Source organism: Actinomycetospora aurantiaca (assembly GCF_037401875.1).
In the GTDB taxonomy this organism is placed as follows: domain Bacteria; phylum Actinomycetota; class Actinomycetes; order Mycobacteriales; family Pseudonocardiaceae; genus Actinomycetospora; species Actinomycetospora aurantiaca.
This window is the reverse complement of record NZ_JBBEGN010000001.1, coordinates 112,279-342,244: the sequence shown is the minus strand read 5'-3', so window position 1 is coordinate 342,244 and position 229,966 is coordinate 112,279. Positions and strand designations below refer to the sequence as shown.

Annotated in this window: 208 protein-coding genes and 2 pseudogenes (2 of these 210 running past the window's edge); 117 read left to right on the top strand and 93 right to left on the bottom strand. The window is 72.6% G+C overall.

Going from position 1 to position 229,966, the window contains the following annotated elements:
* From WCD74_RS01575 to WCD74_RS01560, 4 genes are all read right to left on the bottom strand, one after another.
* Positions 1-137, bottom strand: the start of a protein-coding gene (locus WCD74_RS01575; RefSeq protein ID WP_337693058.1) for a WXG100 family type VII secretion target. Its footprint begins 160 nt before the window's first position; 137 of the gene's 297 nt are visible here — the first part of the coding sequence; the start codon lies at positions 135-137; its stop codon lies beyond the left edge, outside the window.
* A gap of 68 nt (positions 138-205) precedes the next feature.
* On the bottom strand, positions 206-784 hold the full coding sequence (locus WCD74_RS01570; RefSeq protein ID WP_337693057.1) for a hypothetical protein: 579 nt from the start codon (positions 782-784) through the stop codon (positions 206-208).
* 26 nt (positions 785-810) lie between these two features.
* Entirely contained in the window at positions 811-1,971 is a 1,161-nt protein-coding gene (locus tag WCD74_RS01565; protein ID WP_337693056.1) for a WXG100 family type VII secretion target, read from the bottom strand.
* Complete coding sequence (locus tag WCD74_RS01560) at positions 1,968-2,252, bottom strand: hypothetical protein (RefSeq protein WP_337693055.1); 285 nt, start codon at positions 2,250-2,252, stop codon at positions 1,968-1,970. The genes WCD74_RS01565 and WCD74_RS01560 overlap by 4 nt, the downstream gene beginning before the upstream one ends.
* A gap of 241 nt (positions 2,253-2,493) precedes the next feature.
* Between WCD74_RS01560 and WCD74_RS01555 the strand changes: the two genes are divergently transcribed.
* Together WCD74_RS01555 and WCD74_RS01550 are read left to right on the top strand one after the other, a co-directional pair.
* On the top strand, positions 2,494-3,282 hold the full coding sequence (locus WCD74_RS01555; protein WP_337693054.1) for a hypothetical protein: 789 nt from the start codon (positions 2,494-2,496) through the stop codon (positions 3,280-3,282).
* Positions 3,279-5,045 carry a serine/threonine-protein kinase gene (locus WCD74_RS01550; RefSeq protein WP_337693053.1) on the top strand — a complete coding sequence of 589 codons (1,767 nt, stop codon included), beginning with the start codon at positions 3,279-3,281 and terminating at the stop codon, positions 5,043-5,045. The genes WCD74_RS01555 and WCD74_RS01550 overlap by 4 nt, the downstream gene beginning before the upstream one ends.
* A 13-nt stretch (positions 5,046-5,058) precedes the next feature.
* On the opposite strand, the gene WCD74_RS01545 is transcribed toward WCD74_RS01550, so the two are convergent.
* The 3 genes from WCD74_RS01545 to WCD74_RS01535 all read right to left on the bottom strand — a co-directional run bounded on the left by WCD74_RS01545 (position 5,059) and on the right by WCD74_RS01535 (position 7,888).
* Positions 5,059-5,934 carry a hypothetical protein gene (locus WCD74_RS01545; RefSeq protein WP_337693052.1) on the bottom strand — a complete coding sequence of 292 codons (876 nt, stop codon included), beginning with the start codon at positions 5,932-5,934 and terminating at the stop codon, positions 5,059-5,061.
* A 78-nt stretch (positions 5,935-6,012) separates the two neighbouring features.
* Entirely contained in the window at positions 6,013-6,735 is a 723-nt protein-coding gene (locus tag WCD74_RS01540; protein ID WP_337693051.1) for a hypothetical protein, read from the bottom strand.
* Between the two features lie 694 nt (positions 6,736-7,429).
* A complete protein-coding gene (locus WCD74_RS01535) occupies positions 7,430-7,888 on the bottom strand; it encodes a hypothetical protein (protein WP_337693050.1) in 459 nt (152 codons plus the stop codon).
* A 271-nt stretch (positions 7,889-8,159) separates the two neighbouring features.
* On the opposite strand from WCD74_RS01535, the gene WCD74_RS01530 reads away from it, so the two are divergent.
* From WCD74_RS01530 to WCD74_RS01515, 4 genes are read left to right on the top strand one after another with little or no spacing between them, the layout of a single operon-like run.
* Positions 8,160-8,366: a hypothetical protein gene (locus tag WCD74_RS01530; protein WP_337693049.1), complete on the top strand. Its 207-nt coding sequence runs from the start codon at positions 8,160-8,162 to the stop codon at positions 8,364-8,366.
* Positions 8,363-9,532: a glycosyltransferase family 4 protein gene (locus WCD74_RS01525; RefSeq protein WP_337693048.1), complete on the top strand. Its 1,170-nt coding sequence runs from the start codon at positions 8,363-8,365 to the stop codon at positions 9,530-9,532. The genes WCD74_RS01530 and WCD74_RS01525 overlap by 4 nt, the downstream gene beginning before the upstream one ends.
* Positions 9,502-10,938: an O-antigen ligase family protein gene (locus WCD74_RS01520; RefSeq protein ID WP_337693047.1), complete on the top strand. Its 1,437-nt coding sequence runs from the start codon at positions 9,502-9,504 to the stop codon at positions 10,936-10,938. The genes WCD74_RS01525 and WCD74_RS01520 overlap by 31 nt, the downstream gene beginning before the upstream one ends.
* Positions 10,847-11,677, top strand: a complete 831-nt coding sequence (locus tag WCD74_RS01515) for a glycosyltransferase (RefSeq protein WP_337693627.1) — start codon at positions 10,847-10,849, stop codon at positions 11,675-11,677. The genes WCD74_RS01520 and WCD74_RS01515 overlap by 92 nt, the downstream gene beginning before the upstream one ends.
* Here the strand turns inward: WCD74_RS01515 and WCD74_RS01510 are convergent.
* Genes WCD74_RS01510 through WCD74_RS01470 form a run of 9 tightly spaced genes read right to left on the bottom strand, consistent with a single transcriptional unit; the run spans position 11,674 to position 21,428 of the window.
* Positions 11,674-13,065, bottom strand: coding sequence for a right-handed parallel beta-helix repeat-containing protein (locus WCD74_RS01510; RefSeq protein WP_337693046.1), 1,392 nt, complete (start codon positions 13,063-13,065; stop codon positions 11,674-11,676). The two genes, WCD74_RS01515 and WCD74_RS01510, sit on opposite strands and share 4 nt — an antisense overlap.
* 11 nt (positions 13,066-13,076) lie before the next feature.
* On the bottom strand, positions 13,077-14,294 hold the full coding sequence (locus WCD74_RS01505) for a glycosyltransferase (protein ID WP_337693045.1): 1,218 nt from the start codon (positions 14,292-14,294) through the stop codon (positions 13,077-13,079).
* On the bottom strand, positions 14,291-14,962 hold the full coding sequence (locus WCD74_RS01500) for a phosphatase PAP2 family protein (protein ID WP_337693044.1): 672 nt from the start codon (positions 14,960-14,962) through the stop codon (positions 14,291-14,293). Before WCD74_RS01500 ends, WCD74_RS01505 begins: the two co-directional genes overlap by 4 nt.
* Positions 14,963-14,986: 24 nt before the next feature.
* Positions 14,987-15,562, bottom strand: coding sequence for a DegT/DnrJ/EryC1/StrS family aminotransferase (locus WCD74_RS01495; RefSeq protein WP_337693043.1), 576 nt, complete (start codon positions 15,560-15,562; stop codon positions 14,987-14,989).
* Positions 15,556-16,653, bottom strand: coding sequence for a DegT/DnrJ/EryC1/StrS family aminotransferase (locus WCD74_RS01490; RefSeq protein WP_337693042.1), 1,098 nt, complete (start codon positions 16,651-16,653; stop codon positions 15,556-15,558). Before WCD74_RS01490 ends, WCD74_RS01495 begins: the two co-directional genes overlap by 7 nt.
* Positions 16,650-17,642 carry an NAD-dependent epimerase/dehydratase family protein gene (locus WCD74_RS01485; protein ID WP_337693041.1) on the bottom strand — a complete coding sequence of 331 codons (993 nt, stop codon included), beginning with the start codon at positions 17,640-17,642 and terminating at the stop codon, positions 16,650-16,652. The genes WCD74_RS01490 and WCD74_RS01485 overlap by 4 nt, the downstream gene beginning before the upstream one ends.
* Positions 17,639-18,400 carry a sugar phosphate nucleotidyltransferase gene (locus tag WCD74_RS01480; protein ID WP_337693040.1) on the bottom strand — a complete coding sequence of 254 codons (762 nt, stop codon included), beginning with the start codon at positions 18,398-18,400 and terminating at the stop codon, positions 17,639-17,641. Before WCD74_RS01480 ends, WCD74_RS01485 begins: the two co-directional genes overlap by 4 nt.
* Positions 18,400-19,680: a lipopolysaccharide biosynthesis protein gene (locus tag WCD74_RS01475; RefSeq protein WP_337693039.1), complete on the bottom strand. Its 1,281-nt coding sequence runs from the start codon at positions 19,678-19,680 to the stop codon at positions 18,400-18,402. Before WCD74_RS01475 ends, WCD74_RS01480 begins: the two co-directional genes overlap by 1 nt.
* Positions 19,677-21,428: a tyrosine-protein kinase domain-containing protein gene (locus WCD74_RS01470; protein WP_337693038.1), complete on the bottom strand. Its 1,752-nt coding sequence runs from the start codon at positions 21,426-21,428 to the stop codon at positions 19,677-19,679. The genes WCD74_RS01475 and WCD74_RS01470 overlap by 4 nt, the downstream gene beginning before the upstream one ends.
* Positions 21,429-21,947: 519 nt before the next feature.
* Between WCD74_RS01470 and WCD74_RS01465 the strand changes: the two genes are divergently transcribed.
* Genes WCD74_RS01465 through WCD74_RS01450 form a run of 4 tightly spaced genes read left to right on the top strand, consistent with a single transcriptional unit; the run spans position 21,948 to position 26,557 of the window.
* A complete protein-coding gene (locus WCD74_RS01465) occupies positions 21,948-23,729 on the top strand; it encodes a polysaccharide biosynthesis protein (RefSeq protein WP_337693037.1) in 1,782 nt (593 codons plus the stop codon).
* Complete coding sequence (locus WCD74_RS01460; RefSeq protein WP_337693036.1) at positions 23,726-24,949, top strand: DegT/DnrJ/EryC1/StrS family aminotransferase; 1,224 nt, start codon at positions 23,726-23,728, stop codon at positions 24,947-24,949. Before WCD74_RS01465 ends, WCD74_RS01460 begins: the two co-directional genes overlap by 4 nt.
* Positions 24,946-25,623: a sugar transferase gene (locus WCD74_RS01455; protein WP_337693035.1), complete on the top strand. Its 678-nt coding sequence runs from the start codon at positions 24,946-24,948 to the stop codon at positions 25,621-25,623. Before WCD74_RS01460 ends, WCD74_RS01455 begins: the two co-directional genes overlap by 4 nt.
* Complete coding sequence (locus WCD74_RS01450) at positions 25,592-26,557, top strand: GNAT family N-acetyltransferase (RefSeq protein WP_337693034.1); 966 nt, start codon at positions 25,592-25,594, stop codon at positions 26,555-26,557. Before WCD74_RS01455 ends, WCD74_RS01450 begins: the two co-directional genes overlap by 32 nt.
* Here the strand turns inward: WCD74_RS01450 and WCD74_RS01445 are convergent.
* Positions 26,524-26,835 carry an acyl carrier protein gene (locus WCD74_RS01445; protein ID WP_337693033.1) on the bottom strand — a complete coding sequence of 104 codons (312 nt, stop codon included), beginning with the start codon at positions 26,833-26,835 and terminating at the stop codon, positions 26,524-26,526. The genes WCD74_RS01450 and WCD74_RS01445 overlap by 34 nt on opposite strands.
* An 821-nt stretch (positions 26,836-27,656) precedes the next feature.
* Here WCD74_RS01445 and WCD74_RS01440 point away from each other — a divergent pair.
* The 8 genes from WCD74_RS01440 to WCD74_RS01410 all read left to right on the top strand — a co-directional run bounded on the left by WCD74_RS01440 (position 27,657) and on the right by WCD74_RS01410 (position 39,275).
* Complete coding sequence (locus WCD74_RS01440) at positions 27,657-29,153, top strand: sugar transferase (protein WP_337693032.1); 1,497 nt, start codon at positions 27,657-27,659, stop codon at positions 29,151-29,153.
* A gap of 50 nt (positions 29,154-29,203) precedes the next feature.
* Entirely contained in the window at positions 29,204-30,175 is a 972-nt protein-coding gene (locus tag WCD74_RS01435; protein ID WP_337693031.1) for a WecB/TagA/CpsF family glycosyltransferase, read from the top strand.
* A 122-nt stretch (positions 30,176-30,297) separates the two neighbouring features.
* A complete protein-coding gene (locus tag WCD74_RS01430; RefSeq protein WP_337693030.1) occupies positions 30,298-31,677 on the top strand; it encodes a UDP-glucose dehydrogenase family protein in 1,380 nt (459 codons plus the stop codon).
* A gap of 108 nt (positions 31,678-31,785) precedes the next feature.
* Positions 31,786-33,144: an oligosaccharide flippase family protein gene (locus WCD74_RS01425; RefSeq protein WP_337693029.1), complete on the top strand. Its 1,359-nt coding sequence runs from the start codon at positions 31,786-31,788 to the stop codon at positions 33,142-33,144.
* A gap of 3 nt (positions 33,145-33,147) precedes the next feature.
* Positions 33,148-35,196: a glycosyltransferase gene (locus WCD74_RS01420; RefSeq protein WP_337693028.1), complete on the top strand. Its 2,049-nt coding sequence runs from the start codon at positions 33,148-33,150 to the stop codon at positions 35,194-35,196.
* Positions 35,193-36,683, top strand: a complete 1,491-nt coding sequence (locus WCD74_RS29900) for a tyrosine-protein kinase domain-containing protein (RefSeq protein WP_373696018.1) — start codon at positions 35,193-35,195, stop codon at positions 36,681-36,683. The genes WCD74_RS01420 and WCD74_RS29900 overlap by 4 nt, the downstream gene beginning before the upstream one ends.
* Positions 36,589-37,872, top strand: coding sequence for a glycosyltransferase family 4 protein (locus WCD74_RS01415; protein WP_337693027.1), 1,284 nt, complete (start codon positions 36,589-36,591; stop codon positions 37,870-37,872). Before WCD74_RS29900 ends, WCD74_RS01415 begins: the two co-directional genes overlap by 95 nt.
* Positions 37,873-37,892: 20 nt before the next feature.
* Entirely contained in the window at positions 37,893-39,275 is a 1,383-nt protein-coding gene (locus WCD74_RS01410; protein WP_337693026.1) for an O-antigen ligase family protein, read from the top strand.
* A 604-nt stretch (positions 39,276-39,879) separates the two neighbouring features.
* Here the strand turns inward: WCD74_RS01410 and WCD74_RS01405 are convergent.
* From WCD74_RS01405 to WCD74_RS01395, 3 genes are all read right to left on the bottom strand, one after another.
* Positions 39,880-41,124: a hypothetical protein gene (locus tag WCD74_RS01405; RefSeq protein WP_337693025.1), complete on the bottom strand. Its 1,245-nt coding sequence runs from the start codon at positions 41,122-41,124 to the stop codon at positions 39,880-39,882.
* Between the two features lie 771 nt (positions 41,125-41,895).
* Positions 41,896-42,573: an acyltransferase gene (locus tag WCD74_RS01400; RefSeq protein ID WP_337693024.1), complete on the bottom strand. Its 678-nt coding sequence runs from the start codon at positions 42,571-42,573 to the stop codon at positions 41,896-41,898.
* The gene (locus WCD74_RS01395; RefSeq protein ID WP_337693023.1) at positions 42,570-43,253 is read right to left on the bottom strand and encodes a class I SAM-dependent methyltransferase; all 684 of its coding nucleotides are present in this window, start codon (positions 43,251-43,253) and stop codon (positions 42,570-42,572) included. The genes WCD74_RS01400 and WCD74_RS01395 overlap by 4 nt, the downstream gene beginning before the upstream one ends.
* A gap of 291 nt (positions 43,254-43,544) precedes the next feature.
* Between WCD74_RS01395 and WCD74_RS01390 the strand changes: the two genes are divergently transcribed.
* The 7 genes from WCD74_RS01390 (at position 43,545) to WCD74_RS01360 (ending at position 51,822) form a co-directional block, all read left to right on the top strand.
* Positions 43,545-44,900 (top strand): glycosyltransferase family 4 protein, encoded by a 1,356-nt coding sequence (locus WCD74_RS01390; RefSeq protein ID WP_337693022.1) that lies wholly within the window; start codon positions 43,545-43,547, stop codon positions 44,898-44,900.
* Positions 44,897-46,117, top strand: coding sequence for an MATE family efflux transporter (locus WCD74_RS01385; protein ID WP_337693021.1), 1,221 nt, complete (start codon positions 44,897-44,899; stop codon positions 46,115-46,117). The genes WCD74_RS01390 and WCD74_RS01385 overlap by 4 nt, the downstream gene beginning before the upstream one ends.
* Positions 46,114-47,283 (top strand): glycosyltransferase family 4 protein, encoded by a 1,170-nt coding sequence (locus WCD74_RS01380; protein WP_337693020.1) that lies wholly within the window; start codon positions 46,114-46,116, stop codon positions 47,281-47,283. Before WCD74_RS01385 ends, WCD74_RS01380 begins: the two co-directional genes overlap by 4 nt.
* Positions 47,280-48,701, top strand: coding sequence for an O-antigen ligase family protein (locus WCD74_RS01375; RefSeq protein ID WP_337693019.1), 1,422 nt, complete (start codon positions 47,280-47,282; stop codon positions 48,699-48,701). The genes WCD74_RS01380 and WCD74_RS01375 overlap by 4 nt, the downstream gene beginning before the upstream one ends.
* Entirely contained in the window at positions 48,698-50,200 is a 1,503-nt protein-coding gene (locus WCD74_RS01370; RefSeq protein WP_337693018.1) for a tyrosine-protein kinase domain-containing protein, read from the top strand. The genes WCD74_RS01375 and WCD74_RS01370 overlap by 4 nt, the downstream gene beginning before the upstream one ends.
* On the top strand, positions 50,197-50,880 hold the full coding sequence (locus WCD74_RS01365; RefSeq protein ID WP_337693017.1) for a hypothetical protein: 684 nt from the start codon (positions 50,197-50,199) through the stop codon (positions 50,878-50,880). Before WCD74_RS01370 ends, WCD74_RS01365 begins: the two co-directional genes overlap by 4 nt.
* Before the next feature lie 228 nt (positions 50,881-51,108).
* Positions 51,109-51,822, top strand: coding sequence for a hypothetical protein (locus WCD74_RS01360; RefSeq protein WP_337693016.1), 714 nt, complete (start codon positions 51,109-51,111; stop codon positions 51,820-51,822).
* Positions 51,823-51,906: 84 nt separating this feature from the next.
* Here WCD74_RS01360 and WCD74_RS01355 read toward each other — a convergent pair whose 3' ends face one another.
* Positions 51,907-52,125: a type II toxin-antitoxin system HicB family antitoxin gene (locus WCD74_RS01355; RefSeq protein ID WP_337693015.1), complete on the bottom strand. Its 219-nt coding sequence runs from the start codon at positions 52,123-52,125 to the stop codon at positions 51,907-51,909.
* Between the two features lie 543 nt (positions 52,126-52,668).
* Between WCD74_RS01355 and WCD74_RS01350 the strand changes: the two genes are divergently transcribed.
* The 3 genes from WCD74_RS01350 to WCD74_RS01340 all read left to right on the top strand — a co-directional run bounded on the left by WCD74_RS01350 (position 52,669) and on the right by WCD74_RS01340 (position 55,961).
* Positions 52,669-52,989, top strand: a complete 321-nt coding sequence (locus WCD74_RS01350) for a hypothetical protein (RefSeq protein ID WP_337693014.1) — start codon at positions 52,669-52,671, stop codon at positions 52,987-52,989.
* Positions 52,971-54,431, top strand: a complete 1,461-nt coding sequence (locus WCD74_RS01345) for a hypothetical protein (RefSeq protein WP_337693013.1) — start codon at positions 52,971-52,973, stop codon at positions 54,429-54,431. Before WCD74_RS01350 ends, WCD74_RS01345 begins: the two co-directional genes overlap by 19 nt.
* A 576-nt stretch (positions 54,432-55,007) precedes the next feature.
* Positions 55,008-55,961, top strand: a complete 954-nt coding sequence (locus WCD74_RS01340) for an aKG-HExxH-type peptide beta-hydroxylase (protein WP_337693012.1) — start codon at positions 55,008-55,010, stop codon at positions 55,959-55,961.
* A 148-nt stretch (positions 55,962-56,109) separates the two neighbouring features.
* Here WCD74_RS01340 and WCD74_RS01335 read toward each other — a convergent pair whose 3' ends face one another.
* Both WCD74_RS01335 and WCD74_RS01330 read right to left on the bottom strand, forming a co-directional pair.
* Positions 56,110-57,861, bottom strand: coding sequence for a tetratricopeptide repeat protein (locus WCD74_RS01335; protein ID WP_337693011.1), 1,752 nt, complete (start codon positions 57,859-57,861; stop codon positions 56,110-56,112).
* Positions 57,858-58,217, bottom strand: a complete 360-nt coding sequence (locus WCD74_RS01330; RefSeq protein ID WP_337693010.1) for a hypothetical protein — start codon at positions 58,215-58,217, stop codon at positions 57,858-57,860. Before WCD74_RS01330 ends, WCD74_RS01335 begins: the two co-directional genes overlap by 4 nt.
* 248 nt (positions 58,218-58,465) lie before the next feature.
* On the opposite strand from WCD74_RS01330, the gene WCD74_RS01325 reads away from it, so the two are divergent.
* The 3 genes from WCD74_RS01325 to WCD74_RS01315 all read left to right on the top strand — a co-directional run bounded on the left by WCD74_RS01325 (position 58,466) and on the right by WCD74_RS01315 (position 62,684).
* Positions 58,466-58,975 (top strand): hypothetical protein, encoded by a 510-nt coding sequence (locus tag WCD74_RS01325; RefSeq protein ID WP_337693009.1) that lies wholly within the window; start codon positions 58,466-58,468, stop codon positions 58,973-58,975.
* Between the two features lie 248 nt (positions 58,976-59,223).
* Complete coding sequence (locus WCD74_RS01320) at positions 59,224-61,578, top strand: cadherin-like domain-containing protein (RefSeq protein ID WP_337693008.1); 2,355 nt, start codon at positions 59,224-59,226, stop codon at positions 61,576-61,578.
* 2 nt (positions 61,579-61,580) lie between these two features.
* Complete coding sequence (locus WCD74_RS01315) at positions 61,581-62,684, top strand: WD40 repeat domain-containing protein (RefSeq protein ID WP_337693007.1); 1,104 nt, start codon at positions 61,581-61,583, stop codon at positions 62,682-62,684.
* 35 nt (positions 62,685-62,719) lie between these two features.
* On the opposite strand, the gene WCD74_RS01310 is transcribed toward WCD74_RS01315, so the two are convergent.
* Both WCD74_RS01310 and WCD74_RS01305 read right to left on the bottom strand, forming a co-directional pair.
* Positions 62,720-63,406, bottom strand: a complete 687-nt coding sequence (locus WCD74_RS01310) for a DUF6308 family protein (RefSeq protein ID WP_337693006.1) — start codon at positions 63,404-63,406, stop codon at positions 62,720-62,722.
* A 1,116-nt stretch (positions 63,407-64,522) separates the two neighbouring features.
* Positions 64,523-64,939 carry a hypothetical protein gene (locus WCD74_RS01305; protein ID WP_337693005.1) on the bottom strand — a complete coding sequence of 139 codons (417 nt, stop codon included), beginning with the start codon at positions 64,937-64,939 and terminating at the stop codon, positions 64,523-64,525.
* Between the two features lie 386 nt (positions 64,940-65,325).
* On the opposite strand from WCD74_RS01305, the gene WCD74_RS01300 reads away from it, so the two are divergent.
* Positions 65,326-65,472, top strand: a complete 147-nt coding sequence (locus WCD74_RS01300) for a hypothetical protein (protein WP_337693004.1) — start codon at positions 65,326-65,328, stop codon at positions 65,470-65,472.
* A gap of 24 nt (positions 65,473-65,496) precedes the next feature.
* Here WCD74_RS01300 and WCD74_RS01295 read toward each other — a convergent pair whose 3' ends face one another.
* The 6 genes from WCD74_RS01295 to WCD74_RS01270 all read right to left on the bottom strand — a co-directional run bounded on the left by WCD74_RS01295 (position 65,497) and on the right by WCD74_RS01270 (position 74,514).
* A complete protein-coding gene (locus WCD74_RS01295) occupies positions 65,497-67,368 on the bottom strand; it encodes a serine/threonine-protein kinase (protein WP_337693003.1) in 1,872 nt (623 codons plus the stop codon).
* On the bottom strand, positions 67,365-68,201 hold the full coding sequence (locus tag WCD74_RS01290) for an FHA domain-containing protein (protein WP_337693002.1): 837 nt from the start codon (positions 68,199-68,201) through the stop codon (positions 67,365-67,367). The genes WCD74_RS01295 and WCD74_RS01290 overlap by 4 nt, the downstream gene beginning before the upstream one ends.
* Positions 68,202-68,245: 44 nt before the next feature.
* Positions 68,246-70,339 (bottom strand): hypothetical protein, encoded by a 2,094-nt coding sequence (locus tag WCD74_RS01285; protein WP_337693001.1) that lies wholly within the window; start codon positions 70,337-70,339, stop codon positions 68,246-68,248.
* Between the two features lie 151 nt (positions 70,340-70,490).
* Positions 70,491-71,078 (bottom strand): hypothetical protein, encoded by a 588-nt coding sequence (locus WCD74_RS01280; protein WP_337693000.1) that lies wholly within the window; start codon positions 71,076-71,078, stop codon positions 70,491-70,493.
* Positions 71,079-71,191: 113 nt separating this feature from the next.
* Positions 71,192-71,626 carry a hypothetical protein gene (locus WCD74_RS01275; protein WP_337692999.1) on the bottom strand — a complete coding sequence of 145 codons (435 nt, stop codon included), beginning with the start codon at positions 71,624-71,626 and terminating at the stop codon, positions 71,192-71,194.
* The gene (locus WCD74_RS01270) at positions 71,626-74,514 is read right to left on the bottom strand and encodes an ATP-binding protein (protein ID WP_337692998.1); all 2,889 of its coding nucleotides are present in this window, start codon (positions 74,512-74,514) and stop codon (positions 71,626-71,628) included. Before WCD74_RS01270 ends, WCD74_RS01275 begins: the two co-directional genes overlap by 1 nt.
* A 231-nt stretch (positions 74,515-74,745) precedes the next feature.
* On the opposite strand from WCD74_RS01270, the gene WCD74_RS01265 reads away from it, so the two are divergent.
* The 3 genes from WCD74_RS01265 to WCD74_RS01255 all read left to right on the top strand — a co-directional run bounded on the left by WCD74_RS01265 (position 74,746) and on the right by WCD74_RS01255 (position 78,270).
* Positions 74,746-76,623, top strand: a complete 1,878-nt coding sequence (locus tag WCD74_RS01265) for a type IV secretory system conjugative DNA transfer family protein (protein WP_337692997.1) — start codon at positions 74,746-74,748, stop codon at positions 76,621-76,623.
* Positions 76,624-76,961: 338 nt separating this feature from the next.
* Positions 76,962-77,603: a hypothetical protein gene (locus WCD74_RS01260; RefSeq protein ID WP_337692996.1), complete on the top strand. Its 642-nt coding sequence runs from the start codon at positions 76,962-76,964 to the stop codon at positions 77,601-77,603.
* 1 nt (position 77,604) lies between these two features.
* Complete coding sequence (locus WCD74_RS01255) at positions 77,605-78,270, top strand: hypothetical protein (RefSeq protein WP_337692995.1); 666 nt, start codon at positions 77,605-77,607, stop codon at positions 78,268-78,270.
* A gap of 105 nt (positions 78,271-78,375) precedes the next feature.
* Here the strand turns inward: WCD74_RS01255 and WCD74_RS01250 are convergent, their stop codons facing one another.
* Positions 78,376-79,002, bottom strand: coding sequence for a uracil-DNA glycosylase family protein (locus tag WCD74_RS01250; RefSeq protein WP_337692994.1), 627 nt, complete (start codon positions 79,000-79,002; stop codon positions 78,376-78,378).
* Entirely contained in the window at positions 78,987-80,792 is a 1,806-nt protein-coding gene (locus WCD74_RS01245) for a DUF262 domain-containing protein (protein WP_337692993.1), read from the bottom strand. Before WCD74_RS01245 ends, WCD74_RS01250 begins: the two co-directional genes overlap by 16 nt.
* A gap of 100 nt (positions 80,793-80,892) precedes the next feature.
* On the opposite strand from WCD74_RS01245, the gene WCD74_RS01240 reads away from it, so the two are divergent.
* The 3 genes from WCD74_RS01240 to WCD74_RS01230 all read left to right on the top strand — a co-directional run bounded on the left by WCD74_RS01240 (position 80,893) and on the right by WCD74_RS01230 (position 81,885).
* Positions 80,893-81,144, top strand: a complete 252-nt coding sequence (locus WCD74_RS01240) for a hypothetical protein (RefSeq protein ID WP_337692992.1) — start codon at positions 80,893-80,895, stop codon at positions 81,142-81,144.
* Positions 81,145-81,146: 2 nt separating this feature from the next.
* Complete coding sequence (locus WCD74_RS01235; RefSeq protein ID WP_337692991.1) at positions 81,147-81,464, top strand: hypothetical protein; 318 nt, start codon at positions 81,147-81,149, stop codon at positions 81,462-81,464.
* A 259-nt stretch (positions 81,465-81,723) separates the two neighbouring features.
* Positions 81,724-81,885: a hypothetical protein gene (locus tag WCD74_RS01230; RefSeq protein WP_337692990.1), complete on the top strand. Its 162-nt coding sequence runs from the start codon at positions 81,724-81,726 to the stop codon at positions 81,883-81,885.
* A gap of 83 nt (positions 81,886-81,968) precedes the next feature.
* Here WCD74_RS01230 and WCD74_RS01225 read toward each other — a convergent pair whose 3' ends face one another.
* Positions 81,969-82,244, bottom strand: a complete 276-nt coding sequence (locus WCD74_RS01225) for a type II toxin-antitoxin system Phd/YefM family antitoxin (protein ID WP_337692989.1) — start codon at positions 82,242-82,244, stop codon at positions 81,969-81,971.
* A 106-nt stretch (positions 82,245-82,350) separates the two neighbouring features.
* Between WCD74_RS01225 and WCD74_RS01220 the strand changes: the two genes are divergently transcribed.
* Together WCD74_RS01220 and WCD74_RS01215 are read left to right on the top strand one after the other, a co-directional pair.
* A complete protein-coding gene (locus tag WCD74_RS01220) occupies positions 82,351-82,590 on the top strand; it encodes an AbrB/MazE/SpoVT family DNA-binding domain-containing protein (protein WP_337692988.1) in 240 nt (79 codons plus the stop codon).
* A gap of 60 nt (positions 82,591-82,650) precedes the next feature.
* Positions 82,651-83,772, top strand: a complete 1,122-nt coding sequence (locus WCD74_RS01215; RefSeq protein WP_337692987.1) for a plasmid pRiA4b ORF-3 family protein — start codon at positions 82,651-82,653, stop codon at positions 83,770-83,772.
* Here the strand turns inward: WCD74_RS01215 and WCD74_RS01210 are convergent.
* Positions 83,763-84,683 (bottom strand): SGNH/GDSL hydrolase family protein, encoded by a 921-nt coding sequence (locus WCD74_RS01210; protein ID WP_337692986.1) that lies wholly within the window; start codon positions 84,681-84,683, stop codon positions 83,763-83,765. The genes WCD74_RS01215 and WCD74_RS01210 overlap by 10 nt on opposite strands.
* Before the next feature lie 87 nt (positions 84,684-84,770).
* Between WCD74_RS01210 and WCD74_RS01205 the strand changes: the two genes are divergently transcribed.
* Positions 84,771-85,157 (top strand): hypothetical protein, encoded by a 387-nt coding sequence (locus tag WCD74_RS01205; protein WP_337692985.1) that lies wholly within the window; start codon positions 84,771-84,773, stop codon positions 85,155-85,157.
* 4 nt (positions 85,158-85,161) lie between these two features.
* On the opposite strand, the gene WCD74_RS01200 is transcribed toward WCD74_RS01205, so the two are convergent.
* Genes WCD74_RS01200 through WCD74_RS01190 form a run of 3 tightly spaced genes read right to left on the bottom strand, consistent with a single transcriptional unit; the run spans position 85,162 to position 86,804 of the window.
* A complete protein-coding gene (locus tag WCD74_RS01200) occupies positions 85,162-85,980 on the bottom strand; it encodes an alpha/beta hydrolase (protein ID WP_337692984.1) in 819 nt (272 codons plus the stop codon).
* Positions 85,981-86,011: 31 nt separating this feature from the next.
* Positions 86,012-86,398, bottom strand: coding sequence for a type VII toxin-antitoxin system HepT family RNase toxin (gene hepT / locus WCD74_RS01195; protein WP_337692983.1), 387 nt, complete (start codon positions 86,396-86,398; stop codon positions 86,012-86,014).
* A gap of 19 nt (positions 86,399-86,417) precedes the next feature.
* On the bottom strand, positions 86,418-86,804 hold the full coding sequence (locus tag WCD74_RS01190) for a nucleotidyltransferase domain-containing protein (RefSeq protein WP_337692982.1): 387 nt from the start codon (positions 86,802-86,804) through the stop codon (positions 86,418-86,420).
* Between the two features lie 219 nt (positions 86,805-87,023).
* Between WCD74_RS01190 and WCD74_RS01185 the strand changes: the two genes are divergently transcribed.
* Positions 87,024-87,347: a hypothetical protein gene (locus WCD74_RS01185; protein WP_337692981.1), complete on the top strand. Its 324-nt coding sequence runs from the start codon at positions 87,024-87,026 to the stop codon at positions 87,345-87,347.
* Between the two features lie 11 nt (positions 87,348-87,358).
* Here WCD74_RS01185 and WCD74_RS01180 read toward each other — a convergent pair whose 3' ends face one another.
* Positions 87,359-89,446, bottom strand: coding sequence for a fatty acid desaturase (locus WCD74_RS01180; RefSeq protein ID WP_337692980.1), 2,088 nt, complete (start codon positions 89,444-89,446; stop codon positions 87,359-87,361).
* A 262-nt stretch (positions 89,447-89,708) separates the two neighbouring features.
* On the opposite strand from WCD74_RS01180, the gene WCD74_RS01175 reads away from it, so the two are divergent.
* The 8 genes from WCD74_RS01175 (at position 89,709) to hchA (ending at position 98,889) form a co-directional block, all read left to right on the top strand.
* The gene (locus tag WCD74_RS01175; protein ID WP_337692979.1) at positions 89,709-90,020 is read left to right on the top strand and encodes an SAV_915 family protein; all 312 of its coding nucleotides are present in this window, start codon (positions 89,709-89,711) and stop codon (positions 90,018-90,020) included.
* Positions 90,017-90,304 (top strand): hypothetical protein, encoded by a 288-nt coding sequence (locus WCD74_RS01170; RefSeq protein ID WP_337692978.1) that lies wholly within the window; start codon positions 90,017-90,019, stop codon positions 90,302-90,304. Before WCD74_RS01175 ends, WCD74_RS01170 begins: the two co-directional genes overlap by 4 nt.
* Positions 90,305-90,311: 7 nt before the next feature.
* Positions 90,312-91,475: a WXG100 family type VII secretion target gene (locus tag WCD74_RS01165; protein WP_337692977.1), complete on the top strand. Its 1,164-nt coding sequence runs from the start codon at positions 90,312-90,314 to the stop codon at positions 91,473-91,475.
* A 92-nt stretch (positions 91,476-91,567) separates the two neighbouring features.
* Complete coding sequence (locus WCD74_RS01160; RefSeq protein WP_337692976.1) at positions 91,568-92,674, top strand: hypothetical protein; 1,107 nt, start codon at positions 91,568-91,570, stop codon at positions 92,672-92,674.
* 103 nt (positions 92,675-92,777) lie between these two features.
* The gene (locus WCD74_RS01155; RefSeq protein WP_337692975.1) at positions 92,778-95,018 is read left to right on the top strand and encodes a hypothetical protein; all 2,241 of its coding nucleotides are present in this window, start codon (positions 92,778-92,780) and stop codon (positions 95,016-95,018) included.
* Between the two features lie 146 nt (positions 95,019-95,164).
* Positions 95,165-97,009: a hypothetical protein gene (locus tag WCD74_RS01150; RefSeq protein ID WP_337692974.1), complete on the top strand. Its 1,845-nt coding sequence runs from the start codon at positions 95,165-95,167 to the stop codon at positions 97,007-97,009.
* Positions 97,006-97,842, top strand: a complete 837-nt coding sequence (locus tag WCD74_RS01145) for a YiiX/YebB-like N1pC/P60 family cysteine hydrolase (RefSeq protein WP_337692973.1) — start codon at positions 97,006-97,008, stop codon at positions 97,840-97,842. The genes WCD74_RS01150 and WCD74_RS01145 overlap by 4 nt, the downstream gene beginning before the upstream one ends.
* Before the next feature lie 168 nt (positions 97,843-98,010).
* Positions 98,011-98,889 (top strand): glyoxalase III HchA, encoded by an 879-nt coding sequence (gene hchA, locus WCD74_RS01140; protein WP_337692972.1) that lies wholly within the window; start codon positions 98,011-98,013, stop codon positions 98,887-98,889.
* A gap of 31 nt (positions 98,890-98,920) precedes the next feature.
* Here hchA and WCD74_RS01135 read toward each other — a convergent pair whose 3' ends face one another.
* Entirely contained in the window at positions 98,921-99,700 is a 780-nt protein-coding gene (locus WCD74_RS01135; protein ID WP_337692971.1) for an IclR family transcriptional regulator, read from the bottom strand.
* A 2-nt stretch (positions 99,701-99,702) separates the two neighbouring features.
* Complete coding sequence (locus tag WCD74_RS01130; RefSeq protein WP_337692970.1) at positions 99,703-100,455, bottom strand: IclR family transcriptional regulator; 753 nt, start codon at positions 100,453-100,455, stop codon at positions 99,703-99,705.
* Positions 100,456-100,533: 78 nt separating this feature from the next.
* Here WCD74_RS01130 and WCD74_RS01125 point away from each other — a divergent pair, with 78 nt between their 5' ends.
* Both WCD74_RS01125 and WCD74_RS01120 read left to right on the top strand, forming a co-directional pair.
* Positions 100,534-101,841, top strand: a complete 1,308-nt coding sequence (locus tag WCD74_RS01125) for an MFS transporter (RefSeq protein ID WP_337692969.1) — start codon at positions 100,534-100,536, stop codon at positions 101,839-101,841.
* A complete protein-coding gene (locus tag WCD74_RS01120; RefSeq protein ID WP_337692968.1) occupies positions 101,838-102,542 on the top strand; it encodes an SDR family NAD(P)-dependent oxidoreductase in 705 nt (234 codons plus the stop codon). The genes WCD74_RS01125 and WCD74_RS01120 overlap by 4 nt, the downstream gene beginning before the upstream one ends.
* A 60-nt stretch (positions 102,543-102,602) precedes the next feature.
* On the opposite strand, the gene WCD74_RS01115 is transcribed toward WCD74_RS01120, so the two are convergent.
* Genes WCD74_RS01115 through WCD74_RS01090 form a run of 6 tightly spaced genes read right to left on the bottom strand, consistent with a single transcriptional unit; the run spans position 102,603 to position 110,440 of the window.
* Positions 102,603-103,739: an LLM class flavin-dependent oxidoreductase gene (locus WCD74_RS01115; protein WP_337692967.1), complete on the bottom strand. Its 1,137-nt coding sequence runs from the start codon at positions 103,737-103,739 to the stop codon at positions 102,603-102,605.
* A 30-nt stretch (positions 103,740-103,769) separates the two neighbouring features.
* Entirely contained in the window at positions 103,770-105,473 is a 1,704-nt protein-coding gene (locus WCD74_RS01110) for a thiamine pyrophosphate-binding protein (RefSeq protein WP_337692966.1), read from the bottom strand.
* A gap of 17 nt (positions 105,474-105,490) precedes the next feature.
* On the bottom strand, positions 105,491-107,077 hold the full coding sequence (locus WCD74_RS01105) for a carboxylesterase/lipase family protein (RefSeq protein WP_337692965.1): 1,587 nt from the start codon (positions 107,075-107,077) through the stop codon (positions 105,491-105,493).
* Complete coding sequence (locus WCD74_RS01100; RefSeq protein ID WP_337692964.1) at positions 107,074-108,231, bottom strand: LLM class flavin-dependent oxidoreductase; 1,158 nt, start codon at positions 108,229-108,231, stop codon at positions 107,074-107,076. The genes WCD74_RS01105 and WCD74_RS01100 overlap by 4 nt, the downstream gene beginning before the upstream one ends.
* A gap of 23 nt (positions 108,232-108,254) precedes the next feature.
* Complete coding sequence (locus WCD74_RS01095; protein ID WP_337692963.1) at positions 108,255-108,944, bottom strand: class II aldolase/adducin family protein; 690 nt, start codon at positions 108,942-108,944, stop codon at positions 108,255-108,257.
* Entirely contained in the window at positions 108,941-110,440 is a 1,500-nt protein-coding gene (locus tag WCD74_RS01090) for an aldehyde dehydrogenase family protein (protein WP_337692962.1), read from the bottom strand. Before WCD74_RS01090 ends, WCD74_RS01095 begins: the two co-directional genes overlap by 4 nt.
* A gap of 185 nt (positions 110,441-110,625) precedes the next feature.
* On the opposite strand from WCD74_RS01090, the gene WCD74_RS01085 reads away from it, so the two are divergent.
* From WCD74_RS01085 to WCD74_RS01075, 3 genes are all read left to right on the top strand, one after another.
* Complete coding sequence (locus tag WCD74_RS01085) at positions 110,626-112,494, top strand: FAD-dependent monooxygenase (RefSeq protein ID WP_337692961.1); 1,869 nt, start codon at positions 110,626-110,628, stop codon at positions 112,492-112,494.
* Entirely contained in the window at positions 112,491-113,468 is a 978-nt protein-coding gene (locus WCD74_RS01080; protein WP_337692960.1) for an amidohydrolase family protein, read from the top strand. Before WCD74_RS01085 ends, WCD74_RS01080 begins: the two co-directional genes overlap by 4 nt.
* Positions 113,469-113,661: 193 nt before the next feature.
* Positions 113,662-115,029 (top strand): carotenoid oxygenase family protein, encoded by a 1,368-nt coding sequence (locus WCD74_RS01075; RefSeq protein WP_337692959.1) that lies wholly within the window; start codon positions 113,662-113,664, stop codon positions 115,027-115,029.
* A gap of 165 nt (positions 115,030-115,194) precedes the next feature.
* Here the strand turns inward: WCD74_RS01075 and WCD74_RS01070 are convergent, their stop codons facing one another.
* The 3 genes from WCD74_RS01070 to WCD74_RS01060 form a co-directional block, all read right to left on the bottom strand.
* A complete protein-coding gene (locus WCD74_RS01070; RefSeq protein WP_337692958.1) occupies positions 115,195-116,958 on the bottom strand; it encodes a hypothetical protein in 1,764 nt (587 codons plus the stop codon).
* A 115-nt stretch (positions 116,959-117,073) separates the two neighbouring features.
* Positions 117,074-118,696: a RyR domain-containing protein gene (locus WCD74_RS01065; protein ID WP_337692957.1), complete on the bottom strand. Its 1,623-nt coding sequence runs from the start codon at positions 118,694-118,696 to the stop codon at positions 117,074-117,076.
* Positions 118,693-121,428 carry a toll/interleukin-1 receptor domain-containing protein gene (locus WCD74_RS01060; protein WP_337692956.1) on the bottom strand — a complete coding sequence of 912 codons (2,736 nt, stop codon included), beginning with the start codon at positions 121,426-121,428 and terminating at the stop codon, positions 118,693-118,695. The genes WCD74_RS01065 and WCD74_RS01060 overlap by 4 nt, the downstream gene beginning before the upstream one ends.
* A 196-nt stretch (positions 121,429-121,624) precedes the next feature.
* On the opposite strand from WCD74_RS01060, the gene WCD74_RS01055 reads away from it, so the two are divergent.
* The 4 genes and pseudogenes from WCD74_RS01055 (at position 121,625) to WCD74_RS01045 (ending at position 124,053) form a co-directional block, all read left to right on the top strand.
* The gene (locus WCD74_RS01055; RefSeq protein ID WP_337692955.1) at positions 121,625-122,065 is read left to right on the top strand and encodes an SRPBCC family protein; all 441 of its coding nucleotides are present in this window, start codon (positions 121,625-121,627) and stop codon (positions 122,063-122,065) included.
* 72 nt (positions 122,066-122,137) lie between these two features.
* Positions 122,138-123,676 (top strand): hypothetical protein, encoded by a 1,539-nt coding sequence (locus WCD74_RS01050; protein WP_337692954.1) that lies wholly within the window; start codon positions 122,138-122,140, stop codon positions 123,674-123,676.
* Positions 123,677-123,733: 57 nt separating this feature from the next.
* Positions 123,734-123,880, top strand: a pseudogene (locus tag WCD74_RS29895) (hypothetical protein); the annotation flags it as partial.
* A 32-nt stretch (positions 123,881-123,912) separates the two neighbouring features.
* Entirely contained in the window at positions 123,913-124,053 is a 141-nt protein-coding gene (locus WCD74_RS01045; RefSeq protein WP_337692953.1) for a hypothetical protein, read from the top strand.
* 344 nt (positions 124,054-124,397) lie between these two features.
* Here the strand turns inward: WCD74_RS01045 and WCD74_RS01040 are convergent, their stop codons facing one another.
* From WCD74_RS01040 to WCD74_RS01030, 3 genes are read right to left on the bottom strand one after another with little or no spacing between them, the layout of a single operon-like run.
* A complete protein-coding gene (locus WCD74_RS01040) occupies positions 124,398-125,441 on the bottom strand; it encodes an acyl-CoA dehydrogenase family protein (RefSeq protein WP_337692952.1) in 1,044 nt (347 codons plus the stop codon).
* Complete coding sequence (locus WCD74_RS01035; protein WP_337692951.1) at positions 125,438-126,574, bottom strand: acyl-CoA dehydrogenase family protein; 1,137 nt, start codon at positions 126,572-126,574, stop codon at positions 125,438-125,440. The genes WCD74_RS01040 and WCD74_RS01035 overlap by 4 nt, the downstream gene beginning before the upstream one ends.
* Positions 126,571-128,661, bottom strand: coding sequence for an acetate--CoA ligase family protein (locus WCD74_RS01030; RefSeq protein WP_337692950.1), 2,091 nt, complete (start codon positions 128,659-128,661; stop codon positions 126,571-126,573). The genes WCD74_RS01035 and WCD74_RS01030 overlap by 4 nt, the downstream gene beginning before the upstream one ends.
* Positions 128,662-128,733: 72 nt before the next feature.
* Between WCD74_RS01030 and WCD74_RS01025 the strand changes: the two genes are divergently transcribed.
* From WCD74_RS01025 to WCD74_RS00980, 8 genes are all read left to right on the top strand, one after another.
* Entirely contained in the window at positions 128,734-129,414 is a 681-nt protein-coding gene (locus WCD74_RS01025; RefSeq protein WP_337692949.1) for a GntR family transcriptional regulator, read from the top strand.
* Positions 129,415-129,513: 99 nt separating this feature from the next.
* Positions 129,514-130,800, top strand: a complete 1,287-nt coding sequence (locus WCD74_RS01020; RefSeq protein WP_337692948.1) for an MFS transporter — start codon at positions 129,514-129,516, stop codon at positions 130,798-130,800.
* Between the two features lie 23 nt (positions 130,801-130,823).
* On the top strand, positions 130,824-132,515 hold the full coding sequence (locus WCD74_RS01010) for a UGSC family (seleno)protein (RefSeq protein ID WP_444876338.1): 1,692 nt from the start codon (positions 130,824-130,826) through the stop codon (positions 132,513-132,515).
* A complete protein-coding gene (locus WCD74_RS01005; protein WP_337692945.1) occupies positions 132,512-133,360 on the top strand; it encodes an NAD(P)/FAD-dependent oxidoreductase in 849 nt (282 codons plus the stop codon). Before WCD74_RS01010 ends, WCD74_RS01005 begins: the two co-directional genes overlap by 4 nt.
* A 3-nt stretch (positions 133,361-133,363) precedes the next feature.
* A complete protein-coding gene (locus WCD74_RS30025) occupies positions 133,364-133,891 on the top strand; it encodes a UGSC family (seleno)protein (protein WP_444876335.1) in 528 nt (175 codons plus the stop codon).
* Complete coding sequence (locus WCD74_RS00990; protein ID WP_337692942.1) at positions 133,888-134,898, top strand: hypothetical protein; 1,011 nt, start codon at positions 133,888-133,890, stop codon at positions 134,896-134,898. The genes WCD74_RS30025 and WCD74_RS00990 overlap by 4 nt, the downstream gene beginning before the upstream one ends.
* Positions 134,895-135,713 (top strand): hypothetical protein, encoded by an 819-nt coding sequence (locus tag WCD74_RS00985; protein ID WP_337692941.1) that lies wholly within the window; start codon positions 134,895-134,897, stop codon positions 135,711-135,713. The genes WCD74_RS00990 and WCD74_RS00985 overlap by 4 nt, the downstream gene beginning before the upstream one ends.
* Positions 135,714-135,738: 25 nt before the next feature.
* A complete protein-coding gene (locus WCD74_RS00980) occupies positions 135,739-136,494 on the top strand; it encodes a hypothetical protein (protein ID WP_337692940.1) in 756 nt (251 codons plus the stop codon).
* 262 nt (positions 136,495-136,756) lie between these two features.
* Here the strand turns inward: WCD74_RS00980 and WCD74_RS00975 are convergent, their stop codons facing one another.
* Positions 136,757-137,305 carry a putative immunity protein gene (locus WCD74_RS00975; protein ID WP_373696017.1) on the bottom strand — a complete coding sequence of 183 codons (549 nt, stop codon included), beginning with the start codon at positions 137,303-137,305 and terminating at the stop codon, positions 136,757-136,759.
* 107 nt (positions 137,306-137,412) lie between these two features.
* On the opposite strand from WCD74_RS00975, the gene WCD74_RS00970 reads away from it, so the two are divergent.
* The 3 genes from WCD74_RS00970 (at position 137,413) to WCD74_RS00960 (ending at position 139,075) form a co-directional block, all read left to right on the top strand.
* Positions 137,413-137,937: an NADPH-dependent FMN reductase gene (locus WCD74_RS00970; RefSeq protein ID WP_373696016.1), complete on the top strand. Its 525-nt coding sequence runs from the start codon at positions 137,413-137,415 to the stop codon at positions 137,935-137,937.
* A gap of 33 nt (positions 137,938-137,970) precedes the next feature.
* Positions 137,971-138,159, top strand: a complete 189-nt coding sequence (locus WCD74_RS00965; protein WP_337692938.1) for a DUF4177 domain-containing protein — start codon at positions 137,971-137,973, stop codon at positions 138,157-138,159.
* Positions 138,160-138,220: 61 nt separating this feature from the next.
* A complete protein-coding gene (locus tag WCD74_RS00960; RefSeq protein ID WP_337692937.1) occupies positions 138,221-139,075 on the top strand; it encodes an SMP-30/gluconolactonase/LRE family protein in 855 nt (284 codons plus the stop codon).
* Positions 139,076-139,078: 3 nt separating this feature from the next.
* Here the strand turns inward: WCD74_RS00960 and WCD74_RS00955 are convergent, their stop codons facing one another.
* The 4 genes from WCD74_RS00955 to WCD74_RS00940 are packed head-to-tail and all read right to left on the bottom strand — an operon-like array spanning position 139,079 to position 143,473.
* On the bottom strand, positions 139,079-139,873 hold the full coding sequence (locus WCD74_RS00955; protein ID WP_337692936.1) for an IclR family transcriptional regulator: 795 nt from the start codon (positions 139,871-139,873) through the stop codon (positions 139,079-139,081).
* A 10-nt stretch (positions 139,874-139,883) separates the two neighbouring features.
* Positions 139,884-141,236 (bottom strand): allantoinase AllB, encoded by a 1,353-nt coding sequence (allB, locus tag WCD74_RS00950; protein WP_337692935.1) that lies wholly within the window; start codon positions 141,234-141,236, stop codon positions 139,884-139,886.
* Positions 141,233-141,964: an aspartate/glutamate racemase family protein gene (locus WCD74_RS00945; RefSeq protein ID WP_337692934.1), complete on the bottom strand. Its 732-nt coding sequence runs from the start codon at positions 141,962-141,964 to the stop codon at positions 141,233-141,235. The genes allB and WCD74_RS00945 overlap by 4 nt, the downstream gene beginning before the upstream one ends.
* A 3-nt stretch (positions 141,965-141,967) precedes the next feature.
* The gene (locus WCD74_RS00940; protein WP_337692933.1) at positions 141,968-143,473 is read right to left on the bottom strand and encodes an NCS1 family nucleobase:cation symporter-1; all 1,506 of its coding nucleotides are present in this window, start codon (positions 143,471-143,473) and stop codon (positions 141,968-141,970) included.
* Between the two features lie 384 nt (positions 143,474-143,857).
* Here WCD74_RS00940 and WCD74_RS00935 point away from each other — a divergent pair, with 384 nt between their 5' ends.
* The 10 genes from WCD74_RS00935 to WCD74_RS00890 are packed head-to-tail and all read left to right on the top strand — an operon-like array spanning position 143,858 to position 153,454.
* Positions 143,858-144,262 (top strand): allophanate hydrolase-related protein, encoded by a 405-nt coding sequence (locus tag WCD74_RS00935; protein WP_337692932.1) that lies wholly within the window; start codon positions 143,858-143,860, stop codon positions 144,260-144,262.
* 9 nt (positions 144,263-144,271) lie between these two features.
* Positions 144,272-145,093, top strand: a complete 822-nt coding sequence (locus tag WCD74_RS00930; RefSeq protein WP_337692931.1) for a hydroxypyruvate isomerase family protein — start codon at positions 144,272-144,274, stop codon at positions 145,091-145,093.
* A complete protein-coding gene (locus WCD74_RS00925; protein WP_337692930.1) occupies positions 145,090-145,971 on the top strand; it encodes a 2-hydroxy-3-oxopropionate reductase in 882 nt (293 codons plus the stop codon). The genes WCD74_RS00930 and WCD74_RS00925 overlap by 4 nt, the downstream gene beginning before the upstream one ends.
* An 8-nt stretch (positions 145,972-145,979) precedes the next feature.
* Positions 145,980-147,776: a glyoxylate carboligase gene (gene gcl, locus WCD74_RS00920; protein WP_337692929.1), complete on the top strand. Its 1,797-nt coding sequence runs from the start codon at positions 145,980-145,982 to the stop codon at positions 147,774-147,776.
* Positions 147,773-149,938, top strand: a complete 2,166-nt coding sequence (gene alc, locus WCD74_RS00915; RefSeq protein ID WP_337692928.1) for an allantoicase — start codon at positions 147,773-147,775, stop codon at positions 149,936-149,938. Before gcl ends, alc begins: the two co-directional genes overlap by 4 nt.
* On the top strand, positions 149,935-150,387 hold the full coding sequence (uraD, locus tag WCD74_RS00910; protein WP_337692927.1) for a 2-oxo-4-hydroxy-4-carboxy-5-ureidoimidazoline decarboxylase: 453 nt from the start codon (positions 149,935-149,937) through the stop codon (positions 150,385-150,387). The genes alc and uraD overlap by 4 nt, the downstream gene beginning before the upstream one ends.
* Complete coding sequence (gene uraH / locus WCD74_RS00905) at positions 150,384-150,719, top strand: hydroxyisourate hydrolase (RefSeq protein ID WP_337692926.1); 336 nt, start codon at positions 150,384-150,386, stop codon at positions 150,717-150,719. The genes uraD and uraH overlap by 4 nt, the downstream gene beginning before the upstream one ends.
* Positions 150,720-150,721: 2 nt before the next feature.
* Complete coding sequence (gene pucL / locus WCD74_RS00900) at positions 150,722-151,621, top strand: factor-independent urate hydroxylase (protein WP_337692925.1); 900 nt, start codon at positions 150,722-150,724, stop codon at positions 151,619-151,621.
* A 3-nt stretch (positions 151,622-151,624) separates the two neighbouring features.
* Positions 151,625-153,064, top strand: a complete 1,440-nt coding sequence (locus WCD74_RS00895) for a nucleobase:cation symporter-2 family protein (RefSeq protein WP_337692924.1) — start codon at positions 151,625-151,627, stop codon at positions 153,062-153,064.
* Positions 153,065-153,076: 12 nt separating this feature from the next.
* A complete protein-coding gene (locus WCD74_RS00890) occupies positions 153,077-153,454 on the top strand; it encodes a VOC family protein (protein WP_337692923.1) in 378 nt (125 codons plus the stop codon).
* Here the strand turns inward: WCD74_RS00890 and WCD74_RS00885 are convergent.
* From WCD74_RS00885 to WCD74_RS00875, 3 genes are all read right to left on the bottom strand, one after another.
* Positions 153,432-153,974, bottom strand: coding sequence for a DinB family protein (locus WCD74_RS00885; protein WP_337692922.1), 543 nt, complete (start codon positions 153,972-153,974; stop codon positions 153,432-153,434). The genes WCD74_RS00890 and WCD74_RS00885 overlap by 23 nt on opposite strands.
* 11 nt (positions 153,975-153,985) lie before the next feature.
* Positions 153,986-154,354: a VOC family protein gene (locus WCD74_RS00880; RefSeq protein WP_337692921.1), complete on the bottom strand. Its 369-nt coding sequence runs from the start codon at positions 154,352-154,354 to the stop codon at positions 153,986-153,988.
* A 576-nt stretch (positions 154,355-154,930) separates the two neighbouring features.
* Positions 154,931-155,485, bottom strand: a complete 555-nt coding sequence (locus tag WCD74_RS00875; protein ID WP_337692920.1) for a DUF4190 domain-containing protein — start codon at positions 155,483-155,485, stop codon at positions 154,931-154,933.
* A 129-nt stretch (positions 155,486-155,614) separates the two neighbouring features.
* Between WCD74_RS00875 and WCD74_RS00870 the strand changes: the two genes are divergently transcribed.
* Entirely contained in the window at positions 155,615-156,871 is a 1,257-nt protein-coding gene (locus WCD74_RS00870; protein ID WP_337692919.1) for a hypothetical protein, read from the top strand.
* 92 nt (positions 156,872-156,963) lie between these two features.
* On the top strand, positions 156,964-157,695 hold the full coding sequence (locus tag WCD74_RS00865; protein WP_337692918.1) for a Type 1 glutamine amidotransferase-like domain-containing protein: 732 nt from the start codon (positions 156,964-156,966) through the stop codon (positions 157,693-157,695).
* Positions 157,696-157,774: 79 nt separating this feature from the next.
* Here the strand turns inward: WCD74_RS00865 and WCD74_RS00860 are convergent, their stop codons facing one another.
* Entirely contained in the window at positions 157,775-158,578 is an 804-nt protein-coding gene (locus tag WCD74_RS00860; RefSeq protein ID WP_337692917.1) for a FadR/GntR family transcriptional regulator, read from the bottom strand.
* Positions 158,579-158,691: 113 nt separating this feature from the next.
* Between WCD74_RS00860 and WCD74_RS00855 the strand changes: the two genes are divergently transcribed.
* The 11 genes from WCD74_RS00855 (at position 158,692) to WCD74_RS00805 (ending at position 169,694) form a co-directional block, all read left to right on the top strand.
* The gene (locus WCD74_RS00855) at positions 158,692-159,489 is read left to right on the top strand and encodes an HpcH/HpaI aldolase/citrate lyase family protein (protein ID WP_337692916.1); all 798 of its coding nucleotides are present in this window, start codon (positions 158,692-158,694) and stop codon (positions 159,487-159,489) included.
* A gap of 92 nt (positions 159,490-159,581) precedes the next feature.
* The gene (locus WCD74_RS00850; RefSeq protein WP_337692915.1) at positions 159,582-160,994 is read left to right on the top strand and encodes an MFS transporter; all 1,413 of its coding nucleotides are present in this window, start codon (positions 159,582-159,584) and stop codon (positions 160,992-160,994) included.
* Between the two features lie 27 nt (positions 160,995-161,021).
* The gene (locus WCD74_RS00845; RefSeq protein WP_337692914.1) at positions 161,022-161,549 is read left to right on the top strand and encodes a MaoC family dehydratase; all 528 of its coding nucleotides are present in this window, start codon (positions 161,022-161,024) and stop codon (positions 161,547-161,549) included.
* Entirely contained in the window at positions 161,546-162,796 is a 1,251-nt protein-coding gene (locus tag WCD74_RS00840) for a CaiB/BaiF CoA transferase family protein (RefSeq protein ID WP_337692913.1), read from the top strand. Before WCD74_RS00845 ends, WCD74_RS00840 begins: the two co-directional genes overlap by 4 nt.
* 13 nt (positions 162,797-162,809) lie before the next feature.
* Entirely contained in the window at positions 162,810-163,973 is a 1,164-nt protein-coding gene (locus tag WCD74_RS00835; protein WP_337692912.1) for an acyl-CoA dehydrogenase family protein, read from the top strand.
* Entirely contained in the window at positions 163,970-165,595 is a 1,626-nt protein-coding gene (locus WCD74_RS00830; protein ID WP_337692911.1) for an amidase, read from the top strand. Before WCD74_RS00835 ends, WCD74_RS00830 begins: the two co-directional genes overlap by 4 nt.
* Before the next feature lie 60 nt (positions 165,596-165,655).
* A complete protein-coding gene (rutA, locus tag WCD74_RS00825; RefSeq protein WP_337692910.1) occupies positions 165,656-166,708 on the top strand; it encodes a pyrimidine utilization protein A in 1,053 nt (350 codons plus the stop codon).
* A gap of 32 nt (positions 166,709-166,740) precedes the next feature.
* Complete coding sequence (locus WCD74_RS00820; RefSeq protein WP_337692909.1) at positions 166,741-168,132, top strand: MmgE/PrpD family protein; 1,392 nt, start codon at positions 166,741-166,743, stop codon at positions 168,130-168,132.
* Positions 168,125-169,153, top strand: a complete 1,029-nt coding sequence (locus WCD74_RS00815) for an LLM class flavin-dependent oxidoreductase (RefSeq protein WP_337692908.1) — start codon at positions 168,125-168,127, stop codon at positions 169,151-169,153. The genes WCD74_RS00820 and WCD74_RS00815 overlap by 8 nt, the downstream gene beginning before the upstream one ends.
* A gap of 166 nt (positions 169,154-169,319) precedes the next feature.
* Positions 169,320-169,490, top strand: coding sequence for a hypothetical protein (locus WCD74_RS00810; protein WP_337692907.1), 171 nt, complete (start codon positions 169,320-169,322; stop codon positions 169,488-169,490).
* A 9-nt stretch (positions 169,491-169,499) separates the two neighbouring features.
* Positions 169,500-169,694, top strand: coding sequence for a hypothetical protein (locus WCD74_RS00805; RefSeq protein WP_337692906.1), 195 nt, complete (start codon positions 169,500-169,502; stop codon positions 169,692-169,694).
* A gap of 375 nt (positions 169,695-170,069) precedes the next feature.
* On the opposite strand, the pseudogene mscL reads toward WCD74_RS00805, so the two are convergent.
* The 3 genes and pseudogenes from mscL to WCD74_RS00790 form a co-directional block, all read right to left on the bottom strand.
* Positions 170,070-170,456 (bottom strand): annotated as a pseudogene (gene mscL / locus WCD74_RS00800) (large conductance mechanosensitive channel protein MscL); the annotation flags it as partial.
* 174 nt (positions 170,457-170,630) lie between these two features.
* On the bottom strand, positions 170,631-171,044 hold the full coding sequence (locus WCD74_RS00795; RefSeq protein WP_337692905.1) for a hypothetical protein: 414 nt from the start codon (positions 171,042-171,044) through the stop codon (positions 170,631-170,633).
* Positions 171,045-171,107: 63 nt separating this feature from the next.
* Positions 171,108-171,893: an SAM-dependent methyltransferase gene (locus WCD74_RS00790; RefSeq protein WP_337692904.1), complete on the bottom strand. Its 786-nt coding sequence runs from the start codon at positions 171,891-171,893 to the stop codon at positions 171,108-171,110.
* A 183-nt stretch (positions 171,894-172,076) separates the two neighbouring features.
* On the opposite strand from WCD74_RS00790, the gene WCD74_RS00785 reads away from it, so the two are divergent.
* Positions 172,077-172,937 carry a type IV toxin-antitoxin system AbiEi family antitoxin gene (locus WCD74_RS00785; protein ID WP_337692903.1) on the top strand — a complete coding sequence of 287 codons (861 nt, stop codon included), beginning with the start codon at positions 172,077-172,079 and terminating at the stop codon, positions 172,935-172,937.
* Positions 172,938-173,006: 69 nt separating this feature from the next.
* On the opposite strand, the gene WCD74_RS00780 is transcribed toward WCD74_RS00785, so the two are convergent.
* The gene (locus WCD74_RS00780) at positions 173,007-174,350 is read right to left on the bottom strand and encodes a dipeptidase (RefSeq protein WP_337692902.1); all 1,344 of its coding nucleotides are present in this window, start codon (positions 174,348-174,350) and stop codon (positions 173,007-173,009) included.
* A 230-nt stretch (positions 174,351-174,580) separates the two neighbouring features.
* Here WCD74_RS00780 and WCD74_RS00775 point away from each other — a divergent pair, with 230 nt between their 5' ends.
* Positions 174,581-175,459, top strand: a complete 879-nt coding sequence (locus tag WCD74_RS00775; protein WP_337692901.1) for an MOSC domain-containing protein — start codon at positions 174,581-174,583, stop codon at positions 175,457-175,459.
* A gap of 9 nt (positions 175,460-175,468) precedes the next feature.
* Here the strand turns inward: WCD74_RS00775 and WCD74_RS00770 are convergent, their stop codons facing one another.
* From WCD74_RS00770 to WCD74_RS00760, 3 genes are all read right to left on the bottom strand, one after another.
* Entirely contained in the window at positions 175,469-176,188 is a 720-nt protein-coding gene (locus WCD74_RS00770; RefSeq protein ID WP_337692900.1) for a Clp protease N-terminal domain-containing protein, read from the bottom strand.
* Positions 176,189-176,220: 32 nt separating this feature from the next.
* A complete protein-coding gene (locus WCD74_RS00765; RefSeq protein ID WP_337692899.1) occupies positions 176,221-176,928 on the bottom strand; it encodes an acyltransferase in 708 nt (235 codons plus the stop codon).
* 71 nt (positions 176,929-176,999) lie between these two features.
* Positions 177,000-177,728 carry an LbetaH domain-containing protein gene (locus tag WCD74_RS00760; RefSeq protein ID WP_337692898.1) on the bottom strand — a complete coding sequence of 243 codons (729 nt, stop codon included), beginning with the start codon at positions 177,726-177,728 and terminating at the stop codon, positions 177,000-177,002.
* A 32-nt stretch (positions 177,729-177,760) separates the two neighbouring features.
* Between WCD74_RS00760 and WCD74_RS00755 the strand changes: the two genes are divergently transcribed.
* Entirely contained in the window at positions 177,761-178,504 is a 744-nt protein-coding gene (locus WCD74_RS00755) for an SGNH/GDSL hydrolase family protein (protein WP_337692897.1), read from the top strand.
* Between the two features lie 6 nt (positions 178,505-178,510).
* Here WCD74_RS00755 and WCD74_RS00750 read toward each other — a convergent pair whose 3' ends face one another.
* The 6 genes from WCD74_RS00750 to WCD74_RS00725 form a co-directional block, all read right to left on the bottom strand.
* A complete protein-coding gene (locus WCD74_RS00750; protein WP_337692896.1) occupies positions 178,511-179,278 on the bottom strand; it encodes a methyltransferase domain-containing protein in 768 nt (255 codons plus the stop codon).
* Positions 179,275-180,762, bottom strand: a complete 1,488-nt coding sequence (locus WCD74_RS00745; protein WP_337692895.1) for a hypothetical protein — start codon at positions 180,760-180,762, stop codon at positions 179,275-179,277. Before WCD74_RS00745 ends, WCD74_RS00750 begins: the two co-directional genes overlap by 4 nt.
* Positions 180,759-181,457 carry a twin-arginine translocation signal domain-containing protein gene (locus WCD74_RS00740; protein ID WP_337692894.1) on the bottom strand — a complete coding sequence of 233 codons (699 nt, stop codon included), beginning with the start codon at positions 181,455-181,457 and terminating at the stop codon, positions 180,759-180,761. The genes WCD74_RS00745 and WCD74_RS00740 overlap by 4 nt, the downstream gene beginning before the upstream one ends.
* Complete coding sequence (locus WCD74_RS00735; protein ID WP_337692893.1) at positions 181,454-182,155, bottom strand: MATE family efflux transporter; 702 nt, start codon at positions 182,153-182,155, stop codon at positions 181,454-181,456. Before WCD74_RS00735 ends, WCD74_RS00740 begins: the two co-directional genes overlap by 4 nt.
* A gap of 802 nt (positions 182,156-182,957) precedes the next feature.
* The gene (locus WCD74_RS00730; RefSeq protein WP_337692892.1) at positions 182,958-183,410 is read right to left on the bottom strand and encodes a nuclear transport factor 2 family protein; all 453 of its coding nucleotides are present in this window, start codon (positions 183,408-183,410) and stop codon (positions 182,958-182,960) included.
* A 99-nt stretch (positions 183,411-183,509) separates the two neighbouring features.
* Positions 183,510-183,710 carry a hypothetical protein gene (locus WCD74_RS00725; RefSeq protein ID WP_337692891.1) on the bottom strand — a complete coding sequence of 67 codons (201 nt, stop codon included), beginning with the start codon at positions 183,708-183,710 and terminating at the stop codon, positions 183,510-183,512.
* A 175-nt stretch (positions 183,711-183,885) separates the two neighbouring features.
* On the opposite strand from WCD74_RS00725, the gene WCD74_RS00720 reads away from it, so the two are divergent.
* The gene (locus WCD74_RS00720; protein ID WP_337692890.1) at positions 183,886-184,713 is read left to right on the top strand and encodes a FadR/GntR family transcriptional regulator; all 828 of its coding nucleotides are present in this window, start codon (positions 183,886-183,888) and stop codon (positions 184,711-184,713) included.
* 129 nt (positions 184,714-184,842) lie between these two features.
* Positions 184,843-185,991, top strand: a complete 1,149-nt coding sequence (locus tag WCD74_RS00715) for a hypothetical protein (protein ID WP_337692889.1) — start codon at positions 184,843-184,845, stop codon at positions 185,989-185,991.
* A 909-nt stretch (positions 185,992-186,900) separates the two neighbouring features.
* On the opposite strand, the gene WCD74_RS00710 is transcribed toward WCD74_RS00715, so the two are convergent.
* Complete coding sequence (locus tag WCD74_RS00710) at positions 186,901-187,407, bottom strand: TetR/AcrR family transcriptional regulator (protein WP_337692888.1); 507 nt, start codon at positions 187,405-187,407, stop codon at positions 186,901-186,903.
* Positions 187,408-187,489: 82 nt separating this feature from the next.
* Between WCD74_RS00710 and WCD74_RS00705 the strand changes: the two genes are divergently transcribed.
* Positions 187,490-188,158, top strand: a complete 669-nt coding sequence (locus WCD74_RS00705) for an HAD-IA family hydrolase (RefSeq protein WP_337692887.1) — start codon at positions 187,490-187,492, stop codon at positions 188,156-188,158.
* Here WCD74_RS00705 and WCD74_RS00700 read toward each other — a convergent pair.
* Positions 188,120-188,380 (bottom strand): hypothetical protein, encoded by a 261-nt coding sequence (locus tag WCD74_RS00700; protein WP_337692886.1) that lies wholly within the window; start codon positions 188,378-188,380, stop codon positions 188,120-188,122. The two genes, WCD74_RS00705 and WCD74_RS00700, sit on opposite strands and share 39 nt — an antisense overlap.
* 293 nt (positions 188,381-188,673) lie before the next feature.
* Here WCD74_RS00700 and WCD74_RS00695 point away from each other — a divergent pair, with 293 nt between their 5' ends.
* The 8 genes from WCD74_RS00695 to WCD74_RS00660 are packed head-to-tail and all read left to right on the top strand — an operon-like array spanning position 188,674 to position 197,545.
* Positions 188,674-190,020, top strand: a complete 1,347-nt coding sequence (locus tag WCD74_RS00695; RefSeq protein ID WP_337692885.1) for a WcaI family glycosyltransferase — start codon at positions 188,674-188,676, stop codon at positions 190,018-190,020.
* A complete protein-coding gene (locus WCD74_RS00690; RefSeq protein WP_337692884.1) occupies positions 190,017-191,207 on the top strand; it encodes a glycosyltransferase family 4 protein in 1,191 nt (396 codons plus the stop codon). Before WCD74_RS00695 ends, WCD74_RS00690 begins: the two co-directional genes overlap by 4 nt.
* Positions 191,200-191,943, top strand: coding sequence for a class I SAM-dependent methyltransferase (locus tag WCD74_RS00685; protein ID WP_337692883.1), 744 nt, complete (start codon positions 191,200-191,202; stop codon positions 191,941-191,943). Before WCD74_RS00690 ends, WCD74_RS00685 begins: the two co-directional genes overlap by 8 nt.
* On the top strand, positions 191,940-192,629 hold the full coding sequence (locus WCD74_RS00680) for an acyltransferase (protein WP_337692882.1): 690 nt from the start codon (positions 191,940-191,942) through the stop codon (positions 192,627-192,629). Before WCD74_RS00685 ends, WCD74_RS00680 begins: the two co-directional genes overlap by 4 nt.
* Entirely contained in the window at positions 192,629-193,894 is a 1,266-nt protein-coding gene (locus WCD74_RS00675; protein WP_337692881.1) for an MATE family efflux transporter, read from the top strand. Before WCD74_RS00680 ends, WCD74_RS00675 begins: the two co-directional genes overlap by 1 nt.
* Positions 193,891-195,327 carry an O-antigen ligase family protein gene (locus WCD74_RS00670; protein WP_337692880.1) on the top strand — a complete coding sequence of 479 codons (1,437 nt, stop codon included), beginning with the start codon at positions 193,891-193,893 and terminating at the stop codon, positions 195,325-195,327. Before WCD74_RS00675 ends, WCD74_RS00670 begins: the two co-directional genes overlap by 4 nt.
* Positions 195,324-196,838, top strand: a complete 1,515-nt coding sequence (locus WCD74_RS00665; RefSeq protein WP_337692879.1) for a tyrosine-protein kinase domain-containing protein — start codon at positions 195,324-195,326, stop codon at positions 196,836-196,838. The genes WCD74_RS00670 and WCD74_RS00665 overlap by 4 nt, the downstream gene beginning before the upstream one ends.
* The gene (locus WCD74_RS00660) at positions 196,835-197,545 is read left to right on the top strand and encodes a hypothetical protein (protein ID WP_337692878.1); all 711 of its coding nucleotides are present in this window, start codon (positions 196,835-196,837) and stop codon (positions 197,543-197,545) included. The genes WCD74_RS00665 and WCD74_RS00660 overlap by 4 nt, the downstream gene beginning before the upstream one ends.
* A gap of 274 nt (positions 197,546-197,819) precedes the next feature.
* Here the strand turns inward: WCD74_RS00660 and WCD74_RS00655 are convergent, their stop codons facing one another.
* From WCD74_RS00655 to glyA, 6 genes are read right to left on the bottom strand one after another with little or no spacing between them, the layout of a single operon-like run.
* A complete protein-coding gene (locus WCD74_RS00655; RefSeq protein WP_337693625.1) occupies positions 197,820-198,488 on the bottom strand; it encodes a GntR family transcriptional regulator in 669 nt (222 codons plus the stop codon).
* Positions 198,488-199,096: a sarcosine oxidase subunit gamma gene (locus tag WCD74_RS00650; RefSeq protein ID WP_337692877.1), complete on the bottom strand. Its 609-nt coding sequence runs from the start codon at positions 199,094-199,096 to the stop codon at positions 198,488-198,490. Before WCD74_RS00650 ends, WCD74_RS00655 begins: the two co-directional genes overlap by 1 nt.
* A complete protein-coding gene (locus WCD74_RS00645; RefSeq protein WP_337692876.1) occupies positions 199,089-201,761 on the bottom strand; it encodes an FAD-dependent oxidoreductase in 2,673 nt (890 codons plus the stop codon). Before WCD74_RS00645 ends, WCD74_RS00650 begins: the two co-directional genes overlap by 8 nt.
* Positions 201,758-202,012, bottom strand: coding sequence for a sarcosine oxidase subunit delta (locus WCD74_RS00640; protein WP_337692875.1), 255 nt, complete (start codon positions 202,010-202,012; stop codon positions 201,758-201,760). The genes WCD74_RS00645 and WCD74_RS00640 overlap by 4 nt, the downstream gene beginning before the upstream one ends.
* Positions 202,013-202,021: 9 nt before the next feature.
* Entirely contained in the window at positions 202,022-203,230 is a 1,209-nt protein-coding gene (locus WCD74_RS00635; RefSeq protein ID WP_337692874.1) for a sarcosine oxidase subunit beta family protein, read from the bottom strand.
* Complete coding sequence (gene glyA / locus WCD74_RS00630; protein ID WP_373696029.1) at positions 203,227-204,519, bottom strand: serine hydroxymethyltransferase; 1,293 nt, start codon at positions 204,517-204,519, stop codon at positions 203,227-203,229. The genes WCD74_RS00635 and glyA overlap by 4 nt, the downstream gene beginning before the upstream one ends.
* A gap of 108 nt (positions 204,520-204,627) precedes the next feature.
* Between glyA and WCD74_RS00625 the strand changes: the two genes are divergently transcribed.
* A complete protein-coding gene (locus WCD74_RS00625; protein ID WP_337692872.1) occupies positions 204,628-205,974 on the top strand; it encodes an L-serine ammonia-lyase in 1,347 nt (448 codons plus the stop codon).
* Here WCD74_RS00625 and WCD74_RS00620 read toward each other — a convergent pair whose 3' ends face one another.
* The 10 genes from WCD74_RS00620 to WCD74_RS00575 all read right to left on the bottom strand — a co-directional run bounded on the left by WCD74_RS00620 (position 205,975) and on the right by WCD74_RS00575 (position 217,370).
* Positions 205,975-206,919 (bottom strand): P-loop NTPase family protein, encoded by a 945-nt coding sequence (locus WCD74_RS00620; RefSeq protein ID WP_337692871.1) that lies wholly within the window; start codon positions 206,917-206,919, stop codon positions 205,975-205,977.
* 37 nt (positions 206,920-206,956) lie between these two features.
* Positions 206,957-207,832 carry a hypothetical protein gene (locus tag WCD74_RS00615; protein ID WP_337692870.1) on the bottom strand — a complete coding sequence of 292 codons (876 nt, stop codon included), beginning with the start codon at positions 207,830-207,832 and terminating at the stop codon, positions 206,957-206,959.
* A complete protein-coding gene (locus WCD74_RS00610) occupies positions 207,829-208,695 on the bottom strand; it encodes an STAS domain-containing protein (RefSeq protein ID WP_337692869.1) in 867 nt (288 codons plus the stop codon). Before WCD74_RS00610 ends, WCD74_RS00615 begins: the two co-directional genes overlap by 4 nt.
* A 199-nt stretch (positions 208,696-208,894) precedes the next feature.
* Complete coding sequence (locus tag WCD74_RS00605; protein WP_337692868.1) at positions 208,895-209,908, bottom strand: patatin-like phospholipase family protein; 1,014 nt, start codon at positions 209,906-209,908, stop codon at positions 208,895-208,897.
* Positions 209,909-209,941: 33 nt separating this feature from the next.
* Complete coding sequence (locus tag WCD74_RS00600; RefSeq protein WP_337692867.1) at positions 209,942-211,048, bottom strand: zinc ribbon domain-containing protein; 1,107 nt, start codon at positions 211,046-211,048, stop codon at positions 209,942-209,944.
* A gap of 194 nt (positions 211,049-211,242) precedes the next feature.
* A complete protein-coding gene (locus tag WCD74_RS00595) occupies positions 211,243-212,841 on the bottom strand; it encodes a pectate lyase family protein (RefSeq protein ID WP_337692866.1) in 1,599 nt (532 codons plus the stop codon).
* Positions 212,842-213,112: 271 nt separating this feature from the next.
* A complete protein-coding gene (locus WCD74_RS00590; RefSeq protein ID WP_337692865.1) occupies positions 213,113-213,373 on the bottom strand; it encodes a hypothetical protein in 261 nt (86 codons plus the stop codon).
* Positions 213,374-213,466: 93 nt separating this feature from the next.
* The gene (locus WCD74_RS00585; protein WP_337692864.1) at positions 213,467-215,056 is read right to left on the bottom strand and encodes a hypothetical protein; all 1,590 of its coding nucleotides are present in this window, start codon (positions 215,054-215,056) and stop codon (positions 213,467-213,469) included.
* A 336-nt stretch (positions 215,057-215,392) separates the two neighbouring features.
* On the bottom strand, positions 215,393-216,763 hold the full coding sequence (locus WCD74_RS00580; RefSeq protein WP_337692863.1) for a carboxypeptidase-like regulatory domain-containing protein: 1,371 nt from the start codon (positions 216,761-216,763) through the stop codon (positions 215,393-215,395).
* Positions 216,764-216,770: 7 nt separating this feature from the next.
* Positions 216,771-217,370 carry a TetR/AcrR family transcriptional regulator gene (locus tag WCD74_RS00575; RefSeq protein WP_337692862.1) on the bottom strand — a complete coding sequence of 200 codons (600 nt, stop codon included), beginning with the start codon at positions 217,368-217,370 and terminating at the stop codon, positions 216,771-216,773.
* 108 nt (positions 217,371-217,478) lie between these two features.
* Here WCD74_RS00575 and WCD74_RS00570 point away from each other — a divergent pair, with 108 nt between their 5' ends.
* The 9 genes from WCD74_RS00570 to WCD74_RS00530 all read left to right on the top strand — a co-directional run.
* Positions 217,479-218,696, top strand: coding sequence for a cytochrome P450 (locus tag WCD74_RS00570; RefSeq protein ID WP_337692861.1), 1,218 nt, complete (start codon positions 217,479-217,481; stop codon positions 218,694-218,696).
* A 131-nt stretch (positions 218,697-218,827) separates the two neighbouring features.
* On the top strand, positions 218,828-221,089 hold the full coding sequence (locus WCD74_RS00565) for a transglycosylase domain-containing protein (protein ID WP_337692860.1): 2,262 nt from the start codon (positions 218,828-218,830) through the stop codon (positions 221,087-221,089).
* Positions 221,090-221,524: 435 nt separating this feature from the next.
* Positions 221,525-223,117, top strand: a complete 1,593-nt coding sequence (locus WCD74_RS00560; protein WP_337693624.1) for a sugar transferase — start codon at positions 221,525-221,527, stop codon at positions 223,115-223,117.
* A 14-nt stretch (positions 223,118-223,131) separates the two neighbouring features.
* Positions 223,132-224,448, top strand: a complete 1,317-nt coding sequence (locus WCD74_RS00555; protein ID WP_337692859.1) for a glycosyltransferase — start codon at positions 223,132-223,134, stop codon at positions 224,446-224,448.
* Positions 224,445-225,011, top strand: a complete 567-nt coding sequence (locus WCD74_RS00550) for an LbetaH domain-containing protein (protein WP_337692858.1) — start codon at positions 224,445-224,447, stop codon at positions 225,009-225,011. Before WCD74_RS00555 ends, WCD74_RS00550 begins: the two co-directional genes overlap by 4 nt.
* Before the next feature lie 77 nt (positions 225,012-225,088).
* A complete protein-coding gene (gene gmd, locus WCD74_RS00545; RefSeq protein ID WP_337692857.1) occupies positions 225,089-226,069 on the top strand; it encodes a GDP-mannose 4,6-dehydratase in 981 nt (326 codons plus the stop codon).
* Positions 226,066-227,979 (top strand): glycosyltransferase, encoded by a 1,914-nt coding sequence (locus WCD74_RS00540; protein WP_337692856.1) that lies wholly within the window; start codon positions 226,066-226,068, stop codon positions 227,977-227,979. The genes gmd and WCD74_RS00540 overlap by 4 nt, the downstream gene beginning before the upstream one ends.
* A gap of 34 nt (positions 227,980-228,013) precedes the next feature.
* Positions 228,014-229,477, top strand: a complete 1,464-nt coding sequence (locus WCD74_RS00535; RefSeq protein WP_337692855.1) for an O-antigen ligase family protein — start codon at positions 228,014-228,016, stop codon at positions 229,475-229,477.
* On the top strand, positions 229,474-229,966 hold the 5' portion of the coding sequence (locus WCD74_RS00530) for a tyrosine-protein kinase domain-containing protein (RefSeq protein ID WP_337692854.1). The gene runs 986 nt beyond the window's last position; 493 of the gene's 1,479 nt are visible here — the first part of the coding sequence; the start codon lies at positions 229,474-229,476; its stop codon lies off the right edge, out of view. The genes WCD74_RS00535 and WCD74_RS00530 overlap by 4 nt, the downstream gene beginning before the upstream one ends.

Below are 229,966 nucleotides of genomic sequence, written 5' to 3'. Positions count from 1 at the left end.
CCCTCCCACTCGCCGCCCACGAGCGGCGCGACCCGCGCCCGCATCGTCGCGAGCTGCTCCTCGACCTGCGCCGAGCCCTGCTGCAGCTGCGCGCCGAGGTCGGCGAGCTGCTCGGACGTGACCTTGACCATCGACATGGTCGTTCCCCCTCGTGAGTCGGGTGGATCGGGCCACGGACCCCGGCCCTCGGGAGTGGTGGGTGCGCTCAGAGGCGCAGGAGGTGCTCGCCTTCCCGGGCGGTCTCGCCGTCGTCGAGGAACCGCAGGCTCCGGGCGATCCGGACCGCCTCCTGCGAGGCCTCGGGCCATGCGGCTTCATCGGTCGTCTGGACGTCGACCACGACGACTCCGTCCCACTCCGGCGTCGGGACGAGGAACTCGGCGCGGAACGACGGGACGGTCCCGGGCAGGAGCTCGAACTCCCCGAACACCAGCGATGCGACCGCGGGACCACACGGCAGGTCGATGGCGCGCGTGTCCGCGAGAGGCCGGCGGACCGCGGTGTCGTCGCGCAGTGCAGCAATGGCGCGTTCGGAGAAGGACCCACTCCGGTCGTCCGTCGGGGCGAGCGCCCGTACTGCCACCGTGACCGTCGCCGAGGCCCCGGGGTCCTCCACCGGGAGGCGGCCGCACAACCGGACCCCCTCGTTCCGCAGCAGATCGAACGATGCGCTGATCTCCGCGGCCAGCGCGTCGACGTCGACATCCGGGACGTCGACCGCGATCGCGTGCGCCGCCGCGAGGCGTCGCTCCGGGTCCGCGTGCAGCGGAGCGACGTCGGTCACCGGCGGGAGCGTCAGCGTCGCCGCCCTCATCGGCAGGCCTCGACGACCGGAAGGGCGCGGTGCTCCTGACGGCGCTTCATGTCGGCTGCGTGCGCGTCCTGGATGTCCTGCCAGAACTGCGGCGCCTGGCCCTGGCGCGGTATCCACCTCGGTGCCGCGTCGACGAGGTGCATCCCGTCCTCCACGGCCGTGTGGACCTTGTCGGCCTGCTTGAACGCGAGGGCCTGGTTCACCACCTGGTGCGCCCGCATCAGGCTCGGAACGTCCCCGGCCACTGCCGCCGATCTCGCGGCCCCGACAGCACGACGATCGAGCAGTGGGCCCGCGTGCCGGAGGAGCGACCCCGTCGCCACGTCGAGGACGCCCATCTGGACGTCCCGGCGCGACACCTTGGACGAGCCGCCGGAGTACGCCATGCCCTTGCCGACGGCGACGGCGACGGTCAACCCGAAGGCGACCGCGCCGAGCGGCGGATAGAAGAGCGAGGCGATGCTGACGGCGGCATTGACGTCTTCGAGAACGGACGTGATGGCGGCGATCGTGTCGGCGTTCTCGGACAACCATCGGTCCACCTCGAAGGAGAGGTCCCCGAGCTTCTGCTGGCCGGCCGCGAGTACCCCGCGGGCGTCGCGGAACAGATCGCCCAGGGCGGTCCCGTCGGAGTCCTGCAGCTGCTGGGCGCACCACGCGGCGCTGCCCATGTGCCGCGTGCGGATCGCGCCCCACTCCACGCCGAGCTTCTCGAGCTCGGCGATCAGGAACGGCTGGGCCGTCAGTCCGCGGCTCAGGGCCTCCACCGACGGCGGGTGGAGGATGTCGTGCTGGGCGGTCGCGAGGCGTCGCTTCGCGTCGAGGACCCGGGGGAGCAGCGCATTCGACTCCGCGCGGCGCTGGTCCATCGCGTGCGCGTAGGAGTCGAGGGCGGCCCGGCAGCGCTCGAAGCGGACGACGAACTCGTCGAGACCCAGGCGTAGCCGTTGCTGGTTCTCGCGGAACCGGTCGGCAGCCTGGCCGTGCCAGCCGCCGAGTCCGGCGAGGCCCTGGGTGAGCTCGACGTTCAGGGCGCGCAGGTCGTCGGCGCGGTGCTGGAAGCGGGCGGCGAGGTCGCGGACGCTGCCGACGTCGCCCATGGCGGGGTCGTCCCAGCCGGTCGCGGCCCAGCTGCCGCGCGCCGTCACGGCGGTCACCGGTCGCCGCCGGTGTAGCAGGCGAGTGCGGAGTCGTCGGAGCCGCGATAGGTCGTGCCGGCCGAGCGCAGGAACGTCGTCAGGCCCCCGAGCACGTCGGAGACGCGCTGGAGGTCGTGGGCCGCGGGGTCCTCGGTGGCGTGCACGACGCCCACGAGGTGGGCACTGCCCAGGTCGCCGACGGCCGACCGGGAGCCGATGTCGGAGAGCCGGTGCCGGTAGGCCTCCAGCCGGCTCGCCGCGACGCCGAGCATCTCCGGGTCCACCTCGAACCTCGACAATGCAGCACCCCCCGTGCTCACTCGTTGACCCGTCCTCGTCCGGCGTGACCGAACCGTTCCTCGTTCGAGACCTGATCACCCGGATGGAGCAACAGAACGGCCGCGGCGCGGTAACCATCACGTCACGCCGACCGATCACCGGGGGACGGCGCGCGATCGCGTCGAGGGGGGCGGGGAGATGCACGGCTTCGAGCAGGGTGTGCCGCAGACGGTTACGGTGCCGGCCCGGCGGGGAGGCGCGATGCCACCGGAGCCGACGACGGTGGGGGCCGGGCACGTGCTCGGTCCGCCCTCACTGCGGCTCCCGATGCCCGGGGTGACCGGGACGGGCGTCCCGCTGCACCTCGACACCCGTGCACGCCCGGCCGCCGCGCCCCTGCCCCTGTCCACGCCTCCGCCCGCCCCGGTGTCGGCCCTGCCCGGCCGGACCGCGCGGCCCCGGGAGCTGGTGGTGCTGAGCGGCGTCGCGGGGCCGGCGCTCCTGGCGGCGACGCTCGCGGTCCTGCTGCCCTGGCGGTCCGACGTCGCGGCGAACGCGGCGCCCGGCATCGTCGGGTCCGCCTTCGGGATCGGGGCGCTCGTCGTCAGCGCCGGACTCCTCGCGGCCGTGGCGGCCGACCTGCTCGAGGGTCGCGTGCGGTGGCTCGGTCTCGTGGCGGCACCGCCGCTCGCGCTCCTCACCCTCGGGTCGGTGGGGTGGATCGCCTCGCTGGTCTCGCCCCTCTCGGCGTCGAGCCACCTCGCGCTGGCCGGCGTGCCGTGGCCGGGCCCGATCGTGTCCGGGGTCGGGGTCTGGCTCTTCCTCGCCGCGCAGGCGCTGTGTCTCGCCGTCGGGCTCGTCGCGACGCGCCGATGGCTCCGGGCCGGGGACGACGGACCACCGGAGCGACACCCTCGCCGGACCCCGGTCCTGGCCGTCTGCGCGTCGCTGGCCGTGCTCGCGCTCGTGCTCTCGGGGGTCGTGCTCGCGCGCACCGCCCCGCCGGTCCCGGCAGCACCTCCCGTGTCGGCCGTGGGCGGGACGCAGTGATCGACCAGCTCGGGCCCCTGACCGCCCCTCCGGGCTTCACCGCGCTACGCACCCTCGGCCGGGGCGGTTCCGGCACGGTCGTCGAGGCGCACCACGCCTCCACCGGCCGCACGGTCGCCCTGAAGACCCTCGACGTCGTCCCGGCCGACGCCGAGGCGCTCCGCCGCTTCGACCGCGAACGCGGCGTCATGGCCGACCTCGCCACGCACCCCGGCATCGTGTCGATCATCGACGCGGGCGTGCACCTGGGTCGGCCGTGGATCGCGATGGACCTGTGCCGGCGCGGCTCGATGGCGGGCGTCGGTCGCCTCCCGGCCGACGCGGTCCTGACGACGCTGCACGCGGTCGCCGACGCCCTGTCGGTCGCCCACGCACGCGGCGTGACGCACTGCGACGTCAAGCCCGCGAACATCCTCGTCACCGACTACGGGCAGGCGGCCCTCGGCGACTTCGGCGTCGCGCGCCTCGCGCTCGGCGAGGGCAGTGGCTCGACCGTGGGTGGCTACACCCTCGACCACGTCGCGCCGGAGGTCATCGAGGGCCGGCACCCGACCGACCGCTCCGACGTCTTCTCCCTCGGCACCACGGCCTGGCAGCTCCTGGCCGGTCGGCCACCGTTCCGGCACCCCGGGGATGCGCCGGCGGCGGTCCTCACCCGCTTGCGGACCGAGCCGTTGCCGCCCCTGCCGGCCGACGTCCCGCAGGCTCTGGTCGACCTCCTGCACCGGATGACCCGGAAGCGTCCCGAGACCCGTCCCAGCGCCGGGACCGTCGCCGACGAGGTGTCGCGCCTGGCGCAGCAGCACGGCGTCGACCTCCACCGGCCGCTCGACGAGGTCGTCCCGACGACGACGCAGGTGCGCCTGGCCCAGCCGCACCCCTCCCTCCCCGGCACTCCCAGGGCAGGGCTGCCGGTGGGACCCGCCGGTCTCACCGGCACGGACCACCGTCCCGACCTGGCCCGGCTCACCCACGCGGGAGCACCAGTCGCGGTGGCCGCCGCGGCGCCCGCGCTGCCGGCCGCCGCAGAGGCGTCACGGCGGCGGGACCCGGTGGTGATCGTCGCCGTGGTGGCCGCGATCGTGGTCGTGCTGACCGGCGTCGGCGTGACCACGTCGGCGCTCCTGCCCTCGTCGAGCCCTGCGCAGGTGGTGACGAGCGCGTCGGGGGAGATGCAGGTGGTCCCCGACCTCGGCATCCCCGGCGCACCGGGCGTGCCCGCCGAGCCGACCCTGATTGCAGCGGCATCCGCGCCCGCGGCAGCGGCTGCGGCGGGCGGCGCGCGGCCGGCTGCTCGGCCCGGGGGCGCCGCTCCGCCGGTCGTCCCGGCCGCACCGGTGGCTCCCGCAGGAACCACCGGCGGAGCCACGGGACAGACCGGCGGGACGCCGATCGGCCCGACGAAGGCGAAGACCTTCGTGACGCCGGAGATGACCCCGACGCTGGACTGCACGTCGCCGAACAAGGCCCAGTGCGTCGTCGGCCCCGGCGGGAGCGGGGTCAGCGTGAGCACCTTCGTCAGCATCGAGGAGCCCGCCGGCGAGCCGTACCCGGTGTGCAACGAGACGGTCACGATCACTGCGGTCGAGACCGGCGCCGTCGTGCTGCAGGGCAGCAACGGTTGCAACTACCGCAGCCCGACCTACATCCCCGACGAGGGCCGTCTCGCCGTGGGCTCGAGCTACAAGGTGACCGCGACGGCCCGCATCACGGACGGCGGTTCCGACACGGCGACCGTCTACTTCGAGGCTGTTGCCGGGTAGCGCGCCGCCGGTCTCATCCGGCGACGAGGTCCTCGACGCCGCGGTCCTGCGGAGGCGTGGGGCGGCGGCGCTCGAGGTCGACGGTCTGGACCACCCAGTACACGGCGAAGAGCGCGATGAGGAGCGACTCCGTCCAGAAGACGTGGGTGCGGAAGTCGACGAAGAGGAGGCTCGCGGCCGCCGCCATGCCGACCGCGAGCAGCGCGTAGACGCGCTTGGCGCGCGCGGAGGTCGCGTCGTCGAAGCAGTTGAGAAGCACGACGGCGACGACCCCGACGAAGAGCAGGACGGCTGCCCCGAGGTGGGCCCACACGGTGAAGAACTCGAAGTCGGCAAAGAAGAACACCGCGACCAGGACGATCGGAATCGCCACCCCGAGCGCGCCGATCACCGAGGCACTCGAATCGTCGGGCGAGGTCGGCGGAGGGGAACCGGACGGACGGACCATCCGCACACCCGTCCACACCGCGAGACCGGCGGCCACCAGCACCGCCACGAGCCCGACCACGATCAGGGCGAGGACGTTGGTGTACGTCGCCTCGAGGATCTCGTCCTGCTCGGGAGCCGTCGCGAACTCGCACGGCCCCGGCCCGATCTCCGTCGGTTCGAAGGCGACCACGAAGGCCATGACCCCGGAGAGGTTGAGGAGGGCGTTCTCCCGGTCGCTGCGCCCGCGGTAGATGATCAGGCACGTGCCGATGGCGCAGAGCGCCGCCACGAACAGCGACCGCAGCGGCGAGTAGAAGTAGGCGCTGATCGACGGCTGCAGGCAGCCGGTGGCGGCGAACCGGGCGCCGATCCCGACCGCGAGGAGCAGCACGAGGACGGGCATGGCGAGTCGCAGTCCGAGGTAGGTCGCTCTCGGGTCGTCCTGGGTCGGTGACGTCATCACCTTCTCCTCGGCTGCGAGTCGGGTGTCGGGATCGCAGCACCGGTCGATTCCACACCGCTTTCCGCAGCGTCGTGGTCACCAGCTGCCGTAGGCAGCGGGGTCTCGGAGCACCCGCTGGGCCAGGTCGCTCGCTACTTCTACGGCGTCCACGGTCGAGGGGCACGGAGTGGGAGAGGCAGAAAGCCGTTCCAACCTGCTGATGCTCTCGTCCAACTGCTCGTGCGTCGCGCACCAGCCGCTGGGTCGGTCGTCCAGCACGAGGAGCCGGTCGTAGTGGCGTCGAGCGTCGGCGATGTGCCGGCTCAGCTCGGCTCCAGGGCCGTGCACGGCGTGACGGGCGAGATCGAGGGCGTACGCCAGCGCGCGGGCGTGCTCGTCAGCAGGAGCCACGTCGGGAAGCTCGATCGTGGAGAGGTGCTGTCGCGAGCGAGGCTCCTCGTCGTACGCGGGCACGTCGAGCGCACCGCCGAGGACGTGCGACGTCGCGAGCTCCACCCACTTCTCTCCGACCTTCATCGCCCATGCCGCTCCCGGCCCGGCGAGGCTGCTACCCCCGGGAAAGAGGCTCTCGGCCCCCACCGAGACCGTGGCGGCCGCCGCGACGGGGATGAGCTGGCGGCTGATGCTCGCGCTGGTCCGTGCCGCGCGCCGGAGCAGACTCGGACGGGCCGGCTCCGGAGCCAGATCGAGGTCGCGCCGGATGCGGAGTCGCATGGCGAGCAGCCGTCGGCGGGCTTCGGCGATCCGTGTCGGCGCGTCGTACTCGTCGGCCTCCGCGGCATCGGCGAGCGCGGCCACCGTGTCCTGCACGAGCTCCGACGCGGAGGGTCTCGGAGGGCTGCGATAGCCGACTGCTTCCAGGAGAGGCGGGAGCCCGGACCACGCGATCTCGGCGAGCTCCTCGACGGCGCCTCGTGCCCGCGGCAGCGTGGCGCCCTCCTCGAGCCGGAACCAGAGGTCGTCGTCGAGGGCAATGCCCCGGATCGACTCCAGGGCATCCTCGAGACGGTGCTGCAACTCCGCGTTCGACGCGGGGTCGTGGACCCGGTCGCCCTCGGTCTCGATCGCGGCTCGAAGGCGCGCCTCGTCGCGGACCAGAGCTCTTGCAGCGCCGACACGGTCCGATGTCGGTCGCCGCGGCTCCCTCGGTGGCTCCGGCTCGGGGAATCGGCCGGTCACGGGTCGACCTTCTGGAACCGCGCCGTCATCGGATGGGAACTGCGCATGCCCAGGTCTTCCCTCGTGTCGCTCGCACCAAGTTCCTCAGCGTCACGGTGGGGGTGGGGCGTGGACGACGTCCGATCAGGCGGCCGTGCACGGCATTCGGGTTCTCCCGCCGGCGGGAGAGTTTGCGGCGCGAGTCGACTGCGGGCCGGCTCTCAGCCCGCCGCACACGGTTCGAGGAGTCCCTGGGCGCGATCCCGGTGTCCGCGTCGCCGTGACTCGGATCCGACGTACCTGTGGTCCCACACGACGCGCTGCCGGCCCACGGTCAAGCAAGTTGGAACGGGCCGTACACCGGCGAGGTCGGCAGATGGTTCTGAGTGTCCGTCGAGCTCACACGGACGAAGGCCGCCGGAGTGGTGCCGTTGAAGAACATGACCGCGGAACCCACGCGATAGGTGTAGTACGCCTGGGCGTAGTACGAGGTGTTCCCCTGCACGTCGGCCCACGTCCCGCACCCGGTGCCGTTCGTGCGGCCGCTCCGGTAGTAGACCCACTGGTTCCCCTTGGCCTGGTACAGGTGGATCGGGAGATTCGCGTAGGCGCCGCCGTTGTAGGTGAAGCACGCCCGGACGTCGGGCGCGGCGCTCCCGGCGGCGTAGGCGGGAGAGGCGGCGGCGACGAGGCTCGTCGTGGCCGTCAGAGCACCGAGGACGACGGCGAGTAGGCGCCGGCGCGTCCGGCTCCGCACGCCGTTCACGCTGACCGCGGAATGTTCGCCCATCATGATCGTCTCCCTCGCCGAACACCTGTGTGTGGTCGGGAAAGGCGACCACTCGCTCCTTTCAGTCGGGTTGCGGCCCGCGCCGTCCGCTGCGATGCGCACGACATCCGTGAAAGGGTCCGGCCATCTCCCGCGAAGGTGACCGGCACTCCTCGTAATCGGCGCGTCGCCGTCCGCGAAGCGTCCTCCTGCACCCTGGCGCTTCACCCGGATGAGGGGTTCAATCCCCCCGAGTGGCAGGTCAGCGGCGTCCTGTCACTCGGTGGGGGACGGCATGACGGCGATCGGGGTGGTGCTGTTGTTGGCAGCTGCTGCCATTCCGGCCCTGGTTCGCGCTTCCCGAATCCTGGAACTGATCCGCAGGTCCGTCCGCGAGGACCAAATCGATCCGTCTCCGGTCGATGTCACCATTCCCGTGCAACGGCGGGTGACGCGTGAGTCCCCCCGGGCGCCGATCGGCAAGAACGGGCTCGAGCCGTGACCGGACTCGTCGGCGCCCGCCGGGTCACGGTGTTCTCGGAGGCCCGGTTCGGTCGGGGACCCGACGGCCGGTGGCGTGCCCTGCACCGCGCCGAGGCGGCGGGTCTCGACCGGTTCCGCCGTGCCGGCTTCGAGGTCGACGTCGTCGCACGGGGGGACCTCGGGCCCTGTGAGGTCGGCGTCGGTACGCCGACCGCGGTCCGGCCGCTCCCGAACTACGTCGGAGAGCGCGGCCTCGTGCGGGCACTCCCGCGTCTCCTCCCGGCGCTCGTGCGGTCGGTGCTGGGCGCGGAGCGGGTCGTCGTGCACCTCCCGGGCCCGATCGGCGGCCTCGCGGCCACGATCTGCCGGGTGACGCGGCGTCGGTATGCCGCCGAGGTCGTGGGGGAGCCCGTCGCCGTCCTGCAGACGCTCCTGGCCGGACGCCGAGGACGCGTGCTCGCGCGGCTCGTGGGCGCGCACACCCGGTGGACGGTCCGCGGCGCCGCCGCCACCGCCTACGTCACCCGTGAGGCTCTGCAGCGGCTCTACCCACCGGCGGCAGGGACGCCGTCGGTCGGGGTCTCCGACATCCGGCTGGCGCCCGAGGAGTTCGCTGACGCCCCGAGGACGGCCTCGACGACGAGCAGGCTCGTCACGGTCGGGCACCAGGACCAGCCGCACAAGGGCCACGACGTCCTCCTGCGCGCGATCGCCCGCCTGCGCGCGTCCGGGCTCGACGTCGCGGCGACCATCGTCGGCGGCGGCCGCCTGCACGACGACCTCCGGGCGCTGCGGGACGAGCTCGGGCTGAGGGACGTAGTCCGGATGGCGGGCGTCGTCAACGACTCGTCGAGCCTCCGGGCGGTGCTCGACGAGGCCGACGTCTTCGTCCTCCCGTCGCGTGCGGGGGAGGGGCTGCCGCGCGCGCTCGTCGAGGCGATGGCGCGGGGACTGCCCGCCGTGGCCACCGACCTGGGCGGGGTGTCCGAACTGCTGGACCCGTCGTGCGTGGTCTTGCCACGCGACGAGGACGCACTCGTCCGCGGGCTCCGGACCCTGCTCTACGATCCCGAGCACCGCGACGCCATGGCCCGCCGGAACCTCCTGACGGCCGACCGGTTCCGCGCCGACGAGCTGGAGCGGAGGTGGTCCCGGTGGGCCGTGCAGATGCCGGACGCGCGCTGACGCCGACGGTCGTCCTGGCCGGCGGGACGTCGGCGGCGCTCGCCGTCGGGGCGATCTCCCCGGTCGCGCCCTGGCTCGCCGCGATCCCGCCGCTGCTCGTGCTCTGGGGAGAGGCCCGCGGCGACCGCGTCTGGTCGCTGGTCGGGCTGGTGGCGGCGTCGCTCTACGTCGGCCAGGACCTCTGGGACGTGCCGATGGCGCTCTACGTCGGGGCTGCGGCGGGCGTCGGCGTGGTCGCGCGGGTCGCCGGTAGCGGACTGTCCGCCTGGGTGCACCGCGCGATCCCGCCGCTGTTCCTGCTCGGCATGGTGCTGTTCGACCAGCTCGTGTACCCGACCCAGAGCAGGCCGGGGCAGTACGCCGTGTTCGAGCAGGTCGTCCTGCTGACGTGCCTGGTCGCCGTGCTCGTCGGCGGCCGGCGTGCCGACCGCGACGACCCCGCGGCCGCTGCGACCGTCCTGCACGTCGCGCTCGTGTCGACCGCGCTCGTGGCGGGCGTGGACGGCCTCCGGGCGCTCTCGGAGGCCGACGCCGAGACCCTCGCCGCCCGGCAGGCGGCCGGGGTGTTCGGCGCCAGCAACTACATCGCCGCGCTGCTCGCGGTGGCCGCGGTCGCGTGCGTGCACCGGGCCAGCTCCGGCACCGGCCGGCCGATCCCGAACGTCGTCGGCGCCCTCGTCTTCGTCGGTCTCGCCGCTCCGCAGGAGTCGCGGACCAGCACCGTCGTCCTCGGCCTCGTGGTCCTCGGCGTGCTCGTCGTGCACCGCCGCCACCTCTGGTTCCTCGCGGCGCTCGCGGGCCTCGCCGTGGTCCTCGCGGCCGCGCCCGCCGTCGGGGTGTTCGCCCGGTTCCGGGCCGGCAACGCCACGACGGAGCTGAACGGCCGCACCGACCTCTGGGCCATCGCCCTCGACGCGATCCGCGAGCACCCGGTCCTCGGCAGCGGCGCCGGCCACATCAGCGACCAGCTCGTGGCCGCCGGGTTCACCGACGCCACCTACGTGCACGACATCTGGCTGAGCCTCGTCGTGCAGTTCGGGCTCGCCGGGCTCGTGTTCCTCGTGATCGGGGTCCGCTGGATCCTGCTCGGGCCGCTCGGCTCCGCCGCCCGCACCCTGGCGGTCACGTGCCTGCTGCTCTCCACCACGGAGCCCGTCGTCGAGACGATGAAGATGGGCCTGATCTTTGTGGCGGTCCTCGCCGTCGGGGCGGCGCACGTCCACCAGCACGACCGGCTCCACCCGGAAGGCGGGTTCCTCCATGCTCTCGGCGGTCGTCGTCTTCCATTCCGACGTCCCACGGCTCCGGACGACGCTGGGCTCCCTGCGCGACCAGGTGGACCAGCTGACGGTCGTCGACGTGAGCCCGCGGAGCGAGGTCCGGAACGCACCCCCGCCCGGGCTTGACCACGTCATCGACGGGTCCGCCAACCACGGCTACGGCTGGGCCTGCAACCTGGGCATCGCGGCCGCCGACGGCGACCTGGTGCTGATCTCCAACCCCGACGTGGTCTACGAGCCGGGCTCGGTGGCCGCCGTCGCCCGGGCCGCGGCCGACGGCGCGCTCGTCACGCCGGTGCAGACCGACCGCCGCGGCTCGCGCGATCCCGCCGACACCTACGACAGCCTGCAGATGGGCATCTCCGTGGCCGCCTCGGCCAACCGCTGGACCGGCCTCGGGCGACGGCGGTTCGACGCCGACCGGGCCGCCGCGCTCACCCGGGACACCGAGGTGCTCGAGGTGCCGGGCGGCATGACCCTCGGCGGCGCCTCGATGATGACGACCCGCGCGACCTGGGACCGGCTCGGCGGCTTCGACGAGCGGTACTTCCTCTATCAGGACGACGCCGACCTGAGCCTGCGCGCCCGCGCCGCCGGCATCCCGCTGCGCATCGCGCTGCGGGCCCTGGTCTTCCACGAGAGCGGCAGCGCCCGGGCGGGCCTCGACACGGACATCATGCGGTGGGCGGTCACCAGCGAACGCATCGCCTGGCGGGCCTACGGCCTCCCGGTCGGAGTCCTCGTCGTCCTGCAGCGCGCCGGGATGCTCGGGCGCGCGCTGCGCGATCTCCGCGCCGGCCGCCGTACGGAGGCGCACCAGTGGTGGCACTTCGCCCGCCGACCGCTGACCGGCTGGGCCGGCTAGACCCCGGCGAACACCGCCCGGTCCACCGCGGCGGCACCGTTCCCGCGGGCGACGTTCGAGGACGGCGTCGTCTCGTGCCCGGTCTCGAGGTCGGCCACGGCCATCCCGTCGGGGAGCCGGTTGTCGGTCACGGTGAGGGCCGAGGTGGAGCCGCCGGTGCTCAGCGACACCAGGACCGACGGGTGCGGGCCCTCCACCTGGTTGCCGTCCACGACGAGCCGGTCGCACTCGGCGGCCGCGACGGTCGCCCCGGAGCGGGCGGCCACGTTCGTCCACACGTTGTCGCTGATCGTGACATCGACGCAGCGCCGGTCGCGCAGCCCGATCTGCGCGCCGGTGTTGGTGGCCCGCGTGACCCGGTTGCGCCGCACCGTGATGTCGCGCAGCCCGTAGAGCTCGCAGAAGTACAGTCCGCCGGCCGTCACCGTGTTGTCCTCCACGACCGCCCGGCTCGGCCGGTCCGACCCGGAGGCGTTGCGCTTCTCCCACGCCAGGCGCACGGCGGAGCGCGGGTAGCCGCTGAAGGTGTTCCCGCGGACGACGAGACCGGACAACGGGCGGTCCAGCACCGGCGGGGTGATCGCCAGGCTGACGGCGGCGACGTTGCCCCCGACGTCGGAGAACACGTTGTCGGTGATCGCGATGTCGGCGAGCACCGCGGTCCGGTCCTGCGGGTTCGGCTCGATGTCGATCGGGCCGGGCATGTCGGGGCGCGAGCACCGGGTGAACCCGCACCGCCGGATCTCGACCCGGGCGGCGTCGATGATGCTGACGGCGTTCCGGTTCTGCTTGTTCACGCCGTCGAAGCGGCAGTCGAGGATCCGGAGGCGCTGGTTGTGCCGTTCGACCCCGGCCTGCTCACCCGAGCCGATCATGATCGCGTCGCCCTGGAACGCCGTGAACCGGCACGCCCGGATCGTCACGTCGGACACCGCCGACAGCCAGATCTGGTACTCGTACTCCGCGAAGCCCTCGCGCGAGCGTCCCTCGAAGTCGACGCCGTCGATCGTAATGTCCCGGACGTTGCGCGCCGGGTCGGACGTGCCCCCGGTGCCCGGATTGACGGTCAGCGCGTGCCGCGCACCCGGCCGGAAGACGAGCGTCCCCGGCCCGACAATGCGGGTGCCCGAGCGCAGCCGGACGTTTCCCACGAGATAGCGGCGGTCGCCGAGCCCGACGGCGCCCCCTCCGGCGGCCGCCTCGATCGCCTCCTGCAGCGCGGCCGAGTCGTCGGTCTCCCCGTCGCCGGCAGCGCCGAAGTCCACAGGGTCGAGCGCATCGGGCACCGCGGTCGGCTCCGGCGGCTCGGGCAGACGCACCGCGGCGGGCGGCAGACCGGCCGAGCAGGCGGCGAGCGAGGCGCCGGCCAGCGCGCCGGCCAGGAACACGCGACGGCGCATCATGCCGTGGCCGCCCGACGGGGCATCCCGGCGAGCTCGCGGCCGTAGAACTCCGCGATCGCGGCCCATACCGCGGTCTCGTCGAACCGCTGCTCCACCAGCGAACGCCCGGCGGCCCCCAGGGCGCCGCGTAGGTCCGCGTCGTCCGCGAGCCGGTCCATCGCGCGGGCCAGCGCCGCGGCGTCGTCGACGGGCACGACGAGGGCCGTGGTGCCCTCGTCGACCGCGTCGCGACACCCGGTCGCGGTCGTCGTGATCGCGGGCAGGCCCGCGGCCCCGGCCTCGAGCAGGACGTTGGGCAGACCCTCGCGGCGGGTCGGGAGGACGAGGACGTCGAAGGCGTGCAGCCAGGTCCGCAGGTCCGGGACGAAGCCGACGTGCCGGATGCGTGGATCGTCCTCGATCGCCCGCACCGTCGCCGGCGCCAGCGGGTCCGTCGCGTCCGCGGGGCCGATCAGCGCCAGGAGCCGGGGGCGACCGGTCGTCATCCGGCCGAACGCCTCGACGAGGGCCTCCACCCCCTTGTCCGCGGTGGAGCGGCCGATGAACCCGAACACGACCGTCTCCGGGTCGAGGTCCTGGTTCCGACGCAGCTCGGCCCGGCGCACCGGCGGCGGCGCCGCGAAGTAGCGCAGGTCGACACCGTTCGTGGAGCCGTCGCCGAGCACCACGCACCGCCGGCCGGCGTCGATCCCGAGGGCGACGGCCTCGTCGCGCAGCTCGGGCCCGGCGCACAGCACCACCGTCGCCGCCCGGCTCGTCACCCACTCCGCGGCCCACAGCAGGCGGTACCGCCAGCTGCCCCGACGTTCCCCCTCGAGCCGCAGGCCCCACAGCGAGTAGACCCGGACCGGGACCCGGGCGAGCGCCGCGGCGAGCCCGATCACGAACGCGGCCTTCGGCGTCGCGGCGTTCACGACGGCGGGTCGCAGGCGCCGGAGCAGCCGCACGGCGCGCACGAAGGAGACGACGTCACCCGGCCCGAGCAACCCCCGCGTCATCGGCAGCGGGTGGTACTTCACGCCCTCGTCCCGCGCGAACTCCGCCATGCCGGGGCCGGGGGAGCAGACCACGGCCACGCGGAGGCCGTGCGCGACCATCGCGCCCACCTGACCGCGCAGCAGGCTCGTCGCCGTCGCCGCCACCGAGACCGCGTACACGACGAGCGCGCCGTCGGCCCGGTCGGCCCGATCAGCAGCGTCCTGGTCCGTCGTCATGCCCGATCCCCCTCAGCCCGCATCGAGACCCGCGCGACGCCCGTCGACACGGCGTCGCTGACGAAGGCGCAGGCCAGCACGACGGCGACGGCGAGGCAGATCCCGCCGATCGTGTCCGTCGGGTAGTGGAAGGCCAGGGCCGACAACGTCCCCGCGTACGTCGCCGCGATCAGGAGCAGGACCGGCAGCACCGCCAGGCGCACGCCGCGGGGCCAGCTGCGTTGTGCCGCGATCAGGACCATGATCACCGTGAGGACCGCCCCGACCCCCGTCATGTGGGTGCTCGGATAGGCCAGTCCCTCGCCGATGGTGCGCCCGACGAGCGGCTTGGCGATGCTGTGGCTGATCAGGACCGCGAGCACCGGGGCGACCAGGGCGAGCACCACCCCACGCCGGGCGATCACAGCCCCCAGCGCCACGACCAGGATCAGACCGACCAGCGGCCCCGGGTCGCCCAGGTCGACCACCACCCGCAACCACGCCGGCCACCCGCTCAGCGCCGAGGCGATCTCCACGTCGAGCCGGCCGGGGTTCGACGTGCCCTCGTAGCGCAGTGCCAGCGCACCGCCGAGGACCACGGCCACCACCAGGACGACCGCGGCCACCACGCGACCGCGCCTCGACAGCAGGCGGCGCGGTGCCGGGCCGGTGGTGACGTCGCCTCGCACACTCCCGATCGTGGCCCCTGCCTCTCATCGTGTCTCCACACGTGCGCCGAGTGCGGCCAACCGGGCCAGCGCGAGCACCGCCCGGGGCTCGTCGAAGCGGTAGTTGTAGCCGAGGTCGACGACGTCGTAGGTCTCCTCGCGCCCGTGGTGGCGCTCCCAGGTCCCGGACGTCATCGCGTGCGAGCGCAGTGAGGCGACGAGGTCGGCCTGCTCGGCGGAGGCCGTGAGCACCGCGCCGCCCGAGCCGAGCCCGAGCGGGCCCGCGAACGACAGGTACGCGAGGTCCCCGGCGAGGGCCGCGGGGCGCCCGTCGAGCAGCCCGGTCACCTCCTCCACGACGGGGCGGTGGCGCTCCCGGCGCGAGGGCAGGTCCTCCCCGCGACGACGCTCCACCACCGTCACCTCGTCCGCGGACCCGACGCCGAGCACGCGGAGGATCAGGTGCAGGGCGGCGGTCGGCGTGGCGACGACCCGGGCATGGCAGGAGAACAGGCCGCCGAGGGCGCTCTCGAGGTCCCGGACGCCCGGCCCCTGCGTCAGCCAGCCGCGGCGGTAGCAGTCCACCACCGCCGCGATCTCGTCCTCGGTCGGCGTCAGCACGCGAGCTCCTGCGCCACGGCCTCGATCACCCGGTCCTGCTCGGCGGCGCCGAGGTGCGGGTACAGCGGGACGGTCACCTCGCGGTCGGACCACGCCTGCGACCGCGGCAGGTGCTGCTCGCCGTACCGCTCCCGGAAGGCGGTGAACTCGTGGATCGACGGGTAGAGCAGGGAGGTCTGCACCCCGTGCCGCTCCCGCAGGGCGCGTCGCAGCGGTCCCCGCCGCGACGGGTCGTCGACGACCACGGGCATGACGTAGCAGCTGCTGTGCTCCACGTCGGAGTCGCGGAACGGCACGCCCAGCCCGTCGATCCCGGCGAACGCCCGCCGGTACCGGTGGACCAGGGCCCGCCGCGCGGCCACGTCCGCCGCGAGGCCCGCGAGGCGGGACGTGAGGAGCGCGGCACGAGGACCGTCGAACCGGTAGTCGAAGGTGCCGCCGTCCATGGGCGCCGCCCGGAGCGCCCGGGCCCGCCGCGCGATCTCGTCGTCGTCGGTGCACAGCAGGCCGCCCTCGCCGCAGGAGAGGACCTTGTTGGAGAAGAACGAGAACGCCCCCGCCGACCCGAACGTCCCGAGGGGGCGGCCGCTCAGGTCGGCGAGGGGAGCATGGGCGGTGTCCTCGACCAGCGCGATGCCGTGCTGGTCGCACAGCACGCGCAGCCGGTCGACCGCCGCCGGGTAGCCCGCGAAGTGCACGGCACAGACGGCCCGGGTCCGCGGTCCGATCAGCGTCTCGACGTGCTCGGGGTCGATCTGCGGGACGTGCAGTCCGACGATGTCGGCGAACACCGGGGTCGCGCCGCAGTACAGCGCGGCGTTCGCGGTCGCGGCGAACGTGATCGACGGGACGATCACCTCGTCGCCCGGGCCGACGCCGGCGGCGAGGTAGGCGAGGTGCAGGGCCGCGGTGCACGACGACACGGCGACGGCGTGCCGCGCCCCGAGGTGGGCGGCGAACCGCTCCTCGAAGGCCCCGACCCGCGGGCCCGCCCCGAGCTCGCCGTCCCGCAGCGCTCCCGCGACCGCGGCCAGGTCGGCATCGGTCAGCCGCAGGTCGAACAGCGGGACGGCGAGCTCGGTGGTGGTCATCGGTCGGTGTTGCGGTGGCGGCGTGCGTACGGGTCGGCGAACCGGCCCTCGTCGAGCGCGGCCACCACCTCGGTGACGCCGTCCGGCACCGTCATCGTCGTGACGTACCCGAGCTCACGGTGGATGCGTTCGAACGACACCTTGTAGTCCCGGGGGTCCTCGGTCCGCGAGACGTACTCGACCTCGCCGCCCGTCACGGTCTTGCGGATCGCCTCGACGATGTCGAGCTTGCGGTAGTTCTCGTCGGAGTGGCCGACGTTGAACACCCGCCCGCCGACCGTCTCCACCGGCTGGTCCAGGACGAGGCGCACCCCGCGCGCGGCGTCGCGGACGTGCACGTAGGGCCGCCAGAACTGTTCGCCGAACACGTCGAGCCGACGCCCGCTCCACAGGTCGCGGGTGAACTCGTTGACGGTCAGGTCGAAGCGCATCCGGGGCGCCACGCCGTACACCGTCGCGAAGCGGACGCACGTCGGGGCGAGTGAGCCGAGGTCGGCGTGCAGCAGGTGCTCCTCCACGGCCACCTTCTGCTCCGCGTAGCGCGAGACCGGGGCGAGCTCGCCGTCCTCGGTGATCGGAACGCTCGGGTCGGCCATGCGCCCGTAGTTCGAGCACGTCGAGGCGAAGACGAACCGGCGCACCCCGGCGGCCTCCGCCTCGCGGACGAGGGCGAGCGAGCCCTCGACGTTGACCTCCCGCGACCCCTCGGGGTCCACGGCGCAGGCGGGGTCGCCGACGATGGCCGCCAGGTGGACGACCTCGTCGACCCCGGCCAGCGCCGTCGCGCGTGCCTCCGGGTCGCGGACGTCCCCGACCAGCACGTCCACGCCGCGCTCCCGCAGCGCCGCCGCCAGGTCGTCCTGGCCGTGCAGCAGGGCGTCGAGGACCCGCACCCTCCGGCCGGACTCCTGCAGTTCCTCGCAGAGCGGGATGCCGATGTAGCCGGCCCCGCCGGTCACGAGCGTCGTCACGCCGTCCCCCTCGCTCATGAGACGACCAGGTCGTCCGGGAGCAGCCGGTGGCGCATCTGCTCGAACTCGGCGTGCGCCTGCTCGTAGTCGTCGTGGCGGCCGATGTCGAGCCAGTAGGCGCCCGGGCGCCAGGCCCGGACGGTCTCCCCGCTCTTGATCAGACGCAGGACCAGGTCCGGGAAGTCGAGGTAGGCGCCGGGGGAGAGGTGGGAGAGGACCTGCGGGGAGAAGCAGTAGACGCCCATCGAGGCCTCGTACTCGAGCGTGGGCTTCTCCACGTAGTCGGTCACGCGCGAGTCGTCGGCGTGGTCGTCGAAATGCATGACACCCAGCGAGATCTGCACCGTGCGGCGCGCGACCGCGATCGTCGCGGCGGCGCCGGAGCGGACGTGCTCGGTGAGCAGCTCGGCGTAGTCCAGGTCGGTGAGGACGTCGCCGTTCATGACGAGGAACGGGCCGTCCCCGAGGCCGGGGACGGTCGCCAGGGCTCCGACGGTGCCGAGGGGTTCGGTCTCGCGGTGGTAGCCCAGCCGCAGCCCGACCTCGGAGCCGTCGCCGAAGAACGTCTCGACCAGCTGGGCCAGGTGCCCGGTCGCGATGGTCACGTCGCGGAACCCGTGGCGGTGGAGCTGGCGCAGGATGATGTCGAGGATCGGGCGGTCGCCCACCGGCATCAGGGGCTTCGGGAGGACCGCGGTGTAGGGCCGCAGGCGGGTACCGCGACCACCGGCGAGGACGACGACACGCGCCGGGCAGGGCAGTGGGGGAGGCGGCATCACGCGATCTCCTCGGTCGGACGGGCACGGAGCAGGAGGAGCCGGAGGACGAGCGCCATCACGGCGAAGCCGACGCTCGCCGCGGCCGCGGCGCCGAGGAGGCCGAAGGGCGCGACGAGGACCGCGAGTCCGCCGGCGACCACGATCGCGCCGACCGCGGCGGAGACCGTCCGGGCGCCGGGCCGGCCACGGGCCGCCAGGTCGTTGGTCGCGAGCCGCCACGCACCGAGCGCCACCATCCCGGGCAGCAGGACGACGGTCGGCCAGAACACCCCGGAGAACTCGGGGCCGAGGAACACCGGCGCGAGACGGGCGACGACGGCGAGCCCACATCCCAGGAGCGCGCAGAGCACGGCGCCCAGCAAGAGCTCGCGACGCAGGACCGTGAAGTCCGACGGTGCCGCCGTCGCGGCGGCGAGCACCCGTCCCAACTGGCTCTGGCTCACGATCAGCGAGATCTCCGCCAGCGACGTGGCGATGGAGAACTGCCCGGCCGCACTCGCCCCGACGACCGCCGACAGCACGATCAGCGGCGCTCGCAGGGCGAACAGGTGCAGGACGACCCCGCCGTGGCCGGCCACCGAGTACGAGATCAGCTCCCGGTCGCCGGGCAGCGTCGCGCTGTCGCCTCCGGCCGCGAGCGTGGTGCCGCGCCGGTGCAGGAACAGCGTCAGGGCGGTCGCGCCGAGGCCGGCGAGGCCGCCCCCGAGCAGGAACCCGGTGACGTCCGCCGCGACGAGCAGGCCCGCACCACCGCCCAGCTGCTGGGCGACCAGCACCCACACCGGACGCCAGGTCGCGGCGTGGTGGCGGCCGTCGAGACGGTCGAAGGCGGTGGCCGGGACCACGACGATCGGCGCCGCGTACCCGATCGCGAACACGGCGATCACCGCGACCGGCAGGGACGGTCGAACGGCGAGGACCGCGGCCACGGCGAGCACGGCCACGGCCGCCGCGAAGGTCGCGAGGACCAGCAGCGCGACCCGCCGACGGAACCGGCGGCTCGACCCGACGTCGGGGGAGCGACCGAAGTGCAGGATCCCGGACTCCAGGCTGAGCCCGACCGCGACCACCGTGTACGAGGCGATGACGGTCGCCACCGCGATCTGACCGCGACCCTCCGCCCCGAGGACCAGGGCGGTGAGCGCGACGACGAGGGCTGAGAGACCCAGTGCGGTGCCGTTCGCCGCCAACCCGGACGTCAGGAGCGCGCGGCTGCTCGGGGTCGGCCCCCGGTCCGGCGGCGTCTCCTCGGCGGCCACGGGCGACCGCGACGTCACGGCCACGAGGACGCCCGCGCCGTGACGGGCGGGCGCGACTCGGCGTCCGATGCCGACCCGGCTTCGTCGATGGATCCGTCCGCCTCCTCGGACCGCTCCTCCGACGTCGCCTCCTCGACCTGCGGCTCGCTCGTCGCCTCCGCCTCGTCCGTCGACCCGGTCGGCTCCACCTCGGCAGCCGACTCCACCTCGGCCACCGACTCCGAGGCCGACTCCGATTCCGATTCCGATGGCGACTCGGTCTCGGCGTCCGGCGCGGGCCGGGGACTCGGCATCGGCCGCGGGCGCGGGCGGTAGCGCTCGACGAACAACTCCGACGTCGTCGTGGCGAGCTCGGGCACCTCACGCGGCAGCGGCCGATCAGCCTGGACCGTCGGCGGGTCGTCGACCACCTCCGACGTCGGAGCGGCCGCCGCCTTCTCGGTGGACGGCTTGTAGTACCGGTACTTCTCGACGTCGGCCCGGACCATCGTCAGCACGCTGCCCACGCACGTGGCGGACGCGTCCCGCAGCCGCTGGACGGCCTCCGTCACGAGCCGGCCCGACGTCTTCTGCGAGCGCACCACGAGCACCACGCCGTCGCAGCGCTGCGCCATGATCGCCGCGTCGGCGACCGGGAGCAGCGGGGGCGTGTCGAGCACGACGACGTCGTACTGCGTCGCGAGCCGCTCGAGGAACGTGCCGAAGGCGGGCGAGGTGAGCAGGTCGGCCGGGTTGGGCGGCTCCGGGCCCCGGCCCAGCACGGACACCTGGCCGTCCGCCCCCGGCTGCACGGCGTGCTCGAGGGAGAGCTGGCCGAGGAGCACGTTCGTCAGCCCGACCTCGCCGGGCAGCCCGAACAGCTCGGTGAGGTGCGGGCGGCGCAGGTCGGCGTCGACGACGAGCACCCGGCGCCCCTGCTGGGCGAGGACCAGCGCCAGCCCGGCCGCCGTGGTCGACTTCCCCTCGCCCTCCACCGCGCTGGTCACCATCACGGTGTGGAGCTTCCGGGTGAGCGCCACGAAGCCCAGGCTCGTCCGGATCTGCCGGAACGCCTCGGCCACCACGGACAGGCGATCGGGGTTCCCGACGAGGTTCCCACCGCCGGGATCGCGCGGGACGACCCCCAGCACGGGCCCGTCGGTCAGCCCGGCGAGCGCCGACGAGTCGCGCACGGTGGTGTCGAGCGCGGACCAGAGGACGGCCACGCCGAGGCCCGCGACGAGGCCGAGGACGAGGCCGAGGAGGACGTAGGTCTCCGGGTCCGTACTGGACGGCCCCTGCGGGACGATCGCCGGTTCGACGAGCGTCGCCGTGACGGTGCCCGGCCGGTCGGGCGTCGGGCGTTCCAGGGCGCCGACCAGGTCCACGACGGCGGCCCCGCTCGCGTCGGCCAGGGCGGCCGCCCGCTCCGGGGACGGGTCGGTGGCGACGACCTCGATCAGCGAGGAGTCCGACTGCGTCGACACGGACACCTGGCCGGCGATCTGGTTCGGGTCACCGCCCGCCGCGGCGGCGACCCGCGACGGGAACGACCCCGAGGAGACGATCTCGGAGTACGCCCGGGCCTTCTGCTCGGCGAGCAGGGAGCCCTCGTAGGCCGAGCCGTCGTCGGTGGGCTGCCCGGAGACGTAGACGAACGTGCGCGCCGAGTACTGGGGCGGGGAGGACATCCCGGCGGCGAGGCCCAGGACCGTGCCGATCAGGGCCAGGGCGAGCACTGCGACCCACCGGCGGCGCGCGGCGAGTGCAATGTCCTTCAATGACACGGTCCCCCCTCGGTGATCACCCGTCGCCATTCGTCCGGAGACCGACGGAAAGAATCGTCGGCGGCCATTCGATCTTGTTCTCCCCGCGGCGCGAAGATCGATTCCGAGGTGTCGGCGTTGACCCGGACCATGGAAGTCGACCATGACGCTCCGTGTCAATGGTTCGGCCACGTCCGAGATCTCGTGGAACTGTCCAGACCATGATTTTCTGCCGTTCGGCCCCACGCTGCAGTCGATCGGTCACGAATCGGAGTCGTAGACCCGAAAGGTGGACGACACGATCGAGTGAGAGTAGAACTTCGATCGCGCCGTCGGGGGACGCATGGGAGCCGGGGGATCGCGCCGAGGATTCCCGGCGCGGCAGGTTGATCGAATGTCCATGGTCCGGGGGTCAAGATGGCGGTTCTCGGTCGACATCGTGGTCGACTCGTGTGGCCGAGCGCGGACCTGCTCGCGTGGGTCGTCGGGATGCAATTGTCAGTGGCTGCCAGATATGACTGGCGCCCCGCGATCGGCTCCGTGATCGGGGCATTCGTCATGGCGTTGCTCGCCGGCGCCGTGCAGTACCTCATCGGCTCGGCCTCGCACCTCTACCTCCGCCGTCACCCGCAGGGCTCGGCCCAGGAGGCCGTGCAGCTCGGCGCCGTCGTCCTCTCGACGGGCACTCTCGTCAGCGTCGTCGGCCTCCTGCCCGACATCCCCGTGGTGCCGCGCTCCGTGCCGGCGATGGCCGCGGTGGTCACGCTCGTCGTCGCAGGTGGGTTGCGTCTCGCGGTCCGGGCGCGCCGGGATGCGATCTCCCGCCCCGACCCCGACTCGGCCCTGCGCGTCCTCGTCTACGGGGCCGGGCGCACGGGGGCGCAGCTCGTCCGCTCGATGATGGGCGACACCGAGGGCGGCCTGCGGGCCATCGCCCTGCTCGACGACGACCCCGGCCTGCGGCGCCAGCGGATCTGCGGCGTGCCCGTCCTCGGATCGGGCGCGGACCTCGCTCCCGTGGCCCGCTGCACGGGTGCGGAACTGCTCGTCATCGCCATCAGGAATCCTGAGCGAGAATTGGTGCGACGCACGCGTGCGGCCGCCGCGGAGATCGGGATCCAGGTGAAGATCCTGTCTCCGCTCGGGGAGCGGCTCACGCCGAGTGTCGGCGTCGCCGACCTGCGGGAGATCGACATCAACGAACTGTTGGGGCGGCATCCCGTCGAGACCGACGTCTCCGTCGTCTCGCCCTGCATCACCGGCCGCCGCGTTCTGGTGACTGGCGCCGGCGGGTCCATCGGGTCCGAGCTGTGCCGGCAGATCGCGCGATTCGATCCGGCCGAGCTCCTCATGCTCGACCGCGACGAATCGGCCCTGCACGCCCTGCAGCTCTCGATCTACGGGCGCGCGTTGCTCGATTCCCCGGACGTCATCCTGGCCGACATCCGCGACGCCGAGGCCCTGGACGACATCTTCGCGCAACGACGCCCGGAGATCGTCTTCCACGCCGCCGCGCTCAAACACCTGCCGATGCTCGAGCAGTACCCCGACGAGGCGTGGAAGAGCAACGTTCTCGGGACCGTCAACGTGCTGCGGACGTCGGTCGGCTGCGGCGTGCACCGGTTCGTCAACATCTCCACCGACAAGGCCGCCGACCCGACGAGCGTCCTCGGGAAGTCGAAGCGCATCGGGGAGCGCCTGGTCGCGGCGACCGCGCGCGAGTGCGGTCTGCCGTACCTGTCGGTGCGCTTCGGCAACGTCCTGGGCAGCCGGGGGTCGGTGGTCACGACCTTCGTGGAACAGCTCGCGGCCGGCGCCCCGGTCACGATCACGCACCCGGAGGTCCGGCGGTACTTCATGACCGTCCAGGAGGCCGTGCAGCTCGTGCTCCAGGCCGGGGCGCTCGGCCGGCCCGGGCAGGTGCACGTCCTGGACATGGGCCGGCAGGTGCGGATCGTGGAGCTCGCGCGGCAGTTGATGCAGACGCTCGGGACGGACGTCCCGGTCGTCTACACCGGCCTGCGCAAGGGCGAGAAGCTCCGGGAGGACCTCTTCGGTGAGGCGGAGGGGGAGGACCGTCGCGAACGGTGCCACCCCGCGATCACCGCGGTCCCGGTCCCCGAGCTGGCCGCCGAGGTGGCGGAGGTCGCGGCCGTGGGCGCCGGACCCGCCGCGGCGCTGGCCGCGCTCGGCGGCGGCCGGGAGGACCGGGCAGATCGGGCGGACACGGCCGATCCGACCGCTCCGAGCCCGCGCGTGGGCGCGGCCGCCCTCTTCGCACCGATCCGGCCCGTCCCCCGGACGATCATGGCGAAGCCGTGAGCGGCCCGACACTGCACCGGCAGCTCGCCGCGGCCGGCGGCACGCCGATCCGTCGCACCCCGGTGCCGGCCTGGCCCGTGTTCGGCCCGGACGAGATCGCCGCGACGACCGAGGTCCTCGCCTCCGGGCGGGCGAACTACTGGACCGGCGATCAGGGCCGGCGCTTCGAGGCCGAGTTCGCCCGGTGGGTCGAGGTCGAGCACGCGGTCGCCGTGAGCAACGGGACGGTGGCCCTCGAGCTCGCGCTGCGCGCGCTCGGGGTGCAGCCCGGTGACGAGGTGATCGTCCCGACGGCCACGTTCATCGCCACCGCGAGCGCCGTCGTCGCCGTCGGGGCGGTGCCGGTGGTGGTCGACGTCGAGCCGGTGTCCCAGTGCCTCACGGCCGAACTCGTGAGCCGGGCCGTCACGAGCCGGACGAGCGCCGTCGTCGTCGTGCACATGGCCGGCTGGCCGGTCGACGTGGCCGCCATCCGCGCCGTGGCGGACCGACACGGCGTGCGCGTCCTCGAGGACTGCGCCCAGGCCCACGGCGCCCGGATCGACGGGCGGCCGGTCGGGAGCCTCGGCCACGCCGCGGCGTGGTCGTTCTGCCAGGACAAGATCCTGACGACGGCGGGGGAGGGCGGGGCGGTCACCACGAACGCCCCCGATGTCTGGCGGGCATGCTGGGAACGCAAGGACCACGGTAAGAGCTGGGTGTCGGTCACCGAGCCGGACCCGCGACCGGGCTTCCGCTGGCTGCACGACAGCTTCGGGACGAACGCGCGCCTGACCGAGGTCCAGGCCGCCGTCGGCCGTCGTCAACTCACGAAGGTCGACGACTGGGTGGCCCGCCGTCGCCGGCACGCCACGGCGCTGATCGCGGGGCTGGGCGACATCCCGGCCCTGCGTCTGCCCGCCCCGCCGCTGCACGTCGAGCACGCCTGGTACCGCTTCTGGGTCCACGTGCGCCCGGAGCTCCTGCGGCCGGGATGGGACCGCGACCGCATCGTCGCCTCCGTGCTCGCCGAGGGGCTGCCGTGCGCCCACGGCGGCTGCACCGAGATCCACCGCGAGCGGGCCTTCCCCGCCGCGTGGCAGCCGCGGAGCCCGACCCCGGTCGGCGCCGAGCTCGGCCGGACCTCCTTCGTCCTGCCCGTCCACCCGACCCTGGCCGACGACGACGTCGAGGACCTCGTCGAGGCCGTCCGGAAGATCCTGGAGGTGGCCGGCACATGACGACCGCCCCGAGCCGGACGTCCCGGATCCGACGCACCGTCGACGTCGTCGTCGTCCTCGTCCTGGCGCTCGTGGCCGCGCCGATCGGCCTCGTCGTCGCGGGCCTCGTCCTCCTGGACTCCGGCCGCCCCGTGCTGTTCCGGCAGCGGCGCTCCGGCCTCGCCGGGCGGGAGTTCGACATCGTGAAGTTCCGGACGATGCGGCCACCTCGCCTCCCTGACGAGCCGGACGCCGAGCGCCAGTCGCGCCTGGGCCGCTTCCTGCGCTGGTCGAGCCTCGACGAAATCCCGCAGCTCTGGAACATCCTCGTGGGGGAGATGACCTTCATCGGCCCGCGGCCGACGCTGCCCGAGCAGGTCGCCCGGTACTCGGCGCACGAGCGCGGCCGGCTCGCGGTGCTCCCCGGCATCACCGGCTGGGCCCAGGTGAACGGGCGGAACTCGCTGAGCTGGCCGGAGCGCATCGAGCTGGACCTCTGGTACATCGAGCACCGGTCGGTGGCGCTCGACCTGCGCATCCTCGTGCGCACGGCGGGGCGGGTCGTCCGCCCGAGCGGAGTGGTCGGTGCCGGTGGGGTGAACCCGGGCTTCCCCGGGCCGAGGCAGCCCCTGGACGACGCGATCCAGCGAGAGGACGGCCGCGATGGGCGGGATCCGACCCTACGAGCCGGGTGACGCCGCGCAGGTCGTCGCCCTGCACGAGCGCAGCATGCTGCACGGGGCCGCGCCGTCCCCGGAGTTCTCGGCCTACCTCGAGGCGTTCTACGGCAAGACCCTCTTCACGCACCCCTGGGTCGACGACGAGCTGCCGTCGCTGGTCTACGAGGCCGACGGCGACGTGCTCGGCTTCGTCGCCGTGGTGCCCCGGCCGGCGGTGTTCGAGGGCCGGCCGGTCCGCGTCGCGACCTCGGTGCGGTTCATGGTCGACCACGCCGACTCCCGCGCCGGGATGGCCGCGGCGGCCCTGCACATGCGGTTCGTGCGGGGACCCCAGGACGTGTCCGTGGTGGAGAACTCGAACGCGCTGTCGCGGCGGGTCTGGGAGGGGACGCCCGGCACGGTCGTCCTGCCCACGACGAGCGTCTCGTGGACCCTCGACGCGCCCACCGTCTCCACGACCGACGGGTGGGGGACCCGCCCCGCCGACGACGAGGAGATGCTCGCGCGGGTCGAGGAGTCCGCGCGCCCCTACGACTGGCAGCCGCGGTACGACGCCGGGTCGATGTCCTGGCTGATGGGCTTCCTGGAGTCGGCGCACTACCGGGGGGAGCTGCTCCGGAGGGTCGTGGTCGACCCCCGCGGGCGGGTTCGCGGCTGGTACGCGGTCTACGCCAACCCGGCCGGGTACAACGGCGTGCTCGCGCTGCGCGCGGCGGCAGGGGCGGCCGGCCCGGTGCTGGCGCACCTCGTCACCGACCTCCGGGAGGCGGGCGGCAGCCCGAGGACCGTGGGCCGGCTGCAGCCGGAGCTCATGAGCGCGCTCGAGGCCCTCGGCGCCACGGTGTCGCTCGGGCCGTGGGCCCTCGCGCACAGCCGTGACCCGCGCCTGACGACAGCGCTGACCGGCAACGGTGCCTATGTCACGAGGCTCGAGGGCGAGTTCTGCTGACGGGCGTAGGAGGCCATCGCCGCTATCGTCCGGAAATCCTCCGGATCGAACTCGTCGAGATCCAGGACGACGCCGAACTCGGCTTCCAGGGCGACCATCAGCGTCACCAGTGCCAGAGAATCGACGAGGCCGTTCTCGACGAGGTCGGTGTCCGGGCTCTCGACGTCGATGCCGAGTTCCCGCTCGACCATCTCCCGGACGCGCGCGACGAGCCCGTCGGCCTCAGATGTGCTCATGACTGGCCCTCCGTACGTCGTCCGACCTGGGGATTCGGTCATCCGGAGCCCGCCGTGGCCGGGGGATCACCGGAGCGCGGACCGCTTCGAGCGCCTGCTGGTCGCACGTCCCGCGGCACGCCATCGCGACCCACGGCGCCGCCACCCAGGCGAGCCCGACCAGCACGGTCGCTCCCACGACGAATTTCACCCACGCCCCCGGCCGACTCGTTCTGGACAGGATAGGAGAAATTGCCGCCCGTCGGCTCACGATTCCGTGACGATCGGCTCCTGTCCGAATGCCGAGAAACGCTCCGGACGCGTCGGGTCGCGGAGCGTGAGTCCTCGTCGGAGTTCGTGACTCCGGGTCGTAGGAGGAAATCTGCATCACCTTGTCGACGAAGGGGTGCGGCGCCGCGCGGCGGGCCAGGTCAGCGGAGGGCTCGCGCGAACCGAGGTGGCGCGCAAGACGGAACGAGCTGTCGGTGTCGACGGCGTGTCGGCTTGACGATGCGTAGCCGGATCGACTCCACGATCGGGCGACGACGTCATGAGCTCGTCACGTGGCTGAAAGCGGCTCGAAAGACCTCCCGGTCATGGTTCGCGTTCGTCGGGGGACGCAACGCTGTGTGCCGTCCGTTCGAGTTGTGACTCACTCGAATGGCTGTGTGAGCACCGTCTCACGTCATAGCGCATCGGCGTGTTGGTCCGACACGCCGTACGCAATGTCGAGCGCGAGTAACGGCCCCACCGGTACGTGGCGATAGCGGGATCAAGCGCACATCAACCGCGTCGGCGGGTCCGAGGTGCGGCCGGGGGTACGGGGAAGTGCCCTCACCGCGCACCGGGGAACCACCGTCCGTGACTATGGGGGGTCACTCGAAGTGAGCACGGACATCGGGACCGCAGGGAACCGCCAGCAGGCGGTCATCCCGGCGCTACGGTCGGCGCAGGGCGCTCCGGTTGGGGGACCGGCGCCCACCCACACCTGGCGTGCAGTTCTGCTGCGCGCGGTCGTCGCCTCCGACCTGGGCCTCGTCCTCGGGGTCGCCGCTCTCGCGACCGCCCTCGGCGTCGCCACCCGCTCCTGGGACCTCCAGGCCGCCGCGGTGTCCAGCTGCATCGGTGCAGGCGTCGTGCTGACACTCATGGCCGCCATGCGCTGCTGGGACTCGCAGGTGATCGGCCAGGGCGCCGAGGAGTTCAACCGCATCGTCCGCGCCTTCGTCGGCGCCTCCCTGGTCCTGGCCTTCATCGGCTACATGGCCAAGGCGAACGACCTGCGCCCCTGGGTGATCGGCGTCCTGCCGGCCACCGGGCTCGCGCTTCTCGGTGGCCGTTACCTCATCCGCCGCGTGCTGCACACCGCGCGCCGCGAGGACCTCTGCATGTCCTCCGTCCTCGTGATCGGCACCGAGCAGGGCATCACCGACCTCGTCGCCCGGACCCTGCGGGTCCCGCACCACGGCTGGACGGTCGTCGCCGCCTGCACCTCGACCGGTGAGGCCCCCGACGGTGCCGCCACCGTGGCCGGGGTCCCCGTGGTCGGGGACCTCGACGGCGTCGCCCGCCAGGTCGCCGAGCTCGGCATCGACGTGGTCGCCGTGGCCCCGACGCCCGGCTGGACCCCGAAGCGGCTCCAGGCTCTGGCCTGGGAGCTCGAGGGCACCGGCGTCGACCTGGTGGTCGACCCGGGCCTCATGGAGATCGGCGGCCCGCGGCTGCACGTCGCCCCGGTCGACGGACTCCCGATGCTGCGCCTCACCGAGCCCCGCTTCGACGGCGTGACCCGCGCGGTCAAGGCGGGCATCGACCGCCTCGGCGCTGCGGCCCTCCTCCTCGTCCTCGCTCCGGTCTTCCTGACGATCGCGGTGCTCATCAAGCGTGACGGTGGCCCGGTCTTCTACCGCCAGGAGCGCGTCGGCCTCAACGGCCGGCACTTCCGGATGGTCAAGTTCCGCTCGATGGTCGTGGACGCCGACCGGATGGTGGCGCAGCTCGCGGCCGACAACGAGGCCGCCGGCCCGCTGTTCAAGATGAAGCGCGACCCGCGCATCACCGCGGTCGGCTCGACGCTGCGCCGGCTCTCGCTCGACGAGCTCCCGCAGCTGTTCAACGTGCTCGGCGGCTCGATGTCCCTGGTCGGGCCCCGCCCGCCGCTCGCCCGCGAGGTGGCGCACTACGAGACCGACGCTCGCCGCAAGCTCCTGGTCCGCCCGGGGATGACCGGCCTCTGGCAGGTCAGCGGCCGCTCGGACCTCACCTGGGACGAGTCGGTCCGGCTCGACCTGCGCTACGTCGAGAACTGGTCGCCGGCCCTCGACATGAACATTCTCTGGAAGACCGTCGGCGCCGTGACGCGCGGTCGCGGCGCGTACTAAGCCGCACTTCCATATTCGTGCACAGATTCTTGCTGGGGGAGAAGACTGACATGACGAAGACCCTGCACGACGACCTTCCGCAGACTGTCATCCCGGAGCAGCGCAAGGCGCGTCGACCGGAGATCGATCTCCAGGCTCGCATTGAAGGGGAAGCCCGCGCGTACCACCATCTGATGGATATCAATCTGCAGGTGTTCGACTCCGTTACTGATGCCGCCATTCGGATTCTCCGCCGTGCGCGCGGGCGGGCGGTAGGGACGAGCGTCTTCACCTGCAATGTCGATCACCTCATGCTCATGAACAAGGAGCAGCGTTTCCGCGACGCTTACGAGCGTGCGGATGTAGTGACGATCGACGGAGCCCCGTTGGCCCTGCTGACCAAGCTGACCGGCACCGCGGAGGCACGACGCGTCACGGGCGTGGCGCTGACCGGCGCGCTTGTTGAGCAAGCGGAGAGGGACGGACTGCGGATCGCACTCGTCGGCGGCGCGCCTGGACGCGGCGTCATGGCGGCTGCGAACCTCCGCCGAGAGCACTCCGAACTAGGGGAAGTCTTCGTCGACAGCCCTAGAATGGGTTTCGAGATAGGCGACGAGGAGGATCAGCGCCTGGTAAGTGGATTGGTCGCCTTCCAGCCGGATGTTGTGATCGTCTGCCTTGGCGCTCCCAAGCAAGAGCTGTGGATTGACCAGCACCGGAATGAGCTGCCGGGCGCGGTTCTTGTTGGCGCTGGCGCCACCATCGACTTCCTGTCAGGCTATCAGACGCGGGCGCCGCGCTTCTTTCAGGCAACAGGCACAGAGGCTGCTTACCGCCTCGCGACCGACTTTCGCCGGCTGTGGCGTCGTTACCTACTTCGCGATTCGAAGTTCTTCGTGCTCTTTGCTGGCCTGACGCTGGGGTACGCCGCAGGACGCGCGCGAGTCGGAAGCTCGGCGCGTTCGCACGGCGCGACGCGACGCAGGACATCCGCCGCTCGTCCCTCTCCGTGTCGTGCATGCGGGTACAGCCCCGCTGCGTGAGCCGGACACTCAATTGAGGGACGCGGCGACCTTGAGCGTGACACTATCGTGACCCGGCTGCGGTGCCACGACGTCGATGTGTGACGCTTCCACTAGGCAGGTCACCAGCGGGGGGTCGGGTGATGTTCGCACGGCGGGTCATGGTGGTGGGGACGGGCTACGTCGGGTTGACGACGGGGGCGTGTCTGGCGTCGTTGGGTCACGAGGTGGTGTGTGCCGACATCGACGAGGCGAAGGTGGAGCGCCTGCGTCGGGGTGTGGTGGACATCGTGGAGCCGGGGCTGGCGGAGCTGGTCTCGGAGCAGACGTCGGCGGGGCGGTTGTCGTTCGTGGTCGGCGCGGGGGTGGCGCTGGGCTCGTTCGAGGACGGTCGGGCGGCGGAGGTGCTGTTCCTGTGCGTGCCGACGCCGATGGGTGCCGGTGGGGTGGCCGACCTGCGCGCGGTGGAGTCGGTGATCGAGGAGGTCGGCGCGGAGCTGGCGCCGGGCACGGTGGTGGTGAACAAGTCGACGGTGCCGGTGGGGACGGCGGCGCGGACCGCGGAGCTGCTGGACTGGACGCGCAGCGCGGCGGAGCCGGACCGGGTGTCGCGCTCGGACGTGGCGGTGGTGTCGAACCCGGAGTTCCTGCGGGAGGGGTCGGCGGTCAAGGACTTCCTGGGGCCGGACCGGATCGTGGTGGGGTCGGACAACCAGGACGCGGCGGAGCGGGTGGCGGCGCTGTACGCGCGTCTGGGGGCGCCGACGGTGCTGACCGATGCGGCGTCGGCGGAGCTGATGAAGTACGCGGCGAACTGTTTCCTGGCGATGAAGCTGTCGTACGTGAACGCGATGGCCGAGCTGTGCGAGCGGGTCGGGGCGGACATCGGGGACGTGACCGAGGGAATCGGTTACGACCGGCGGATCGGGCAGGCGTTCCTGTCGCCGGGTCCGGGGTGGGGCGGGTCGTGTCTGCCGAAGGACACGCACGCGTTGCTGCAGGTGGCGGATTCGGCGGACTTCGAGTTCCGGTTGTTGCGCGCGACGATCGACACGAACACCCGGCAGCGGCAGCGGATCGTGGACAAGGTGCGCCTGGCGGTGACCGGGAAGCGGACCGGGTCGTTGTCGCGGGTGCGGCTGGCGTTGCTGGGGTTGACGTTCAAGGCCGGGACCGACGACCTGCGGGACTCGCCGGCGTTGGCGATCGCGGCGTTGCTGCGGCAGGCGGGGGCGGAGCTGGTGGGGTTCGACCCGGCGTTCGTGGACGGCAAGGACGGTGCGGCGCCGCCGACCGAGATCGAGGGGGTGGCGCTGGCGGCGGACGCGGTGTCGGCGGCGCAGGGCGCGGAGGCGGTGCTGGTGCTGACCGAGTGGCCGATGTTCCGCACCCTGGACTGGTCGGTGATCGCGTCGGCGATGAAGCGCCCGATCGTGGTGGACACCCGCAACGTCGTCGACCCGGCCACCCTGCGCCGCGCCGGACTCACAGCGGTCGGCCTCGGCCGCCGCGGCGAGGGCTGATTGATGGTGGCGGGCAGCAGTAACGCTTCCTCGGAAGATCATAACGATAGTACGCCTGGGTCGACAGAGCCGAATCTACGGGACCGCGCCTTCGCAGGCTCGCGATGGTTGGCAACAAGACTGGTCTTTGGCATCGTAATTAGCGGGCTGGGCTTGCTGGTCGTTGCTCGACTCATCGGCCCCGAGGCTTACGGCACGTACGGCACAGCCTTCGCAATCTGGTTCACATTACAGAATCTGACTGAACTGAACCTTGACGTTTGGTTAGTGCGACGCGGCACTTCAGATGATGATATGGGAGCCGCACGCGTTGCACTCACGGCCATCCTCGGCCTCTCGTCTCTGGGCGCCCTTGCTCTTTACCTCGCGGCTCCGGCAATCGCCGACTTGGCCAACATTCCTGACCTTGAGGGCACCCTCAGGTACTTAGCGCCCCTCTTGCTGATCACCGGGATAGGTCAACCTGCCCTATCGCTACTAGAGCGCCGCCTTGACTTCAAGAGTGTCGGACTTATTGAGATGCTGTGCCAAGGCCTATTTTACGTAGTCGCAGTAATCTTGGCTACGATGAGCTTTGGACTAACGTCCTTGATTGTCGCGCTAGCAGTGCAACAGAGCGCATTGACTCTGATCTTCGTTCTCAAAGTGCCGAACGCGGCTATGCCCTTGTGGGACAAGAAAATCGCCAAAGAAGCTTTCCGCTTTGGTTTCGCAGCCACACTCAGTTCTGTGGTGGAGAACGGGCGCAGTCTTGTACTCCAGGTGCTCGTGGCACGTTACGGAGGTGCGTCGGCCGCTGGCTATTACTCGTTATGCATTCGTCTGCTTGAACAGGCGTCATTTGCTAAGCAAGTGCTTTACCGCCTGTCAACCGCCGTCTTCGGGAGATTGCGAGACGATACTGGCCGCTTGGCGAGGAGCCTAGACAAGGCAGTTGTAGCTCAACTCCTAGCGCTAGCACCTCCTCTTCTCCTCTTAGCATGGGTCGGGCCTCACCTCTTGCCTCTACTGTTCGGCGCGGAGTGGACCCCGGTCGCCGAGCTGCTTCCCGTACTGATACCCACCTATCTCGTACTCTCATTGAGCAGACTGCACCAAAGCGCGCTTCTCGCTCTGGACAAGACTCTTCCAGTCTTTTGGATGACTCTTGGATACCTTGTGGTTCTCGCGATCGGAGCTGCTCCTTCTATCGTCTCCTTTGGAACGTACGGTGTCGCAGTAGCTGAGGGATTTGCCTCGATAGCGTTGGCAGCGGGCGTGGTTCTCTTCTGGAGGATCCTGCCCCTCCCTTCCCTTCTGATTACTACATTACTGCTCGCCGCAATCTCCCTCGCCGCCCAGGCCAGTATCTTTGGGCCGTTGATAAGTCTAGTGGTGGCCCTTCCTTTCATATCACGTCGCCTTCGTCAGGTTACAGGGGAACTAGTCAGCGGGCTTCGCACGGGCACGAAAAGGCTTGAGGGGTAACGTATGACTGTCGATCCACTACCGTCGGTGTCCGTAGCTATCACAAACTATAACTACGGACCCTTCCTAGGAGAATGCCTAGACTCTGTGCTTGATCAGACGATCACAGCAGAGCAGGTTGTAGTCGTGGATGACGGATCAACTGACACGAGCCGCAACGTCCTTCAAGCCTACGAGAAATCAATCACCGTCATCTACACCGAGAATCGTGGCGTAGGCGCTGCGACAGCGCGAGTTATTGACGAGTGTATATCCGACATCATCCTGCTACTTGACTCCGACGATCTTATGCACCATCTCCGTATCGAAGAAGTCGCCCGAATCTACGCCACGCATCGAGATGTGCAATGGGTATACCATGATGTGGAATATGTTGACCAAGACTCGCAACTCGTCCCGCCACCCAACGACACCCGAGTTTCTTTAGTATCTGGCCCACAGGACCACAGAGCGGCTGCGCGAAGGGGAAAACTCCCCACCAAATTCCCGCCGACTGCTGGGTTGTCGTGGCGGCGAGACTTTCTGCAGGCGCGCCTGCCGCTGCCGCTGCCTCTCAGTTCTCAGGACAATTACCTGAAGTTCGTCTCCGCCGGTTTGGGTCGAGGCTACTATTTAGAAACGAAGCTGGCATATCAACGAATTCACGCCAAGAACGCATACACCGGCGTCAAGGATGGAGCTAGAGAGACCTTCTTAACTAGAGCGCTCGGCGAGATGACTGATGGCCTCGATCGAGAGGGACTCCACCGACTTTCGGCACGATTTCGGGCGCGCGTGTTACTTCGAGGCGGACGCGAGGGTCGGCGAGTTGTCAAGCAAGAGCTCCTGAGGTTAGGTGCGACGGCAAGGGTCCTTCGACTGCTGACATGCCTCCCTCGAGAGGCTGCTTCGATGGTAAGAGAAAGCTGCTTGCGGAAGCGTCGGGCGAGGCGGTCTGAGCGTGAAGGGCCTGCTCGTTTGATGGTAGTTTGTAACGATCTGCATCCCTACGGAGCTCAGCGGGTCTCGACTGTCATCGCTGCCGGATTGACTCGATATGCTGATGTTTCGCTTACAACACTTGAGCGTCGGTCGCAGACCGAGTTGACCATTCCTCCCAAGATAGAAAACAGCCGTTCCCTAGATCGAACTTTCAAGGGATCGATCGGCTACTTTGAGTTAATCTTGAAGATGGGTCTAACTCTGGTGAAAAACCGGCCAGATGTGCTGCTGTCGAATATGCTCTTTAGCAATTTGGTCTGTATCCCGATCGCAAAGGCGCTGCGGATCCCGGTCTGCGTCGTTGAGCATAACGTTCCAGAGAACCTATCGATCGAGCGAAGTGAGCGAGTACTTCTCCGTCTAGCGAAGACGCTCTACCATCACGCCGATGCATTCGTTGGAGTGAGTAAGGAAGTAACGAGCAGGAGCGAAAAGGCTTTCGCGCTGGACCTTACACGATGTTTCACGATCTATAATGCGCTGCCGATTTCAGAGATCAAGCTGCGATCGGAGAAGGTGATCGAACATCCGTGGTTCTCGGGCGTCGATTCGCAGCATGTCGTCACGGCCGTATGCGTGGGCGCTTTCAGGCACGCGAAAGGCCAGGATCTGCTTCTCCATGCGATGTCGGCGCTGCCCGAGCTGCGTGTTGCCTTCCTAGGTACAGGGCCACTACTTGACAATGCAATACTTCTCGCAAGACAGTTGGGGGTGCAAGACAGATGTGTTTTCCTAGGACACATCGAAAATCCGTACCCCTACATGAGCAAGAGTAGGCTTGTCATAGTTCCGTCACGTTGGGAAGGCTTCGGCCTCGTGGCTGCGGAAGCAGGACTTCTAGGTACCCCAGTTGTGGCAACTGATGTTCCCGGACTACGAGAACTGGTGCCACGTTATGTCGGCGGGGTGCTTGCGCAACGAGCTGCAGCGGAACCCCTACGCGAAGCAATCAGCATTGCGCTGCAATCGCAAAGGCTTGAGTCCGACCTCTCAGAGTTCTCGCCTGAGAGCAGCGCAGCTAGATACTGGGAAGTGTTGTCGGCTCGCATGACGAAAGTGGGACCGAGATGAACCCTCGGGAAGCAGTAGTATCTATCCTTCGCCGTTGGCCTTATGTTGTAGCAGGAGTACTAGTCGGCGCGCTAGCTGGCTACCTCGCCAGCCTGCTTACTCCTCCGACTTATAGAGCAAGCATCTCCATGTATATCTCGGCGCAATATCCAGGGGACAATGCGAGCGCCGCCTACCAAGGCAGCCTCCTAACGGCGCAGCGGATTGCCTCGTATACTCAGCTCGTTGAAAGTACTCGTGTTGGCGGCCAAGTTGCTCGGAATCTTGGGTTACCCGATTCGCCATCACAGGTTGCAGAGTATATCTCTGCTTCGGCGGTCCCTGACTCGGTCCTGTTAAACATCGACGTGCGCACTAACGATCCGCAGAAATCCGTGTCGATCGCTAATGCTGCTGCTGACGAGTTCAGTCGGTTGGTGGCCGAACTCGAACGTCCCTTGGACTCCAATAGACCTCCGATTGTCGTTGCAAGAACTGTGGAAGCTGCGGTCCCTCCAGCTCCACAGGTGTCGCCGAACACATTCCTAAATCTGGTTGTAGGCGCTTTTGTTGGGATTCTGATTGGAATGGCGGTCGCATGGTGGCGCGCTTCGCTTGATACCACTTTGAGGTCGTCTGCCACCTTAGCTGAAGTAAGTGGAGCGCCCGTACTAGGAACAATCCCACAAGACACGCAAGTTCGTGAGGATTCGAGTATGGTTCTGAGAGAGGGGAGCAGCATAACCGGGGAGTCTCTACGGGAGCTTCGCACCAACCTCCAGTTTGTAAATATTGAATCAGACAGCAAAGTCATAGCGATTACAAGCTGTGCACCTGGGGATGGTAAGACATTCACATCCATTAACCTCGCCCATGCGCTAGCCATTGCAGGTTTTCGAACCTTGCTGATCGAAGCAGACCTTCGCCGGCCACGGATTTCTTCACGGCTGGGACTTGAATCTAACGTGGGTCTAACAACTGTCTTAACCAGGCGTGCCCAGCTCTCCGACTGCCTGCAACTCGTCGCGGGCGCTTTGAATGTCCTAACGAGCGGGGAACTACCGCCCAACCCAAGTGAGTTGCTGGGTTCGAACAGTATGTTCAGCCTAGTTGAGGAAGCCAAAGGGCGATTCGACTATGTAATGATTGATACGCCTCCTGTGCTTGCGGTGACGGATGCCGCTCAACTTTCTCCGAGTGTTGACGCCGCTCTACTGGTATGCCGATGGGGTGAGACGACACGAAACATGCTTGGAGATTCTGTAGCTGCGCTTCGAAAAGTTGACCTACAGCTCGCGGGTTGTGTGTTCAACGGTGCTCCACTACAAAGGAGGAGCTATCAATATGGAAGCTACTACTCGGATGCAATGACTCCCAGCCCCGACGGCGCTTCCGCAGCACGTACCACAGCGAATGAAAGCCAAGCTGCTACAACCGAGCTCCGAGGGAGCCCTCCAGCGTCGGCGGCTTATCCGTCTCGTCCGACTCCCGGACCTCGAAGGAGCTAAGAGGATGGCCGAGATTGCGTACTTGTGTGGTGCACTCAGCGTCTCGCGGGACCCATCGTCCCAATCAATTGGACCACGAGCCCATATCTCGGGCTTCTTAGAAGGACTGCGGCGCAATGGATATGAAGCAAATGTCTACCTCGCAGGTGAAGATAACACCATCCCGAAGGCTCTACGAGCGGGCAGTGCCGGCAGCCATGGATCGCCAGGGCACAGACAGGCTACAGCGCGTGATCTCGCTCGCCTGAGTGTGGCCCAATACGCTGGGTGGCGCGCTCGACGCCATATTCGTCCTTCAGCCGCCTTAGTGTATGAACGTCATGCGACTTTCCAACAGATCGGTCTAAGGCGGACCGATCACTCTGTGCCTTGGGTGGTGGAGAGCAACGGCCCCTTCTGGTACGAGGCCAGCCGAGAGAGAAGTAATCTCAGACTGATCCGGACGGCGAAGAAGATGGAGCTCGAGTGCTATCGGCAGGCAGATCTCGTGGTAGCAGTTAGCGATTCGCTCCGAGACCTCATTGCCGCCGAAGCGAGGCTGCCCCCGGACAAGATCGTGGTCCTCCCTAACGCGACCGACCCTGAGCGTTTTCGGCCGCAGCACGCCATAAAGGACCGGAGCCGTAGACACCTGGTTGTTGGATTCGTAGGGTACGTCGCGGAATGGGCAGGGCTAGACGTTCTCTTCCGGGCGGTCCGAGAACTTGATCCAACGGGTGAGACGCTCCGGATAGTTGTGGTTGGACATGGCCCAGCACGGCCTGGACTGGAGCAGCTGAGCTCGTCGCTTGGTATTGAGGCGGCTGTAGAGTGGACCGGTAGTGTCCCTTGGCATGAGGTCCCACAGCAGATGGCGAGGTTCGACCTAGCCTATAGCGGACAAGTCGAGATGGAAGTGGGGTCGATGTACCATTCACCCCAGAAATTGTACGAGTACCAATCTATGGGTCTGCCTATTCTCGCGTCTGACTTCGCAGACGCGCGAACGTTGATAAGCTCCGGAGGCTGGGGCTGGCTTTTTCGCCCGGGAGATGTTACAGAGCTGGCTAACCGCCTTTCTCAAGCCGGCGGGGAGCTCCCCAACCCAGACCTCAGTGCGAGCTGTCGCGCATCGATTGTGAAGAATCACTCCTGGGAGAGCAGAGTCGCAGACCTGTTGAAGGTGCTTCGGAGCACGAGCTTGCTATGAGGAGCCTCAGTAATCACCGGATGGTCCTGGAGCTGGTGCTAATTGTTGCCGTCTTCGTCGCTTTGACCGGTGCCATTGCGTCAGTTGGCGCTGTATTGACTCTAGTCACTATTCTCGCGCTCGCCGTCATTACGTTCCTCTTCGTTGCGCCCTTCGACTGGCTTCCCGGAATAACCTTTGGCTCCTTCGTCCTGGTGCCCACTCTCAATCTTCCAGTCGAGACAAGAACAGCGGGTTATAGTCCAGCCCTTGTAGTTGGCCTTGTACTCACACTCAGATGGCTACTAAATAAGCAGACGCGCCTCCGACCCAACCTTCTAGGAGTGACCTGCGCAATCTTCTTGGTCTGGATCTTGATCCGGACCGTTGGTTCGACGAACCCCACAAGCAGCGCTCTGTGGACTCTGAATTTCATCGTCCTTGCTGCTACTTTTGTTGCGGCCGCAACGTCATCTGTGCGTGCCGTTGAGATACTTAGAAAGTGTTGGCTGGCGTTAGCTTTCGCGCTCGCAATCTATGGCTGTGTGGAGCGTGCACTGTCGTATAACTTGCTTTTCCAACCACTATACGATCTGGCTCAGAACCCAGTGTCACAGGGGTGGGAGGTATATCGGATAACGACGTCCTTGGGGCATCCACTCCTGAATGGAACTTTCTTTGCAATGAGCTGCCTGCTCTTCCTTTCGCAGCTCTTCGAGAAGGCCCATCTCTATTCTCTTGCGGGTGCCCTGCTCTGCTCGGCCGCCGTCTATTTCACGGGGTCGCGCGGCTCCCTCATCTCGCTTCTTGTCGGTGTCGCCTGTCTTGTACTGTTAATTTCTATCAGGCGTCGAGGTGCAGGATCCGCTTACCGTACACTTGTCGCAGTCGTTGTTTTATTGGGTGCGCTGACACTGGCGTCTTTCTTCGTCGGTTCTGGTCGGGTGGGTAGTGCGGAGGCAGATTCGTCCGATGCATCTCGGTTGGATTCCTACGAGGTCGGTGTCTTGCTCGCGCAGGAGAATATGCTGGTTGGGGTAGGGCCAGGCGAGGCCGATCAGGCAAAGAGGAAGCAGGTACTCGGCGATTCGCGGCGTGGTGTCGAGAGCTCGTGGCTGCAGCTGACTATATCTACCGGTCTGCCGGGGCTAGCGCTTTTCTCCGCGACGATCGTAGTGGCTTTACTAATCGCGATCAGGAGGCGTAACGATTTCGGTCTTGCCGTACTCCTGGTCTACCTAGTTTCTGCAGCATTTTACAATCTGCTGGAGACCAACCGTCCCGCGCTGGTCCTGCTGGGAGTCGCCCTCATTTTCTGCTTGCGAAGCTCTACGTCGAATCTGGGGGTAGTTGAGTCGGTCCGGCAAATTCCGGCCCGACAAGTAGCTGTCGACTTCGAGCTTCGTGCGGTAAGACAGGAGTGACCTAACTCTTGCTCGCGTCAACGGCACGCTAGGTTGCCTGTCAACGGCGTTCTCCGTCTTTCGCCGGCGGGTAGAGGCCGGATCGGTTCATATCCGAACTATGCCTGGCTGGGGCCGTCCTTCATTGCGGCCGCCATACACGTCGATGACCTGCCCTTTACGACAACGAGATGGGCTTTGGTGCCGAAGACGGTGGCTGCGAAGGAGCTCTTCGAGAAGAAGGAGTGCGAGTAGTCTGCAGCGCAACAGTGCTTGGGCGCGGTGATTTATCGTCGTCGCTCATCCTGGGGCGTTGTGGCGTAGCGCCTTCAGGTGACTGTTGGCCGCTTCGACTAGGGCCGTTGAGATGCGCTGGTCGGAGCGGCAGATCGTGTCAGCCACGGGCTTGTAGGCAAGGTCGTACGCTGTGACGGCGTTCCCGAGCCATTGGAAGCTGGCTGGCGCAGGGTTAGCGATCCTCCGCTTCTCGGGACCCGGCTTTCCCTAGCGACGCGACACCACACCACGCCACACCACCTCCCTGATCGGTGGTGCATTAAGCTGGCTCCGACTCAGCGGCAGATGGCACTCGCCTCAATCGGACCGCAAGGGCAGCGCTAGGTAGTTAAATTTGTCGACGACCTGGAGTGCGATCGTTTTGCTCGGACTTCGGGTTGATTCCTGGCGGAGCAGTAGGCTGGTCGAGCAAGCGCTGATCGTCCCGCAGGTCCTTGCTAGGCGGAGACTTCCATGCAATCGCGGCAGCCGCGAACACCACTGCTGGTGAGGCCAGACCTAGTTGCCACAGGTCCGGTCCGGTGACGCGTAGAGTCTGAATGAAAGCGAGTGCGCCAGGCACTGCAGCGATTCCTGCGAGGAGCCACATAGTTGCGGTTACACCTGGCCGAAACCACCACAGTAGACCGATAGTCGTAACAAGGGCTATTAGTGCGAGGAACACCAAGGCCGGGCTAATCCTTGTGCTGCTCGTGACCTTCGATGCGACGTGAAGAGGTGAGAACCCGGCCCAGTCGACTATAGCGAAGGGTGCAGCAAGGACGAAGATCGTCGCCGTAGAACCGACTGCGACAGTGGACGTCATCCTGAAGCTGTAGGTTTGCTTCCACAAGAGAGCGCATATCGGAAGGAGCATCAGTATGAAGTGAGGACGGCTGCACAACGTCACACCGAGCGCGATGGACGCGGCGACTAGCGGGAGCCAGTACGTTGTTCTCGCGCTCACTCTGAGAACGAGCAATATGGCGGCGAGGACGTAGACCCCTTTCACGAAGAGGTCGTCGCCTACAAGGTGTTCCCGTACGGTCGCGGCGCAACCAAGGACCGCGGTAATCCAAACGACAGTCGGGGCCGCTCGCAGTCGCCCTCCGGCATTCAAAGCCACGAGAAATGCTGGTATCCAGACCACATTTTGGAAGGCTGCGTCTCCGAGGATGAAGAAAGGTGTGGCTAGGAGTAACGACCCGGGAAGTGGGGTTATCTCATTACCCATGTAGGTACGTCCGTAGTAGGGATACTGCCCTTGAAGCAAGCGGTCCAAAGCGACATTTAACGCGTCGGATCGGTCCGCGCCCGCTCCCAGGGAAGACGAGTGCGTAGGGTCAAACGCTGTGAAGAAGGCTATAACTAGAATGACAATGGCGAGGAACGCGATGATATCGATAGATTTCGGGTGTTTCTCGACCCAAGCTACGATATGAAAATATAGAACAACGGCGAGCACGAGAAGTGTCAGAGCGTAACCTGTAGCAATCAGGGGCGATGCATTCTTCGCGATTGTACCAATCGACACTGCGATAATTATTGACGCGAAAGCGAGAAGTCCCGCTCGCTGCTCAACCTGAGCATTCATGTAACCACCCCTACGGTATCGTATCGGAGAGCGATGTAGCGGTCTCAAGAAGGTTCGTCGTGGCGAGCCCCGCGAGGACGACTTCAGAACCTCTCGTCGGCCGCCGGGCGCGAGATGAGCACGAGACGGTCGGCGCCCGCGATCAGCGGGTGCCGCGCGGGGCCTATACCCCCGCGGCGACGAGGGCACCGTCGTGAGCCGGGAGCCCTTCAAGTAGGCGTTACGGACGGCCCTCACAGGCGACTTTCCACGCACCTGGTGCAGAGCCGCCTACGAGTCTGGGTCGGCTGACGGAAGCCGTGTACTGGCCGCAGCCGTGGCCCGAAGAGCGCAGTCCCGGGCCGGACTGGCCGCGCCGGGAGCAGGGGCCGCGCGGCCGGGTAGCGCGCATCGAGGATCGAGAGCTCTCTGAGGCCGACGACCGGGTGGCAGGCCAACAGCTGCGGCGGAGCTGTTCCGGTCTTGCGGGTCGGAATCGACAGCCCGCCGCCGCGACGCGGACCTCGTCGGGGGGCGTCCCCGCCACCAGCATTACGGCTGCTGCAGCGCCGACCCCGCAACCGATCCGTCGGGCCCGTCCACGTCGACGAGCCCGCGCGCGAGGGATGATGGTTCGGCCTTTCTTGCGCTTGGTGGATGCTGACAGGGAGCGCTTCGAGTGCTTGTCTCTCCATCGCCGAGGGAGACGCCGCCAGGAAGAACACTCCGTGCTCGAAGCGCTGGCCTTCGGGTGAAGCAGCTCGCGCCGAGATCGGGAGCGACTCGCACGCCTCAGCGGATCGTGAGCTCGTCGGTGAGGAACAGCTGGCTGAAGTCGAGCTCGCGAACTGGCTTGGCGGGCACCCCAGCGTAGAGGAAGCCCGGCTTGCGGCACTGGCCGTGCACCACCGAGCCGGCGGCCACGATGCTGCGTTCGGCGATCTTGACCCCGGGCAGGAGCGTGCAGCGGGTGGTGATGATGGAGCGCTCGCCGATCGTGATCGGACGCGCGTCCTGCCTTGCCGTGCGGTAGTCGAAGGTGTGGGTCATGACCTGCGTCCAATAGCCGGCGAGCACGCTGCGGCTGACCAGCTCGACCTTCGCGCAGCAGTCGATGAAGTGCATGATCGTGATCGACGTGTTGTAGCCCATGATGAGGGCCAGGTGCCGGTCGACGTCCTCGAAGAAGCCCTTGTCGCGGCGGACCGAGTTGATCCAGTTCAGGTGTGCGATCCGGGAGGCCTCGGCCATCCACAGGTCCTCGAGGCCGCGGATGACGTTGAGGTGCCCGATGGCTGCGCCGGGGCCCATCTCGAAGCGGTCGACGTCGATAAAGGAGCGGCCGATCACGGCGGTCGGGTCGATCCGGTAGCCGAGAAGGCGGGTATGCACGAAGCGGCGCAGGAATCCGGGCGCCACCATGGCGAACAGCGCGAGAGCGGAGCGGAAGCGTCGCGAACGGATGATCATGAGGCGATCCAGGGCTGGTTCCGGGCGAGATCCTTGCGCACGACGAAGCCGAAGATGTTGCCCTGGCGTCTTGCCACGCTGTTGAGACCCCGATTGATGGCGTTGCCGGCCAGAATGCGCGGAGCGGACTGCCGTGAGTCCTTCTCGCCGAGCAGAGCGCGCATCCCGGACGTCAGTGCCCGGTCGGTCCCGATCAGCCAGTGGGCATGGAACTCGATCGGGACGGATCGGCCGGGATCGAAGGTCCGGATCGTCTTGCGCACCTCGTGTCGGGTCCAGCGGTACACGTGATTGGGCACACCGGTGCCGTCCACGCCGCCGGTCGAGCCGCCGCCGTCGGCCACCGCCTCGTGCTCGTAGACCCCGGCCAGGCCGACCGAACAGGCGAGACGCATGAGCGGGGAGTCCTGGTTCTCCACGGACACGACCGTGCGCCGCGCGATGCGGTACATCTCGTAGAGCGCCTGGTGCGGTCGGCTGCAGTGGTGCAGGCCCGCATGCCCGATGACGTGGTCGAACGCGCCGTCGGCGACGTCCATCGTGTGCGCGTCGCCCCGGAGCGCGTCGGCGTCGAGCCGGCTCGAGGGGGAGTCGGGGGCCAGGTTGACGAAGGTCGCGCGGCGCAACCCCAGCCGCTCGGTGACCTGCCGGTCGAACTCGCCCGCGAACTGCACCAGCACGGTGTGGTCGGGAGCGACGACTCTCGCGACCATCAGTTCTCGGAGGATCTTCTCGTACATCCCGGCACCCGCCTCGGGGGTGCCCGACTTCGTCATCGTCTCGCTCACGATGCTCCTCGTGGAAGTGCGGCGACGGTGATTGCCCGTCGAAGCCGCATCGCGGCAGTACTCGAATGTGTTACGCCCGGTACACCCTACCGGTGGATGAGAATGATCTGAGTGGACCTGTAACGCGACGGAAAGCTACGGCGATCTGGCCCGCGTCACGATGTTCACCCCACCGGGTGAAACGTGCCCGGACGGATCTCAGGAAAGAGATCCGTTCGACGGAAGCCGACCGGGGTGGGGATCGTGCGACGACTGGACATTCTTCTCCTGGGGTTGAACTACGCCCCGGAGAGAACCGGAATCGCTCCGTACACGACCGGGATGGCCCGCGCGTGGGCGGACGCGGGTCACCGCGTGCACGTGGTGACGGGGTACCCGCACTACCCGCAGTGGCGGGTCCAGCCGGGTTTCCGAGGCGCGCGGCTCGAGGAGCGCGACGGCGACATCCGCATCACCCGCGTGCGTCACCCGGTGCCCAACCGGCCGACGGGCTGGGGCCGTATCGGCATGGAGGCGGCCTTCGCCGCCGCGTCGCTCGCCGTCCGTACCCGCCGTCCGGACGTGGTGGTCGCCGTCAGCCCGGCCCTGCTCACCGTGGCCGCCGCCCTCTGGCGCCGGCGGTGGGGGAGCGTTCCGCTCGGCGTCGTCGTGCAGGACCTCTACGGAGACGTCGTCGCCGAGACCGGCGTGCTCGGTGGTCGGGGCGGCCGGTCCGTCGCGCGGGTGGAGCGCAGCCTGCTCTCCCGCGCGGACGGGATCGTCGCCGTCCACGACATGTTCCGCGGTGGGCTGGCTCGGGCGGGCGTCCCCGACGGGGCGGTCACCGTCATCGGGAACTGGACCCACACCACGAGCGCCACCGGCGATCCCGCGGCGTTGCGCCACCGGCTCGGCTGGCCGGTCGACCGCACGATCGCCCTGCACGCCGGCAACATGGGGGCGAAGCAGGGCCTCGAGAACGTCGTGGCCGCCGCCCGTCTCGCCGAGCAGCGTGAGCTGCCGGTCCGCTTCGTCCTGCTGGGCGACGGCAACCAGCGCCCGCGCCTGGCCGAGCTCGGAGCCGACTGCACCAGCCTGGAGTTCCTCGACCCGCTTCCCGACGGCGAGTTCGAGACCGCGCTCGCCGCCGCGGACGTCCTCGTGCTCAACGAGCGCGAGACCGTCACGCAGATGTGCGTGCCCAGCAAGCTGACCTCCTACTTCGCGGCCGGGCGCCCGGTCGTCGCCGCGACGTCGGCGACGAGCCCGGCCGGTCGGGAGATGGGCGCGGCGGCGGCGGGCATCGTCGTCGAGCCGGGCCGCCCGGAGCTCCTGCTCGAGGCGGCCGTCGCGCTCGGGATGGGCGACGGCGCCCACCTCGGGCAGCGCGGCCGCGAGTACGCCGCCGCGCACTACTCGGCGGAGGCGTCGCGGGCGGCCTACCTGGCCTGGGTCACGGCACTCGCCGAGGGCCGCCGGAGCAGCGGGGGTGCCGAGGCACTCGAGGTGCCGCGTCAGCGGCGCCGCTTCCTCGCCCGACGCCGGCGGACCGTCGCATGACCAGCCTGCGGAGCTCCGCGGCGGGGATGGCCTCGCAGCTGCTCAACGCGGGCACCAACGTCGTCACGGCGTTCGCGGCCTCCGTCGTCCTGGCGCCCGAGTCCTTCGGCCTGTTCGTGCTCGGCTTCGCGGTGGTGACGATCGCGCTCGCCACCGGCCGCGGCCTCATCGGCCAGACCATGCTCACCCAGCTCCCGGCCACCCCGGAGGGCGACCGCCCGGCTCTCGTGCGGTCCGCCGTGGGATTCGCGGTCCTGGTCGGCGGGCTCGGGACGGTCGCGCTCCTCGTCGTCTCCCAGTGGATCGGGTCCGTCGTCTGGTTCGTGCCCTGGCTCGTCCTGGCGCTCGTGCAGGACGTCGGGCGATACGCCTTCCTGGCTCTCGGGCGGGCGGTCGCCGCGCTCGTGCTCGACGTCGTGTGGGCCGCCGCGCAGGCCGTGCTCGTCGTCGGGTGGTGGCTGATCGGCGGCGCGCTCGGCATCGGCGTGTTCGCCACGGCCTGGGGCGTCGGGGCACTCGCCGGGGCCGTCGCCTTCGCCGCCCTGGCCCGACACTCCGCGGTGCCGGCCGGCCCGGGGCCCTGGTTGCGCTCCACGCGGGACGTCGCCGGGTGGTTCACCGCCATGTCGGTGCTCGGCCAGCTCGAGGTGTACCTCGTCATCCTGCTCGCCGGAGCACTCGCCGGCGCCCGGGACGCGGGCGGTCTGCGAGCGGTGCAGCTGCTGGTCTTCCAACCCCCGATGGTCCTGCTCGGGGCCGTTCTCGCCCTGGCGACGCCGCCGGTCGCGCGGCTCGGCGCCGGCTCGAGCGGGCTGCCGTCGGTGTGGCGGCTCACGGCACTCGCGGTCACGCCGGTCGCCGCGGTCGTCCTCGTGGTCGCGACGCTGGCGGGCCCGGTCATGGGTTTCCTCTTCCCCCAGTACACCGACTACTCCGACCTGGTCCTCCCGGTCGCGCTGCAGTCGGCGCTCGCCGCGTTCGCGGTGCCGACGCTCGCCCTGCTCGCCGGCACCCGCCGCGCGGGGCTCGCCTTCGGGCTGCAGACGGGTCGGTCGATCCTGCTGCTGGTCGGCGTCGTCGTCGGCGCGATCGTGGCCGGGACCCACGGGCTCGCGTGGTCGCTCGCGATCAGCGGCGCCGTCACCCTCGCCGTGGGGACCTACATCGCCTGGTCGGTGCTCACCACCGTGCCCGCGCGCGAGGCGGTGCCGGCATGAGGGTCGCCGTCGTCCACGGCTTCTACCGCTCCGACGTCCCGAGCGGGGAGAACCTCGCGGTGACCGCGCAGGTCGACGCCCTGCGCGATGCCGGCCACGAGGTCGAGCTCGTCGCCCAGCGCTCCGACGAGCGCATGCGCCGCCGCACCTGGCCGATCGAGGGCGCCCTGACCACGGTCACCGGCCTCGGTCCGGACCCGACCCGCGAGCTCCAGGCGTTCGGACCCGACGTCGTCCACGTCCACAACCTCTTCCCGCACTTCTCGACGAGGTGGCTGGCCGCCTGGCGCGGACCCGTCGTCGCGACCCTGCACAACTTCCGACCCCTGTGCGCGGTCGGGACCATGGTGCGCGACGGCCGGCGCTGCACCCGGTGCGTGGACGAGTCGCCGGCCGAGGCCGTCCGCCACGCCTGCTTCAAGGGCTCCCGGCTCGCGACGGCGCCACTGGCCATCGCGCAGGTCGGGGGGCCGGCGCGGCACCCGGTCATCGCGCGGGCCGACCGACTCGTGGTGATCTCGCAGCGGGCGGCCGACGAGTACGAGCGGGCCGGGATCCCCGGTCGGCGCTTCGACGTGGTGCCGAACTTCGTCCCGCCCGCGCCGCCGACGATCCCGTCGCCGCGGGCCGGGGCGGGGGAGCGGTGGCTCTACGCCGGTCGGCTCTCGCGCGAGAAGGGGCTCCCCGAGCTCCTCGACGCGTGGCCGGGCGACCGTGCACTCGACGTGATCGGCGACGGCGAGGACGCGGCCGTCCTGCGCGGCTTCGAGCGGCCGGCCGTGCACTTCCTCGGACGCCGCGACAACGCCGAGATCCGCGCGGCGCTGCCGTCGTACACCGGTCTCGTGGTGCCGAGCCAGTGGCCCGAGGCCGGTCCACCGCTGACCTACCTCGAGGCTCTCGCTGCCGGGACTCCTGTCGTCGCCTTCGCGGGCAACGGCGCCGCTGATGACGTCGCCCGCCGCGGGACCGGCGTCGTGGTCCCGACGAGGCCGGGGACCGAGGACCTGACCGCGGCTCTCGACCGGGTCGTGCGGGAGCGGGCGTCCCTGGCCGCCACCTGCCGGACGGTCGCCGACGAGGTGTTCGCGCCGTCGTCCTGGACGGTTGCGATCACGCGGGTCTACCGCGCCGCCGTGTCCCAGCCGGCCGGGGTGGCGTCGTGAACCGCGTGGCCGCCGTCGTCCTCGGCGCGATCGGCGTGCTCGCGGCCGGCGCGGTGCTCGTGGCGACGCTGACGAGCGTGCCGCCGTGGGCCGTCGTCGCGGCGGTGGGGGGCCTGACGGCGGTCGGGGTGCTCTGGTGGCTGCGGGGACCGGACGACGTCGGGATCGCCCTGCTCGTGCTGGCGGTGTTCAGCTCGCCGTGGAACGCCGTCGGGGTGGGGTCGCTCAAGCCGGGGCCGGTGCTGCTGGCCGCGTCCCTGCTCGTGCTCGGCGTGCAGGCGGTGCGGCTCCGGCGCCCGATCTCGATCTCGGCCTGGTTGTGGCCGCTCGCCGTCGCCGTGCTCGTCGTCGCGGTGATCACCATGTTCGTGCCCCCGAGCCCGTCGTACATGGCCGGCCGCTTCTACGCCGACGAGACGTTCTTCGACCTCTGGGAGCTGCAGCACGTCGCCTGGGGCAGTGCGCTCGACGCGGCCCAGTGGCTCGTGGCGATCCTCGGCCTGGTGTTCGCCGCGACCCTGGCGGTACGGCTCCGCCCCGCCCTGCCCCCGGTCCTCGCGGATGCGTGGGTCGCGGGCGCGGGCGTCAGCGCTCTGGTCGCGCTGACCGACCAGTTCGAGTTCACCGCGGTGAGCGCGAAGCTGCTGCCGTTCGTCGACGTGGGCGGTCGGCAGGCCGGGCTCACCGTCCAGCCCAACCACCTCGCCATGGGTGCGCTGCTCGTCCTGCCCCTCGCGGTGTGGCGGGCGGTCTCCGCCCGCGGGCGCGCCTCGCGCCTGGTGGCGACGGCGGTTGTGCTCCTGCTGCTCGGCGGGATCGTCGTCGCCCAGTCCCGCGGTGCGCTGGCGGTCTCCCTGCTCGTGCTGGTCGTCGCGCTGGTGCTCCACCGGCGCGGTCGGCTCGCGCTCGCCCCGCTGGCGGTGCTCGTCGTCGTCGCCATCTCGACGGTCCTCCTCGCCGTGCCCGGCGCCGCTCGCAAGGTCGGCGAGGCCCTGCGCCTGACCGGGCAGGACAGCGCGGTCGCCAGCAACCTGCTCCGGGACATGCTGACCGAGCAGACCCTGCGGGACATCGGCTCGTCGCCGTGGCACGGCATCGGATTCCAGGTGGCCGTCGCCGGCCACAACATCTGGTTGCAGCTGCTCGCCTGCGGCGGCGTGATCGTCTTCCTGGGCTTCCTCGTGACCCTCGTGGGCTTCGTCGCCGAGGCGTGGGGGATCCGCGACCGCTACGACGGGCTGCCCCTGCTGCTCATGATCTCCGTCGGCGCCTGGCTCGTCGCCGGGATAGTCGAGAACAACCTCACCGACCTCTTCCTCTACGTCCCGTTCGCCATCGTCGCCGCGGTCAAGGCCGCCGACATGCACCGGACGGCGGTGGGAGCCGCCGTCCTCGTCCCCGGGGGAGCCCGATCATGACCTTCCCGTCCCTCCTGCGTGCCCTGCGGGACCGATGGCTCCTCCTCGTCGCGGGAGTGCTCGTCGGACTCCTCGCGGCCACCGTCACCACCCTGTTCATCCCGCGCTCGTACGCCTCGACGACGAGCCTCTACGTGTTCGCGAGCGACGTCTCGCGCAACTCCCAGGACGCCTACCAGGGCAGCCTGCTGTCTCAGCAACGCGTGAAGTCCTACGCGGAGCTGATCGTCTCGGCGCGGGTCCTCCAGCCCGCGATCGACCGGGCCGGGTTGCGGATGTCCGTCGACGACCTCGCGGACGAGGTCACCGTGACCTCCGGGCTGGACTCGACGATCCTCGGAGTCACCGTCGCCGACGCCGACCCGCAGCGGGCCGCGGCGGTGTCGAACGCGATCGCGGGTCGCTTCATCGAGGTCGTGGGGGAGCTCGAGCGACCGCGTGAGGCCGGCGCGGCCCCGTCGGTGGACGTCAACGTCATCGATCCCGCCGTGGCCGACCCCAGCCCGGTCAGCCCGCTGTGGTGGGTCAACCTCCTGGTCGGCGGTGGCTCGGGGCTGCTGCTCGCCGCGGGGGCCGTCCTGGTGTGGGGGTCACTCGACACGCGCCTGCGGACCGCGGCCGAGCTCGCCCAGCGGGCCGGCGCCATGTCGCTCGGCGCCGTGCCGGTGAGCCCGGCCCTGAGCGAGGGTTCCGCTCCGGACGCGGTGGACGACCCCGCCTACGCGGAGGCCATCCGGCGCGTGCGCACGAACCTGTTGTTCGCCTCGGTGGACGAGCCGCCGCGCTCGCTCCTGGTGACCAGTTCGGTGGCGGCCGAGGGCAAGACGACGGTCGTCTCCACCCTCGCAGCCGCCTACGCGCAGACCGGTCGCGTGATCGTCGTCGAGGGCGACCTCCGTCGTCCCGCGCTCGCCGGTCGGCTCGGCCTCGTCGACGCCGTGGGGCTCACCGACGTGCTGACCCGGCGGGTGTCGCTGTCCATGGCCGTCCAGCCCTGGGGTAACACGGGCGTCGACGTGCTGGTCTGCGGCACGGTGCCGCCCAACCCCAGCGAGCTGCTGTCGAGTCGCTCCATGCGGGAGCTGGTCGACGAGCTGGCGGGAACGTACGACCTGGTGATCATCGACGGGCCGCCGCTCCTGCCGGTGACAGACGCCTCGGTCCTCTCCGTGCACGTCGACGGGGTGCTGCTGCTGGCCCGGGCGGGCTCGACGACGGCCGGGCAGGTCGACCAGGCGGTCGAGAGCCTGACCGCGGTCGGTGCCAAGGTCGTCGGTTCGGTGCTGACGTTGAGCGAGCCGGTGGCGGGCGGGACGTACTACGCCGCCGTGCCGTCGTCGTCCTTCTACCCGGCTCCGGTGTCTCCAGCGGTCGGCTTCCCGCAGGCCGAGCATAGTGGCCCGCCCACCGTGCAGTTGTCCCCGCAGCCCGGCCGGGCGCCCGCCCACGCCGCCGCGTCCACGAACGGGCGGAAGCCCGACTCGGACGGACCGGCGTGATCTCCCGCCGGGTGCTGCTCGCGTCGGCGGGAGCCCTCGCTCTCGGCGCGTGCAGTGCCCGCGCGGAGCCCGCGGTCGCCCCGGCTCCGCCGGTCCCGCTGCGGCTCTCCACGCGGTGGAGCGCCCGGCCCGACGGGCCGCTGCCGGCCACGGGCGACGAGGGCGCCCCGCTGCAGTGCGTGCTGTCCGGGAGCACCGAGCGCCCGGCGATCCGCGGGGGTGCGCTCGTCAGCAACCTGCCCGACGCCCACAGCGCGGCGTACCTGAGCCAGCCGCTGGGTCAGCGGCTCCGCCGGATCGGGGCGACGTTCGGCTTCCGGCCTGGCGACGTCGCGGGCTCGGTGGCCCTGCTGGCCTGGACCGGCTCGATGCCCCTGTCCGGACACTGCCACATGGTGTTCACCTCCGACCGCTGGATCGCCGGGGTACTCGTCGACGGCGCTGTGCAGGAGGTCGACACGGCGTACTACGCACGCCCGCTCGTGCAGGACGTGCGTCCGTACCGCGTGGACCTGACGTTCGACGGGGCGACGGTGATCGCGGACCTGCCCGACGGGACGCGGCGCACGATGACCGACCCCCGCTTCGACCGCGGGGACGGCGTGGCGGCGTGCTGGGAGTTCTACAAGAACGACGCCGGCTCGGCCGACTCGATGCTTTACGAGACCTGGGCGGGCTGAGCGCTCACCGGCGGGCGGTCGCGACGTGACGCGGGGGTTTCGTCACGCCAACGGGCCTTCGTGAACGACCGGCCAGCCGACCGTCGGAAGGTGATGGCGTCGCGCCGGTGAAGGTGGCGTACGACAAACGAGCGATCGAGCTTCGATTCATCTTGTCGATACTCGTTCGTCGGCGCATTGTTCTCGTGGGTTCGGGGAAGAGATGCAAGCTCGAATGTGGGGGAAGTTGTGACGGACGTCCGGATACCAGGATCGGCCCACGACGCCAAGGGCTCCGATCTCGCAGAGCCCGCGGCCGCGCTCGCCATACGGTTGCGTCTCCTCGGCGACGAACCACCGCCCGGCGACAAGGAATCGACACCCGACTCGGTGCAAGTGATCCAGGCCGGGGCGCTGTTCTTCTCGAAGTCGTGGGCCAACTGGGTCGCGGGCGGGACGACCCTGACCGCGCTGGTCACGGCAGCGGGGGGCGCCTTCGTCAGCGCTACCACCGATCTCTCGGCAGCAGGTCAGGCAGCGTTCATTGCCGGCGCGCTCTTCGTCCTCTCGGCCGGAGCGGTGGCCGTGGCAATGATCGTCGCTTCGGACGTCCGGAGCCGCGCGGCTGCGACGGTAGCCCAGTACAACGCGCGCGCCGAGATCGCGAGGGCTTTCGTGGCGGCGGTCGTTCCCAGTACGACACGCGGGTCCGCTGCAGACGATCGTGTGTCGGCCACGGTCGACCTGGCGAAGTCACGGAGCCTCTCGCTCGCACTCGCAGTTGCGGCCTTTGGCGAACGAGTCGTGGTGACGCCGGAAACGGGCCCTGCCGCCGGTCCTGTCACAGGAATGCGCAACGACCGGAAGCAAGGTCTCGAAGTGGAGTTGGAAGGCCGCGATTGGGTCGCAGTCGATGATCTCAAGAGTTTCCACACGTCGGACCCGAAGATCGACGCAGATTGAACATGGCACGCCGCGGTCGAGGTTCCAGGGCGACGTCGTTCCGACCCGTGTCGTTGCCCTGGCAGAACCTGAGGGAGCGTGGGCTCACGCCGGGATACGGATCTCGATGGGGGTAACCAGCGGGTGCTCGTAGGAGACCGGAGCGGCGTCGTCCTCGAAGTACAGTTCCAGGGCTTCCCGGAGGTTCGCCAGGGCCTCGTCGACGGATGTTCCCTGGCTCGCGACCTCGACCTCCAGGCGGCGCGCGACGTACCAGTGCCCATCCCGGGTGACGGCCGCAGTCATCGTTCGCGCGGTTTCCATGACCCGAGTCTGACGGGTCCGGTCGTGTCGGACCCGGTCCTCGTCGACGACGAGGCCGTGACCCGGCGGAACCTGTCGAGCGCCTCGTCGTCCTCGCTCCGCGGCGTCGCCGTTGTCCGACGGTGGCCACCCACACGACCCGCGCCGGTGGGTCGTCGTCGAAGAGCAGCAGACCCCGGTGCGCGACGCGCCCGCGAAGTTCGAGGGGTGCCGTGTCGTGCACCAGGAGGTCCGCCGATGGCGGGACGGCGACCTAGAACGACGCGGGCGCCGACTCGCCCCACCTGGTGGAGGCCCGGTAACGATTCGGACACCGGGGACGATCTCTGCACATCCGAGGGGGGCACCTTGCGAAACCGGAATCACGTCGAGCCGGCCGAGTTCGGTCACGTCGTGCGCTTGGCCAGGAGTTGCTCGTGTGCGCTCATCGCGCTGGTATGCGCGGTACTCGTAGCTGCCTGCCAGCCCGGTGGCTCCGCGGGCGGCCCGCCGAAGCCAAGCACGTCGAGCCCCGCTCCCACGACGCCCGCCGTCGGCCCTCCGGTGTCGGCACTTCGTCCGGGCGCCGGAGCGCCCCCGTTCTGCTTCCGACTGGCCGGCGACCCTGCCATCGGGAGCCTGTCGTCGGCGATCCTCGCGACCATCGACCGCCAGGACGCGTCCGCGCCGCAGCGGGTGCGAGGGGCGGCCGCCTCGCTGCGGCAGTACGCGGCCGCCGGCCTGGGCCGCCCGGCGAGCGACATGGCGCAGGCGCTCGATCAGATCAGTGTCGACCCGGGCAACGACCGCGCGTTCGACCAGCTCGAGACGCTGGGCGTGGGACTCGACAGCCGAATGAGGAGCGTATGCCGCACCGCGTCCTGATCCGTACCGCGATCGCGCTCCTGGCCATCGTGATCACCTTCGGCGGGTCGTTCATCGCACTCGGCGACTCGGCCGACGCAGCGCAGGACGACACGCTGTGCGTGCCGGAGCCCGGCCGCGTGACCGTCCCGTCCGACTTCGTGCTAAACGCCTGCTTCGACGGCACCCACCTCGTTCTGCAGAATCGCAAGGAGATCGTCCTGCGGGTCAACCGGACCGGCTCGGCGGGGCAGGGCGAGCTGACCCCGGTCGGAGGTGCCCCGACGGAAGCAGCTGGGCTCATGGAGCTCCTCCACTCGGAGGAGAACCCGGACCTGCTGCCACCGTCGTACCAGCTGAGGATTCCGGTCCTGTCGGGCGAGATCGGGTCCGTGGAGGTCGTCGGCGTTCGGGACTATCAGACCGAGTACGTCCTGGTGAAGGGCATGGTCACGGCGTTCGGGATGCCAGGGCGTCTGGCCGGGATCGCCACGGAGCTCGCCGCACTCAACCAGGACCTCCGATACGTATGGGCTGACTTCCAGGCGTGTGCTTCGGCTCGGGCCGGGTACTGGAGCCGACTCGCGTGCGACGCCAACTACTCCCGCGACGTGGCCGTCGCCCTGACGACGTTCACGCTGGCGTCGGTGGAGAAGGTGGGTGGCATCAGCGTGTCCGGGATCCGCGGGATCATCGAGACCGCGGAGTGGAGCAACGCCGCCGTCGAGGACTTCTCGGCGTTCCTCCGCGGAAGTCGCCGGATGCACGTCCTGGCCGACCCGGACGGCGGAGGCGGGGCGGTCGAGCAGGGCCGGGCGCCCCAGCTGTCGGCGAGCAGCGGTCCCGCGGGATCAGGTCTAGGCGTGGCGTTCGCCGACAGGTGCCCGTCCCCAGCCGGCGACTTCAGCGGCATCGTCGAGGGCGAGGTCATCGGTCCGGACGGTCAGAACTACGGCCTGCTCCAGGGTGCCGTCGAACTAGACGGAACGATCTACAGCGGTTTCCTGGACGTGCAGTCCGAGGTGCCGTCCCGCGGGGAGGTGGATGCTCCACCTGGCCGCTACCGGGTCACGAGCCGCTGCCTGCGCGACGGAGAGGAGTCGCGAAACGTCGTGAAGACCTTCGAGGAGGCGGAGTTCCGGGTGACGGGACCCTCACCGCGTGTGCGTTTCGCTAGCGCGCGGGTCAACACCGGAGAGCGTGTGACCTTCACTCCCAGCGTGCCGTGCTCTGCGGATGGAGCCGAGGCCCTCGTGCAGCTGAACATGCCGACCCAGGGGTACAGCCATTTGGACCCCGGCGTCATCCCGCCCGACGGTCGATGGGTCGTCTCGAGCACGACCCTCGGTCCCGGGACCTACGAGGTCGGCGGATCGTGCACCTGGCCGGACGAGAAGGGCTACGCCGGCCGCCACGTCCAGCGCTACGGCTACTCCCCGCTCGAGGTGGTGCAGCCCGAGTAGTACTCGAACGGGAAGTCCCGACGGCTCCGGGCGTCCACCGTCCCCCGGGCGGCGACGGTGGACGCGGAGGGCTGCCGCCGTCGGGGACCGCGCACGTCGATCGCTCCACCTGGGTGTGGCGGCCACCCGCGGGGACCTGATCCGGCCACCACGGGGGACTTCCCATGATCCCGGACATTCGTCGTACTTGTTCACAGAAGTGAACTTCGCTCTGTTGTATCCGTCAGAGTGGCGTGCAATGTCGATCAGGCTCCTTGTCGAGTCGAGATCCTCTGTTCTCGGACAATTCGTTCTCGGTGACGATTCGTGCGCGATCAGTGACCGGTGTTCGTTTCTTCGGGAGCGTGCTGTTCGTGTCGACTGCCCGTGTGGGCAGGGCCATGTGGAAGTACATGTTTCCGCGTGCTTTTCGGTACATGTTCATCGACGTCGGATTCGAGCACTCGCGAGTACGCTCGTCTGGTCGACGACGTACGGAAGAATCGCTTCTCGACGTTCGTCTCGCTCGCGATCCACCTTCGTACTGAGTATCCACGAGCCTGGTAGGAGTCGGGACTCCCGGAACACTTCGACGGCGTGATCGCCTCCGAGACCGAACGACGACGGCTCATGCGTGATCCCGCTTTCCACGCATGGCTCGGTCTCGTCCTAGACGAGTTGGCTCGTCAGCACAACGGGGCGACGTCGGACGGACTGGGCGCCGATGACACCGAGCTCGAGGACCTTCTCCGCGATTTCGCCTTTATGCGCACGAGAATCGGCGAACGGGAGGCACAGGCCTCTCGCCTTGAGAGCTCGACGGTCGTGGTCCAGGGCGAGGACCTGGACCGCCTCATCCAGGCCGTCACGCCACCGAGCTACACTTTCCGATCGGGCAGCAGGGCGGCTACAAGCCACCCGATCGGCTTCCTCGCCGATGTCGCGAGTGTCGCCCTGCATCGGATCGGCCAGGCCTGGCCCGAGTGTCGCTCGATGGTCGAGGAACTGGTGTCGATCATCGGCTACTTGCCGGACGCGGGTTTCCGGAGCTGCTCAGTCCTCAGGTATTCCGGAGTCATCTACATCGGGGCGGGGGACAACTCCATCCTCGACCTCGAGGAGTCCATCGTCCACGAGGCCGGCCATCAGCTCCTCTACATGATCTCGGAGAGGGATCAACTCGTGGAGCCGGGTCCAGATGCCGAACGCCAGTACTCGCTCCCGTGGTCCGGCCAGCTCAGGAACGTCTACGGCTATCTCCACGCCTTCTACATCTACGTGCTGCTCGCGAAGTACTTCGCGCGGGTGGTGCACGCGACGTCGAGCACGCACCTTTCCCGCGATCACATTCGAGCGGAACGACGTCTCGAGACGATCCTCATCGGGTTGGCTGCAGCGTCGACGACCTCCTCCTGGTACGACAAAGGCCGGGGCGAGCGCCAGGAGGACTCCAAGAGTGGATTCGACAGCGGCAAGAAACACGCGCCCTCGGCGTGCGGTCTGGCGCCGTGCAGTGTCGGCGCCCTGCGTGACGAGATCGTCGAGGAGTAGCTCGGGCTCGATTTTCATTCGGAGCCGATCTTGTTCGCCAACGGGGTCGGTCGACCGATGATTCTGTCCTGACTCCGTCCCCTGCAGCGGGGCGTGCCGACAACCTCTGATCCGCCGAGCTCGGCGGATCCGGGTCCCCGTGACGCGGTCAGCTCAGGTTGCGCACCTGACGAGCGAGCACCTCGAGGTTGCCTACGGCCCGGTGGTCGCCGAGGGCGGCCGAGAGCTCCCATGCCGCTTTGGCCTCAGCGAAGCGTCCAGCGTGATAGTGAACGAGTCCGAGGTCGTGTGCTGACCCGGCATGCCCGGCCGCCGCTCCTCGTTCCCAGGCCTCGGCGGCGCCGGCGAGGTCGCCTTGCTCACGGAGGAGGATGCCGAGATGGAACGACGCCCCGGCATCGCCGAGGCTTTCCGCCCGGAGGAGGACGTTCCGGGCCTGACCGGCATCGCCTTGTTCGAGGAGAGCCCCGGCGAGGACGAGGAGTGCGCTCGTCGCCCCCTTGTCCGCGGCCTGGCTGAGCAGTTGGACAGCACGTTCTGACGTCGGATCGACGGTGAGCAGCATCCGCCCCAGGTTGGTATGACCCTCGACCACGCCCAGATCGATGCTGCGTTGATAGGCGGCTCGGGCGCCCTCGTGGTCGCCGCGTCCTTCGAGGAGGGCCCCGAGGTTGTTTGCCGCTCGACCATCGCCGGCGGCAGCAGCGCGAGCGTGCACCTTCTCGGCCTCGACGGTCTGCCCCGTGGCCGCGAGCAGGCAACCCAGATTGTAGGTGCCCTCGGGCTCCCCGTACTCGTCCGCCAGTTCGAAGGCTCGTAGCGCCTCGCCCGTGCGGCCGCGATCGCGGAGGGCGACGCCGAGATTGTTCTGGGCGACCGCGAGGCCCGCGGCCGGAACGAGATCGTAGAGCGCTCTTTCCGCATCGTCGTTACCCCGCGCCCGTTCGAGCCGCCCAGCGGCGACCGCGGCACGGGGATGTCCGCACCGTGCCCCTCGGACGTAGTCGGCCAGGGCGGCGTCGGTCTCCCCGAGCCGCTCATGGAGCACACCGGCGAGGTGGGCCAGGTCACCGTCATCGGCAGGGGCGGCGCGGAGGCCGTCCAAAGCGGATCGGCACCACGCTACATCGTCCGGGTCCATCGCTCTCTCGTCGCCGACGTCACCGGCGGACTCCGGCGCCACCAGCCAGGGGTGCGCGTCGAGGCGCCCAGGAGAACCGAAGTCGCCGACGCCCGCGAACGGGAGGTCGGGGGCGGTCACGGCGAAGATGCCGACGTCCTTCTTGTCGAGTCCGGCGACTGCGGGACACGTCGTCCGGCCTGCCGCATTGCCCGCCGCGGCGACGATCAGGACTCCGGCATCTGCCACCCGCAGCGCGGTACGGCAGACGCGGCACCGACCGCGACACGGCTGACCGAGGAAGGTCGTGCCGTACACGCCGGCGCTGATGTTCGCCACGATCCGTCGCTCGGGGTACTTCTCCTGCAGACGTTCGAGGTGCTCCAGTCCCGCGATCATCGAGGCCTTGCTGCCTCGACCGTCGGACCCGGCGATCTTGATGTTCACGACGTTGCCCTCGTACCGGACCCGCTCTGCAGCGGAGAATGCACTGAGGAAGATGAGCGCGACGACGGTGCCGTGTCCGGCGAGGTCCTCCAACGTGCCCTCATCGGTGAGGTCGACGCTGTCTTCGTGGTTGAGATAGGGCTTGATCGACGGGTGTCGGGACATGAGGCCCGAGTCGAGGAAGGCAGCGAGGGGTGGAGGCGCCTCGCCGACCGGGAGTTCGGGCGCGTCGTCGGGCTCCGGCAGCACAGCCCGAATCGCGAGACCGAGCCAGGCTCCCTTGGCCGGCTCCGTGTTGTCGCCGAGCACACGGACCGACCGGTCCTGCGTCATGCCCCACCGCTCAGAGCGAGCTGCACGACCAACCCGATGACACCGAGCACGAGGAGCAGCAGCGCCGCGATGCGTGCCGCCGGCCCGCTTGCCCGGTCGGTAGCGGACTTGTGTTCACCACCCAGCACGCGAACATCGGAGGGCTTGTTCACAGCGGCGATCAGGGCGAGGGCACCGCCACCGGCCATGACTGCCAGGCCGATGCTCGACGTGGTGATCTTGATCTTGTCCCATTCGACGACTGTCTCGCTGACGGGTCCGAGGCCGAGGAGCGCGGTGACGGCTCCGGCCACAGCGAGCAGGAAGCCCCCCAGGATGAGGATCGTGTACGTGTAGGACACCTCGGTCTTCGTCATGCAGGACTCCTGATGCAGATCCGGCGGGGCGCGCTTCTTCAGCGGAACGTAATGGGCAGCTTCAGAGCGCTCGCCTGTGCTCACTCCGACGGACTAGCGCAGGTACCTGTTTGCTCGCTCCAAGTGCTCGAAGTTGCGCTCAAACGCAAGATCGTCGTTGCCCAGGGGCGGCTGGCAGGGTCGCCGCTGAAAGGCGGACGAAAGGGACATTCGCTGTCGTGTGCCCAATGGGGGTCCGGGAGCGCGCGGTGGTAAGCCTGACGGCGGGGTTGGCGATCGTCACCTCGGTGGCGTGCGGCGCAGCGAGGCCGGCTGCCGTGCAGGTCGCGCCCGACATCGCGTCGTCGGTTGGGGCGGCGGGTCGTTCCGTCGCGATTCCCGGAAGTTCCGTCGAGGACCTGGCCCGTTCGTCCGGCACCTCGCCGAGGGTCATCGAGGACGTCGCCCGGGGCGGTTCGAACCAGGACGTCCAGGGCTGGCTGTCCGCGCTACGTGATGCGAGCGTGCAGACGCAGGAGCAGTTGCGGGACAGCGTCGTCGACGCGGCGTGCAAGTCGTTGACCGAGGGCTCGGTGCGAGAGACGCTGGCCGACCAGCTCGCTGAGAATCGCTTGACTCTGACGGGGCAACAGCAGCGCGCTCTCCTCCTCGACGCGGGTGCCCTCGCCGAGGAGCTGCGGCGGGCGGCGCGCAGCTCGGACCCCGAGACCCGGGGGCAGGTCGCGGTGTTCTGCTGGTCAGCATTGACGACCGGCTGACCGACAGCCCGAGCTTCGCCGCGCTCGCCCATCTGCCGCCGACGACCCCGGATCGGGCTGCATGCAGGTCGTATCGGGTCACCCGCCCTCGCTCGCTACGGACGTCCCGAACCCGACCAGTGACTCTTAGTGCTACCGATGTGGGTGCAAGGCCGGTGAAAGCCTCGAATGGCTGTATGTCGTGGCACATCACGACGACGTGGAGTGGTGGCGGGGGTCGAGCTCGCCGCTCCGCCAGGGGGAGACCGGTGAAGAAGCTCGTCAAGACCAGGAGCCGAGTCCGAGCTGACGAGGCCGCGCGAGCGCGCAAGATGGCCCGGATCGCCAAGCGCGAGCGGTCGCACCGAAGCGCGGTCGCGACGTACGCCGCCCGGACCACGCTCTTCGCGGCCGTCGGGGCCGGGGTCCTCCTCCATGGTGGGGTGCAGGAGGCGAGCGCGGCTCCGGTGTCGGTGGTGCTGCTGTCGGCGGGGGAGGGGGAGGAGTCGGGGGGCTCCTCTGCCGTCGACAACGAGGATGACGGCGGCGAGGAGAGCCGCGAGCCCGACGACGCCTCCGAGGCGGAGCCGGCGGAGAGCGAGCCTGCGACGGGCGCGGTGGAGTCGACGCCCAGCTCGACCCCGCAGCCGACCGGGACGGCACCGACGACCTCGACGCCGAAGGCGACGACGACGTCGGCCCCCGAGCCCACGACGAAGAAGTCGACTTCCAAGGCAACTCCCGAGCCGACGGTCGCAAAGCCCACTACGACGCCGACGCAGGCGCCGACAACCGCCGCCGCCGACCCGGCACCGGCGGCCGCGACGGCGGCCCCGGCCCTGCGACGGGCGCCGGCCGCGCGACCCGCCGTCGGGAAGAAGCAGGAAGCCGACCGCCGCGTGCTCGCGCCGGCGGGCACCACCCGGGAGCACCGCGCGATCACCGCGGACCGAGTGACCCGTGCCGTGGCGCAGAACGTGCTGACGCGGATCGCGCTCGGGCTGGCCGGCGTCGTCCCGCCGTCGAACCCCACCACCCCGACGAGCCCCGCCGCCCCGGCCGCGCCCGCCAGCGCCCTGCTGCTCGCGCAGTGGGCCCTCTTCCGGCGCGGCGGCACCGTGTTCAACCAGAGCCCGGCGGCGAGCCCGACCCAGGCGCCGAGCACCACCGGCCTGGTCACCGGCAACCTCAACGCGACCGACCCGGACGGCGACCGGCTCACCTACTCGGTGATCGGGCAGCCCGCGCGCGGCACCGTCGTCGTGCAGCCCGACGGCACCTTCGTCTACACCCCGGACGCGGCGCTCGCCCGCACCGGAGGCACAGACACCTTCACCGTGCTCGTCCGCGACAACTCGCCGGGGCAGGGCCGGGCGACCGACGTGCTGCGCGCCCTGCTGGGGCGGCACCACACCGCGCTGGCGAACCGGCTCTTCGGGCCGCACGCGGTCGCCGTGACCGTGCCGGTGGTAGTCGCGGCACCCGCCACCAACACCCCGCCCGTCGTGCCCACCACGCCCCCGGCGCCGACGACGGATCGCGGCACGGGGGTCGTCTCCGGGTCTCTCGGGGTGCGGGACGCGGACGGGGACCCGCTGGAGTTCACGGTCGTGGACCAGCCCGGGGTCGGCACGGTGACCGTCGACCCGGCGACGGGGGTCTACACGTTCACCCCGACCGCGGCGGCCCGGCGCGTGGCCGCCGCGACCCCGGGGACGGACACCGTCACCTTCACCGTGCGGGTGTCCGACAGCCAGGGCGAGGCGGTGTCGGTGCCGGTGACCGTGGTCGTCGACCCCGGCCACGCTGAGGTCGTCGCGGCGATCCCGGTGGCAGGCGCGCAGTCGCTGTACGCGAGCCCGGACGGGCGGCGTGTCTACGCCCTCGGCGCGGGCGGGGCGGGTGCGCCGGGCATCGTGGCGGCGCGGACCTTCGCCGCCCTCGACGCTCCGGCCGCCACCGGCAGCACCATCGCGATCATCGACGCGACCAGCAACACCCTGATCAGCACGGTCACCCTGCCCGGGCAGCCCCAGGAACTGGTCTTCAGCCCCGACGGCCGGTACGCCTTCGTGACCACCCGCGTCGACCCGTACGACACCTACCGCTCGCCGAGCACCGTGACGGTGATCGACACGGCCACCGACTCGGTGGTCGGGACGCTCGAGGCGCAGAGCTCGCACGGCAGCCTGTACTTCGCGCCGGACGGCCGGCACGCCTACCTGAGCGACTACCTCGGCGACACCCTCCTGGTCTTCGACCTGGATGACGCTGCTGTGCTGACGATCCCGGCGACGCGCCCGCAGCAGCTCGACTTCAGCCCCGACGGTCGCCGCGCCTACATGCCGAGCATCACCGACGGCCGGACGGTCGTCATCGACACCACCACCCACACCGTGCTCGGCAGCGTCCCCGGCTACGGCGGGACCGTGTTCGGCCCGGACGGCCGGTACGGATACGTCGTGGACTACCAGCACGTGGACGGGTCGGTCACCGTGATCGACACGCTGGACGACTCGTCGGTGGTGATCCCGCTCGCGGGCACCCGTCGCCGATCGAGTTCGGGGCCGGGGGTCGGTACGCCTTCATCGGCAACTGCTCCGGTGACGGGGACCGGCGGCTGACGGTGATCGACACGTCCGACCACTCCTACGAGACGCTCGACCTCGGCACCGACCCGGGGATCATGCAGCTGTCCGCGGACGGGACCCGGGGCTACATCGTGGACCGCCAGGACGGCACCGAGACGATCGTCGACACGGCCCTGGGGGCCCTCGTCGACACCGTCGACACGACCGACTACGACCACAGCTACGTCCTGAACGCGCAGTTCGCGCCGGACGGCTCGAAGTTCTACGTCCAGGACCTCGACCGGCTGACGATCATCGACGTCAGCGACGACTCGGTGGCGACGGTGGACGGCTACGGCCGGATGGGGTTCACCCCGGACGGGACCCACGCCTACGTGCTGGGGAGCTGGGACCCCGCCGGGACCCCGCTGACGCTCATCAGCGTCGCCGACAACAGCACCCGGACCTTCACGGGCCCGCACAACGTCAACGAGGTGAGCTTCAGCCCGGACGGGAGCCGTGCCTTCCTGACGCGCTACGACGGCACCGTCACCATCATCGACACGTCGAACGGGTCCTCGACGATCGTGCCGGTCGGGTCGAGAGGGTGGAGCACGCCGACCTCCAGCCCGGACGGGCGGCAGGCGTACTTCATCGACCCCGGCCGCACCGGCGGGGTGTTCGGGGACGAGCCGCCCGAGCCGGGCGGCGTCACCGTCGTCGACGTCGCCACCGGGCAGTACCAGCGGGTGCCCCTCGGCATGGACGCCTACCGGGTGACCTTCAGCCCGGACGGCACCCGGGCCTTCCTGGTCAGCCACCGCGGGGAGAACGGGACGACGGTGACGGTGATCGACCGGGCGGACAGCACGGCCACGAGCTTCACCGCCGGCCCCTACGCCGAGGACGTCGCGTTCACCCCGGACGGCCGCTTCGGCTACGTGCTCAGCTACGGCTCCGGGCCCGACGACGGCGAGGTGGTCTTCATCGACCTCGCCGACGGCTCGCGCTCGACCGTGCCGGTGCCGTCGCCGACCGGAATCCGCTTCAGCCCGGACGGCCGCTACGCCTACGTGCTCAACCACCGCGACGGCACCGCGACGGTGATCGAGCTCGACAGCGTCGCCGGTGGTGGGGCCGGTGCTGCCGGCGTGGTCTGAGCGCGACCGTCGGTGGTCCGGATCGCGAGGGGCGGTCAGTCGGAGTCGGGGTTCTGCTGCTCGCGGACGCTCTGCTCGTCCTCGCCGCGCATCCACAGTACGACGTCGAGGACCCGCAGCAGGCTGACGTGGGCGGGGACGTGTCCCTCGGCCTCGAGCGACCGGAGTATCTCGACCCGGCGGTCGTCGGCGAGCCACCGGTGGACGTCCTCCCAGTGGGTCCTCGGCTTGGCGAGCCCGAGTTGGCCTGCCACGACGCCGTCCCAGACCGGAAGGAGCCGTGGCCGCTTACGAGCGAGGAGCTTGGAGGTCGTGACCAGGCCGGTCCCGACACCGTCGTGTCGCTGGCTGCTCGTACGGAGCAACGTCCACAGCTGGTCGGCCGCCGAGCCCGCTGCGACGTGTTCCGCGGCGGACTCCTCGTACAGGTCGAGGTCCGTCGGGATCTGCACTAGGAGCGCTGAGATGGCGCCGGCGGACCGCTCGAGGAAACGCAGGGCAGCCTGTCCGGGCACGCGGACGCTGAGCATCGACACCGCGACGAGGTCGTCGACGACGATCCGGTTCCACGGGTTGTCGCCGAAGCTCTCGAAGCGGGACCCGGAGTACGCCGGGATGCCGTCGGTGCCCGCGAAATACGCACGGAGGTTGCGCACACATTCGTCGCGGCGCGGCCCGCTCACGGCTGCTTCCTCGAACCAGTCGAGGCGATCGATGGGCATGGGCGGACCGTAGGGAGGGCGAGGGCGCCCTCGCGGCCTGCTCACCGAGTCGTGGGCGTGCCTCGGGACTACATCGGTCTGGCGCCAAGGTCCAACTGCGCCGGCTCAAATGCGGCAGCCTCCGCCTCCGCAAGTAGGCGCGGGGCGGCGAAGAGGGTAGACACGACCGCCCCGCGCTATCTCAGCCTCGAACTGTGGACGTGGCGTAGCGGCCACGAGTGGTGAACCGGCCCTTGCCCTTCCCCCAGAGCTTCTTCACCTTGGTCACAGCCTTCTTTACCGCGTGCCCAAGGTGGCCTTTGGGATTGAAGGCGCCCGTGGAGCCGTGATCCGCCGAGCCCGAGGATGAACCACCCGTCGTCGACCCCTTCGAAGGCGACCCATGGTCAGCCGACCCCGAGGACGACCCAGTGGACGACGAACCGCTTCCGGAGGTCGGGCTTCCGCCAGAAGAACTGTTCCCGTCGCCGAAAGAACCGCCGGACCCGGGACCCGTCGAGGACGAGCCGCCCGACGGTGGCGTGGTGGGCAGAGCGGGAAGACCCGCTCCTCCCGGGGTCGCTCCGAAGTCGCATCCCGGCTGCGGGTTCGGGTCCTGATAGTTGCAGGTGCCCTGATGTATCCCCTCGTACGACCGCCACGTTTCCTCATCCGCAGAAGCGGTGGCTGCGCCAGACGCCAGGCCTCCCACCACGAGCGTGCCGGCGAGCGCGACAGCGCTGATGCGGCGGATATACGTCGAGCCATCCCGACCAGTGACCATCGGCTACTTCCCCCCTACCTGCTACGCCCGTTCGGGCGTTACGGCGTCTGAGGGTTCGCGTGGATCACGCAACGTGTTACTCGGGGAGAGACTCGATGAGCCAGCCAGTTGCCGGGCGAGAGGTCAGCGAACAGCGACCGCCGGGGGAGACGTTGAGCATCGACATCGGGACGGCCGAGCTGGGCCCGCTGGGCTCGCCGCTCGGTGTCGGAGGTGAGGCGGTCGTCATCGAGGCGCCCGCGCTGCGGCTGCCCGACGTCGACGGCGAGCGTTCGACGAAGCCACGTTCCAGCTCCGCCGCCTCGAGCGCGGCGGCGTCCACGTCCGCAGCAAGGCCCGAGGGCGTCAGCGGTTCATTCTGGACCGAGGAACCTGGTCGCGGGACGGTACATTTCCCGTGAGGGGCCAAGGAGCAAGAAGAAGCCGGAGAGGACATAGAGGACGGCGGTAAGCAGGAGACCGACGGCCACGCTGGGAGTGACCATGCTGGCCGTGTATCCCATAGTAGCGCCACCGGATGTCAAGGCTCTCAGGTAGGTCACTGCCACGAGGAACGACACAACCACTGTGGCGATCCAGACTTTCCGATGCCCGCGTGACGCGAAGACTGCTAACAGCAGCACGATGAGAGCTATTCCTAAAGAATAGGGAATCAGTATCCCTGAAACCATCAACGAAACGGCGCTCAAGAGGACCCCGACGATCACTGTGTTGGGCCTGCTCTTTTCCTCGATCGGCTTCGGCAGACCCCGCTCGATCGTGCTGAACACGGTCACATCGTCCCCCTGGTGCAATATCTGGCGCGAGCGAGCGAGATTAGGGCCCTCTGCGCGGAGGCGCAAGCAGAATACTGCGCGTATTCGTGCCGCCGAGACAGCCGCGCGTCAACGTGCGTCGACGCAACGGGAGTAGTCCGTCGGCGGGTAGGCGTCGCTCCGTGAATCAAGTCGACGTCCCGCCCACAGAGCTGGCAGGCAAGTCGCTACGGCTCTCGTCGCGGCTATCGACGCGGGCGAGATTCACAGCAGTCCACTCCGACGTGCCTTGCTCGTCTCGGGCGTAGCGAGGTCGAGAGGGTGGAGCACGCCGACCTTCAGCCCGGACGGCACCCGGGCCGTCCTGGTCAGCGACCGACCTCGCCGACGGATCACGGTCGGTGGTGCCGGTCGCGTCGTCGTCCGGCGTCCGCTTCAGCGCCGACGGCCGGTACGCCTACGTGGTCAACCAGCGCGACGGCATCGCGACGGTCGTTGAGCTCGACAGCCTGGCCGGTGGTGGGGCCGGTGCTGCCGGCGTGGTCTGAGGTCGAGGGCTGGACGTGGTCTTCTCAGGACGAGACGGTCTTCTCCGACGCCGCTGCCACGATGCCGGCCTGCTGGCAGAGCTGCTCATAGGGCAGATTGCCTTCGACCTGGACTGCGATGTACTCCGTCGGGCGCAACGCGCTTCCGCTGTAGGACTGGCGGTGTTCGAGCGCGAGCCGGCAGGCGGTCGGGTTGTAGTAACCGGGGAAGGCCCTGCTGAAGGCCGCCTTGCCGTCGATCGTCGTCGGTGCGCCGTAGCTACTCATGCGCCCGCTCGGTTCGAGCCCGAGGGTGATCGCGACGTACGGCGTGCCCCGCCCGCGGAGTCCGATGAAGCACGTCGACCCGTTCAGGTAGCTGGACCGCTGGGTGGTGAGAAGGCCGGGAATCTGCTCGAGCGAGTTGCCGGGCACGGTGCATGCCTCGGCGGATGCCAGTGAGACGTCCCCGATCCACCCGGGCCGGTAGGTGATCCCGTTCTCGGCGAGCCGGTTCACGGCCACCGCGACGACGGCCTCGTTGTAGTCGCACAGGGTGGCGACGTTGCGCCCGGTCCCGGACCTGGAGTTGATGGCGACCACCGTGTTGTCGGCGAGCACGATGTCGCTGCTGCATCCCCGCGGGTTGGTGCCTTCCCGCGTGATCGTCAGGTCCCCGAGACGCTGGACCGGGCCTCGAGCGCCCTCGGCGACCGTGTTGCCGAAGTGGACGTCGTTGTAGACCCGCTGGCCGTTCGGGGCGTCGACGGTGAGCCGACAGTCCCCGACCGTGCCGCCCGGGCCGACGCTGATCCGTCCGAGGACCGTCATGGCCTCCTCGTCGAACAGGGCGCACGGATCGGCGGCCTTCGGGTCGCCCGTCAGCTTGATCGCCGCGACCTGCTCCGGAAGTGCAGGAATGCTCGGAGAGCTGTCGAAAGGGCCGATGAGGATGACGGCCGTGACGAGGACGGCCACCATCACGGCCGCGCCGGCGATCAGCAGGGTGCGGCGCCCGACGTGCCACCAAGGACGTGTGGGCTTCACCTTCTTCCACGGGGGGATGGTCGGGTCGCTGAGGCGGCGGACGAAGTCGTCGAGCTGCCGGTGGGCATCCGCGGCGGTCGGGCGGGTGTTCGGGCTGAGCTCGAGGAGATGCATGAGCAGCCCGCCGAAGGGGCCCGCGCGACGCGGACGTCCGGGCGACTCGTTGGCCACCCGCTGAAGGGTCTGCAGGGTGTTCTCACCTTCACCGAACGGCGGCTGTCCCTCCACGAGCTTGTAGAGGGTGGCCCCGAGGGAGAAGACGTCGGAGGCCGGGGTGGCCGGGTGTCCGCGAGCGACCTCGGGAGCCATGTAGGCCGGCGTCCCGGAGATGACGTCGGCCCTCGTGACCGGTCGCTCGCCCTCGGCGTGGGCGATCCCGAAGTCGGTCAGCTTCACCTCACCCTTGTCCGTACCGAGGAGCACGTTGCCGGGCTTGATGTCGCGGTGCACGATCCCGCGCTCGTGGGCGGCGTCGAGGGCCAGCGCGACCTCGGCTCCGATCCGGGCCGCCTCGGTGACCTCGACGACCCGTCCGTCGGTGGTCACCTGCGCGAGGCTCTCGGAGGGCAGGTACTCCAGCACGAGCCAGATGTCTCCCGCGACCTCCTGCACGTCGTAGATCGTGATGATGTGCGGGTGGTCGCTGACGCGGGCGGCGGTGCGCGCCTCCCGCAAGGTCCGCTTGCGGTCCTCCGCCGCGGTGTCGTCGTCGCCGGGGAAGCGCACGTGTTTGAGGGCGACGACCCGCTCGAGGGTGTGGTCCCTGGCCTCCCACACGATGCCCATACCGCCGGAGTCGATGTAGCGCACGAGTTCGTAGCGGTCGAGCAGTTCGTCGCCGACGCTGTAGCCGCCGATCGTGGTGATCATGCCGGGCTCCGCGGGTCGGGAGAGGCCGAACGATCGAGCAGGCGCAGGTCGGGCGGGACCAGACTCGTCGAGAGGAGGAGTTCGAAGAGGAGATTGTGGTTGATCACGTTGCCGGACGGCTCACCGACCTCGTTGCGGGTCAGTCCCGGCACACCGGAGTCGGTGAGACGGTTCCGGACCCCGAGCACGACGTGCTCGGCCTTCTTGTTCGTCCAGTCGGCGTCGGGTTGGAGCACTTCCAGTTCCTTGGCCGTGTTCGCCCACGACTCGGGCTGCGGATGCGGCTCGTGGCGCAGGTAGCGGTGGCCGAGGGCGGTGAGGACGATGCGTTCGCGGTCCGTGAGCTGCCACGTGGTGGGGCGCCGGGTCGAGTCGTCGACCTTCGCCTTCGCGCCCGCACCCGACCGACCGACGACGCGGACCTCCAGGAGGTGCTCGCGCTTCGGCTCGGTGCGGATGAACAACGGGGTGTAGGTCGAGCTCAGCGGCTCCTCGTGCCCTGAGAGCAGCAGCCGCGATCCGGGGAACCGGATCGGGATGACGCCGGTGTTGCGCAGTGACCATCCCCGGGGGTCCCAGGACAGCAGTCCGTGGCGGCGGCTGATGCCCGGATCGTCCGTGCCGAGACAGACGTGCACGTCCGGCTCGTTGCGGCCGAACACGACCTCGAAGCGGGTCTCGGGCTCGACCCGGATTCCACCGCGGTCCCCGAGGACGAAGAGGGTGCCTTCGGGCGCGTCCGGGATACCGCGAGCGAGGCTGTAGGTACCGGCCGGCAGCAGCTCGACGCCGCTCGTGCGGGCGCGGCCGGACGGTCTGGTGGAGCGGGCCATCGTGATGCTCCTCGGGTCGGAGGGGTCGAGGGTCGGCGCGCTGTTCACGAAGGAGCCGGGAGTCGGGCCTCGGTAGCCGCGGCGACCGGCGTCGCGGTGGCGCACGGGTCGCCGGTCGAGCCGTAGACGGTGAGCTGCACGACCTCCGCGCGGGCGCGTCCGGAGCCACCGACGTAGCTCCGTTGGATCAGGTTGACCTGGCAGGCGGCGGAGCGGCCCCCCGCGGCCGGAGTGGGGGTGAGCACCGCGGAGTGGCGTCCGATCCGCGTGGGGTTCCCGGTGAACGGGGACGTCCTCGTGAAGCTGACGTTCACGTACGGGGCGTTGGTGAGTGCGAGGTTGTAGCCGATCGAGCATCCCCAGCCCTCGAACCACTCGATGCGGCGGGTCGGATCGATCCCCGGCACCTGGGCGAGCGCGGGCGAGTCGAGCACTGCGCAGGCGTTGAGCGAGCTCAGCTGGAGTGACGGGTCGAGAGCGCGCCGGGCGGTGCTGCGCCCGGCCAGGACCGGCACCGCCGTGGAGGTGCCCGCGTCTGCCAGCGCGCAGGGGTCGACGCCGGGAGCCGCCGTGATCGCCCGCGTCTCGACCTCGACCGCCGTCTCGTCGGGCAGGACGAGGAGACGACGGCAGCGGTCCACGGCCGTTGCGGCGAACCGGGTCACCGCGACGTCGCCGACCTGCTCGGTGGGCCTCGTCGTCGTGAACTCGCCCGCGGCGAAGAAGCTCGCGCTGGTCAGGTAGGAGCCGCCCTGCGCGGTACCCGTCAGCACGGCGCAGGAGCCGAACGGGCCGAAGTCGTCGAAGAGGATCGGGCTGCCGAAAGCCGCGAAGGACGATGCGGAGAGCAGGCTGCAGGGGTTCGCCGAGCGCCGGTCGCCGATGGCCGACGCCGCCGTGGTCGCTGTCGGCGCGGGCGCGACCGACGACGTCGGAGTGGTCGGCGCGCCGGCCCCGTCGTTCCGCTGCGGGCCCATCCCGCTCACGCCCGCGACGAACAGCCCGGCGATCACCAGCAGCGCCACCACGATCGCCGTCGCGGTGACCAGGCCCCGATGACGCGTCACCCAGTCCCGCCCGCGGGTCGTCGGCGTGCGCACCGTCCGCTGCCCGCCCGGCGGCGTGCCAGGCACGGGCGGCGGGTGCGGCAGCGACCGCGGGGGAAGTGGGGGCGGAGTGCCGGGCCGCCCGTGGGGTGGCTGCGCCGCCTCGCGGTACGGTCCACCGCTGTGGGGCCCGGGGCCTGCCGCGTTCCACGGCGGAAGGTCGCGAGGTGCACCCGCGGGAGCGGGCGCGACGCGGGTCGTCGGCCGCTCCGCATCACGTGGGATGTCCTCGGCCGGATCGAGGCGGACCGTGCGGGCCGCGCCCGGGCCGGCGGGAGCCGCGGGGGTCGCGGCCGGCATCGACGTGGGCTGGCTCTCCAGGGTCTCGGCGAGCCTGCGGCGGAGGTCGTCGGCGCGCACGTCGCCGTCCGCGGCCCTGCTCAGGAGCGCGGCGAGGGCCTCGACGCGACGATCCTCCGACGCGCCGTCGCTCCGGTCCCGCGTCTCGAGCGTGTCGCCGAGGAGCTTGCCGAGGGCGCGGACGTCGTCGGCCCCGAGAGTGTCTCCGTCGTCGGGATCCCCCGGGCGTGCCCGATCGCCGCCCGCCGCAGCTCCCAGCAGGGATGCCGATCCGTCGTCGTCGATCGCGATCAGGGGCGCGCCCACGGCGCGATGTTCGAGCCCCGCCTCGTGCATGTCGGCGAGGCCGGCGGCCACGTCACGGCCCCAGCGGGCGAGTCGGGCAGGGTCGGGGCTGGGGCCCTCGTCGAACACCTCCTGGAGAGTGCGGCTCCCCGCCCGGGTGCGGGAAGCAACCCAGAGCCCGGAGCCGTCGGAGACGACGTCGAGGACCCGGCGGACGTGCTGACTCCGGAGCCCGGTGGCGACCCGGACCTCGCGTCCCACCACCCGCCGGATCGCTGCCGCCTCCTCCGTCGCTCCGACGGAGCCCGGAACCAGGGCGAGCAGCACCTCCTCGTCATCGTCCGACCACTCGTCCAGGGCGACCCACACAGGTCGGTCGGCGGTACCGTCCAACTGGCGTGCGAGGCGATAGCGGTCGCCGAGGACGTGGCCCGTCCCGTTGGTCATCGTGATCCCCCCAGCCCCGGGACCATTCCCGGATCTCTCGTGGCAATCGTTCGCGCGTTCGCCTGCCGCCGTTACACGATCGAGTGATGCGGAATCCGTGCTGACACGGTGGTATCGGCCGATCACGGGATGCGACATCTCGCCGGCCCTTTCAGGACGGAACGGAGGTGGCGGGCACCGGGAGGACCGTGGTGTTGCCGTTCGCGACCTGGTGGAGCGTGAGTGTGACCCGCGAGTAGCTCGTGCCGCGGGACGTGCGCTTGGTCGTGAATCCGGCCTGACGGTCGAAACGGCCCGTGGAATCGGTCCGATCGAATCGTCCGGCAGCGGAGTTCCAGGCCTGGCCGCGCTCGACGAACACGTCGAAGCGGCCGTCGGGCACCTTCGACGCGGTGGCCTTCTGCCCGGAGCGGACATACATGACCAGGGTGGCCCGGGCGCCGCTGGACAGCGTGACGACGGCGTCGCTGCTGCCGCGGCTGTTGTCCACGGTGAACGACCCGCTACCCGACCCGCGCTTGGTCAGCAGCGCGCCGTTGCGCGGTCGTGCGTCCTCCTGGGTCGGCGCCGCCAGGGCCGTCGCGACGATCGCGGCGGGACCCGGAGCGGGTGCGGCCTCGGCGGTGCCGGGAAGGGTCGCTCCGGCGAGGAGTGCGGCGACGACGGCGCCGGTCGCGAACAACGAGCTGCGACGGCGTCGGGTCGGGATGGAGGGGGTGGAGGAGGTGTCGGTGTCCATGACCGAAGTTCTATTCGTGTGCTGCCGGGAGCCCTCCCGGATGATCATGGACGGTCGGCCGCAGGCTCGACTCGGTACTCGTCGACATCGTCGACGGTGCACCGCCGGGATCGTCAGGCCTTCTCCTCGTCCTCGTTCTTCCGGCCGTAGTGACCACTGATCTGCTCGGCACCCTGCGTACCGATTCCACCGACGGCCTTGCCGGCCTCGTCGGCGACGCCGAGGACGATCTCGGGAAAGCCGTCGGCGTCCTCCCCCGGCTGCTCGATCCGCGGTCCCGGGGCCGCCCGGATCGTCAACTCGGTCGGCTGCAGGCGGGGTTCCGGCGAGTCGTGTTCCTGGATCGGTGCGTCACCTCCGATGCCGCGGAAGCCGGCCAGCAGCGCGGCGCCGCAGAAGGCGACCTTCCTCCAGCCCGACACCGTCTGGACGTCCTGCTCGGGCTGCTCGGCGCGCGGCTCGGTCTGCACGCTGCGGGCGTCGGACGACGGAGGCGGGAGCTCGGTCGACGGTGCGGACGTCTCGGGGCCGGTGTGGTCGGCGGGCATCACGCCTCCGTGGCGATGAGATGGGTGGTGTGCAGGAGGAGCAGTTCGACGCTGCGGGGGTGTGCGACGGCTGCGGCGAGGGCGGTCTCGAGCGCTCGGCGTGAGACACCACCGCCGAGGTCGCGGACCGCATCGCGCAGCGCGCTCGCGTCCAGGTCGCCGACCACCACACGGTCGCCGCCCGGCTCGAACGCGGGGAGGCGCCGGAGCTGTGCGAGTGCCTCCCCGGCGGTCGGGCCGTCGAGGTCGACGCCGAGCGCGAGCCACCCGTCGTCGGGAACGAGGGGGTCGGCCGGCGGACGACGGTGCAGGTCCTCCTCGACCTGCTGGAAGCGTCGTGGCCCGGCGGTCCAGCGCAACCAGTCGGCGTCGTCGAGAGGCTCACCGCCGAGTAGACCGCCGATCTCGCCGAGGAGCCGCTCGGTGAAGCGGTGCGCGTCGACCCATCCGCGCAGCAGGGGACGCCGGGCGTCGACCGCGCGCTCGGCGGCGTGCAGCAACGCGCAGTGCAGGTCCTCGGACGGGACGTCGACGAGCGCCGTCATCGCCCGGCGCGAGGGCGCAGGGGTCCGCAGCCCGAGCAGGAGACACATCGTCACGGCCTCCACCCACACCACGAGCACCGGCGTGCGCGCGTGGTGGTCCGCGTCGTTGAGGCGGCGGGCCGTGCACGGCCCCGTCGTGCACGACGCCGGGCAGAACGGGCTCCGCGTCCGGGCCAGGGGCGGGTCGCGGCGGACCCCGTCATCGGACTCCCGCTCCTCTCCGAGTGGGAAGGCGACCAGGACCGGGCGGTCCATGCCGTCGTTCGCGGCCGCCGCCCGGCCGGGCGGGAGCGCCACGACCAGCTCGGAGTCGGTGGGGGAGAGGTTGATCGTGGCACCGACCGTCTCGCGGTCCTCGGCGGCCGGGAGGCGGTGGACGATCTTGACCGCGGTGTTCTTGACGACGTCGGGGAGGATCTTGGACGGGATCTGCTCGACGACCGCGACCCCCTCGCCGTAGGCCCGGATCTCGGCGATGAGGGACGCGAAGAGCTCGATCGCACCCGCCGCCGGGCCCTCGGTGACGTTCTTGAGCAGCCGGTGGGCCTCCTCGACGACGAGGACGTGCCGGAGCCCCGGCCGGGCCTGCGGGTGGACGCGGAGGTGCTCGACGATGCGGATCAGGACGACGCCGATGACGAACGCCTTGTCCGCGTCGTTGGTGACGCCGTCGAGTTCCAGGACCACGTTGCGGCGCAGCAGGCCGGCGACGTCGAGGGGGTGCCCGCCCTCGAAGAAGCGGCCGGGCGTCCCGGAACGCAGGCTGCCGATCCGGACGTCGACGAAACCGCGGACGTTCGCGGCGACCTCCGGGCCGTAGCCGATCTGCTCGACGACCCGTCGGGCGGTGCCCTGCAGGTCGCGCAGGCCGGGGTAGCGGGGATGGGCGCGCTGCGCTTCCTCGGTGGTACGCAGCCGAGGGGCGAGGGCCGGGCGCGGCTCGCCGGTCACCAGGTCCCACCCGGCCTCCGCGTACACCTCGGTGAGCGCACGCCCGAGGACCTGCGGGAAGGGCTCGGTCACCTCGAAGGCCGCGAGGAACAGCGCACGGACCAGGTCGGCGTGGGCCTGCAGGGGGAACCCCGGCTCCGGCTCGAGGGGGTTGAGGCACGCCGGGACGGCGTCCGGGTCGCCGGGGCGGATGACCGTCACCTCGCCAGGCCCGAGCCGTCCCGCCATCCGGGCGTACTCGCTCTTCGCGGGTTCGACGGCGAGCCAGGGCACGGGATCGGGGTCGGTGGCGAGCGCCTCGAGCAGCGAGCGCACCGTCTGGGACTTGCCGGAGCCGGTCGCGCCACAGACGAACGCGTGCCGGTTGAGGCTCGCCCGCGCGACGCGGTAGCGCCCGGCAGGCTGCTCCGCGCGGTCGAGGACCGTGCCCAACGACCAGCCTGGGCCGGAGTCGCCCTCGACGGTGAGGTCGAAGGTGTGGGTGTCCACGAGCCGGATGCCCGGGAGCTCCTCCGACGGCGTGGGCGCCGCGGCGAGGAGGACCTCCGAGCCGGCGCGGAACGGTGTCGTCGCGCCGCCCCGCAGGGTGCGCGGTGCGGACAGGCACGTGGCGAGGTCGGTGGTGTCGGCGTCGGGGACCAGGACGAACGGCACGTCGTCGAACTCGGACGCCGAGCACAGCACCGCCGCCGTCGAACGCGCCTCGCCCGGCGTCCGGCCGCCCGCCGCGATGCGGATGTCCCACGAGCCGGCGGCCCGGGCACGGACGAGATCCCGGTACCGGCGCTCGGAGCGCTCGAGCTCGACGCGGTCCTTCTCCGAGCTGGTCTTCAGCCGCATGGCGGGGAAGCGGGACTCCAGGGCCGCGATCTCTTGTTCGAGCGCGTCGGGGTCGACAGGAACCGCCTCGACGAGCCAGGCGAACGGGTGCGGCAGGTGGACGGCGTAGTCCTCGAACCCGCCGCGGACCGGGTCCCGGTCGGTGTCGTGACGCAGGCCGGCCGTCCACAGCGCGTCCGCCTGGCCACCGCAGGCGACCCAGTACGGGAACGCCCCGAGTTCCCCGTCGACCTCCTCGGGCCCCAGCGGCTCCACCCGCGCCCCGGGCGGGTAGAGCACGGGCGTTCCCGACCCGTCGTCGGGACCGTCGACGGCGACCAGCGGGAGGACGGGAGCCGCGCCGAGGACGACCCGCACCGGACCGTCGGGTGCGCGCCACCAACCCAGGCCTAGGCGGGCGCCGGTGCTGCCGTCGAGGGTGGCGTGCGCCGCGGTCAGGGCGGCGAACAGCTGCGCGCGGGTGCGGTCCGGTATCGCCGGGTCACGGGGTGGGCGGGGCAGCGAACGGAAGCGGTAGCAGCGCATGGCGCCGAACGGCCCTGACCCACCCACGCGACCCTCCACGGCACCCCCCGCGGAACGCGGAGGCTCGGCGACCTGCTGCTGTCTATCGAGCGCTGGTCGGCGGGCGTGTACGGCTGTTCGAGCGAACGGACTGGGCTGTTGGAGTGATGTGCCACTGGGGCCGGGTAACGACCGGGTCCAGTCGACCCGAACGACTCCCTGGACATCGGTGCCGGGGCGTTCGGAGGACGCCCCTGCTGCGCGTGGGGGGATGGGGACGTGGCGCCTGCCGGAACGGCACGCTCGCTCGACTCGTACTCGGCGGCCCTCGACGTGCGCGAACGGACGTTGGCGCGTCAGCTCGCGGGAGCGCCGGAACGGTGGGGCTGGCAGTTCGTCGAGACCCCGCCGCCGCAGCCCTACGGCGAGGCCGAGCCCCGCTGGTACCAGCCGTGGCCTCCTGACCTCCGCGGCCTCGTCCATCGTCGGCAGCAGGCGGAGCGCCGGCTCACGAAGTTCGTGCTCTTCGGCGCCGGGGTGTTCGTGCTGGGCCTGCTGATCGGCGCGTCCGCGTCCAGCGTCGTCACCTTCCTCGTGTTCCTGCTCGTCGCCGCAGGTCTGACGGCGATCGGCATCGGCGGCTACCGAGGCGCGGCGCACGCGGTGACGAACGCCGAGCAGACCCACGCCGCCCAGGTGGCGGAGGCCGGTGCGGCATTTCGGCAGTACGAGGCCGACTACTACGCGCGGCAGGCCGCCTGGGAGGCGGCCGAGGCGCAGCGTGTCGCGTCCGCCCGGCAGCACTTCCCGTTGCTCCTCTCGCGGTCCGCGACCCGCGTCGACGTGTACGGCGGTGCCGGCCGCGGATGGGAGTGCCTGCTCACGACGATGGGATGCACGGCGCTCGCTGAGGGCAGCACCGTGCTGTGCCTCGACTTCCGGGAGATCGCCGGCTCGCTCGCTCGGTACGCCGGTGCGGCCGGTTCCGCGGTGCGGCTCGGGCATGGGCCGGATGTGGTGGACGGTCTGATCGCCCGGTTGGCACCACAGGAGCTCGCCGAGGTGCTGGCGGAGGCGGTCCTCGCGGTGCGGAGCCGTAGTGAGGCCCAGGCCTCGCGCGCCCTCGACGTCGACCTCCTGCACGCCGTCACCCGCCGTCTCGACGGACAGCCCGACCTGCGCCGCATCGTCGCCGGCCTCGACGTGCTGCGCTCGGCCCACGACGACGACGGGCCGCTCTCGCCGGAGGAGGTCGGGCGCCTCGCCGGCGCGGTGGACGTGGTGGTCGGCCAGAGCGAGCGGGCGCGCGAGGAGCTGCGGCACCTGAGCCTGGAGCTCGGGCTGCTCGTCGACGACGAGCCCGTCGATGCGGGCGCCACGCTGTGGCCGACGGGCGGTCTGTCGGTGCTCACGACCGAGAGCGACTCGGACTGGCGGCGTGCCATCGCCGAACGGCTCCTGGTCCAGCTCGTCATCGACGACCTCGGGCGTTCGGAGCGCCGGCCCCCGCACCCCGTCCTGGTGGTCGTCGGCGCCGACGACATCGGCCGCGACCGGGTGGAGAACCTCGCCCGCCGCGCCGCCCGAGCGGGCGTGCGGCTCGTGCTGCTGTTCGAGAACCTGCGCGACGACGCCCGCGACCTGGTCGGGCGCGCGGACGCCGCCACGATCTTCATGCGGCTCGGCAACCCGCAGGACGCCGAGGCGGCCGCGTCCTTCGTCGGCCGGCAGCACCGGTACGTCCTCGGGCAGATCTCACGCTCGGTCGGCACCACGACCACCCGCGGCACCTCGCACACGAGCACCAACGGAGTCACGGAGGCCCAGAGCTACGGCCAGAACTCCGGCGGCGGATTCGGTGCGGGCGGTGGGCACAGCAACCACGGCACCAGCTACGGCGAGTCGGTGTCGATCTCGAGCTCGGAGTCGGTCGGCAGCTCCTTCAGCACGGCGCGGGCCGAGACGGACGGCACCGTCATCCAGCGGTCCTACGACTTCGCCCTGGAGCCGACCGCCTTCCAGGAGCTCTCTCCGAGCTGCTTCGTCCTGGTCGACGTGGGGCCGACGGGTCGGCGGGCCGTCGCAGGCGACTGCAACCCTGCGCTCGTCCAGGCCCCGCGCCTCAGCGCCCACCCGCTCGCGGGCTCCGAGCGATGAGTGAGCAGCTCCGCGAGGGCGTCGACGCCCCGCGCCCGCCCGAACCTCCGAAGCCGCCGGACCCGCCGTCGCCGTCGGATCGCCTCGAGCGCACGCCGCCGCGCGACTCGTCCGGCGATGGCCCGCCGCCCGGCGACGGCAGTCTGCGCCCGACGGCGGAGTTCGAGGCCGGCCTGCAGGCCTTTCGGGACCGGAAGGCGGGCCTCGAGCCGACGGGCCCGGGCGAGGGGTCGCTGCGTCCGACCGAGCCGGTGGAGCAGGAACCGCGCGACGTCCGGGTGCGGGACACAACTCCTCCGACGGTCTCGGATGTTCCTCCGTCTCCGGAGACCGAGCGCGTGTCCGACGACCGTTCTCCGCTCTCCGAGCCGGACGAGACGGCGCTGACCGAGCCGGACGAGACGGCGCTGACCGAGCCGGACGAGACGGCGCTGATCGAACCGGACTCGAAGGCGTTGGCCGAGCCGGACGAGCGGGTTCTGACGGAGCCGGACGAGACGGCCCTGCCGGAGCCGGACCGTGTGCAGCTCGCCGACTCCGACGTGGAGCGATCACCCGAGGTCGTCGAGAGTTCAACTTCGCCGGACGTGTCGACCGACCCCGATGCTGAGGTCGAGGTTCCGGCGGCGTCCAGGGAGGCCTCCGTAGAGAAGAACGACGAGGCGGCGCAGGAGGGGGCGGAGACCTCATCCGCACCCGCTGACAGCGACCCGCCGCCGCCCACTGGGGAACCGGAAACCGGTGGGGAGAAGGACGACCGCACGCGGTGGCAGAAGGTGGCGGACACCGCCGAGGCCTTCGGTAAGGCCGGGCTCGGGACGGCCTTCGACATCGTCGTCCCCGGCGGCGACGGCTACACGGTCGACCGCATGGTCGACGCATGGGACGGCGGTCTCGGGCAGTACGCGCGGACTCGGGTCGAACACGTCGCCCGCGCCTTGATGTCGCATGTCCGTCACGACGATGAGAAGGGCACCTGAGATGACCGACGCCTGGGGTTGGACCGAGCACGACTCGGCGCTCTGGCTGACGTGCGAGATCGCCGCACAGCTGGCACGTGGCGGTCCGGTCGACCCTCCTCAGCGCTTCGCCGCGCCGTTCCCCCCGGCCTACGACCCGACCGAGGAGTTCTGGGCCGGTGGGACGTACGAGATCGCGCGGTTCTTCGCGGCAGGCGACGGCAGCTACATGCACCACAGCGGCGCGGTCTTCGGCGGCGGGCTGCTCGGGTTGGCGTTCGGAGCAACTATGGCCGCGGGGCGGGCGGTCGGGAACTCCTCGCGGCGGAAGGCGGCCGAGGCTGCGGCGACCCCGCGTTGGTACAAGGTCGAGGCCGGGAACCTGTTCATCACCGGCGCCGGGGTCTATCTGCGCAACGACCGCGGAATCTCCAGCTGGAGCTGGTTCGACATCCTCATGGGGGAGATGGTCGGTCCCCGCGACCTGATGTTCCAGCCGCAGAACTCCGAGCAGCTGATCGTCAGCTCGGACTGGTCGGAGCTGATCTTCGTCCTCTGGGCGATGCGCCGGTTCCCCACTCACCACCAGCTGCTCACCGGGGGCTGGCTGCCGCCGGACTGGCTCTCGAAGGCCGCCGCCTACTACCCGTCCTCCCTGCGCACACCCCAGCTGCAGCTCGGAGCGTAGTGCGGGGCAGCGGACGGTAGACCACACCTCGAGAACCGAGTCCGACGGACCCGGTTCCGGGCGGGACGCTCTCATCCCTGCGGCCGGTGACGGTGCCGGAGCTACTCAGCCGACACGAGCGCGCCACGCCGCCGCGGCCTCGTCGAAGGTCGCCGCGAGTTCTTCCTTGACCCCGCGGTGGTTGATGCGGGGCGGACCCGGGCTGGGGCCGATGATCACGCGGTACCGGCTCGTCGTCGGGAAGGCGAGGGGCCAGGCGTCGCGGGCCGGCGCGCCGAGCAGGCAGACGATGTCGAGGTCCGGCAGCAGGTCGACGAGGCGGCGCAGCCACGGCGCGCCCTGCCGTTTCTCGGAGTCGCTCGGCGTCTTCCCGCGGATCGGGAAGGGCACGGCGTTCCAGTGCGTGATCGCGTCGAGCGGGAGCCCGGTGCGCAGACAGTGCTGGAGGCAGAGCCACGCGCTGCTGTCGGGGTTGCCGAGGGAGAGGAATCGCGTGTCGGGCGCGGCCGCCCCGGGGTGGGAGAGCACGAACAGCACCCGGGCACGGGTGCCGGCGTGGTCCGGATCGGGGTAGGGCACCGCTCCCGGACCGAGCCTGCGTTCCGCGGCGATCCGATCGGCGAGGGCGACGACGGGGGCGACGTGCGGCTCGTGCAGGCGAGCGCGCTTGCGGTCGAGCACCCAGGACTTGTCGTTCTCGTAGGACTCCACCGGGGTCAGCTCCGCGGCCACATCTCGACGACGGCGGACGCGAGGTCGTGGCTGCGCGCAACGATGTCGTCGTCGGTCCAGTCGTCGGCGTGGCCGTCGAGCAGGGCCTTGTTCAGCACGAAGAGGTTGAAGCGCTGTAACAAGGAGTACTTGCCGGGGCGCGCCTCGGTGCCGTGCCAGGCACGGTTGGACAGCGAGGCGTTGAGCCGCCGCGTGACCAGGGTGAGGTTCCCGAGGGTGTCGACGAGCCGGTCGCGCCGGGCGGCCCGATCGGGGTCGGACGCGACGTCCTGCGCCCAGTGGTTGCGCCACCGGCGGGGCATCACGTGCTCGATGTCGAGCCGGTCGGGGAGCGAGACGTCACCGTGCCAGGCCGTGCGCCAATGCCGCTCGATCGCGCCGAGCACGAGCCGAAGCCGGCGCTGGTTGATGTTGCCGTAGGCCCGGATCGTCGGGAGCTCGTCGAGGACCTCCCGGTCGGAGGGCCACACCCGGGCGTCGGCGGTCTGCCGCGCCAGGAAGGTGACCGTCTCGTCGCCGGCACGGTCCGGTCCCGCCGTCTCGAGCGCCTCGAGGAGCGCGACGACCATGTTGTTGACGTCCTTCATGACGCGCCGCAGCAGGGTACGGCGGACGGCCCAGCTCTCCACCGCGCCCAGGGCGCGGTCGATCTGCTCCGCGGGCACCTGCCGGTTGCGGCTGATCAACCAGAGCAACAGGGGAGTGGTGGCACCGAGCTCGAGGTTCTCGACGACGACCGCGTAGTAGCGACCGCGCGGGGAGTCCTGATCCATCTGGGCGAAGTCGCGGAACGTGTCGGCGTCGCGGCGGAACTCGCGCAGGAAGGTCTCCGCACGGGCCCGATCGGAGAAGTGCTCGCGGGCGTGCTCGCGGAACTCGGTGGCGATCTGCTCGGCGTAGCTCACCCGTCGCGTGCGCATCGTCAGCCAGTACTGGACGAACAGGTCGATCCGCGAGCGGTACAGGCGCCCCTGGCTGACCAGCTCGCGCCACCAGCCGTCGTCGAGATCGCGCCAGTACTCCTCGTTCCAGCGGTCGACGTCGGCGACGAGCCGCTCGCCGGTGGCGAAGACGTGGTTCTTGATGAGGTCGGCGCCCAGCAGCGGGGTGCCGCGGTCGTTGAGGGTCTCGAAGATGAGCTGCTCGTCGTCGTTCTCGCCGAGCAGGATCGAGACGACGGCAAGCTTGCTGCGCAGGGCGTGGGTCAGGGCGGTGAGCCGCCGTGCCGGGTCGGGTGCCTCGGTCGCCCAGTCAGTGATCGCGCCGAGGAAGAAATCGTGGGCCTCGACGATCCGGGCGCGACGCAGCTCCTCGCCGGGCTCGATCCCGTCGTCCATCGCGGCCTCGAACGCCGGCCGGTCGACCCGCGACGGCCGCAGCTTGAAGCGCTCCGGGGTGCCGGCGAAGCGGCGGGCGCCGTTGACGATCAGCTCCTCGATGCTCTCGGCGTCCCCGTCGTGGCCGTGCTTCCCGACGACGAGGGCGGCGGCGTCGAGCAGGACCTGCATCGTCGTCAGGCGCTGCTGCCCGTCGATCACCGAGTACCGCTGCAGGTCACCGGGCAGCGCCGGCGCCTGCTTGATGACCACCGCGCCGAGGAAGTGCGCCGGCAGCCGGCGGAGCGCCTCGTCGTCGGCGTGCTCGACGGCCTCGGCGACCCGCGTGACGTCGTCCCACAGCGGCTGCCACTGGTTCTCCTCGGTCCACACGTAGGGCCGCTGAAAGGTCGGGATCTCGTAGATCAGCCGGCTGTCGAACAGCTCTCGCGGCGTGCGTGCGCTGGCGTCCACGTGCCCCCCTGGTGTCGTGACCAGTTCGTGACCTTACGGGGCCGATCGAGGTGGTCACTCGGAGGCGCCGCGCCGGGATGCGCTGTGGGATGCTGGTCGCATGTCGGAGCAGATGACCCTGCGCCTCGACGATCGACTCGCTGCCGGGGCGCGGGAGGCAGCCGCCGAGGACGGGACGTCGGTGTCGGACTGGGTGCGGGCTGCGATCCGCCACCAACTCGCGCTGAAGACCGCCCTACGGGCGCGAGCCGAGGAGGACCGGCGTGGGGCGCTGTATTCCGCGGAGCAGGAGGACGCCCTGCTCGACGCGCGAGCTCGCGACGCCGCGTCCGCGTTCGACGGGGACCGCTGAGCGTGGCGCTTCCCGCGATCCGGTTCGGTCAGGTCTGGGAGTCCCGACGCGAAGCCATCGGACCGATGCGGTACCTGGTGGTGTCCTCGGACGCCTACAACGCGGCCTTCGCGGACCGCCGGGTGATCGCGGTCGAGGTGGACTCGGCCGGCGTCTACGAGGGCGTCTACCGGGAACCGATCGTCGACGCCGGGACGGCGCACCTGGACCGACTGACGTGGGTGTCGACGCGCCGGCTCGAGGAACTCGTCGCGGAGCTGCACCCGACGCGTCACGCCAACGTCGCGCAGCGGGTGCGTGATCTCATCGGAGACCTCTGACCGGCGTTCGCCGGCGCCGCCGAGTCGGCCCTTGGGGCCGCAGCTATGGCGTCTCGATGCGCGACGCAACGAGGGGCCGGGTCGACGACAGCAGCGGAGGATCCGAGTCGCGGTGACTCGGACCCGAACGCGCTCGGCCGCCGACTGCAGTCGCACAGGCTCGTAGGCCGACACCTGGCCGAACGGCCGCGAGGCGCCGGAGCTGGCCGCAATCTCCGTCCTGGCCCACGCCGGTGACGGGGACGTTCACGAGTCGGTCGTGGCCTTCGTCGAAGGTCTGTCGACCGTCGAGGTGGAGGATGCGGCCGAGTACGTCCTGGCCGCCCTGCCACCCGGGCGGGTTCGTGAGCAGTTGGAGGACCTGATAGCTCGATGTCCCGGAAGCGGCCAGGACCAGAATCTCGACGTGCACCGATCCTGAGCAGCTCGAGGACTGGATCGAGCGTGCAGCGGTCGCCTCCTCGATCGGCGAGGTGCTGGGGGCCTGAGGGTGCCCCGATGCCTCTACGGCTGATCAGCGGGACAGTCGTCCCCGAAAGTCTGGTCAGCGCGCTCCCGCTCGACGCTCCAGCGCTCGGCGTCGACCGGGGGCAACTGCCGGAAGAGTGCCTGCAGTTCGCCGATGGTGCGCTGACCTCGCTCCCGGGGCAGCCAGTGCGGGACGAGGTCGGCCACGGGACGTCCGTTGCGGGTGATGACGAAACTCTCGCCCTGCTCGACGCGACGCATGATGCTGGCGCTGTCGTTCCGTAGTTCTTGCTGCCCGATGGCATCGGCCACGACGTGAAAGTAGCGCCTCGCCGTCGAGGTGACACGTGGGCTCGCGTGGGGCCGTCCTCGATCCAGGCGCGGCCGGAGGTGCCTGGCGCGACGGTACGTTGCCTCCGTGAGCGGGACGTTCGCGGTGCGGATGGGCGATCGAGGGCGCCTCGTCGTGCCCGCTGAGCTTCGGGAGCGCCTGGGCGTCATGGCGGGTTCGCGGCTGCTCCTCGTCGAGACCGAGGCCGGGATCGTGGTGACGACGCGCGAGCGCGCCCGCGACCTGGTGCGCCGGCAGCTCGAGGGAATCGACCTCGTGGTGGAGCTGGTCGACGAGCGGCGCGCGGCCGCCGTCGAAAACGAGTAGGACAGGTCGGCGAAGGACCCGGCCGTGTCCGCGTCGTGATGACCCGGACAGACTGGCGCCGTGCGCACAGTGAGACTGCGGGTCCGGTTGCGCGACGTCGAGCCGCTCGTCGAGCGCATCGTCGACGTCCCGGCGGCGCTGACCCTGCCGGAACTGCACCAAGTGCTGCAGGCCGCGATGGGGTGGGTGAACGTCCACCTGCACGCGTTCGACGGGCCGGGCGGGCGCTACGCGATGCCCGACGACGACATGCCCGACGACGAGCTCGACGAGACCGGCGTCCCGATGCGGAGCCTCGGCGACACGTACTCCTACGAGTACGACTACGGCGACGGCTGGACCCACGACGTCGAGGTGCTCGGCGTCGGAGGCGAGGAACCGGGTTGCGTGGACGGCCGGGGGAGCTGCCCGCTCGAGGACTGCGGTGGCCCACCGGGTTACGAGCGCCTCCGTGAAGCCCTCGCCGACCCGGACCACCCCGACCATCGTGAGACGCTCAGCTGGACCGACGGAGGCGTCCCGGAGTTCGACCTGGTCGCCACCGACCAGCTCGTCCGCCAGGTGATCGGCGCCGTCCCACCGAGCGTCCGGCTGCTCCTGGAGGTTCTCGACGGCGGGGTGGAACTCACGAAGGGCGGGCGGCTGCCCCGCAAGGTGGTCCGCGCGGTCCAGGAGCACCGCCCGGAGTGGGCGTTCTGGGACAAGCCGGCGAGCCTGGAGGAGGACCTCGTCCCGCTCGCCGTCCTGCACGACGTGCTGCGGCAGGCGAAGGTCCTGCGCATCCGTCAGGGCGTGCTGGCGCCGATCAAGGCGGCCTCGGACGACCTCGAGGTCGTGCGGCGACTGCGGTCGTGGTTCGGTCCGGACGGCGAGTTCCTCGACCGGCTGGCATCGACGGTGGTGGCGGTCGTGCTCGCCGAGGACACGGTCGAGCGGGGCGAGCTGGAGCGCCGCGTCACCGAGGTGATCGGAGACCGCTGGATGATCGGCGGCCACCCGATGACCTCCGCGGACCTCCGATACGAGATCGGCCGACTGGTCCCGGTCCTGGAGGGCCTCGACCAGATCGTCGTCGACGGCGAGCGTTGGAGCGCGGGGACGGCCGCGGCGCACCTGCTGCCGACCGCCGTCGCGATGGCCGCCGCCTGGGGTGAGGGGACGACCCAGCCGCACTACCGCTGAGAGGCGGGCCCGAGCTCGGCCTCGGCGCGGTCGGCCATCGCCGCCTCGCCCAGGGCGTTCGGGTGCACGACGACCGGGTTCGTCCCGAGCAGGCCCGGCTCCACCCAGCGCGTCCCGATCGGCTGGCAGGCGTCGTGTCCCTGCGAGGCATCCGTGACGTCGATGTAGGTGACGTCGGTGGCCTCGGCCGCGCGGCGGACCGCGTCGTTCAGGGTGGCCTGGATGCGGTTGACGTAGGGCACGTCGCCGACCGCGACTGGCATGACCGGGAAGCACCCCCGCTCCTCGGGAAGGATCTGCAGGTAGCCCGCGATCCCGATGCGGGCGTTCGGGGCCGCGGCCTTGACCGTCTCGAGGGTGTCGACGAGGTCGGGGTAGGTGACGTTCTCGATCGTGTCGGTGAACCGGTCGCCGTTCTGCTGCTCGCACGGGTTGCCGGTGCCGGCGGTCAGGGCCGCGGCGGTGGAGCAGGCGACGATCGTGCCGATGAACACGCCGCTGTCGTTGCCGCCGATGGTCAGGGTGATGACGTCGGTGTGCTCGGACAGCGCCTCCACCTGTGGTGCGACCCCGGGGTACTGCGGCTCGGTGAAGTGCCGGGTCTCGGCGGCGCCGCAGGAGACGTCGGTCAGCGCGTAGTCCCACCGGTCCGCGAGCAGGTGGCCCCAGTTACGCAGGGACTGCAGGCACTGCGGCGGCGCGCCGGGCGCCGGGGGCAGGACGCCGCTGGCCGCGCTGTAACTGTCGCCCATGTTGACGTACTGGACGATTCCGTCCCCGTCGCCGGGGGCGCCGGTGCCCGGTCCGTGGTGGCCGTCATTGGCCAGAGCGGTCGGCGTGCCGAGGGCGAGGAGCCCCACCACCGCGATCGCGGCGACGAGCAGCCGCCGTCCGGGCCCGACCGAGTTCATACTTTCTCCCCACGACGCCACGCTGTGATCCGGACAACGACGAGGTTGCGACGAGGTCACGCAATCGGGTGAGGAGGGCGAGCAGGGATGAGCACTGCACGGGGGCTCTGGGCGTGGCGGCTGCCGAGCGCGCTGGCGCTGCTGGCGGTCGGCGCCATCCACCTCTACCTCGTCGCGACCAGTACCGGCGGGCTGCTGGGCGTGCTGTTCACGCTGCAGGGGATCGGGGCGCTGGTGCTCGCGGGCGCGATGCTGGCGCTGCGTGGCCGGCTGTTCCCGCTCGCGACGGTGCTGAGCCTGCTGTTCATGGCCGGCTCGTGGCTGGCGCTGGTGCTGGCCCTGACGGTCGGCCTCTTCGGGCTCCGTTCGAGCCTGTCCTACGACCTGGCCCCGACCTCGCTGGTGGTGGAGACGCTGGGCACGGTGCTCCTCGCCGTCACGGCGGTGAAGGCCGTTCGAGGCCGCCGAGGGTGACCGCTCAGCCGGCGGGTCGGCCCAGCGCGTCCGCGAGTCGGACGACCGCGCCGACGACGCCCGGCCCGTGGCCGAGGACGGCGTCGTTGTGGTCGGCGTCGGGAACGGCGACGACCTCGGCGCCGGCGGCCTCGGCGACCGCCTTGCTCTGCGCGGGCGGGATGATCCGGTCGCCCTCGCCGAACACCACCGTCGTCGGGACCCCGGCGCGGGCGACGAGCTCGGCGACCGGGAAGCGGTCGGCCAGCAGCCACCGCACCGGCACGACGGGGTAGAGGCGCTCGGCGACGGCGGCCAGGTCGGTGAAGGGCGAGCGCAGCACCATCCCGGCGACCGGGGCCTCGGTGGCGAGGCGCGCGGCGACCGCCGCCCCGAGGCTCTCCCCGAGCAGGATCAGGCGCTGCGGCGGGACGGCCTGCTCCGTGACGAGGTGGTGGTGGGCCGCCCGGGCGTCCGCGGCCAGGCCCTCCTCGCTCGGCGACCCCGGGTTGTCGCCGTAGCCGCGGTAGTCGAACAGCAGGACGTCGAACCCCTCGGCGCGCAGCGCGGCGGCGAGTGGTGCGCGCAGGGACCGGTCGCCGGCGTTGCCGTTGGCGACCAGCACCGTCACCTCCCGGCGCGGGCCCTCGGCGGGCACGAACCACGCGCCGAGCGCCGGCCCGTCCGCGGTCTCGAGCACGACGTCGCGTGCTCCGGGCAGCACGGTTCCAGCCGCGGGGACGGGGCCGGTGTCGGGCAGGTAGATCAGGCGACGCTGACCGAGCCAGAGCCCGGCGACGAGCAGCAGGACGACACCGCCGAGTGTCCCCGCGAGGACGAGCACGCGGCGCAGCGCACCACGTCGGGCCCGCAGTTCAGGCCCTCTGCATCCACGCCGCGACCGCGACGAGGAACTCGTCCAGGTCGGAGAGATCGGTGAGCCGGGACCGCACGATGCGGTCGTCCACGGCGACGTACTCGTGCACGAGCACGTTGCGGAATCCGACGGCGAGGACCATTCGTTCGGCCGGCGCACCGTCGAGAACACCGTGACGGGCCAGGACGCGGATGGCATCCCCGTTGTCCGACGGTGGCCCCCAGCCCTCGGACGAGCACAGGTGCTGCGCCATGTCGACGCATCCCTCGATGGCGGTGATCATGGTGTACTTGACGCCCGGGAGCCACATCGGGTGCGCCCGGGACTCGACGTCCGAGGTCGCCTCGGTCGTCAGGGCCTCGAGGTCGTCCCGGACCGAGCGCATGAGGCGGAGGAGCCTCGTCTCATCGACCACGGAGAACGCTCTCGAGGAACTCCCGGTGGGCCCGCTCGAACCGCGGCCGTTCGTCAAAGTAGATCTTGCGAGTGGTGGCCACCCACTCGACCCGTGCCGGTGGGTCGTCGTCGAAGAGCAGAAGGCCCCGGTGCGCGACGCGGCCGCGCAGTTCGAGGGGCGCCGTGTCGAGCACGAGGAGGTCCACCGGCGACGGGAGGGCGACCTCGAACGACGCCGGCGCCACCGCTCCCCACCACGCCGCCACGTCGATGTCGGAGTCGATCCGGTGGGTGCCCAGTGCGCGACTCCCGTGCAGGAACCCGAACCGGGCTCCCGCGTCCCGCAGGATCGCGATCACCCGTTCCCGCAGCTCGTCCGGTACGTCTCCGATCACGACGACGAGTCTGGCACGCCTCCGCCGATCACGGACCGACGCTCGAGACGTGCTGCGCGTCGACGTGGCTCGCGGCGATGACTCTCCGCGGCTCCAGCCAGGTGAGCGCGCTCAGCACGGGCGACGCGCAGACAGCGTCGAGGCGTCGCTGTCCGAGGAGCTCGGCGACCGGGGAACGAACAGCACGGCTCCGGCGTCTGTCGTGATGTGGAATTCTCGGTGCGCCGCGTGCTGCTCGCGGTCCTCCTCGTCGTCGCGGCCGTGATCTGGGTGCGGATCAACGGGCCGGTCGAGGGGCGGGTCCTGCTCGAGCTCGCCGAGGAGCGGGGGATCACCACCGCCGACCTGCTCTCGCTGGTCGCGGTCGCCATGGCACTGGTACTCGTCTGGCCCTCCCGCCGGCGTGCCGACCCCGAGCCGTATCGCGGTCACCATGCACAGCGGCCGCCGAGCCCGGCCCGGCCCGCGCCGCCGCAGCAGCCGTACCAGCCGCCGGCGCGGGCCGCACGGCGGCCCGGGCCTCCGCCCGGACCGGCGCTCTGACGGCGCGTGAGTCAGCGGGCGTCGTAGTCGATCGCCGGGCTCTCGCTGGTCGGGCGGGCCTGACAGGTCAGGACGCGGCCTTCGGCCACTTCGGCGTCGGCGAGGGCGTGGCGGACGGACATGTGGACCTCGCCGCGGGTCAGGGTGGCGATGCAGGTGCCGCACGCCCCGCCCGCGCACGAGTACGGCGCGTCGAGGCCTGCGCGCAGGGCGGCCTCGAGCACGGACTCGTCGGGCCCGCAGTCGACCTCGGTGGTGGCGCCGCGCAGCGTCACCGCGACCGTCGCCGCCGTCGTCCCCGCGACCGGCCCGGCCGGGACCGCCGCGGTGAACAGCTCACGGTGGACGCGCTCGCCATCGACCCCGCGCTCGGTGAGGCCCTCGACGAGGTGGTCGGTGAGCGCCTCCGGTCCGCAGAGGAACCAGCCGTCGACGTCGTCGGGCCGCGGCACGTGCGCCCACACTCGGTCGAGGTCGAGCCGGCCGCCCTCGACGGTCTCCCAGCGCGCGGCATCGTCGGGAACGGGCAGGGGAGCAGGCCCGCGGGAGTGCACGTGCACCAGTCGCAGCCGGCCCTCGGCCCGCGCGACCAGCATCGACAGTTCGTCGGCGAACATCGTGGAGGCGCGGTCGCGGTTGCCGAGCAGCAGTGTGATCCGGGTCGTCGGCTCGGCCTCGAGCACGCTCGCGACAATCGACAGGACCGGCGTGACTCCGCTGCCCGCGGCCACGGCGACGAGGTGGCGGCCCGTGGCCAGACCGGCGGGCGGGTCCGGGGTGAAGCGCCCGGCGGGCGCCGCGACCTCGAGGGTGCTTCCGACGACGAGGCCGCGGGCGGCCCAGGAGGAGAAGCGGCCGCGGTCGACGGTCCGGATGCCGACGCGCAGCACCCCGGACCCGGCGGCGGAGCACACCGAGTAGCTGCGGCGGACCTCCTCGCGGCCCTCGCCGTCGGCCCGGTCGAGCCAGGCGCGCAGCGTGACGTGCTGCCCGGGGCGGTGGGCGAACGTCGCGGCCAGCTCGTCGGGGACCTCGAACGTGACGGAGACGGCCTCCGGCGTCAGCTGCCGCACCTCGGCCACCCTCAGTCGGTGGAACCCCGGTCGCACCTCACCGGCCGGCAGCGCGGTGTCGTCGATGATGCCGCGCCAGGCGCGGTACTCGGCGGGGGTGAGCTCGGTGCCCCAGGCGGTGGCGATGGGGACGTCGCGGGCGAGGTAGTCGTCGCGCGTGTTCTCCCAGGCCCGGACGTAGCGGTAGAACGGGATCGTCGGATGGATGTGATGCACCAGGTGGTAGTTCTGGTACAGCATCACCGGCGTCATGAGCCGCTCGCGTCCCACGCGTACCCGGGTCGCGCGGAAGCGGTCGGTGCGGGCGGTGACGCCGAGGTCGTGGTGGGGGAGCCAGTCGAACCACCACGCCAGCACGCCGACCCCGAGTCGCTGGGGCAGCAGGTAGACGACGACGAGCGCGAGCCCGTTTCCGGTGATCACGAGCGTGGCGGCGAGCGCGATCACGACGGCGAGGGTGGCCACCTCCCCGGCGACCTCGCGGCGGGGACGCCGGCGCATGCGAGGCCCGTAGAAGCGGAAGTACCAGAGGTCGATCGCGAGCCAGCGCAGCGGCCGCTGCCAGGCCGGGCCGCCCTCGACCCAGGCGTCGGGGTCGAGCAGCACGTCCTCGTTGGTGTGCCGGTGGTGCTCGATGTGGATGTAGCGCACGAGCGGGAACGTCGCCCACGCCGCGACGAACGGGACCGACACCCGCCCGAGCACCTCGTTGACCCACCGCAGCCGGCCGGCCGCGTGGTGGGTGGCCTCGTGCAGCACCGTGAACATGGTGAAGGTAACCAGCGCGTGCGCCGGCACGGTCACGAGGAGCCACCAGGGGGAGACCGACCCGCCGAGCGCGGCCAGCGCCAGGAGAGTCGCCCCGACCCATACTGCGAGCGAGACGACCCACAGCGCCACGGTCGGCCCCGCGACGGCCGGCAGCGGGATGCCGGGGTCGGGGACCCCGCGCCGGACCGCGGCGGCCTCGTCCTCGGACAGCACCCGGCGAAGAGGCGCGGAGTCGGCGGACTCGGTGGTGGTCATGCGGCCTCCGGCGCTCGTCGACGGTCGTACTGGACGGTAGGCCGGGCCAGGTACAGAGACAAGAGCGGAAAAGTGTCTCAGCTCGCGGACGCCGGTTCAGCGCGCCGAGAAGGGTCGGTCAACCGTGTCCTGCGGACCGGGTTGCGCGACGGTCCTCCGCTCGCCGGCCGACCAGCGTGCTGTCGCCATCGCTGCGCGCGAGTTCTCCGGAACGGCCCCACGGGCGGTCGGCCTCCGGCTACCGTCCGATCCGGGAGGTCGCGTGAACTCGTTGCCGGGTTTCGAGGACGTCGGTGCTGGATCGCGGGAGGACGAGGTGGTGTTCGTCCCGGTCGCGGCGGTGCCCGCGGCCGGGGACGTGGACGTGTCGCTCGAGCTGCGCACGCTCGTCGACGGGCGCCTGGCCCTGCCCGTCTACTCGTCCGCCGCCGACCTGACTCGATGCTGTGGTGATCGGCAGCCGGGCGCGGCGATCCCGGCCGACCGGGTCGACGAGCTGCTCGAGCAGAGCGGTGCCGCCGTCGTCGTGCAGGACCTCCCGCTCCCCGACGACCAGCGGCGGACGGCCTCGTGAGCCAGGGCTACGACGTCGACGTCCCCGGGATGCGCGCCGTCGCGTCCCAGGTCGAGGCGTCGACCGCCCCGCTGGAGGGAGCGGCCGCGGGCGGGGGCACGGCGCCTCGGGCCGGGGCGGCGACGGGGGCGGTTGCCGGGTACCTGGCGGCGCTCGCCGACGCGGTTGCGCACTACAGCGAGGGCGCCCAGCGGCTCGGGCAGGTCACCGGCCGCACCGCCGACGCCTACACCCGCGGCGACGACGAGGCCGCCGCCGGGCTGGCGCGGGCGATGGGCGGGTGAGACGCGGATGCCGATCGACACGCACGTGGAGGCCGACGAGGCGGCGTGCTCCGAGACGTCGCGGCGGCTCGACGCGGTCGCGACCGCCGGAGAGCAGTCGGCCACGCAGGTCGCCGCCGCCCGCAACGCCTCGAACGACTGCTGGACCGGCGAGGCGGGAGAGGCGTTCCGCGACCGGATGACGGCGCTCGGGCAGGGCGGCGACACCGTGGCCGAACAGGCCCGCGCCGGGTCGCGCGCGCTCGCCGACTTCTCGGCCGCCGTCTCCGCGGTGCGGGCGACGATGACGCAGGCACGCGCCGACGCCGCGGCCGCCGGCCTACCGGTGACCGGGGACGTGATCGGCGACCCGGTCCCCGCGCCCCTCGGCCCGCCAGTACCCGGACGGGAGGCCGCGCAGCTCCAGGCCGAGGCGGCGGCCGCCGACCAGCGGGCCGCGTTCGAGCGTGCACAGGTGACCGTCCGCGACGCGCGCACCCGCCTCGAGGAGGCCGAGGACCGCCTGGACGCCGCGCTCATCGCGCCCACGGCCGCCGTCCGGACCTTCAAGGAGGTCGTGCTGGTCGCCTCCAGCGTCACCGCGTCGCTCGGCGGGCTCCATGGCGCCGCCCTGGCGTGGCGGGAGGTCGCGGAGCGGCAGGCCCGGGTCGCCGCCACCTGGCAGACGCTCACGCTGTTCCCCGACCAGGTCCCGCTGCGCACTAGCGTCGGCGGCTTCCTCGACGCCACCCGCGCGCAGCAGCGTGCGGCCGGGATCGCGGGCTCGAACGACGCCTGGCTGCGGGGGCTGACCGGCGGGCTCAGCGAGACCCGGCCGGGCCAGGCCGCGCTGGGCGGCGTCGTCCGGCACGCCGCGGACGACGTGGGCTTCCTCAGCCGCGCGCAGCCGGTCCTGTCCCGGGTGCCCTACCTCAGCGGGGCCTTCGTCGGGGTGGGCATCGGCGCCGACGTCGCGACGGGCCGCTCGGTCGAGTCGTCGGTGGCGAAGAACGTGACGTCCTTCGCCGCCGGAGCCGGCACCACGGCCCTCGTCGGCCTGGCCATCGCCGGCGGCCCCGCCACTCTCCTCGCGATCGGGGCCGGGATCGCGGTGTCGTACGCGATCGGCGCGAACTGGGACTGGATCGAGGACACGGCCGAGGACGCCGCCGACGCGGTGACCGGTTCGTGACGACGGAGCTGCCTCCTCGCCCCGATCCCTCCACCGGGCTGCCCACACCGCCGCCCGCGCCGGGACCGCGTCGTCGTCCTCCCCGACGGCGGATGCCCGCCCGACCGGTGGAGCCGCCGCCGGGACGGGGACCGGTGCTGGCGGGGGAGTCGGGCAGCGTCGGCGCGGCGGTGCTCGTCGTCGGGGGGATCGCGCTCGCGGTCGTCCTGTTCTGGATGTACTCCTTCGGCGAGGCCGCGCTCGTCCCGTCGACGCCGCGCGGGTGGGTGTTCCTCGCCCTGATGGTGGCCCTGTTCATGGCGTGGTTCGTCGCGTCGGTGCGCTCGCGGGTCGCGGTGGGTGCGGACTGGCTGATGGTCGGTCGGCAGTGGGTGGACCTGTACGACCTGACGGCGGTGCGTACCGCCCGCCGCGGGCTCGGGCTGCCGGTGCTGCGCCTCGAGGACGGTTCCGGACGACGGGTCGCGGTGCCGGTCGCGACGCTGCGCGCTGACCCGCTGCGGTGGGACCTGGTGCACCTGGGGGTGCGCTGGTCGGAGGTGACCAACGAGGTCCGGTTCAGCGTGCTGGGGGAGACCTGGCTCGGCCCGGACCCCCTCCCGGAGGGCGCGACCCGGACGCGGCGCCGCCGGCGTCCGGTGTCGGTGGTGCGCCGTGCTCAGCCCGACCACTCGGGGCTCCCGCCGCGCCCCGACCCGTTCGACCCGGTCCTCGGCGCCGAACTGCCGAGGCGGCCCCAGTCACCGCCGACGGGGATGGGACCGGTGCTCTCGGGTCGGTCGGGGCGGTTCTGGCCGGGGGTGGTCGTGCCGCTGGTGCTGGTGGGCGCGGTGGTCGTCGTGCTGGAGCCCGGGTGGCCGGGGACGGTGTCGGGGTGGCTGGTGCTGGCGATCGCCGTCGTCTCGTTCGGCGGACTCCTGCTCCTGGCGACGCAGACCTACCTGGCCGCCGGAGCCGGCTGGCTCGCCGACGAGCGGGCGTGGGTGGACCTGGAGGACCTGGCGGAGGTCGTGGTCGTGCGGAGCAGGCTGCGGCTCACCGACGCGTCCGGACGGCGGGTGTTCGTCCCGGTCCGCCGGCTGCGGGACCTCCCGGTGGCGCTCGAACTCGTCCGGGTCGGCCTGGCGTGGTCGCGGGGCGCGAACGTCGTCGTGGTCGACGAGCGGGCGGAGCGGATTCTGCGTGCCGAGACCTCGTGAGCGTGTCGCAGCAGGCGTTGCGCGTGTCGCTCACGACGTCGGTCCGGGCGGTGGACACGTCGAGATCTCGCGTCCACGGCCGGCGTCGCGAAAGCTGTCCGGCGTGACGTCGGACGCGGCCGGGTGGACCGAGTGGCGCATCGAGCACGGTCGCGAGATCGCCGGGGAGCTCGACGGCGCCGTCCTCGTGAGCAGCGACGAGCCGTGGAGCGGGGACGGCGACCACGACGAACCGTGCCTCCTGCCCGCGGACCACGACGCCGAGTCGTGCGGGTGCGGGATCCGCGCGGAACGCGGCTGCGGTCGGATCCAGTATGCGTCCGCCGGGACGCACCGCGCTCTCGGCGTCGTCGTGCTCCGGGACGCGGAGGCGCTCGACGCGGGGACCGGGCCGTTCGAGGCCTGGCGGGGACGGCGCGGCCGGCCCGGGCTCCTCGTCGTGTCGCGGGGGCTGGGGGCGCGGGCGCGGCAGGACCTGGCCGACCGCTACGACATCCCGGTGGTGCGCCCGACCGTGCCGCTCGAGCGGTTCGCGGAGGTCCTCGACCAGATGTGGCCGCTGCGCGACCACCTCGCCGACGCGGTGACGACGGCAGACCTCGACGCGGCTCTGGGCCGGCTCCGGGGAGCTCGCCGTAACGGCCTGCACACCCTGCCGGGCGGGGCGCGGCCGCCGGGATGGCAGGCCGCCCCGCTGGTGGACCGTCCCCGGGGGCTCCTCGCCGCGCTCGTTCTGCGGGTGGTGCTGGGACTGGCGGGCTGTGCGGCACCGGGGGTCGCGCTGGGGTGGCTGGTCGACCGGGGCGTCGTCGTCGGGGGCTGGGCGATCACCGGCCTCGTGCTCGTCGCGGGCGCCCTCACCGTTGCGGCCTACGTCCCGACCGTATCCGCCGTCGCGCGGCTCGTCGCCCACCGTCGCGACCAGACGGACCAGGCCATGACCATCGGCCTCACGACGATGACGGCGCTCGCGTCCCCCGTCCTCGCGGGGCTCGCCGCCTTCGGGTCGGGGGAGGTGGCGTCGACGTGCACGCTGGCGCTCGTCGGGCTCCAGGGCATCGTGCTGGTCATCGCGGTCCTCGGGGCATTGACGGGAGCCCGGCGGCTGGTGGGGCGGCGGGGCCTGACCCGCCCGTCGCCGCCGTCGCACCGACGGTCCGCCCGGGCCTCGCCGTCGTGGGCCGGTCGCTCCGACAGCGCCGGGTGGGTGGTGTGGCAGGCCTCGCGTGACGGGGACGGCTTCGCCCTGGTCCAGCGCGACCGCCGCGAGCCGTGGAGTTCGGGCACGACCGTCGCAGGCTGCCTGGTCGGTGATCACGAGGACGACGAGGTGCCGGCCGCCGGGTGCCGCTGCGGGCTGCGGGCCCGCTCGGTGCCGTTCCGCGAGCGCCGGACCTTCGCGCCGGTGCTCGGGGTGGCGCTGCTCGGAGGCACGGTCCGACGGCGGGTGCGCGGCCTGCGCGCCGCGGCCGCGACCCCACGGCTGCTGATCGCCCCGAGCCGGTGGGACCCGGAGGACGTGGCCGACCTGGAGCGCTCGACCGGGGCGACCGTCCTCAGCTACGACGGAGACGTGCAGGCCCTGCCACGCCTGCTCGCCCGCCGACGGGCCCGGGCCGACGCGGTGCTCGCCGCCGTCGTGGCGGAGCAGAGCTACGTGCCGGAGGGCGAACCCACTCCGGAGGCCCTGCTCGCCGACCTCCTCGACGACGTCGCCTCCGGTCGCGCCGACCGCCCCGACTCCGTGCCCCGGCACCTGAGCCGGTTCCTGCCCGTCCCCGTGGTCGACCACGAGGCGGGGATGTTCCGGTGGGGCACGCGCGTCGCGGTGGCGGTCGGCGTCGTGGTCGGCGCCGCCCTCGGGACCCTCGCGGGCGGCTGGCCCGCGGGCCTCGCCGGCGCCTGGGTCGGCATGACGGCGGGTCTCTCGCTCGGCCGCGGGGTGACGGGCATCGTCGCGAGCCACCGCCTGGAGCCGCGGGAGCGTCGGGAGGCCGGGGGCGCGATCCTGTTCGGGGTCGGCGCGGTGCTCGGGGCCGGGCTCGCGACGCTCGTGGGCGGGAGCGCCTGGCTGATGATCCTCGTGGGCTGCGGTGTCGGGGGAGCGCTCGTGGGCGGCGTCGGCAACCTGGTGCTGCGGAGTCCCGCGCTCGTCGCGGTCGTCGCCGCGCTGGTCCCGACGGCGGGTGTCGGGGTCGGGTTGTGGCTCGGAGTGCTGCTCGCGTCGGTGATCGAGCCGACCGTGGGCGTGGTGGTGTGCGCGGTCGCCGCCGCCGGCCTGGCCCTCGGGGGATGGCTGGCGGCGATCCACCTCGCGACGGCCTGGACCGGCGACCGCCTCTGACGAGATCCGCCTCGCCTGCGACCGAGCGGATGACAAAGCTGGCAAGGCCTCGTCACCGGGTGCCGGCAGATGGGTGAGATCACTCGTTCGTGGTCAGTGGATCGGTACCGTCTCCACCTCGAGGACGTGGAAGGGGTGCGTGCGGGTTGATCAACGCCGAGCCGGCAGCCGCGGACAACATCATCGCGTTCGGCGGGAGCGGTCCGGATCCCCACGCCGCGAAACTCGACTACAGCGTCCCGCTACCCGGTCAGCTGACCAATCGTCGGGTGGTCGAGCTCCGCGGGCTGGCCCGCCTCGACGAGTACCAGACACCGGACACCTCGGACATCCCGCTGCAGATCGGCGGATCGTGGTCCGACGGGCGCTACATCTTCCGTCCGGCGGCGGCGGTGAAGGTGTGGCTCGACACCGCCGCGGCCAACGGGGTCCGGGGTGACCTCACCGCGGAACTGAGTCGGTTCCTCCTGTCCGGTGCTCGGGACGTGACTCCCGCCGGTGGGTCGGCCCCCGTGCGAGTGCCCCCGCAGGTCGCACGAACCGTGCTCGACGTCGCCCGCTCGAACGTGGCGACCCACGGCGGCGAGGGAGGGCTGCCGTTCGGGGCCGTGGTCGACCTGAGCGGCGATCCCGACAACGGATCGATCACCGTGCCGGAACTGTTCCCGCTCGTCGCCTCGTTCCTCTCGACGCTGTTCTCGACCGGAGTCTTCGAGATTCCCTCCGCCGAGATCGGCGGCGGCGTCGTCGTGGCGCCGATGCTGCTCGAGCGCGACCCCGCGGAGCCGGTCGCCGACCCGGACCCGCCGCAGCCCCGCATCTTCCTCGTCGAGGAGTGGATGCTGTCCTCCTTCCTGGGCGACTACGGGCTGGGGCGAACCGTCAAGACGATGACGTTGCTGCCCGGGGAGCAGTTGACGATGCGGCTGCGGACGTGGCGGTCATCGGAGCGTTCGGAACGGGAGTCCGCGTCCATCTTCGACTCGAACAGCCGGGAGGCGCAGCAGCGGTTCAGCACGGAGGTCGAACGCGAGACGACGGACAAGCGCTCGAAGACGAAGACCGAGGAGTGGCACGCCGAGGCCAAGGTCGGCGCCAGTTGGGGCTTCGGCTCGGCGGAGGTCTCCGGAGGCGGGTCGGGCAAGTACCACTCGGCACGCGACCAGTTCGCGAAGCAGGTCAATTCGGCCGCCCAGGAACACGCACGCTCCGAGTCGAGCAAGCGCGAGAACACCATCACGTCGTCCACCGAGGTCACCGAGAAGCGGGAGGACGAGGAGAGCACTGAGCGCGTCATCCGCAACGTCAACCTGCGCCACACGCTCAATTTCGTGTTCCGCGAGCTCAATCAGCAGTACCTGACGTACCTCCACCTGACGAACGTCAAGATCGGGTTCACCAACGGGACCGTGAACTCGTGGCGAGAGGTCCCCGTGGCGCAACTCCGCGACCTGCTCGACGAGGTGCTGCTCCCCGAGGCGGTCGAACGGGTGGCCAACGCGATCCTGAAGGTCGCCTATCGGACCTTCGATGTGGACGGCAACCCGGTCACGGTGCTCGAGCGAAGGGACTGGGACCCGGAGAACGACTCGTGGTCCGAGCCCGTCCTCGCGACGTCGGTCGGTGGCGTCGTGACGGCTCCGTCCGACGTCGTGCACTACCGGTTCCGGAAGGGATTCCTCGGCGCGGTGGACGGTGAGCCGAACACCCGCGTCCCCGGGGTGGTTCTCGTGCACGACTCCGTTACGATGACGACGGACAGCGTCGTCGGCGAGGCACTGCTCGGTCAGGCGGATGCGCTCGACGTGTACGCGATGGCCACGCAGGCGGCCGACGCCAGCGCCAAGACTCTCGCGAACGAGCGGGACGAGCTGGTCAATGAGGCGCTGAGGAAGCTTCCGGACGCCGAGAAGGTGGACGCCTACATCCGGATGCTGGCCGCGCGCCGTCCGTCCGCTCCCGGAGCCACGACGCCGGGCGTGGAACGGTGAGCGTTCGCGGCGCCGAGGCCTACGACGGGGTGCTGGCTGTTCCGAGGGCGGCAGCCACGTCGACGGCCGACGAATGGAGCCCGTCCCGGCCCTACGCCGGCGTGGCCGCGCCTCCGCTGCTCGATGACGACGTCCTCGTCCGGCGTCCCTCCACGCCGGTGGCGCCCGAGGAGGGGCGGCCCGCGTACGACGGGGTGGTCGCCAGTCCGTTGGTGGGGGCGACGAGACCTGAGGTCGGCACTGGGACGGCGCCCGCGGTCCGCCCACTGCCGCCACTCTCTCCATCGAGCGGGGGCCGTTCGGTTCCGCCCAGTGTGCTGAGGACGGGAGACATCATCCTGTCGACCACCGGGACGAGCTCGAGCATGGCCGTCCGCCTCGCCACGTCGGCGCCGGTCAGTCACGCGTCGATCTACGTCGGGAACCCCGACTCCGTGGTCGAGGCACTCCCCGAAGGGGTCGTCCTGCAGTCGCTGGCGGACGCTCTCGCGGACGATGTCCTGGCCGTGGCGTTCCGCCTTCCGGGCCTGGGTGAGGACGAGGCCCAGCTCTCGGCGAACTACGCCGTCAGCCAGGTCGGGAAGACGTACGACTTCTGGAATGCCTTCACCGCAGCAGCACAGCGCAGGGGCCTGGCGGGGCTCCGGCTGGTCGATCTGGGGAAGGCCGACAGCACCTTCTTCTGCTCCGAGCTGGTCGCCGAGTCCTACCGATCGGCCGGACGCCCGCTCACCGCGGCGCCGTCCGACGGAGTGCTCCCAGGGGTGCTCCCGACGCTGGGGCTCGAGTACGTGGGACACCTGAAGGCCATGGCACCCGGGACGGGGCGATGAGCGCGACAACGGGCCGTCGATCGTCCTCCGGACGGCTGCAGCGGATGGTCGCCCGGGCGTGATCGAGGACGTTCCGCGCGACCTGCGGCAGCGGATCGTGGCGGTTGTGTCGAGAGCTGTGCGGGCACGGTCTTCGTGAAAGGTCCACGGAGCGAGAGGAGCGACCGCATGAGCGACCCGAGCGTGCCCCGGGGCGGGGACTCGACCGAGCCGACCCCCGACCCGGCCGAGCGCGACGCCTACTTCCCGTCCCCCTACTCACTCGGCCAGTACGTCCCGCCACGCAGCGACTTCGACGGCGTGCAGCACGAGGGCGCCTACACCGGCGGACGCTGGCGAATCCTCGTGATCGGCACCGACGAGCGGTACCTGCCGATGGCGAACGGGTGGCTGTTCTCGACCGGCAACCACCCGGTCGAGACGCTCCTCCCGCTGATGCACCTGCAGGCGGCCGGGTTCGCCGTCGACGTGGCGACGGTGTCGGGCAACCCCGTCAAGCTGGAGCACTGGGCAACCCCGCCCGACGACGAGGCCGTTCACCGCGCCCTCGACGACCTGCTGCCGCAGTTCCGCGAGCCGCGCAAGCTCGCCGACGTGATCGCTGACGGTCTCGACGACCACCTCGCGGTCTTCATCCCGGGCGGGCACGGGGCGATGCAGGGCTTGCACGACGCACCCGACGTGCGGACCGTCCTCGACCACGCGCTGGCGAACGACCGGTTCGTCATCACCCTGTGCCACGGGCCGGCCGCGCTGATCGCGGCCGGGCTGCACCGCGACCCGTCGCCGCTGGAGGGCTACGAGGTCTGCGCGTTCCCCGACGCCCTCGACGCCGGGGCGAACGTCGACATCGGCTACATCCCCGGGGACATGCCCTGGTTCCTCGCCGAGGGGCTGAGGGCGCAGGGCCTCGTCGTGGTCAACGAGGACATGGCGGGCCACGTCCACCACGACCGTCACCTGATCACCGGCGACAGCCCGCTCGCGGCGCACGCGCTCGGCAAGCTGGCCGCCGACGTCCTCGTGGAGCGGGTCGGGGCCGGCTGACGGCGCGGGAGCACCGAGCGCGAACCGGGTCCTACGGGATCCCGCGGAGCAGCTCTGTCACTGCATGCCGCAGTGCGGCGACGTGCTCCCGCTCCACGGCCGCGCTCCAGCGCGCCTCCGGAGCGGCCACGCTGAGGCCGCCGAGGAGGCCGCGGTCCGGATGCACGAGGGCCACCCCGACCGAGCAGACGCCCGCCTCCACCTCACCCCGGTTGCGGCCGTGGCCCCGTGACCGCACGCGTCGGAGCTCGGCGAGGAGCGCGTCGAGCTCGGTCGTGGTGCGCGAGGTCCGCGCAGCCGGCACGCCGTCGGGATAGGCCGTGCGCAGGGCGTCGTCGTCCAGCGTCGCGAGCATGGCCTTGCCGATGCTGGTGGCGTGCGCGGGGCGGGTCTGCCCGGACCGGCTCGCGACGCGCAGGGTCGCCGCGCTCTCGATGACGTCGAGGTACCGGACGTCGGTCCCGACCAGCTCGCCGAGGTGCACGGTCTCGCCCGTCTCCGCTGCGAGCCGGACGAGGACGGGGCGCACCACGCCGACGAGGTCGAGGGTCGCCCCGGCCGCCCGGCCGAGGTCGGCGAACGCAGGCCCGGGGCGGTAGCGACGCGAGACGGGGTCCTGCACCGCGAAGCCGCGGTAGACCAGCATCGCGAGCAGCCGGTGGGCCGTCGACTGCCCGACCCCGAGGTGCACGCGGACGTCGGCGAGGGCGACCTCGCGCTGGTCGGCGAGCTGGCGCAGCAGCGTCAGCGTGCGGTCCACCGACTCCAGCGGGTAGCGCGGGACGGCCCCGTCGTCGGCGCCGGTCTGCACGGTCACAGGCTACCGACCCGCTCATGGGCCCGACGGTCGTCGGCGATCCGTCCCGCGGTGAGGGCGAGCTCCCGGGCCCACTCCGCGAGCCGCCGCCGGTCGTAGCGGACCGTGGGCATCGCGAGCGAGATCGCCGAGACCGGTGCTCCCGGTGGGCCGTCGACCACACGGCCGATGGCCGTCACCCCGGTCTCGGTCCGCTGGTCGTTGACCGCGAACCCCTGACGGCGGACGCGGTGCAGATCGCGCAGCAGCGCCTCGACGTCCACCTCGGTGTCGGTGTAGAGCGCGCGGACCTCGTCGGGATCGCGGGCCGCCAGGGCCGCCCGCCCGCCCGACGCCAGGTGGGCCGGCAGCGTCCGGCCCTCCCGGTCCCCGACGCGCAGCGTGTGCTCGCACTCCACCGTGGCCACGAACCGGGCCTCGTCCGCGACCAGGAGGACCAGGTTGCTGGTCTCGCCGGTCCGGGCGGCGAGCCCCTCGAGGTGGGGGAGGGCGATGCCGCGCAGCACGGCGGCGGGCTCGGACGCCCTGGACCGTCGCAGGGCCGGGCCGGCCGCGTAGCGCCGGTCCGGCTGCTGCTCGGCGAAGTCCCGGTAGACGAGCATCGCGAGCAGCCGGTGCGCCGTGGACCGTGCGACGTCGAGCCGCTGGGCCGCGTCCGTCAGCCGTAGCGGCCCCTCCTGCTGCAGGAGCAGCGCGAGGCGGAGCGCGTGGTCGACCGACTCGATCCCGTAGCCCGGCTTGTTCTTCACGACAGAACTGTATCCGGCCAGGAGCAGAAACGGTCGTACCGTCGTCCCGGCTTCCACCGACGACGCAGGAGACCCGTGATGACGAGTTCACCGGCCGTGCACCCTCCCTCGACCTCCGACGCCGCGGCCGGCAGGACGCGCTCGACCGTCCTCGGCACGCTCGGCAACGTCATGGAGTGGTACGACTTCACCGTCTACGGCTTCCTCGCCGCCGCGATCGGGGCCGCCTTCTTCCCGGGCGACGACCCGGTCGCCGCGCTGCTGGCCTCGTTCGCGGTCTTCGCGGTCGGGTTCGTCGCCCGCCCGATCGGAGCGCTCGTCCTCGGCCCGGTCTCGGACCGGCGCGGACGGCGTTTCGTCATGCTGCTCTCGATGCTGCTGATGGCGGCCGGCTCGCTGGTGATCGGGCTCGCCCCGACCTACGCGAGCATCGGCGCGCTCGCCCCCGCCCTGATCCTCGTCGGGCGGCTGCTGCAGGGCTTCTCCGCCGGCGGCGAGTTCGGCAGCGCCGCGGTCTTCCTCACGGAGTGGGCGAGCCGGGGGCGCCGCGGCTTCTTCGGCAGCTTCCACCAGGTCGGCACCTACGGCGGGCTGCTGCTGGGCATCCTCGTGGTGTCCGTGCTGACCTCGGTCGTCGGCACCGCCGCGGTCCAGGCGTGGGCGTGGCGGATCCCGTTCCTGCTCGGCGCGCTGCTCGCGGTCGTCGTGCTGGTGCTCCGCCGCACGGTGGGGGAGACGCCGGAGTTCGTCGACCTCGAGCGGGCCCGCGAGACCGAGACCGAGGCCGACGTGTCGACCGCCTCGCCGGTCGGCGCCGGCCGCGGCTTCGTCCTGGCGCTCGGCGTCGTGGCGCTCTGGGCGGTCACCTCCTTCGTCACGATCAACTACATGCCGACCTTCGCGACGACGTTCGCGAAGGTCCCCGCGACCTCCGCCCTGTGGGCCACCGCGATCGGGTGCCTGCTCGCCGTGGCGCTCATCCCGGTCTTCGGGCACCTCTCCGACCGCATCGGGCGGCGCCCGCTGGTCGTCGGGGCGGCCGTGGCCTTCATCGTGGTCCCGGTCCCGCTGTTCGCGTTCCTGGTCGCCGTTCCGTCGTTCGGCACGCTCGTGCTGGTCCAGGTCGTCTTCGCGATCCCGACGAGCATGATCGCGGGCGCGGGCACCGCCACGATCAGCGAGCTGTTCGACACCCGCCGTCGCGGGGCCCTCGTCTCGATCGCCTCGGCGATCTCGGTCGCGGCCTTCGGCGGCGCGGGTGGTTACGTCGCCACCCTCCTGGTGCGGTCCACCGGACTGCCGGTCTCGCCGGCGTTCTACGTCATGGCCGCCGCGGTGATCACGCTGGTCGCGGGCCTCGCCCTGCCGCGGGCGGCGCACCGGTGAGCGACGGCTCCGTGCTCGTCACGGGCGGCACCGGGTCCCTCGGTGCCGCCCTGTGCGCGCGTTTCCGGCAGGACGGTCATGCCGTCGTCGCGGCCGACCGATCCGGCGCCACCTCGGTGCCCGACGGCGTGCACCACGCGCCCCTCGACGTGACGGACTCCGCGAGCGTCGAGGCGTGCCTGGACGCGGTCGAGGCGCTGGGCCGCCTGACGACGGTGGTCCTCGCCCACGGGGTGATGGTGCCCGTGCCGGGTCGCGAGGCGGCCGGGGAGGGGATGGAGCGGACGCTCGAGGTGAACCTGGCGGGCGCTGCGCGGGTCGCCGCGCTGGCCGCCGACCGGATGACCTCGGGCAGCATCGTGCTGCTGAGCAGCCACGCGTCGCGCTTCGGGCGCATGCCCGGCGCCGCGGTGTACTCGGCGAGCAAGGCCGGGGTGGAGGCCCTGGCCCGCGGTCTGGCGTGCGAGTACGCCCCGCGGCTGCGGGCCAACGCGGTCGGTGTCGGGTTCGTGGAGACACCTATGCGCGGGGCGGGCCGCGACGCCCGACGGGCCGCCGGGGACCTCCTCGCGCAGGTACCGCTGGGCCGGCTCGCGACCCACGACGACGTCGTGGAGGCCGTGTCCTTCCTGGCCTCCGACCGGGCTGCCTACATCACGGGGACCACGCTGATGGTCGACGGCGGGGTCACGGCCCGCTGACCCCGGAGGACACACGGGAGCGGGGCCACCGGAATCCGGCGGCCCCGCTCCGTCGTGCCGTCACCAGGGGCGGTCGCCGGGTTCGGGGTGCGACCGCACCCCGGCGTCGTCGAGCAGGTCGAGCACCCTGCGGAACCCGCGGAGCTCCTCGGGGCTCCACAGCGGAAAGTTGACCAGGATGTTCCGGACGTCCTGCCCGGTCAGCCGGACGAGTCGCTCCGCGACCTGCTCCGGGGTGCCGACCAGCTGCAGCATCGCTTCGCCGCTGCCGAGGGCGCGGACGGCCTTGTCCTCGCCCAGCTTGTCGAACATCGTCCGCGCGGACTCGATCGACCCGAGGATGTCGCCCGCGATCTCCCAGGCCGCCTCGTGGTTGAGCGACTCGAGGAGGCGGGCGTACTCCTCCTCGGCCTCGCCCTCGTGCTCGCGCACCAGGGCGATCGCGAACGGGGTCACCGAGACGTCCCGGCCGGTGTCGGCCGTCAGCCCGGCCAGCCGCTCCCCGACGCCGCGCAGGGCGTCGTCGTCCTTCGCGAGGGTGACCAACTCGTCGCACCAGCGGGCCGCGAAGGCCGTGCCCGCGGCCGAGGCGCCCGCGCTGACCAGGTGCGGGCGCGGGTCGCTCGCCGGCCGTGGGGCCTTGATCCGGCCCTGGGTCCGGTAGTACCGGCCGTCGTGGTCGATCGGCTCGTGCTCGGTCCACAGCCGCTGGACGACGTCGACGAACTCGGCCGCCATGGCGTAGCGCTCGTCGTGCTCGACGAACTCCTCGCCGAACAGGGCGGCCTCGGCGTCGGAGAACCCGGTGACGACGTTCCAGCCCCAGCGGCCCGAGCTGAACGCGTCCAGCGTCGCGCCCATCCGCGCCACGTGGGCGGGCTTGTGGTGGGTGGTGTGGAAGGTGGAGGTCACCCCGATTCGCTCGGTCACCGCGAAGATCCCCATCGCGAGCAGTGGGGCGTGGTAGGCGGGCGACTGGTGGCCGGCGAGCTCGGCGGCACGCTGGTGGCCCGACCAGTTGTCCGCGATGAACAGGGAGTCGAAGCCCACCTGCTCGGCGGTCCGGGCGAGCTCGAGGAGGTTCTCCCGGTTGAGTCGGGGCGTGCGCCGGGCGGCCTCGTCGGACCAGACGTGGTTCGTCTGCCCGGCGGGGAAGAAGTAGCCGACCGAGAGCCGGTCGGCGTCGGTGCGTCCCATGGGCGGTGGTTCCTCTCGGGGGTGCGGCGGTCAGCCGTCGGCCTGGGTGAAGACGCGGGAGAACTCGTGGGCGTCCTCGGGGGAGTTCATGACCTCGATCAACGTGGCGCAACGGTCGGCGAACGCCTTGTCCAGCGCGGCCCGCAGCTCGCCCGGGGTGGCCACGCGGCGGCTGTCGAGCCCGAGGCTCGCGGCGTACGCGGCGTGGTCGATGGGCGGGTCGCCGAACGTCCAGCCCATGACGTCCTCGGCGTCCACCAGCGGGCTCCGCGCGACGGTGGCCAGGGCCCCGATGTCCCGCCAGCCGCCGTTGTTCAGGATGACGAACACGACGGGCAGGTCCTGCTGCGCGGCGGCGTAGATCGCGGACGAGGAGAACATGAACCCGCCGTCCCCGAGCAGCGCCACGACGCGCCGGTCCGGGCGGGCGAGCTGGATGCCGATGGACGCGGGCCCGCCCCAGCCCTGCGCGCTGGCCTTGCTGGAGATGCCGAAGAACGCGTCGGTATCGGGGTGGGGGAGGAGGTCCTCGACGAACGGCTCCCCGGACGCGCAGTGGTTCACCACAATCGTCCCCGTGGGCATCGCGGCCTCGAGCTCGGTGAGGATGCGGCCGATCGCCAGCTCCTCGGCGTCGAACCGGATCGCCCGGATCCGCTCGTTGCGGGCGTCCCGCGCGTCGTGGAGCTCCCGGGCCGCGGCGGCCCGGGCGCCCCGGACCTCGTCGGGAAGGGTCCCGACGGCGGCCGCCACCGCCTCCAGGGTGGGTCGCGGCGCTCCGAGGACGGCGAGGTCCGGCCGGAGCTGCCGCGTCAGCAGCAACGGGTCCGGGCTGAGGACGACCGTCGTCGCGGACCCGAACTCGACCGGCCGGGTCAGCCCCGACTCGGTCAGCTCGACGCCGAGCAGCAGCACCACGTCCGCCTGCCCGACGACGGCGCGGTGCGCGCCGAGGCGACCGGCGAATTGCGGGTGGGTCGTGGGGAAGCCGAGGTCGGCGACCTTGTCCTCGTGCAGGACGGTCGCCCCGAGCTGCTCGGCGAGCGCGACGGTGGCGTCCACGGCGCCGTAGCGGGCGACCTCGGCGCCGGTGACGATCACCGGCCGCTCGCTCGTGCGCAGCAGCCCCGCCACCCGCCCGACGGCGGCGGGAGCGGCCGCGAAGTCCGCGAGGACCTCGGTGGGCTGGCGGTGCTCGGTGTCCTCGGTGTCCTCGGTCTGCTCCAGCCACACGTCCATCGGGAAGGCCAGGTGGACCGGCCCGTACGGCGGGGTGTTCGCGATCTGGAACGCCCGCTCCACCAGCTCCGGGATCCGGTCCGCGGACGGGATCTCGGCGCTCCACTTGGTGTACTGGCCGCTCATCTCGGTGACCGCGCGCGGCACGGCGGCGTACTGGTCGCGCCCGGCGAGGGCACGGCTCGACGTCGTCGTGGTGAAGACCATCGGGACCCCGTCCGCCCAGGCCGTCGTCAGCGCCATCATCCCGAGCCCGGTGCCGGACGCGTGGTAGACGTTGACGAACGCGGCCGACCGGTTCGCGCGGGCGTAGCCCGCGGCCATGAGGCCGAGGTTGGTCTCGTTGAGCGCGGAGACGTAGCGGACCTCGTCGCGGTGCGCGTAGAACGCCTCGGCCAGCGGGAAGAGCCCGAGCCCGACGATGTTGAACGCGTCCTGCACGCCGAGCCGCACGAGCGTGCGGACCAGCGACTCCGCGCCGGTGATCGGTGCCATGTCCGGTTCCCTCCCGTTCATCGGCCGAGGACGTCGGCCACGCCGTGGTAGCGGTCCCAGAAGGCCATGCGCGCCGGGTCCGGCGGCTCGCCCGGACCGGGCTCGAGATCGAGCGCGAGCACACCGTCGCCGAGCGTCGGCCATGTCAGCGCGCCGGAGGACGTCGGATCGCCCGTGCGGGCGAAGTCGACCCAGGCCTGCTGCACGCGGGCCGACAGGGCCCGGTCGGCGTCGGTCCAGTCCCACGGCCAGGCGTCGAGCGTCCCGAAGACGTACGGGACGTCGACGCCGTGGAAGGCGCCCGCGTAGTCCCGCTCGACGAGGTCGGCGTCCGCGGGGATCGGGGGGCGGCGCAGGAAGCGGTAGTAGCGGACCGGCGAGGTGAGGCGGCGCCGGTGGAGTCTGGCGGCGGTCCAGGTCGACCAGACGAAGACCTGGTCGCCGAGCAGCGCCCAGCTGGCCTGCTGCGCCTCCTCGTCGGTGGTGGCCGGGTAGAGGTCGAGGACCTCGGCCGCGTGCTCCCCGAAGGCCTCCTCGACCTCGGCGCGGTAGGCCTCGAGGGTCCCGAGGTAGGGCAGGCCGGACGCCTCGTTGCCCGCGTTCCCCGCGAGCATCGGCACGTCGGCGACCTCGCCGGCGACGAAGGCGGCCAGCGGGTCCTGCGGCAGGACGTGACCGTCGATCACCGGGTAGCCGGTGTCGAACAGCGCGAGCCCGACCTGCGCGCCCGGGACCAGGTCGAACGACCACCGTCCCGCGGCCCGGGGGAGCTGGGCCGCCATGAGCTGCTCGACCGGGAGCGCCCGCAGCCCGGCCAGGGTCGGCGCGCCGAGCGCCTCCGCGAGCTCGACGCCCGCCTGCTCCCCGGCCCGCAGCGTGGACGGGTTCGCGGGGTGGCCGGGCCCGTCCAGGGCAGGTGCCACGCCGGGGGCGCTCTGCGCGACGACCTTGTGGAAGAGCCCCGCGGCCAGGGGCGAGCTACGGAGGTTGTGGACACTGTTGCCACCCGCCGAGACGCCGAACAGCGTCACGTTGCCCGGGTCGCCGCCGAACGCCGCGATGTTGTCGCGCACCCACCCGAGGGCCGCGATCTGGTCCATCAGGCCATAGTTGCCCGAGCCGCCGTAGCCCGACTCGGCGGTGAGCTCGGGGTGCGCGAGGAACCCGAGCCGACCGAGGCGGTGGTTCACCGAGACGACCGTGACCCCGGCCGCGGCGAGCGAGGCACCGTCGTACATCGGGTTCTCCGCCGACCCGAACTGGTAGGCGCCGAAGTGCAGCCAGACCATGACGGGGCGGCCGGCGTCGCCGTCGGGGCCGGTCCAGACGTTGAGGTGCAGGCAGTCCTCCGAGAACCGCTGCTCCCCGCCGGAGTACAGCGAGTTCGGCGGTGGCGGGAACTGCGTTGCCGCCGGTCCGTGCTCCGTCGCTTCCCGGATGCCGGTCCAGCGGGCCACGGGCTGCGGCGGGCGCCAGCGCAGGTCACCGACCGGCGGGGCCGCGTAGGGGACGCCGAGGAAGGCGCGGACGCCGTCGGCGAGGGTCAGTCCGGACAGCTCGCCGCCGTCGACGGTGACCGACGGGGTGGTTGAGGTGGGGGTCACCACGAGAAGCTCCGCTCGCTCGGCGGGAGCCAGATCCCGGCGTCCCGGCAGTGGTCGAGGACGCTCCGGAAGGCCCGGACCTCGCCGGGGCTCCACAGCGGGAAGTTGACGAGCAGGTTCTGGGTCGAGGTCTCCTTCTTCAGCTCGACGAGCTGCTCGGTGACCTGCTCCGCGGTGCCGAGGAACTTGAGGATCCCCCGACCGCTGCCCCACGCCCGGGCGGCCTCCTGCGGGTCCTGCCCCGCGAACGCGTCCCGGATCGACTCGACACCGCCGAGGATGTCGGCGGCGAGTTCCTTGGTCGCCTCGACGTTCAGGGTCCCGGCCAGGCGCTCGTACTCCTCCTCGGCCTCCCCGTCCCCCTCGCGGACGATCACGATCGAGAAGGGCGCGGTGCTCACGGAGCGGGCCGGCGTGCGCGCCTCGAGCAGGTCCTCGAGCCGCCGGTCGACCGCCTGGACCTTCTCCACCGTGTTGCCTGCGACCACCAGTTGGTCGCAGTGCTCGGCGGCGAAGGCCATCCCCGCGGGGGAGGCGCCGGCGCTCACCAGGAGCGGGGTCGGGTGCTGGACGGGTCGCGGTGCCTTCATCCGGCCCTGTGCCGTGTGGAAACGGCCCCGGTGGTCGATCGGCTCGTCCTCGGTCCAGAACCGCTTCACGACCTCGACGAACTCGGCGGCCGCCGCGTACCGGTCGTCGTGACCGGCCATCCCGCTCTCGCCGAACAGCCGCGCCTCGGCGTCCCCGAACCCGGTGACGACGTTCCAGCCCCACCGGCCGCCGCTGAAGGCGTCGAGCGTCGCGCCGGCCCGGGCGACGTGGGCGGGGCGGTGGTGGCTGGTGTGCATCGTCGTGATCACCCCGAGGTGCTCCGTCACGGCGAAGAGCGCCATGGCGAGCATCGGGGCCTGGTACTTCGGGGACTGGTGGCCCGCGCGCTCGGCCTCCCGTTGGTGCCCGGACCAGGTGTCGGCGATGAACAGCGAGTCGAAGCCGGTCTCCTCGGCGGCCCGGGCCATCTCCAGGAAGACGTCGCGGCCCAGCGGCGGGGTCGCGGCGGCCGCCTCGTCGGACCAGACGTGGTCGGTCTGCCCGGTCGGGAAGAAGTAGGAGAAGCTCAGCAGGTCGGGGTCGTGTGCGCGGGGCTTGGCCATGGGCGTCGTCCTCGTCCGTCGGGTCAGCCGCCGAGCCTGCGGACCAGGTGGTCCCAGGCCGAGTGCACGGCGGCGGGGTGGTAGATGTGCTCGCGCTTGACCAGCGACTCCTCGTCGTCGGTCCAGGTGGGGTGGCCGCCGAAGGAGAGCGTGCGCAGCATCTGCTCGGCGGCGGTCTCGAGGAGCAGCGCGGCGAAGGCGGCGGTCGGCAGGTCGGGCCCGACGGTGACGATGCCGTGGTTGACCAGGAAGGCCCCGGAGGAGTCCCCGAGGGTCTTCGCCAGCGATCGGCCCAGGTCCCGCGTCAGGATCAGGTCGGTGGTCTCGGTGAAGCGGGGCACGGACGGCGGCACGAAGAACGTCGCGGCGTGGCTCACCGGGCGCAGCTCCACCCCGGCCGCGGCGAGCGCGACGGCGTGCGGCGAGTGCGCGTGCACGACCCCGCCGACGTCCGGGCGGGCCAGGAGGATCTCGGTGTGGATCGGGAACTCGAGGTGGCGGGTCCCGTCGCCGGAGAGCACGTCGCCGTCGGGGGAGACGAGGTGGACGTCCTCCGGCCCGACCTCGGCGAGCCCGATGCCGCTGCGCTTGATCCACGCGCCGCGACCCTCGGGGTCGCGGGCCGACGCGTGGCCCCAGATGAAATCGCCCTGGTCGGCCGCGCCGAGGACCCGGGATGCGAGCGAGACGAGCTCGTGGATGTCGTCGGTCATGCCGTCCCTCGGTAGGAGATGTTGATCGACTTGAGTTCGGTGTAGCCCAGCAGCTCCTCGAGGCTCTCCTCGCGACCGAGCCCGGAGGCCTTGACGCCGCCGTAGGGCACGTTCGGGAAGTGCTTCGCGGAGTCGTTGATCCAGGTGAAGCCGGCCTCGAGCTCGTGGGCCATCCGCAGAGCGCGGCCGATGTCGCGGGTCCAGACGGCCGCGGTCAGGCCGTAGGGGGAGTCGTTGGCGATCCGGACGGCGTCGTCCTCGTCGTCGAACCCGAGGACCGACAGCACGGGCCCGAAGATCTCCTCGCGGGCGACCGTGTGGTCCTCCCGCACCCCGGTGAGCACGGTCGGGGCGATGAACAGCCCGTGCTCCAGGCCCTCCGGACGGCCGCCGCCCGTCACGACCGTGGCGCCCTCGCGCCGCGCCGTGTCGAGGTAGCCGAGGACCTTGTCGTACTGGCGCTGGTCGATCATCGTGCCCTGCACGGACGCCGGGTCGAGCGGGTCGCCGATGCGGTGGTCGCGGAGCTTCGCGGTGATCCGGTCCACCAGCTCGTCGTGCACGGAGCGCTCCACCAGGAGCCGCGAATTGGAGCCGCAGGACTGGCCGGACCAGGTGAAGTTCATCCCGCGGATCGCGGCGTCGGCGGCGGCGTCGAGGTCCGCGTCGGCGAACACCACCATGGCGTTCTTGCCGCCGAGCTCGAGGCTGACCTCCTTGATCCCGGAGGCGGCCGCGGCCTGCTGGATCGCGCGCCCCGTGCGCTCGGACCCGATGAAGCCGATCCGCCGGACGTCGGGGTGCCGGACCAGTCGGTCGGGGACCGTCGGCCCGTTCCCGACGACGATGTTCAGCACACCGGGCGGGAAGACGTCGCGGAGCAGTTCGCCGAGGCGCAGTGCCGACAGCGGCGCGGTCTCCGGCGGCTTCAGGATCGTCGGGTTGCCGGCCACCAGCGGCGCGAAGACCTTGCCGGCGAACATCAGCGGGTGGTTGAACGGCACGATCCGCACGACGACGCCCACCGGCTGGCGCACCGTGAGGTGCAGGCCGGCGCTGGCCGGGATGGTGTCGCCCTTCATCTCCAGCGCGAGCCCGGCGAACAGCCGGGCCTGGGCGAGGGTGATCTGGACGTCGACCCGCGAGTTGGCCAGTGGCGAGCCCGCGTCGATGGTGTCGAGGAGGGCGAGCTCCTCGCCGTGCTCGGCGATGATGCGCGCGGCCTCGGTGACCATGGCCGCCCGCTGCGGCGCCGGGGTGAGCCGCCAGCCGCGGCGCGCCGACGCGGCCGCTGCCACGGCCGCGTCGGCGTCCTCGACCCCGGCGTCCGGGACGGTGGCGATCGCCTCGCCGAGGAAGGGGCTGATGCGCTGGTAGGTGCGCCCGCCGGTGGCGGGGCGGAGCTGACCGCCGATCAGGAGCGTCCACTCCCGGCCGCGCACGGCCCGGTGGCCGTCGGCCGGCTCCACCCGTGCCGGCGTGTCCAGCGTCGTCATCCGGATCACTCCTCGCCTCGTCGCTGCGCCGACACTCACCGCCCCGTGCCGGTGCCGCCAGACAATTCTCCACACCAGAACTGTGCATCCGCTGAACGGACGTTCCTCAGGGCAGAAAAGTCCGCCCTCCCGGACGGCCACGACCGCAGGATGCGGGGGCAGGCCCGAGACGAGGAGTCGACCGCATGCAGTTCCACCTCGACGGCTACGAGCCAGGGGACCCCAGGATCCGCCCTCCGCACCCGGCGGTGGCCGAGCGTGGGCCCGGGCTGCCGGACACCGCGGACGTGGTGATCGTCGGCAGCGGCCCGGCCGGGCTCGTGCTCGCCGCGCAGCTCGCCGAGTTCCCCGAGGTGCGCACCGTCGTCGTCGACCGTCGGGATGGGCCCCTGACCGTCGGGCAGGCGGACGGGGTCGCCTGCCGCACCGTCGAGATGTTCGAGGCGTTCGGCCTCGCGGACCGGGTGATCGGCGAGGGCTACCAGGTCAACGAGGTCACCTTCTGGCGCAGCGACCCGCAGGACCCGACGTCGATCGTGCGCACCGGCCGCGTCGACGACGTGGAGGAGGGCATCTCCGAGATGCCGCACATGATCGTCAACCAGGCCCGGATGCTCGCCTGGCTCCGCGGACACATGGCGCGCTCGGCCACCCGGACGGAGCCGTACTACGGACTGCAGGTCACGGACGTCCGGGTCGGGCCCGATCCGTCGTCGGAGTACCCCGTCACCGTCGCACTGCAGGAGGTCGACGGCGGGGAGAGCCGCACGATCCGCGCCCGCTACGTCGTCGGGTGCGACGGGGCGCGCAGCGCCGTCCGGCAGGCCATCGGTCGGCGCCTGCACGGGGACGCGACCCACCAGTCGTGGGGGGTGCTCGACGTGCTCGCCGTGACCGACTTCCCCGACATCCGGCTGAAGTCCGCGATCAGCTCCGCCGCGGGCAGCGTCCTCGTCATCCCGCGTGAGGGTGGCTACCTGGTGCGGTTGTACATCGAGCTGGACAACGACCGGGACGGGGCGATGCTGCGCGACCGCAGCACCACCCCGGAGAACCTCGCCGAGGTCGCCAACCGGATCCTGCACCCGTACCGCATCGACGTCCGCGACGTCGGCTGGTGGGCGGTGTACGAGATCGCCCAGCGCGTCTGCGACCGCTTCGACGACCTCCCCGACGACGGGGCACCCGGGTCACCCCGGGTGTTCATCGCCGGCGACGCCTGCCACACCCACAGCGCGAAGGCCGGTCAGGGCATGAACGTGTCCATGGCCGACGCCTGGAACCTCGGCTGGAAGCTGGGGACGGTCCTGCGCGGCACGTCCCGGCCCGAGGTCCTGCGCACCTACTCCGCCGAACGGCAGGCGGTCGCGCAGCAACTGATCGACTTCGACCGCGAGTTCGCCGCCCTCTTCAGCGACCGCGACGCCGAGCCGGAGAAGTTCCAGCACTACTTCCGGGAGCAGGGGCGCTACACCGCCGGCGTCGCGGTGCGCTACGGACCGTCCGTGCTCACCGGCGACCCGGTCCACCAGCAGCTCGCCGCGGGGTTCCCGGTCGGGATGCGCTTCCACTCGGCACCCGTCGTGCGGCTCGCGGACGCCAAGCCGATGCACCTCGGGCACGCCGCCCGCGCGGACGGCGCCTGGCGGCTCTACGCGTTCGCGGACCGCGCCCACCCGGCCGCGCCGGACTCCCGCCTGCGAACGCTCGGCGAGGTGCTGCCCGACCTCGTCGCCCGCTTCACCCCGCCCGGTGCGGAGCCCGACTCCGTGCTCGACGTCCGCGCCGTCCTGCAGCAGGGCCACCGGGACGTCGAGGTCGCCGACCTGCCCCCGGTCCTGCTGCCGCGCAAGGGGCGCTTCGGGCTCGTCGACCACGAGAAGGTGTTCTGCCCCGACGCCCGCGAGGACCTGTTCGACCTGCGCGAGGTGGACCGCGAGCGCGGCTGCCTCGTCGTCGTGCGGCCGGACCAGTACGTGGCGCAGGTGCTGCCGCTGGACGCAGTCGTCGAACTCGCCGATCTCCTCGACGCCGTGCTCGTCCGCGCGCGATGAGCGAGCCGGACCTGGTGGTCGTGGACGCCCACCACCACCTCTTCGAGCGGGCGGACGACCGGCTGGCCGCGCTCTGGGGTCGGCGGAACCTGCTCGCGGCCGAGTACGCCGACCTGGTCGGCGGGGACCACCACCTGGTCGCGACGGTCGCGGTCGAGGGGCACACGAGGTACCGCACCTCGGGACCCGAGCACCTGCGTCCGGTCGGCGAGACCGAGTTCCTCGCCGGGCAGTCCGACGGACGGATCGCGGCCGCCATCGTCGGAGCCGCGGACCTGCGTCGCGGTCGGGAGGTACGCGAGGTGCTCGAGGCGCACCTCGCGGCCGCTCCCGGCCGACTGGGGGGCATCCGCCAGGCAGCCCTGTGGGACGAGGACCCGGCCGTGCTCGGCGGCCTGCTCGAGGTGCCCCGGCACCTGTACGCCGACCAGGCGTTCCGGGCCGGGTTCGCGGAGCTGGAGCCGCTCGGCCTGAGCTTCGACGCGTTCGTCCTCGCACCCCAGCTCGACGACGTGGTCGGCCTCGCGCGGGCCTTCCCCGACACCCGGATCGTGCTCGACCACCTCGGCAACCCGGTCGGCATCGGTCGGCACGCCGGTCGGATGGCCGCGGAGTTCCCCGCCTGGCGCGCGTCCATGGCCGAGCTCGCCCGGTGTCCCGCGGTGTCGGTGAAGATGAGCGGCCTGGGGACGTTCCTGTCGGGGTCACCGTCCTACCGCGCCGATCCACCGGTGGGGCCGGAGGTCCTCGCCGAGGAGTGGCGGCCCTACGTCGAGGAGACCGTCGAGCTCTTCGCGGCCGACCGGGTGATGTTCGGGAGCAACCTCCCGACCGACGCCGTCGGGTCCTTCGACTCGATCTGCCGGGCCCATCAGCTGATCACGCGGGGGTGCTCGCCCGCAGAGCGCCGTGCGCTCTTCTCCGGCACGGCGGCCGCCGTGTACGGGCTCGACCTCGACCTGGTCGAGCCCTGATCGAGTCCGGTGAGCGGTGGTGCAGGCCGCACCCGGGCGGGCGGTGGGCGAAGTGCGCGTGCGGATCCGAGTCGCCGTGACGCGGACCGCCGCCGACCGGATCGCTGACGGGCGCCCCTATGCGCCACGCACCGTCGGCTGCCTCCTCCGCTCGCGCCGCGTCCGCCGTCGGGAGCGCGCACACTCGGAGGCGATGACCGCCGAAGCGCCGCCGGCCCGTGACCGCTACACCCCGGTGCCCGACGAGATCGACGCCGTCGACCTGCCGGTCGAGGGTGCGCTCCCGCCGGAGCTCGACGGGCGCTACATCCGCAACGGCCCCAACCCGTTGCCCGGCGACGATCCCGGCCACTGGTTCCGCGGTCACGGGATGCTGCACGGGCTGCGGCTGCGCAACGGTCGTGCGGAGTGGTACCGCAACCGGTGGGTGCGCACCCGGGCGCTCGAGGGCCGGCCCTTCCTCGGACTGCGCGGACCGGATCTCACCGCCGTCCCCGCCAACACCCACCTCGTGCCGCAGGCCGGCAGGCTGCTGGCGCTGGTCGAGCAGGGCCTGCCGTACGAGGTCGACGCCGAGCTGAACACGCTCGGCCCGCAAGACTTCGACGGTCGCCTCACCACGGCCATGTGCGCGCACCCGAAGACCGACCCGGTCACCGGCGAGATGCACTTCCACGGCTACTCGCCGTTCCCGCCCTACCTGACCTACCACCGGCTCTCGGCCACCGGCGAGCTCGTCGAGAGCCGTCCGATCGACGTGGACCGGCCGACGATGATGCACGACCTCGCCGTCACCGACCGCCACGCGATCTTCCTCGACCTGCCGATGACGTTCGCGTGGCGCCGCATGGTCGTCTCCGGCATGCCGTTCGGGTGGGAGGAGCGCTACGGCGCGCGGCTCGGCGTGATGTCGTTGGAAGACCCGACGGCGCCGGTCCGGTGGTTCGAGATCGACCCCTGCTACGTCTTCCACGTCGGTACGGCGAGCTTCCTTCCTGACGACGGGGCGGGGCGGATCGTGCTCGACGGTGCCCGCTACTCCGCGGTGGATGCCGCCGCGCTGTTCCCGTCGAAGCGTCGGAAGCGGCCGCAGCGGGACCCGGCGTCCGAGGCCGTCGCCCTCGGCGTCGCGCGCTTCCACCGCTGGACGCTCGACCTGACGACCGGCGCCGTCACCGAGACCCCGCTCGACGACCGCGCCCTCGAGATGCCGACGCTCGACGACGACCGCGTGGGCCGCCCGGCGCGCTACCGCTACGCGGTGGCCTCCGGCCGGCACAGCGACGCCGTCGTCAAGCTCGACCTCGACACCGGGGTCACCACCACCCACGACCCCGGCCGCGACGTCTCCGCCGGCGAGGCCGTGTTCGTCCCGTCCGCCGACCCCGGGCGCGCCGAGGACGACGGCTGGCTGCTGACGATCACGACCCGGCGCGACGGGTCCGCATCACGCCTGCTCGTCCTCGACGCCACCGACGTCACCCGCACCGTCGCCGCGGTCACCCTGCCCCGCGGCGTCCCGGCCGGGTTCCACGGGAGCTGGATCCCGGCCGTCGAGTGACGTCGAGGCCTGGTCCCCTCGTCGGACGGCTCGCTCAGTTCTCGTCAGGGGGAGGCTCCGGGTCCCACTCCGGGAGGGCGAGCGGACCGTCGTGTGGGCGTGGCGGTACGGGCAGTGCGTGGTCCTCGAGGTGGTCCAGGTCGATCGGCTCCGCGGGAGGCTCGGTCACAGCTGAAGGTCCGCGAGCCGCTGTCGGAGCGCGGTTGCCTCCTGCATGGATGCCTCGAAGTTATCGAGCCACGTCCGCGTGTCGGCGACCGCCGCGGTGATGTCGTCCTCGGCCTGGGCTCTCGCACCGTCGCCCTCGTCGCGCGCCCGTTCCTTGCGACGCGGGATCGCGCGAATCTCCGTGGCCAGAAAGATGAGGGCGACGAGCGCGACGGCCAAGACGATTCCGCCGGAGCGCGGGTGACCGTCCGCCAGCAGGACGACCCCCGCAACCGCACCCACCGCGCCGAGCGCACATGCGGCCCAGGCCCGCGGGAGCAGCCGCACGTCGGTGACCGCCGCATCGGTGAGGCCCTGGTAGTGGACGCCGACGCTCGCGACGAGGCTCTCCGCAGAGGTGGTCCGGTGAACCGTGCCCGACCACTCCCCGTGGACGAGCTGGACGCCCTCGGGACAGGCCTCGTCGAGTTCGTCCGCGAGGCGCTCGACCGCCTCGACGGCCCAGGAGCGGGAGAGTACGACCGCCAGACGTCGGGTGTGGGCCGGCACGTCGACCGCGTTCTCGGCCCCGAGGGCGGCGTCGGACAGCAGGCGCCCGAAGTCGACGGTAGGCGGGGTCACCCTCGACCGAGCCGTCGCCGCCTCGGCGGCGGCCCGGTCCCCGTCGTGCTCGACGATGGCCGCGAGCCTGGCGGCCCGGTGCCGGAGCGGGGCCTCCTCCTGGTCGAAGTCGCTCGTCAGCCGCTTCAGGATCTCGTCCACCCGAGCCTCGAGTGCCTGGTCGGGATCACCGGGGGCGGCACTCACATCGTCGAGGAACTGCTGGCCGCGTCCGAAGGCACCCGCCCGCGCGGCGATCCGGGCGAGCGTGGTCCAGCTTGGCGCGCACCGGCTGAGGGCGGGCATGTCCGGCGGCGTCCCACGGTGTGACGCGAGGAAGTCGGTCCACCGGTCGACCTGCGACTCGACGAGGTGGGGGAGGGCCGCGAGATCGTCCGCCCAGCGGGTCGCCTTCTGGATCACCATGGTGCGCGGGGCGTCCCCGAACAGGCCCGTCGTCGCCGCGTCGAGCACGATCCGGAACTCGGGTGCGAGGCGGAGCGGGTCCTGGGCCTGCAGGTACCGCCGGACCCACTGTGCGACCCCCTGCTCCCGCCGGTGGCGCTGCAGCACGAGGATGAAGAACAGTGCCGTCTTGTCCTCGTTGCGTTGGACGGCCTCGGCGACCGCTCGGGTCATGAGCGCGGGATCGTCGCGTAGCCACGCCCCGATGCCGACGAGGGCCGGCGCGAGCCAGTAGCCCGGCGTCGTCATCATGATCTCTTCGGTCAGATCGCGGACCGCCGCAGTGGACACCAGGCGGGCGTCCATCGCCTGGAGGATGCCGAGAGCGCTGTGGCGGACGCGGACGTGGTGCCCGAACTGCTCGTCGAGGAGCTGGCGGACCTCGATGAGCTCGGTCTGCGCGAACTGCTTGTGCTGGGCGAGCTCGCTGCGCTCGAAGTGTCCCAGGACCTCGCTGCGCAGGTCGGCGACCTCGGAGCGGGTGGCCTCCTGCGTCTGCTCCACCGCCGAGATCGTCGACTGGACATCGGCGACGGCGTCGACCACGGACTTGACCTGTGTCCCGAGCGTGGACACCTGTCCCTGCACGAAGCGGACGCCGTCGCCGACCCGGTCGACGTCGCGCTCGACACCGCTGAGGCTCGACCTCACCTCGTTGACCTTGCGCAGCACCGGCTTGATGTCCGCGTCGGTCACCCGCCCACCCCCTCGTCAGACCGCAGGGATCCTTTCGTGACGGCGGGTCGATCACGCTGAGCTGTCGGGGTGACGAGGCTGGGCCGAAGGCGTGAAGGTCGTGGAGTGTGCGGTGCTAACGCTCGACCCGCAGGAGGTGCAGGCCCACCTCGCGGAGCTGGTCGGGCATGGCGCGGACGGAGTCGCGGTCCTTCTGTTTGGACTCCGGCGACAGTTTGGCCCACGGGACGAGGTCGGGGTGGATCTTCGCGACGTCGTCGCGGGGGCCCTCGCGCCAGCCGGCCTTCCGCTTGTCGGTGCACCAGCGGTCGTGCTCGAGGACGGCGAGGCGGTCGAGTTCTGCGCCCTCGAAGGCGAAGTCGCCATCGGTCGGGCCCGCGGGGACCACGGCGAGGTGCTCGGCGCGGAGTTTCGCACTGATGCCGCGGGCCTGGGCGATGTTGGCGCGCCGGAGGTCCTCGGGGAGCTGCTCCCACGGCTTCATGGACGGGTTGTCGGCGACGGACTCGCCGCGCCCGCGCGCGGCGCGGACGTAGGCGGCGTGCGCGACCCGCGCCATGTCCCGGTGGACGCCGTCGCGCAGGGAAGCCAGGTCGTAGACGTGGTCGGTGGTGTTGAACAGGTGCAGCCGGGCGCGGCCGAGGCTCGACGCGGCGACGTGGTCCCCGGTGATCGTGGAGCCCAGCGCCGTGCTGGAGCGGGTCGCCACGACGATGTTCACGGCGGCAGCGGGCATCGAGTGCATCAGGCGCAGCCCGAGCTGGACGGCGTGAACGTCCTCGTCGACGGCCACGACCACGAGGAGCAGGTCGGCGGCACGCTCGAGGTCCCCGAACCGGTCCGGTGAGGTGCTGGTCCACCGCACCGACGGCGGGTGGGCGTCGCGGCGACGGAGCTCGTCCTCGAGGGCCTCGAACGTCTCCCCGCGGCCCACCAGCAGCACCGACCCGTCGTCGGGATCGGGGAGGTGGGCGTCGAGGAGTCGGCGTGCTGCGCGGGACACGGGGTCGAAGAACTCGACGTGGACGGGCGACCCGGAGTTCAGCTCGTAGGCGGCCAGCGCGGAGGCGAGCTCGGGGGAGGCCATCTCGAGGAAGCAGGGCGGTGGGGTCTCGACCTCGCTCAGCGCCGTCCGGACCGCCGCGGCGACGTCGGTGTTCCGGGCACTGTCGCCGGTGACGACGACGACCTCGCGGGCATGGTCGATCCGGGCCTCGCGCAGCACGTCGACGTCGCGGGGGTCGCCGCCGACGCGCAGGACCGCGTCGTCCCGCAGGTCGGGGGCCGGGTCGCTGCTTGCGGACGAGGGGCTGATCACGACGCAGGTGCGGCCCTCCCGGGCGACCCCGCGGGCCACCAGCAGCGCGGGAGCGCCGTCGCCGCAGACGACGGTGTGATCATCGAGCCGACGGGTGCGGACGGCGTCGTAGGTGGAGTCGTAGACCGCCTTCACCGAGTAGCCGAGGGTCAGCAGCGTCGTCGCGGGCGCGAGGAAGCGGGCGATCTCGAGGACCGGCGGCAGGTTCGTGGCGGTCTGCAGCGGGGCCGCGTCGAGAACGAACAGCTGCAGCGTGAAGTACAGGCTGTCCGTGACGTCCTTGCCGCCCGGACCCTGCTCGAACTCGCGATGCAGCAGGTCCCAGAACCCGATGTACCCGAGGACGGCAGCGAGGACCGCCGCGACGCCGAGGCCGATGCGGAGGTAGGTCTCGGTCCGGCTCGGTCGGCTCGTCGTCATCGGGGCACCTGCTCGCACACCGGGGACTGCTCGCGGCCCTCGACGTAGGACGACCACTCGTCAGGGCTCAGGTCCCCGCCCGCGATCGCGCACAGCCGGGCGCGGAGGGCGTCGGGCGTGAGGTCGTAGGTCTGGCCACCGGTCCGGTCGGTGATCAGCAAGGTGCTCCCGTCCAGGAAGAACGGCTCGGTGTATCCGGTGTCCGGACGCAGCACGGCATCGCGGGTGCCGGTGCGCACGTTCCAGATGGTGACACCTCCGCCCTGGTCCGACCCGGCGGCGAGGCGGTCGTCCGCCCCGAAGGACATCCCGGTGACGGCGTAGCGCTGCCCGGTGAGCACGCCGGTCGGCGCCTCGGGGCGTGCCGGATCCCAGAGCACGATCTTGCCGTCCATGCCGCCTTGTGCGAGGCGTCCGCCGGGCCCGAACGCGAGGCTCGACGTCCCGATCGGGCTGGGCCCTTCGAGGGTCGCCCCGGCGGTGCGGGACGGCACGTCCCAGAGCCGGAGTCCGCCGCCCAGCGAGCTGTGGGCGAGGGTCCGACCGTCCGGGCTGAACGCGACCTGGGTGTAGATGTCGACCGGGGTGTCGGACGGGTTCGGCGTGGGGAGTTGCGCGTACTGCGTGCCGTCGGCGGCGGACCAGACCGCGACGTCTCCGGCGCGGTCGCCGGCCGCGAGCAGGCGCCCGTCGGGGGAGAGGTCCACGGCGTCGACCGGTCGGGGCTGCGGCATCCGGAAGGCTCGCAGTGGGACGCCGTTCGTGCTGGAGAAGATCGCCACCGAGCCGTCGTCGAACCCGATCGCCAGCTGCTCACTGCGCAGCGACACCGAGGAGGCACGGCCGGGCAGCGGGACGCGGAACGACCGGCCGGCGTCCACGACCTCCACCGTGGTCCCGTCCGCGGACGTGATCGCAGAGCGACCGGTCGCGGGGTCGACGGCCCCGGGTCCGGTCGGTGCGGGCGTGCCGCGGGGGCGCGCCCACGTCTGTCCCATGCGCCAGACGACCGCGTTGCCGGTGAAGTCTCCGGCCAGCACGGTGCGCCCGTCCGGCCCGATCGCCACGCCCGCCACAGGACTCACGGGCCCCTCGACGTACTCCTCCCAGGAATTGGAGGTCGGGATCGACCAGCGACCGACCGAGCCGTCGCGTGCGGCCGTGACCAGCGTGTCGGCGTCGAGGTAGACGACGTTGGTCACCGTCTGCTCGTGCGCGAAGACCTGCTGCCAGGTCAGGGTGGCGAGATCGAGCAAGAGGACGTCGCCCCGGTTGCGGGACGCGGCGAAGGTCCGGTTGTCGGGGCCGAAGGCGGCGTCGCCCTTCGTCCTCACCGGGTAATCGCGCGTGCGTGTGATCTCCGCGCCGGAGGCGAGGTCCCAGAGGAGCAGGGTCCCGGACCAGTCGCCCGCACTCACGAACCGACCGTCGGGGGAGAACCCGGCCCCCGACGTCGGTGCGGTCAGGCCCGGGAGGCGGCGTACCTCGGCACCGGAGGCGGCGTCGACGACGACGACCTCGCCGCGGAAGCTCCCGAGCAGGAGCCGCATACCGTCGGCACTGAACGCCAGCGAGCTCGCGTTGACATCGATCCGGCTGCGGACGATGCGTGCGTCGACGTCCCACACCGTCACGCCGCCGCCGTCGCTCACCGCGACGCTGCGGCCGTCAGGGCTGAACTCCGCCGCCGCCACGACGTTCGCCGGCAGCTCGGCTCGAACCTCCCGGGAGTCGGCGTCCCACAGACGCACCGGGTCGGCCGGACCCGCCGTCAGGAAGGTCCTCCCGTCCGGGCTGATGGCCGCGGCCTCGACCTGGGCGCGATGCCCGGGGAGGTAGCCGACGACGGAGCTGTCCTGCTCGGCCATCGTCAGCATGGCTCCGGTGGCCTCGGGTGTCGGGCTGACCTCGGAGGCGGCGAGGGCGAGCAGGGTGGCGAGCTGGGGATCGCGATCGGCCCGGGTCGAGGACTGCATGGACAGCAGGCGCGAGGTGGCGACGTCCCGCTGCCTGGCGGCCTCCGTCGCGTTGATCGTGGCGAACAGCGCCGCGATCAACGCGCAGACCAGCAGGATCGCGAGGGTGACCGCGGCCGCCCGTGCCGTGCGGACGGTCCGGCGGTGCTCCCGGAGGTCGTCGCCCTCGATCTCGGCCTTCGACCGCCCGCTGATCGGGGCGGCGAGGGCGGCGATGTCGTTGCGGAAGGCGGCGTTGCGCAGCGTCGCGGTCGTGTCGTCGCGGGCCCACGTCAGGTCGAGGTAGCGCGGGGGCTCGGTGAACGCGTCGCTCAGGGCCGGTGGCACGGAGGTGCTCTTCTCGACGTCGAGCCGGCCCGTCTCGTCGTCCCACACCCAGGTTCCGTCGGTGAGGACGACGAGGACGGTCTCGGATCCGTGGTGCTCGAGCCAGAAGCGGATCTCCTGGTCGACGTAGTCCGACTTCGCGGCCCCGGGCGAGCAGAGCAGTACCAGGAAGCGCGCCCGCGCGAGGACGCCGGAGATGGTCCCCCAGAGCTTGTCGGTGACCTCGAGGCCCGTAGCGTCGAGGTAGATCGTCCGGGCCCGCCGTCGGTACCAGGGCTTGCCGATCCGTTCCAGGGCACGGTGGATCGCGGGGGCGAACTCGCGATCGCTCGCATGGCTGTAGGAGATGAAGGCGTCGACCGCCGGCGAGTTCGTCGACGGCGGTCGGGAGCGCGCCGGGTCCGGCGCAGACGGGTCGAGCAGCACCACGGCGTGGCCCCCCACAGTCGCTGGTCTCGATGAGCGCTCCAGTCACCTTATGGAGTCGATCACTGGGCCAAATGCGCTGTTGGAGTGAACTGTCCGGTCCTGATCCCCGAGAACTCTCATGTAGATGTAGCGGATCCGAGGCGTGGGCGTCCAGTTCCGCTACATCTGGGGCCCACCGTCCGGGAGGCTGGGGGCCATGGACCGCGTCGTGTCGTCCGAGGTCGTGACCGATGTCCCCGCCGAGCGGTTGTTCGCGCTGGTGGCGGACCCGGCCCGCCAGCCCGAGTGGGACGGCAACGACAACCTCGCCCGCGCCGCGGAGGGCCAGCGGGTCCACGGGGTCGGGGACGTCTTCACGACGACCCTGACGATGGGCGCCGACCGCGAGAACCACGTCGTCGAGTTCGAGGAGGGCCGGCGGATCGCGTGGCGGCCGAGCGAGCCGGGCGGGCCGCTGCCCGGTCACCTCTGGCGGTGGGAGTTCGAGCCGCTCGACGACGGCCGGACGCGGGTCCGCCACACCTACGACTGGTTGCAGCTCACCGACGAGTCCCGGCACGAACGGGCGCGGAACACGACGCCCGAGAAGCTGCGCGCCTCAGTGGACCGACTGGTCGCGCTGGGCCGATCGGGCTAAGAACGCATCTCGCCCGGGTGAGAGCGGGGCAGTCGGCTTAACGCCGGACGGCCCGTCACGGACACATCGAGCATGGATGACGACGCGGTCACGCAGATCGACGCGGCGCTCGCGGAGCACGGGCGGGTGCTGGTGACGGGTCCGTCAGTGGTCGCGGTCCGCGCAGCACTCGCCGACCGGGACGCCGACGACCTCACCGTGCTCCCCGATGCGACACCCGCCGAGCTCGAGCGGCTGCCGGAGGGACGCTTCGTGATCGGCGCCCGGCCGGCCGTGCTCGACGCGGTGCTCGGCCCGGTCCCCGACCTCCCGCTCGTGCTGATCGACACCCTTCCCGACGCCGGGTCGGGTCTGGACGAGCTGTCGGCGCCCGGTCGCGCGGTGGTCCGCGCCGTGACCGACCGGCACCGGCTCGCCGTCGGGAATGCCCTGGACGAGACCGAACTGGCAGCGCTCACCGAGCACGCCGGAGCCCTCGGTGAGGCGCTCGCGGCCGGGCTCGTGCACCGGGTCGGGGACCACCTCGCGCCCGCCCCCGCCGTCGTCGACCACGCGGAGAGCACGGCCGGCTGGCCGATCACCACGGAGTTCGCGCGCCGCCTCCGCGATGCCGGGCCGCCCGAGTGGCTCGTCCTCCCCGGCCGGGTCGCCGTCGCCCGGGGTGACGTGGGTGTCGGCGCCGTGCTGCTGGGGCGGTGCGATCCGGACGAGGTGCCGGTGGAGACGGCGTGGGCGGTCGCGACCGCCGCCGAGCAGCACGGGGACGACGAGGCGGCGGCGCGCTGGCACCGGTCGGTCGCGGCGCGGGGCGACGCCGAGGACGCGCGCGCCTCCCGGCGGGCCGCCGGGTTCGCCGAGCTGCGCTGCGGCCGTCGCCGGGCCGCCCGGGACCTCCTCGCCGGCCTCGACGGTGACCGCTCCATCCAGGACCTGCTCGCCCGGCTCGCCCTCGCCGACGGCGACCACCCCGAGGCCCGACGCCTGTTCACCCTCGCCGCCGACGGCGACGACGAGCTGGCTGCCTCCGCCGCGCTCGCCCTCGTGGCGATGGCCCGCCGGGGCGCCGACGACGAGGCCGCGGTGCGGTGGCTGCAGGTCGCGGCCCGGACGACCACCGACCGGGAGCGCGGGGCGCGGGCGCGCATCGTCGTGATCCCGGTGCTGGCCCGGCTCGGCCGGATGCCGGAGGCCGAGGAAGCGGCGGACGACCTCGACGACTTTCTCGCCGACTCCGATCCGGCCGGTTGGCGCGAGGCCCTGGTGCTGGCGCGTGCCGCGCTGGCCCGGCGGCGGGGCGACCTGGACCTGACGCGGATCGTCCTCGACGGCGCCTCGCCCGACGTGCGGGGAGCCGCGTGGGCGGCCGCGTCGGTCGAGCTCGACGTGGAGCGCGGGCTCGTCGACGAGGTCCTCGACGCCGGTCGCCCGGAGTGGAGGTACCTGCGGGCGGTCCGGTCCGATCGTCCGGAGCTCTCGACGGGTCTCGACCCGCAGCGCCGTCTCCGCACCGCCCGCCAGGCCGCCCTGCGCCTGCGCGACGACCGGTGGGCGGCCGTCCCGGCACCGCGTCCGGCAGCCGACGCGGCGGTCGAGGAGCGCGTCCGGCACTGATCGGCGGTCAGCAGCACAGGCACAAGGCGGACGTGAGTACGTCCATCACGATCGACGATGTTCCCGACGAGGTCCGGGACGAGCTGGCTGCGCGAGCAGCTCGGGCGGGGCCGCTCGCTGCAGGAGCACCTGCTCCGGGACACGGTGGCAGCGGGGGTGCGGTCGGGGGAGTTCACGGTCGACGACCCGGGGCTGGCGGCGCTGGCGCTGCTCGACGCGATCAACGGGACCGCCCGGTGGCTGCGCCCGGACGGCCGCACTCGCCGGACGCCGTCGCCGACGTCTACGTGCGCCTGCTCGTCGACGGCCTGCTGGGATGGCAGGGTCCCGCGGCGGCGGACTCAAGATCATCAGAACGAGGAGGATTCGAGGCCTGAGCGTCCGGATCCTCGTTGTTGCGGTGATCTTGGTCCGACCGTCGCCCTCGGGTCGCCGTCGTCCTGCGGCGCCGGGAGGGAGGTGCGGCCCGCACACGGCCGGCAGGAATCGTGCTGCGGCGCAGACGCGTTGCGCGGCGCAACGGATGGCCGGGACGAGATGACCCTCCCTGGCCGTTTGCGCGGCGCAACGCCCGGCCGAGGTGGAGCGACTCGGCCCGGCCGTGTGCGGGGCGCAACAACGTCCGGGTCGCCGTCACGCGGCCGGAGTCGAGCCGGTCGTTGTCGGTCCCCGCCACGGTGCCGCAGATGTAGCGGAACCGAGGTCTGGGCGTCCGGAATCACTACGTCTGCGCGGTGACGAGGCCCCGCGAGACGGTGGGCCAGAAGGCGTCCGCGCCACCGGCCGCTACGAGGTGCCCCAGCTCGGTGGCCCAGGCCGCGCCGCCGCCCCACTCGTCCCGCCAGGACCACAGGCGGCGGGTGAGGACGCCGAGGCCGAACTCGCGGGTCATACCCATGGCGCCGGTCGCCTGGTGGGCCGCGGTGGCGATTAGCCCGGCGGCGTCGGCGGCGACCGAGAAGGCGGCGGCCACGTCGAGCGCCGCCGGTTCGCCTTCCTCGCCGGCACCGGCGGCGGCGGAGCGGGCGGCCATGGTCGCGAGCTCCGTCTGCTCGGCGATCTGCACCAGGTGCGCGGCGACGGCGGGGAACTTCGAGACCGGCCGGCCGAACTGCTCGCGCTCGCCCGTGTAGCGCACCGTCAGGTCCAGCACCGCCCGGGCGGCGCCCGCGATCAGCGCGGCCCGCGACAACGCTCCGCGGCGCCGCAACTCCTCCACCGCGTCCGGCGACACCGGAGCCGCGGCCGTAGGACGCACGCCCGTCAGGTCCACGTGGTCGCGGGGCTCTCCGGCGAGGTTGCGGCCCGGCGTCACCACACCGGAACCGGGCGACACCACCACGGCCGACCCGTCCACGACCACGGCCAGTGAGGCGGACACCGCCCACGGCACGCCTGAGACGGCGCCGCTCAAGACCTCGCCGTCGAAGGAGAGCCCGGGCGCCGCCACCGTCGTCACCGGCCCGTCCGGCACCGACAACCCGGCCGCGGCAAGCAGACGTCCCGCGAGCAGCCCCGTCTCCGCCACCGGCACCGGCGCGGCGGCGGCACCACACGCCTCGAGCACCGCGCACGCCTGCGCCACCGACCCGCCGGAGCCGCCCGCGGACTCGGGCACGGCCACCGTCGCGAACCCGCCGTCGTGCAGCGCCGACCACACCGCAGGCGCCCACCCGTCGCGCTCGGCCTCCTCCAGCGCGGCCGGCGTGCACGGCCCGCGGAGCACGTCGGTGACCGCGTCGCGCAGTTCGGTCGTCTCGCTCATCGGGCCGCTCCCCGGGTCAGGGCCTTGGCGGCGATCCCGCGCAGGACCTCGGTCGTGCCGCCGCGCAACGTCCAGCTCGGTGCGTTCATGATGCACTCGGCGAGCAGCCGGCCGAACATCGAGCCCTCCGGGTCGACCTCCAGCGCGGCGATCTCGCGGATGGTCTCCACGGTCTGCTGCTCGAAGATCGTGCCGACGTCCTTGACCAGCGCTGCCTCGGTCGCCGGGGCCTCGCCCTCGTCGAGCGACCGGGCCACCGCGAGCGAGAGCTGCCGGATCGACCACAGCCGCGCCGCGATGCGCCCGAAGGCCGCGGCCGACCCGTCGTCGGGAACGCCGTGCTCGTCGAGGTAGGCGCGCAGCAGGCCGATCACCGAGCAGTACCGGTCGGGCCCGGAACGCTCGTGGGCGAGCTCGGCCGTGACCTGCGTCCAGCCCTCGCCGATCTCGCCGAGGACGCGCTCGTCGGGGACGTACACGCCGTCGAGGACCACCTCGTTGACGTGCAGCTCGCCGTCGATCAGCGGGATCGGCGAGACGGTGACGCCGGGGGAGGACAGGTCGACGATGAGCTGGGAGAGGCCGGCGTGGCGGTCGTCGGCGGTGGAGGTCCGGCACAGGACGACGAAGAAGTGGTTGAGGTGGGCGTTCGTCGTCCAGACCTTGGTGCCGCTGACCCGCCAGCCGTCGCCGTCACGGACCGCGGTGGTGCGCACGGACGCGAGGTCCGACCCGGCGTCGGGCTCGCTCATGCCCAGGGAGAAGTAGCACTCGCCGGCGGCGATGCGGGGGAGGAACCAGCGCCGCTGCTCCTCGGTGCCGAACCGCAGCAGCGCGGGCGCCGTCTGGCGCTCGGCGATCCAGTGGGCCGTGATCGGGGCGCCCGCGGCGAGGAGCTCCTCGACGACGACGAAGCGTTCGACGGTGGTCGCACTCGCCCCGCCGTACTCCTCGGGGATCGACATCCCCACCCAGCCCTGAGCGGCGAGGGCGCGGCTGAACTCGGGGTCGTGCCGACCGCCGAGGCCCAGGCCGGGACGGAAGTCGGTCGGCAGGGTCTTCGCGAGCCACGCGCGGACCTCGTGGCGCAGCGCGTCCTCGGCCGCGGACAGCGGGGTGGGGGAGAAGATCACGGGCGGTCCTCCGGGTGGGCGAGCAGGACGTCGACCGCGACGGCTCCGGCGGTCCCGACGACGAGCGGGTTGACCTCGAGCAGCGTCGACGCGCGGCTGATCCGCACGATCGCGTCGACGGCCGCCTCGACGTCGGCGGGTGGCGCGCCCCGGTGGCCGTCGAGCAGCGGGCGGCAGCGCAGGGCGGCGAGCATTCCCCGGGCAGTGGCGGGGGACACGGGCGCGAGGGCGTGCGCGAGGTCGCGGTGCAGCTCGGTCTCGGTGCCGCCGCGCCCGACCGTCAGCACCGGCGGCCAGCCGTCCCGCCCGCCGTCGACCGAGACCAGCAGCTCCACGCCGGGCCGCACCATCTCCTGCACCAGGACAGCCTGCACCCCGGAGACGGTCCTGAGCAGGTCGGCGGCCTCGCGCTCGGCGTCCGCGGCGAGCACGCCGAGCCGAACGGCCCCCGCCTCGGTCTTGTGCTCCAGGCCGGGCGCGACCGCCTTCAAGACGGCGGTACCTCCGACGGCGTCGACGGCGGCCGGAGCGTCGGCGGCCCGGGCGACCCGCACCGACCGCGGCACCGGGACCCCGAGCGCCTCGAGTGCGGCCCACCCGTCGTCAGCCGGCAGCCGTGGGCCACCGCTGACACTCGACGTGCGCCGTGTGCCACCGCTGACATCCGGCGGAGCGGGCTCGGCGGGTGCGGCCGGTCGGGGTGCGACGGCCGCGAGGACCCGGGTGGCGACCGCGAGCGAGGAGAACACCGGGATGCCTGCGTCGCGGAGCACCCCGCGGCCCGCGACGGTCGCGTCCTCGCCGGCCATCCACACGACGGCGAGCGGGGGAGCGCCGGGCGGGGCGGCGGCGACGGTCTCGGCGAGGTCGACGGCGAGCGCGTGCGCGGTGTCGCCCACGAGCATCGTCAGGATGACCAGCACGGCGTCGACGGACGGGTCGGAGCGCACCAGCGCGCACACCTCGCCGAACGCGCCGCCCCCCTCGTTGAACAGCTGCGCCGTGACGTCGACCGGGTTCGCCACCGCCCCGAACGCCGGGATCCGCAGCGCCAGCTTCTCGCGGGTCTCCTCGGCGAGCTCGTCGACGGCGAGGTCGAGGTCGGCGCAGCGGTCGGCGGCGAGGATCCCGGCGCCGCCGGAGCTGGTGACCGCCGCGACCCGCCGTCCCGACGGCCGGGCCTGGCTCCGCAGCAGCGTGGCCGCCGCCAGCAGTTCCTCGACGTCGTCGACGAGCACCACGCCGTGCTCGCGGGAGACGAGGTCGAAGGCGGCGGTGTCGGGCAGCATCGCGCCGGTGTGCGAGAGCGCGGCGCGGCGCCCGCCGTCGGTGCGGCCGCTGCGCAGCACGACGAGCGCGATCCCGGCGGTGCGGGCCTCGGTGGCGAGCCGGACATAGTCGTCGGGGCGGGGGAGGGCCTCGAGGTAGACCGCGAGCACGAGGACGTCCGGGTCATCCAGAAGGACCCGGCCGACCTCGGTGACGTCGACGTCGGCCTGGTTGCCGGTGCTGACCCAGGCGGAGAGGTCGAGCCCGCGGGAGGCCGCGACGTCGAGCACGGCCCCGCCGATGGCGCCGCTCTGCCCGACGTAGGCGATCCCGCTGCTGCCCTCCAACGGCCGCTCGCCGGCGGCGGTGAAGGTGGCGAAGAGCCGGCTCGCCGCGACGTAGAGCCCCTGACAGTTGGGGCCGAGGACGCGCACGCCGACCCGGCGGGCGGCTGCCGCGAGCTCGGTCTGGAGCTGAACGCCCTCCTCGCCGACCTCCGCGAACCCCGAGGCGAACACGACGACGGCGGCCGCCCCGATTGCGCCCGCCTCCTCCACCGTGGCCACCGCGCGCTCGGCGGGGACGAGGGCGAGGACGAGGTCGACCGGCCCGGGAACGTCGGCCAGGGTGCGGTAGCAGGGCAGCCCGCCGAGCTCGTCGTACCGCGGGTTGACCGGGAGCACGCGCCCGGTGAACCCGCGGTCGCGCAGCCAGTGCAGTGGGCGGGCCATCGGGTTGCCCTCGCGGCCGCTCGCTCCGACCAGGGCCACGGACCCCGGGTGCAGGACCCGCTGCCAGTCGCTCGGCGCTCGCTCCACCCCGGCACCGTAGGCAGACGACGGGTCACTGGACAACGTTTCGTATCCGATCCGGATCGCTACGCTGGAGCGATGTCCGAGGTCGCCGCGGAGCCGGCACGACGGGTCACGAGCGTCGCCCGCGTGGTGGACGAGATCCGGGCGATGCTGCGGAGCCGGGAGCTGGTGCCGGGCCAGCAGGTCCGCCAGGAGTCGCTCGCGGCGCGCCTCGGGGTCAGCCGCATCCCCGTCCGTGAGGCGCTGAAGTCCCTCGAGACCGAGGGCGTCATGCGCCACGAGCCGCACGTCGGCTACACCGTCGCCCGGCTGTCGGCCGACGAGCTCGCGCAGGTCTACCTGATGCGCCGGGCCCTGGAGACCGAGGTGCTGCGAGCGCTCCCGAAACTCACATCCGCCCAGCTCGGCGAGCTGACCACGCTCAACGAGGCCATCGTCGCCGACGTCGAGGCCACCGACGTCGCCGCGATCGTCGCCGGCAACCGGGCGTTCCACTTCGCGATGTTCGGCTACTCCGGGCTCGACCTCGTGGTCGCCGAGATCGGCCGCCTCTGGATGCGCAGCGAGCCGTACCGGACGGTCCACCTCTACGACGCGCAGGGGCGGAAGCGGGTGGTCCGCGAGCACCGCCGGATGATCACCGCGCTGCGTCGGGGCGACAACGAGGCGGTCGTCGAGCTGATGAACGCCCACCGCGACGTCACGGTCAGCGACCTGCACGCCGCCCTGGGGCTGCCGACTCTCCGGCCGACGTAAGACGGGATTGCATCCAATGCTGTGACCCACCTAACCTCGCCTCCCGGGTGAGGACGCCGTGCCGACGCGGCGCCCCGCTCTCCCGACGGGAGGCGGAGCATGACCACGGAGCAGCCACTGGGGACGGCCGACCCCACCGCCGCCCCGCCCGAGTACACCCCCGGCGAACGTCGGCGGATCCTCGGCGCGGCCTGCCTGGGCTGGGGCATGGAGTACTTCGACTTCATGCTCCCGACGCTGCTCGCGCCGCTGATCATGGCCCACTTCGGCGTCTCGGCCGGGGTGTTCAGCGTGGCGATCGTCGGGCAGCTGATCGGTTCCGCGGTCGGCGGGCTGGTCTTCGGCTGGCTCGGTGACCGCTACGGGCGCCGCCGCACGCTGATCTGGTCGATCCTCATCTACTCGATCGCCACCGGCCTGGTGTTCTTCGCGCCGAACTTCGCGGTGTTCGTCGTCCTGCGCATCCTCACCGGCGTCGGAACCGGCGGCGAGTGGGCGGTCGGGTTCGCCTGGCTGAACGAGGCCTGGTCGCCGAAGCGGCGCGGGCTCGGTGGCGGGCTGGTGCAGTCGTCGCTGTGGCCGGCCTACGCGCTGGCGATCCTGGTGTCGCAGCTCGTCCCGGACTGGCGCTACGCCTTCCTCATCGGCGTGCTCCCCGCGCTGGGCTGCGTGTGGATCCGGTACGCGTGCCGGGAGTCGCGGCAGTGGGAGGAGCTGCAGCATCGCAAGGCCACGGGGCAGCTCTCCGCCGACCTCGCCCGCACCGCCGGACGCTCGCCGTGGCGTCAGCTCGTCGCCCGCGACGCCCTGCCGTTCGTCGGGCTCGGCCTGCTGGTCGCGTTCGGCGGCCAGTGGGTGCCCTACACGGCGACCACCTGGATGCCGTCGTTCCTCAAGGCCGACCTCGGGTTCTCGACGAACGCCGCGAGCACCGTCCTCTACGTCGCCTCCGCGATCTCCTTCGTCGGCTTCATCCTCGCCGGCTGGTTGTCCGACCTCCTCGGACGACGCCGGGTCTTCGTCGCCTTCGCAGGGCTGCAGACGGTCGTGTTCGCGGTGATGCTGTTCCTCGCCGTCGAGGGCAGCGGCCTGTCGAACTTCGTGTGGCTCTACCTGCTCTCCAGCCTGTTCCTCGGCTACTTCGGCATCTTCGGGGTCTGGTTCGGCGAGCTGTTCCCCACGCGCATCCGGTCGCTCGGCTCGGCGGCGGCCTACAACATCGGCCGCGGTTTCTCCGGGATCGGCACGCTCATCGGTGGCATCGTCGCCACCACGTCCGGCTACGGCATCGCGGTCGGGATCGCGGTGGTCGGCGCCGCGATCGTCACGGTTGCGGCCGTCTTCCTGCGCGACCGGTCCGGTCGCGTCATCACGGCGGAGGAGTAGACGTGGAACCGACCTACGAGGCGATGTGGCCGCTCGGGCCGAAGGTGGCCGACGACGTCGCGGAGCAGGAGCGCCCCGACCGCCTCGCCGGCGTGCGGGTGGCCTACCTGTGGGACGAGCTCTTCCGCGGCCCGGAGATGTTCGAGGTCATCTCGGACGTCGCCCGCGAGCGCCACGGCGACGTCGAGTTCGTCGGCTGGGAGGAGTTCGGCAACTTCCACGCCTCCGCCGCCGAGGAACGCAAGGTCCTGGACGCCCTGCCGGAGCTGCTGCGCTCCCACCGCGTCGACCTCGTCGTCGCCGCGGTGGGTGCTTGAGGCTCGTGCATGCCTGCCGTGATGCGGGCAGCGGCCACCGCCGAGCGCGCCGGGGTCCCGGCCGTCGCCATCGGCGGCGCGGGGTTCGAGGGCATGGGACGCGCGATCGGGCGGTCCCTGGGCGTGCCCCACGTCCCGATCGTCAGCTACCCCGGCGTGATCCTCGCCGACGACACCCCCACGTTCCGGACGAAGATGCGGGACCAGGTGGCCCCGGCGGTGGTCGACGCGCTCGTGGCCGGGTCGGCATCGACGGCCGAGACCCTTCCCGACGCTCTTCCCGATGGCCTGCCGTCCCCGACCGACGTCGTCGTCCGCGGCGACCTCGACGCGGTCACCGAGCACTTCGAGGCCCGCGGCTGGACCGACGGCCTGCCGATCGTCCCGCCCACCCCGGAGCGCGTGGCCGCCTTCCTCGCCCACACCCGCCGCGACCCCGACGAGGTCCTCGGCGTCCTCGCCCCCGACCAGCGGCAGGCCACCGTGCGCAGCGTCGCCGTCAACGGGGTCCTGGCCGGGTGCCGCCCGGAGCACCTGCCGGTGCTGCTCGCGATCGCGGAGTGCCTGGCCGACCCGGTCTTCCGGGTCCAGGACGCCGGGTCCACGCCGGGGTGGGAGCCGTTGGTGGTGCTCTCCGGACCCGTCGTCGGGACCCTGGACTTCAACAGCGGCACCGGCGCGCTGCGCGTGGGACGGCGGGCGAACACCGCCGTCGGGCGCTTCACCCGGCTCTACCTGCGCAACGTCGCGGGGCTGCGCATCCCGCCGGAGCACACCGACCAGGGCGCGATCGCGGGGTCGTTCCACGTCGCGCTGGCCGAGAACGACGAGGCGGTGGCGCGGCTGGGCTGGCCGCCGTTCCGGGAGGACCGGGGGTTCGGCGCCGCCGACTCCGTCGTCACCGTCCAGAGCGTCGTCACCGTGAGCGCGCCGATCTACTCCGGCGGCGAGACCGCCCGCGACCACCTCGACGCGCTGACCCGCGGCATGGCCGACGCGATCGGGCCGTGGGCCTACACCGGGCTGGAGTTCGGGGCGTTCCACCCGCTGCTCGTCGTCGGGCCAGCCGTCGCCGCGGCGCTGGCCCGGGGCGGCGTCGACAAGGACGCGATCCGCGCCCACCTCGGCGAGCACCTGCTGGTGACGGCGTCGGCGCTGCAGACCTGCGCGTGGAACGTCGGCTCGACCAGCTTCGATCTGGACGCGAAGGCGGCGAGCGGCGAGCTCGACGAGCGGTACGCCGGCACCGACCCCGACCGGCTCGTCCCGATGCTGCAGCGGCCCGGCGACCTCGGGATCGTGCTGGCCGGCAACGAGAGCCGCAACCAGTCCCGCGGCTTCGTCCAGAACCACGTCCAGGGCGTGCCCGTCAGCCGCCGGATCGAGGAGCAGACATGACCGAGTCGTGGGACGTCGTCGTGGTCGGCGCCGGGATCGCCGGGCTGACCGCGGCGCGCGTGTGCGCCGAGCAGGGCCTGCGGGTCGTCGCGCACGACATGCTCGCCCCGGGCGGCCGGCTGATCAACCTCGGCGCGGTGCAGGCCTGGCCGGGCGGGACGCCGCAGGGGCCGGAGTTCGCGGGTGCCCTGCTCGAGGAGGTCATGACGGCGGGCGTGGAGATCGCGTACGGCGAGGTCACGGGCCTGACGCCGGGGCGGCCGATCACGGTGGAGACGGGGGAGGGGCCGGTGACCGCGCGGGCGGTGGTCGTCGCGACCGGGCTCGCCGCCGACGAGGGTGCGCTGACGGACACCCGGGACTGGGCCGGTCGCGGACTGTCGGAGTGCGCCTCGTGCGACGGGCCGCTCTACGCGGGGAAGAAGGTCGTCGTGCTCGGCGGCGACGAGTGGTCCGCGGCCGAGGCGCTGGAGCTGGCGGAGGTCGCGGCACACGTGACGGTGGTGGCGGCCCGGACGTCTTGGTCCGCGGCGGCCGAGCGCGCGGTGGGCGCGGCGCCGTCGATCGAGGTCCGCCGCGGTGCGACCGCCACCGGGCTGGAGGGCCCGTCCGCCCTCGCCGCCGTCCACCTCGACGACGGCACCACGATCGAGGCCGCGGGCGTGTTCCTCGCGGCCGCCACCCGCCCCCGCCGGGCCCTCCTCGACGCGGCCGGCGGCGACCCGCACGTGCTGGCCGCGGGCGACGTCGGGCTCCCCGCTCACACCCCCACCCTGCTCGCGGCCGCCGCCGACGGCCGCCGGGCCGGGCTCGCCGTCGTGGACCTGCTGTCTCCGAAGGACTGACCCATGCGCATCGTCAACCCCACCGCGGGCCTCGCGCCCGCCGAGCCGACCGAGCCGAGCGACCCGTCGTCGGGAACGGGGGCGCTGTGCGGGCTCTCGAACTCCAAGCCCGGCGCCACCGTGCTGCTGGAGACGATCGGGCGCCGCCTCATGGACGCCCACGGGCTCGGCCCGATGACGGTCGCGTCCAAGCCGAGCGCCGCGTCCGGTGCCGACCCCGAGCTCCTCGACCACCTCGGCGCGCAGTACCGGCTCGCGGTCGTGGCCATCGGCGATTGAGGCTCGTGCTCGTCGTGGAGTCTCCACGACTCGCTGGAGCTGGAGCGCCGCGGCGTCCGCTCCGTCCTCGTCGTCACCCGCTCGTTCCTGCCGCTGGTGCAGGCGCAGGCGAAGGCGCGCCGGGCCGATCCGCGCCTCGTCGTGATCGACCATCCGATCGGCGGGCTCTCCGAGACCGAGCTCGCGGGCCGGATCGACGCGGCGTTCGACGGCGTCCTCGAGACGTTCCGGGCGATGGAGGTGCTGCCGTGACCGACGTGCTCGACGTGCCCGACGACGTCGACTGGCACGACTGGACCGAGGAGCGCGGCTGGGGCGACGGCCTGCCGACCGTCCCGCCGACCGAGGACCGCGTCGACGCGATGCTCGCCGGCCTCCCCGACGACGCCGCCGACGGCCTGGCGCCGCTGCCCCCGAGCGGGCTGACGCCGACGCTGCGCTCGGTCGCGGCGAACGCGGTGATGGCCGGGTGCGTCCCGGGGATGCTGCCGCTGCTGCTCGCGGCGCTGGAGGGCGTGACGACCGCCGACTACAACCTGCACGGCAGCCTCGCCACGACCCACCCCTGCGCGCCGATGGTCCTCGTCTCCGGGGCCGCGCGGGCGGGGTTCCACGGCGGCGGGAACTGCTTCGGACCGGCGAACCGCCGCAACGCGACCCTCGGACGCGCGCTCTCGCTCGTGCTCCTGCACGTCGGCGGCGCGCAGCCCGGGGTGCTGGACCGCTCCACGCAGGGCTCGCCCGCGAAGTACACGTTCTGCTTCGCGGAGTCCGACGAGAGCCCGTGGCCGGACCTCGCGGCCCGGCGCGATTTCGGTCCCGACGACGGGGTCGTGTCCGTCATGGCCGCCGAGCCCCCGCACAACGTCAACGACCACGGCAGCACCACCGGGCTCGAGCTCCTGACGACGATCGCCGGGACCATGGCCGAGTCCGGCTCCAACAACGTCTACGTCCGCGGCCCGCACCTGCTGGTCCTCGGGCCGGAGCACGCCGCGACGCTGCACCGCGACGGGTGGGACGTCGGGTCGATCCGCGAGCACCTGTGGGCGACGGCCCGCATCCCGGTGGAGCGGATCTCGCCGGGGAACCGGGAGCAGTTCGTCGAGTGGGGCGTGAAGCCCGAGGGCGACGCCTACACCGTGAGCACCGGGCCGGAGCAGCTGCACGTCGTGGTGGCCGGGGGAGCGGGGAAGCACTCGGCGTGGATCCCGTCGTTCGGGGCGACGGAGCTGGTGTCGGTGCGGGTGCGGCGGTGACGTTCTCGCCTTCGCGGGAGGGCACGTCGGTGGAGACGGCGACGGCGGACCTGCTGGCGGACGGCGTCGGCGACGGGCTGCCGGTGGTCCCGCCGACGGTCGAGCGGTGGGAGCGGATGCTCGACGGCGTCGCGGACCCGGACGCCGTCGTCGGGCTGGTGCCGCCGTTGTTCGGTGAGCTCACGGCGCGGGCGGTCGCCGGGTGCTGCGTGCTGGCGGGGTGCCGGCCGGGCGTCGTGCCGCTGGTGCTGACGGCGGCCGTGGCCGCGCTGGAGCCGGAGTTCAACCTGCTCGGGGTGCAGACGACGACCGGGACCGCGGCGGTCGGGATGATCGTCGCCGGACCCGTCGTCGGGACCCTGGGGCTGTCGGACGCCACCGGGATGCTCGGACCGGGCCCGCACGCCAACGGTGTCGTCGGGCGGTCGCTGGCGCTGACCCTGGCGACCGTCGGCGGGGTGCGGGTGGGCGAGACGAGCATGGCGACCACCTCGCAGCCGGCCCGCTACGGGTTCTGCGTGGCGGCGGCCGGCGAGGTCCCCACGGTCACGGTCCTCGCGATCAGCGGGACGGCGGAGGTGGTCCCGCGGGACGACCTCGCGGCCCCCGACGACGTCCTGGCCCCCCTCGCCGAGGCCCTCGGACGGTCGGCGGGCGAGCAGACGCTGGTGATCCCGCCGGAGATCGCCCGCCGGGTCGACGTGGCGCGCGAGCTGGACGCGCGGGTCGTGGTCGCCGGCGGGCCCGGCGTGAAGATGCTGCACCTGCCGGGATGGATGGGCGGTTCGCGCGGGGTGACCCGGACACTGGGGTGAGGCGCGGACGACGGAGGTGACGGGGGTGCTGTCACCGGTCTCGGTCGTCGCGCTGGTCGGCGGGCTCGTGCTGCTCGGCGTCGGGGGCCTGGCGTGGAGCGGGTTCTGGCGGGGCTGGGCGTCGCCGGTGTCGGCGCGGTCGGCGCGGCCGGCGCGGTCGGCGCCGATCACGGTCGTGCCGGGGGTCGGGGTGTTCCTCGTGACCCTCGGCGTCCTGCCCCTGCTCGTCCACCTGCTCGGCAACGTCCTGGTGCTGGTCGGGTTCCTCGCGGCGATCGGGTCGTGGCTGGTCCTGCTGTCCGAGCCGCCGTGGTGGGGCCCGCGGTGGTGGCGGGAGCGGTCGGGTCCGTCGGCGACCTCCGACGTCGAGGAGGTGCTGTGGGCGCGCCGGGTCCCGCCCGAGCGCGACAGCGAGTACCTGGTGCTGAGCGAACGGGCGCCGGCCACCCCGCGGGTGCGGCGCGAGGTGGTGCTGCTCGACCCCGCCCTCGGTCGGCCGACCCTCCACCACGACGACGGCGCCGCCCGCGGGTGGCTGTGCCTCTTCGACGACGAGGTGGTCTTCGCCGCCGACCGCAGTGACGACGCGACCCGGCCCGGCCCGACGATCCGCGTGGTCCCGGCCTCCCGGGGCCTCGAGGTGCGGCGGGAACCGAGCCCGCGGGACGCCCGGCGCTGGACGGTCGTGGTGGCGGGTGCGGACGGGACCCGGTGCCGGTTCGAGGTGGCGCGGGCCCGGGCGCTGGTGGCGATCCTGCAGCGGGCCTACCCGTCGGCGTAGTGCGGGCCGCGCACGGTCGGGGGAGGTCGCCGGTCCCGCGCTGCGCGTTGCGTGCCGCGCACGGCCGGGGGAGGTCGCCCGGCGTCGGCTGCCCGTTGCGTCGCGCAACGCGCGGTCCGGCTCGGCGGCGCCCGTGTGCCGGTCGGCCGGCGCCAGGTCGAGCGGGCGCTCAGCGTCGTGGCGGTGGCCCGCGGACGGCACTGGGCACCCGGTCGCGTCGCAGACCGTTCCAAGATCACCGGAACAACGAGGATCCGGACGCTCACGCCTCGGATCCTCCTCGTTCCGGTGATCTTGGTGAACGTTGACGGAGTACGACGTCGAGCACACGGACGAGCTCGCCGACCCGTCCACCGCCTGCCGGCGCGCGGGGATAGCGGCACAGCACCTCGACGACGACCGGCGTCGCGCGATCCGCCAGCGCGCGCACGTGCGCGTCGCCCACCCCGGGATCGTCGGCGACCAGCTCGAGGGCCCGCGCCGCGTGCGCCGCCGCCCCGAGGATGTGCCTGACCTGCTTCGCCCGCGCCAATGGGTGGAGGTAGGCGGCGCCCGCTGCCGCCACGGCCGCCCGCGCTGCTTCGGAGGCCGCCGGGCGGCCGTCGTCGCGGGCCTCCGTGGCCGCTCGCTGGGCGGCCCACGCCCCGTCGCGGATGGCCTTCGTCCGTCGCCCGCCCTCGGCGAACGCCCGGGCGGCGTCGACCGCCTCCCCGGGGCGGGCCTCGTCGTGGGGGACGATCGGCAGCGCCGTCCGGGCGCAGACGACGGCGAACGCCGTCACCGCCCGGAGCTCGTCCAGGGCGAGTTCCACGGTCGGCACCGTACGGCGAGTGCGACACGGCGCAGGGTTCGCGACACCCGATCCCGCGTGACGTCGCACTCGCGACACCGTCGGATGCGATCCCTACCCTGACCGGTGTGCCGACCGTCCTGCTCGTCTCCGGCAGCACCCGGGCCGGCTCCACGAACACCGCGCTGATCCGCACCGCCGCCGCGATCCGCCCGCTCGAGACCCGCGTCTTCGACCAGCTCGCCGCCCTGCCCGCCTTCAACCCGGACGACGACGTCGAGCCGCTGCCGGCCGCCGTCGCCACCCTGCGGGCCGCCCTGGACCAGGCCGACGCGCTGCTGATTTGCACCCCGGAGTACGCCGGCGCGCTGCCGGGGGCGTTCAAGAACCTGCTGGACTGGACGGTGGGCGGCGCGGAGATGCCGGCGCTGCCGGTCGGGTGGATCAACGCGGCCGGGGTCGCCGCACCGACCGGCGGCGAGGGCGCGCACTCCGAGCTCGCGACCGTGCTCGGGTACGTGCAGGCCCGCGTCGTGGACGAGGCGTGCCGGCGGGTCCCGCTGTCGCGCTCCCAGGTCGGCGAGGACGGGCTGATCGACGACCCGGAGGTCCGCGCGGAGCTCGACCGGGCGATCGACGCGCTGCTGGGTTGACCATGACGCGGCGGCACGGTGTCCGATGGCCCCATGAGCGGCTACGAGTACAAGGTGCTGACCTACAAGCTCGGGTGGAAGGGCTTCAAGTACGACCAGATCGAGCAGGACCTCAACGAGCTCGGCCGGCAGGGGTGGGACACCGTGAGCACCCTCGCGCCGACCTACGGGCAGGGGCAGACGCTCGACGTCGGGATCATCCTCAAGCGCCCCACGGGCTGAGTGTCGATCCCGCGGGGGGTCGTTCGTGGAGATCACGACACCCGCTCCGGAGGAGGACACGATGACCGAGTACCTGCCGACCCCGACGACGCTGCTCGACGGCCTCGCGATGGTCGAGTCCGGCCGCTGGCACGACGACCGGCTGTGGTTCGCCCACTGGGTCGCCGGCGAGGTGATCGCCGCCGACCCGTCGTCGGGAAGGACCGAGGTGGTCGCCCGCGGGCCGGAGCGGATGGGCTGGGCGATCGACTGGCTGCCCGACGGGCGGCTGCTCGTGTCCGGCGACGAGACCACGGTGCACGGTCCCGACGGCTCCTCGGCGCGGTTCTCCGAGCAGGGCGGCAACGAGATCGTCGTCGACCCCCGCGGGCACGTGTACGTCAACGGCGCCGACTTCGACTTCCTCGGCGGGGGCGCCCCCGAGCCCGGCTGGATCCGGCTGCTCGGGCCGGACGGGTCGGTGCGGCAGGTCGCCACCGACATCGACTTCCCGAACGGGATGCTCGTGACGCCGGACGGGTCCACGCTCGTCGTCGCCGAGTCGTTCGCCGGGCGGCTGAGCGCGTTCGACATCGACGACGACGGGTCCCTGTCCCGACGCCGGGTGTGGGCCGAGGGGCTCGGCCCGGACGGGATCTGCGTCGACGCCGAGGGCGGCATCTGGTGCCAGACCGCGGACACGTTCGCCCACGGCGGCAGCGGCCCGGCGGGGGCGGTCGTCCGGGTGCTCGAGGGCGGCGAGATCACGCACCGGGTGGAGACCGACCAGCCGTGCTTTGCGTGCGCCCTCGGCGGACCGGACGGCCGCGACCTCTACCTGCTCTGCAACGACTGGGAGGGCATCGAGGCGGCCTACGCGGTCACCGAGCAGCGCACGGCGCGGGTCCTGGTCACCCGCGCACCGGTGGGCCGCTGACCCTCAGGCCGTCTGCTGGCGCGCCAGCTCGTCGACCAGCACGTCCGCCGTCGCCTGCAGCTGCGGGACGGCGGAGCGCAGCAGCTCGTCGGTCATGCGCGTGGTGGGCCCGGAGATCGACACGGCGGCGGGCAGCGAGCCCCGGAGCGCGACCGCGACACAGCGCACCCCGAGCTCCTGCTCGCCCTCGTCGACCGCGTACCCGTCCTCGCGGACCCGGTCGAGCTCGCGCTCGAAGCTCGGCAGGTCGGTGATCGTGTTGTCGGTGTGCGCGACCAGGTCGGTGTGCCGCAGGATCTCGCGGGTCCGCTCGGCGGGCATCTGGGCCAGCAGCGCCTTCCCGACCGCCGTGCAGTGCGGTGACACCCGCCGCCCGACCTCGGTGAACATCCGCATCGAGTGCCGGCCCGGCGCCTGCGCGACGTAGACGACCTGCGCGCCCTCCATGAGCGCCAGGTTCGCGGTCTCGCCGATCGCGTCGACCAGCTCGGTCAGCCGCGGCATCGCCCACACCCCGACGAGCCGCCCCGCGGTGTCGCCGAGTCGCACCAGCCGCGGCCCGAGGGCGTACTCCCGCGACGACTCCTGGCGCACGTACCCGCGCCCCACCAGCGTGCGCATCAGCCGGTAGATCGTCGGCAGCGGCAGGCCGGAGGTGGCGGCGAGCTGGGAGAGACCGACCGTGCCCCCGGCGTCCGTCATGGCCTCGAGCAGGTCGATGGCGCGCTCCACCGACTGCACGGTGCCGGACCGCGCCGGAGCCGCCTCGCCGCCGTCTTCGGTATCGGCCTTCCGCATGGTGAAAAGGTTACCGGGCGGCACCGACCTCCACCGCCCCGCGCCGCAGCAGTCGCCCGCGGGGCGTCGACTGGTCGATCTCGGTGCCGGCGAGGAACGTCCGGCGGACCGCGCCGGACAGCGCGCGCCCCGCGTACGCCGTCACCGGGTTGCGGTGGTGCAGCCGCGCCGCGTCCACGACGAAGGCCTCGTCGGGGGCGAAGACCGCGAAGTCGGCGTCGTAGCCCAGCGCGATCCGACCCTTGCCCGTGAGCCGCACCAGTTCTGCCGGCCGGGTCGCCATCCAGTCCACGACCTGCGCGAGCGCGATCCCGCGGTGCCGGGCCTCGGTCCAGACCAGCGACAGCCCCAGCTGCAGGGAGGAGATGCCGCCCCACGCCTGCCCGAAGTCGCCGGAGTCGAGGAGCTTGAGCTCGACGGTGCTGGGGGAGTGGTCGGAGACGATGCAGTCGATCGTGCCGTCGACGAGCCCCTGCCACAGCAGCTCGCGGTTGCCGGCCTCGCGGATCGGCGGGCAGCACTTGTGCGTGGTCGCGCCGTCGGGGATCTCCTCCGCGATCAGCGTCAGGTAGTGCGGGCAGGTCTCCGCGGTGATCCGGACGCCGTCGCGGCGCGCGCTCGCGAGCATCGGCAGCACGTCCGACGACGAGACGTGCAGGACGTGTGCCCGCGCCCCGGTCCAGCGGGCCCGCTCGATCACCTCGGCGACCGCCAGGTTCTCCGCGCCCCGCGGGCGGGAGGCCAGGAACGAGGCGTACCGCGCCCCGGACGGCGTCGGCGCGTGGTCGATCGCCCGGGAGTCCTCCGCGTGCACGATCATGACGGCGTCGAGCGTCGCCAGCTCGGCCATGTCGCGTTCCATCTCGTCCGCGTCCAGCGGCGGGAACTCGTCGACCCCGGAGTGCAGCAGGAAGCACTTGAAGCCGAACACGCCCTCGTCGTGCAGGGGGCGCAGGTCGTCGTGGTTGCCCGGGACCGCGCCGCCCCAGAACCCGACGTCGACGAAGGCCTGGTCGGCGGCGACCGCCTGCTTGGTGTGCAGGGCCTCGACGTCCACCGTCGGCGGGATGCTGTTGAGCGGCATGTCGACGATCGTCGTGACCCCGCCGGCCGCGGCGGCCCGGGTCGCGGACGCGAAGCCCTCCCACTCGGTGCGGCCGGGCTCGTTGACGTGCACGTGGGTGTCGACGAGGCCCGGCAGCAGCACCTCGTCGTCGGCGAGCTCCACGACCCGCTCGCCGGCCAGGCCGTTGCCGAGCGGCTCGATGGCGACGACGCGGCCGTCGGTGACGCCGACCTCCCGGGCCGCCTCGCCCGCCGTCGTCAGGATGCGCCGTCCGCGGACGACGAGATCGAAGGTCATGACCGACTCCCTCCCAGGGGCCACCCGGTGATGTGCTTGCGGCGCGGCGACGCGTACGTCCGCACCTTGGACGTGCGCAGCCCGAGGCGCACGAGGGACTCCGTGACCGTGACCGCGGCCGCGACGCCGTCCACCACGGGGACGCCGGTGGCCTCGCGGACGGCGTCGTCGAGCCCGGCCATCCCGCCGCAGCCCAGGCAGATCACCTCGGCGTGGTCGTCGCGCACGGCCGCCTCGGCCTGTTCGACGACGGCGGCGACGGCTCGGTCGGGATCCTCCTCCAGCTCCAGGACGGCGAGCCCGCTGGCGCGGACCGAGGCGCACCGGCGGTCCAGGCCGGCGAGCAGGAGGCGGTCGGCGATCAGCGGGACGGTGCGGTCGAGGGTGGTGACGACGGAGTAGCGGTGCCCCAGGTACATCGCGGTGGCCGCCGCGGCCTCGGTGATGTCGACGACGGGGACCTCGAGCAGCTCCTGCAGGCCCTCCCGGCCGTGCTCGCCGTAGCCCGCCTGGATCACCGCGTCGAACGGCTCGCGGTAGGCGAGGACGCGGTCCATGACGCCGACCGCGGCCAGGTAGCTCTCGACGTTGCCCTCCACCGACTCGGCGCCGAAGGTCGGGGTGAGCCCGACGATCTCGGTGCCGGGGGCGGCGACCGCGCGGGCGGACGCCTCGATGGCGGCGGTGACCGACTCCGTGGTGTTGACGTTGACCACGAGGATCCGCACGGTTCAGTGCTCCCCGGGGGCGACGGCGATGGCCTCGCCGGAGACGTCGTCGTGGGAGCCGCGGCGGCCGGTGGCGACGACGTGGATCGCGGCGGCGATCAGCGCGCCGACGAACCACGAGAACGGGGCGACGGCGTCGAGCGCGGGCACGAACCCGACGGCGACCGCCAGCGCGGCCGCCGGCACGAACGCGCCGACGGCGCGCGGGTTGACGCCGCGGCGGTAGTGGTACGGCCCGGCCGGGTCCTCGGAGTAGAGGGCGGGCACGTCGACGCGGCCCCGGCGCACCAGCCAGTAGTCGGCGACGACGATGCCGAACAGCGGGCCGAGCAGCGCGCCGAGCACGCCCAGGAAGTAGACGATCACGACGGGATTGTCGTAGAGGTTCCAGGGCAGGATGACCAGCCCGATCACCGCGCTCACCACGCCCGCGCTGCGGAAGGTCAGGACCTTCGGCACGAGGTTGGCCAGCGCGTAGGACGGCGCGACGAAGTTCGCCATCAGGTTCACCGCGATCGTCAGGACCAGCAGCGCCGCGGAGGCGAGCACCAGCAGGAGCGTGTCGGGGATCGTGTGCACCACGTCGACCGGACTCTCGATGACCCGCCCGTCGATGCGGAACTGCCCGCCGGCGAGGACCACGGCGATGAGCCCGAAGAACACGATGTTGAGCGGGATGCCCCAGAAGTTGCCGCGCACGATCGCGGAGCGGGTGGGCGCAGAGCGGGTGAAGTCGCAGAAGTTGAGCAGGAACGTGCCGTAGATGGCGACCCACAGGGAGGCGCCGCCGAGGATCTGCACCCACATGGCGCCGCCGGTCAGCGGCTGCGGGACCGACCACGCGATGTCGCCGCCGACGCGTACGAGCATCCAGATCGCCAGCGCGAGCAGCGTGACCAGCACGATCGGCCCCGCGACCGCCTCGTAGCGCCGGATGCCGTCCATGCCGCGGAGCAGGATGCCGACCTGCAGCAACCACAGGGCCACGAAGCAGATCCAGCCCAGCGCCGAGAGCCCCAGGAACGACACCGCCTCCAGCCCCTCGGCCGCGGGCACCAGGGCGATCACCATGACCGACAGGACCTTCGTCGCCAGGTAGGTCTGGATGCCGAACCACGCGATCGCGACGACGCCGCGCACGAGGGCCGGGATCTGGGCGCCGCGGGTGCCGAAACTGATCCGGCTCATGACGGGGAACGGCACGCCGGTGCGGCGGCCCATCTCGCCGGACACGTTGAGCATGACGAACAGCAGCGCGGCGCCGATCGCGAGGGCGAGGACGATCTGCCAGGCCCCCAGCCCGAGCGCGAACAGCCCGAGCACGAAGCCGTAGTTGCCGAGGCTGTGCACGTCGCTGGCCCAGAGCGTGAAGATGTTGTAGCCGCCCCAGCGTCGGCCCTCCGTGCTGGTCGGCGCGAGATCGGCGTTGTACAGCCGGGCGCTGGGCGTCGCCGGAGCGGGCGGGGCTGGGGTCTCGGGCGTCTTTTCGGGCGGGGAGTGGAGCGTCATCGGTCCCTCGATCCACGATGCGGAATAGCAATGTTGCTTCGTGGAACGACCGTATGAGCGCGCTCACAACGGAGTCAAGGGGTCGCGCCGAGTGCTCCATGGCGCAGGTTCTCGAGGCCCGGGACCTGCCTCCTGTGACACTCGGCGCCGGGTGGGTGGCCGCGACATCCGCGCGGCCCGCCCCGGCCGACTTGTCGCGGGCTCCCGCCCTCGTCGGCGCGTCCTGTCGCTGTGAATCCCCACGACAAGGCGGCGGGGAGCCCGCAACTCGCCGCGACAAGGCGGCCGCGGCACTCGACCTCTTGACACCGAGCGCACCCGGCTCTCACTCTGTCTCTCGCAAGGCGAAACAAACTTTTCGCATCGTGGATCACGGAGGTGTTCGTGCCCGCTCTGTTCTGCTCCGGCGACGCGATGCGCGGGGGTCGACTGCACCACAACGTCGAGAAGCACCCGTTCCTCGGGGCCGTCCGCACGGCGCCGAGCTACCGGCTGTTCTCGGTGCGCGACGCGTTCCCCGCGCTGCTGCTGACCGACCGGGGCGACGGCGCCTCCGTCGCCGGCGAGCTCTACGACGTCTCGCTGGAGAGCGTGCGCACCGAGTTCCTCCCCGACGAGCCGCCGGAGCTGGAGCTGACCGTCATCGAGCTCGACGACGGGCGCTCCGTCCTCGCGGTGGGGCTGCGGCCCGGCGTGCTCGAGGGCGCCCCGGCCGGCGAGCTCACCGAGATCACCGCCCACGGCGGGTGGCGCGCCTACCGCGGCCTGCCCGACCCCGACGACGCCTAGGAGACGGACATGGACCTCACGACACCGGCGTCGTGGACCGTCAACTGCTCGATCGTGTTCCCCGACGTGCCCCTGCTCGAGCGCCCCCGCGCCGCGGCCGATGCCGGGTTCGACGCGGTCGAGTTCTGGTGGCCGTTCCCGACCGCCGTCCCCGCCGACCGCGACGTCGACGCCTTCGTCACCGCGATCAAGGACGCCGGCGTGACGTTGTCCGGCCTGAACTTCTTCGCCGGCGACATGCCCGCCGGGGAGCGCGGCGTGCTCTCCGACCCGAAACGCGCGAGCCAGTTCGTCGACAACGTGGACGTCACGGTCGGCATCGGCGCCCAGCTCGGCGCCACCGGCTTCAACGCCCTCTACGGCAACCGCCTCGACGGGGTCGACCCGGCCGAGCAGGACGTGCTCGCCGCCGAGAACCTCGCGATCGCCGGACGGGCGGCGGCAGCCCAGAACGCGGTCGTCCTCGTCGAGCCGGTCAGCGGCACCCCGACCTACCCGCTGCTCACCGCTGCCGACGCCGTCGCCGTCCTGGACCGCGTGCGCGACGACCACGGTGTCGAGGGCCTCCGTCTGCTCCTCGACGTCTACCACCTCGCGGTCAACGGCGACGACGTCGAGGCCGCTATCGACACCCACGCCGGCCGCATCGGCCACGTCCAGATCGCCGACGCCCCTGGCCGCGGCGAACCCGGCACCGGCGAGCTGCCGATCGGCCCCTGGATCGACCGCATCCACGCCACCGGCTACCGCGGACGGATCGGCCTCGAGTACAAGCCCACCGCCGCCGACCCGTTCGCCTGGCTGCCCACCTCCGAGAGGACCCCCGCATGACCACCATCGCGTTCGTCGGCCTCGGGATCATGGGGAGCCCGATGGCCCAGCACCTCGCCCGGGCCGGCCACGACGTCGTCGGGTTCAACCGCACGCCGGAGAAGGCGAAGCCGCTCGTCGACGCGGGCGGGCGCGCGGCCGACTCGGTCGCCGAGGCGGTGCGGGGCGCGGACGTCGTCGCCCTCATGCTGCCGGACTCGCCCGACGTCACCGAGGTGCTCACCGGCGACGACGGCGTCCTCGCCCACGCCGCACCCGGCACGTTGGTCATCGACTTCTCGACGATCCGCCCGGACACGGCCGCCGAGCTGGCCGCACGGGCCGGCGAGCAGAAGATGCGGATGATCGACGCCCCCGTCTCCGGTGGGCAGGCGGGCGCCGAGAACGCCGCGCTGTCGATCATGGTCGGGGGCGCCGACGAGGACGTCGAGCGGGCCAGGCCGCTGCTCGACGTCGTCGGGAAGACCGTCGTGCACGTCGGCCCGAGCGGCGCCGGCCAGACCGTGAAGGCCGCGAACCAGCTGATCGTCGCCGGCAACATCGCCCTGCTCGCCGAGGCCCTGGTGTTCCTGGACGCGCACGGCGCCGACCTGCCGGCCGCGGTCGAGGTGCTCGGCGGCGGTCTCGCCGGGTCCGCGGTGCTGAACCAGAAGGCACCGAAGATGCTCGACGGCGAGTTCGCGCCCGGCTTCCGGATCGACCTGCACCACAAGGACCTCGGGATCGTCACCGCCGCCGCCCGCGAGGCCGGCGTCTCCACCCCGGTCGGCGCGCTCGTCGCCCAGCTCGTGGCCGCCACGCGCGCCGCCGGCGACGGCGGGCTCGACCACTCCGCCCTGTACCGCACGATCGCGCGCCTGTCCGGCCGCGGGAAGTAGAGGAAGCCATGCCCAGGATGCGCGCCGTCGAGGCGGCGGTGAAGATCCTCGAGCTCGAGGGCGCGACCCAGCTCTTCGGCGTGCCGGGCGCCGCGATCAACCCGTTCTACGCCGCGCTGCGCGCGCACGGCGGCCTGTCGCACGTGCTCGCCCGCCACGTCGAGGGCGCCGCGCACATGGCCGAGGGCTACACCCGCGCCACGCCCGGCGGTATCGGCGTCTGCGTCGGCACCTCCGGGCCCGCCGGCACGGACATGATCACCGGCCTCTACTCCGCGACCGCGGACTCCGTGCCGATCCTCGCGATCACCGGCCAGGCCCCGGTCGCGCGGCTGCACAAGGAGGACTTCCAGGCGGTCGACATCGCCGCCATCGCGCGACCCGTCGTCAAGATGGCGATGACGGTCCTGGAGCCGGCGCAGGTGCCGGGCGCGTTCGCGCAGGCGTTCCACCTGATGCGCTCCGGGCGGCCGGGGCCGGTGCTGATCGACCTGCCGGTCGACGTCCAGCTCGCCGAGATCGATTTCGACCCGGACACCTACCAGCCGCTGCCGGTGCACCGCCCCGCCGCGAGCGCCGCACAGGCCGCGAAGATCCTGGACATGCTGACCGCCGCCGAGCGGCCGCTGATCGTCGCGGGCGGCGGGATCGTCAACGCCGACGCCTCCGCCGACCTGGTCGAGCTCGCGGAGCTGCTGGACGTGCCGGTCGTCCCGACCCTCATGGGCTGGGGCACGATCCCGGACGACCACCGGCTCACCGCCGGCATGGTCGGGCTGCAGACCGCGCACCGCTACGGCAACGCCACGTTCCTGGCCTCGGACTTCGTGCTCGGGATCGGCAACCGCTGGGCCAACCGCCACACCGGCGGCCTGGACACCTACCGGCGCGGGCGCACCTTCGTCCACGTCGACATCGAGCCCACCCAGATCGGCCGCGTGTTCGCGCCGGACTACGGCGTGGTCTCCGACGCCGGGGCCGCGCTGCGCGCGCTGGTGGCCGAGGCCCGCCGTCGTCGGGACGCGGGCACGCTGCCGGACCGGGCGGGATGGGTCGCGGAGTGCGCCGACCGCCGCGCGACCATGCTGCGCCGCACCCACTTCACCGAGACCCCGATCAAGCCGCAGCGGGTGTACGAGGAGATGAACCGGGTGTTCGGCCCGGAGACCCGCTACGTCACCACGATCGGCCTCTCGCAGATCGCCGCGGGCCAGTTCCTGCACGTCTACCGGCCGCGGCACTGGGTCAACGCCGGCCAGGCGGGCCCGCTGGGCTGGACGATCCCCGCCGCGCTCGGCGCCGCCGTGGCCGACCCGACGACGCCCGTCGTCGCCCTCTCCGGGGACTACGACTTCCAGTTCATGCTCGAGGAGCTCGCGGTCGGGGCGCAGTTCAACATCGGCTACGTCCACGTCGTCGTGAACAACTCCTACCTCGGCCTGATCCGCCAGGCGCAGCGCGCGTTCGACATGGACTACTCGGTGCAGCTCGGCTTCGACAACATCAACGCCGACCACTTCGACGAGGCCACGCCCAAGGGCTTCGGCGTCGACCACGTGGTCGTCGCCGAGGGCCTGGGCTGCGTCGGGCTGCGGGTCACCGACCCGGAGGAGATCGCCTCCACCCTGCGGCGCGCGACGACCCTCGCGGGCGAGCACAAGGTGCCCGTCGTCGTCGAGGTCGTGCTCGAGCGCGTCACGAACATCGCGATGAGCGGCGGAGACATCGACGCCGTCACCGAGTTCGAGGACCTGGCGACCGTCGAGGCGGACGCCCCCACCGCCGTGGCCCTCCAGCGCGCATGACCCGCGTCGTCCTCGCCCCCGACAAGTTCAAGGGCTCCCTCGACGCGCCGGGGGTCGCGGACGCGCTGGCCGCCGGGATCGCGGAGGTCGCCCCGCACTGGGACGTCCGCCGCGCCCCCGTCGCCGACGGCGGGGAGGGCACGGTGGACGCGGTCCTCGCCGCGGGCTGGGAGCCGGTCCGGGTCCCGACGACCGGTCCGCTCGGCGACCCGCTCGAGGTCACCTACGCCCGCCGCGGCTCCTCGGCCGTGACCGAACTGGCGACGACGGCGGGTCTCGGCGTCCTGCCCGGCGGGGCCCTCGCCCCGCTCGACGCCGGCACGACCGGCCTCGGCACCGTCCTGGCGCACGCGCTGGAGGCCGGAGCGACGCACCTCGTCGTCGGGCTCGGCGGGAGTGCGAGCACCGACGGCGGGGCGGGGCTGCTGGTGGGACTCGGCGCGCGGGTGCTGGACGCGGACGGCCGACCGGTCGCCCCCGGTGGCCGCGGGCTGGAGCACGCGGCGAGCCTGGATCTCTCCGGCCTCCACCCACTGGTGAGCCGGGCCCGCGTGACGCTCGCCTGCGACGTCGACAACCCGCTGCTCGGTCCGCACGGCGCCGCCGCGATCTACGGCCCGCAGAAGGGCGCCGACCCCGCCGACGTCGAGTTCCTGGACGCGGCGCTGGCCCGCTGGGCCGAGGTCCTGCGGCAGGTGACCGGGCGGGACGTCGCCGGAGTCCCCGGTGCCGGGGCGGCCGGCGGCACGGCCGCCGCGGCACTCGCCGTCCTGGACGCCGAGCAGGCGTCCGGGGTGCGCACCGTCCTGGAGCTGATCGGCTTCGACGCGGTCGTCGCCGGCGCGGACCTCGTCGTCACGGGGGAGGGCCGGCTGGACGGGCAGTCGCTGCACGGGAAGGCTCCCACCGGCGTCGCCGAGGCCGCTCGCGCCGCGGGGGCCGCCGTCGTCGCGGTCGCCGGCGACAGCGACCTGGACCCGGAGGAGCTCCGGGGCGCAGGCTTCTCGGGCGTGCACACCCTCGTCGCGCTCGCCCCGGACCGGGCGACCGCGATCGCCGACCCCGCCCCGCTGCTGCGGCGCATCGGCCGAACCCTGGCGAGCACCCCATCCCGGAGAGAGGACCTCATGGACGGCACCACCCCCGACCTCCCCGACCTGGCGTCGCGCGCCCTCGGCGGCAGCGTCGTGGTCGCGAACGACGAGCTCTTCGCCGAGCGCGAGAACCTCATCCGTCCGGAGGCCCCGCGCTTCGACCCGACCGAGTTCGGCCACAAGGGCAAGGTCTACGACGGCTGGGAGACCCGCCGTCGTCGCGAACCCGGCCACGACTGGGCCATCGTGCGTCTCGGCGCGGCCGGCGTGCTCGACCACGTCGTCGTCGACACCGCGTTCTTCAAGGGCAACTACCCGCCGGAGATCTCGGTCGAGGCGGCGTCCGTGGAGGGCTACCCGGCCGACCTGACGCAGGCCACCTGGTACCCCGTCGTCGAGCGGTCGGCCGCGCAGGGCGACACGGCGAACGTCTACAAGGTCGACGACGACCGCCGCTTCACCCACGTCCGCCTCTCCATCTTCCCCGACGGCGGGGTCGCGCGGCTGCGGGTGCACGGCACCGTCGTCGCGGACCCGCGGTTCCTCGCCGGCACGATCGACCTGCTCGCCGCCGAGCACGGCGGGCGCCTCGTCGAGTGCTCGGACGCCTTCTACGCCTCGCCCGCGAACCTGACGCTGCCCGGCCTGGCCCGGCACATGGGCGAGGGCTGGGAGAACGCCCGGCGCCGCGGCGGTGGCAACGACTACGCGGTCTTCGCGCTCGCGGCGGGCGGCGTCCCGCGGCACGTCGAGGTCGACACCACCTGGTTCGTCGGGAACGCGCCGGGCTGGGTCTCGGTGTCGGTCCGCGACTCCCGCGCGGGCACCGACTGGACGACCCTGCTCGACCGCGTCGAGGTCCGCCCGGACACCCGCCACCGCTTCCTGCTGCCCGACGCCCCGGCGGCCGACCACCTGCGCCTCGACGTCTTCCCCGACGGCGGGTTGTCCCGGCTGCGGCTGTGGGGCGACCTGGACGCCGACGCCACCCGCGCCGCGCGGCAACGGTGGTGGGCCCTGCTGCCCGAGGACCACCGCGCGCTCGTCGCCGACCAGGCCCCGGTGTGATCACGGTGGACGAGCTCGCGGCCTGCAACGCGTCCCCGGCGTGGTTGGAGGCCGTGCGCTCGGTCCCGGCGCAGGACCTGCCGGCGGCGGGGGAGCGGGCGGTGCTCGACCTGCCGTGGTCGGAGGTGCTGCTCGCGCTCGAGGCGCACCCGCGCATCGGCGACCGCGTCGTGGGCGCGTCGGCGGAGTCGGAGGCCTCCCGGCGGGAGCAGTCGGGCGTCGGCGGGGCCTCCGACGACACCCGGGCTGCCCTGGTCGAGGCGAACGCCGCCTACGAGCAGCGGTTCGGCCACGTGTTCCTGATCCGCGCCGCGGGCCGCTCCGGCGAGGAGATGCTCGCCGAGGCCCGACGGCGGCTGGACGCGGACCCCATGGCCGAGCAGGACGAGGTCCGCGAGCAGCTCGCCGCGATCACCCGACTGCGCCTGGAACGGCTGGTGTCCCCGTGAGCCTCTCGACCCACGTCCTCGACGCCGTGACCGGCCGTCCCGCCCCGGACCTCGCATTGACCGTCGAGCAGCGTGACGGGTCCGGCGCCTGGCAGCTGGTCGGCCACGCCCGGACCGACGCCGACGGGCGCGCCCGCGACCTGCTCGACGCGGACCGCCCGGCCGCGGTCTACCGCCTGACCTTCGACACCGGCGCGTTCTTCGCCGCCGCCGGCCGCGACACCTTCTATCCCGAGGTGTCGGTCGTCTTCACCGTGAGCTCCCCGGGCGACCACCACCACGTCCCGCTCCTGCTGTCCCCCTTCGCCTACTCCACCTACCGAGGGAGCTGATCATGAACATCGTCCTGGGGCACACCCAGTACGGGAAGGCCGAGACCCACGTCGTCCGCGTCTTCCGCGACCACGAGCCGCACGAGATCGTCGACTACGTCGTCTCCGTCGCGGTCACCGGCGACTTCTCCGACGTCCACCTCACCGGCGACAACGCGCGCTGCCTCACCACCGACGCCATGAAGAACACGGTGAACGCCTACGCGAAGGAGGCGGGCGACGCCGTCCGGCAGCCCGAGTCGTTCGCGGCGGCGCTGGCGCGGCACTTCGTCGCGGACGTGCCGCAGGTCGAGCGGGCGCGCATCCAGATCGACGCCACGCCGTGGGACCGGCTGCCGTCCGGCGGCCAGCCGCACCCGCACGCGTTCTCGAAGCGCGGCTCGTACGTCCGCACGGTCACCGTCACCGACGACGGCACCACCGCGCACGTCGTCTCCGGTGTCCGCGACCTCGTCGTCCTGAAGACCACCGACTCGGAGTTCCACGGGTTCTACACCGAGCGCTACACGACCCTGGCGCCGACGACGGACCGGATCATGGCCACGTCGGTGACCGCGCAGTGGCTGCACACCGACGCCGACGTGGACTGGGGGAAGTCCCACGACCGCGTGCTCGCCACCCTGTCCGGCACGTTCGCCGGCCACCACAGCTACGCGCTCCAGCAGACCCTGCACGCCATGGGCGAGGCGATCATCGGCGAGCAGCCCGAGATCGCCGAGGTGCGGTTCTCGCTGCCGAACAAGCACCACTTCCTGGTCGACCTCTCGCCGTTCGGCGTCGAGAACCACCAGGAGGTCTTCCACGCCGACGACCGCCCCTACGGCTACATCGAGGGCACCGTCCGCCGCGACGACGCCCCGGACCCCGGGCCGGACGCGTTCGACCCCGGTCAGGGGTGGTGAGCCGTGCTCGGCCTGAAGAGGCGGACCCCGGAGGGCGAGCGCCACCCGGTGGACCAGATGCTGCCCACCGGCTCGCTGCTGGTGTACGGGCTGCAGCACGTCATGAGCATGTACGCGGGCGTCGTCGCCGTCCCGCTGGTCGTCGGTGAGGCGCTGGGCCTCTCGTTCGCCGACCTCGCGACCCTCCTGACGGCGGCCCTGCTCGTCTCCGGGCTCGCCACCCTGTTGCAGACGCTCGGGGTGTGGAAGATCGGGGCGCGGCTGCCGCTGGTGCAGGGCGCGTCGTTCGCGGCGGTCGCCTCGATGCTCGCGATCGGCAAGGGCGCCGGCGGCGGGACCTACGCGCTGCAGGTGATCTTCGGGGCGGTGCTCGTGGCCGGCGTCGTCGGCTTCCTGCTCTCCGGGGTGTTCCACCGGCTGCTCGACCTGTTCCCGCCCGTCGTCACCGGCTCGATCATCACCGTCATCGGCATCTCGCTGCTGCCGGTCGCGGTGAAGTGGGCCGGCGGTGGGTCGGACGTCGAGGCGCCCGGCTTCGCGTCGCCGTCGTCGGTCGGACTCGCCGCGTTCACGCTCGTCGTCATCATCGCGATCTACCGCTTCCTGCCCACGTTCTTCAGTCGGATCGCGATCCTGCTCGGCCTCGTCGTCGGGACCGCCGCGGCCGCGGTCTTCGGCATGACCGACTTCTCGCGGATCGGGGAGGCGCGCTGGTTCGCGATCTCCACGCCGTTCCAGTTCGGGCCGCCGGTGTTCGACGTGGCCGCGATCGTCTCGATGACGATCGTGATGCTGGTGATCATGACGGAGACGACCGCGGACATCCTCGCGGTCGGGGAGGTCGTCGGGCGGCCCGCGGACGGTCGCACCGTCGTGGGTGGCCTCCGCGCGGACTGTCTCTCGACGGCGGCCTCCGGCGGACTGCTGAACTCGTTCTCGGCCAGTGCCTTTGCGCAGAACGTCGGGATGGTCGCGATCACCGGGGTGAAGAGCCGGTTCGTCGTCGCGACCGGGGGCCTGATCCTCGTGGTGCTGGGCCTGTTCCCGAAGATCGGCGCGGTCGTCGCCTCGATCCCGCAGCCCGTGCTCGGCGGCGCCGGCATCGTCCTGTTCGCGACGGTGGCCGCGAGCGGCATCCGGGCGTTGTCGCGGGTGGACTACGAGGGCAACAACAACCTGGTGATCGTGGCGGTGTCGGTGGGCGTGGGCGTCATCCCCATCGCGGTGCCGACGTTCTACGAGCACTTCCCGATGTGGTTCCAGACCGTCTTCGACTCCGGCATCAGCTCGGCGGCCATCACCGCGGTGCTGCTGAACCTGCTCTTCACGGTGGGTCGGTCGGGTCGTTCCGGACGACGGCGGGAGGCGGCGATCTTCGCGGAGGGTCCGACCGTCGGCGTGACGCCGTCGCACGACCGGCCGCCGCAGAACGTGTCCTCCTGACACAGTGGGGGAGTGCTGCGACTCGGCTTCCCCGTCCTCGGAGTGACCGACCTCGACCGGGCCGCCGCCTTCTGGCGCGCGGCCCTGTCGTTGCGCAACACCCCGGAGTGGTCGGACGCGGGGTGGCAGACGCTCGTGGACGCGGACGGCGAGCGGACGCTCGCGCTGATGGTGAGCGAATCACCGGTCGAACCACGGCCCCGGCTGCACCTGGACCTGTTCGTCGACTCCGCGGAGGAGCAGCAGGCCGAGGTGCGTCGCCTGCTCGACCTCGGCGCCTCCGACCCGGGGTGGACGGACTACCCGGAGCACCCCGACTTCGTCGTCCTCGCCGACCCCGACGGCAACGTCTTCTGCGTCGTCGACCTCAGCCACGCCCCGTCGTCGTGAACGCTCCGTAGAGGTCGCGCAACGTGCCGATCTCCCCGCCGTGGTGGCACAGCTCGCGGGTCAGGTGCAGGACGAGGGTCGCGAACGGCTCGTCGGCGAACGGGCCCTCGGCCGGTCCGGTGGGCTCGGTGAACCGCTCCGGGTGGGCGCGCAGGGCGTCGTGCCAGCGACGGTAGCCCTCGTCGAGGAACTCCAGGCCGCCGGCGGCGGTGAGCGGCCACTCGACCGTCGTGACGTCGAAGGACCCGTCGTCGAAGTGGTTGCTCCAGCGCAGCCAGAAGCAGAGCCCGGCGACGTGGCAGAGCCGCCACGCGATCGTCGTGACCGGCGGCGGCTCGAGCGGGGTCGGCGAGAAGTCGATCGTCGTGCCGCCCCCGGGCGTGGCCCGGACGGTCCACGCTGGCTGCGCGGGCTCCCAGAGGTACTCCTCGTCGGTCAACCCCTCGAGACGGGGCCGGAGCGTGGTGTCCCAGTAGAACTCCAGCTGGGCGAGGAGTTCGTGGTGCCAGTCGACGTCCATGGCCGCACTGCCTACTCCGCGCGGGTCAGGATCTCCATCGCGTGTCCGTCCACGGAGTCCCAGTAGACCCCGCGGCCACCGTTCATGCGGTTCGTCTGCTGCGGGCCGGAGTGCCCCGGGCCGGCCCAGTAGGCGAGGCCGCGCTCGCGGATACGCCCGAAGATCGCGTCGAACTCGTCCTCGCCGACCAGGAACGCGTAGTGCAGCGGCTGGGCGGGCAGGGCGCTGACGTCCATGAAGTCCAGGCTCACGCCCCCGACCGACACGACGTTGAAGTGGTACATCCGGGTCGCCTCGACGCCGAGCAGCTCCGCGAGCTCCCGGGCGGCGGCGCGCTGGTCGCGGCTGAGAACGATGGTGTGGTTCAGCTCGATGGTCATGTCCCGACGCTAGGAACTGAACCGCACTCGAGGTCAAGGCCGGGTGGTTGCGTCACGCACACGGCTCGGGGTGGTCGCTGTGCTCCGGGCCGCCGTTGCGTCGCGCACACGGCCGGGGGTGGTTGTCTGTCTGCGCGGCGCCGTTGCGTCGCGCAAGGCGGGCCCACGACGGCGAGGTCGACGTGACGCAGGTTCTGGTGCCGCGGACCCTGCGTGGTGTCGCTCTCGTGAGGGGCGTGACGAGGACGGGTGCGGCGCGGCGGCGCGAGGTCGACGTGACGCAGGTTGCGACGCCGCCGAACCTGCCACGTGTCGCACTCGCGACCCGGACCGGCGAGCGCCCGGCCCATGATCACGACTTCGGGAGCGACATGCCCAAGATCTGCTGCGACTCGCCGCCGAAGTCCCGATCACGGTGTCCGACTCCGTGCGACGCAACTCCCGGGGTGGGGGAGTGCGAAGGGTGCGGACGGTGTGCGTGCCGCAACGCCGGGGTGGGGGAGCGCGAAGCGTGCGGACCGTGTGCATGCCGCAACGCCGGCCCGCCGTCGGAACGAGGACGACGGGCCGGGTGGATCAGCCGACGCGGGCGATCCGGAAGGCGACCTGGGTCCCGGAGACCTCGGTGACGGTGACGCCGAGCTGGGCCTGCTCGCCGTCGACCGTGCCGCTGCACACCGTGGTGGCGCCGACCTGGCCGGGCAGCATCTCCGGGCAGACGACGTCCTCGGCGCCGAGCTGGGCCGAGACCTCCGGCGCGAGCTGCTCCGGCGTCACGGCCGGAACGTCGGACGACGAGGACGACGCGGGCGGGACGTCCGGCAGCTGGGAGACCTGCTGAGCGATCGACGCGGCCATGACGCTCACGATCACGGCGGTCACGACGCCGAGGACCACGAACACGATGCTCAGCCACATCCCCGCCGTCGCGAGGCCACGACCGTTCTCGTTCCGCTCGCGCGCCTGCTTGCGGCCGATGACGCCGAAGACGATGCCCAGCGGGGAGAACACGAACGCGAAGACGATCGACAGGATCGCCATCGTGTTCGTGCGCTCCGGTGCAGGAGGAGCCGGGGCGTACCCGGGAGTGGGCTGCTCGGGGGAGGCGTACGGGGGGAGCTGCTGCGTCATGTGACCGCCATCGAGTGGATCTCACGCTCCGCGACACGAACGGACCTGCTTGATCGTTTCTTCACCCCAATGTCGCAAGGACGAGAGTCACCAGGATTCGGGACGGCGACCCCGGGACACTCCCCGGCCGTGCCGCGCTCCCTCACCGCCACCCCGCTCGACGAGGCCTTCCTCGACCTCCGCGCGGTCTCCGTCCTCTCAGTGCACCTCGACGTCCGGGTGACGGGGCACGTCGACACCGTCCGGCTCGCGGACGCCCTGGCCACCGCCGCAGGGCGCCACCCGATGGCGCGCGCCCGACCGGCCCCCGAGGCACCGTGGTCGTTCCGGGCGGGGTGGGTCCTGGACGGGGTGCTGGGGGTGGCGGTCACGGACTCGGTCGACGACGCCCGGGAGCGCCTCCAGTCGGAGCTGCCGGACGACCGGGCGGTGTCCGTCGTGGTGGCCCGCGACGACGGCGGCGACTGGATCCTGTTCCGCTTCCACCACGCCGCGATCGACGGTCGGGGCGCCGTCCGCTTCGTCGCGACCGTGATCGACGCCTACGCGGGCCGCGAGCTCCCGGACGACGGGCCGCACCTCGACCGGGGCCGTGACCTGCGGCGCCTCGCGGGCGCCCGCGGCCTGCGCGACGTGTCCGCCCGCGCCGCCAAGATCGCCTCCGACGCCGTCGGGCGCGCCGGCATCACGCGGATCGCGGGCGACGGGGGAGAGGACGGTCCCCACCACGCGTTCGCGACCCGTCGTCTGGAACCCGGGGTCGTGGCCGCCCTGCGGGAGCGGAAGCCGGAGGGCTCGACCCTCAACGACGTGCTGCTCGCGGCGCACCTGCGCACGGTGCTGCGGTGGAACCGCCGGCACGGCGGGTGCGTCGGGCGCAGCGTCTCGGTGATGATGCCGGTGGACCTGCGGGGCCGGGACGACGACGTCGTCGCGAACCTCGCGAGCTACGTGGCCGTCGTGGTGCCGGTGGGCGAGCTCGACGATCCCGCGGCGGCGCTGGCGGCGGTGAGCGCCCAGACGCGCGCGGTGAAGGAGCAGGGCAGCGCGGGCTGGATCGTCGACGTCCTCGGTGCGCTGCCGGTGCCGCGCGGGCTGAAGCGGGTGTCGCCGCGGCTGTTGCCGCTGGTGGAGGGGCTGTTCGTGGAGTCGACGATCCTGTCGAACCTCGGGCCGGTGTCGTTCGGCGACCTGGGCGACGCGGGTCCGGTGCGCGAGGTCCGGTTCAGCCCGCCGAACCTCTCGCCACGGATGGCGGTCACGCTCGGGGTGGCCGGTCACGACGACGGGTTGACCCTGACCTGGCGCTCGCTGCGCCGGCAGGTCGGCGCGCGGGGGGTGGACGCGTTCGCCGAGGAGTTCCTCGCGGCCCTGCACGAGAGATAGGCGGCCGGGGCCCACGCTGCTGGAGCCCCGCCGGACGCACAACGTAGCGCGCAGCCGAATTGCGCAACACTACCGACCAGGACAGGAGCGCCGTGCCCACCGACGACCGGACCATCCTGGCGACCTCCGGGGGATTGCGCCGCGCCGACCGGCTCGACTGGCAGGTCGCCCCGCTGACCCTCCACGCCGTCGAGCTCGCGGGGGTCACGGGCCGGGCGCCGCGGGTGTGCCTGGTGCCGACGGCGGTCGGGGACGACCCGCGCCTCGTCATGACCTTCTACGACAACGCGTGGCGCCAGGGCTGGTCGGCGAGCCACGTGTCGCTGCTGCCGATGCCGAACGTCGACGACCTGCGCGAGCACCTGCTCGGCCAGGACGTGATCTGGGTCTGGGGCGGCAGCGTCGCTGGCCTGCTCGCCCTGTGGCGGCTGCACGGTCTCGACGCGATCCTGCGCGAGGCGTGGGAGGCCGGCGTCGTGCTGACCGGCGTGTCGGCGGGGTCGATCTGCTGGCACGTCGGCGGCACGACCGACTCGTTCGGCCCGGAGCTGCGGCCGATCACGAACGGCCTCGGGTTCCTGCCGTACGCCAACGGGGTGCACCACGACAGCGAGCCGTCCCGTCGTCCGACCCTCCGGCGCCTCGTCGGCGACGGGGCGCTGCCCACCGCGCACGCCACCGACGACGGTGCCGGGCTGCTCTACCGCGGCACGGACCTCGTGGAGGCGCTCACCGAGCGGGACGGTGCGGGGGCCTACCGCGTGGAGCGGGCGGTCGACGGGTCGGTCACGGAGGAGGAGCTGCCGGTGCGCCGGCTGCGGTGAGAGGACCGAACGGTACGAACGGGCCGTTCGTCACGGTAGAAGGTGACGAACGACCCGTTCGTCCGGAACGGGGCGCGGCTCAGGCGTCCGCCGGGCCGTCGGTCCAGAGGCCGTCGCGCTCGTAGAGGGAGCGCAGCGCGATGAGGTGGTCGCGCATGGCCTCCTCGGCCGCGGCGCCCTCGCCGTGCGCGATGTGGTCGGCGATGGTGCGGTGCCACTCGTCGACCCGGTCCCACTCCCCGGCCTCGACGCCGACCCGGCGCAGGCGGGTGCGCAGCACGTCGTTCACCGGCTGACCCATCATCGTGATCATCAGGTTGCCGGTGGCCATGAGCACGGTCGTGTGGAAGTCGAGGTGGCCGACGAAGCCACTCGGATCCCGCAGGTCGCGCGGCGCGCCGGCGGCCTGTCGGATCGCCTCGACGGTGTCGGCGTCGGCCCGCTGCGCCGCGAGCCGGGCGGCGGACGGCTCGAGCATGAGGCGCGCCTCGAGGAGGTCGTGCAGGCGCAGCTGCGGGGTCATGACGAGCACGCCGAGCGCGCCGCCGACGTCCTCGACGACCCGTGCCGGGTCGGGCGCGGCGACGAACGAGCCGCCCTGCACCCCGCGGGTGGTCTCGATCAGGTGCTGGCTCGCGAGCACCCGCAGCGCCTCGCGGACGGTGCTGCGGCTGACGCCGAACGCACCGCTGAGCTCGGCCTCGCTCGGCAGGCGCTCGCCCGCGCCGAGGGAGCCACCGACGATCTGGGCGCGCAGCTCGTCGGCGACCTGCCGGTAGGCCGGGCGCACCCGCTGCACCTTCAGCCGGGCGGCCGGCACGGCGCGCGAGGTGCCCTGGTCCCCCGGCGAGGTCGCGGGGGAGGAGGGCCGGGTGGGAGCCACGGGACGATCACGCTCCGGGAGGGTCGCCGACGGCGGATCGGTCGGGCGCGGGTCAGCCTACCTGCCGTCGAGCCGTCCTTGACGCGAAATGTCAGACGATCGAGGGTCACGCCATGCCGGACCCCGCGAGCGCGACCACCTTCCTCTTCGTCCCCGCCACCCGTCCGGAACGGTTCGACAAGGCCGTGGCCGCCGGGCCGGACGTCGTGCTGGATCTCGAGGACGCCGTGGCCCCCGGGGACAAGGAGACCGCCCGGTCGGCGGTCGCGGCGTGGCTGGACGCGGGTGGGGACGCGATGGTGCGCATCAACGGCTCGGACACGGCCTGGTTCGCCGACGACGTCGCGATGGCGCGGGCGCGGGGGGTCGCCGTCATGCTCCCGAAGGCCGCCGCACCGTGGCCGGAGGAGCTCCGCGGGCTCGCCGTCGTCGCCCTGGTGGAGACCGCGGCGGGCCTGCTCGACGCGGCGGCGACCGCCCGCCGGCCCGAGGTGGTGCGGCTGGCGTTCGGCAGCGTCGACTTCGCCACCGAGCTCGGCCTCGACCACGCCGACCGCGACGCCCTGACCCACGCCCGCTCCGTCCTCGCCGTCGCGTCCCGGGCCGCCGGGCTGCCCGGGCCGGTCGACGGGGTCACCACCGCCGTGCGCGACGAGGCGCTCCTGGCCGGCGACTGCGCGCACGGCCTCGCCCGCGGCTTCACCGCCAAGCTGTGCATCCACCCGTCCCAGGTGGCCCCGGCGGCCGCCGCGATGCGTCCCGACGACGAGGCGGTGCGGTGGGCGCACGCGGTGCTCGAGGCGGCCGCCGGGAGTGCGGTCGCGGTCGTCGACGGCGCGATGGTCGACCGGCCGGTGGTGGAGCGCGCCCGCGCGATCCTCGCCCGCGCCTGCGGGCTTGTCCCGGAATGATGCTTGTGCTCAATACATCGGACATTTACGGTCGGCTGTGATCCGGACAACAGCGGGGCCGCCGTCTCGACGGGCCCGGAGAGGACTCGCCGATGACTCCGAGGGATCACGCCCCCCACGTCCCGCCGTCGACGACCGGGACCGGTGACCTCGCCGCCCGCATCGACCGGCTGCCCGTCATCACCCGCACGCACCGCCGCTGGGTGGCCGTGCTCGGGGCGCTGTTCGTGTTCGACCTGGTCGACCTGAACTCCTTCGCCTACGCCGCCCCGGCGCTGCGCACGGAGTGGGGCCTGTCGATCGGCAGCGTCGGGGTGGTGACCTCGGCCGGCTTCGTCGGGATGTTCGTCGGCGCGATCGTCGGCGGGCGGCTCTCCGACCGCATCGGCCGCCGGCCGGTGCTCGTCGGCTCGGTGTTCTTCTACTCGGCCTTCTCGCTGCTCTCCGCCTTCTCCTGGGACGCGGCGAGCCTCGGGGCGCTGCGCGTGCTCACCGGGTTCGGCCTGCAGGCGATGACCGGGGTGCTGCTGGTCTACGTCAGCGAGATGTTCCCGCGGGCGCTGCGGGGCCGGTACCAGGCGATCCTGCTCGCCGTCGGGCTCGCCGGGGTGCCGATCGCGGCGTGGCTGGCCCGCATCGTCGTCCCGCTCGGCGCCGGGACCTGGCGCTGGATCTTCGTGTTCGGCGCGCTCGGCGCGGTGTTCGGCCTCGTCGCACTGCGCGTCCTGCCCGAGTCCGCGCGCTGGCAGGCCGCCCGCGGCCGCGACACCGAGGCGACGGAGCAGCTCGTCGCGCGGATGGAGGACGAGGCCCGCGCGGCGACCGGCCGCGACCTCCCGGCGCCGCAGCCCGCCCCCGCCGTCCCGAGCGCCTCGGTGCGCGACCTGTTCCGGGGCGCGGCCCGACGGCGGGTCCTGGTCGCGTCGGCCGCCTGCGTGTTCCTGATCCTGTCCTTCTACGGGTTCAACTCCTGGGTGCCGACGCTGCTGGTCGAGCGCGGCTACACCACGGCCGAGTCGCTGACCTACGCCTCGGTGCTCGCCATCGCCGCCGTCCCGGGCGCCCTGCTCGCCTTCCCGGTGATCGACCGGTTCGAGCGCAAGACGCTGATCTTCGGCCTGCAGTGCGTGGTGGCGGTGCTGCTGCTGGTGTTCGGGATGGTCACCGACCCGCTCTGGATCGTCGTCAGCGGCTTCCTGGCCTCCATGCTCATGCAGACCGGCGTCGCCGTGCTCTACACCTACATCGCCGAGGTCTTCCCGCTCGAGCTGCGCGGGCTCGGCTCCGGCATCGCGAACGGCTCCGGTCGGCTGGCCGGCGTGCTCGGCGGCGTGCTGGTCGCCGCCATCTTCAGCGGGGCGGGCCTCGTCGCGGTCTACGTCTACCTCGCGGTGGCGGCCCTGCTCATGGGCCTCGTCCTGCTCCTGCTCGGCGAGCGGACCACCGACCGCGCCCTGGAGGACATCTCCGCGGACGCTCTTGCCACTCAAAAGTCTGACGTTTAGCGTTGCTCACCGACGGAAGGGAGCACGATGACGGTGCGGGACGGATGGCGCGGGCGGTTCCTCGAGGACTTCGAGGTCGGGGACGTCTACCAGCACCCGCTGGGGCGCACGATCAACGAGGCCGACAACACCTGGTTCACGCTGCTGACGATGAACACCAACCAGGCGCACTTCAACGCCCAGGTGGGGGCGTCCTCGGAGTTCGGCCGGATGCTGGTGGCCTCGCCGCTGACGATCGCCATCGCCATGGGCCAGTCGGTCACCGACACGACCCAGAACGCGTTCGCGAACCTCGGGCTCGACGACCTCAAGCTCACCGCACCCGTGTTCGTCGGGGACACCATCTGGTCGGAGTCGATCGTCCTGGAGAAGCGGGAGTCGAAGAGCCGGCCGCACGCCGGCATCGTCACGATCCGCACCCGCACCCTGAACCAGGACGCCATCGAGGTGCTCTCCTTCGAGCGCACCTTCTACGTGCACCGTCGGGACTCCGCGGGCTCGGCGTCGCTGTTCCCGCAGGCGGCGCAGCCGCTCACCCTGGAGGGCAGCTCGTGAGGCCGCTCGAGGACGTCCGGATCGTCTCGCTGGAGCAGTACGGCGCCGGCCCGTTCGGCTCGATGCACCTGGCCGACCTGGGCGCCGAGATCATCAAGATCGAGGACCCGGGGTCGGGCGGCGACGTCGGGCGCTACGTCCCGCCCTACGCCGGCGGCGAGGACTCGCTGTTCTTCGAGTCGTTCAACAAGAACAAGTCCTCCATGGTCCTCGACATCCGCACCCCCGAGGGCCGCGAGGTCTTCCACGACCTGGTGCGCTCCGCCGACGCCGTCTACTCCAACCTGCGTGGCGACGTGCCGGCGAAGCTGGGGATCCGCTACGAGGACCTGCGCCACGTCAACCCCCGCATCGTCTGCTGTTCGCTGACCGGGTTCGGGATGACCGGGCCGCGCTCGAACGAGGGCGGCTACGACTACGTGCTGCAGGCGCTGGCCGGCTGGATGTCGGTCACCGGGGAGCCCGGCGGCGCCCCGCAGAAGACCGGCCTCTCGCTGGTCGACTACTCCGGCGGCTTCGTCGCGGCGATCGCGCTGCTGGCGGGCATCCACGCCGCCCGCCGCGACGGCGTGGGCACCGACTGCGACCTGTCCCTGTACGACACCGCGGTCAGCCTGCTCACCTACCCGGCCACGTGGCACCTGACCGAGGGCTACACCCCGGCGCGCACTCACCACTCCGCCCACCCGTCGCTGGTGCCGTTCCAGGCGTTCGAGGCGGCCGACGGCTGGCTCGTCGTCGGGTGCGCGAAGGAGAAGTTCTGGGTCCGGCTCACCGAGGTGATGGGCCGCCCCGACCTCGCGGCCGACCCGCGCTTCGCGACGTTCGCCGACCGCGACCGGAACCGCGACGTGATCGTCCCGCTGCTCGAGGCCGCCTTCCGCGAGCGCACCGTGGACGAGTGGCTCGAGCCGCTGTACGCCGCCCGCGTCCCGTGCGCGCCGATCCACGAGGTCGCGGGCGCCCTGGACGACCCGCACACGCTGGCCCGTGCACTCGTCGTCGAGACCGAGCACCCGCGGTTCGGGACGGTGCGCTCGCTGCGCTCCCCGGTCCGGGTCGGCCCGCCCGGGGACGACGTCGTCCCGGCCCGTGGCGGACCGCCCATGGGCCGCGACACCGACGCCGTCCTGGCCGGGCTCGGGTACGACGACGAGCGCGTCGCGGCCCTGCGCGCGGCCGGTGCGTTCGGCCCGCCGTCGTCCGAACTCCCCGTCCCCGAGGCGCCCTCGGCGCCCGCCCGCTAGGAGAGAGACCGCCGTGGATTTCACCCTGTCCGACGAGCAGCGGCTCTACCGCGAGACGCTGCGCGACTTCGTCGACCGCGAGATCGTCCCGGTCGCCCGCGACTGGGAACGCTCGGGCCGCTACCCGACGGAGATCGTCGAGAGCATGAGGAAACTGGGCCTGTTCGGCCTGGCCATCCCGGAGCAGTACGGCGGCATCGACGTCGACACCGTCTCCTTCGCGCTGACCTTCGAGGAGATCTCGCGCGGCTGGATGGGCATCGCCGGCATCCTCGGCAGCCACTCGGTGTCGAGCTGGATGATCGCCCACCACGGCACCCAGGAGCAGCGCGACGCCTACCTGCCCGAGCTCGCCACGGGGGAGCGCCGTACCGGCATCGCCCTGACCGAGCCGGGCGCCGGCACCGACCTGCAGGGGATCACGACGACGGCGCGGCGCGACGGCGACGACTACGTCATCACCGGCACCAAGACCTGGATCACCAACGCCCGGCACGCCGACCCGCTGCCGGTGCTGGTCAAGACCGACCCGAGGGCCGAGCCCGCCCACCGCGGGATGAGCATCCTGCTCGTGCCGGCCGACTCGGCGGGCTTCGAGGTCACCCAGGACATCGGCAAGCTCGGCTACAAGGGCACGGAGTCGTGCGAGGTCGTGCTCGACGGGGTGCGCGTCCCGTCGTCGCAGCTGCTCGGCGGCGTCGAGGGCAGGGGGCTGCAGCAGGCGCTGTCGTCGCTGGAGACCGGCCGGATCAACATCGCCGCCCGCTCGGTCGGCATCGCCCAGCGCGCCTACGACGAGGCCCTCGCCTACGCCCGCGACCGCACCGCGTTCAAGCAGCCCATCGGTGACTTCCAGGCCGTGCAGCTGCGCCTGGCGGAGATCGCGGTGCAGCTGCAGGCGGCGCGCCTGATGACGTACTGGGCGGCCTCGCGGATGGACGACGGCGTGCGGATGGACACCGAGTCCGGCATGGCCAAGATCTTCGCGTCGGAGACCGCGCTGCAGTGCGCCACGGACGCGATGCGCATCCACGGCGGCTACGGCTACTCCACGGAGTTCGAGGTCGAGCGGCTCTACCGCGACGCCCCGCTGATGAGCATCGGCGAGGGCACGAACGACGTCCTGCGCACGGTCGTCGCGAAGTCCCTGCTGGCGGGCAAGGCGACGGTGGGATGAGCCCGACGTCGGAGGAGCTGCGGGCCCAGGCCTCCCGGCTCGGGTACGTGCTCGACGACGAGGTCGCGGAGGCCATGCACACGGCGGTCACGGCGGCCGAACCGCGGATCGCCGCGCTCCGGGACCGGCCGGCGCCGTTCGACCTCGGGGCCGACCCGGCGCACGGCGACGCGTGGCTGCGCCGGCGCGACCGGGTCCCGCTCGACGAGCCGGTGGCCGACGGGCCCGGCGACGACGTCCCCGGCGTCGGTGATCTGCTCGCCGCCTACGCCGCGGGCACGACGACGCCGGAGCGGGTCGTCGCGGACTCGCTGGCCGCGTTGCGGGCCGCGCACGAGACGCTGAACTGCACGATCGCGTTCCTCGACGACCGGGCCGCGGCCGCCGCCGCGGAATCCGCCCGCCGGTGGGCGAACGGCACGCCCCGGGCGCTGGAGGGCGTGCCGTTCGGCGTCAAGGACGTCATCGACGTCGCGGGGGTCCCGACGACGGCGGGCTCGTTCTGCCACGGCGACACCCCCGCCACGGAGTCCGCGGAGGTCGTGCGGCGCCTCGAGGCGGCGGGTGCGATCCCGGTCAGCAAGGACGCGACGACCGAGTTCGCCGTCGGGGGCCCGCACCCGCCCCGGTTCGGCCCGGTGGCCAACCCGTGGCGGCTCGACCGGTGGGCCGGCGGCTCGTCGACCGGCTCCGCCGCGGCCGTGGCCGCGCGGGCGGTGCCGTTCGCGCTGGGCACCGACGTCGGCGGGTCGACCCGCCTGCCGTCGGCGTGGTGCGGGCTGACCGGGCTCAAGCCCACCGCGGGGGCGGTGTCGCGGGCCGGGGTGGTGCCGCTGTCGTGGACCGCGGAGACCGTGGGGCCGATCGCGCGCAGCGCCGCCGACCTCACCCGGGTGTTCGCCGTGCTCGCCGGGGCGGACCCGCGCGACCCGCGGCAGGAGCCCCGGCCGGACGCGCCCCGGGACCTGCGGGGACTGCGGATCGCGGTGCCGGGCGGCGCGTTCACCGAGCTGTGCGACGCCGACGTGCGCGCCGGCGTCGACGGGCTGGTCGCCGAGCTGGTGGCGGCGGGCGCGGAGGTGGTCGAGGCCGAGATCCCGGGTGCCGCGGAGGCGCTGCCGATCGGGTACGGGCTGGTGTTCACCGAGGCCGCGGCGCTGCACCGGATCGACCGGGACCGCTGGGACCGCTACGACCCCGTCGTCGTGCGCCGGATCAGCCAGGGCATCACGACCCCCGCCGTGGACTACCTGCGGGCGCTCCAGTTCCGGGTGGAGCTGCAGCGCGAACTGGACGCGGTGTTCGCCCGCGCCGACCTCGTCGTCGTCCCGACCTGCCCCTCCACCGCCCCGCGGCTGGACGGGACCGTCGTCGTGGACGGCGTCGAGTACCCGCTCTACGCGGCGCAGTCGCGCTCGACGATGCTCGGCAACCTCACCGGGGTGCCGGGGCTCGCGGTGCCGACCGGAGTGGCCGCCGACGGCTGCCCGGTCTCGGCCCAGCTGATCGCGCCGCCGCACGCCGAGGCGGTCGCGCTGCGGGCGGCACAGACCTTCCAGTCACGGACCGGTCACCATCGGCGACGACCCACGGTCGTCACCGGGAAGACTTCCGGGCGATAAACGTCTGATGTATTTTCGTGCTTCAGCTCACAGGGAGCCCGGACGGAAGGTGTGGTCGACATGGACTTCGGGGTCTTCATCCCGATCGGCAACAACGGCTGGCTGATCTCGGAGAACGCTCCGCAGTACAAGCCCTCGTTCGACCTGAACCGCCGCGTGGTGCAGGAGGCCGAGGCCCAGGGCTTCGCGTTCGCCCTGTCGATGATCAAGCTGCGCGGCTTCGGCGGGAAGACGGAGTTCTGGGACCACAACCTGGAGTCCTTCACGCTGATGGCTGGGCTGGCCGCGGTCACCGAGCGGATCAAGCTCTACGCCTCGACCGCGGTGCTCACCCTGCCGCCGGCGCTGGTGGCCCGGATGGCCTCGACGATCGACTCGATCGCCCCGGGCCGCTTCGGGGTCAACATCGTCTCCGGCTGGGCCAAGGGCGAGTACGAGCAGATGGGCCTGTGGCCGGGTGACGACTACTTCGGCTACCGCTACGACTACTCGACCGAGTACGTGAAGGTGCTGCGCGACCTCTGGGAGACCGGGCGCTGCGACCTCGACGGCCAGTACTTCCAGATGCAGGACTGCGTCCTCTCGCCGCAGCCGACCGGCAAGGTCGACATCGTCTGCGCCGGGCAGTCCGACCGCGGCATGCAGTTCTGCGCCGAGTACGGCGACTACAACTTCATCCTCGCCCCGGGCGTCAACGACCCGGAGGTCTACCGCGAGCCCACCGAGCGGCTCGCCAAGGCCGCGTCGGCGAGCGGGCGCGACGTCCGGTCCCTGCCGCTGTTCATGGCGATCATGGCCGACACCGACGAGGAGGCCCGCGCGAAGTGGGACTCCTACCGCGCGGGCGCCGACCTCGCCGCCCTGGGCTACATGTCCGACGAGGGCAGCAACGACAAGACCGCCGACGCGTCCGGCACCGCGCGCACGATCAACATCCCCGAGGGCGCGGTCAACTTCAACATGGCGACGCTCGTGGGGTCCTACGAGACCGTCGCCCGCCAGATCGACCAGGTGGCGACCATGCCGGGCGTCGAGGGGATGATGTTCACCTTCGACGACTTCGAGCAGGGCGTCCACGACTTCGGGACCAAGGTCAAGCCCCTCCTGGGGTAGGCCGTACCAGCTCGTCGTTCGAAGGAGAACCCATGACGATCGCCAGCCCGCCGCGGACCTCGCTCGCCGCCGCCGTCGGGGACTTCGCGGCCGGTCTGCGGCCCGAGGACGTCCCCGCCGAGGTGCTCGAGCGCGCGCGGTACCTCGTGCTCGACGCGGTCGGGCTGGCGTTCGCCTCCACCGTCTACGACTTCCCGACGAAGGCCCGGGCCGCGTTCGGGCGGCTGGGCTCCGGGGAGCACCCGGTGCTCGGCATGCCCGACCGGCTCGCGCCGCGGGACGCCGCCACCCTCAACGGCGTCCTCGTGCACGGCATGGACTTCGACGACACGCACATCCCCGCCGTCACGCACGTGTCGGCGGCGGCGCTGCCCGCGGCGATCTCGGCGGCCACGACGGCCGGCGCGACCACCCGCGACCTCCTGCTCGCCTACGTGCTCGGCGTCGAGGTGTCGGCGCGCGTCGGGCTCGGGGGCGCGGGCGGGTTCCACGACGTCGGGTACCACCCGACCGCCGTCGCGGGTGCTTTCGGGGCCGCGGTGACGGCGTCGAGGCTGTGGGGCCTCGACGCCCGAGGGATCACGGCCGCACAGGGGATCGTCGGCTCGATGTCGGCGGGGCTGCTGGAGTTCCTCGAGGACGGGTCGTGGACCAAGCGGCTGCACCCGGGGTGGGCGGCCAGCTCGGGCATGACGGCGGCCGCGTTCGCCGAGCAGGACTGGCGCGGCCCGGCCGCGGTCTACGAAGGTCGCTTCGGGCTCTACGCCACGCACCTGCAGGGGCGCGAGTCCGACCCGTCGGCCGTCGCGGACGGGCTGGGGGAGCGGTGGGAGCTGATGCGCACCGCGGTGAAGCCCTACCCGATCTGCCACTTCATCCACGCCTTCGCCGACGCCACGCTCGCCCTGCGCGCCGAGCACGGCGTGCGCGCCGAGGACGTGCGCTCGATCCGGTGCGCGATCCACCCGGTGCCGGGGAAGGTCGTGTGCGAGCCGCCGGCGAACAAGTGGGCGCCGCGCGACGAGTACGACGCCAAGTTCTCCCTGCCCTACGTGGTCGCGACGGCCCTGCGCCGCGGGACCTTCGGGCTCGCCGAGCTCGACGACGAGGCCCTGCACGACCCGGCGACGCTGGAGCTCACGCGACGGGTCGAGGTCGTCGAGGACACCGAGGGCGCCTTTCCGCGGGCCTACTCCGGGTACGTCGAGCTGGAGCTGACGGACGGCACCCGTCTGACCCGCCGCGAGCAGGTCAACCGTGGGCACGACGAGCGCCCGCTGACGAACGCCGACATCGACGCGAAGTTCGCGGAGACGATCGGGACGGCGGCCGACGCGGCGACGGCGGACCGTGTCCGCGCGGCCGTGCTCGGGCTGGGCGACGACACCCCGGCGATCGACTTCGCCGAGGCCTGCCGTGGCTGACGTGCGGGTCGGGGTGTTCCTGACCCACCAACGTCGTCCGGACCAGGATCCCCGCACCGTGCTCGACGAGCAGCTGGCGCTCGTACGGACGGCCCGCGACGAGGGCCTGGACTCGGTCTTCGCCGGCCAGCACCACCTCGCGGCGTCGTTCGCGCACATCCAGCCGCTGCCGTGGCTCGCGCGGGTGGCCGCGGAGGCGGGGGAGATGACGCTCGGCACCGGCATCCACCTGCTCGCGCTGCACCACCCGGTGGACACCGCCGAGGCGTACGCGAGCCTCGACGTGGTCTGCGGCGGGCGCACCGTGTTCGGGGTGGGCCTGGGCTACCGGGCCGAGGAGTACGCCGCGTTCGGGGTGCCGCCCGAGGAGAAGGTGCGGCGGTTCACCGAGAACCTGGCGATCGTGCGGGCGCTGTGGCGGGGCGAGTCGGTGACCCGCGACCTGCCGTGGACCCGGCTCGACGGCGCCGAGGCCCTGATGCGGCCGGTGGGGCAGCCGCCGGTATGGATGGCCGCGAACTCCGACAACGCCGTCCGCCGCGCCGCCCGGCTGGCGGACGCGTGGATGATCAACCCGCACGCGACCGCGGCGACGGTCCGCCGGCAGCTCGAGCTCTACGACGCGGAGCGGTCCGCGCACGGCCTCCCGCCCGGCGGGGAGCGGCCGATCATGCGCGAGGTGTTCTGTGCGGACACCCGCGAGGAGGCCCTGGAGCGGGCACGTCCGTACCTGGCGGGCAAGTACGAGGTCTACGCCGACTGGGGCCAGGACCGGGTGATGCCCGACCGCGAGTCGTTCCGCATGGAGTTCTCCGCGCTCGCCGACGACCGCTTCGTCATCGGCGACCCGGACGACTGCCGCCGCGCCCTGCTCGCCTGGCGCGACCTCGGGATCGACCACTTCGTCCTGCGCACCGACTGGGCCGGCATGCCGCTGGAGTCCAGCCGCCGCTCGGTCGAGCTGCTCGCCCGGGAGGTCGCGCCGGCGCTGCGGGAGTCGTCGCTGACGACGACGAGGTGAGGTCGCGTCGAGTGCGACGTGGGGCAGGCCCGGTGGACGCGGGACCTGCGTGGTGCCGCACTCGGCGGGCGCCGGCGCCGGGCTCGGCGCCCGAGTGCGACGTGGGGCAGGCCCGGTGGCCGCGGCTCCTCCGTGGTGTCGCACTCGGGAGCGGGACGATGATCAGGTGATGCGCGTGGTGTGCCTGCCCGGGACGGTGTGCTCGCTGATGGTGTTCGCGCCGCCGGCCGAGCTGGTCCCCGGGGTGGAGGCGGTGTCGTGCGGACACACCCCGGTGTACGAGGCCCCCGAGGTCGTGGCGGAGGCGATCGCATCGGTGCGGGAGCGCGGCTCGTAGGCTCCGCCGATGGGGCGTCGACGGGTCGTGGCGCTCGTCCTCGTGGGGCTGGCCCTGCTGTGGCTCCCGCTCAACCATCCCGTCGAGGGCCCCCAGCTGCTCGTCCTGTCGGAGACGCACGCCGTGACGGCCGCCGACCTGCTGTCCGTGGCGCTCGTGCTGGTCGCCGCCTGGTTGTGGTGGACCGGCCGTCCACGCCGCTAGACAGATGATCGTGCCGGGTGCGACGTCGCTTCGACATGATCATCTGCCTGCCGCGGGACAGCGTCAGCGGACCCCGACGCGGCTGTGGCGGGGCGCGGAGTCGGCCGGCACGGGACGGGGCGGCGGTGCGACCCGGGTCGGTGCCGGGGCCGGCGGGACGGGAGCGTGGGCCGGGACGGTCTCCTCGGCGCGGCGTGTCGGCCCGACCGGCGGCATCGGCGGGCGGGGCGGCATCGGACCGCCGGCAGGCGTGACGACCGGGGTGGCGGCCGGCGCGGCGACCGGGACGCCCACCGGTCCGTCGGGCGTCGGGGGTGCGACGGGCGCGTCCGGCGTCGCGAGCGGCCCCGACCCGCCGTCGGGACGGGCCTGAGACTGCATCTCGGCCTGGGCCTCGAGGAGGTCGCGGATCTGGGTGAGCAGCTCGACGTCCGTCGCCTGCACGGGCCCGTCCTCCTCGCCGCGCAGTCGGCGGTTCTGGATCGCCTTCATCGGCGCGACGATCAGGAAGTAGACGACCGCGGCGGTGATGAAGAAGGTGATCGCCTGGTTGATGAAGCTGGCGTAGTCGAACGTCACGCCGCTGACGCGCACCGTGCCGCGGAACTGGTCGCCGCCCGGGGAGAGCAGCTGGATCAGCGGCTTGAGGAACGACTCGGTGAAGGCCGTGACCACGGCGGTGAACGCGGCGCCGATGACGACGGCCACCGACAGGTCGATGACGTTCCCGCGGAGCAGGAAGTCCTTGAATCCTCTGAACACGATTCGTCCTCGGGCAGGGAGCTGGGGAGCTGGGTACCGAGGCTAAGGAGATCGACGCCGCGTGGCGCGGTGCGCACGGTCGGTCGCGGTGGGCCGGGGGATGAGTGCGACGGGCGGGAACCGGACTTCGGATGACCTGCGGTGAGCGACGCGTGTCGTGGGGCGAGTGGATCGTCAGTCGTCGGTGCGGGTGGTGCTCGTCGTGGACCGGGTCCCGGTCGGTCGCGACGACGTCGGTGGGCTGCTAGCGACGGCGCTCGTCGGGACGATCGGCGCCACCGCGACGGGAGGCGGCGGCACCGGGACCGTGCTGGTCGTCGTCGTGCGGGCGGTGACGACGGCGAGCCCGACGACCACCCCGAGCACGACCGCGGCCGCCGCCACCACGAGGACGAGGCGCAGGCCGGGCCGCCGTCGACGGTGGCGGGTGGGTGTGACCGCCTCGAACGGCCGGGTCGACGGGCGCGGTGGGACGTCGTTCGTCGTCGGGGTCTCGTCGATCTCCGGCGCGGAGTGTCGGCCGGTGGTCGAGGCGATGTCCGGCCGGGCGTGTCGTCCGGTCGTGGCCGCCGTGTCCTGCTCGGTCATCGCCGCCTCCCCGGGCCAGCACCGAGTGTTCTCACCCGGTGCAACGCGCGAGTGGCGCCGAGGTCACTCGACCGGGGGAAGGAGCGCGACGAGCCCGTAGATGCCGCTGCGCGGGCGGCGGCCCGGAGCGGGCCAGTCGGCGACGTCGACGAGGCCCGGCGCGACCGGGTCGAGATCGTGCAGGACGTCCCGGATCTCAACGCGGCTGCGGGGTGTCAGCGGGCTCGCGGAGCCGGCCATCGCGTCGCGGATGTCGCGGATCCGGGCGGCGACGACGGGGTCGTCCTGGTCGTCGCTGCCGTGGCTGATGACGATCGCGCTGCCCGGGGCGAGGTGGGCGCGGTAGGCGTCCACGACACGGCGCGGGTCTTCGGGGACGGAGTGCAGGACGGCGACCGCGAGCACCGCGATCGGCTCGGCCAGGTCGAGCAGCGTCCGGACGCCGGGCGCGGCCAGGACGGCGTCGACGTCGCACAGGTCGGCGTGGGTGACCGTGGCGTGCCCGACGTCGACCAGGATGTCGCGGGCGTACGCGACCGCGACCGGCTCCGCGTCGACGTAGGCCACGCGGCAGTCGGGTCCGACGATCTCGTGGACGTTGCCCACGGTGGGGATGCCGGAGCCGAGGTCGAGGAACTGCCGGATGCCGTGCGCCAGGCACCACCGCACGGTCTCGCCGAGGAAGTCACGGTTGGCGCGCGCGATCTCGGCGACGTCGGGGTGGCGTTCGAGCAGGACCGCGGCGACCGCGCGGTCGGCGGCGAAGTTGTGCGCGCCGCCGAGGAAGTGGTCGTAGATCCGGGCGGCGTTCGCCTCGCTGACGTCGGTGATGTCGCCGGTGTCGTTCATCGACTCGCGACCCGCTCCGCGACGGCCGTCAACGTACGCATGAGGTCATTCGACCACGCGCGGGGTCCCGGTCGAGTGGGCATCCATCCGGCTCCGAGGCCGCCGTGAGCCCGATGACGGCCCACTCGACGAGCGACCGGAGATTCTCGGAACCGCTCCGGCGCGGCGTGGCTCCAAGGTGGTGTGGAGACCCCGACGCGACGCACCTGCGTGCCCTTCCGTGGATCCCTGGCGGTGGAGCTCGGCCTGATCACCTGGGACCGGCTGCTCGGCCCGGACTTCGTACGTCTGCATCCCGACGTGTACGTCGGTGCGGGCGCAGAGATCGACACACGGGTCCGGGTCGGTGCCCTGAGCACCTGGAGCCGTGGTCTCGGGGTCGTCGCCGGTCCGCTGGCCGCGCTCGCGTGGGGCGCGGACTGCCCGTGGGAGGACGCCGAGATCGTGGTCGACCGACGTCTCCGCCTCGCCGGCGCGCGCGTGCGTCGGGACCGACTCCCCGCCGACGAGGTGGCGGCCCGGTTCGGTCACCGCCTCACGACGCCGGTCCGGACGGCCTTCGACCTCGCACGGCGCGAGCCGTTCGTCGACGCCGTCGCGGCCGCCGAGTCGATCGCGCACGTGACCCGTTTCCCGGCGTCCCTGCTGGCCCGGTTCGCGGACCGCCATCCGAACGCGCGCGGGATCGTCCAGGTCAGGCGCGTGTGCGAGGCGATGGACCCGCGGGCGGAGTCACTTCCGGAGACGCGGCTCCGCCTGGGTCTCCTCGAGCGCGGGGTACCGCCCGCCGTCCCGCAGCTGTGGGTCACGCTGCTGACCGGTGAGCGCCGACGACTGGACCTCGCGTGGCCGGGCAGCATGTTCGCGCTCGAGTACAACGGGTCGGCGGACCACGGCTCGAGCACGCAGCAGAACAGCGACGCGTTCCGGACGGGACGGCTGTACGACATCGGGTGGGACGTCCTCCCCGTCACCTCCGCGATGATCATGGACGTGGCGGCCTTCGACGAACTGGCCCGACGGGTGCTCCGGAAGGTCGCGTGACGAGTGGGCATCCATCCGGCTCCGAGGCCCCCGTGAGCCGGATGACGGCCCACTCGACGAGCGGCCGGGCTACCGCGCCAACGACCGCAGCAGCATCGACTCCGCCAGCACGCACCGGCGGAACATCCCGAGGTCCAGGCTCTCGTCGATCCCGTGCCAGCGCGACGCCGGGTCGCCGACCCCCGTGACCAGGACCGTCGCGCCCGGGAAGGTGCGGGCGAACTCGGCGATGAACGGGATCGTGCCGCCCATCCCCATCTCGACCGCGTCCGCGCCGAAGGCCGACGACAACGCCTCCCGCGCCAGGTCGTAGACCGACCCCGAGGGTGACAGCGCGAACGGCTCACCCGAGGCGTGCAGCGACACGTCCAGGCCCACGCCCCACGGCGCCTGGCGTTCCAGGTGCTCGCGCACCGCCGCGAACGCCGACTCCGTGGAGTCGCCCGGTGCCAACCGCGTACTGATCATCGCCCGCGCGCGGTGCACCAGGATGTTCGCCGCACCCTCGACCGCGGGCGCGTCGATGCCGAGCACCGCGATCGCGGGCTGGTGGGCCAGGCGCTCCGGGATCGTGCCGGTCCCGAGGAGGTCGACGCCGTCGAGCACGCCCGCGTCGCCGCGGAACTGCTCCTCGGACATGTCCGGCGCGTCCGACGAGCCGCGGACCAGCCCGGGCACCGCGACCGAACCCTTGTCGTCGTGCAGCGTCGCGAGCAGGCGGCACAGTGCGGTGAGGGCGTCGCCGGCCGGCCCGCCGAACATGCCCGAGTGCACGGCCCGCTCGAGCATCGACACCTCGACGACGATGTTCGCGAGGCCCCGCAACGACGTCGTCAGGGCCGGCACGTCGACCGCCGGGTTCGCGGCGTCCGCGATCACGATGACGTCGGCCGCCAGCTGCTCGTGGTGCTCGGCCAGCAGCGCGGACAGCGTCGGCGACCCGGACTCCTCCTCGCCCTCGACGAACAGCGTGACGCCCACCGGCGGCCGGCCCTCGTAGGCGCGCAGGGTGGCGAGGTGGGTCATGACGCCGGCCTTGTCGTCGGCCGCCCCGCGCCCGTAGAGGCGGCCGTCGCGCTCGGTCGGGGAGAACGGCGCGGTCGTCCAGAGGGCGTCGCCGCCGGTCGGCTGGACGTCGTGGTGGGCGTAGAGCATCACCGTCGGCTGCCCCTCCGGCGCGGGCCAGTGCGCGACGACGGCGGGTGCGCCGCCCGCGGCGGCCAGGATCGACACCGACGCCGCCCCGGCCTCGCGGGCCAGCGTGGCCACGGCGTCGGCGGAGCGTCGCGTGTCCTCCCGGTGGTCCGGGTCCGCCCAGATCGACGGGATGCGCACGAGTCCCTCGAGGTCGCGCCGCGCGTCGGGGAGCACCGCGTCGACGGCGGCCTGCAGGTCGGCGGGAACGTCTGCCATGGGCCGACCCTAGGGTGCGCGCGGCGAACGGACGAACTTTCCCGACGGCGGGTGGGAGGGCGGCCCGCAGGCACGGCCGGGGGAGGGACGTCGACCCGCCGTCGCGGAGGAGTGGTCATCCGGTCGCGGGCCGAGAAGCGCAAGCAGTACGCCCGGAAGGTCGCCCGCTGAACGGTCCCATCCGGTCGGCCCGGTTCGCCCGAAGGATCCCGTCGGGTACCACCACGGCCATGACGATCGCCGCGATCCACCGCTACCCGGTCAAGTCCATGCAGGGCGAGGCGCTGCAACGCGCCACCCTCGACGAGCGCGGGGTCGTGGGCGACCGCGCGTACGCCCTGCTCGACGCCGAGACCGGGATCGTCGCGAGCGCGAAGGTCCCGAAGCGGTGGGACCAGCTGCTGCGCTTCTCCGCGGCCTTCGTCGAGGAGCCCGTGCTCGGGCAGCCCGCCCCGCCCGTCGTCATCACCTTCCCCGACGGCTCGACCCGGCGCAGCGACGACCCGAGCGTCAACCAGGCGATCTCCGCGGTGCTCGGGCGCGACGTCTCGCTGATCACCACCCCGCCCGACGGCGCCGGCTTCGAGGAGATCTGGCCCGAGATCGACGACCTCGCGCCGCAGCACATCATCGACGCCACGACCGCCCGCCAGGAGGACACCGGCGAGGCGATCAGCCGCTTCGACGTCGCCGCGTTCGCTCCGCGGGGCCGGTTCTACGACCTCGCCGCGCTGCACGTGATCACGGGGTCCACCCTCGCGCGCCTCGGCGAGCTCGCCCCCGACAGCCGCTTCGACCCGCGGCGCTACCGGCCGAACGTGGTGCTCGCCGACACCGACCCGGGCTTCGTCGAGAACGACTGGGTCGGCCGCGAGATGGGTCTCGGCGACGACGTGCGGGTGTCGTACACGTTCCAGACGATGCGCTGCGTCATGACGACGCTGGCCCAGGAGGACCTGCCCGAGGACCGGGACACGCTGCGCACCGTCGCGAAGCACAACCGGGTGCAGATCGAGAAGCCGGAGGTCGCGGGCCGCTGGGCGTGTGCCGGTGTCTACGCCGACGTGACCGCGGGCGGGGAGCTCGCGGTCGGCGACGCGCATTCCTGACGGCCGGTCCTACAGCTCCTGCTGTCCCTGCACCACGGCCAGCAGCTGGGTGACCTGCTCCTCGACGCGGGCCTTGTCGAGGCCGAGCCCGGTGAGGACCCCCTCGCCGTCCTCGGCCTCGAGCAGGGCCAGCAGCAGGTGCTCAGTGCCGACGTAGTTGTGCCCGAGACGCAGGGCCTCGCGGAACGTCAGCTCCAGGACCTTCTTCGCGGCGGCGTCGAACGGGATCAGGGCGGGCACGTCCTCGGACGGCGCGGGCAGCGCGGCGGTGACCTTGCGGCGCAGCGCGTCGGTCGTGACGCCCTGGGCGGTGACGATCCGGACGCCCAGGCCCTCCGGCTGGGACAGCATCCCGAGGGCGAGGTGGGCCGGCGTGATCTCCGCGCTCCGGGCGTTCCGCGCCTCCTCCTGCGCGGCCACGACGACGGCGCGGGCGCGCGGGGTGTAGCGCTTGAAGCCCTCCTCGGGGTCGAGGTCCCCGCCGCCGCCCCGGGGCACGAACCGCTTCTGCGCGGCCTGCTTGGTGACGCCCATGCTCTTCCCGATGTCGGTCCACGAGGCCCCGGAACGGCGGGCCCGGTCGACGAAGTGGCCGATGAGGTGGTCGGCCACCTCGCCGAGGTGCTCCCCGGCCAGCACGGCGTCGGAGAGCTGTTCGAGGGGTTCCTCGTGGACCGAGGTGATGGCGGAGATGAGGTCGTCCAGGCGGACGTTGACCGGCGGCGTCATGCGTCCACCGTAGGTTGACGACAGGAGGTGCGTCAACCTCGGGTGGACGGCACGTGCACGTACGGCTCCGTCCGGTCGAAGTGCTTGCCGCCGATCGGTCGCTTCGCGGTCGCCGGGCTCCCGGCGTACAGGTACCCGGCGTGCGGGAGATCGCCCTTGATCACCGAGCCCATCGCGACGAGGCAGCGGTCCGGGACCGTGCACCCGGGTACGACGACGACGTTGCTGCTGAGCAGGGCCCGGACCCCGATCGCGACCGGGCGGGGCAACTGCTCGTTCGCCTCGACGTCGACCCCGTGTGTGATCACCGTGGAGCGCACGCCGGCGAACGAGCTGTACTCGCCCATGGACAGGCCCCCGCTGACGTCCAGGTAGTGCCGACTCATGATCGCCGCGTGCCGGCCCATGACGAAGGTCCCGGGGCGGTCGTCGTCGGGGTCGTAGCGCTGGTAGGCCGGCGCCGCGCTGATCCAGTTCCACTGCAGCACCCCGGCTCCCTCGGCGAAGCGCAGCAACCGCACGGAACGGACCACCGTGCCGACGCCGATCCGTGCCTCCGGCGCCAGGTCGAGCAGCCCGACGCGCATCAGCAGGCACGGCGAGACGCGCGCGGTCGGGGCGACGCGGTGGCCGAGGCGGCGCAGGAGGAAGTTCTTGACGCGGTGGGCCGGCAGGAGGCCGACGGCGAGCACCAGGACGGTGCGCAGCGCGCCCGGAGGCGGCGGCAGGGGTCCCCTCACCGGGTGAGTCGGCCGCGCTGTACCCCCGTTCGGAGCAGCGCTCGGGGATGCTGAGGTCTCGGACGAGAGGGTCATCGGAAGCGCTCCCCGATCACGGAGGCCCGCGGGGCGCCGTAGATGGCCCCGGGAGGGACGTCGCGGTCGATGACGGTGTTCGGGGTGACGATGCACGAGCGCCCGATCCGCACCCCCCGCAGCACGATGCAGCGGGTGGTCACCCACGCGCCGTCCTCGACGACCACCGGCGCGGTCACGACGCCCATGTGCCGACGGTCGTGCGACCCCGTCGTCACGAAGGTCTCCTGGGACAGGACGACGTCGGAGCGCAGGATCACCAGGTCCCGGTTGGAGATCCAGACGCCCTCGCCGATCCAGCACCGGTCGCCGACGTGCAGGTTCCACGGGAACCGCACGCGCACCCGCGGCTGGATCACCACGTCGGCGCCGATCTCCGCGCCGAACAGTCGCAGCACCCGGGCCCGCAGCCGCGACGAGGGCTGCAGCGAGTTCGTCACCAGCAGCCGTTGCACGACCCACCACAGGAACACCAGCCAGCTCGGCCGGGCGCGGGGGTCGTCGAGCGGCGGGACCTCGTTGAGGTCGACGACGGGGACCTCGCGCGTCGGCGTCGTTGCGTCCTTCGTGACGTCGGACGTCAGCATGGCCGCAGTGCTGGCGCCCAGGGCAGCAGCAGCGGCAGCTGCCGCCCGGGCGATGCGGGTCCGGCGGTCCAGGCCGCCCTGCTGCGTCGGCATCTCCGGGACCAGTTCGGTGCCCGGCCGGATGTCGGGGCTGGTCATGGGCGCTCCAGGTCGATGAGGGGGGACACGGGGTGAACCGGTACGTGTGGCAGGTGAGGCAGTTCTGGCGTCGGCTGCGCCCGGGCACGCGCCGCGGCGTGACGCTCGGCGCGGCCGGGCTCGCCGTCGTGCTGGTCGTGGCGGTGGTGGCGGGCGTCGTGGTGCGCTGGAACGACGTCGGGACCACCGACGAGGCCGCCGACCGGGGCACGTCCGTGGCCGTCATCGGGGACTCGATCTCGCAGGGCACGCGGCTGGGCGGGCTCGGGCGCGCGAACTGGACGAGCATCGTGGGGGCGGCACGGGGCTGGAAGGTCACCGACGTGGCGGTCGGCGGGACCGGCTACGTGCACGCCTCGCCCGGCACGCAGAACTTCGCGGCGGGCCAGCTGGAGCGCGCGGTCGCGGCCGCGCCGGGCACCGTCGTCGTGCAGGGCTCGCGCAACGACGGCCTCACCCCGCTGCCGCAGGTCTCGGCCGCGGCCGCCGACCTGTACCGGCAGCTGCAGCAGCGCCTGCCGGGGGTGCGGCTGGTCGTGATCGGGCCGGTGTGGTCGGACGGGACGATCACGCCGAGCCTAGAGGCGCTGCGCGACGCGGTCCGCACCCCCGCGCTCGCCGCCGGGGCGACGTTCATCGACCCGATCGGCGAGAACTGGTTCGCGGCGGCGGACACCGCGCAACCGCCGGTGATCGCCGCCGACGGCGTGCACCCGAGCGACGCCGGCCACCGGTTGATCGCGGAGCGGGTGCTGCGTGGCCTGGAGCGGTCGTGACACGGCTCAGCGCTTCCGCAGGAAGACCATGAGCGTGGCGCCGGCCGCCGACGGCAGCACCTTGTTCACCCCGAGCAGGGCCCGCATCGCCAGCGTGGACGCGCCGACGTAGGCCGGCTCCGCGCTCATCGCGTACACGTGGTGCTCGAACCGGTCCGCGGGGAACCAGCGCCGGATCGCCTCGCGCGAGTTGAGCGCGTAGGCCACCGGGAATGTGTCCCGCTCCTGCTTCGCCGGCTGGAGGCGCCGCAGGGCCCGGTGGTGCAGCACGTTCGGCACCAGCCGCGCGCTCATCCCGACGACGCCCCACTTGCGCGGGGTCCGCGCGCACAGCCAGCCGCCCGGGCGCAGCACCCGGTCGACCTCGGCGGCCAGCACCGCGGGGTTCGCGACGTGCTCGAAGGTCCAGTTCGACACGATCAGGTCCACCGAGGCGTCCGCCAGCGGGAACGCGCCGTCGGGGTCGTAGACGTGCGCCCGGGTCAGCGCCGGGTTCTGTGCCACGGCCGGGTCGACGTCGAGCCCGACGAGCTCCGCGCACCGCGGTCGCAGGCGCTGCAGCTCGCGGCGGGCCGCGACCGGGTCCTCCAGGAACTTGCCGCGGCCGGCCCCGAGGTCGACGACGACGTCGTCCGGACGCATCAGCGCGTTGACGCGGAAGTAGAACTCGACGGTGCCGTCGAGGCGGGTGAACCCGCCCGCGCCGAACTCCGGGAAGACGTGCGCCATCGGCGCCTCGTTCCCGACGACGGGTCGGTGCGACAAGGTGGTCATGTGGACGCTCCTTCGAGCGCGGGAGCCGGGGACGGCTCGTCGTCGGGAAGAGGGTTCTCGCGCCGTGAGAGCAGCCAGAGCAGGCCGACCATCACGACGATCCGGGCCATGGCCTGCAGCAGCGAGCCGCGCAGGAGGATGAACTCGTAGCCCGCGATCGCGGGGACCCCGACGGCCGCGAGCGGGGTCCGCCCGTCGAGGGCCAGGAGACGGGCGCGCAGCAGCGAGTCGTCGAGGCGCCGCGCGACGATGCCGGCCCCGCCGAGGAACGCGACCACGCCGACCCAGCCGAAGTCGATCCAGCCCTCGGCCCACAGCGGGGAGTCGAGGTTGGTGAACTCGTAGCCGATCTGGTGGGCGATGAGGACCGTCGTGTTGACGGGCTTGTCCGGCCAGAGCGCGCGGGGGAACCAGAAGAGCACGTCGCCCAGCAGCTGTTCGCCGTAGGAGAAGCCGTGCTGGTCGGTGACCCGCAGGGCGATCCCGACGTCGGTGACCGAGCCGTAGTCGGTCTTGGCGAGGACGTAGTCGACGGGGTTCGAGAAGTCGTTGAGCCGGACGTTGTACTGGCGCGCGGTGGACTCGCTGACCCGGTAGGCGTCGAGGTAGGGGAAGACGACGAGGGTGGCCATCGCGAACCCGGTGACGAACGCGGCGAGCATGAGCGGCCGGGCCGTGCGGCGCCAGAGGTAGAGCACGCCGAGGATGACGGTGAACGCCCAGAACCGGGAGTTCGAGATCGGGTTGTTGATCAGCAGGTTGAGCCCGACGAGCAGGGCGAACAGCAGCTGGTTCGACACCACGCGCCGCAGCACGCGGTCGTCGACGAGCAGCTTCCCGAGCGTCAGCATGGCGATGTAGGTCAGGACGTTCGCGACCGTCGCGAGCGTCCCGCCGATCGCGTCACCGCTGGCGGCGGAGAGCAGGCCCTGGTCGGACAGGCTGTCGGTGACCGCCTCCCGGCTCGAGAGCAGGGCGGCCGGCCCCCCGAGGACCAGCACGAACAGCGGCGACAGGACCACCGAGGTCCAGCCGAGCAGGACCACGCGGCGGGGGTCGAGGAACCGGCGCGGCGGGCGCGGCTGCGCCGGGCGCACCCGCGACCCGACGTCGAAACAGATCATCCCGACGAGCACCACGAGGCCCTGGAGCAGCTGGTCGTCGCGGGTCAGCGTGACTCCGAGCGGGTTGGCGTCTGCGAGCGCCTGGGTCAGCCCCGCGACCGCGATCCAGCAGTAGGTGAAGATCCAGAACCCGATCGTCAGCCACTGCGGGCGGGCCTGCCACATCAGGCCGAGCAGGCGGGTCGCGCTGTAGACGACGGCGACGGCGAACAGGAGCGCCGGGACCCCGAGCGTCGGCTGTGCCTCGAGGACGGGGACGAAGAACAACGTCGTCGGGACCGCGAGCAGGACGACGTACCCCAGCAGCGGCACCAGGAACTGCATCCCGGTGAGCCGGGTCGGCGTGTCGAGGTCGGTCACGACGCCCAGCTCTCGACGAGGGTGACGACCGGCCCGCCCGGGCGCAGCGAGAAGAACTCCCAGCCCGGGATGGTGCCGCGCACGTCGGCGACGGCCGGGTCGGTGACGGTGGCCGTGGTGCCGTCGGGGAGGTGGATGACGACCGAGGGCCCGCCGTCGAGGTCGATGGAGACCTGGTGCGGTGAGCCGTCCTGGGGGAGGTCGAGCGGGCCGTTGCGCAGCGGGGTCAGGGTGGTGCCGCGGGCGACCCCGAAGATCCACCGGGTCGCCCCGATGACGAAGTGGCAGTTCGTGTCCGAGACCGGGCGGGCGGTCCAGGTCGCGAGGCACAGCGACGCGGCCGTGGGGTCGCCCGGGCCGAGCGCGAACCGGGCGCCGATGGTGCGGACGGGCCGGCCGAGCGGCTGGGTCAGGTAGACCGCGCCGGCGCCGTCGAGGTTGCCGACGGCGCCCCCGGTCCGGACGTCGGGGGTGGCCGGGACGCCGAGGTTGGTCACCTCGAGGGGGACGCCCTCGTCGCCGGTGGCGGGCAGGGGACCGACGGGGTGGCGGCTCCAGTCCGTGCGCAGCGCCGGGCCGGTCGGGGCCTGGTCGGTGCGCGCGGCGGTGGGCATGGAGCGGACCTCGGTGGAGCAGGCGGCGGCTCCGGCGGCGACGGCTGCTGCGCTCAGCCCGAGGAAGGTGCGGCGGTTCATCGGACGGCGACCTCCTGGGGCCGGGGGAGCGGGGCGCGTTCGGCGACGACGGCCATGGCGGCGAGCGAGACGGCACCGGCGATCGTCATGCCCCAGGCGAGTCCGTCGACGCCGGCGACGAGCAGGCCGAGGGCGGCGCCGGCGACGACGCCGGTGGTGGTGAGGACCTGCACGCCGAACAGCGCGCGCGGCCGGCGCAGGCCGCGCAGGCGGGCGTGGAACGGGACGGTGAGGCCGGCGAGCACGCTCTGGATCGCCACCGGGACGACGAGCGCGGCGAAGGCCGTGTAGCTCGGGAAGAGCAGGTCGAGCAGGACGTGGCGGAGGGGGATGGCGGCGAGCACGACGAGGCCGAGGACACCCATGGCCGCGAGCGCGGTGGTGCGGAGGCGGTCGAGGGCGGCGGGGTCCGTGGCCTTCCGCGCGAAGGCGGGCGTGAGCAGCAGGAGCAGCGCCGCCATGAAGGTGACCGGCGGCTGGTAGACGAGGAGCTGCACCGCGCGGAGTCCGGCGGCGTCCGTGGTGGACAGCAGCAGGCCGGCGAGGAGCAGCACGACGTAGACCTGGCTCTGGCCGACGACGGCGACGACGGTGAACCAGCCGGAGAGGTACCGGCTCTCGCGGAGCCAGGGGCGGGGTCGGCGGGCCTGCTGGTGGTCAGCAGGAAGGCGGTCGCGCCGAGCGCCCCGATGCCCCACGCGGCGGCGAGGGAGGCGACGGACCACGTGCCCGTCGTCGCGATGCCGACGAGTGCGGCGGCCTGGACCACGGCCCACGTCGCGTCGATGGCGAGCGCCTTCGTCGGGTCGGAGCGGGCGAAGGACACGTACCGCCCGGCGTCGGCGACCAGGGCGGCGGGGAGCCACGGCGCGAACGCGACGAGCCAGGTGAGCGGGCCGCCGACGAGCTCGCCGATGACCAGGAGGGCCGCGGCCCCGAGGAGGCCGAGGACCGCCGCGGCGCCGAGGGCGGAGGCATGGAGACGCTGCTTCGTCGCCTCGTCGTCGACCGACGGGAGGTGCGCGAGCAGGGGTTCGCCGACGAAGGCCCGGACGGCGGCGGAGTAGATCGTCACCACCGCGTACGCGACGACGAAGAAGCCGAACCCGTCGGGCGCGAGGACGACGGAGGCGATGAACGCGGTGAGGTAGTTCGTGCCGGACGACAGGACCTGGTCGGCGACTCCCGTGAGCACCCGACCCGCCCGTGTGTTCCGCTCCGCTGGCACGACGCCTCCCCCCGCAGGCCTCCGACAGGCCGACGCTACGGGGATAGCGCCCGAACGGCGCAGCGTATTACGTCTATCGGACTAAGAGTGAGCGTGGGCTGGACCGATCGGGGCGACGGCTCACCTCGTGGTCGAGGGGTCACGGCGCAACCATGTCCGCGGAACACGGTTCGGCTGTCGCGGTGTGCCGACGTCCCCGCTCCACCGTGTCGTTGGGAATCGCCACGACGAGGTGGGCGACCTGGCGACGGAGCCCGCGACAGGGCAGTCGGTCAGCCCTGCGACGGGTGCGGCCGGGGGACCGGGCACTCCAGGTGGTAGCCGCGTCCGGCGTAGTCGAAGCCCTCGAGGGCGAGCTCACGGCGGGACGGGTCGACCGGCGAGGCGTAGTAGGCGCGGATCTCGCTGATCAGCCCGGACTCCCGGTCGAAGACGTACCACTCGTCCCCGCGCAGGATCGTGTGCTGGGCGGTCTTGTAGTGCGTCCACTCGATGACCGCCTGGGCGCTCGGCGGGTCGGCGAGCAGCCGGTCGATGGTCCAGGCCGACCCGAGCGTCGCCACCCGGTGCGCCCAGTTCTCCGCGATCGTCCGGGCCCCGCGCCACGCCCCGCCGTACATCCCGGGCGGGAAGTAGTGCACGGCGTCCGGCGTGAAGCACGCGATCATGCCCTCGACGTCGGCGTCGTTGCAGCCGTCGAAGTAGCGCCGGATCAGGTCGGACATGTGCTCCACGGTGAGCATGGCGTCGAGTCTCTCCGGGCCGGACGGCCACGCGCCAGCTCTCGGTTCGCCGGCGCGGGACGTCCTACTTGTCCGACATCTTCAGAAGAGGTGCGGTGCCATCGCGGCGAGTGCCGCAGCGGGCTGGACCGGCAGCTGCTGGGTCATCGCCGCCACGGACACCACCACCTTGGCCAGGACGATCGCCAGGATCACCGGGATCGCCACGCGCCAGAAAGCGATGAGCAGGAAGATCACGAAGGCCAGGATCACGACCATTTCGCTCGCAGAGATGCCGTTCATGGTGTTCCCCCGAGGTCGTACTTGTCTGACAGCACTCAGCATGGGGAGCAGTCCGATGTCTGTCAACCGTCTTTGCCTGTCCGACATGTCTTGTGCAGACGTGCTACTTTGAGGTGTCCGTCGTCCGACGACCGTTCGGCGGCATGACGGAACACGCATGCGCGCGAGGTCGATCATGAGTACCGAAGAGCAGGACGAGACGTCCGCGAGTGCGCGCTGGTCGCTCCCGGAGACCCGCAAGCCGATCCCGGACCTCGTCGCCGACCGCATCCTCGAGCTGGTCCGCGACGGTGTGCTCGCGCCGGGGGAGAAGCTCGTCACCGAGCCCGAGCTCGCCCGCCGCTTCGGTGTGGCTCGCAGCTCCGTGCGCTCGGGCCTGCAACGGCTCCAGGCGCAGGGCGTGGTCGAGGTCAACCGGGGTCGTGGGTGGTTCGTGTCCTCCACCCCGGCGCGGACGTCGGCGGAGGTCATGGAGGAGCGCCTCGCCGCTCGCGACTTCGACGTCCGCGACGTCATGGAGGTCCGGATCGCGATCGAGGGCGCCGCGGCCGGTCTCGCCGCGGTCCGGGCGTCCGCCGGCCAGCGTGACGACATCCTGAAGCTGAGCAAGATCGACCAGGCGGCCGACGCGGGCGACACCGCGTCCCTGCTCAAGGCGGACGAGGAGTTCCACGACGCGATCGTCGAGGCCTCGGGCAACGAGTACCTGCGGACGCTGTACGGGATGCTCACCCCGCAGGTGGCCGAGTGGCGTCAGAACAGTTTCACGAGCGCCGACGTGCACGACCGGTCCGCCCTGGACCACGTCCAGGTCGCCGTCCAGATCCGCCGCGGCGACGAGATCGGTGCCCGCCTGGCCATGACCGGCCACCTCCTCGGGCTCTACACGGGGATCCGTCGGCACGTCCAGGCGGCCCCTGACGATCGCGAGCCCGCCACGATCTCGACGTACATCGAGGTCGGCGACAAGCCGATGTTCGAAGAGCCTGCGGAGGGCCGCTGACGTCCTCGGGCGTCCCGATGGTTGTCTTACGCCACTTCCGCCACACAAGATGGTGGTGTGGGTGGGGGGAATTCTCGATACGGCGACTTCGGTCGCGTCCGGCTGAGGGCGTGGGCAGCTGGAGGCGGGGTGCTGGCGGTCGCAGGTCTTGCTCTGCTCGTCCTCGCTCCATCGACTCGGTGGTCGTTGCTGGGCGGGGTACTGGTGCTGATCGGCTCTCTGTCGGTGGCCGCTGTCGTCGTCATCGAGGTCGTACGACGGGAGCTGCTCGGACACGTCGACTATGTGAATCGGGTCGTCGAGCAAGGCGTCATCGAGGTGCTGCCACCCGGCCGGGTCGCGGACCGACTCCTGGAACGAATCTACGGACCCTCGCCGTTCAACCAACCCTTGGCGACCGCGCTCCTGGGCGGGGAGGGGCTGATGGGTGATGCCGCCGATCTGACGATCAGTGAGCACACCGAGATCGACTATCGATTGGTGCGTGTCGACGACGCCAATTATCAACTGGTGATGAGGACCCACTACTCCTTCCGGAACCGCATTCCCTCGCGGCGCCTCGTCATCTTCGCCACCTCCGACGAAACCCTCCGGGACCGGATCGTCGTCGGCTGTCGATTTCCCCTCTTCGAATCGTGGTTCGTGCGGGAAGACGAGACCAAGACCCTGTTCGAGGATTCCGTCGAGAGCATCCTGCAATCGGTGGCAGTCGGCTTGGAATACGAGGACGATCGCGGGCAGATCACCAAGGTTCCTGCTCGACACCCCTCCGCCAACCTCCACGAGGTGAAGGTCCGGGATTGGGGTCGCTACCTGACGTTCTTCGGGACGGACGGCGACAACGGCTGGACGATCGATCGTCAGCAGTACATGGACCGACTACGCATCTTCGAGATCGACCTGCACGATCACGCAGGCGCCGAAGGTCTCATCGGACCCATCCAGCGGCTGACTCTCGAATCGACCACCCTGCAGGCGATCGACGACGGCTTCTGCTGGTGGCAGGCGCCCTACCCTTGCTTCGTAGAACGAATGGGCTTCGACACGGGCTCCTTCGACCTGCCGGGAGGCGAAGACCTGCGCTTCCTGGTCAAGCCATTCGCCACTGCGGTCGGAGGCGCACCGGCTCCATGGCGCACCTCCGACCGGATGGCGGACGTTGCATTGCAGGTATGGATGCTCGCGGGCCACGGAATGGCTCTGATCTGGAGGCCCGCCGAACGATCCGAGTCAGGCGCCGCCACCCGGGGCGCGAACGACCGCTCCGCCACCGGGTAGTTCCACGACGGCTCCGCCGCCGGGCATTCGCGCAGCGTCGCTGCCGGCGATGTGGAGGAACGCCCCGCCACCAGGGACTCGGACGGTCGCGCCTCCGCCGGGCAGGCGAACGAAGTCTGCTCGCTGTGCCCCGGGTGGGAAGCCGCGCCGTGCGGCTCGTCCTGGCAGCATTCTCACGTCTGTTCGTCCCCCTGCTAGGTCGTCATGACGACGAGTCCGGAGGTCGTCGAAGGTTTCGACGACCACAACGCCCACCGCGGCGGGTTCACGTCTGCGAGAACTGGTGCTCGCACTGTTCAACTTGTCGGCAACCTCGTCGCGCGACCACGCCGAGACCGACGAGTCCTGCGCCCAGAGGTTGCTGTCGTGCGCCAAGTGCACATCACGCTTGCATCTCGCCGTGTCAGGAGTCGGCTGAGACCGGCCCTCACGCAGCAAGTTGTTCCAGCTCCTCGAGGAGCTCTGCCGGTCAAGGCCAACTCCACGAGGTTTGCGGGCAACGTACTCCCATCACGTCGCGTAATGGCCCGCGGGATCGGGTGAACGTGCTACTCGCGAGTTGGGAAGTGTTCGTCGACCCCCGCTCGGTCGCGAGTGCTACGTCAGGCAGGTTCTGAGTCGCCGAGACCTGCTACGTGTCGCACTCGGCGGAAGGCTGACAGCGGCTCCCGCGGCGAGTGCTACGTCAAGCAGGTTCGGAGGGCCCGGAACCTGCGTCATGGAGCACTCGGCGGAGGGGCGCCGAGCTCGCGTGGCGAGTGCTACGTCAAGCAGGTTCCGAGGGCCCGGGACCTGCGCTATGGAGCACTCGTCGGAAGAGGGCGCCGAGCTCCCGCGGCGAGTGCTACGTCAAGCAGGTTCGGAGGGCCCGGAACCTGCGCCGTGTAGCACTCGGCGCGCGAGAAGGGCTCACGCGCCCGCCAGGGCCTTCGCCCGCTCCAGGGCGTCCGGGGTGCCCTCGAAGGCTCGGCGCGCGACGGCGCCCTCGAGCAGGAGGAACAGGTACTCGGCCCGGTCGGGGTCGCCGGTGAGTCGCTCCAGCTCGCCGCGCACCGCCTCCTTGTGGGCCCGGATGACGGCGAACCCCGGGTGGTCCGGTGGGAGCTCAGCGGCGGCGTGCTGGAAGGCGCAGCCCCGGGCGGTCGAGAAGTCCGGGTGCGCCAGGTAGGTGTCGAACACCGTCCCGACCCCCGGCGAGACGGCCAGGCGCTCCTGCAGGTACGCCCACCAGCGGTCGTGACGACGCTGCAGGTAGGCGGTCACCAACGCGGCCTTCGAGCCGAACGAGTCGTACAGGGTCTTCTTCGTGACGCCGGCCGCCTCGGCGATGCCCGCGACGCCCACCGCGGTGATGCCGTGGGCGTAGAAGAGCTCCGAGGCGGTGTCGAGGACGCGCCGGCCGGCCGGGGTGGTCACGCCTTGACTGTATACCGATCGGTCAAGCAGGCTCGGGAGAGTAAACCGATCGGGATACAGGAGGACGACCATGATCCGCGCCATGACCTTCGACGTCGTCGGGACGCTCATCGACTTCGAGACCGGCATCCTCCGGGCCGTCGGTAACCCGGGCATCGACGACGACGCGTTCCTCGCCGCCTTCGCCGCCGCCGAGGACGTGCAGCAGCGCGCCACCCCGGAGATGCCGTTCCCCGCCATGCTCGACCCCATCAGCGCGCGGCTCGCCGAGCAGTTCGACCTCCCGGACCTCGACCTCCGCCCGTCGATCCCCGACTGGCCGGCGTACCCGGACGCGGCGCAGACGCTGCAGCGGTGGCGCGGCCGCTTCCGCCTCGTCGCCCTCACCAACGCCGACCGGGCCGCCGTCGGGGCGTGGGGGCCGGCGCTGGGGCATCCGTTCGACGACACCGTCACCGTCGACGAGGTCGGGGTGAACAAGCCCGACCCGCGCATGTTCGAGGCCGCCCTCACCAAGCTCCACGCCCACGGCATCGCCAAGGACGAGGTCCTCCACGTCGCGCAGAGCCAGTACCACGACATCGCGGCCGCCGTGGAGCTCGGACTGTGCACCTGCTGGGTGGAGCGCCGCCACGGGAGGGAGGGTTCCGGCGCCACCCCCGCCACGGCGACCACGGTGACGCCCGACCTCCACGTCCACGACCTGGCCGGGCTAGAGCGCGCGGACCTCCTCCACGGGGCGGCGCGGTAGCGGGATCACCGGCGGCCCGCACTCCGCCCGCAGGAACCGCACCGAGCGCACGCACTGCTGGTCCAGCGTGCCGCGCCGGGCCATCGCGACCCACGGCGCGGCCAGCCATCCCACCCCGACGACGACGGCGGTGCCCAGCACCGCCGTCGCCGCCCGGTGCGGGCGCCGCGACCGCTCGCCCCCTCCCCCCGGCGGGGCGTGGTGTCGGTGCGCGGTACCCACGGTCCCCAGGGGAACCCACGCCCCTTTCGCCGAGCTTTCGCCCCGCGGCCCTCACGGCGCGTCACCGGCGATCCGGCTACTGCTCACCCGTCCGAGGTGTGACGACCCGCTCCCGGACGGTGAAAGTCGGGAAGTTTTCGCGAAACCACGTCATGGAGTCACCGGTCTGCCGTTCCTTCGGCGTCTGACTGCCCCGAACGGGTCAACGCAGGCGTCCGAACGCGGTGCTGTCTGTCGGGGACCAGCCACCGAGCGCACGAGCTTGGTGGGTCTTCTTCGACGGAGGTGAAGGGATGTCCCCGCAGTCGCGGCTCCGGGTCACCATCCTGGGCTTGAACTACGCCCCGGAACCCACGGGGATCGCCCCGTACACGACCGGCCTCGCCCGGTTCCTGGCCGAGGCGGGACACGACGTCCACGTCGTCACCGGCCTCCCGCACTACCCGCGCTGGCAGGTCGACGCGGGCTACAGCGGCCGGCGCATCGAGGAGCGGGACGGCGACGTCCGCGTCACCCGCGTCGCCCACCCGGTCCCGACCAACCCGACCGGCCCCGGCCGTGTCGCGATGGAGGCCGCCTTCGCGGCCCGCGCGGCCCGCGTCGTCACCCACGGCGGCGAGCGGCCCGACGTCGTCGTCGCGGTCAGCCCCGCCCTGCTCTCCGTCGCCGCCGCGGCCCGGCTGCGCAAGGCCGGCCGCACCGCGCTCGGCGTCATCCCGCAGGACCTCTACGGCCACGCCCTGGCCGAGACGGCCGTCGGCTCCGGCCGGGCCGCCGCCGCGGCCGCCGACCTCGAGCGCCGCCTGCTCTCCCGCGCCGACGGGGTCGTCGCGATCCACGAGCGCTTCCGGACCTCGATCGCCGCGATGGGCGTCGACGACACGCGGATCACGACGATCCGCAACTGGACCCACGTCCCGACCGTCACCCGGCGCACCGCCGACATCGCCGCCGTCCGCCGCGAGCTCGGCTGGCGCGACGACGAGATCATCGCCCTGCACGCCGGCAACATGGGCGCGAAGCAGGGCCTGGAGACCGTCGTCGAGGCCGCCCGCCAGGCCGACCTGGACGGCGTGCCGGTCCGCTTCGTCCTCCTCGGCCACGGTGGCCGCCGCGACTTCCTGTACGCCTACGCCCGCGGCATCCGCCGCATCCAGTTCCTCGACCCGCTGCCCACCGAGCGGTTCACCGACGCCCTCGCCGCCGCCGACGTCCTCGTGCTCAACGAGAAGGCCGGCGTGGCCGAGATGTGCGTCCCCAGCAAGCTGACCAGCTACTTCGCCGCCGGGCGCCCCGTCGTCGCCGCCACCAACCCGCTCTCGGCCGCCAGCGCCGAGATCGCCGCCTCCCGCGCGGGCGTCACCGTGCTGCCCGGTTCGCCGCGGGCCCTGCTCGAGGGCGTCGTCGACCTGCGGCTCGACCCCGCCGAGGCCGAGGCCATGGGCCTGCGGGGGCAGCTGTTCGCCCACGACGTGCTGCACGTCGACGCGGCCCGCCACGCCTACGTCGCGTGGGTCGAGGGCCTGGCCGCGGCCCGGAGCCGCCCCGGGCACACCCCGCTGCCGGAGATCGTCTCCGACACCGGCCTTCCCGACGACGGGTCCTGGCCCGTCCGTGATGCCCGGGTGGAGCCGGCGTGACCGGGGGCGAGCGGAGCGACGGGGGCAGGCTGAGGATCGCCCTGGTCCACAGCTACCACCACACCGAGGTCCCGTCCGGCGAGAACGTCGTCGTCGACGCCCAGGCGCAGGCCCTGCAGGACGCGGGCCACGAGGTCGTCGTCGTCGCCCAGCACAACGACCTCCGCCGACGCCGGCGCACCTACCCCCTGGAGGCGGCGGCGACGGTCGCGACCGGGATCGGACCGGACCCGACGGCGATGCTGCGCCGGATCGACCCGGACGTCGTCCACGTCCACAACCTGTTCCCGAACTTCGGCACCCGCTGGCTCGCCCGCTGGGACGGCCCGCTGGTCGCCACGCTGCACAACTTCCGCCCGATCTGCCCGGCCGGCACCCTGCTGCGCGACGGGAAGCGCTGCACCGACTGCATCGTCACCCCGCGCGCCGCGGTCACCCACGGCTGCTTCCAGGACTCCCGGGTCGCGACGCTGCCCCTGGCGATCGCCACGCGGGGCGGGGCGACCGGGCACCCGGTCGTCCGCCGGGCCGACCGGCTGATCACGATCTCGCAGCGCGCCGCCGACGAGTACCTGGCGGCCGGGGTGTCGGCGGACCAGCTCACCGTCGTCCCGAACGCCGTCGCGGACCTCGCGCCGGAGCCCGCCGAGCGCACCGACCACGTGCACGCCCCGCGCTGGCTGTTCGTCGGCCGTCTCTCGGCCGAGAAGGGCGTCGAGGCGCTGCTGGAGCGCTGGCCCGCGCACCTGCCGATCGACCTGGTCGGCACCGGCGAGCTCGCGGACCACCTCGAACGGCGCTTCGCCGACCGCCCGGAGATCCGCTTCCTCGGTGGCCGGGGGAACGAGGAGGTCCGCCGCCTGCTCGGGCGCTACACCGGGCTCGTCGTCCCCAGCCTCTGGGCCGAGGCCGGCCCGCCCCTGACCTACGTCGAGGCGCTCGCCTCGCACGTCCCGGTCGTCGCGTTCGCCGGCAACGGCGCCGCGGACGACATCGCCCGCCACGGCACCGGCGTCGTCGTCGACCGCCTGCCCGACCCGGCCGACCTCGCCGTCGCCCTCAAGGACGTCCAGCGCGACCGCGCCGCCCTCGCCCAGCGGGCCCGCACCACCTACGACCAGCACTTCTCCACCCGCGCCTGGGTGCAGGCGCTCACCGACACCTACCGGGAGACGATCCATGGCTGAAGCGGGGGGCGGCACCTACGCCGCGATCCTCACCGACCTGCTCGCCCACGGCGTCATCGCCGCCGACGACGCGATCCTCGTCCAGTTCGCCGGCGAGTTCGACGAGAAGACCACGGCCGAGGTCGGGCTGACCAACTGCACCTTCTCCAACCTCGCGCCGGACTCGCCGTCCTCGCGGCTCCGGGCCGGGAACCACGGCGACGCCCACGCCATGCCGTACGACGACGGGTCCTTCGACCACGTCATCGGGCACGCGGGCCTGCACCACTGCAGCCGTCCGCACCAGGCGCTGCACGAGATGTACCGGATCGCCCGGCGCACCGTGGTCGCCGTCGAGAACCAGGACTCGCCGCTGATGCGCGTCGCCTGCTCGCTCGGCCTGGCCGGGGTCTACGAGCACGACGCGGTCGCCGACGGCGGCGGCACCACCGGTGGCGTCGACGGCACCGGCACCCCGAACCACGTCTACCGCTGGACCCGCCACGAGGTCCGCAAGACCCTCGCGAGCTTCGACCCGGGCCACGTCGTGCCGGTCGAGTTCCACTCCCGCTGGCTGATCGGCACCGACCGCGCGCTGACGTCGTCGATGCGCTCGGCCATCGGCGGTCGCGAGCGCGTGATCGGCCTGCTCAACCGCGGGCTGAACACCGTCGCCCGCCGCCAGGGCAACATCTTCGGCTTCACGATCCGCAAGGACCTGGCGACGGCGCAGGAATGGATCGAGGTGGCTCCGTGATTCCTGTGATCCGCAACCGCACCCTGCGCACCCTGGCCGCCGCGGCCGCCGTCGGGATGCCCCGCCGGCTGCGTCGCTTCACCCACACCCGGCTGCTCGGCTACGAGCTCGCGGCCACCGCGAGCATCGGGCACTCGTTCGTCGACGTCGACCGCCTCGTCATGGGCGAGGGCGCGCGCATCGGCCACCTGATCCTGATCCGCGGCTGCGAGCAGGTGACGATGGGCGAGCGGGCCCACATCCTCATGCTGGTCTGGGTCAACTCGGTCCGCCGCTCCACCGGCTACTTCTCCGGCCTGGAGTCCCGGCGGCCCGAGCTCGTCATGGGCGACCACACGCTGATCACGTCGCTGCACTTCATCGACGCCTGCGACCTGGTCGAGCTCGGGAACTTCTCCGCGATCGCCGGGTTCGGGTCGATCATCCAGACCCACGCCGTCGACGTGGAGAACATGCGTCAGGACTCCAAGCCGATCCGCATCGGCGAGTACGGCATGGTCGCGACCCACTGCCTGCTGCTGCCCGGCGCCGAGATCCCGGCCAGGTCGATCGTGGCCGCCGGCTCCACCGTGGCGCGGCCGCTCAAGGAGGGCAGCCACGTGTTCGCCGGCGCGCCCGCCCGTGCGGCGAAGGCGCTGGACCCCGACATGCCGTTCTTCCACCGGACGAACTCCGAGATCGCGTGATGACGTCGGGGGGCATCTCACGCGGTCGGGCGGTGGTCGGGGTCGCCGACCAGCTCGTCAGCTCGGCGAGCAACTACCTGACGGCGTTCGTCGCCTCGGCGGTGCTGCTGCCGGGGGAGTTCGGGGCCTTCGTCGCCGCGTACGCGGTGGTGACGGTGCTGTGCGCGGCGGGGCGCGCGGTGATCGGGGAGCCGCTGCTGGCGCACCTCCCGACGGTGGGCGCGGCGCGGCGCCCATCGCTGGGGTCCTCCGCGCTGACGGCGTCCGCGGTGCTCGGGCTCGCCGGCCTCGCGGTCTGCGTCGTCGGCGGGATCGCCTGGTCCGGCGCCGTCGGGGAGGCGCTGCTGGCGCTCGCGGTGTGGGTGCCCGGCGCGCTCGTCGTCGACGCCGGCCGGCACGTCCTGCTCGCCCGCTCCGACACCGGCCGCGCGCTCGCGGTCGACGTCGTCTGGCTCGTCGCGCAGGGGGTCCTGCTCCTCGGGGCCTTCCTGACGACGGGGTTCTCGGTGGCCTCGGTCGCGGCCGCCTGGGGCCTCGGGGCGTTGGCGGCGCTGGTCGTGCTCGTCGCGGTGAGCCCGGAGGCCCGGCGGGTCCTGGACCCGAGGCCGTGGTTCGCCGAGTCCCGCTACCTGTCGGGCTGGTTCACGCTCACCTCGGTGCTCGGGCAGGCCCAGATCTACCTGGTGCTCCTGCTCGCCGGGCTGGTGCTCGTCGCCGACGACGTGGCCGGCCTGCGCGCGGTGCAGCTGCTGGTCTTCCAGCCGCCGGTCACGTTCCTCGCGGCGCTGCTCGTGCTCGCGACCCCGGTGATGGCGCGCCTGTCCGTCGCCGGTGACCGCGCCGGACTGCTGCGGGCCCGGCGCACCGCCCTGGCGGCGACCGGTGTCGTCGCCGCCGTGCTGCTCGCCGCGATCCCGCTGCGGGACGTGCTCATGGGCCTGCTGTTCGGTCAGTACCTCGGCTACTCCGGACTGGTCGCACCGATCGTGCTCCAGACCGCGCTGGCCGCGTTCGCCGTGCCCTTCCTCGCCCAGGTCCGGGGCGAGCGTCGTGGGGGCGCACTGTTCGGGCTCCAGGTGGTCACGGCCGTCGGGATGCTCGTCGGAGCCGGAGCCGGCCTCGTCGTCGGGGGCGAGGCCGGCTCCGCGGTCACCGGGCTGGCGTGGGGGCTCACGGCCTCCTCGCTGGTCGCGCTGGCCGCCGCCGTCGGGGCGTGCCGCCGCGCCGCCCCCGCCGTCGCGACCCCCGAGGAGGTCCCGGCATGAGGGTCCTCGGGGTGGTGACCGCCCTCGTCGTCGCCGGGCTGCTCGTGCTGGACGCGACGCGGCTGGTGGACGTCCGCATCGCGGCGGCGGTGGTCGCCGTCGTCGTCGTGGTGGGGCTCGTGGTGGTCGTGCGCGGGCCGGGCGACCTCGGGGTGGCGCTGCTGGCCCTCGCGGTCGGCACCGCGACGTGGAACGGCATCTCGCTCGGGCTGCCGCTCGGGCACCTGTTCCTCGCCGTCGCGCTCGTCGTGCTCGCCCTGACCGCGGTCGGCCGGGGCCGCCACCTGGCGGTCCCGCGCTGGGTGTGGCCGCTGCCCGCCGCGCTGGTCGCCGTCATGGCCGCGTCCATGGTGCTGCCGATCGACCGGGGCTACCTGACCTCGCGCTTCGGCGTCCCGGTCGACGCCGCGACCGCCGCCGCGATCCCGAGCCCGGGCATCGCGAACCTGCTCAACGGCGTGCGCTGGATCGTCCCGGCGCTGGCCCTGCCGGTGGCGGTCTGCCTGGCGGTGGCCGACCGGGCTCCCGGGTCCCGCACACGGCTGCTCCGTGGGCTCGCCGCGGCCTGGGTGCTGGGCGCTGCCGCCAGCGCGGCCGTCGCGGTCACCGACGGCCTCGGTCTCACCGCGATCAGCGCGCACTTCATCTCGGTCGACGTCGGCGGCCGCCAGGCCGGTCTGACCGCCCAGCCGAACCACCTGGCGCTCTCCGCCGGCCTGGCCGCGCCCGTCGTGGTGTGGTTCCTGCTCTCCACCCGGGGCCGGGAACGCGTCGGCTGGGCGGCCGTCACCGCGCTCGTGCTGGGCGGCATCCTCGAGTCCGGGTCGCGCGGCGGGCTCGCGATCGCGTGCGGGGCCGTCCTGGTGGCCCTGCTCGTCGACCGGGTCGGCCGCCGCCTCCTGGTCCCCCTGGCCGGGGCGGCGATCGGCGCCGCGACCCTGCTCGTGGCGTTCTTCCCGACGATGCTCGACCGCCTCGGGACCGAACTGCGCCTCACCGGGGCGGAGAGCGCCGCGGAATCGGACGCCATCCGGGCGCGCATCCACTCCCAGGCGCTCGCCGACATCGCCGAGTCCCCGCTGCGGGGGATCGGCCTGCACGTGATGACCGAAGGTCACAACATCTGGCTGCAGCTCGCCGCGTCAGGCGGGGCGCTGTTGTTCGTCGCCTTCCTGGTGACCGCGGTCGGGGCGCTCGCCGACGGCGTTGCCGCCGTCCGTATGTCCACCGGCACGACGGCGGGTCTCGCCCGCGCCCTCGTCGTGGCCTTCGGCGCGTGGCTGGCGGTCGGCGTCGTCGAGAACCAGATCGCCGACCTGTACCTCTACGTCCCCCTGGCCCTGCTCGCCGGGCTCGCGAGCAGTGTCGCGCGGCCCATACCGGCGGCGCAGGCCCCTCAGACCCTCGTCCGCTCCTCAGGAGAACCGTCATGACCTTCGTCGCCCTGCTCACCGCGGTCCGTCGCCGCTGGCTGGTGCTCGTCGCCGGCCTCGCGATCGGCCTCGCCGTCGCGGCCGGCGTGACGACGTTCCTGCCGCGCACCTACGCCGCGACCGCGAGCCTCTACGTCTCCGCGGTCGACGACGCCTCGGCGCAGAACGCCTACCAGGGCGTGCTGCTCTCCCAGCAGCGGGTGAAGTCGTACACCGAGATCCTCACCTCCGAGCGGGTGCTGCGCCCGGTGATGGACACCGCCGGGATCACCGGCACCACGGCCGACTTCGCCGACCACGTCGCGGTCACCACCGACACCGACTCGACGGTCATGAAGGTGACCGTCACCGACGACGACGCCGGTCGGGCGGCCGAGCTGGCGAACGCGGTCACGGCGCGCTTCGCGCAGGTGGTCGGCCAGCTCGAGCGCCCGTCGTCGCCCGGGGAGTCCCCGGCGGTGACCGTCGCGACGGTCGACGCGGCCGTCGCCGACCCCCACCCGGTCTCGCCGCGGTGGCCGGTCAACCTCGTCGTCGGGGGCGTGGTCGGGCTGCTGCTGGGCGCGGCCGGCGCGGTGATCGCCGCGGCCACCGACCGCTCGCTGCGCCGCCCCGCCGAGCTCGCCGAGCTCGCGGGCGCGCCCTCGCTGGGCAGCGTGCCCGCGGTCCGCGGTCAGTTCGACCCGGCCGGGGGCGGCGACTACGCCGAGGCCGTCCGCCGGGTGCGCACCAACCTCGCCTACGCCGACGTCGACGCGCCGGTCCGCGTCATCACCGTGGCCAGTCCGGAGGCGGGGGAGGGGCGCACGAGTCTCGTCCAGGCCCTCGCGGGTGCGTTCGCGACGACGAGCCGGGTGGCCGTCGTCGAGGGCGACCTGCGCCGCCCGGTGCTCGCCGAGCGTCTCGGCCTCACCGGCCGCCTCGGGCTCACCGACGTCCTGCGCAGCCGCTGCCCGCTCGGCACCGCCCTGCAGCACCACGGCGGCGTGGACGTCCTCGTCGCCGGTGACGTCCCGACCGACCCGTCCGGCCTGCTCTCCTCCCAGGCCCTCGGCGCCGTGCTGGACCGGCTGCGCGAGACCCACGACCTCGTCCTCGTCGACGCCCCGCCGCTCGGGCCGGTCGCCGACGCGGCCGTGCTCGCCGCCGGCTCGGACGGCGTCGTGCTGGTCTGCCGGGCCGGGCGGACGCCGACGGAGGCGGTCGTCGCCGCCCGCGAGGCCCTGCGGACGGTCGGTGCGCGGCTCCTCGGGACGGTCCTGACGATGGACGGCGAGACCCGCGCCGCCGTACCCACGACCGGCGACGGCGAGGGCGGTTCGCCGGTGACCACGCCCGTGTCCCGGGTCCGGGCCGAGGAGCAGCCGCCGGCGCTCGCCGGGCGCGCGAACCTGGCCGCGGCCCCCTTCGACGCCTGGTTCACCAGCGGGTCGCCCGCGGACGGCTCGGTCCGCCGCGGTGCGCACGCCGCCCCGGAGTTCGGCGGGCTGCGGCCCCACGCGGGCTCGTGACCCGACCGCTCAGCCGCCGCGCCGCCCTCCTGCTGGGCGGCGCGGCGCTCGCCGGCGCGGTGGCGGGGTGCTCGGGCGGGACGACGGTGCCCCCTCCGCCCACCCCGGATGTCCCGCTGTTGCGCCACACGCGCTGGACCGGTCGTCCGGACGGTCCGCTGCCCGCGACCGGCGACGAGGGCGTGCCGTTCACGACGCTGCTGTCGAACACCGCCGCGCAGCCGGAGGTGCGGGGCGGGGCCCTCGTCGGGAACCTCCCCGCGCAGCAGTCCGCGGTCTACCTGACCCAGCCGCTCGGGACCCCGGTGCGGCGGCTCGGGGCACGGGTCGCGTTCGGACCGGGCTCGGCGTCGGGATCGGTGGCGCTGGTCGCGTGGAACGGCGCACCGTCGGCGGACCGGGTGGACGGGCACCTGCACATGGTGTTCACCCCGGACCGCTGGATCGCCGGGGTGCTCGAGGGCGGGGCGGTCCGCGAGGTCGCCCGCGCCGACTACGGGCTGGCGCTGCCGCAGGACGGGACGCCGCGGCCGGTGGAGGTGGTCGTCACCGGGGACACCGCCACGCTGCACCTGCCCGACGGGACCACGACCGCCGTCCGGGACCCGCGGTTCGCCGCCGGCTCCGGGGTCGTCGCGGTGTGGGAGTTCTACAAGGACGCCGCCGACTCCGCCGAGGTCACGTTCGCCGAGACCTGGGCGGGCTGAACCGGACCCGCTACATCTTCCGGTCAAGATCATCGGAACGAGGAGGATCCGAGCGCTGAGCGTCCGGATCCTCGTTGTTCTCGTGATCTTGGTCGGGTCGGCGGGATGTTCGGGCGCTCAGTGCTGTCAGTAGGCCCCCGCTGCGACGCCGAGCACCCGCTCGTCCGGCCGCTCCTCGCCCTGTCGCGGTCTCCCGCTGGCCCGCCCGCACCTTGTCGTGGGGATTCCCAGCGACAGGGTGCCGGCGAGACCGAGGTAGCCCGCGACAGGACGGTCAGATGACCGCGCGGACCGCCTGCTCGAAGCCCAGCACGTGGGCACGGGCCGCCTCGGCGGCGCCGTCCGCGTCGCCCTCAGCGATCGACAGCAGGAGGCCGGCGTGCTCCTCGACGTGGTCGGCGAAGTCGGTCATCCGGTCGAGGAACAGGCAGAAGATGCGGGTCGCCAGGTTGTGGTGGCGGGTCGCGGTGTCGGAGAGGTACGGGTTCCCGGTGGCCGCGTACATCGTCCGGTGCACCCGCATGTCCCAGCGCATCAGCTCCTCGCGGGAGAGCGCCGGGACGTCGAGCGCGGCGGTCGCGCCGGCGAGCTCCGCCAGCTCCTCCGCCCGGCCCGGCGAGCTCTCGCAGACCTCCGCCGCCCGCCGGGCCGCCAGCGGCTCGAGCTGCACCCGGATGTCGGTGATGTAGGCGAGATCGGTGATGTCGACCGCCGTCGCGAACGTGCCGCGGCGGGGGTAGGAGACGACGAGCCGGTCGACCGCGAGGTGCTTGAGCGCTTCCCGGACCGGCGTGCGCCCGACGCCGAGCTCCTCGACCAGGGCGACCTCGTCGACCGGGGCCATCGGTGGGATCTCGAGCAGGATCAGCTTGTCCTGGATCGCCCGGTAGGCCTGCTCCGACAGCGACGTCGGAGGCTGCTGGACGACGGTCACGGCCGTGATCATATCGCGGCCGCCGGTTGATATGTCACGGCGGCGTCGAGCAGCCACGCGGCGACGTAGCCGGCGAACGACGTCCGGACGACCACCTGGTACTCGCCGTCGGGGTGCCCGACCAGTAGCACACCGGCCTGCCCGAGCAGCGTGCGGGCACACGACCGCGGCCCGAACGCCGCGGGGCGCAGGTCCAGCGCGCACCCGAACGACAGCAGCTCGCGGGCGTCGCGACCCCGCAGCCGCAGGAAGGCGTACTGCGCGGAGACGTCCGACACGGCGGTCCCGACGGCGGCCGCGGCCGGCCGGGCGACCGCCTCCCACGCGGCGGCCGAGGTCGCCGCCGTGTCGGTGACCAGCCACTCGTCGGGGCCCAGGTGGAACGCCTGGCCCCGCAGCGTCGGCGCCCACGCGAGCGGGCTCGAGGGCAGGGACACACCGAGCGCCACCTCGGCGAGGGCCGCCCGCTCGGGGGCGACCCGCACGGCCAGGGCGGCGACGGACGGCTCGAGGTCGACGGCGACGTCGTGACCCGCCGTCAGGACGTCCGAGTTCAGCGCCGCGAACCGGTCGCGCCACGCTTCCAGCGGGTGGACGGGGGTCAGGTGCTCAGCCATCGCGGCGGGCTCCCTCGGGGTCGACGAGCACGGTGGGGCCGATCTCGGCGGCGACGAGCCGGTCGCCGACGGGGACGCTCACGACCTCGCCGACCCGCGAGCGCCCGGCCCGCAGCAGGGCCAGGGCGAACGGGCGGCCGAGGGCGGCGCTGCGGTAGCTCGACGTGACGTGGCCGAGCATCGGCACCGGGGGCGGCGGAAGGGTCCCGTCGGCGCGGTGTTCGACGATCTGCGAGCCCTCCGGCAGCGTCGTGGACGCGTCCGTCGGCAGCAGCGAGACGAGCTCCTTGCGCTGCGGGTTCAGGTTCTCGGCCCGGGCGAACGACCGCTTCCCGACGAAGTCGGTCTTCTTCTTCGAGATCACCCAGCTCATCCCGAGGTCCTGCGGGGTGACCGTGCCGTCGGTGTCCTGCCCGACGATCGGATAGCCCTTCTCGGCGCGCAGCACGTGCATCGTCTCGGTGCCGTAGGGCGTGATGTCGAACGGGCGGCCCGCCTCGAGCAGCCGCTCCCACAGCGCCGGGGCGTACCGGGCGTCGACGTGCACCTCGTAGGCGAGCTCGCCGGAGAACGAGATCCGCGCGAGCCGCACCGGCACGCCGTCGAGCACGGTGTCCTGCCACGTCATGAAGCCGAAGGTCTCGTTCGAGACGTCGACGTCGGCGAACACCGCGCCGATCACGTCGCGCGAGCGCGGGCCGACCACCGGGAGCACCGCCCACTGGTCGGTGACGGAGGTGACGTGCACGGCGAGGTCGGGCCACTCGGTCTGCAGCCACTCCTCCATCCACTCCAGGACGAAGGCGGCGTTGCCGGTGGTCGTCGTGACCAGGAAGCGGTCGTCCGCGACCCGCAGGACGGTGCCGTCGTCGATCATCATCCCGTCGTTGCCGCACATCACGCCGTAGCGCACGCGCCCGACCTTCAGGCTGCTCATCAGGTTCGTGTAGAGCCGGTCGAGCAGCACCCCGGCGTCGGCGCCCTGGACGTCGATCTTGCCCAGCGTCGAGCCGTCCATGATCGCGACGCCGCTGCGGGCGGCGGCGCACTCGCGCAGCACCGCGGCCGCCATGTCCTCGCCGGCCCGCGGGTAGTGGCGCGCCCGCTTCCACTGCCCGACGTCCTCGAACACCGCCCCCGCCGCGACGTGGGCGGAGTGCAGCACGGTGGTGCGCACCGGGTCGTAGAGGTCGCCCCGCTCGCGGCCGGCCAGCGCCGCGAAGGCGACCGGCACGAAGGGCGGTCGGAACGTGGTCGTCCCGAGGTCGTCGACCGGACGACCCAGCAGCTCGGCGGTGATGCCGGAGGCGATGACGCCGGAGGTGCGGCCCTGGTCATGGGCGGTGCCGATCGTCGTGTACCGCTTCACGTGCTCCACCGAGCGCATGCCCGCCCCCACGGCCCGCTCGATGTCGCGGACGGTGGCGTCGCGGGCGAGGTCGACGAACTGTCGGGACGGGTCGCCGGGCACGCGCCAGAGGACCGACGTCGAGCCGGCCCACTCCCCGTTCGCGGCGCCCACCACCTGCGTGCCCGGCACCTCCTCGCCCGGCCGGAAGGCCCCGAGCCGGGGGTCGTAGCGCAGGGCGCCGCGCACGTGGCTGAACAGGTGCGCGGTGGGGTTCCAGCCGCCGCTGACGAGCAGCAGGTCGCAGGGGAGGGTCCGCCCGTCACCGAGGACCGCCCCGGTCACCTGCTCCTCGCCCTCGGCGCGCGTGACGACGGCGTCGGCGTGCACGACGATGCCGCGCTCGATGCAGCCCGGAGCCGTCGGCGCGGGCCGGACGTCGACCACCGTGATCCGGGCCCCGGCGTCGTGCAGGTCCACGGCCGCGGCATAGGCGGCGTCGTCGCTGGTGAACACCACGACCTCGGAGCCGGCCCGGACGCCCTGGCGATGCAGCAGGTCGCGGGCCGCGGAGGCGAGCATGACGCCGGGTCGGTCGTTGTCCTCGAAGACGATCGGGCGCTCGGTGGCCCCGGTGGCGATGACGATCCGGGCGGCGCGGATGCGGTGCACGCGCTGCCGGGTCGCCCCGGAGGTCCGCCGCTCCAGGGCGAGCACGAAGCCGTCGTCGTAGTGACCGAAGGCGGTGGTCCGCTGCAGGTGCAGCAACGTCGGGGTGGCGGCGAGCTCCGCGACGACTCCGGCCGCCCACTCCCGCGAGCCCTGCCCGTCGATCGTCTCCGTGCCGGTCAGCGTGCCGCCGGCCTCGGGGCGGTCGTCGACGAGCACGACGTCCTCGCCGACCCGGGCCGCCTGCTGCGCCGCGGCGAGCCCGGCCGGCCCGGCGCCGATGACGAGCACGTCGGTGTGGTGGTGCTGCCGGTCGTAGCGGGCGGTGTCCGCGACCTGCGCGAGGCGCCCGCGACCGGCGATGCTGCGCGCCACGAGACCGTCGGTGAGCTCGACGGTGGCGGCGAGCAGCATCGGCTCCGGGAACGGCTCCTCGATCTGGACGAGGCCGGTGGGGTCCTCGACCCACGCGGCGCCGATCCCGCGGGGCCGCCCGAGCTTCACGCTCGTGCCGGTGCGTCGGACGCCGTGCGCGAGCAGGGCGGAGGCGAGGGTGTCGCCGGGGTGGCCGGTGTAGGCGACGTCGTCGAACACGAAGCGCAGGGTGCGCGAGCGGTCGAGGCGGCCGTACCCGTCGAGGCGCGTCATGCCGGGCTCCCGGGGAGGAAGGCGTAGGTGCGGGTGTCGCGGACCGCGCGGAACCAGGTCCGGCAGCCGGCGGAGTGGAACCAGCGCTCCGCGAACGGACCCTTCGGGTTGTCGCGGAAGAACACGAACTGCGCCCACTGCTCGTCGGTCAGGGCCGCGGGGTCGTCGGGGTAGGCGACGTCGGCCTGGCCGCCGTAGTGGAACTCGCTCTCCTCGCGCGGACCACACCAGGGACAGGGGATGAGCTGCACGGGGGGCTCCTAGTGCGCGACGCCCGCGGCGCCGTGCTCGTCGACGAGCGCGCCGGTGACGAACCGGTCGAGGGAGAAGGGGGCGAGCAGCGGGTGCACGCGCCCGGTGGCGATGGTGTCGGCGAAGGCCTGGCCCAGCCCGGGCGTGACCTTGAAGCCGCCGGTGCCCCACCCGCAGTTGAGCAGGACGTTCTCGTAGGGCGTGCGCCCGACGATCGGGCTGGCGTCCGGGGTGACGTCGACGATGCCGGCCCAGCTGCGCAGCAGGTGCGCGCGGGCGAACACCGGGAACAGCTCGACGGCGGCGGCCATCTGCCGCTCGATCACCCGGAAGGCGCCGCGCTGGCCGTAGCCGTTGTAGGAGTCGATCCCGGCGCCCATCACCAGCTCGCCCTTGTGCGCCTGCGAGACGTAGACGTGCACCTTGTTCGACATGACGATCGTCGGGTGCACGGGCTCGAGCAGCTCGGAGACCAGCGCCTGCAGTGGGTGCGACTGCAGCGGGGTCCGGACGCCGAGCCGGTCCAGCAGCACGGACGTGTGCCCGGCCGCGCACAGCGCGACGGTGCCCGCGCCGATGTCGCCGCGGCTCGTGCGCACGCCGAGGACGCGATCGCCGTCGACCACGAAGTCCGTGACCTCGCAGTCCTGGATGAGGTCGATCCCGGCCGCATCGGCGCGGCGCGCGAAGCCCCAGGCGACGTAGTCGTGCTTCGCGATCCCGGCGCGCGGCTGGTAGGTGGCGCCGTGGACCGGGTAGCGGATGTCGCCGGAGACGTTGACGATCGGGCAGATCTTCGCGACCTCGTCGGGCCGCAGCCACTCCGCGTCGATCCCGTTGAGCCGGTTGGCCTCGACGCGGCGGACCGAGTCGCGGACCTCCTGCTCCGAGTGCGCGAGGTTCAGCACGCCGCGCTGGCTGAACAGGATCGGGTAGTCGAGGTCGGCCTCGAGTCCCTCCCAGAGCTTCAGCGCGTGCTCGTAGATCGCGGCGGACTCGTCCCACAGGTAGTTCGAGCGGATCAGCGTCGTGTTGCGGGCCATGTTGCCGCCGGCGAGCCAGCCCCGTTCCAGCACGGCCACGTTCGTGACGCCCTGCTTCGCGAGGTAGTGCGCCGTGGCCAGGCCGTGCCCGCCACCGCCGACGATGACGACGTCGTAGTTCTTCTTCGGTTCCGGGTTCCGCCAGAGGGCGTCCGGGTGCTCCGGGGTGCTCATGCCTGCCGTCCGACGTAGAGGGGGTGACGGTCGGCCAGCGCCGCGGTGCGGTAGGCCAGGGCGTCCAGCTCGATCTCGGTGACCTCGGGCCGCAGGGCGCGGGCGACGACCTCGGCGACCTCGCGGAAGTCCGCCGCGTCGAAGCCGCGGGTGGCCAGCGCGGCGGTGCCGATGCGCACGCCGGAGCTGACCATCGGCGGCCGCGGGTCGAACGGCACGGCATTGCGGTTGACCGTGATGCCGACGCGGTGCAGCCGGTCCTCGGCCTGCTTCCCGTCGAGCTCGGAGTCGCGCAGGTCGACCAGCACCAGGTGCACGTCGGTGCCGCCGGAGACGACGCCGATCCCGGGCTCGCCGACCAGCCGCTCGGCGAGGATGCGGGCGCCCTCGAGGGTCCGCTCGCAGCGTTCCCGGAACTCCGGTGTCCCCGCGAGCGCGAACGCCACGGCCTTCGCGGCGACCACGTGCTCGAGCGGGCCGCCCTGCTGGCCGGGGAAGACCGCGGAGTTCAGCTTCTTGGCCAGCGTGCGGTCCGCCGCCAGGATCACGCCGCCCCGGGGTCCGCCGAGGGTCTTGTGCGTGGTCGACGTGACGACGTGCGCGTGCGGCACGGGGGAGGGGTGCAGCCCGGCGGCGACCAGGCCGGCGAAGTGCGCCATGTCGACCATGAGGTACGCACCGACCTCGTCCGCGATCGCCCGGAACGCCGCGAAGTCGAGGTGGCGCGGGTAGGCCGACCAGCCGGCGACGATCAGCTGCGGGCGGTGCTCGCGGGCGAGGCGGGCGACCTCGTCCATGTCGAGCCGGTGGTCGTCGGCCCGCACGTGGTACGCCGCGACGTCGTAGAGCTTGCCGGAGAAGTTCAGGCGCATGCCGTGGGTCAGGTGACCGCCGTGAGCCAGGTCGAGCCCGAGGATCGTGTCGCCGGGGGAGAGCAGGGCGGCCATGACGGCGGCGTTGGCCTGCGCCCCGGAGTGCGGCTGGACGTTGGCGTACTCCGCGCCGAACAGGGCGCACAGCCGGTCGATCGCGAGCTGCTCGATCACGTCGACGTGCTCGCAGCCGCCGTAGTAGCGCCGCCCGGGGTAGCCCTCGGCGTACTTGTTCGTCAGCACCGAGCCCTGCGCGGCCATCACCGACGTCGGGGCGAAGTTCTCGCTCGCGATCATCTCCAGCGTCCGGTGCTGGCGCCCGAGCTCGGCCGCGATCGCCGCGTGGACCTCGGGATCGGTCTCGGCCAGCGGACGGTCGAGCACGGCCCTCGAGGTCTCGTGCCCGACGACTGCCATCGTCATCGTCGGTCCTTCCCGTACTGGTCTGCGACAGCTAATATATCAGTCGTTGGACACCGTAGGTCGCCGACGACCACCGGTCAACGCCCGATCGCGAGGAGGGCCATGAGCAGCGTGTTCGACCTGTTCACCGTGGGGATCGGGCCGTCGAGCTCGCACACGGTGGGGCCGATGAAGGCGGCGTTCCGGTTTGTCTCCCGGCTGGTCGACGAGGGTCGGCTGGAGGGGGTCGCGGCCGTGCGCTGCGAGCTCTACGGCTCCCTCGGCGCCACCGGTCACGGCCACGGGACCGTGCCCGCCGTCGTCCTGGGCCTCGCGGGGGAGCAGCCGCACCTGGTCGACCCGGAGGTCACCGGGCCGCTGGTCGCGGGCGTCCGCTCCTCCGGACGGCTGGGCCTGGCCGGCAAGCACGAGATCGCGTTCGACGTCGATCGTGACGTCGTCCTGCACCGTCACGAACGCCTGGAGCGGCACAGCAACGGGATGGTGCTGACGGCGTGGGACCCGGGCGGCTCCGTCGTCGAGCGCCGCACGTACTTCTCCGTCGGCGGCGGGGTGGTGGTCGAGTCCGACGAGCAGACCGTTCACGACGGCGGGGGTGCGCGCTTCGGCAGCGCGGCGGAACTCCTCGAGCTGGCGCGGGGCCGGTCGATCGCCGACGTGGTGCTCGCGGGTGAGTCGCGGTCCGAGGCCGAAGTGCGCGCCGGGCTGCTGCACGTGTGGTCGGTGATGCGGTCCTGCGTCGAGCGGGGGACCGCCGTCGAGGGGGTGCTGCCGGGCGGCCTGCGGGTGCGACGGCGGGCCGCGGCGCTGCGGCGTCGGCTGGAGAGCGAGGGCGACCCGACCGACCCGCTGCACGCCATGGAGTGGGTGACGCTGTGCGCGCTCGCGGTCAACGAGGAGAACGCCGGCGGCGGCCGGGTGGTCACCGCCCCGACCAACGGCGCCGCTGGGATCGTCCCGGCGGTGCTGCACTACGCCTGGCGCTTCCTGCCCGGGTTCGACGACGCCGCCGTCGTGGAGTTCCTGCTGACGGCGGGCGCGGTCGGGATGCTGCTCAAGCGGAACGCGTCGATCTCGGGGGCCGAGGTCGGGTGTCAGGGCGAGGTCGGCTCGGCGTGCTCGATGGCCGCCGCGGGTCTCGCCGCCGTGCTCGGCGGGACCCCGGCGCAGGTGGAGAACGCCGCCGAGATCGGCATCGAGCACCACCTCGGGCTCACCTGCGACCCGATCGGCGGGCTCGTCCAGATCCCGTGCATCGAACGGAATGCGGTCGCGGCGATCACCGCGATCACCGCCGCCCGGATGGCCGTCCGCGGCGACGGCGAGCACCACGTCTCCCTCGACACCGCCATCGCGACCATGCGGGCGACCGGCGCCGACATGCGCGACGAGTACAAGGAGACCGCCCGGGGCGGACTCGCGTTGGCGCTGAGCGTGGTCGAGTGCTGATCAGGCCGGCGTCACCACGGAGCCGGAGACCGTGAACGTCGCGTCGGCCGGGCCGGGGGCGTCGAGGACGATCCGGTCGTAGCCCTCGCGCAGGGGTGCGAGGACGGCCGCGACGTCGGCCTCGGGCAGGGGCGGGCCGCTGCGTCCGGTGGGCAGCACGTCGATCCGGCCGCGCGCCCACGGGCGGATCGCGCGGTCGGTCTCGGCGACCCCCGCGATCACCTCCCGCACCCCCGGCGACGGGTCGGCCACCCGCCGCGTGGCGGCCCCGGACTCCACGAGCAGCACCCGTTCGCCCGCCCGCGCCAGGGCCACGGCGATCTCCACCGCCGCCGACACCGCGCGCGCCCGGTCGTCCACCACCGCCAGCACGCGGGCCGGACCGGCCGCCTCGGCCACGGTGGCCGCCACGGCCGACGCGGCCTCCACCCGTCGGCGGCTCGCCCGCGCATCGATCACCACCGGGTCGCGCGAGGACCGTGGCAGCCTCCCGAGCCCGGTCGGCCGCCGCCGGTGCGCGCCCAGCACGACGAGCCCGGGCAGGAGCCCGCCGGCGAGGACTGCGGCCGGATTCGGCGACGGGCTGGTGACCCGCGCCTCCCCGATCACGACGGCGGGTCGGTCGGCCGGGGCGAGTCGCCGGGCCGCCACCGTGCCGACCGCCTCCGCGACGACGGCGGCCTCCTCGGCGGTCGCCGCCCCGGCGCGGACGGCGAGCACCCCGCCCGAGACCGTCACGGACGCCGACGAGGCGAGTTCACCCGCCGTCGGGACCCCTCCGAGCAGCGTCGAGGCGTCCGCGAGCACGCCCGGTCCGTCCGGCGCGGGAGCGGACCTCGACACCGGGAGGTCGAGCGCGGCGAGGTGACGGGGCGGGTCGACCACCAGCAGCACCCCGGCGACGGCGACCCCCAGGGCCACGACCGCGAGCACGCCGCGCAGCACCACCCGATCGTGGCAGGTGCGCGCGGCCCGCGGAAGATCAGCGGGTCGGGGTGAGCACGCGGACGGTGCGGCCCTCGCGGTCGTCGTGCACGGTCGCGTGGTCGCAGAGCCGGGCGAGCTGGGCGTACCGCGGGTCGGCGGCCGAGGGGTCCCGCGCGGCGCGCGGCCGGCCGCGGCACTCCGCGACGACCGCGCCCGTGGACCGGCGGACGTCCAGGAGGTGCTCGCCGGGCGGGAGGTCGCCGGGCGGGCGTCCGGGCGTCAGGTCCGCCCCGCATGCGAGCAGCATCGCCTCGTGGGCGGCGAGCACCGCGACCTCGGCACGCTCCCCGGCCAGCCCCGCCTCGGCGACGACCGCCGCGAACCGCTCCCGCAGGTCGGCCAGGGCGGAGCCGTCGGGCACGGCGACCTGCGCGACGGACGTCCCGAGCACCGCGGCGGGCACGGGGCTGGAGGAACTCGGCGGGTGGTGGTCGGGGGAGGGGACCGGGCCGTCCGGGGTGAGCAGCCACGGGTGCGAGCGCCGGGCGACGTCGACCAGGGCCGGGGGGTACACGCAGAGCACCGACAGCGAGAGGTCGGCGAGCAGGAGCGTCAGGGCGTCCTCGGCCGGTTCGCGGTCGGTCGCCGCGGCGTCCGCGCAGCTGCGTCCGACCACCACGCCACCGGGTGCAGCGGCCGCGAGCCGGTGGGCGAGCGTCGTCGGGACGACCTCCGCGGGCGACGGCAGCCGCAGCGCGGCATCGGGCAGGACCTCCCGGAAGGCGCGCACCCCGCGGCGGTCGAGCACGATCTCGACGTCCCCACCGGCGTCCAGGGCGGCCCGGACCGCGGGCAGGCAGAGCTGCACCACGTCCTCGGGGTCCTCCCCGACCACGGCGGCGTGCAGCAGCGCGGCCCCACCCGTCGTCATGCCGGGTCCCGCAACACGATCGACTCCGGGCGTTCCAGCGCGTCCAGCAAACGGCGCAGCAGGCGGGGCGGGTCGTGCAGGACGAGGTGCTGGCCCCCGGCCACCGAGCGGCCCGCGAGCACGATCATCTGCGCGCAGGCCACGTCGACGAAGCGGACCCCGGACAGGTCCAGGTGCAGGTCGGGACTCGCGCCGGTGCCCTGTCCGGCCACCTCGACGCCCCGGCGCAGCGCCCCCGTGAGCGCGCCGCCGAAGCGCTGGGCGACGTGGGCGTCGAGGTCCCCGTCGACCCGCCACCGGCAGCCGTCGTCGTGCGCGCCCCACCCGACGTCGAGCACGTCGCGGTGGTGGATACCGAGGGAGTGCACGACGTGGACCTCGTTCTCCACCGCCGTCGTCAGCTGGCACAGCACGTGCAGCGGGAAGCGCGCCGCGAGCTCGTCGTACCCGCCCTCCTGCTGGGCGAAGACGGCCACCTCGTCGTCGTCGACCAGCGGACGGCGCGACGACTCCTGGGTCATCGCCACCGACGTCCAGCCCTCGTCGAGCGCCCGGTGCAGCTCCTCGGCCTGGACCCGGTGCAGACCCTCCGCCGTGCCGCCGACCAGATCGACGAGGCGGGGGAAGTCCATGAACTCCAGCTGCCCGGTCTCCAGGGCGCGCCGGGTGCGCACGCTCGCCCCGGGCCCCGCGAGCCAGTGCTTCTCCAGCCGCCCGTCGTCGCCGAGCCAGCCCTTGTAGAAGACCTTGGCGCCGAAGGCGAGCTCGCGGTCGAGCCAGGCGGCCGTCCCGACCCGCTGCGCGTGGTCGCTCTCGGCGACCTGCAGCAGGTGGGCGCGTGCCGGTCCCGCGGCCACCGTCATCTCGAGTCCCGTGCTCCTGCGTCCGTCCCCCGACGTCCGAGCGCGGCCGGTCCGGTCGCGCTCGCCCCAGCATCACCCCGACCACGGCCGTCCGGGGCGCCGAGCGGAGGATGTTCACCCGTTACGCACGGGTTGTGACGACGGGTGATCGGCCCAGGTGCCTCCGGCTCGTGAGCACTCAGTGGGCCCATGACCCCACTTACTGCTCACGAGCGCGGAGCGCACCTTCGCCCCGGAACCGCTCCCGGTAGGCGTCCCAGTCGAAGTCGGCCAGGAACGCGGCGGCCGCGTCGTACCCGCGGCGGTAGAGCGCGTCCGTGCGTGCCCGGCTGATGCCGAAGTCGATCAGCCCGACGTCGCCCGCGTCCACGTGGATGGTGCGCGCGGCCACCCACGGGCGGTTGAGATACGCCTGGTCGCGCCCGACCACCATCGTCGTCAGGAGCTGCTCGAGCAGGCGCAGCGCCGTCGGCTGGGGCCAGTGGAGGAACGGCAGGCGGAACAGGGCCACGCGGTCGCCGGGGCCGGGCCGCGTCGTGATCGTGACGCCGAAGGTCGGCCAGGCGGGGGCGGCGCCGTCGGTGCGGTCCAGCGAGTCGATCGGGAAGTTCGACAGCAGCCCGCCGTCGACGAGGGTCGAGGTCAGCTGCCCCCCGTCGTGCACGAGCGTGGTCGGCTCGAACAGGAACGGGATCGCCATCGACGCCCGGACCGCCTCGGCGACCGGCTGGGCGTCCGGGTCGAGCCCGTAGACCCCGCGGAAGTCCCACGGCAGGCGCACCAGCTGCCCGAGGGTCAGGTCCGAGCAGGTGACGACGAGGCGGTAGCGCTGCTCGGGCGGCAGGGCCGGGTCGTCGACGCGCAGGTCGCGCCAGGTGTGCACGCCGAGCGCGGCCAGCTCGTCGGTGATCCACTCCAGCAGGTAGTCGCCGCGGTAGAGCCCGGTGCCCGACAGCAGTGCCAGGCCGGACCCGACGAGCGGCACCCGGGCGAGGCCGTGGCGATCGGCGACCGCGCGGAAGTCCAGTCGGCGGGTGATCTCACCCAGCCGGTCGCCCCGCGCGCCGGCCGCCGCGATGGCGCCCACCAGCGCCCCGGCGGAGGTGCCGGAGATGCGCTGCGGCCGGTAGCCGGCGTCGGTGACCGCGGCCACCGCCCCGGCCAGGCCGATGCCCTTGACCCCGCCGCCCTCCAGGACCAGGTCCGCACGCATCGCCCGATCATGCGCCCGGCGCGGTCCCCGCGCTCAGACGCGGGTCCCGCAGTTCCCGCAGAAGGAGGACCCGGGCGGGACCGGGGTGCCGCACAGGGCACAGGCACTTCCCGACGACGACGGCGCCTGCGACCAGGTCTCGTCCGGCTCGGGCGGCCAGTCCAGGGTCGTGTCCCGACCCGCCGGGGGAGCGGTCGCGGCGCCGGACCACGCGGGCGTGCGCGGGGACCCGCCGATCGCGCGCACCCGCTCCAGCAGCCGGGCGACGGCGGGCAGCGGGGCGTCCCCGAAGTGTCGGCGGGCGTCGTCGGGGAGCCACAGCGCCCCGATCAGCACCGCGGCGACCGCCAGCCCGAACGGCGTCCAGCGGTCCCACGTCACGAGCGCGCCGAGGCCCGCCAGGCCGGCGAGCAGGGTCGCGACCACCCGGGCGGAGCGCGGCGAGCGCGGTGCCCGGCGGGCCAGGGCGGAGAACACCCAGAGCTGGACCGCAGCCAGCCCGGCGAGGAACAGGGCGGCGATCAGCGCGAAACCGCCGATGACCCCGAGCAGCCCGCCCAGGGCCGTCCCGAGCTCCGAGTCGCCGCCGCGCGAGGCGGTGACCAGGCCGCCGGCCATCGCGACCAGCCCGACCACCCCGAGCACCACCGTGCCGGCGATCCACGCGATCGCGGCCCCGAGCGAGCACGTCCGCACGAGCAGGACCGACACCGGGCCGCGCAGCGGTCGTGCGTACGGCCCGGTGAACCAGGCGCGGGCGTCCGGCACCACCACCAGCACCACGGCCGCTCCCACGGTGAGCAGGGCGGCCGCGGCCAGCGGGACCACCAGCAGCCCGGACACCAGGGCGCACAGCCCGAGGGCGGCGCCGACCAGCGTGAACGCCCGGGCCGGCCGGCTGCCCAGTGCCACGAAGCAGGCCGCGAACCCGAGCCACACCGCGCCCACGAGCCCGAACGCCGGCGCGGCCGACCCGGCCGCGCTCGCCAGGACCTCCAGCTCGGCGGTCGAGAGGGCGTCCGCACTCGCCGCCGAGCCGACCAGCGTCGTCAGGCACAGCACCGCGGCGAGGGCCAGCGCGCCGACCGCGGCCCACACCAGCACCGGCATGGCGCGGGCGCGGCCGGTCGGCGCCACCATCCCGTGCGCGTGAGGGGAACCCTCGTGCTGCTGGAGCGTGCGGATCCTCCACTCACGATCGGCGGCCGGACCCGGCGCCGGGCCCGTCGGGGCCGACCCGGCCGGCATCCCGCACGTGCGGCACCAGCCGCCCTGCACCGGCCCCCCGCCGCACTGGCGGCACTGCTCCATGTGCCCATGGCACCACAGATCGGTCAGACCCGACGGGAGGTGCAGCCGGTGGGTGCCTCGCCCGGTGGGGTCCACACGGCGACGGTCTGGTCGCCGGTGATGGAGGTGACGTGGACGTCGCGGGCCGTCGCGACCCAGAACGCGCAGGCGGCGGGCGGGCCGTCGACGGTGCGCTGGTCGAGGGCGAGCGTGACCCCGACCGGGTCGGAGGGCCGGTCGGAGGGGTAGCCGACGACGCCGTAGCGCGCGTAGCCCGGCCGGGTCCGCACGACGAGGTCCAGCGCGACGTCCGTGGGTGGGCGGGCCAGGCCGTTCGAGTCCTTCACCGCCCACACCGTCATCTGCTCGCCGACCCCGAGGTGGGTCAGCGTCGCCTGCACGCCGATGCCCGAGCACGCGACCTCGAGGGCGCGGCGCTGGACGGTGTCGGCGGCGGGGATGCTGACCTCGATGTCGGAGAGCGTCATGTCGTAGCACTGCTCGCCGACGTCGATCGCGGTGCTCGGGACGCCCACCGACCCCGACGGCATCGGGACCTGCGTGCCCGAGATCGAGCGCAGCGTCGACGAGTGCCCCGCGTGCTTGAGCTCGATCATCCGCGCGCTCCACGTCCCGGAGACCCGCTCGACGGTCGAGAGCACGAGCGCGTTGATCCCCATCATGTTCTCGCAGCGCAGCGTGAGGTCGTGGAACCACGCCCGCCAGACGCCGTTGCGGGCGGAGAACCCCGCCGAGTCCAGCGCGAAGCGGCCCACCTCGACGTCCTGCGCGATCTCCCACGGGATGCCGAGGAAGTAGTCGCCGCCGGCGTTGACGCACAGCCGCGGACCGGCGAGCACGGTCGGGTCGCTGCCGGCCGCGACGATCGTCCACGGCACCGGCAGCTCGAGCGTGACGGTCCCGCCGGACAGCCCGACGACCCGGTTCCACTGCTCGGCGTCATAGGTCAGGCCCTCGCCGTCGACGACCGGGCTGTTGTCGCAGCGGACGTTGACGATGTCGCCGACCCGCAGTGCCGCGTCCCCCAGCGGTTCGGTCAGCCGCACCGTGCGCGTCCCGGCCGTGATCGGCGCCAGGGTGCGCACCGCCCACCCGACCCCGGCCCGGTCGGCCTCCATCGCGACCGGGTGGATGTCGCCGATCCGGAAGCTGTGCGCGAGGTTCCAGTCCAACCCGGTGCCGCGCGAGCGGGAGTTGACCAGCCTCGTCGTCGGGACCCCGCCGTTGCTCCCGGCCCCGAGGTGCCGCTGACCGGAGTGGACGACGACGGCGCTCGAGTGCCGGTAGGTGCCGGCGGGGTAGAAGACGCCGCGGGCGCCGGAGTCCGCGGCCGCCTGGATCGCGACGCCGTCCAGCTCGTCGGACAGGGCCGTGGCGGCGGGGTAGACGGCCCGAGCCGCCTCGAGCGTCGCGAAGCGGGTGCCCAGGGGCCGGGAGACACCGTCACCGATCGCCCCGAGGTCCGTGACGACCGTCCACCCCGCGGCGCGGGCCTCGTCGACGGTCGCGGGCGTGTCGGCGACGAAGCCGGGCGGCGGGGCCGGGAGGGCGGCGAGCCCGAGGGCGCCCAGGGTCAGCCCGCCCGCGGCGGCGAGGAAGCGGCGCCGGTCCATCTCACCCATACGGCCCAGCATGCGTCGGCATCCGGAGCACGTGGATGCGGGCGCGCCCGATCGTGTCCGGAGCGCGGCGGTGGTGAGACCGCGTCGTCACGGGTCCCGGGCGCGAGGTCGACACCACGCAGGCCGGAGGGCCGCGGAACCTGCGCCACGTCGCACTCGCGGGAGGGCCGCGTCGGGCGGTCTCGCCCTCGGCCCGCGAGGTCGACACCAGGCAGACCTGCGGGCCACGGAACCTGCGCGACGTCGCACTCGCGGGGGCTCTCCCGCAGGGTCAGGCGGGGACGGCCACGTCGTCGTGGACGGGCCGGCGCTGCGCCGGGACCGACACGGAGGCGACGGCGACGAGGGCTTCCCGACGGCGGGCACGCCGGACGGCGTCCGCCCGGTCGGCCTCCGCGCGCATCGCGGCGCGGGACTGGTCGTCCAGCGTGCCGCGGCGGGCCATCGTCACGAACGGCGTGGCGACCCAGGCGCAGGCGGCGGTCCCGGCGGCGATGGCAGCAGCGGTGATCATCATGGTGTCCCCCGACATCAGTAGCTCCGCCCCCCGACGGAGCGTGTCACTGCAGGTGTCGTGCTGCGCCGGGCGGCCGTTAGCAGCATCACCCGATCGGACCAGGAACCGTCACCCGACTCGCGCCGCGGCGGCGAACCCGATGGCCAGGGCCGCGACGAGGAAGGCGACGACCACGACGACGCCGACCACCTGCCCGGCCGTCGTCACCCGCGGTCCCAGCCGCCCGGAGCGCAGGGCCGGCGGCAGGCCGGGGGCGATCACCGCGCCCAGCAGCCCGCCGACCGCGCCCCAGGCCAGCCCGAGGACGACGCCGGTCGCGAGGTCGAGTCGGGCGACGAACGGCCCGACGGCCGCGCCCGTGACCGGGACGGCGAGGGCGAGCAGGGCGGCCAGCGCGGGCCCGAGGAGCCAGCCGCGGCGCACGGCGTCGTCCGGATCGGTCGCCTGGAGGGCCGCCACCATCCCGCCGAGCGTGCACACGACCGCCGCCACGAGCGGGGCGAGCCACCACGAGGGGCCCGCGCCCAGCAGGTGCACCAGCCCGACCTCGCCCTCGAGGAACGGGCCGCGGCCCGTCAGCGGGACCCCCAGGCAGACGGCGAAGGCGGTGAGCAGGGCCGTCGGGACCAGGACCACGACGAGCAGGACGGTGGCGACGGGCGGGGCGCTCGTCGTCGTGGGGACGGCGGGCAGGGTCGCGGACCGCGCCAGCGCACCGGCCACCACGAGGGCCAGCCCGCCGAGCCAGCAGGCGCCCAGCACCGCGCCGAGCCCCGCGACCGGGCCGGCGAGGAGGTCGCGGGCCGGGCGCAGGGCCGGTGGGAGGGCGTCCGGGCGGCGCCAGCCGATCGCGAGGACGAGGGCGCCGCCGAACCACAGGGCGCCCCCGAGCAGGGTGGAGGGGACGTCGACGGTGATCGACCCGCCCTCGGCGCTCGCCCGGCCCAGAGCGGCGACGGCGCCGAGCCCGATGACGAACAGCATGAGGGTGCGGGCGGCCTGGACCCCGACGTCCGGCGCGGGGCGGGCGCGGCTCACCACCAGGCCGGCGCCGGAGGCCACGGCCGCACCCGTGATCAGCAGCGGCGTCACCGCCACCGACCCGCCCAGCGGGCCGAGGAACACGTCGACCGACCCGCCCACGCCGAGGGCCACCGCGACCGGGACGAGCAGCAGCGGGCTGGTCCCGGCGGCCTCGTTCCCCAACGCGACGAGCAGGACCGCGCCCGGCACGGCCAGCACGGCGAGGACCGTCAGCGCGGCGAGGGCCGCCTCCGCCCACTCGCGCAGCGTGCCGACCCGGACGGCGGGCCGCGCGACGGACGCGGGACCGCGGGGTACGCCGGCGCCGGGGGTGTCGTGGAGGGGGACGCGGACGCGGGGCGCGTGCAGCGTCCCGGGGGACACCGCGGGAACGGGCCGCGGCGCCGGGCGGGCCTCGCCCTCCGGTCGCCCAGGTGGCACCCGGAATCCGTGGGCGGGGCTGCCGCCGGTCGACGTCGGGCGTGGCCGGTCGGCGGCACGCACCGGGGCCTCCGGACCCGCGGACACGGCCGCCGGGCGGGGTCGCGACGGGACGGCGTCGTCCGCGGCGTCGGCGGCCCGCCGCTGGGCGGGCACCTCGACCGCCCCGCACGAGCGGCAGAACGCCCAGCCGTCGTCCCGCGGCGCTCCACAGCGTGAGCACGACCCGGCCACCTGGCACCCCCGGCTGATCAGGTTCCTGCCCGCCCCCCGACGGCGCGGACCCCGCCATCCCACGAGGTGGACGCTCCGCGGTGAAGGGACACGAACGAGGGGCCTCGACGGGCGGTACGGCCGGACGAGTGATCACGGCGGGGACGGGTTCGGCCACCTCGCCGTCGAGTGCGACATCTCGCAGCTCCCCCGGCTCCGGAAGCTGCCTGGTGGAGCACTCGGCGGGAGTGCGCTCGTGATCGCGGGCGCCGGCGTCGGCGTCCCGACGACGAGTGCTCCATCAGACAGGTTCGGAGGCGTGCTGACCTGCCGGACGGAGCACTCGGCGCGACCGCGCTACCCGCTGTACGACGCCGCCGGGGACATGCTGTTCTCCGAGGTGCCGGTGTCGTCGTGGCGTCCGGACTGCCCGGCGAGCCGGATGGCGCCCAGGTCGGCGCCGGAGCCGCCGAGGGTCGCGGTGTGCGCCGCCGGGGCGTGGCCGGGCGCGGACGCGATCACGGTGAAGGTCCCACCGGGGAGGCCGGCGAGCTCGAACCGGCCGTCGTCGCGGGCGGTCGCGAGCCCGGACTGGGTGCCGCCGGCGTCGACCACGGTCACGCGCGCACCACCGAGCGGCCGGCCGTCGTGGCCGTGCACCTGGCCGCTCAGGCGCGGGCCGGCACCCGCCGCGGCCGCGCCGGCCACGTCGCGGTCGACCTCATCGTCCGAGGGCTCCTCCTGCGCCGAGGACGACGAGGAGGACGACGACCCCCGGTCCCGCCAAGCGATCGCCGCGCCCAGCAGCACGACCCCGACCACCAGCCAGATGCCCATCGTCAGCAGGTGCCGGCCGAGGCCGACGTCGCCGAAGTAGAGGATCGAGCGCACCGCGCCCACGAGGGCGGAACCCAGGTGCACCTCGGACAGCGCACCGAAGAACGGCGGCACGATCTCGGCGGGGTAGGCGGAGTTCGACGACGGGATGTTGAGGAAGACGAAGATCAGCATGCAGGGGAAGAGCGCCCACTTGCCCAGCACGACCACCCCCGCCGTCGTCACCAGCCCGACCGTGAACGACGCGACCGCGCCGAGGGCGATCACCGCGACGATCTGACCGAACGACCCGACGATGATCTGCAGCCACAGGCCCATGAACAGCCACAGCACGATCGGCGTGAGCACCGCGATGCCGGCTGAGATCGCGACCCGGGTGCGCACAGGCAGGAAGAAGGCGGCGTTGCCGAGGATGTTCGCCGTCATGAACCCGACGATGCAGACGATCAGCATGAAGAACATCAGCCCGATGCCGTTGCCGTCGCCCGGGGCGAGCGGGGCGACGTCGACGGTGGTCAGGGCGCCGCCGGCGACGGGAGCGAAGATCGTCGGGACCAGCTGCGTCATGACCCGACCATCGGCGCCCGCGACCAGCATCTGGCTGCTCTCCGGCACGTACGCGGCCTTGATCGTCTGCTGGAAGATCATCTCCCGGGCCTGGTCGACGGACCCGACCGGCATCAGCTCGACGGCGTTCCCGAGCTGCGGGCCGAGCGACGCGACGAGCGCGGCCGCGCCCGCCCCGACGACGCCCACGGGAATCTGGTTCGGCACCGGCAGGTGCAGGGCGGTGATGTAGCAGAGCGGGAACATCACCATGAAGAACAGCGGCATGGTGAGCGAGAAGCGCAGGTTGCTGCGCTTCATCTCGTCCGACAGGGCGGCGGTCATCAGGTCCTCACGACGACGGGTGGGTGGAGGGCGTGAGCCCGGAGCGGACGAGCGCGACGCTGCGCTCGAACAGGACGTCGGGGCCGGGGCCGGCGGGGTCCTCGCGCCACGCGGCGACGGCGACCCGCTGGGCCGCGAGCACGGCCGCGGCGACGGTGTGGGCGTCGAGGTCGGCCCGGCCGGTGCGGCGGGCGACGGCGGCGGTGCAGGCCCGTTCGAGGGCGCGCTGGGCGTCGTCGAGCCGGGGGAGGACCTCGGGGTGGTCGCGGATCATGGCGAGCTGGTCGTGCCACACGCTCGAACCGGCTGCGTCGGTGAGCAGGTCGCGCAGCACGGCGACGAGCGCGGCGGCCGGGTCCTCCGCGGCGGGGCGGGCGGCGACCCGCGTGACGATGTCGTCGAGGACGGCGGTGTCCACGCCGAACAGGGCGTCGTCCTTGCTGGCGAAGTAGTTGAAGAACGTGCGCGGCGAGACGCCGACCGCGGCGCACACCTGGTCGACCGTGATCGCGTCCGGGCCCTCGCGCAGCGCGAGCGACACCGCGGTCTCCCGCAGCGCGCCGTGGGTCTCCGCCTTCTTGCGCTCCCGCAGCCCGGTCCCGGTCACGACGGCGGGCTCCCCTCGCTTCGTGCGCTGCAAACTTGCAGGCGCTGCAATATCCTCCTCAGGGTATATCGTTAGCCTCAGCAACGAGCAACCGGGGAGGAACCCGCGATGACGGCGACCATCGAGCTCGCGACGCCCGAGGTGCCGCACTACCCGATGGCGCGGCAGTGCCCGTTCGACCCGCCGCGCGAGCTCGGCGCGATCCAGGCCGAGGAGCCGGTCCGGCGGGTGACCATCTGGGACGGCAGCCGCCCGTGGCTGGTCACGCGGCTCTCCGACGTCAAGGCCGTGCTCGCCGACCAGCGGTTCTCCGCCGACAACCTCACGCCCGGCTACCCCGCCACCTCGGCCGCGGTCGGTGCGCGGCGGCGCAACGTCCCGAGCTTCATCGCGATGGACGACCCGGACCACGCCTTCTTCCGCAGGATGCTGATCAGCGAGTTCAGCGTCCGGGCGATCCGCGGGCTGCGTCCGATGATCGAGCGGACGGTCGACGAGCTGCTCGACGGCATGGCCGCGTCCGCGCAGCCGGTCGACCTGGTGGCTGCCTTCGCGCTGCCACTGCCCAGCCTCGTCATCTGCCGGATGCTCGGCGTCCCGTACGCCGACCACGCCTTCTTCCAGTCCCGCTCGCACTCGCTGGTGGACACGCGCTCCAGCGTCGAGGACTCCGTGGCCGCCTCGAACGACCTGCTGGCCTACCTCGAGGGCCTGGTCGCCGAGCGCGAGGCGTCCGGGTCGGAGGACGACCTCCTGGGGCGCCTCGCGGTCCGGCACGTGGCCACCGGCGAGATCACCCGTGAGCAGGCGGCGTCGATGGGCCTGCTCCTGCTGGTCGCCGGCCACGAGACGACCGCGAACATGATCGCGCTGGGCACCCTGCTCCTGCTGCAGGACCCGGAGCAGGCGGCGCGGGTGCGCGACGGTGTCTCGGTGGACGGTGCGGTGGAGGAGCTGCTGCGGCTGCTGACCGTGACCCACTTCGGGCGGCGCCGGGTCGCCACCGAGGACGTCGAGCTCGGCGGAGTGACGGTCCGCGCCGGGGAGGGCGTGGTGGCGGCCGCGGAGATCGCGAACCGCGACCCCGAGGTGTTCGCCGACCCGGACGCGCTCGACGTCGACCGCACGCCCAACCACCACGTCGCCTTCGGCCACGGCGTGCACCAGTGCCTGGGTCAGCAGCTCGCCCGCGTCGAGCTCCAGGTCGCGTACGCGGCCCTGCTGCGCCGCTTCCCGACGCTGCGGGTGGACACGCCGCTCGACGACGTCGCCTTCCGCGACGCGATGGTGGTCTACGGCGTGCACGCGCTGCCGGTCGCCTGGTGAGTCGCTGACACCCGGGGGCGAGCGGAGCGACGGGGGATCACGCAGCCTTTTCCGGCGACGGGTCAGAATGGGTGTCGACGCCGGGAGCACCCGTCGTCGGGAATTGTCCGAATGTGTCTGGTCTGGGGTCGATGACGTCGAAGGTGCGGCTGCTGGCCGTCGCGGTGATTGCCGGGATTCTGGTGGCGGGAGCAGCGTTCCCGCTGGTCGGGGGCCTGGGACTGCTCTCGAACCAGGCGATCGCGGGGGCGCAGGACACCTCGCCCGGGGTGCTCGGCGGGGAGATGCCCTCGATCACCACGGTCACCGACATGAATGGTGCGCCGATCGCGTACCTGTATGACCAGAATCGTCAGATCGTCCGGTCCGAGCAGATTTCGGTCACGATGAAGGCCGCGATCGTCGCGATCGAGGACCGGCGGTTCTTCAGCGAGTCGGGCCTCGACCCCCGCTCGATCGCGCGGGCCCTGGTGAACAACGGCACCGGCGGGTCGACGCAGGGCGCCTCGACGCTCACCGAGCAGTACGTCAAGAACTACGACGAGTACGTCGCGGCGCAGACCCCGGCCGAGCAGCTCAAGGCCACCGAGGCGACCTTCGGCCGCAAGCTGCGCGAGGCCCGCGTCGCGGAGCAGCTCGACCACTCGCTGTCCAAGGACGAGATCCTCACCCGGTACCTCAACGTCGTGTATCTGGGGAACCAGTCGTACGGCGTCGCGGCGGCGGCCCGCACCTACTTCAACACCACGCCGGACCAGCTCACCGTGCCGCAGGCCGCGCTGCTGGCCGGCATGGTGCAGAGCCCCGCGGCCTACGACCCGGTGGCGCACCCGCAGGCCGCGACCGGGCGCCGCAACGTCGTCATCGACCAGATGCGCCAGCAGGGCGAGCTGAGCCCGGAGCAGGCAGCGCAGGCGGCGGCCTCCCCGCTGGGGGTGCAGGCACCGCTGCACGGGATCGCGAACGGGTGCACCGGGGCCGGCGACGACGGGTTCTTCTGCAGCTACGTGCTCGACTACCTGGACCAGGCCGGCATCACGCCCGAGCAGCTGCGCTCCGGGGGCTACACGGTGCGCACGACGCTCGACCCGGCCGCGATGGCCGCGGCCAAGCAGGCCGTCGACGCGCAGGTGCCGCCGACGCAGCCGCACGTCGCCGACACCCTCGCGGTCGTCCAGCCCGGGCCGACGTCGCACCCGGTGCGGGCCCTCGTCGCGAACCGGGGGTACGGCCTGGACGCGGCCGCCGGCCAGACGACCTACGACCTGCCCGCCGAGCCGGAGAACCTCGGCGCCGGGTCGGTCTACAAGATCTTCACCTCGGCGGCCTACCTGGCCCAGGGCGGCGGGATCGGCAACGTCATCCCGGTGCCGCCGAACGGCTACGCCTCGCCCCTGACGCCGGGCTTCGTCGTCTCGAACGACGGCAACTACCCGGGCGCGCTGACGTTGCAGGACGCGCTGGCGCAGTCGCCGAACACCGCCTTCGTCAAGCTGGAGGAGACGACGGGGATCGCGCCGGTGGTCGACATGGCCGTGCGGATGGGCATGACCTCGCTGGCCGATCCGGGCGCCGACGGCGGCGCGTCGGTGGCGGACACCGTGAAGGCCCAGAACCAGGCGTCGTTCACCCTCGGCGTGGCCCCGACCAGCCCGCTGGAGCTCGCGAGCGTCGGCGCCACCCTCGCCTCGCACGGCACGTGGTGCCCGCCCGACCCGATCCAGTCGGTCACCGACGCCTCCGGAGCTCCGGTGACCCTCCCGACGACGGCCTGCCACCAGGCGGTCCCGCCGCAGCTCGCGGACACGCTCATGACGGGGATGTCCAAGGACGACCAGCCGGGCGGCACCTCGGCGGCCGCCGCGACGGCCGCGGGCTGGAACCGGCCGACCGCGGCGAAGACGGGGACGACGCAGGTCTCCGAGTCGGGGGCGTTCGTGGCGGCGACGCCGCAGATGTCCGGGGCGTCGATCGTGTTCGACGACTCGTCCCGCCCCCGCCCGATCTGCAACGGCCGCCCGCCCACGAGCTGTTCCACCGGCAACCTGTTCGGCGGCAACACGCCGGCACAGACCTACTACCAGGCGATGACGACGATCCTCGCCGGCCAGCCGGTGCTGCCGCTGCCCACGACCGACCCCCGTTTCGTCGCGGGCGGCGACCGGATCGCGGTGCCGCAGGAGGTCGGGCAGCCGATCGACCAGGCGGCCGCGGCGCTGCGGGCCGCGGGGTTCGGCGTCACGACCTCGCAGGTCGACCACCGCTCGCCGGCCGGGACCGTGGTCGGCCAGACGCCGGCCGGCGGGAGCGGGCAGGCCGTCGCCGGGCAGACGATCGCTCTCGTCTCCTCCAGCGGGCACGTCCCGGCGCCGCCGCCGGCTCCGGCGGGCTGACTGATGTCGGGCGGTCGACCGTGGTCGGGCCGCCAGATGTCGGGCCGGGGAACGGCGTGCCACGTGTCCCCTCCGGGACGTGACAGGGTCGGTGCCGCTCACCCCTTCAGGTGGAGTGCGCAGCCCGATCGACCGGGCGGATGTCGGCGAGTACGTCAGGACCCCTGATCGTCGTGTCCTGCGATCGAGTGAATGCGCGGTTTCCCGCGACATCTCCACCCCGGTCGGGCGTCGGTCCAGGTCGCGGAGTCCGCGTCGACCTTCTCGGCGGCCTTGCCGTCACTTTCCCCAGGTTCAGTAGCTCTCCGTCACCTCGCCGAAGGATCGCGACAAGAGCTCCGGTCGACGTAGCACGCACGGCCGAACGGCCGATGCCAGCTCGTGAACGCGTCGGAGCGCGTCCGACCAGGAGACGAGGTGATCACGGTGACCAGCATGCGGAGCGGCAACGAGCCCCTGGGAATGGCGCCGGTCCAGGTGCCGACACCCCGGGCCGCCCCCGCTGACGACGTCGCCGTCGCCGTCGCCGACCGTCGGGCGCGGGTGGCCGCGGCTGCCGCGCGCGGCCTGCGCGACGCTACGGTGCGTGCCCGCAGGACCGATCCGCCGACTGCCACGTCGGACCCGCGGCGCGCCGACGCCGACCGCGACCGGCGTCGGCACTGGGCGCGGCGCGTCGCCGTTCTCGACCTGGCCCTCGTCGCGACGACGGGTGGCGTGGCGACCGTCCTGGTGTCGTCCGTGGCGTCGGAGCCCGCGGCGTTCGTGGCCGCCCTGGTCGTCGGGCTCGTCGTGCTGCTCGGCGCGGCCCTCGCCGTCGGCCGCTGCTGGAACCCGCTGCTGGTCTCGTCCGGCGGGCTCGAGTACGGCCGCGTCCTGCGGGCCGGCGGTGGAGCGCTCCTCGTGCTCGCGCTCGCCGGGGTGGCGCTGCGGGAGTGGCGGCTGCAGCCCTACACGCTGATCGTGCTCCCGACCGCCGTGCTCGCGGTCGTGGCCGGACGAGGTGTGGCCCGGGCGGTCCTGCACCGTCGCCGACGGTCGGGCGTGGGACTCACGAACGTGCTCGCGGTGGGCTGCGAGGAGTCCGTGGACGCGCTGGTCCGGCGGACGCGGCGCGCCCCGGAGTTCGGCTGGACCGTCGTCGCGGCGTGCACGCCCGCCGGTCTCGGCGAGTGCTCCGGTGTGCCGGTCGTGGGTGACCTCGACGACGTGGCCGAGCGGGCCGTCCGGGTCGGGGCGGAGGTCGTCGTCGTGACACCGTCTCCGGGGTGGAGCGGACGGCGGCTCCACCGTCTGGCCTGGCAGCTCGAGGGCACCGATCTCGACCTCGTCGTCGACCCGGGCCTGATGGAGATCGCCGGCCCGCGCCTGCACATGACGCCGGTCGACGGCCTGCCGATGATCCGCCTGACCCAACCGGTGTTCCGGGGCGCCGGACGGCTGGTCAAGAGCGTCGGCGACCGCCTGGTCGCGGCGCTCGCCCTCGTACCCCTCACCCCGCTCCTGCTGGCGGTGGCCGTGGCGGTCAAGCTCGAGGACCGCGGTCCGGTCCTCTTCCGCCAGGAGCGGGTCGGCAAGGAGGGTTCGTCCTTCCGGATGATCAAGTTCCGATCCATGGTCACGGACGCCGAGCGGGCCCGGGCGCAGCTGAGTTCCGACGTCGTCGAGGGCCCGTTGTTCAAGATGCGCCGTGACCCGCGGGTCACCCGCACCGGGGCGGTGCTGCGCCGCTACTCGCTGGACGAGCTGCCCCAGCTGTTCAACGTGCTCGGGGGCTCCATGTCGCTGGTCGGGCCGCGGCCCCCGCTGCCGGCAGAGGTCGCCGAGTACGCCGACGACGCCCGCCGCCGCCTGCTGGTCCGCCCGGGCATGACGGGTCTCTGGCAGGTCTCCGGCCGCTCCGACCTGTCCTGGGACGAGACCGTCCGCCTGGACCTGCGCTACGTCGAGAACTGGTCCCCCGGCCTCGACATCCACATCCTCGCCCGCACCGTCCTCGCCGTCATCACCGGCCGCGGCGCGTACTGAGAAGGGAGCACACCGTGCCGCTGCGCATCATGGTCATGGGGCTGAACTACGCCCCGGAGCCGACCGGCATCGCCCCGTACACCACGGGAACCGCCCGCTTCCTCGCCGACGCCGGCCACGACGTCCACGTCGTCACCGGACTCCCGCACTATCCGCGCTGGGAGATCACCCCGGCGTACCGCGGCCTGCGTCGGTCCGTGGTGTGCGAGCGCGACGGCGACATCCGCATCACCCGGGTCGCCCATCCCGTGCCCACCGACCCCACCGGGGTCGGACGCGTCACCATGGAGGCCGCCTTCGCGCTGCGGGCCGCGCGGGTCCGCGTGCCCCGTCCCGACGTCGTCCTCGCCGCGAGCCCGGCCCTGCTCACCGTCGCCGCGGCACTGCGCCGGCGGTCGCCCGGCCGCACCGCAGTCGGTGTGATCCCGCAGGACCTCTACGGCCACGCGATCGTGGAGGCGCAGGCGCTCGGTGGTCGCGCGGCCGGCGCCGCCGCACGGCTCGAGCGGGCGCTGCTGCGCCGGGCCGACGGCGTCGTCGCGATCCACTCCAGCTTCCACCGCTCGCTGGTCGACCTCGGTGTCGACGAGCGCCGCATCACGACGATCCGCAACTGGGCCCACGTCGAGCCGGTGACCGCGGGCGCGGACGAGCTGCTGCGGCTGCGTCGTGAGCTGGGATGGCGCGACGACGAGGTGGTCGCCCTGCACGCGGGCAACATGGGTGCGAAGCAGGGCCTCGAGAACGTCGTGCAGGCCGCACGGATCGCGGATGCGACCGGCGCCGCGGTGCGGTTCGTGCTGCTCGGCACAGGCAACCAACGCGCCCGCCTGGAGCGCCTCGGCGTCGGCGTCGAGCGGCTGCAGTTCCTCGACCCCCTTCCCTCCGGCCGGTTCGAGCGCGCGATGGCTGCGGCGGACGTGCTGGTGCTGAACGAGAAGCCCGGGGTCGAGGAGATGTGCGTGCCGTCGAAGCTGACCTCGTACTTCACCGCGGGGCGCCCGGTCGTCGCGGCGACCGGCAGGCGCAGCCCCGCGGCGTCGGAGATCGCGGTATCCGGAGGAGGGGTACGCGTCGGGCCGGGAGTGCCGGAGGACCTCCTGCGAGCGGTGCTGCGGGTCGGTCTCGATCCCACCGGCGCGGCCGCCACGGGCCGCTGCGGACAGTCATTCGCCCGCGAGGCCCTGTCCGAGACCACGGCGCGCGCCGCCTACCTCGCGTGGGTCGACGGGCTGGCCCGTCGGCGCGGTACGGGTCCCGTCAACATCCCCGCCCCCCGCGAGGCGCCCGAGACGGCACGCCGCGCCGCGGTCGCCGAGGAGGCCTCGTGACGCGCCGTCGGCTGCAGGACTTCACCGGGGCCGGGTACGACAAGGGCCGGTCGGTGCAGTGGCAGGTCGCGTGGTGGGTGGTGTCCCGCACGGTGTTCCAGGCGTGGTGGCTGCCTGCCCGCGTGCGCCCGGTGATCCTCCGGGCCTTCGGCGCGCGGGTGGGGCGGGGCTGCAACATCCGCAACGGGGTGCGGGTGCACTGGCCCTGGAAGCTCGAGATCGGCGACCACTGCTGGATCGGCGAGGGCGCCTGGGTGCTGAACCTGGAACCCGTCGCCCTGGGCGATCAGGTCTGCATCTCCCAGGAGGCGGTGCTGTGCACCGGCTCGCACCGGCGTCGTGATCCGGCCTTCGAGTACGACAACGCACCGATCGTCGTCGGCTCCGGCGCCTGGGTGGCGATGCGGGCGATCGTCCTGCGGGGCGCGATCGTGCCGGCCGACGGGCTCGTGGCGGCCGGTGCCGTGTTCACGGGCGCCGCCGTTGCCGCGGCGACGGCGGGGGTGACCGCAGATGTCACCGAACGTAGTACTTGGCTCGCTATCAGTAGCCATTTGTCGTAGCCTGCTGCTCCGAACGGCGCAGCGATCGACCGAAGTGTGAGAGGCGGTGTGATGACCGAGCGGCGGGGTCGGGCGGTATGAAGCGCGCGTTGATCACGGGGGTCACGGGGCAGGACGGGTCGTACCTGACGGAGCTGCTGCTCTCGAAGGGTTACGAGGTGCACGGGATCATCCGCCGGTCGAGCACGTTCAACACCGGCCGGATCGAGCACCTGTATCAGGACCCGCACGACCCCGACCAGCGCCTGGTGCTGCACTACGGCGATCTGACCGACTCCAGCCGGCTGGTGACGCTGATCGAGAAGGTCCGGCCCGACGAGGTCTACCACCTGGCCGCGCAGTCGCACGTGCGCGTCAGCTTCGACGAGCCGGAGTACACCGGCAACACCACCGGCGTCGGCACCGCCCGGCTGCTCGAGGCGATCCGCATGGTGGGCATCGAGACCCGCTACTACCAGGCGAGCTCGTCGGAGATGTTCGGGGCGACCCCGCCGCCGCAGAACGAGGAGACCCCGTTCTACCCGCGTAGCCCTTATGGGGCGGCGAAGGTCTACGGCTACTGGATGGCCCGGAACTACCGCGAGGCGCACGGCATGTTCGCGGTCAACGGGATCCTGTTCAACCACGAGTCCCCACGCCGCGGGGAGACCTTCGTGACCCGCAAGATCGCCCGCGCGGCGGCGGCGATCGCGCAGGGCAAGGAGCAGTTCGTCTACCTCGGCAACCTGGACGCGATCCGCGACTGGGGCTACGCCGCAGAGTACGTGGAGGGCATGTGGCGGATGCTGCAGGCCGACCAGGGCGACGACTACGTGCTGGCGACCGGCACCGCGACCACGGTGCGGGAGTGGGTGCAGTACTGCTTCGACCACGTCAACCTGGACTGGGAGTCCCACGTCCGGTTCGACCAGACCTACCTGCGGCCCACCGAGGTCGACGCCCTGATCGGCGACGCCACCAAGGCGGAGAAGGTGCTGGGCTGGAAGGCGCAGACCATGCCCGACGAGCTCGCCCGCATCATGGTCGACGCCGAACTGACCAGCATCGGTGGACGATGACGGAGACGATTCGCCGTCCGCCGGACGTCCGACCGTTCCGGGTCCTGCAGGTCATCGAGACCCTCCAGGTCTCCTACGGCGGACCGGCGAGGAACGCGTTCGAGCTCAACCGGTCGTTGAACTCGTTGCCCGACACGGTCGCGACGATCGTGTTCGTGGACGGCTCCTACGAGGGCAGCGTCCTCGCGGAAGCTGATCGGACCGCCACGACCGGGCCGGACTACCGCGCCGCGCCGCGCGGCGAAATCGCGTCGGAGTTGCACCGGTCGGACGTGGTCGTGATCCACGGCTACTACTGGTGGTGGACCGCCCCGCTCGCGGTGCTCAGCGCCCTGCGCGGTCGCCCCTACGTCGTCACCCCCCACGGTGCGCTGGAGCGACGGCAGCGGCAGTACTCCCGGGGGAAGAAGGCCGTGTTCGAGTCCGTCGCGGGCTCGGTGATCCGGCGTCTGAGCGCGGGGTTCATCGTCGGATCGGAACGCGAGCGCGGTGACCTCTGCGAGGTCGTGCGGACGCGCCCGGTCGCGGTCGGCGGGGTCGGGGTCCGCCTGACGGCGGCCGTGCCGTCGCAGGTGCCCGTGCCGTCCCGCGACGACGTGCGGCTCCTGTTCCTGTCCCGGCTGCACCCCAAGAAGCGGCCCGACGTCGCCATCCGCGCAGTGGCCCTGCTCAAGGAGCGGGGATACCGGTGCACCCTCACGATCGCCGGCGACGGCAGGCCCGGCTTCGTCGGCGGCCTCCGTCGCCTCGCCGCCGACCTCGACCTGTCGGAGGAGGTGGCGCTGGTCGGACAGGTCGGCGTCGAGGACAAGGCGACGCTCTTCGGCCGGCACCACTTCTTCGTGCTGCCGAGCGAGAGCGAGAACTTCGGGATCGCGGTGGCCGAGGCCCTGAACCACGGGCTGCCCACGGTGACGACCTCGGACGTGGCCGCCGCCGAGGGGATCGATCCGAGGGCGGGGAGGCTCATCAGCCACCCGGACGAGGAGCACCTGGCGGCGGCCGTCGCCAGCCTCCTCGACGCCGGGGGCTACGACGATCTCCGCAAGGCCGCGATCGAGCACGCACGGAGCCGCTTCGACTGGACGGCGGTCGCGCAGGACTGGAGGGAACTGTTGATCCAGCTGGGGCACACCTCGACGCGAAGTCCCGCGGGCCGCGGTGCGCGACGCGGGAGATCGCCGCTGGACCATTTCTACCCGGAGCACGGCGCGGGCGGATTCACCCGGACCGACGGCACCGTTGAGTTCTACACGCGCGTCAACGCGTTGGTCTCGGACGATTCCACCGTGCTGGACTTCGGGGCCGGCCGCGGGAGGTTCGGTGAGGACCGGAACGCGACGAAGAGGAACCTCCAGCTGTTCCGGGAGCGGGTGGCGTGCACGATCGGGGTGGACGTCGACGACGCCGTGCACCAGAACCCGCACCTGACGCGGGCGTACACGATCGAGCCGGGACGGCCGCTGCCGCTGGCCTCCGACTCGGTCGACCTGGTGGTCAGCGACTGGACCTTCGAACACGTCACCGATCCCGCGTGGGCGGCCGCAGAGCTGGCCCGGGTCGTCCGGCCGGGCGGATGGATCTGCGCGCGGACGCCGAACCGGTGGGGAACGGTGGGCCTGCCCACCCGCCTCGTCCCGAACGCGTGGCACGCCGGCATCCTCGGGCGTCTGCAGCCGTCCAAGAAGGTCGTCGATACCTTCCCGACCGCCTACAGGATGAACTCGAGACGGCAGATCGGCGCCCTGTTCCCGGCCGCGCAGTTCCTCGACTGCACCTACGTCTACGACTCGGAACCGAGCTATGCGGCGAACTCGTTCCTGGCCTGGTCGCTGACCCGTGCGCTCCACCGGACGCTCCCGGGCCCGCTCGGCCAGACCTTGATGATCTTCCTGCGCAAGCACCCCTAGTGCCGGAGTCGACCGTGGCGGGAGGGAGGCACCCATGACGAATTCGATGCGGGAGGCATTCAGGCTCGTCGCCCTGAGCGCTCTCCCGACATGTGCGCTGGTGGCCCTCGGCCTCCGTCTCGGCGGGACGGTGTCCATGGGTGCCGCCGTCCTGGTCGCCTGCCTACCCGTCACGGTCGTGCTGCTGCGCCGGATCGGAGGGCGGGAGACCGCGGTCATCCTGGCGTCGGCCGCGGCCTTCGCCTCCTCGTGGGGCGCGGTCTCCGTGGGGGACCTGCAGGTGGCGGACGGTCTCTGGGCGGCAGCCCTGCTCGCCGCCGCGGCGTACGTGGGGCGGCACGGGACGCGGTGGCGACTGCCGTGGTGGATCGTGGCGCTCGCAGTGACGATCGGGGTGGTCGCGTGCGTGCACGAGCTCATGCCCGTGTCGTCGAGCTATCTGAGCGCCCGGGACGTCCTCGTCACCGCCGAGGTCGAGTACGGCGGGGCGGAGAGTCGTTCCACCTCCAGCCTGCTCACGGCGGGCAAGTGGCTGGTGGCCGTCCTCGGGCTGCCGTTGATCGTCACGATGGCCCAGTCCTTCCAGCCGCGCGCGGTCCTGCGGATCGCGGTGGCCTGGGCGGCCGGGGTCGCCGTGAGTGCCCTGGTCGCCGTGGCCGACGCAGGCGGGCTGACCGGGATCAGCGCGTCGCTCCTCCCGGTGACGAACCTGGGCGGAAGGCAGGCGGGCCTCGCGAGCGGGGTGAACAACCTCGCGATCAGCGCAGCCATGGCGACGCCGGTGTTCCTGTGGATCGGCGCGCGTCCCGGGCGGCTGGTCCGCGTCCTGGGCGCGGTCGGACTGTCGGCCTCGGGGGCCGGGATCTACGTCTCCGGCTCACGCGGGGGAGCGGTCGGATTCGCGTTCGCCATCGCGCTGTACCTGCTCGTGGTGACCGGTGCGGGTGCTCGGCTGCGGGTGGCCGTCGCGTCGGTCGTGCTCGGGGTGGTCGCGCTGGCGTTCCTGCTGGGCGGCGTGGGCGTGGTGGACCTCCTCGACCTCGTCCGTGACCCGTACACCGCGGCCGCGAGCAACGCCGAACGGGCCGTGGTGACCTCGCAGGCCCTGGCCGACGTCGCCTATTCGCCGGCGTTCGGGGTCGGTTACGGCGTGATCACCCAGGGCTTCAATCTCCTGCTCCAGGTGGCCGCGGCCGGCGGGATCCTGGTGGTCCTGGCGTTCGTCCTCGTGCAGGTCAACGTGATCGCCTCGATCCGGGTCGTCGGCACCGTCCGCTCCGAGCCCGTGCGGACGCTCTCGTGGACCCTGTGGTGCTCGCACGTGGTCTGGCTCTTCCTGGGACTGTTCGAGAACCAGATCACGGACCGATACCTCTACGTGCCGCTGGCCTGCCTGGCCGCGGTCCTCACCACGTCCGTCCCGGATTCTGCGGAAGCGGACCGGACGGTCGTACCCGTACAGCCAGAGTCTCGAGCGGAGCGTGCAGCACTGACATGAGTAACCTCACGATTCTCGGCGCTCTGCGGCGCTACTGGATGTGGGTGGCGGTCCCCGTGGTGCTGGGCGCCCTGGTCTCCGCCCTGGCGACCGTGACGACGGTCCCGCAGTACACGGCGACCGCGGTGCTCTACGTGTCGGCGCAGAACTCCAACGACACGACCACCTCCGCGTACCAGGGCTCCCTGCTCTCCGAGCAGAAGGTGGACTCCTACGAGGAGCTACTGCGCAGCAGGACCGTCGCGGAGGACGTGATCCGACGGACCGGGGTGCCCTACACCTCGGACGAACTGCTCGGGAAGCTGACCGTCGGCTCGGAGCTCCGTTCGGTCGTGCTCCAGGCCTCGGTGCGGGACGAGGACCCGGTGCTGGCGGCCAACCTCGCCAACGCGTACGGCGACGCGTTCGCCGCACTGATCGCCAACATCGAGCGCCCAGCGACTCCGGGCCTCCCGGCCTCCGTGGTGGTGCGCACGGTGGACCCGGCCG

What these genes read in the sequence shown, in the direction of transcription:
- WCD74_RS01025 (WP_337692949.1), top strand. Translation starts at nt 128,734, where the DNA reads ATGTCCGAGGTCGCCGCGGAGCCGGCACGACGGGTCACGAGCGTCGCC.
- WCD74_RS29900 (WP_373696018.1), top strand. Translation starts at nt 35,193, where the DNA reads ATGAACCCTCGGGAAGCAGTAGTATCTATCCTTCGCCGTTGGCCTTAT.
- WCD74_RS01110 (WP_337692966.1), bottom strand. Translation starts at nt 105,473, where the DNA reads ATGGCACCGATCACCGGCGCGGAGTCGCTGGTCCGCACGCTCGTGCGG.
- WCD74_RS00695 (WP_337692885.1), top strand. Translation starts at nt 188,674, where the DNA reads ATGTCCCCGCAGTCGCGGCTCCGGGTCACCATCCTGGGCTTGAACTAC.
- WCD74_RS00645 (WP_337692876.1), bottom strand. Translation starts at nt 201,761, where the DNA reads ATGACGCGCCTCGACGGGTACGGCCGCCTCGACCGCTCGCGCACCCTG.
- WCD74_RS00805 (WP_337692906.1), top strand. Translation starts at nt 169,500, where the DNA reads ATGGGGCGTCGACGGGTCGTGGCGCTCGTCCTCGTGGGGCTGGCCCTG.
- WCD74_RS00635 (WP_337692874.1), bottom strand. Translation starts at nt 203,230, where the DNA reads ATGAGCACCCCGGAGCACCCGGACGCCCTCTGGCGGAACCCGGAACCG.
- WCD74_RS01080 (WP_337692960.1), top strand. Translation starts at nt 112,491, where the DNA reads ATGAGCGAGCCGGACCTGGTGGTCGTGGACGCCCACCACCACCTCTTC.
- WCD74_RS01380 (WP_337693020.1), top strand. Translation starts at nt 46,114, where the DNA reads ATGAGGGTCGCCGTCGTCCACGGCTTCTACCGCTCCGACGTCCCGAGC.
- WCD74_RS01455 (WP_337693035.1), top strand. Translation starts at nt 24,946, where the DNA reads ATGACGACCGCCCCGAGCCGGACGTCCCGGATCCGACGCACCGTCGAC.
- WCD74_RS01085 (WP_337692961.1), top strand. Translation starts at nt 110,626, where the DNA reads ATGCAGTTCCACCTCGACGGCTACGAGCCAGGGGACCCCAGGATCCGC.
- WCD74_RS00880 (WP_337692921.1), bottom strand. Translation starts at nt 154,354, where the DNA reads ATGACCATCGAGCTGAACCACACCATCGTTCTCAGCCGCGACCAGCGC.
- WCD74_RS01095 (WP_337692963.1), bottom strand. Translation starts at nt 108,944, where the DNA reads ATGACCGACGACATCCACGAGCTCGTCTCGCTCGCATCCCGGGTCCTC.
- WCD74_RS00820 (WP_337692909.1), top strand. Translation starts at nt 166,741, where the DNA reads ATGACGATCGCCAGCCCGCCGCGGACCTCGCTCGCCGCCGCCGTCGGG.
- WCD74_RS01125 (WP_337692969.1), top strand. Translation starts at nt 100,534, where the DNA reads ATGACGAGTTCACCGGCCGTGCACCCTCCCTCGACCTCCGACGCCGCG.
- WCD74_RS01490 (WP_337693042.1), bottom strand. Translation starts at nt 16,653, where the DNA reads ATGACCACCACCGAGCTCGCCGTCCCGCTGTTCGACCTGCGGCTGACC.
- hepT (WP_337692983.1), bottom strand. Translation starts at nt 86,398, where the DNA reads ATGCGCTCGGTCCGGGACGACCTCGAGGCCCTGACGACCGAGGCGACC.
- pucL (WP_337692925.1), top strand. Translation starts at nt 150,722, where the DNA reads ATGAACATCGTCCTGGGGCACACCCAGTACGGGAAGGCCGAGACCCAC.
- WCD74_RS01410 (WP_337693026.1), top strand. Translation starts at nt 37,893, where the DNA reads ATGGTCCTGGAGCTGGTGCTAATTGTTGCCGTCTTCGTCGCTTTGACC.
- WCD74_RS01370 (WP_337693018.1), top strand. Translation starts at nt 48,698, where the DNA reads ATGACCTTCCCGTCCCTCCTGCGTGCCCTGCGGGACCGATGGCTCCTC.
- WCD74_RS00925 (WP_337692930.1), top strand. Translation starts at nt 145,090, where the DNA reads ATGACCACCATCGCGTTCGTCGGCCTCGGGATCATGGGGAGCCCGATG.
- WCD74_RS00705 (WP_337692887.1), top strand. Translation starts at nt 187,490, where the DNA reads ATGACCTTCGACGTCGTCGGGACGCTCATCGACTTCGAGACCGGCATC.
- WCD74_RS01295 (WP_337693003.1), bottom strand. Translation starts at nt 67,368, where the DNA reads ATGATCACCACGATCGGCGGCTACAGCGTCGGCGACGAACTGCTCGAC.
- WCD74_RS00790 (WP_337692904.1), bottom strand. Translation starts at nt 171,893, where the DNA reads ATGAACGACACCGGCGACATCACCGACGTCAGCGAGGCGAACGCCGCC.
- WCD74_RS00540 (WP_337692856.1), top strand. Translation starts at nt 226,066, where the DNA reads ATGACGGAGACGATTCGCCGTCCGCCGGACGTCCGACCGTTCCGGGTC.
- WCD74_RS00615 (WP_337692870.1), bottom strand. Translation starts at nt 207,832, where the DNA reads ATGACGACGGGTGGGGCCGCGCTGCTGCACGCCGCCGTGGTCGGGGAG.
- WCD74_RS01160 (WP_337692976.1), top strand. Translation starts at nt 91,568, where the DNA reads ATGCCCGCCCGACCGGTGGAGCCGCCGCCGGGACGGGGACCGGTGCTG.
- rutA (WP_337692910.1), top strand. Translation starts at nt 165,656, where the DNA reads ATGGACTTCGGGGTCTTCATCCCGATCGGCAACAACGGCTGGCTGATC.
- WCD74_RS01415 (WP_337693027.1), top strand. Translation starts at nt 36,589, where the DNA reads ATGAAAGCCAAGCTGCTACAACCGAGCTCCGAGGGAGCCCTCCAGCGT.
- WCD74_RS00845 (WP_337692914.1), top strand. Translation starts at nt 161,022, where the DNA reads ATGACGGTGCGGGACGGATGGCGCGGGCGGTTCCTCGAGGACTTCGAG.
- gmd (WP_337692857.1), top strand. Translation starts at nt 225,089, where the DNA reads ATGAAGCGCGCGTTGATCACGGGGGTCACGGGGCAGGACGGGTCGTAC.
- gcl (WP_337692929.1), top strand. Translation starts at nt 145,980, where the DNA reads ATGCCCAGGATGCGCGCCGTCGAGGCGGCGGTGAAGATCCTCGAGCTC.
- WCD74_RS01405 (WP_337693025.1), bottom strand. Translation starts at nt 41,124, where the DNA reads ATGAATGCTCAGGTTGAGCAGCGAGCGGGACTTCTCGCTTTCGCGTCA.
- WCD74_RS00775 (WP_337692901.1), top strand. Translation starts at nt 174,581, where the DNA reads ATGACGATCGCCGCGATCCACCGCTACCCGGTCAAGTCCATGCAGGGC.
- WCD74_RS00965 (WP_337692938.1), top strand. Translation starts at nt 137,971, where the DNA reads ATGAGCGGCTACGAGTACAAGGTGCTGACCTACAAGCTCGGGTGGAAG.
- glyA (WP_373696029.1), bottom strand. Translation starts at nt 204,519, where the DNA reads ATGGCAGTCGTCGGGCACGAGACCTCGAGGGCCGTGCTCGACCGTCCG.
- WCD74_RS01420 (WP_337693028.1), top strand. Translation starts at nt 33,148, where the DNA reads ATGACTGTCGATCCACTACCGTCGGTGTCCGTAGCTATCACAAACTAT.
- WCD74_RS00740 (WP_337692894.1), bottom strand. Translation starts at nt 181,457, where the DNA reads ATGAACCGCCGCACCTTCCTCGGGCTGAGCGCAGCAGCCGTCGCCGCC.
- WCD74_RS01335 (WP_337693011.1), bottom strand. Translation starts at nt 57,861, where the DNA reads ATGACGCAGGACCGGTCGGTCCGTGTGCTCGGCGACAACACGGAGCCG.
- WCD74_RS00830 (WP_337692911.1), top strand. Translation starts at nt 163,970, where the DNA reads ATGAGCCCGACGTCGGAGGAGCTGCGGGCCCAGGCCTCCCGGCTCGGG.
- WCD74_RS00885 (WP_337692922.1), bottom strand. Translation starts at nt 153,974, where the DNA reads ATGGACGTCGACTGGCACCACGAACTCCTCGCCCAGCTGGAGTTCTAC.
- WCD74_RS01545 (WP_337693052.1), bottom strand. Translation starts at nt 5,934, where the DNA reads ATGACGTCACCGACCCAGGACGACCCGAGAGCGACCTACCTCGGACTG.
- WCD74_RS00580 (WP_337692863.1), bottom strand. Translation starts at nt 216,763, where the DNA reads ATGACCGCCGCCCTGTCGGACGAGATGAAGCGCAGCAACCTGCGCTTC.
- WCD74_RS00725 (WP_337692891.1), bottom strand. Translation starts at nt 183,710, where the DNA reads ATGAACGGCATCTCTGCGAGCGAAATGGTCGTGATCCTGGCCTTCGTG.
- WCD74_RS01430 (WP_337693030.1), top strand. Translation starts at nt 30,298, where the DNA reads ATGTTCGCACGGCGGGTCATGGTGGTGGGGACGGGCTACGTCGGGTTG.
- WCD74_RS01055 (WP_337692955.1), top strand. Translation starts at nt 121,625, where the DNA reads ATGGACCGCGTCGTGTCGTCCGAGGTCGTGACCGATGTCCCCGCCGAG.
- WCD74_RS01290 (WP_337693002.1), bottom strand. Translation starts at nt 68,201, where the DNA reads ATGGCCCGCTCCACCAGACCGTCCGGCCGCGCCCGCACGAGCGGCGTC.
- WCD74_RS01330 (WP_337693010.1), bottom strand. Translation starts at nt 58,217, where the DNA reads ATGACGAAGACCGAGGTGTCCTACACGTACACGATCCTCATCCTGGGG.
- WCD74_RS00650 (WP_337692877.1), bottom strand. Translation starts at nt 199,096, where the DNA reads ATGGCTGAGCACCTGACCCCCGTCCACCCGCTGGAAGCGTGGCGCGAC.
- WCD74_RS01050 (WP_337692954.1), top strand. Translation starts at nt 122,138, where the DNA reads ATGGATGACGACGCGGTCACGCAGATCGACGCGGCGCTCGCGGAGCAC.
- WCD74_RS01310 (WP_337693006.1), bottom strand. Translation starts at nt 63,406, where the DNA reads ATGCCCATCGATCGCCTCGACTGGTTCGAGGAAGCAGCCGTGAGCGGG.
- WCD74_RS00610 (WP_337692869.1), bottom strand. Translation starts at nt 208,695, where the DNA reads ATGACGGTGGCCGCGGGACCGGCACGCGCCCACCTGCTGCAGGTCGCC.
- WCD74_RS00625 (WP_337692872.1), top strand. Translation starts at nt 204,628, where the DNA reads ATGAGCAGCGTGTTCGACCTGTTCACCGTGGGGATCGGGCCGTCGAGC.
- WCD74_RS01240 (WP_337692992.1), top strand. Translation starts at nt 80,893, where the DNA reads ATGTCGGAGCAGATGACCCTGCGCCTCGACGATCGACTCGCTGCCGGG.
- WCD74_RS01530 (WP_337693049.1), top strand. Translation starts at nt 8,160, where the DNA reads ATGACGGCGATCGGGGTGGTGCTGTTGTTGGCAGCTGCTGCCATTCCG.
- WCD74_RS01255 (WP_337692995.1), top strand. Translation starts at nt 77,605, where the DNA reads ATGACCGACGCCTGGGGTTGGACCGAGCACGACTCGGCGCTCTGGCTG.
- WCD74_RS01115 (WP_337692967.1), bottom strand. Translation starts at nt 103,739, where the DNA reads ATGGGACGCACCGACGCCGACCGGCTCTCGGTCGGCTACTTCTTCCCC.
- WCD74_RS01435 (WP_337693031.1), top strand. Translation starts at nt 29,204, where the DNA reads ATGACGAAGACCCTGCACGACGACCTTCCGCAGACTGTCATCCCGGAG.
- WCD74_RS01100 (WP_337692964.1), bottom strand. Translation starts at nt 108,231, where the DNA reads ATGGCCAAGCCCCGCGCACACGACCCCGACCTGCTGAGCTTCTCCTAC.
- WCD74_RS00675 (WP_337692881.1), top strand. Translation starts at nt 192,629, where the DNA reads ATGACGTCGGGGGGCATCTCACGCGGTCGGGCGGTGGTCGGGGTCGCC.
- WCD74_RS00930 (WP_337692931.1), top strand. Translation starts at nt 144,272, where the DNA reads ATGGACCTCACGACACCGGCGTCGTGGACCGTCAACTGCTCGATCGTG.
- WCD74_RS01450 (WP_337693034.1), top strand. Translation starts at nt 25,592, where the DNA reads ATGGGCGGGATCCGACCCTACGAGCCGGGTGACGCCGCGCAGGTCGTC.
- WCD74_RS00565 (WP_337692860.1), top strand. Translation starts at nt 218,828, where the DNA reads ATGACGTCGAAGGTGCGGCTGCTGGCCGTCGCGGTGATTGCCGGGATT.
- hchA (WP_337692972.1), top strand. Translation starts at nt 98,011, where the DNA reads ATGAGCGACCCGAGCGTGCCCCGGGGCGGGGACTCGACCGAGCCGACC.
- WCD74_RS00780 (WP_337692902.1), bottom strand. Translation starts at nt 174,350, where the DNA reads ATGGCAGACGTTCCCGCCGACCTGCAGGCCGCCGTCGACGCGGTGCTC.
- WCD74_RS01205 (WP_337692985.1), top strand. Translation starts at nt 84,771, where the DNA reads ATGAGCACTGCACGGGGGCTCTGGGCGTGGCGGCTGCCGAGCGCGCTG.
- WCD74_RS00730 (WP_337692892.1), bottom strand. Translation starts at nt 183,410, where the DNA reads ATGTCCGACCTGATCCGGCGCTACTTCGACGGCTGCAACGACGCCGAC.
- WCD74_RS01345 (WP_337693013.1), top strand. Translation starts at nt 52,971, where the DNA reads ATGCCGCACCGCGTCCTGATCCGTACCGCGATCGCGCTCCTGGCCATC.
- WCD74_RS01165 (WP_337692977.1), top strand. Translation starts at nt 90,312, where the DNA reads ATGCCGATCGACACGCACGTGGAGGCCGACGAGGCGGCGTGCTCCGAG.
- alc (WP_337692928.1), top strand. Translation starts at nt 147,773, where the DNA reads ATGACCCGCGTCGTCCTCGCCCCCGACAAGTTCAAGGGCTCCCTCGAC.
- WCD74_RS00605 (WP_337692868.1), bottom strand. Translation starts at nt 209,908, where the DNA reads ATGCGTGCGGACCTGGTCCTGGAGGGCGGCGGGGTCAAGGGCATCGGC.
- WCD74_RS00535 (WP_337692855.1), top strand. Translation starts at nt 228,014, where the DNA reads ATGACGAATTCGATGCGGGAGGCATTCAGGCTCGTCGCCCTGAGCGCT.
- WCD74_RS01180 (WP_337692980.1), bottom strand. Translation starts at nt 89,446, where the DNA reads ATGACCACCACCGAGTCCGCCGACTCCGCGCCTCTTCGCCGGGTGCTG.
- allB (WP_337692935.1), bottom strand. Translation starts at nt 141,236, where the DNA reads ATGACCTTCGATCTCGTCGTCCGCGGACGGCGCATCCTGACGACGGCG.
- WCD74_RS00850 (WP_337692915.1), top strand. Translation starts at nt 159,582, where the DNA reads ATGACTCCGAGGGATCACGCCCCCCACGTCCCGCCGTCGACGACCGGG.
- WCD74_RS01505 (WP_337693045.1), bottom strand. Translation starts at nt 14,294, where the DNA reads ATGACGACGGACCAGGACGCTGCTGATCGGGCCGACCGGGCCGACGGC.
- WCD74_RS00795 (WP_337692905.1), bottom strand. Translation starts at nt 171,044, where the DNA reads ATGACCGAGCAGGACACGGCGGCCACGACCGGACGACACGCCCGGCCG.
- WCD74_RS00670 (WP_337692880.1), top strand. Translation starts at nt 193,891, where the DNA reads ATGAGGGTCCTCGGGGTGGTGACCGCCCTCGTCGTCGCCGGGCTGCTC.
- WCD74_RS01485 (WP_337693041.1), bottom strand. Translation starts at nt 17,642, where the DNA reads ATGAGCGAGGGGGACGGCGTGACGACGCTCGTGACCGGCGGGGCCGGC.
- WCD74_RS01285 (WP_337693001.1), bottom strand. Translation starts at nt 70,339, where the DNA reads ATGACCAACGGGACGGGCCACGTCCTCGGCGACCGCTATCGCCTCGCA.
- WCD74_RS01400 (WP_337693024.1), bottom strand. Translation starts at nt 42,573, where the DNA reads ATGATCATCCGTTCGCGACGCTTCCGCTCCGCTCTCGCGCTGTTCGCC.
- WCD74_RS00855 (WP_337692916.1), top strand. Translation starts at nt 158,692, where the DNA reads ATGCCGGACCCCGCGAGCGCGACCACCTTCCTCTTCGTCCCCGCCACC.
- WCD74_RS00600 (WP_337692867.1), bottom strand. Translation starts at nt 211,048, where the DNA reads ATGGTGGCGCCGACCGGCCGCGCCCGCGCCATGCCGGTGCTGGTGTGG.
- WCD74_RS00595 (WP_337692866.1), bottom strand. Translation starts at nt 212,841, where the DNA reads ATGGGTGAGATGGACCGGCGCCGCTTCCTCGCCGCCGCGGGCGGGCTG.
- WCD74_RS01075 (WP_337692959.1), top strand. Translation starts at nt 113,662, where the DNA reads ATGACCGCCGAAGCGCCGCCGGCCCGTGACCGCTACACCCCGGTGCCC.
- WCD74_RS00750 (WP_337692896.1), bottom strand. Translation starts at nt 179,278, where the DNA reads ATGACCACCTTGTCGCACCGACCCGTCGTCGGGAACGAGGCGCCGATG.
- WCD74_RS01555 (WP_337693054.1), top strand. Translation starts at nt 2,494, where the DNA reads ATGCCACCGGAGCCGACGACGGTGGGGGCCGGGCACGTGCTCGGTCCG.
- WCD74_RS01040 (WP_337692952.1), bottom strand. Translation starts at nt 125,441, where the DNA reads ATGAGCGAGACGACCGAACTGCGCGACGCGGTCACCGACGTGCTCCGC.
- WCD74_RS00570 (WP_337692861.1), top strand. Translation starts at nt 217,479, where the DNA reads ATGACGGCGACCATCGAGCTCGCGACGCCCGAGGTGCCGCACTACCCG.
- WCD74_RS01480 (WP_337693040.1), bottom strand. Translation starts at nt 18,400, where the DNA reads ATGCCGCCTCCCCCACTGCCCTGCCCGGCGCGTGTCGTCGTCCTCGCC.
- WCD74_RS00955 (WP_337692936.1), bottom strand. Translation starts at nt 139,873, where the DNA reads ATGCGGAAGGCCGATACCGAAGACGGCGGCGAGGCGGCTCCGGCGCGG.
- WCD74_RS01280 (WP_337693000.1), bottom strand. Translation starts at nt 71,078, where the DNA reads ATGGACACCGACACCTCCTCCACCCCCTCCATCCCGACCCGACGCCGT.
- WCD74_RS00590 (WP_337692865.1), bottom strand. Translation starts at nt 213,373, where the DNA reads ATGTCGGGGGACACCATGATGATCACCGCTGCTGCCATCGCCGCCGGG.
- WCD74_RS01275 (WP_337692999.1), bottom strand. Translation starts at nt 71,626, where the DNA reads ATGCCCGCCGACCACACCGGCCCCGAGACGTCCGCACCGTCGACCGAG.
- WCD74_RS01065 (WP_337692957.1), bottom strand. Translation starts at nt 118,696, where the DNA reads ATGACGACGAGCCGACCGAGCCGGACCGAGACCTACCTCCGCATCGGC.
- WCD74_RS00685 (WP_337692883.1), top strand. Translation starts at nt 191,200, where the DNA reads ATGGCTGAAGCGGGGGGCGGCACCTACGCCGCGATCCTCACCGACCTG.
- WCD74_RS00875 (WP_337692920.1), bottom strand. Translation starts at nt 155,485, where the DNA reads ATGACGCAGCAGCTCCCCCCGTACGCCTCCCCCGAGCAGCCCACTCCC.
- WCD74_RS01385 (WP_337693021.1), top strand. Translation starts at nt 44,897, where the DNA reads ATGACCAGCCTGCGGAGCTCCGCGGCGGGGATGGCCTCGCAGCTGCTC.
- WCD74_RS00760 (WP_337692898.1), bottom strand. Translation starts at nt 177,728, where the DNA reads ATGACCAGCCCCGACATCCGGCCGGGCACCGAACTGGTCCCGGAGATG.
- WCD74_RS00960 (WP_337692937.1), top strand. Translation starts at nt 138,221, where the DNA reads ATGACCGAGTACCTGCCGACCCCGACGACGCTGCTCGACGGCCTCGCG.
- WCD74_RS00770 (WP_337692900.1), bottom strand. Translation starts at nt 176,188, where the DNA reads ATGACGCCGCCGGTCAACGTCCGCCTGGACGACCTCATCTCCGCCATC.
- WCD74_RS01355 (WP_337693015.1), bottom strand. Translation starts at nt 52,125, where the DNA reads ATGGAAACCGCGCGAACGATGACTGCGGCCGTCACCCGGGATGGGCAC.
- WCD74_RS01020 (WP_337692948.1), top strand. Translation starts at nt 129,514, where the DNA reads ATGACCACGGAGCAGCCACTGGGGACGGCCGACCCCACCGCCGCCCCG.
- WCD74_RS01210 (WP_337692986.1), bottom strand. Translation starts at nt 84,683, where the DNA reads ATGAACTCGGTCGGGCCCGGACGGCGGCTGCTCGTCGCCGCGATCGCG.
- WCD74_RS00560 (WP_337693624.1), top strand. Translation starts at nt 221,525, where the DNA reads ATGCGGAGCGGCAACGAGCCCCTGGGAATGGCGCCGGTCCAGGTGCCG.
- WCD74_RS01005 (WP_337692945.1), top strand. Translation starts at nt 132,512, where the DNA reads ATGACCGAGTCGTGGGACGTCGTCGTGGTCGGCGCCGGGATCGCCGGG.
- WCD74_RS01535 (WP_337693050.1), bottom strand. Translation starts at nt 7,888, where the DNA reads ATGATGGGCGAACATTCCGCGGTCAGCGTGAACGGCGTGCGGAGCCGG.
- WCD74_RS01445 (WP_337693033.1), bottom strand. Translation starts at nt 26,835, where the DNA reads ATGACCGAATCCCCAGGTCGGACGACGTACGGAGGGCCAGTCATGAGC.
- WCD74_RS01090 (WP_337692962.1), bottom strand. Translation starts at nt 110,440, where the DNA reads ATGACGACGCTGGACACGCCGGCACGGGTGGAGCCGGCCGACGGCCAC.
- WCD74_RS00940 (WP_337692933.1), bottom strand. Translation starts at nt 143,473, where the DNA reads ATGACGCTCCACTCCCCGCCCGAAAAGACGCCCGAGACCCCAGCCCCG.
- WCD74_RS00720 (WP_337692890.1), top strand. Translation starts at nt 183,886, where the DNA reads ATGAGTACCGAAGAGCAGGACGAGACGTCCGCGAGTGCGCGCTGGTCG.
- WCD74_RS00665 (WP_337692879.1), top strand. Translation starts at nt 195,324, where the DNA reads ATGACCTTCGTCGCCCTGCTCACCGCGGTCCGTCGCCGCTGGCTGGTG.